The organism is Reichenbachiella sp. 5M10 (assembly GCF_002742335.1).
Lineage (GTDB): Bacteria > Bacteroidota > Bacteroidia > Cytophagales > Cyclobacteriaceae > Reichenbachiella.
In genome coordinates this window covers 4,253,135-4,483,820 of sequence record NZ_MDGR01000007.1, presented here as the reverse complement: position 1 = coordinate 4,483,820, position 230,686 = coordinate 4,253,135, and the positions used below count along the sequence as shown (strand labels likewise).

The window sequence follows — 230,686 nt, the reverse complement described above, 5'->3', positions numbered from 1 at the left end:
ACCGACACAACAGATGTCGTGGTGATCGGGGGAGATGGCACCATCAATGCCACGCTCAATGCCATCCATGGCAAAAACATGGTGATTAGCTTTATTCCCGTAGGTACTGGAAATGATTTCGTCAAAACCATACCCATCGGTAGCAACCTCTCCCAGCAGATAGACACAATCCTAAACGGTCGAGAAAAACTAATCGATGTAGGCGAATGCAATGGACGGAAATTTATCAATGGCATAGGCATCGGTTTTGATGGGGAAATCGTCTACAAAACCCAGAATAGCAAAAGCTTTTTTACAGGACATTGGCGGTTTTTGATTCAAGTACTCAAAATCCTTGGCAACTACCGATCCAAGCATTTTGAAATCGAAATGGACGGGCAAAAACTCCATATGAAACTCATACTGATGGCCGTGCACAACGGGACCACATTTGGAGGCGGCTTCAAACTCAACCCAGATGCTATACTCGACGATGGCTTGCTCAATATCTGTACCATCGGTCGGATGCCTGCACTTAGACGCTTCCTCAAACTCCACCGCCTCAAAAGCGCCACACATGGCAAACTGCCAGAAGTTACTTTTTATCAAACCAAAAAACTAACCATCTACCCCAATGACCTCCTACTGGCACATATAGATGGCGAATGTTTTGGTTCTCCACCCTTTGAGATTCAGATCCTCAGTAGATCACAAAAAATCCGTATCAAAGCTTAATTTCTTTTTTTTTGAAATGAAAAGTAGGGTTTCAATGCCTGATCTCGTTTTATCCCCAAAGCCAATTACTTGAAAACAAATACTAAGTAGAAAATATGAGAAAAGACGAAAAACAATACCGTTGGATACTGGCATCAGTCATGGTACTAGCTCTCTGGGCCAGTAGTTGTGAGTCCGAATCAGGAGATGATATCACAGAAGAAGAATCACTGACCTACTCCCTACACCTAAACAGTGAGTCGACTACACTACAAGAGGGTGACGACCCTATTGTAGTCACCCTTTCTTTGGACCAAGTCAATCAGACCGGTCAATCCATCTCTGTGGACATCAAAACTTCTGGTACAGCCAAGGATGGAGAGGACTACCGTCTAGCCAAAGAACTATCCATCGCAGATGGGGATCAATCCGCTACGCTACAGATAGAGATCGTCGATGACGAAATTCCCGAAGAAGAAGAATCACTGACTATAGCCCTCAACGAGGATCTAGCAGATTTTCTAACCCTCGGCGATGACACCTCTCTCGATTTTTCAATCTCAGACAATGACAAAGAAGAAGAGGAAGAAGAGGTCACTGACCCCAACGGAGAACAGGACGAAATAGACATCTCTACTTTGGCCAGCAAGTTTTATCACACGGATGCAGTGACCGTGACCTATGACGACACCTGGGTGACAATCACTACCAAAGACCTGCCAGATCACGAGAGCATGTACTACTCGGCCAATGACCCACTGTATGCGAGCTACAATGAACCTAACAACCCCGATTTCTACAAAAATCCTGGTTCGATCGAGGAACAAAACATTGTCTTCAAGTTGCCCCGGTTCCCAAAAGAAGCAACCATAAAGGAATCGCCCGGTCTCGGGCCTATGGGAGTCGCTATCAACAGCGTCGTGTTTTTCAACCAAGAAGCTGGTCCTGGAGACGATATATTCGAAGAGGTCAATACATTTGATCAATACGAAGGGCACCCCGCCGGAGATCAATACCACTACCACATCGAGCCAATATGGCTCACTGAACTCAAAGGTAGCGATGCCTTCATGGGTTTTCTCCTAGATGGCTTCCCTGTATATGGCACGCACGAAAATGGTGCAGAAATCACCAATGATGATTTGGATGACTACCATGGTCACTATGCTGCCACAGTAGATTTCCCAAATGGGATCTACCATTACCATATCACTACGGAGTACCCGTGGATCAATGGAGACGGCTACTATGGAGTGGCAGGAACCAAAACTCAATAAGAAACGTCCGTTCGAGTGAAATACGTTTTATATCTATTAGGAACAATATGCGCCGCATGTGTATCATGCGGCCCCATATCCCCCTCTCGCGTAGAGATCCCAAACCGCTACGTCTGGGCATATGAGCTTACGATGGATCATCAGGGCTTCAGTTTTCTGAAGGACAGTTTGTACAGTGGCTATACGATCGAAAAAGACCGAAACGGAAACCTCAAAAAAAAATCTCCCTACCTCAATGGAAAGATGGAAGGGACTATGATTGGCTACTACCCCAGCGGAGACACCCTATATACTCGGCCCTATCATTTGGGAGAAAAACACGGCATACACCGAGGCTACTATCCAAACGGAACCCTTCAGTTTCGCTATATTTTCGAAAACGGATTTAGCCAAGGACACCACCAAGAATGGTACGCCGATGGGTCTCAAAAAATGGATCTCCACTACCTAGACGGGAAAGAAAGAGGCCTACAACGCGTATGGCGGCCTGACGGCAAAATGAAATCCAACTACGTCGTAAGAGAAAACGGTAGAAAATATGGATTCCTTGGACTCAAGAGGTGCTCCAAAATAGATAGTGAAACCCAAAACATCGAACCATACACTGGTGTACTCACCACCGAAACACGCCCATGAAACACCTCCCACTCCTCATGATCTGCTTATCGGTATGGGCTTGTCAGTCCTCTCCCAAGCGACTCAATACAGAAATCGAATTGCCTTTTTATGTAGAAGAGACTTTCACCCCTACTTGGGTTGAAGAAAATACCGAGGAGTACGTGCAGATTCATAGGATCGCTCCATTTTCATTTCTAGACCAAAACGGAGACACAGTCAGTGAACGAAGTGTCAAAGGGAAAATCTATGTTGCCAATTTCTTCTTTTCGATATGTCCTGGGGTTTGCCCCAAAATGACTCGAAACCTCAAACTACTACAAAAACAATACGGACAAGACGATCGTATCATGATCCTCTCGCATAGCGTGATGCCCTGGGTGGATTCGGTCCAACGCTTGCACGACTATGCCGAACTCAACTCCATTCGCTCTCCCCAATGGCGCCTGCTGACCGGTGACAAAACCATGACCTACGACCTTGCCCGCAACTCCTATTTTGCAGACGAGGGTTTTGGCAAAAATGTCACGACAGAAGAGGATTTTCTCCATACCGAGAAGCTGGTTCTCATCGATGACCAGCGCAGGATCCGTGGGGTATACAATGGTACACTACCCCTAGAAGTCAAGCGCATGATGGAAGATATTTCAACCTTGTTGGATTAGATTTGGAAGCATGAAAAGCTTCCAAAAAGAAATCCGTCTCCGCGCTCACGCTAGAGGTTTCCACCTCGTCACTGAAGAAATCATGACTCAGTTTCCAGAAATTAGAAACATCGAGATCGGTATCTTCCAGGCCTTCATCCAGCACACTTCAGCCAGTCTCACCATCAACGAAAACGCGGACCCGACAGTGCGGGATGATTTCGAATCACACATCAACGTCATGGTCCCCGAAAATCAACCCTACTACCTGCACAACTACGAAGGGGACGACGACATGCCAGCACACATCAAAGCATCACTGATGGGTAGCTCTGTCTCAATACCAATCTCTCACGGTCAACTCAACCTAGGTACCTGGCAAGGCATCTATCTCTGCGAGCACCGTGATCACGCTGGGGCTCGGCGACTAATTTTGACCGCTCTCGGAAGTTGATCAACCCACCAATTGGTTCATATTATTTTTCTGACATATATTTAAAAAAAACTATTTCAAACCAATCTCATAACCATGATTATAATTGGCATTATTCTATTTCTCGTAGGTACAATCTTCTACTTCCTGAGACCCCAACTATCCGAAGAAAACATCTTTGAAGGAGACCAAAAAGTTCGCGCCAAAGCCCCTCCATTTTTGCTGATGTTTTCGCAGCGTCTCGCAGCAGCCATAGCAGCAATAGGATTATTCATTGCTTTGACTCCCTACTTGTTTTTTTGGGCAGACGCTACAGAGCAGTACTTTTTGGTATACCCTACCGGAAGCACTAGTGTGGTGACCACCCAGGGCATCAAATTCAGAGGCTTTGCCAAAATCACTCCTTGGCAGAAATACATCGATGTGAAGGTCATAGATGACGGCAGAAAAAATCAAGATATCGAAGGCGCCATGTCTCCTATTCCGATCCGATTCATCGATCAAGTCACAGCGACTGTCTACATTTCATGTCGATTCCAGTTGCCTTTGGACGAAAAAAGCTTTGAAACCTTGGCCATCAAGTTTAGAAGCATGTCAAACCTAGTCAACAACACTCTGGTGCCAACGGTACGCGAACAAACCAACAACACGGGCTACATGTTTGCGGCGCAAGATTACATTTCGGGAGAGGCACAGAGCTTTCGGCAGACACTAGACGAACAACTCAAAGACGGTGCCTACGCCGTAGAAAAACTCGAAAACAGAGACACTATTTATCTAGACATCCAAAATGAAGGAGACCGTATGATCAAGGAAATTCAGACTTCCTACACCGTAAACAAAATTTTGATCAATGGGGTCCCCAAAAGGATCTCTCATGAAATCACCGAAAACAATATCATCGTATCGCAGGTGATCGTCGACGATGTGGTACTAGAAAGTACCTTCAAGAAAAGGCTCGAAGCACAACGTGACGAATCTGCCAAAAGACAACTCGAACAGCAAAAAATAGAAACAGCCAAATCCTCACAACAGCGAATCATCGCAGAGGGAGAACGAGACAAAGCTGCCGAGCGTGTCACGCAAGAAAAAGAGCAAGTCAAACAACTCATCGCCATCGAAACGAAGCTAAAACAGGAAAAAACCAACAAGGAACTGGCCGCTATCGCACTGGAAACCGAACGATTGAAATCACAGCAAAGAAAAGTCGCAGCAGAAGCCATGGCCTATGAAAATGCCAAGTTGGTCTCTGCAGGACTGACGCCACAAGAAAAAGCCGAATGGCAATACAAAACCTCTGTAGGGGTAGCGAAAGAAATCGCCAACATCCAATTCCCGCAGACCATGATTACTGGAGGAGGAGACGGTGGAGGGACTCCGCTCGAATCATTGATTGGTGCTGCGATGGCAAAGCAACTACTCGGCAACTCCAAAGGAAAATAACACTACTTCCAAGTTGCGCCATAAAAAAGAAAAAGCCCACGGTGACCTCTCATCACCGTGGGCTTTTTACTACAATCAGTTTGTTGTTGTTATTGCAATCTGATTTTTTGGGTTGTAATATTCTGTCCAACTTGGATCTGTACGATGTAGATCCCCGATTGTAAGCCCAGCTCAGCACTCATGAATCGAATTCGGTTTTGTTGGCGCTCCGCTGTGAGCGCAAGGCTGAGACTCCCAGAAAGGTCATAGATTTTAGCAGTGACCACTTCATTGGTTTCTGGGTAGCTCACATAAAAATCCTCATTGGCCGAAAGTGGCACAGGGTATATCGTGAGATTTTGTGTCTGACTTGCTGTCCCAAAAGCAACCTGCTTGACATTGAAAAATTCGTTTTTCCCATCATAATCCACCTGCTCCAACTGATAGAAATAGACTCCCGACAAGCCTGGGTAATCCGTATAACCATAGCGCTGTATGTCGTTGGTCGTCCCGTGCCCATCTACCGTATAGATCAACTCAAAATCTTCGCCATCGTCCGAACGATACACATTGAAACGGTCGTTGTTGATTTCAGTCGCTGTCTCCCAAGTGATAGATACGCTGTTCTGATCTGCAGAAAGGACAAATGACATAAGCTCGACAGGCAGAGATGGGTCTTCTGGTTCAGGCGCAGGGGCAGGTGCTGAAGTTACTTCATCTTCGTCCCCAATTCCACAGTCATCACCAGGACAATCTGCAGTAGTTGCAGACACACTACCTGAACCTGTAATTCGATTCCCATCACTCTCAATGCTCAAATTTCCATCAACGGCAAGTGTACCATCTACATTCGCACTTGCCCCTCCAGCTATGTTCATGTCACCACCGACACTTACCGTTCCAGATCCAGCACTTATATCCAATCCTCCAGAACTAGCCAAATCAAAATTCCCAAAAACATTCATTGATCCTCCCTCACCGATTTCAAAAATCGGGCTACCTCCTGTCACAGAAACACTCCCAATATTAAAATCACCATTTACTAAAAAGCTTTGTGTCGTAGTGATAGTTAAGGCATTGGTAATTGTAAAGGTAGCCGTAGAACCAATATTAAAAGTTGTTCCGCTTCCACCACTAGCTTTCATTGAACCAACTGTAACATTTCCTAAGATGTCTATCGTTTGATTACTATGAGCATAAGTAAATTCACCACTTACAGCAAGAGATCCACTTTCAGCGACAATCAAGGTAGAGTTATTCCCTCCCGAAACTGTAAAGTCCCCATTTTGAACCTCTACACCGCCATTGATTGCCACAGTGGCTTGTGCTGATACTTTAAAGTCACCACTAGTTTTAACCAATGAAGAACCTTCTTCAACTGTAAGCACATTCCCACTTCGATTCAGGTTCGTTTCCCCAGTCGTAACCGTAACAATACTATTTGACCCAATCACTAAAGTTCCTATGTCAGGATTAGGGTAATATGCCTGTCCAAACGTTAAGGAGTTCACAACAAGACTAGAGTTAATCGTCACATCATGTGAGACGGTGACATCATCTCCTGTTCCTGGCACTGCACCTCCCCAAGTAGCTGGATCGTTCCAATCGCCACTCTGAACAGATGCAATGCTACCTGCATACCCCACATAAATCGCTGAAATCAGCAAAATTGCTGTCGCTATAATTTTTCTCATCTTGATTCTCTAAATGCTATATTGTAAGTCTTTCTGAACTCACCATCATACTTACGGGCTGGATGTGCAAAATAGATTCAAAAATTGTAAAAAAAAGAGACAATTTAGATGAATGACCGTTTTGGTGCGATCAATTCATTTTTTCTTTTATAGGGCTAGGTGATTTACCTATACATAAGAAAAAGTTGCTTGAAACAACATTTAGGAACATCCCCTACTTCATCCCTAAACCACTGGTTATTAGCTTTCATTCCTTCTAACTCTTCTTTCAACCCCTAACGGTATTGAACTATTCTAAGAATGCAAGCAGGGCGTTTACATCCTCTTAATGCGCTTCTAGCCAGTTGTCACCCACCCCCATCCCGATCTCCATCGGGACGTCCAGTTGGATGGCGTTTTTCATGAACTCCTCCACTTTGGTTTTGAGCAGATCGAGCTCGTCGACGTGCGCATCGAAGACCAATTCATCATGTACCTGCATGGTCATCTTGGACTTGAGTTTTTCTTTTTTCATCCAATCGTGGATGTTGATCATTGCGACCTTGATGATGTCTGCCGCGCTCCCTTGTATCGGGGCATTGATGGCGTTTCGCTCGGCATAGCCGCGCACTGTAGCATTGCGAGAGTTGATGTCTCTTAGGTAGCGTCTACGCCCCATGATCGTCTCGACATACTCGTGTTCCTTGGCCTGGTTGACGGTATCGTCCATGTAACGCTTGATCCCTGGAAACTCCGTGAAGTACGCATCGATGATCTCCGCAGCTTCTGTACGACTGATGCCTATGTTTTGGGATAGCCCAAACGCAGAGATGCCGTAGATCAGGCCGAAGTTGATCTCCTTGGCCTTGCGGCGTACGTCGGGTGTCATCTCCTCCATTGGTACTTTGAATACCTTGGAGGCAGTCGTCGCATGGATGTCTCGACCGTTTTTGAACGCATCGATCATACTTTCGTCTTTGGCGAATGCCGCAATGATACGCAACTCGATCTGTGAGTAATCCGCTGCGAAGATTTTGTAGTCCTTGCTCCTCGGTACAAATGCCTTGCGGATTTCTTTGCCCTTGGTCGTTCGGATCGGGATGTTCTGCAGGTTGGGATTGTTGGAGCTAAGACGACCCGTCGCTGCGACCGCTTGGCGGTAGTCTGTATGGATCAGGCCATCCTTTTTGCTGATCAGCAGTGGCAATGCATCCACGTAGGTGGATTTGAGTTTTTGGTATTCTCTAAACTCCAAAATGCGCTCGGCGATCTCATGTTCGCTGGCGAGTTTGGAGAGGATTTCTTCTCCAGTTGCATACTGTCCTGTCTTGGTCTTCTTGGGTTTCTCGACCAATTTCATTTTCTCAAACAATACTTCGCCCATCTGCTTGGGAGAGTTAATGTTGAACTCCTGCCCCGCCAACTCAAAAATCTTGTCTTGCGCAGTGATGCTGAGTTCGTTGAGATCCTTGGACATCCCGCCGAGTACTTCAGTATCGATCTTGACACCTGCATATTCCATGTCTGCAAGCACAATACTGAGTGGTTCTTCGACCTCATGCAGCAGTTTGCCCAAATTTTGCGCTTCTATGTCTGCTCCGAGTATTTGTCTGAGTTGCAGTGTGATATCAGCATCCTCTGCCGCATAGTCTACGACTTGCTCGACAGGAATGTCGCGCATGTTGAGCTGTGACTTGCCTTTCCCTATCAGTGCCTCGATCGGGATACAGGTATAATTTAGATAGTTCTCCGCCAGCACGTCCATCTTGTGTCGAGAGTCTGGGTCGATGAGATAGTGAGCGAGTAGGGTGTCAAACAATTTTCCCTTGACCTCCACACCGTAGTTCTTCATCACCTGAATGTCGTACTTGAGGTTTTGTCCGATCTTGACGATGGATTCAGACTCTAGTGCTTCGCGCAGCTCCTCTACGATGGCTTGTGCTTCTTTTTGATCCGCGGGGAACGGCACGTAATATGCCTCATGGGCCTGATAGGCAAAAGCAATCCCCACGAGTTCGGCTTCTTCAGGGTTGATACTGGTCGTCTCTGTGTCAAAACAAAACTCCTCCTGCATCAACAGGTATTTCGTGAGTGACTTTCTGAGGGCTGGCGTATCGATGAGATGGTAATCATGTGCTATGGTGGTGATGTCTTGCTTTTCGACGGGCAAGCTCTCCGCTACTGGGTCGGTTGTATTACTACTGTCCACCGCACCAAATAGCCCCAACTGTGCCGTCGGAGCAGCAGCTGCTTTCTTTTTGGGTGTGGTGGCAGGTGTAGGGGCCGATTGTCCATCGTCCCCGAAGAGCCGCTTGAGCATTGTACGAAACTCCAGTTCTTCAAATATCTTTTTGACAGCCTCCTCGTTGGGTTCGCAGTGTTTGAGGTCTTCTTCGTCAAAGGCTACAGGCACGTCGATTTTGATGGTGGCAAGCTCCTTGGACAATACCCCTTGCGCACCGAACTCCTCGACTTTTTCTTTCATCTTGCCTTTGAGGTCTGCCGTATTTTCGAGTAAGCCCTCTACCGAACCGTATTGTTTGATGAATTTGATGGCGGTTTTCTTTCCGACCCCAGGGATGCCTGGAATGTTGTCTGCTGCGTCTCCTTCTAGTCCGAGCACATCGCGTACCTGATCTACGTTATCTATCTCAAACTTAGCAAGTACTTCGGGGATGCCGAGTACATCTACGGCATTGCCCATATAGGCGGGCTTGTAGAGATAGATATGCTCCTCTACCAGTTGCGCATAGTCCTTGTCAGGTGTCATCATGAACACTTCGAAACCCTGGCGCGCAGCTGCCTTGGCAATCGTACCAATGACGTCATCCGCCTCAAATCCGTCCATCAGCAGGATTGGAATATTCATGGCTTTGAGTATGTCCTTGATCAGTGGAGTGGCCGTACGGATATCCTCTGGCGTCTCTTCGCGATGCGCCTTGTATTCGGGAAACTGAATGTGGCGAAAGGTCGGCGCACTCGTGTCAAATGCAACACCAATGTGAGTAGGTTTTTCCTTTTTCAAAATCTCCAACAGAGAGTTCATGAAGCCAAAAACTGCACTGGTATTGACTCCCTTTGAGTTGATACGCGGGTTTTTGCTAAACGCAAAATGGGCACGATAGATCAGCGCATAGGCATCCAGCAGGAATAATTTCTTCTCAGGTTTACTCATGAGGTAAAAGTAAGCAACCTAGCCAATGCAAGTCGGCGGATACTGGAAAAAAGTTGTTGTCAAAACTCTCCACACCGCCAACTTTAGCCTAAAAAAGACAAGGCTTTCAAACACATAAGATTCATTTTTCTGGCAGATCCAAAAACGGAATCAAATGCCCCGCATACTGAACGAGCCATGCCAAAAAGAACGACCAAAACGTACAAAAAATCCACATATACTTGAAGATGTCTGCTTTTTTGCCTCCAAAGGCATTGGCAATGAGTGCCCCACCGATCGGCATAAACAAAAGTGGCGTCATAAAAGCAATCCCAGGCACACCATACTTTTGCCAAATCCGCACATACTGGCGCGACTTCTTGGAGAAGATGTTGCGCTTCTTTCGGGTCAAGTAGGATTGAGCCTGGTGACGAATACGTGTCCCAAAATAGGTGACGATGTAGACGCTGGTCATCATCCCAAGGGTCGTTAGTGCCCCCGTGACCAAAAAATGAAAACCATAACTCATCCCCAGTACAGGTCCGAAAATCACTTTGAGTGTACTGCCAAGGTAGACACTGAGGTATTTGAGTATTTGCGCCATCATAAGTCCTGCGAAGTAAAACAAGATTGTTGTTTGATATCTACGAAAATCCATGAATTTTGTGGTCTGAATTGGTATTTATGAATAAAACAGATTTTGAGTTGCTCCAAGCTCTCTGCGAGGTCTTCGCGCCATCTGGCAATGAGCTCGCCATGAAAGACTACCTCATCGAGTATGTAGAATCCCACAGTGCTCAATGGAAGACACGCCCTGATGTAATTCATGGTTCGGCGTTTCAGGATTGTGTCATCCTGAAATTTGGCAAACCACGAACGGCTATTTTCGCTCACATGGACTCCATCGGGTTCACCGTGCGCTATGAAAACCAGCTCGTCCCCATCGGTAGTCCAGAAGCCGAAACGGGCTATGAACTCGTCGGCGAAGATGCCATGGGCCCCATCGAATGTCGGCTCAAAGAAGAAGACGGCTACTTGTTCTATGATTTTGGTAGAGGAATACAATCCGGTACAGAGCTGGTCTTCAAGTGTGACTTTAGAGAGACAGAGAACTATGTCCAATCCTGCTACCTCGACAACCGCCTTGGCATCTACAACGTCCTCAAGGTCGCAGAGACTCTCGAAGACGGCTTGATCGTATTCAGCTGTGGCGAAGAGCATGGCGGAGGCAGCGTTCCCTTCTTGTGCAAGTACATATATGAGCATTTTGGCGTCAAGCAAGCACTCATCTCAGACATCACTTGGGTCACCGAAGGGGTACAACACGGCCAAGGAGTCGCCATATCTATGCGCGACATGAGTGTCCCTCGCCGCTCCTACATCGACCGTATCCTTTCGCTAGCTAAGCAATCCAACATCCCCTATCAGATCGAAGTGGAGCGTAGCGGCGGCAGTGATGGCAGAGAGATCCAAGCCTCCCCTTACCCCATCGATTGGTGTTTCGTCGGGGCACCTGAGGACCATGTCCATTCGCCCGACGAAAAAGTTCACAAAAAGGACATACAGGCGATGATCGATATGTACAAATATCTCATGGAGAACCTTTAAATTGCAGCCACAAAACAAGTAGGATATGGTCCAGATTCAGGATAAGAAATTCAAGAAATACCTCTCCAATGAGGAAATACAGTCGATAGTCAGAGACTTGGCACAACAGATAAGCCAAGATTATGCGAACAAAGAGGTCGTCTTGCTCGGCATATTGAACGGCTCCTTCATGTTCCTGTCAGATCTAGTACAAGAAATGTCCATCGATCCCGAAATCAGTTTTCTTAAACTGGCTTCCTACTCAGGAGAGGAATCCACAGGCAACGTCAAACAGCTCATCGGACTGGACGAAGACCTAGATCAAAAACACGTTTTGATCGTGGAGGACATTGTCGATACGGGCAACACACTAGAGCACATCATTTCTTCGTTGGAAAACGAAGGCACTGAGTCTGTCAAAATTTTGACTCTCTTTCACAAACCCGACATGTATACCAAAGACATCACAGTGGACTACATAGGCAAATCCATTCCCAATGATTTTGTCGTGGGCTATGGCATGGACTACAACGGCCATGGACGGACGTTCAAGGACTTGTACCAAATGCTTTAAATCAGAACGTATTCGTCTATTCGGGCTCGACAAACAACGAGTGCTACTCCTCAAATTTACCCTCTTTATCCACCCCAACGAATACATAGATGGTGCGTATCGTCTACTCCATCCCTTTTTTATTATATTTGACCCCTTTTTGATAGAAGCCTATAGGCACATACTGATACAACATGCTAAACATCGTATTATTCGGCCCTCCCGGTGCGGGCAAAGGGACCCAGAGTGAAAAACTCATTACACAATATAATTTGGCTCACCTTTCGACAGGAGACCTATTTAGAAAACACTTGGGAGAAGGCACTGACTTGGGCAAACTCGCTCAAAAATACATGGACGATGGCAATTTGGTACCTGATTCTGTCGTGATCGACATGGTCAAGGACAAAATCGCCTCAACTTCAGAAGCTAAAGGCTTCATCTTTGATGGATTTCCACGTACCGTCCCACAGGCAGAGGCACTAGACCAGATGCTCAACGAATTTGAAACATCAATCAGCGGCATGGTCGCACTAGATGTACCAGACGACGAACTTAAGAAAAGACTCCTCGACAGAGGCAAAACGTCTGGCAGGGCAGATGACCAAAATGAGGACAAGATCAACAACCGGATCAAGGTCTACAAAGACGAAACCCTACCGGTAGCCAAATTCTATGAAGGCCAAGGTAAGTTCAATAAAATCCATGGAGTAGGATCCATCGACGAGATCTTCAACCAGATACGTACAGTAGTAGATCAGTTCTAATCCACCCGGACAAAAGACACATGCGAAGGTTGTCTCAGAAGCTTCATGCTTTTGGGACAACCTTTTGTATTGTTAAACCCTCATTTTTACGTTCTTTTGCAATTGGCAACACAACAGCGCCAACGCACCACAATAGTCTATTAAAATAAACCCATGGCATCATCCAATTTCATTGATTACGTAAAATTCTGTTCGCGCTCAGGAAAGGGTGGTGCAGGATCGGTTCATTTCCGTAGAGAAAAGCACGTCCCCAAAGGCGGCCCAGATGGTGGCAATGGAGGCCGTGGAGGACACGTCATCTTGCGGGGCAACACACAGCTGTGGACTTTGCTACACTTGCGATACAAAAAACACGTCCTCGCCGAAGATGGCAACCCAGGCGAAGGAGGAAAGCGATCCGGAGCAGAAGGCCAAGACGTCATCCTCGAAGTACCTCTGGGTACCATAGCCAAAGACGCAGAAACCGGAGAGGTCATAGCCGAGATGCTCGAAGATGGCCAAGAAATCATCCTAACCCCTGGCGGCCGTGGAGGACTAGGCAATGACAACTTCAAAACCGCTACCAATCAAATCCCCTACTACGCCCAACCCGGTGAGGATGGGCAAGAACATTGGGTCGTCCTGGAGCTCAAAGTACTCGCAGACATCGGACTAGTCGGCTTCCCTAATGCAGGAAAATCGACACTACTCTCTGTCCTGTCAGCAGCCAAGCCTGAGATCGCAGACTACCCTTTCACTACCCTCGTCCCCAACCTCGGAGTAGTAGGCTACCGAGACAATAAATCCTTCGTAATCGCAGATATCCCTGGGATCATCGAAGGAGCCTCAGAAGGCAAAGGTCTCGGAATACGCTTTCTGAGACACATCGAGCGCAATTCTATGCTGCTCTTCATGGTTCCTGCAGACTCAGACGACATCCAAAAAGATTACGAAATACTACTCGGTGAACTCACCAAGTACAACCCAGAGCTACTGGACAAAGAACGCCTACTAGCCATCACCAAATCCGACATGCTAGACGAAGACTTGATGCAGATGATGAGTAAAGAACTTCCTAAGGACATCCCCTCTTTATTCATCTCAAGTGTGGCACATTTCAACCTCGACAAACTCAAAGACATGCTTTGGGAAAAACTCAACTGACACAACTGACGAATGGACGGTTTGACTCCTTATGTGCTTCAAACCAAGACATATTGACACGAAAATCACATTGGCAAAGTAATTGACTGGATATGTGAGCATTTAATTTTTGACACAAATGGCAAAAGGCGAAAAAAAAGCAGACAAAAAGTCTCAAGACATAAAAGAAGAAGTGCTAGATCAAGTGGAAGAAACCACCGAAGCACCAGAGGAAAAAGTAGAGGAACAACCTGAGCTCTCTACCGAGGACAAATTGAAAGCAGAGTTGAAAGAATCCCAAGACAAGTACTTGAGATTGTATTCAGAATTTGAGAACTTCAGAAGAAGGACTTCAAAAGAGAAGTTGGACTTGATCAGTACTGCCAACGAAAGCTTGCTACAAGCCATGCTACCGGTGATAGATGATTTCGAAAGAGCCGAAAAATCAATGACCGAAGATGCAGACCTCAAATCTGTCAAAGAAGGCGTGGATTTGATCTCGACCAAATTCAAAGGCATATTGGAAGCCAAAGGGATCAAGGTCATAGAGGCCGAAGCAGGCAGTGAGTTTGACCTTGAAAAACACGAAGCGATCACTCAAATACCAGCCCCTACCGAAGAATTGAAAGGCAAAATCGTAGATGTCGTCGAAAAGGGCTACACCCTCGGCGAAAAAGTGATTCGATTTGCCAAAGTTGTAACAGGAGCATAACATGGCAAAAAGAGATTATTACGAAATACTGGGACTGAGCAAATCAGCTACTCCCGAAGAAATCAAGAAGGCCTATCGCAAAATGGCCATCAAGTTTCATCCGGACAAAAATCCAGATGACAAAGAGGCTGAAGAGAAGTTCAAAGAAGCCGCAGAGGCCTATGAGGTGCTCAGCGATGCAAACAAAAAACAACGCTACGATCAGTTCGGTCACGCCGGCATGGGCGGAGCATCCGGTGGCGGAGGTTTCGGTGGCGGAGGAATGTCAATGGATGACATCTTCTCCCAGTTTGGTGACATCTTCGGTGGCGGAGGTGGTGGCGGTTTTGAGAGCTTCTTTGGAGGCGGTGGCGGTGGTCGTCAGCGCAGACGCAAAGGCACCAACCTACGCATCAAACTCAAATTGTCCCTCGAGGATATTGCACATGGTGTAGAAAAGAAAATCAAAGTAAACCGATTGGTGGCTGCCGATGGGGTAACCTTTCGTACTTGTCCACAATGTCAGGGCTCGGGGCAAGTTCAAAAAGTAGTCAATACCATGCTGGGTCAGATGGTCTCTGCATCAACCTGTCCGTCGTGTAACGGTGCAGGCCAAACCATCGACAAGAAGCCTCCAGGAGTAGATAGCTCAGGGTTGACCTACAAAGAAGAAGTCATCTCAGTCAAAATCCCCGCTGGCGTAGTAGAAGGGATGCAGCTCTCCATGTCCGGTAAAGGAAATGAAGCCCCAGGTGGCGGTGTGCCTGGTGATCTATTGATCGTCGTAGAAGAAAAAGAAGAGGAAATCCTCAAACGTGACGGCAATAACATCGTCTACGATCTCTACATCAGCTTTGTAGATGCAGTGTTGGGCACTTCGATCGAGGTACCTACCATAGATGGCAAAGTCAAAATTAAAATCGATTCGGGAACCCAAAGTGGAAAGATCCTACGATTGAGAGGCAAAGGGATAAAGGACCTCAACGGATACGGCAAAGGTGACCAGTTGATACATGTCAATGTATGGACTCCTAAAACCCTCACCGCAGACGAGCGCGAAAAACTCGAAAGCATGCGTGAATCGGACAACTTCGCTCCCAATCCATCTAAAACAGACAAAGGCTTCTTCGAAAAAATCAAGGAATTCTTTTAACAAAGCATCCCGTCAAGAGAGTATGGAAAAGGACTAGAATTTTTGATTCTAGTCCTTTCGTTATATTTTCGAGGTTTGAATCAAACCAGAAAGTTCTGTTTCCCGTACGTACACTCATGTTAAGGATTCTATTGGTTGCTTTGGCAGCATGTATATGTGGATTGGAGGGACATTGTCAACTGAAAAAGTTTTACACTGTCAAGAATAACGTCTCCTACGATACGGTTGACTTTTCGATGAAAGCAACCTCCGGCACATGCTTTGTCAAACCCTCCCATCACCACGACCCCCTCACCATCTACGGCAACCCTTCTTTCTCAGAAGTCAACCCTACCTTCAATACCACCGTTCGTCAATCCACCAATTACGTCACTCTCGAGCTCGAAGACTACAACAAAAAAGGACTTAGTCATGCCATAACCTACAACGTCTTTGGCAATGATGACAATCGTGAAGAAAAAGACTTTTGGAAAGTCTACTTGACAGATCAAAAAATATACAACCTCAAACTCACCTATGGTGTAGGAGACAGCTACATCAACCTTTCGGATGTGGCTGTGGCCAATTTCAAGATCGAATCAGGCAGCGCAGACGTCAACATCAAATACGACGAAGGCAAGCGAAACCGCTGTCTGATGGATACTTTTTCGGTCGCTGTAGACCTAGGCACACTCGTCGCACAAAAAATGCACTTGGCTCAAGCCAAAAACGTCATCGCAGAGGTCGGGTTTGGAACAGCAGTCCTGGATTTTGGCAAGGGCATGACACAAAAGTGCAAAGTCAATGCTAGTGTAGGAGCCGGCACTCTCAAAATCTTGATCCCCGAGTCCGAATTTCCCGCCATCATTCATTTCAAAAGCTCCCCCCTATGTAAGTACTCTCTCGAGCAAGGCTTTGAGCAAATTGAAAAAGATGTCTACGTCAACAAAGCCTATTCTGCCGATGCAGACAACCTCATGGAGTTTGTCATCGATGTAGCACTTGGCAACATCACCTTCGAATACATCAAATAAACCAGAATCCTCGAACAGAAATTTTTGTTGCAGATTTTTAAGCCCGTCTTAGACCAATAAATCCCTCATGATGTAATAAATTCGAGTGAATCGATACTAATTCCATGTATTACTTAATTCACTTGACTTGAACTTAATAGATATCCGCAACATCTCTAAATCCTATGGCAACCATCAGGCCATAGAGGAGATTTCATTCGAAATTCCCGAAAACAGCATATTCGGATTGCTAGGACCCAATGGAGCGGGCAAAACCACCCTCATCCGGATCATCACTCAGATCATCATGCCCGACGCAGGGGAGGTCCTCTTCAAGGGAGCCAAACTAGAGCCCGCCCACATCCGAAAAATCGGTTACTTACCCGAAGAACGGGGGCTCTACAAAAAAATGAAAGTAGGAGAGCAGCTCCTCTACCTTGCGCAGCTCAAGGGAATGGAAAAGTCCGAAGCTCTCAGCAAAATCAAATATTGGCTCAAAAAATTGGAGATCAACTCCTGGGTCAACAAAACCATCGAAGACCTATCCAAAGGCATGCAACAAAAAATCCAGTTCATTGCAACTGTTGTGCATGAGCCTTCGCTGATCATCCTAGACGAACCCTTTTCGGGCTTTGACCCAGTCAATGCCAATCTCATCAAAGACGAAATCCTCGAACTCAGAGAGAAGGGCACCACGGTGATTTTCTCGACTCACCGTATGGAATCTGTCGAAGAACTCTGTGACGATATCGCCCTGATCCATCATGCAAAAGTGATTCTCTCTGGATCCAAGGAAGACATCAAAAACCAATACCGAGACAACATCTTCGAACTGGAGTACCTAGGCACAGGCATGAGCCCTATGGAAAACGTAGAAGTCCTCACCAACACGACCGTAGGCGATACAACCCGCACAGAAGTCAAGCTCTCGGGAGGACTCAGCATCAACGAGCTCGCCTCCTTGGTCATGAAGGACAATGCGCTGATCTCACTCAACGAAAAAATCCCCTCGATCAACGACATCTTCATCTCTACTGTAAAGCCTGCCAATCATGAATAAAATACTCCTCATCATCAAAAGAGAGTACATCTCTCGCGTCAAAAAGAAATCATTCGTCATCATGACAATCCTAGGTCCTCTGCTATTTTCGGGGTTGTTCGTCGTGCCAATATGGCTAGCCACACGTGACGCAGACCACAAGGTCATCGAAGTATTGGACGAGTCTGGACTCTTCGGAGAGGAGTTTAAAAGTGATGACGAAACTACCTATGTCTACATCTCATCAAACCTAGAAGACGCCAAGGCAGCCCTCAACTACAATGAGGTCTTTGGACTGCTCTATATCCCAGATATGACAGTCGAGACTCCTTATGGAGTCAAATTCTATTCGACACAAAACCCTGGTATCGGACTCCAAGGCAATCTAGAAAAGAAACTCCGAGACCGTATCGAAAACATCAAATTGATCAACTCTGGACTCAACCAGGAGTTCCTCGATGGCTTGAAAGCCCACGTACCTGTACAGACCGTCAACCTGTCCGAGTCAGGTGCCGAGAGCGAGAGTAGTACAGGAGCAGCGACTGCTGTGGGGTATTTGGGAGCCTTCTTGATCTACTTCTTCATCTTCCTCTATGGAGCACAAATCATGCGGGGTGTGATCGAAGAAAAAACCAATCGCATCATTGAGGTGATCATTGCATCTGTCAAACCATTCCACTTGATGATGGGCAAGATCATCGGCGTAGGCAGTGTCGGTCTCACGCAGTTTCTCCTATGGGTCGCACTTTCTAGTGCCATTGTCTCCGGCGTCAGTGCCGTACTCACCAGTGACATGACACCAGCGCAGATGGAGAGTTTATCAGAAGCCAACCAGTCACCCATGATGCAGTCCAACAATTCGCAAGCTCAGGAGGTCATGCAAAAATCGATGAATGCCGTCGGTCAGATCAATCTACCCCTTGTGATTGGCTGTTTCGTTTTCTATTTCATTGCGGGCTATTTATTTTACGGAGCGCTGTTTGCCGCAATCGGGTCGGCTGTCGACAGTGACGCTGATTCACAACAATTCATGTTTCCCGTGACAATTCCTCTTATCTTTTCGGTAGTCGTACTCTCTGCGGTGATCAATGACCCACACGGTACAATGGCTTTTTGGCTTTCGCTAATTCCCTTTACTTCGCCTGTGATCATGATGATGCGTATACCCTTTGATGTCCCTGTATGGCAGATTGGCCTATCTATGATCTCTATGATCGCTGGGTTTATCTTTACGACATGGCTAGCCAGTAGAATCTACCGAGTCGGTATCTTCATGCACGGCACCAAAGTCAATTACAAAACTCTCGCCAAATGGTTTATGATGAAGAGCTGAGCCAGCGGGCAAATAATTTAACATTTTAGATTTAGACAATGTCGAGTTTGTCCTTTCGGACAAAATCATACCGCGGAGCACAAGTTATCCTCCGTTTTATGCTGGCTCGACCATACTCATATATATATGATAGAAGTAGCGATAGCCCTGGTCAACATCCTGCTAAGCCCCTTTGGCTTGATTCTTTTCTTCATTTGCTTTTCGGGCCCGGCCTATTTCATCCCTGACGGCACCAACACCAGCAAGCTCAAAGTAAAGCCCTATGCCGTTTACATGATCCTATACACTGTCTCCGTACTTGGGATCAGTTATGGGGCAGGACATGCCCTTTCTACTGATTTTGACCTCTGGCATGCCTACCAGCCCAAATACTGGTGGTTGTCAATCATCGGGTGGTGCGTGACGATAGCGACACTCAAGACCTATTTTTCAGGCATGGAGGGCAACATCATGGGCTTTATTTTCTTTCCAATGATCACCGTAACCTCTCTCGCCCTGATAGCTATCAATGTCTCTGACCTTTTTTCTTTCTCCATCGACATCTCCGCACCCCATGTCAGTTCACGCTATTTTTGGTTGGGCTTTGTAGGACATGCCTTCATGCCGTTGCAGCTCCTGCTTTTCGCCAAAGAAACCCAAAAACAAGAAGCGGACGGAGAGCAACCAACCCAAGAGCAACATGCCATTCCTATATTCGCCGCATTGATTTTTCAGATGCTACTTTTTGGCCTGCACTGGATCACAGCAAAATTCTTTGGGGAGGGGCTTACTTTCGCTCAGTTTTTTGGTGAAGGACAGAGTCTACTGTACTTCGTACCCATGCTAGGCGGAGGCCTCTATTTCCTCATGAGTACGCTTGTCGCAAAAGAAAATCGAAGCGGTTCTAAACTGTGGTCTATTGTAACCCTCCTTACCCTCGCCTTTGGTGTTTTGCAGTTGTTCAACTACATCCATATGCTCAAGGAGTGGTTTTAAACCTTCGTTTCGTATCAGGTTATTTGAGCAAAAAGAGAGCAGCCCTATCAGCTACTCTCTTTTGATTATTTAAAAAGGAATTGGGAATTCCCTGGACGATATGCGACATCTACCACTTCTTGTTCTCCAGTGGAAGGGATCACTTCTAGCTCTTCATCCCCACATGAGGAAAAGCCAACAAGGCTTAAGCAAAACACTACGCTTATTAACAGTTTCTTGGTCATGATTGATTTTATTGATTCAGTTCAAGAAACAACAAAAAAACAAGCCACACAAACTTACCAGAAAAGAAACCCTCAATCGTCTTCATAACACTCATCCTATCTCTATGATACAATTGCCCAAGGTCTACTTTACTCGTAGCGTTCTATACTTCCGATATTCTCGAAGACAATGGCATCCACCTCACCTGAAACCTTGAGACCACTCCCTGTAGAATTGTTGTCTTCTTCGACCTCAAAGGAAAACTTAAACATAACCTGACCTGTCGACTCATCATAACTTAGGTCACTGGTAGACAAGTTGAGGATGTCATTTTGTAAATCATTCGTCTGCATAAATTGATCATAAATTTCAAACACCTTCAAATCATGCGTCACTACGTTTTTGTAAATCCTAATAGATGACAAAGTATCAAAAGCAGGAGGGTCCGCTACGGTCAATGTGAAATTCAGATCTACATAGGAACTTTGGTACACGTCATCTGGTGCACTAAGGAATCGCCTCAATTCGAAAAAATAAAGTTCAGGCCCCTTGGTGACGACATTGAACTCTCCCATCCTGTCTATGGGTAGAAACTTGAAAGATGAGGTGTCCTGAAAGGCCTCATCATCTGGACGAATCCCTTCCAAGTATATTTTCACATCCCCAAACTTCGTCAATTCATCAAAGCCTACCCCATTTTGACCGTCTACACCGTCACGACCGTCGATACCGTTTCGACCATCTGAACCATCCTCACCAGCTGGACCGGGATCGCCTTCGCCAGAAATACAGCCAGCCAAAGTCATGGAACATACTGTAATGAGGAGGGAATAAATTATTCTTTTCATGCTTTCTAAAGTTGATTATTCTATAAATCTAGGGGATAAATCCCTGTATACAAGACACTTTGCATTTTATCCATTCAACACACCTCAAAATATATAATTATTCATGAGGGAGGTAGATCGTCTAACGAATCGTAGGATAGGGTAGCCTATACTTATAAAACAAACGCACCGTAAGCCATCGGCCTACGGTGCGTCTTTATCTTGGATAGGACTCTGCTATCTTAGTGCTCTGGGTAGGTCAGGTCGAACCTGTCCAAGTTCATCACTTTGTCCCATGCTGCCACAAAATCATTCACGAATTTCTCTTTCGAATCTGCTTGTGCATAGACTTCTGCCAAAGCTCTCAGTTCGGAATTGGATCCGAAAATCAAATCTGCACGGGTTGCGGTGTACTTCGCTTCCCCTGTCTTTCTGTCCAAGCCTTCAAACTCCTCTTGGGTATCTGAGGTAGTTTTCCATGCGGTACTCATATCGAGTAGATTGACGAAGAAGTCATTACTCAGTGCATCCGTATTGTCTGTAAAGACTCCGTCTGACGACCCGTCATAATTAGCACCCATAGAGCGCATACCTCCTACCAAAACAGTCATCTCTGGTGCACTTAGTGTCAGCAATTGCGCCTTGTCAATCAACAGTTCTTCCGTTGGGATCTTGTATCTCGTCTTTAGGTAGTTTCTGAACCCATCTGCCATCGGCTCTAGCAATCCAAAAGACTCCACGTCCGTTTGCTCCTGGGTCGCATCCATACGTCCCGCTACGAAGGGGACTTTCACGGCATAGCCTGCATTGGCAGCAGCCTGTTCGACCCCAACCGTACCTCCGAGGACAATCAAATCAGCAATAGACACTTTCTTTGCACCCGACTTGGCGTTGAAATCGCTTTGGATCTGCTCATATACTGTGAGTACTTTGGCCAACTGTGCCGGATTGTTCACTTCCCAATCCTTCTGCGGTGCAAGACGGACTCTAGCGCCATTGGCTCCTCCACGTCTGTCTGACTCACGATAGGTAGAGGCAGATGCCCATGCCGTGGTGACCAATTCTTGGATAGACAAATCAGATTTGAGAATTGTCGATTTCAAACTAGAGATATCTGTGCTAGAGATCAATGCGTGATCTACCGCTGGAATTGGGTCTTGCCAAATCAAATCTTCCTCTGGTGCTTCAGGTCCCAAGTACGTTGTCTTTGGTCCCATGTCTCTGTGCGTCAATTTGAACCACGCACGTGCAAAAGCCTCGTTGAATGTTTCTGGGTTTTCGTAAAACCCTCTCGCGATCTTTTCGAATGTCGGATCAAACCTCAAAGACAAATCTGTCGTGAACATCGTAGGCTTGTGCTTCTTCTCCGAATCAAATGCGTCTGGCACCAGCATCTTAGGGTCTTTGGCGACCCACTGGTGAGCACCTGCAGGGCTTTTGGTCAATTCCCATTCGTTTTCGAATAGATTGAAGAAGAACAAATGACTCCATCTCGTAGGAGTAGAGGTCCATGTCACTTCCAGTCCGGAAGTAATCGCATCTGCTCCTTTTCCTGATTTGTAATCGCTTTTCCATCCGAACCCTTGCTCTTCGATAGCTGCGGATTCTGGGTCATCGCCTACATGCGTAGCAGGCCCTGCTCCGTGCGCTTTGCCGAGGGTGTGTCCTCCTGCGATCAGCGCAACAGTCTCTTCGTTGTTCATCCCCATGCGGCCAAATGTTGCACGGATATCCTCTGCCGCCAATAGCGGATCAGGGTTGCCGTTCGGGCCTTCTGGGTTCACATAGATCAACCCCATTTGCACAGCTGCTAATGGATCTTCTAGTTCACGGTCTCCAGTATATCTTTTGTCATCAGACAACCATGTCTTCTCTGCTCCCCAGTACACATCTAGCTCTGGCTCCCATGTATCTTCTCTACCTCCAGCATAACCGAAAGTCTCAAATCCCATGTCCTCTAGTGCGACGTTGCCCGTCAAGACCATCAAATCTGCCCATGAGATTTTATTGCCATACTTCTGTTTGATCGGCCAGATGAGCCGTCTCGCTTTGTCCAAGTTGGCATTGTCCGGCCAGCTATTGAGCGGAGCGAATCGTTGCTGACCAGAGCGTGAGCCTCCGCGCCCATCAGCTGAGCGATAGGTCCCAGCACTATGCCACGCCATACGGATAAACAAGCCGCCATAGTGCCCAAAATCGGCAGGCCACCAATCTTGAGAATCCGTCAATACTACTCGAATGTCTTCTTTCAGTGCTTCGTAATCCAGGCTATTGAACTCCTCGATGTAGTCAAACTCTTCGCCCATTGGGTTGGACAAAGTAGAATGCTGGCGAAGGATACTTAGGTTGAGTTGGTTGGGCCACCACTCACTGTTGCTAGTCGCATTCATATTCGACTTGCTCTTTCGGGTAGCGCCCGAATTGCCGTCGGCATCCGCAGTTTCATGTCCTGCTTTCTCTTGGCAGGCTGGCAATAAAGCCACCAAGGCAAGAAGCGAGCAGAAGGCTATCATCTTTTTCATATACATAAAATTTAGTTTTTGGAATTTTATGTAAATGTCAACCTTCAGCACTGGCCATGCCTCCGATTCAAAATGCTTTTTTCGATCATGATATCGATGTTGTCTATAAGAACAAAAGAATACACTCGATATTTTATCAAAAAACAAGCAAACAAATCAACATCATCTATTGATCGAGACAAAAGCTAAAGTGCTTTAAACGATAAGAACCATAAATAAAATGCCTCCGCATGGCCGCTCCCAGACACTCGATGGCCAAACACTTCGCTCTACATAAAGTAGCGCATCCACGTCATATTTAGTCCAAAATCCTGTGTCTCAATACTCCCATCACATTTGAATGCTTAGAAATCCTTGTTGAGTTTGACGGCTAGCGAAGCGGTGATAAAAAAGTTGCTGTCAGAGAGTACCTCGCCGTTGTTGAAGATGTCATTTGGGCTACTGAAGTATCGGCCTTCTACACGACACATGACTTTCTGGTCAGGCTGGTAGTCGAGATTCCAAGAGACGCTGGTGGTCTTGAACCCCAGACCGCTGTCTGTCGACACAGCAATCTGCTGTGCATCGTTGAAGTACTCTCCACGCACAGCCGTGCCCCACTGGTCATCGATCTGGTAGTGCAAAATCGCTACCGGAGCGATCCAACTGTCGTAAGTAGAACTCTCTTTGGCGGTCTGCTGCCATCCCACATCTACGCCCGCGATGAGGTCTAGTTTGTCGGATAGTTTGAATGTCCCGAAGATGTCGTTGAAGTAGCGCATGCGTCGGGTCGCGTCTGGATCGTCCGACCCGATGAAGGTGCTCCAATTGAGGAGAATGTTGTCATTGGGCATATACTGTATCTGTGAACCAAATGCCGGCAGACTGTTGCCATCGACACGCTGGATGTGCTGCCACCCGTTGGAGACGAGCGCCATGAAAAGCCACTGATCCGAGGGAGTGTAGGTCAACTTTGCCCCAGAGAGGAAGTAAGGAGATTCCTCCGCAACCAAAGAGCGAGTTAATGTATAATTGTCCATCGATACGGCACTTTCGAACCCCAAGTTGGAAGCAAACACCCCTGCATCAAGCCAGAGACTACCCGATGCGTTGAGAGCTACGCCTGCGTATGCCTCGTGTAGATGCTGGAGCAGGTCTTGCTCTGGACTGTAATTGTCCTGCGCATAGGTGCCTCCCTGCAATGTCACCACGGCATGGTAGCGATCATTCTCTACCGCCATTCGGATCAGGGCGAGATTGATGTTGAATTCGTTGTGACGGTTGTGGTTGTAGAAAAACGACTGACGATAACCTTGTGTCGGTCGATCAAAATCATAAGCATAATATGCATCCACAAAAGCACTGATGGATAGACCCAAATCGCTGTTTTCTTCCTTGTCCTGTGCCTGAAGGGCATGGAGTATCGTGAGACTCAGGAGTAGACTGAGTGCTCCTATTTTTCTGATGTTGTTCATGTCGGTTTTATAAAATGTCGAGTTTGAAATTAACCAAAAGGCAAGTTTGCAACAAACAAAATCGAAAAGGATGTCATATTATTTTATGCTATTTAACATTAAAAAAACATGCTTATAAAACAGCAAGGGTACAAGAGGGCATTCTACAATCAGTCTTCTACCAAGAACAACAAGACAATAAATAAACACTTGTTGATATTTCTAAGTATCATCTTTCGATAATCCAAACAGTATCACTACCTTAGCCTCGTGTTAGACTTATTTTAAAGCAATTTTGAAATCTTATACAACCATTTTGTATTCACAAGCATGTGATTCGAATACAAGAATAGATTGAATCCTCTCAAGAGAAATATATAAACCACCCCCCTCCTCCACCTTTCTTTTATCCTGCTGTAGTTGACTCACAAATAACAATTTGCTGATTCAGTCCCACTACCATATCCCAATACTCTCATTCTAACTAACTCAAAACACAGCACCGTTTATGTTCGGATTAACCCAAAAAAAATCCACTCATACCAACTACCTCAAACAAGCCATTGACACATCTTGGGCATTTATTGAATTTGCTCCTTCAGGTGTCATTTTGGATGCCAACGCCAATTTTTTGCAGACCCTCGGCTACTCTTTAGACGAAGTGGTAGGAAAGCATCACAAGATGTTTTGCGTTCGTGAGTATACCTCTTCAGTCGATTACAAACAGTTTTGGAACAATCTGGCTGCAGGACAATCGAATTCAGGGGAATTTGTCCGTACAAAAAAAACAGGGGAACTAGTTTGGCTACAGGCCTCATACACTCCTGTTTTTGATCAAGATGGAAAAGTCGAAAAAATAATAAAGGTAGCAGTCGAGATCAGCGAAATGGTCACTACTCGGCTAGAAAGCAACTGGATGAAATCTGCTATTGACACGGGATGGGCGATGATAGAGTTTGACCCCACAGGTCTAATCACCAATGCCAATGACAACTTTCTCAAAATTTTTGGTTACTCCTCTCTTCAAGAAATCAGCAAAAAGCATCATCGAATATTTTGTGATACAACACTCACCAACTCCACCTCCTACTCAGATTTTTGGGCAGAACTCGCTCAAGGCCGCGTCAAAGCAGGAGAGTATAAAAGACTAAATAAAGAAGGGCAAGAGGTCTGGCTATATGCCAACTATACCCCCGTAAGAGACACCAATAACAACGTGGTAAAAATAATCAAGATAGCCTCCAATATCACGGATTCCGTACAGAACAAAGAAAACCTCAATGCAATATTGAAAACCAAAATCCATCAATTGAGTACAGAACTAGCACAAGGCTCTACCGCGATGGATGGCAAAATCAACGAAATGCGAATCAGTGTAGAAGAAGCTTCTTCTGCTATCACACAGATATCGATGGGAGCACAAGATCAATCCAGACAAGTGGATGAAATATCACGACTGCTCAATGAAATCAAAGCTTCGTCCAGCAAAACCAACCACAAGGCTCACAACATCAAAACGGTAGTAGAACAAAGCACTCAAAAGGCACAATTAGGAGGAGAGACCATCCAATCTGTCGTCAGTAGCGTAAGTGAAATAAACAACGGTACGGAGGACACACAAAAAGCCATCGACTCATTGGCACACCTCTCCAATGAAATCACAAAGATCGTCGGAGTCTTGTCTGGCGTGGCTACACAAACGAACCTTCTAGCCCTCAATGCTGGAATAGAGGCAGCAAAAGCTGGAGATGCAGGGAATGGCTTTGCAGTAATTGCCGAGCAAACCCGAATCCTAGCTGAAGAATCCAAATTGAACTCCAAGAAAATAGAAGGGGTAATACACAGTGTCTCCGAACACATCTCTGGAGTCATCGCGTCAGTGACCAAAATGAAAGGAAATGTACAAACGGGAGAAAAAGCAGCTCTCCTAGCCAAAAATGCCTTTGATGAGATCCATAGCAGTATTTTGAATACTTTCGAACAAACTTCGCAAATTGAAATTGCGGCTAATTTTCAAAACGAATCTATAGACAACTCGGTGCAATCCATTGAAAAAATAGTGATTGTCTCTGAAGAAACTGCCGCTGGATCCGAAGAGTTGGCATCTTCTACTACACAACTTAATTCTGGGATTGGAGACATATCCGTGTCTAGCAAAAGAATGAATCAAATAGCACAAGAACTCTTCGAGGTTATCTCTAGTATCAACCGAAGTAATTAGTGAGAGAGACATCTAGCTTCTACGCTCAATCGAACTAGGTTTCGAACCGAGTCGGTTGACTTCTTAAATACCGGATGGACAAACGTTCAAGAAGAGATCCTACTTGACCAACAAATAGATCATCAGCAAGATCCAAATCACCGTCAACATTGGCGGGATCACTCTGCTGAATAGTTGATTGACAGAAAACTTGGAGAGGTAGCTGTCGTAGAGCTTTCTTCGCTCACGATAGCTCTCATCATTTTCTCTGAGGAAATTCTTGACCTTGTCCAGCATGTGGTGCTCTTTGGATTGGATGAGCCACCAGATGACGGTGATCACTCCCCCAAACACACAGAGAGCCATCAAGATCATGTGGTCATTGCCATCGCCAATCCCATTGACAGTAGCGGCCAAGAGGATGGACTGAAACAACAAAAAGAAATTGAGCCTGTTGTTGAAGTTGAGTTCAAGGATTTGTCGATGCGTCCATGCGCGACTGAGGTCTTCTGGTTTCATGGTGTAGAATCGAAGTTTAATAGTCTAGTTGGCTTCTTGCTCAATATACCCACTAGCTCCTAAACAGAAAAAATGCCCCTAAAAAAAATTGTGCCTGTCTCGGCATTTCTTCCTCTCAAACGTATCACAAAGTAGATCCGTCTTCCTTACTTATCTTGGCAGGGTTAGACAGTGTACACAGTGGCTATTCGGTAAACTTCTCCAGCAATTTGACGCAGGCCTTTTGCGCTTTAATAATATCCTTATAGGTATTCTTATCTTGTACTGACTCATCTGCCTCTTCGAAGGCATTTACCGCCCTGATGTAATACTTCTTAGCATCTAGGTTTTGGTTTAGCATCGTGCTCACATCACCAGCTGTTAAAAAATTGGTGTAACTAGGGTTCTCCTTTTGTTCTACCAGTTCGATCACTTTCAAGAGGATTTCTTCTGCCTTGGCTCTGTGTTTTTCAGCAAATTTGATTGGCAAGTCATAGTCCGTATAGAGCAAAAAATGAGTGGTCGCCTTACTTTTGAGATATACCGTATTGTCTTCGTCCAAATCCAATGCCTTGGTAAAATTTTTTAATGCCTCTTGCTCTTTACCCTTTGTATTCTGGAATGCCACTCCTTTGTAATAATACCCTGAGGCATTTTCAGGAGCTAACTCCAAAATAGAATCTGCATAGGCAGACATCTCATCATAATGCTTCGCTCTTAGCATGCACTGACACCCCAATGCTAGGAGGTCTACATTTTCGGGATCCTCCTCCAATTCAACAGCTATCTTATTCAATGACGGTTTTACCTTGCCCGAATAATACAAAGTTCTTATTGCTTCAAAAGCACTACTTTTCACCACGTTCTTTTTCACTTTACCCTCTTTACTCATTGTATTTTTTCATTCCTATAGGGGCAAAGTAACAAATCGAAAAGCTTATGAACACGCTCAGCCCATTCTATTTGTTTTTTTTGTTGGCACGAGGCTCATTAATCCAACACCCTACGAGGCCCTGATAGACCTGATCCATCAAAAATAGTGTCTCTACGGAAAGCGGATTACCTAGAAAACCTCTTTCATCAATATCTCCGATGGCAGCCTTATGGAATTAGCTCTTGCACTTCTTCGTTCAATTTTCCTGTCGCCCACTTGAGCTCTGCGATGGCTCTATTGTATTTGGCCTGGAGCTCTATGAGTTTTATTTCTCCTTGTAGTTTCTTGTTTTCACGACTGTTTAGCAAAAATACCGAGCTCTCTCCATTGTCAAATTTAGACTGCTCAGCGATCAGCATGCTTTCATAGTTGATCTGCATGGCGAGCTGCTGTTCGATCATATCTTGAAGGGTATACACCTTGTTATAACTCTGTTGGATCTTGTTCATGATCTCACGGTTCTTTTGTTTGATTTTCCAATCATACTCCTGTTGTTTGATTTTGACAATTTTCAGTTTAGAGCGTTCCTTTCGGGTCAAAAGAGGAAAGGCAAATTGAAAGCCCATTTTGTAATTGTTGGAAAAAAGCGGAGACTCGGTCTCTTGTCCTGCGAGCAAAACGTTATAATCCACAGTGAAGTCAGGCAAAACCTGAGATGCACTCATCTTGCGATCTAGCTCAAGAATATTGCTCTCAATCGAGAGGTTTTTGAGATCTGGGTGATTGGCAATAGCCCAGTCCAAATAGCTATCCAGATTTTCGTTTTGTGTCGTGGTGTCATGTCTTGGGATCAAAGCATGTAAGCTTATGCTGTCTGACCAGACGAAATTTTGCAACAGCAGCAAACTATTTTGCAAATTGAGTTCGGCTTCATTGAGATTGTTGTGCCACTGCTGTACTTGTATGAGCATCTCTGTACTATCAATGGCCGCCTTGTCACCGTTGTACACTCCCTGACGTATGCCTTCGAACCGTACTTGGATGAGCTGCAAATTGGCATTGACCGCTTCTCGTTTCTGGTAGTTTTCGTACCACCACCAGTAGGCATAGTTGGCATCTAGATAGAGGTTGTTGAGGACCTTTCTTGCTTGATTCTGTATGCTCTCTTGTTCGAATTTGCTTTTCTTGAGTTGGATATTGCTTTGATTATAAATCAATCCCTGCCCCACAGGCACTGATATGCCTGCATAGTATAACCCATCCGTGGGCACACTATTTTCCGGGTTTAGATTAATCCCGCTGTTTCTTTCGTATCCTACTTTGAAATCCACGTTGAGCAGGGTAGGGATTTTGACATATGTGTCCCAAGTGTCATAGTAATTTTTGCCATCAAAGGTTTTTTTGTCAAAATCTGACATGAGTTTGGGGTCAAAAGCTCCTCTAGCTTGACTGACTGTCAATGCACCCTTCTGCGTCATCAGATTGGCTTGTTTGGCCATCGGATGGTGGTTCTGAACCAGCAGATAGAACTCATCCAACGTCAAAAGTGTCGAAGGATCTGTCTGTGCCATGGATCGCGTAGGAACCAATAAGACCAAGAAAAAAAGGTAACGTAGAGGGGTCATTTTTTAGTCTTTTTAATATTAGAGGCTCCTTCAGGCTCCATGTAAAAATCAGGAGGGAATCCGTTGAGGTCTCGCCATAGCTCGTACCAGACTGGCACGTTTTTCAACAATGCAATCCCATAGCTACCCGACCCGAGACGAAGGAGCTTTGGCCAAGGCTCAGTCTCTGGATCTGGTGCGACCAGTACCCTAAACTTGCCATTGGAACTGGCGGCTTTGTCATAAGCTACTATACGACCAGTAAAGGTGCCAAAGGACATGCCTGGCCAACCATTGAACACCAGTGCGGGCCAACCGTCAAACTGAAGCTGTACTTTGCGCCCCTCTTGGATCAACGGCAGATCTATCGGTCGTACGAACATCTCTACGGCCAACTCATAGTTAGCAGGGATAAAGCTAAATACGGGTGCGCCTTCTTTTACCGTTTCTCCTATCCCTGTAATCAATGCGCGCGTCACATACCCATCTTGAGGCGCTGTGATATAATAAAAGCCCGATCGCCTCGTGTAATTGGATTGCTGTATGGAGAGTTTGTTGAAAGCCCCCTCCGCTTCGAGAGCACTCGATAAGGCAGACATACGGTCGGATTTGGCCTTGGCTATTTTTTCGCTAAAGTCATTGCGTACGATTGACAGGTTGAGTTTTGCATTGATGAAGGCGTTCTTGCTCGCCAACCACTTGTTCTCTACCGACACCTGTTTGTAGCGTGCTTCTTGGAGCTTCTGCTTGCGCTGCTCCAGCTCAGTGAGAGACTTCAGCCCTTGGTCATAGAGTTTCTGCTGTCTATCAAACTGTTTTTGCGCAATTTCATAATTGACCACAGCGGTTTGAAAGTCAATGCTATCCGACACTACTTTGAGGCGGGCTTGGTTATAGTAGTTTTCGGCCTGTTCGATTTTCAACCTTCGATTGCGCGTCAGTGCACTGATCTGATCAGCAAGTGCCTGTGCTTTTTCTTGGTAGGCACTTATGGACGCCTTTTTGGCATTGGTTTGGTTGGTAGAGCGTTCCACGAGTTGGGGATCTAGGTAGTCAGACTTCATCTCCGAAATAAACACGATCGTATCTCCTTGTTTGACCAACTGTCCTTCGCTCACATACCAGGCCTCTATTCTCCCAGAGATCATCGAGTGTATGGCTTGCTCTCTGTTTTCGGGACGTAGGGTTGTGAGTTTGCCCGTGGCACGGATGTTCTGCGTCCATGGCAAAAAAAGGATCACTATACCCAAAACAAACAACCCTGTCAGTAGATAGACCAATCGTCTAGAGGCAGACTTTGACATCACCTCCTGATAGGCAGACTGGTTTTTCAACACTTCGTCCCGATCGATAGGGTTCTGAGATATATTAAGCATCTGATTTTTTATTTTGGATTTCTATATCTACAATTTTTCCTTTTTCCATAGTCACGATTTTGTCGCACCTGGATAGCATCAGCGGATCACTCGTGACTGTGAGTAGCGTCCAGCTAGCCTCCGGGTTAGTCAATATCGTACTGATACGCTTACGGTCTTCATAGTCCAGTCCGTGCAAGGTATTGTCCATCACGATGAGTTTAGGCTTTTCGGAGAGGGTTCGTGCCAGTATAATCTTCTGCTTGATACTCGTGGAGAGGCCTTGCCCTTCTGGCTGAATCATGGTACTCAGCCCTTTGGGCAGTTGTTTGAAAAACTCCCCGAGTCCTACCTGCTCAATAGCCCATAGCATGTCTTCCATTTTGATATCTTGCTTGCCAATGGTGATGTTCTCCTCCAGCGTACCAAAGAAGATGTCCTGTAGGCCGAGGTTATCGCCGATCACCGACCTAAAGCTCATGATATTGATGTCTCCGAGCGGAATCCCGTTGAAATGAATTGATCCCTCATAGTCGTTGTACAATCCAGAAATGAGCGAAAGCAACGTAGATTTTCCTGATTGATTGACGCCTGTGATACAGACCTTTTCGCCAACCTCCACTTTCAAATCCACCCCCTCAACGGTAGGTTTGGTTTGACCCGCGTATTGGTAAGTAAGTCCCGAAAGCTCCAACGAAATCCCCTTTCCTTGTGTGATTTCGTCCAAATCAATACCCTCTTCACTCTCGGTAGCTATATCGGTGACCTGACCGAGCTTCTCTAGTCCTGTCAGTACATCATAGATCGTTTCCATGGTGAGGATGAGTTTTTCTGATGAGTTGAGTACCAAAAGAATGATGATCTCTGAAGCGACAAACTGCCCTAGGTTAATCTCTTGATTGATCACCAAAATACTCCCTAAGATGAGTAGTCCTCCTGTGACGATCGTTTTGAACGCTACGATATTAGAAAACTGGAGTATCAGGATATTAAAATGCTGCTTTCTATATTTCAGATAGTTGGTGACATAGTAATTCATTTTGTCACTGGGTAGGTTGGTCCTACCTGCCAATTTGAAAGTCGCCATCACACGTGCCAGCTCTTCGAGCCAATGCGCCACTTGATACTTATATTTAGATTCTAAATTGCTCGTCTTGAGCCCCTTTGGCCCACTGATGAAAAAAATCAAAGAAATCATCCCCAACAGCGCCATCCCAAAGAAGACGAAAAATGAATGGTAAAAAGACAATAAAATAAGCCCAAAGAGAATTTGAAGTACGGATGTGGAAGCATCAATCAGTATCTTAGGCAGACCCTTTTGGATATTGAGCGTATCAAAAAACCGGTTCATCAACTCTGGTGGATAAAAGCCAGAAATGGCCTCCATTTTAAATCGTGGGATTCTATAAGCAAACTCGAAAGATGCACGGGTAAAAATCCGACGTTGCAAAAGCTCGGTCAGAGATAGCTGTAGTATCTGTATAATTCCTGTAGTTGCTACACCTATCACCACGATAAAAATCAATAACTCCCATGAGGCAGAAAACTCCGAACTGATCACAAAACCTATGATCGCTTGTACACCCAATGGGAGAGACAGGTTGATCAAACCATTGAAAATGGCATAAGCATAAATGACGAAAATCTCTCGGCTGTCCAGAGACAGCATCCGAAACAAGCGCCTGATAGGAGTCAACTTGATCTCGGGGGAATCATGAGTGCTTTGCATATTGATGTTACTATTCATTTGGATTGTTCTTTTAGCGAAGCAATTTGAAAATTAGTTGATCTATAAAATGATACACCTGATGATCTATGCTCACTTCACTGTCTTTGCTAATCTCTGTCAGTGAAGGCAAATGCTGAGCAAAAAACACCTGCTGATGTGATGCCTCCAAAATCGTACTGACAATAGCGTGTGGGTAGGCATAATCTGGATTAAAACCTCGAACCACCAATGCGATCTTGTGACACAGATCTTTGAACCCTTTGAACAAACCTTCATTGTTGATCTCATCCACTTTTTTGGTCAAATAGGTTTTGTCAGACTCACTGGCCACCACACGTTTGAGCACCGAGGTTTTGATACCTGGCAGCCCCATACTAAAAAGGCTTTGATCCGCATGACAGAGTATCTTGATGGTTTCTTTGAGTTTCTGACTTTGGTCTTCTATAAAGTGTGTTTTGTAGTCAATCATATACTCCATCCATGCCCAATACCATGAAGTCAAATACACCAACAACTTTAATTTGTTGTCAAAATAACGGTAGATCGATGCTTCTGTAGACCCGATCTTGTTCGCTAGTTTTTTGAATGTAAATTCCTCAAACCCTAACTGATCGAGAAGTTGAATACTCTCCGAGACAATATTTCTCCCCAACTCGGTGGATTGAGGATCTTTGTTAAAATATTTTTCTCCGATCTGAATATGTACTGTAGACATGATGCAAAAGTATTCATATTGACTATGATAGCAATACTATTACGACTAAAAGCAGGAATAGTTCTCTGATTCTTAGGACCTATTGATAATTTTTGGGTTCTTGGCATTGACCAAATCGGTACTTGGCTGCCAAAATATAGTTAAGAATCATCTGATTGGGAGGGGTGGTTTCGCTGGTATATTGGGAATCTCCCTCGTACTCGAGCTACTGCTCATTAGCCGATTTTTGCTTTGAGGATGAACACCCTATGACCCATGGGGGCGTCAAAAAGGTAGGTTTTTCATAGGATTGCGTTTTGTGGCCCATGATCTAACCATGACAAAACCCAATCATACGCTCTTCAACCTACCCAAATCAACCATCTCCGTTCGTGGCAGCTTTTGACCATAAGCGACAATACGATCCCTACTTCGCACCAGAGAATCGACGAAGCTGATAGGTGAAGGTCAACATAAAATAGCGCTGGAGCACCTCGGTACGTACTTCCTCCACATAAGCAGGATTGACACTCTGGGAGAAACTTTGGTTCTGCCCCAACAAATCAAACACTGACAGCTCCAATTCTCCCACGTCATTTTTCAAGAATTTGCGTGCGACGCTCATGTTCCAGAGGACATACTCGCTATCGAATGAATCCTCGATCCCGTTGTATTTCTGATAGTAGATGTCATTTCGAAAGACAAAACCACCTCCAAATATCCAGTTGAGTTTTGCTCCCGTCGTCTGCGTCGTGTAGTTGGTATTGGCAATTGACTCGATGGAGTTGTTGACCAAGTTGCTACTCACATCGTAGTAGATATTGAAATCAAAATTCTCACTAAAGTTGCTGGCAAGGGCAAACTTGATATTCCCCGAATAGGTACTGGAGATATTGGTTTGCTCATTGGTCCGTCCAGGTAGCCTGCGGTAATTGAATCCCAACGAGGTGTTAAAATTGGACTTTAGTTTTTCGACTAGGATGCTATGGGTCGTATTGTTATTTACATTCCAGTAGCCGTTCATATTGATCGGTTTGGACACCTGTGCCCCTTGCTGCACGACGATGCCTCCCGCATAGACCGAATCCTGTGGTGCGTAAGTGGTCTCATTGGTGATATAGTTTTGGGTTGTCTCCACACGTGTGAAATTGGCTATCGATCGGTTCTTGTCCGGGTTGGGCTTATTGAATCGCACCATCAAGGAATGCGAGTAACTCTGATCCAGCTCCGGGTTACCCGTAGAGATAAACAAGGGATTGCTATTGTCAATTACGTTTTGAAGCTGATTGATAGATGGAGTAGAGGTGCTCGTACGATACCTGACAAACACGTCTGCTTCACTACCTAGCTCGATGCGGCCCATGGCGAAAGGCAAAACACTATGGAAAGTATTGACAAAATCCCCAGTCTCTGGCTGTATTTGCTTATTGGCCAGTTCGGCATACTGATAGGCCAACCCAAAGCGATAGAATGTCCCCATGGTACGGTTGCTCAACGACACCTCAGTCTTGTGCTCGGTATAGCCACTGACAAAATGATTGGAGAGTGCTGCGTTGAAATCCTTGGTGCCCGAATTGGGATTGATTTGATAAGTGTTTTTGTCCGAGTCACGCTCCCGATAGCTCAACTCATAGGTGGCAGACAGCTGTGCAGTATTGCCAACAGGCTCCGTATAACCTACCGTAGCACCTAGGGTATAGTCCAGCTCATCGGTCAGGTACTGTGTGACCGAATCTGCACCGAGATCTTCGTAGTAGTTTTCGCGATTGGTCTGCTTGTAATCAGTCTCTAGCTCCAGCGACACAGTCCGTCCGATCTTCTCAAATTTGTGCATGTAGCTGATGTAGTTGTCTATGTTGAAGGCCTTATTACCACTCTTGTAATTGTTCTCTGTCTGGTTGAGCAGGCTTCCTCCTTCGTTGACGGTATTGCCATCGGTATAGGTGAGGCTTTCATTGTCCTGGTAGCTGATCTTCGGACGGATCATCAACCGGTTGTTGTCATTGATATCGTAGGTGATACGAGAGTCCAAACGATGGTTGAGGTTATCCGTATCGGCGTTCTTGATTTCGTCATAATACTGTATACTGTCCCCGTTGTAAATTTCTCTGTTGGTCGTCTCGTCTCGACTATTGTGTGTTTGATTGAAAAAATAGCTCCCCTCGAATTTAGCCTTGGTGCCCCACTCGTCCGTGAAATTAAGCCCCACCGAATTGGTCTGAGTAATCCCACTCTGGGTACCGGTCATGAGGCTGCTATTGCCTCGACGAAATCCGCCACCTCCTCCGCTGATTCCGGCGAGATCCTCTCCACTAAAGTTCTGCTGGTTGATGTTGTTCGTCATCCCGATCAACGTCAAGCGTTGGTCGTCTTTGAAAGAGTTGATATTGGCTCCTGCCTTGTATCGGTCATCAGTGCCATACCCCGCATAGGCCTTACCAAACTGGCCGTTGCGCTTGCCCTCTTTAGTGACGACATTCATGGTTTTGGTCGTGTTGCCATCGTCATAGCCTGTAAACTGCGACCGTTCACTTTTCTGATCATAGACCTCCACTTTTTGGACGACTTCTGCCGGAATGGTATTGAGCGACAACAAAGGGTCTTGTCCAAAAAATCGTTTGCCATCCAGCAATACTTGCTCGACCGTCTCGCCGTTGGCACTGACGCCATTCTCGTCGATGACGATACCTGGCATCTTTTTGACGAGATCTGCGGTACTCGCATCCGGATTTACTTTGTAGGCATCTGCGTTGTATTGGACGGTATCCCCCTTGACCTCCATCGCTACGACGGCACCTTGTACCTCTATCCCATCGAGGACTTTCTGATCCTGCTCCATGAATATGTTTCCAAAATTCATCTCCTCTATCGAGATCCGCACGGTACGTGAGTATGGTTTGTACCCGAGGCTTTTGATATTCATTTTGTAAAAAGCACTCTCGACATCCTTTATCAAGAAGATCCCCTCTACGTCCGTCACCGCATAGCGGGACTTGGTCGAATCCTTGAGGTTGTAGAGTTGCACCGTAGCACCGATCAACATCGATCCGTCGGTTTTGTCGACCAAGCGACCATATACTTTGCTATGGACAACTTCCTGACCATATGTGGTCAAAGCTATGGCCAAGCCAATCATGCTGAGTACGATTTTTCTCATTATTGTGGTCCCTCTCCTGGCTTTCTGTTTCCTTGTCTCTCTTTCATACGCTCGCGTTGAGCGGTCGTCATCTCTTCGTAGATGGCGTATTGCTCTTCACTGAGAATGTCAAACATCAATCCGTCTTTCTCTTCGTTGAGCACTTCCATTTTGGTCCGCATTTCCTCCCAATTCCTATTCTTTCTAGCCTCTTCAAAATTCTCCTTGATTGACTGAGCATACTCATCGTAGATCCCGTCGATGATCATGGTTTGATCATCAGATAGATCATCAATCTTACTGTATAGGTTTTGCTTTTCACGCATGACCCTATCTTCAGGACTCATACGTCCACCGGGCTGAGCGATAGATTGCCACCCTACGAGCGTAAATAATAGAACGAGAAATATCCCCTTTTGAAAATCAAATGTCATAGTACAATATGTTTTTTGAAAGGTTAGATGATCTTAAAACAAGAAACTTGCTCTCTCCCTTCACTTTTTTTCACAATGGTGAAAAAAAATTCTGATGACAAATTGAAGTCCCAACCCAATAGTCCTCTACACCAAAGTTTGAAACCTAGATAGTTCATCGTAGATTCGGGACTAAGATTAAGGGCACTATGAAACGATTTACATTACTACTATTCGCCGTATGGGCGATGTGCTGCACCTCTATGGCGCAGACTTTCACCGATAGCAACCTCCCCATCGTACTTGTCGATACCGACAATGACCAGACGATCCCAGACGAACCCAAAGTCTGGGCAGATATGAAAATCATCTATCGAGGCGAGGGAGAAAGAAACTATCTCAATGATCAGAACACGGACGATTACCTAGACTTTGATAGCCGAATCAAAATAGAAGTTCGCGGCTCCAGCTCACAATCCCTCGCGAAAAAGCAATACGGATTCACCACCTATACTACAGATGGCTCAGACAAAGACAATGTCAGCCTCCTCGATATGCCCAAAGAAAACGACTGGATCCTGAGCGGGATTGCCTATGACAGTTCGCTCATCCGAGACTACCTCTGCTACGAGCTTTCTCGTCAGCTGGGCAACTACGCCCCCCGCACGCGATACTGCGAGCTTATCCTCAACGGATCCTACAACGGCCTATACATCCTGATGGAAAAAATTAAAGCAGATGACAACCGGGTAGACATAGACCAAATAGAGGAATCCGCTGCGACACAACCTGACCTCAGTGGTGGCTATATCACCCAGGCAGACAGAGCAGATGACGACCCCCTCGCATGGAGTATGTCTACCAACACAGGTCAAAACGTAGACTATGTCCATGTCGTACCCAAACCCGAAGACGCCACCAATACCCAGACCTCCTACATCGAATCAGTATTCATCCAACTGGCGAGTACCTCTCGCAATCAAAATAGCGATAAGGCCGACGGTTACCCCTCTCTCATCGACATACCTTCATTCATCGACTTTATGCTGATCAATGAGCTGTCGTCCAATTCGGATGCCTACCAGTACAGCACTTACTTTCACAAGGACAAGATGGGGAAATTACGTGCAGGACCGATCTGGGATCTGAATTTGACCTTCGACAATGATCTCCGTTTTTGGGGACTGGACAGAAGCAAACCAGATATATGGCAGTTTGACAATGGCGACAATGTCGGTTCCAAGTTTTGGCTTGATCTCTACGAGGACGACACTTACCGCTGCTACCTATCTAAACGCTGGAACGAACTCACTACTCCCGACCAGCCGCTCAACGAGACTCGTCTCAATACCCGTATCGATGAAATCGTCGCAGAAATCAGCGAGGCTACCATTCGCGAAGAGGCACGCTGGGGTACCATTGTCGATCATGACCAGCACATCACACAGATCAAAGATTTTCTCTCCGAGAGAATCACCTGGATGACCACAGAGTTGGGCGACTACAGTGCCTGTGCAGCAGTCTCCACTCCTCCACTCGTCATCACCAAAATCCACTACAATCCCGAAGACCAAGACCCGGTGGAAAGCAAAGAACTAGAGTTCATCGAAATCCTCAACAACGGCAGCACAACAGTCGATCTGACGGGCGTCTACTTTGGAGGGACGGGGCTCGTCTATCAGTTTGCAGAGAGTACACTCGCAGCAGGAGCTACCACCACACTCGCTAGCAACGCCAGCATCTACGAGCAAAAATATGGCTTGGCAGCTGACGATCAGTATTACAGAAGTCTATCCAACGGCGGTCAACGTATCCAGCTCCTAGATGCCTACGGCAATACCATCGACGAAGTGACCTACAGCGATGAAGGTGACTGGCCTGATGCAGATGGCAGTGGCTATTACCTAGAGCTCAGTGATCCCAACAGTGACAACAATGTCGCGAGTAATTGGATACGCACCAAGGACGTGGACTTTGTGCCGCTATCGACGGGCGAAAAAAAAAGCAGTGACAAGGTGCTGCTCTACCCCAACCCAAGCACAGGATCAATCCACGTCCAAGCCCAAGAAGACATCTCGGAACTCCACATCACCAACCTCAACGGCCAGGTAGTCTTCATGATGCAGCCCCATAGTCCCTCGGCCACCTTGACACTCACTGCTCTTCAACCGGGGGTCTATTTTGTACACGTCCGTACGGCGACAAATCAGTCGGTTACGAAAATGTTAAGAAATTAGATTATCCATCATAATTTGTTAACATTGTGAATGGTGGGTAGAGATATGCCTACCAAAAAATAATTACTAAGGGCATGTTTGATGTATTGACTGACGGGGACTTCTATGAATTCCCCTCCTTTGAGGTAGCACTCTTTTCTATCTTGCTATCCTTTGTGCTGAGTAGCGCGATTAGCTTCACGTATCACTTGACCAGCCAAGGGACTGCGCTTTCGCGCAATTTTATCCAAGCCATGATCTTGAGTTCTATCGTGACCTGTATGGTCATCATGGCTGTGGGCAACAACGTCGCAGCGGGATTCGGTATCATGGGAGCGATCGCCATTGTGCGTTTTCGTCTCAGGATAGAAAACCCACGAAACATCATATTCATCTTCGCAGCACTCTCCGTCGGGATCGCTTCTGGGGTCTATGGCTATTCGATTGCCATAGCGGGGACTTTGGTCTACTGTATGATCGCTGGCATTCTCTATTTCTCCCCCTATGGCAGCAAACAACTCAATCAGGAGTTCAGCCTTGGTTTTCTCCTCCTGACGGAAACGTCTGAGAAAACCATGCATGATTTCTTGAAAGAAAAATGCCAAGACTACCGCATGCTCTCCGTCTCTAGCAGAAGCCGTGGCGACCGCTACGAATTCTTCTTGACCCTGAGCACTGGACACAGCAAGGACACCTTCTACACCGAGCTCAAAGCCAAAGAGGGATTCGAAAGCATCAAGTTGGAAAGAAGTGATAACCTGACACAGCTATGAGTTTGATCAAAAAAAATCTCCTATACGTCCTTTGGGTTGTCATCGGTGGACTGTTGGCTTTGGTTTCGTTTCAATCCTACAACTCTACGACATCCATCCTAGCACAGGTCGAGCCCCAAAAACACGCCATCAGTTACCACAAAGCGGTGCGCGTCAAAGAAATTTTTGTCCTTCCAGGCCAGGAAGTCAAAAAAGGTGACCCCCTACTCAAAGTCGAGCGCCAAGACCTCCTCCTCGAAGTGGATAACATGAAAAATAATCTGGAACGCCTCCAATCACAGATTTCCATCTATCAGATCGAAAAACAACATGAGATGGACCTGGCACAGATGGACGTAGACCTCATCACCAGTGACAATCAGGCCGAAATCGAACGCCTCAAACTCCTCCTGCAGCAGCAAGCGGAGATCGCCCAAAGCATCGAAAGCCTCAACATCAGCCCAAGTGGCAATACCTCCACAGATCGCTCCTATGTCCAACTCCGTATCGAAGTGCTCCGCGAAGAAATCAGCCATGCCAAACAGCAATACCAGCTGAAAAAGAAAAAACTCAACACACTCTATGAGCTCAAAATCAAAGAATCCGAAAATGAAATGAAGCAATACGACGATCAACTGGTGCTGCTCCAGCAAGAAGAAAGCGAACTCTACCAAGTCGCCAAAGAAGACGGTACGGTCGGTAACATCCTCATCGAGCAGGACGAACTCGCCTCGCCTTTCACCACGCTGATGACCATCTATGCACACGACCCCTCTGTGATCCGCGCCTTGATCAACGAGCGTCAAAATGCAGAACTAAACACCGGTCAATCCGTCATTGTCGAGTCAACCAACCGAGCCTACCACGTATCAGGTACCATCTCCGAGATCGGATCACGCATCATCGAATATCCCTCACGGCTCAAAATCAACCAAGAACTACCGATGTACGGTCGAGAGATTTTCATCAAAATCCCCGACCAAAGTAATTTCCTCCATGGGGAAAAAGTCTACGTAAAACTGAAATGATGCGCTACTTGATTCTTTTGTTGATAGGTATGTACGCCATCACTTATCAGGCACACGGCCAAATGACCTTCTCCATAGAAGGCTACCTAGCCACGGCGCTAGAAGATCAGGCATTGGAGCGATACCAAGCGCAGAAGCAGTTCCTCAGCGACAACAACTACAACTCGCCCTGGCTCAACCGTGTCGAACTCCGCGTCGGTAGTGAAGACGCCAACGCTTCACTCAACGAGTACCGTCTACGCCTATCACCCACCAATCCCGCTGAGATCAAAGCCAACAAAATCTACTACAACCAACATCTAGAGAGCCTCACCACCAAACACCAGATCGTCCTCAACGAAGCGCTCAAAAACCGCTACCTCATGGTCATCGACCTGATAGACTTGACCCAGCAAGAAAAGTACCTGAGCGAACGTATCCAGCTGGAAGAAAAAATCCTCCAAAACAACGCACAACAAGGCATGGAGCTCAAAGACATCATCGTCTTCCAATCCAACCAAACCAAGCATCTCCTTCAGTACGAGGAAATCAAAACACAAAGCCTTGTCACACGCTGCTACATCGGGCTAGACTATGGTATCTCCGACACCCTCACGATAGATACAAATCATCTCATCACAGTAGCTCAGATCAAAGACTACCTCACGAGTACTGCGCTAGCCGACCATCAAAACCTAGCCATCATCGAAGCAGAACAAGAGCTTGCTCTCAACCAGCAAATGCTCAAAATCGACAAAGCAGAAGCCCGCAGCAACATTGGCTACATCCAAGGCAACATCGATACCGAACGTGGCGCTGACATCAACGACCACTTGGGCTTTCAGGTGGGGATACGCCTACCCATCGTCAACCCGGACAAACCAAAGCTCAACCGCGACCGGGTCAAGCTCATCGATGAAGCTGCCAAAGTAGAGGCTACCAAAAGCCTCGTACAAAACGAATCCAAACTCAACACCCTCCAACTAGACGCTTGGATAGCACAATACGAAATGTTGCGCCAGCGCCAAGCCCTTGCACAAAAGATCCAGGTCAATGCCAACATAGCAGTAGACTGGACCGAATTGTCTAAATTGAAGAACTACCACCTAGATTTGGACATGGAGCTGGCCCAGCTGGAAAAGAAAATCAGGATCGCCTTCATCGAATACCTCGACCAAAAAGGCCTACTTGCCAACAGCCCTCTGATCAACTACCTTTCCCGAGACTTCCAACCTATAATCAACCGCAATTGATTCGACTAAAAAGAACATGATAGCTATGACTAAATTTTGGATAGTAACAGGATTCGCTCTACTCACGACACAGACCCTCTCTGCTCAAGGGCTACAGTTCAACGAAGCGATGGCCTCCAACATCGAGACCATCTACGACGAAGATGGCGAAAGCTCAGACTGGTTCGAAATCTACAACCCGACCGATGCTTCTATTGACCTCTCGGGCTACGGAGTCTCAGATAGCTCCACCCCTGATAGCTTTTGGACCTTCCCCGAGTTTGAACTCGCAGCTGGGGGCTACTTGCTGGTATTTGCCTCGGACAAAGACCGCAAAACCCCTCCGACCTACTGGCGCACCGTGATCGATCAGGGAGACACCTGGCAATACTTCGTGCCGACTGCAGAGCCGAGTAGCGAATGGATCAGCGATAGCTTCGATGCATCGGGCTGGTTAGAAGGCCCAACAAGTATCGGCTATGGAGACGATGACGACCAGACGATCATCGAGGCGACTAACGCTGTTTACCTCCGCAAGACCTTTGCAGTAGATGGGGCTGCATCCATAGACCGTCTACTCCTTGATATTGACTATGACGATGGTTTTGTTGCCTATCTCAATGGGACAGAGATCGCTCGCTCAGGACTGACAGGTACTCCGCCAGCCTTTGACGAAAGTTCAGCGTTGCGCGAAGCGACCATGTACCACGGTGGAGCACCCGAACGTTACGATGTATCCGATCACAGTGATCTGTTGGTGGAGGGAGAGAATCTCCTGGCCATCCAACTGCACAACGCTGGTTCGGGATCTTCTGACCTGACGATCATTCCTATCTTAACGCTGGGCAGTACAGCCGCTGCACATGCCGGAGTGATCTCCGACGACATCTCCCTTTACCAAAACAGTTTTCATACGGACTTCAAAATTTCTTCGTCGGGCGATTCTTTGTTTCTACGCAACAGTGTACAGGAAATTATCGATACGCTCTACACCGGTTCGCTCCGCGCTGGGATCTCTATCGGTCGCTTATCAGGATCTGACGAATTACACTATTTTGCAGAAGCTACACCTGGAACAGAAAACAACACGACCGCCTATGATGCCATCGCGGGCGAGGTGACACTCGCCCAACCAAGTGGCCTCTACCAAGGCAATGTCACCGTAGAGATGAACACCGAGGACGTGGCAGGCACGATCTACTACACGACAGACGGTAGCGAACCGACGGATACCGATGCTATCTACAGCACCGCGATCACCGTATCGAATAGTACCGTCATCCGTGCCAGAGTACTGGCTCCTAACACCTTGGCGGGTCCGATCTCGTCGGCTTCCTATATGATCAACATCAGCCATGAGATACCCGTACTATCCCTGATCGTGGATCATGACGACTTCTTTGATCCCACGACGGGGATGTATGTCAAAGGCCCCAACGCAGAGAACGACTTTCCCTATTTTGGGTCGAATTTTTGGCAGGACTGGGAAAAACCCGTACACCTCACTATGATCGATACCGACGGAGACATTGCGTTTTCTGCGCATGCAGGGGCCAAAATATTCGGCGCATACAGCCGGGGCAATGACCAAAAGTCCCTCGCCATACATTTCAGAAAATCCTACGGAGACGGACCTATCGAGTACGAGCTCTTCGATCAAAAAGACCTAGACGAATTTTCAAGTATCGTTCTACGCAACTCCGGTAACGACTGGAACAACACCATGCTAAGAGATGGGTTCAACACGTCACTTTTTCACGAAAGTGTAGACAAACAAGGATACCAACCCGCAGTGCTCTATATCAACGGTGAGTACTGGGGCATCCACAACGTGCGTGAGAAAATCAACGAACATTTCCTCGCCGACAACCACGATGTAGACAGTGACGAGATCGAAATGCTCGAAACCTCAGGGATACCTGTTCATGGGGACGAAGCGCACTACCTTGCACTCGTCCAATACCTCGAAAACCACAGCACTATCACAGATGAAGACCTAGCCTATATCGCTACTCAGATAGATATCCAAAATTTCATCTACTATCAGAGTGCCAACATATTCATCAACAATACGGACTGGCCCGGCAACAACATCAAATACTGGCGAGAAGCCAATGATACAGCCAAATGGCGATGGATTGCCTATGATACTGATTTTGGTTTTGGCATTTGGGAAGAAAATGATCACAGCAACAATACGCTGAGTTTTGCACTGGCATCCAACGGACCAGACTGGCCCAATCCCCCCTGGTCTACACTCATCCTCCGCAGGCTGATGACCAACGACAGCTTTAAGCATCAGTTCGTCAATACCATCGCTGATCAACTCAACACAACTTGGCTCCCTGCCAATATCAGTGAAAATCTGGAAGCGAAAATCGCCACTATCGAAAACGAAATCCAAGCCCACATGAACCGGTGGTATGGAGACTACAATTACTGGAAGGAGCGTGCGGATGTCATGCGTGACTTTGCTCAGAAGCGACCTGCTGTGATGAAAAATATCGTCAGTTCTACACTCTCGGTCGGTCAATCCGTTTCGGTCACTGTTGAGATCAACAACAATAGCTATGGATCTGTCCAGCTCAGCACGCTGACCATCGATCAAGCCAACTGGACAGGAGAGTATTTCAGAAATGTACCCGTTCCTCTGACGGCTATTGCCAAACCTGGTCATCGTTTTGTCAGATGGGAGGGGATAGACGAGACCGACGAGCAAACCCACATTACCCTGACCGAGAACACAACAATTACTGCAGTATTCGAAGAGGTAGACAATCCGCTCAATGACCTGATCGTGAATGAAATATTCTACAAATCCGCAGACGATCCAGACATAGAGGACTGGGTAGAACTCTACAACAAGGGTGGCCAAACCCTAGACCTCAGTGGCTGGGTGATGAAGGATGGAGAGGACGATCACATCTTTACGGTTCCAGATCAAACAACACTAGCCGCGGGAGGCTTCTTGATACTCTGCCGCAGTGTAGAAAACTTCTCAGCCCACTACGAGGGCAATATCCCTACAGTGGGGGATTTTGATTTCGGATTGGGCAATGAAGCCGAGTGTGTCCGAATCTTCGATGCAGACGGCAACCTCGCCGAAGAGGTATGCTACGAATCGGTAGCCCCATGGCCCTCCTCACCCGATGGCAAAGGCGCTTCGCTGGCACTCCAAAACCCCAACTACGACAACACCAAAGCAAGCAGCTGGTATGCACTCAACGATAGCAACCCTGGAGAAGCCAACAGCGTCATACTCGATGTGACTGAGCCTACAAACATTCAAGTACTCACCTACCCCAACCCATTCAGCCAAGAGATGACAGTATCCATAAAGACACTCTCTAATGGCCCGCTCCAAGTGCAGATAATCGACTTATATGGTAGACCATTGCTGACGTTGCACGATGGCCCACAAAATCCAGGCACGCACCAGTATACATGGGTGCCTTCTGGACAATATACTAGTGGTGTCTACCTGATACAGGTCATCACTGACGGCCATCATATGGTACAGCGTATCCTGTTGACTCACTAAACCCAAACCATGAATCGAGAAAAACACAGTTCAGAGACAAAGTACACGCGCTCAGCGAGTAGTTGGCAATTATCCGGTTTGATTTATTAGTTTAGCAACACCTAAAAACACATCTTATGAAACGTCACACGATTTATGTACTCTTGGCCTTAGTGTCCACCGCCTGCAGTACTCAAACACATAAAAGTCAACAGGAATCGGTCACTGAGCCAACCCCTAGACTCGAAATACTCGTCGGAACCTACACCGGGCAAGGCAGTGAAGGTATCTACAGCATCCAGTTTGATCCTGCTACTGGAGCAATCTCAGACAAGCAGCTAGTCGCTACTACGACTAGCCCTTCGTATTTGGCCCTGAGCCCAGACAAGCAACGCGTCTATGCCGTCAACGAAGGGGGAGAGGGCAATGTCACCGCCTACCAGTGGAATGACTCTCACACCCAACTCGACCTCATCAACAGCCAATCCTCTCAAGGACTCTATCCGTGCTATGTATCTCTACAAGACAGTCTAGTTGCCATCGCCAACTACGGTGGAGGCAATGTCGTGTCGTACCCACTCGACGCAGCAGGCGCATTGAGTGACAACCCTGTCAACCAGCAGCACGAAGGCACTGGACCGAATTCCGATCGCCAAGAAGCTCCTCATGCACACTGTGCGGTATTCTCCAAAGACGGTCAATACCTTTACGGCGTGGATCTAGGTATAGACCAAATCCGCATGTACTCCGTAGCGGATCTCACAGCAGAAGGAGAAGTAGCACTCCAACTCGATGCAGGAGACGGACCAAGACATTTGACCTTCCACCCCAACAAGGACATAGCTTTCGTGATAAGTGAGCTCTCTAGCACGGTGACTACTGCATCAATAGACCCCTTGACTGGAAAAATGACTGCTCTATCCAAAGTCAGCACTCTACCCGAAGGACACGAAGGAGACAACAGCTGTGCAGACATCCATGTCTCAGACGACGGTAGATACCTCTACGCCTCCAACCGTGGACACAACAGCATCGCCATCTTCAGTATCGACCCAGAGACCTCTGCACTCAAAATGATCGCTACAGAATCAGTAATGGGAGATTGGCCAAGAAATTTCACACTCTCACCTGACAACAACTACATACTGGTGGCCAACAAAAAATCCAACAACATCACGGTGTTCAAACGTGACAAGGAAACAGGTATGATGTACTACACGGATCAGCAGCTCGAAATCTCTCAGCCTGTGTGCTTGAAGTTTTAGTAAGACCAACATCCGCTAGGCATAAAAAAAGGTCTTTGGAAGAGTCGTCTAAGTAACTCTTCCAAAGACCTTTTTATTTTTTGTGGCCCAGCAATCGAAGCTAGTACGACATCTCTAGGATCTTCTCCGCGACCTCAGGGGTGATATCTCCATGCTCACCAAGCTTGACCAAGCCATGCTCTCTCAAGCTCTGTGCTGCCTTGGCAGCAAACCCTTGATAGTCATCTGTGTAGTCTCTCAACTTAGTCTTGATGCCAAGCGATTGATAAAAAGACTCTGTTTTCTCGATCGCTATCTTCGCTTTTTCTTCGACCGTACCCTCGGTCACATCCCATACACGCTCGGCATACTGTGCCAGTTTCTCTTTCTTCTTGTCAAACTGAAGCTGATAGGCACTCGGCAAAACAATCGCCAAAGTACGGGCATGGTCTACGCCATAATGTGCTGTGATCTCATGAGCGATCATGTGTACAGACCAATCTGTCGGGACGCCCTTTTGTATCAGACCATTGAGAGCCATGGTACAACACCACATGAAGTTAGCCGCTACATCATAATTGGATGGATCAACAATCACTCTCGGTGCTACCTCTACCAAAGTTTGCATGATGGATTCGGATATTCGATCCTGCAGATGAGCCTCTGTCGGGTAGGTCATATACTGCTCCAACACATGGGTATATGCATCCGCTACTCCATTGGCCAACTGCCGCTCTGGAATCGAACGCACCACCTCAGGATCACAAATCGAAAACTGAGGAAACAAGCCTGGTCCACCCATCGCTAATTTTTCGTTCGTCTCTTTGCGACTGACGACTGCCCCACTATTCATCTCACTGCCCGTAGCTGGCAGAGTGAGTACCGTCCCAAATGGCATCCCCTTGACCGTACGAATGCGGTTGGCTAGTATATCCCAAGGAGTATCTCCTTCATACAAAGCAGCTGAAGAAAGAAATTTGGTCCCATCGATCACTGAACCGCCTCCCACTGCCAATAGGAAATCAATTTTTTCCTCTTTGATCACCGCCAAAGCTTTGAGCAAGGTCTGATACTCGGGGTTCGCTTCGATCCCTCCAAACTCAACCACCTCATGTTCTGCCAAAGCAGCAATCGTTTGATTGTAGACTCCATTGGTCTTGATACTTCCTCCTCCATAGAGCATCAGTACTTTGCTACTAGTAGGGATGAGATCTTTTATCTTTTCGATTTGGCCTTTGCCAAAAATTAGATTGGTAGGATTGTATAATTCGAAATTCTTCATGAGTTATTCATTTTTTCGTTAATGAGTTGAACTGATCTAGGACAAAAATGTTTGGAGATGTCTGGCAAAATTGAACAACAAAAAACCCTGACTCGATCAAATCAGGGTTTAAATTTTCTACTGTTGGGTAGGACCAATCAATACGCCTGCTTAGACAGCTCTTTTGCCAAGGTCTTTCCGGTTTTTTCGAAGGCCTCCGATATTCTATATGAAGCATCAAAATCGTATCCTCCAGCTCCTTGCCCTGGTGCTTTGGCCAAGTCTACTACGGCGATTTCGCTACCATCTGCCACAAAAGTAGCCTTCATGCTCACGTAAGCGGGTTTAGACGAAATCCCAATGTGATACCCTGGATCCAAAAAATACACTTCTATTTTGATCGTGCACGGAGCGTCTGCATTGTCTCTACTAGCGGTCACACCGTCCTTGGATAGCACTTCGTTGAAAAGTGTCTCGAACTTGTCAAAAAATTTACCTCCCTCTTTGTTTTCGTGCCAAGTCGCTACCCAAGCGTCTCCAGTTCCTGCTTCCTTTTCATTTTTGGCTTCCTTTTTCTCAGCCAAATACTCTTCCTCGGTTTTCTTGCCAATTTTCAAGCCCTCGTGATAGCTATACTCCATATTATAAGATTTATACGAAGAGAGTGCTTTCAACTTCCCCGACGTTACTTTCAATTTTTGAGCTTGACTCCCAAAAACCATCAGCAGCATCGCTACTACAAGTGTAAATTTGATTTTCATGTTTTTTCATTTAGTTCAGAATGTCTCACAAACTAATCAATCCTTCACAAAATAACACTCAGGCCCGTCCTACTTTTCATCCCTACCTAATCGATGACACGTATCAAAAGACCTGTCTCATCAAATTCACTAATACTAGCTAGGCTTTTCACTAGGTCTAGCGATTGTGTAGTGATAGAGATTGCAGCAGATTTGCATTGTTTAGAATCAATCTAAATAATGAGACAAAGAAATGTAACCATATTTTGGGCGCTAGCCCTCACGATTTTGCTTTATAGCGGAGCAGCACAAGGTCAATCTGTAGAACTCCAATTTCTAGATCATGAGACCAACGAACCTATTGTCGGGATGGGTGTGCTGCTCCAATCTATCTCTGATCCGCAGCAATCTGTGCAAGGGGTCACGGATATCGACGGGTATTTCCGAACATCCGACCTAGCTCACCCGCTACGCTTGCAAACCCAACACCTCAGCTATGAGGCTCTCATAGAGACTCTCTCCGAGGCAAAAAAGGAGCCCTTTCGACTCCAACCTACAGCTACAGTCATGCAAGATGTCACTGTCATGTCAGATGCCTACCAAAATCACGCGACTGACAAAGACCTCTATGTCGTCCAAGAAATCAACAGACAAACCATCGAGCAACTCGGGGGCAATGATCTATCTGACGTACTCAATTTCAACCCCAACATCAGCGTGACACCCAATGCCAGCGACGGCAAATCAACGGTCAGTATGTTTGGTCTCAGCGGAGAATACGTCAAAATCCTCATTGACAACATCCCAGTCATCAGTGACAATGGGGTAGGCAATGACATTGACATCACGCAACTCAACCTTGACAATGTCGAACGCATCGAAGTGACCGAAGGATCAATGGGTGTCATGTATGGCTCCAATGCCATCGCCGGCATCATCAACATCATTACCAAAAAAGACAACCCAAGTCCGCTACAAATCAGCGCTTCAGTACAAGAAGAAACCGTCGGCAGTGAATACAACTGGAGTGACGAGGGCAGACACATCCAACGCATCCAACTATCCAGCAGTATCAACCCAAAACTAACCCTCACTGCTGGTGCCAATCACAACGACTTCAAAGGATTCAAAAACGACCACCGTGGTGAAAACTACTACGGCTCGGAAGGTGTACGTGGGTATGAATGGAACCCCAAAGAACAGCTCAACCTCAACGCTGGAATCAACTACCGGATCAGCCAATCCACTAAGCTTGCTTACAAATTCGCATACTACCAAGAAAACTTATACATCCACGACACCACCCTCCTGGGAGGTGTGGGAATCGATGGATTGCCAGAGTACAAAGCCAGAGACAAAAAGTACCTCACCAAACGCCAAGTCCAAAGCCTCAGTTTGGATCAGCAAATCGGGCAATCTTCTGCTACGATATTCCTATCCTATCAGAAGCAAACGCGCTACCTCGAAGACTACACCTATGACATAGAGCACCAAGCCAAGGTGAGCACTACCGGTCTGTACAAAAACCAATCAAGTGAGTTGATCTATTCCAAGGGGCTGGTTGACAACCTACTCCCTCACCTCACTTGGCTGAGCCTAACAACTGGATACGAGTTTGACTTTCAGCGTGGATATGACGCCATCGCCAGTGGCAAATACTCCAACAACGTCTCTCAACAAAGTCTCCGCAATACCGACATCTTCGTACAGACGGACTGGAGTATGATCCCCTCACTGACCCTATCCCCTGGCCTGCGGATCAACAATAACTCCAGCTATGACAACCACTTGATTTGGTCCATGGCAGCTATACTCAAGTCTCCGAGGCAATTCACCACACAGCTAGTAGTAGGCTCTGCCTACAAGACACCCAACTACACACAGCTATACCGCTATTTTGTAGATGCCAACCATGACGTGACCGGCAATCCCGATCTCGAGCCAGAAGATGGCGTCTCCATCATGCTCAACCTCTCCAAGCCAAGTCATCTTGGACTGGTGACATTCAAAAATGAAATCAAAGGCTATCATTTCAACATCAAGGACAAAGTCGATCTCGCCCTCGTCACTGACGCGGACCCCACTGCGGTTAGCGACATCCAGAGATCGACTTATCTCAACATCAACCAGTACCAGACCATCGGTATTTCGACCAGCAACCAAGTCCAAATCAAGCACCTCAGCCTCCAGCTCGGGGCAGCGTATACGGGCGTGCGACAATCCCTCGAAAACGAAAACACAGACGAAGATTACCTCTTCACCTTGACTGGAAGTGGGCAACTGGCCTACCTCTTCAGTAAAATCAACACCACCGCGGCAGTCAATATCAAATACAACGGCAGTAACGAGCGCTATGCCCAAAATGAAGACGGTATCAACAAAATCACCGTGGCCCCATACACCTTCTTGGATGCCAGTATGCAAAAAAACCTATTCGACAACAGTCTCAGCATCAAAATCGGAGCTAGAAACCTACTCGATGTAGTCTCAGTATCAACCACAGGTCTACCCTCTAGTGGGCACAGTTCCAGTACCTCTACCAGCCAACTGTTTGGGTATGGCCGATCCTATTTTGTCAATCTCACCTATACGTTCAAAAAATAAACATTTCATCACTTTACAAATTCATAAAACGAATGATACCAAAAATCACATTTAAAACGCTCTCATTGTTGGCAGGAATCCTCCTTGTTTTCACCGCGTGTGACTCAGAAGATGGCGTAGAACGTCTCTTTGAGGCAGGCTTCCAGACCAACACCATCGGCCTCAGTGCCGCTGACGAAAGCAGAGAGGTAGTGGTCAACTTTTCCATACCGACCATCATCGAATCAACCGTCACCTTGGATCTCACAGAACAAGGCGTGAGCTACGGCACAGACTACCAGACTTCCCCCGCAGCGGTCGACGGAGTAATCACTCTGACCGTACCTGTAGGTGCCGAAAGTGCACAAGTCACTGTCACTCGTCTGGTCGACTTTTTACCTGCTGGCAACTCGCTAGAGCTTTCCCTTTCGTCTATCACAGGAGAAGAATCTGTAGAAATCGTCGGCAGTCCCGCCTTATCCATCAAGTTTGAAGAAGTCATCGCCGACGGAGGGGTCATAGATCTACTCACTGGTGGATCAAACATGCCCAACCAGTGCTACATAGACTTGAGTACATTTACCCAAACGGTCGTAAGAAGAGATACTTGGGAACTGGCCTTTTACTCTGGCACAGAGAACCGAGTATTCCTCAATGCGGCCTTGCTTGTCACCGCTGCTGAGCTCACCGAATTTACAGACATTGATGCAGTCTCCTCCGAGACCGTCTTTACCCCCCCCTTGGAGTTGACCTCATATGGCCAGCCAGTCACGGTCAGCAACGTCACAGATTTAACCGCAGGTTTACCTATCGGCTACAGCATGTATGGTTCATACACTGACGCTAAAGATGGTCAATTGGAATCCACTGCCATTGCCGAAATTTCGGCTACAGACAGTGAAAATAAAGTTTACCTCATATCTCTAGGCAGTAGCATACCAGCTGAGCACAATACCGAAGGAGGCCTCACCACCACAGGAGAATCTCGAGGTATCTACAAAATCAGAGTCTTGTTAGATGGTGACAATTACAAATTGCAATATGCGGCACTCGATGCGAAGACACACCAAGAAGTAACGATCGCAAAAACCCCAACATACAACCACACCTACTTCAGCATGACCGCAGGCAGTGAGGTAGCTGTCGAGCCTGCCAAAGAAAACTGGGACATCAACTTCAGTGGCGTATACTCCTACTATGGTTTCGATTTTGGATTTGGTGCTGGATTGACCTACTCTGATTACGCCCTTCACAATACACTCAATGGGGTATCACTCTATGAAGTGATCACATACACCAAAGACGAGGAGGGCTCCATAAGCGAAAACGACGTACCAAGTTACGAAGCATTCTCTCTCAGTGACGTCCATGAAGAAAACCTCATCAGCGACAATAGAGCTGTCATAGGGAGTGATTGGAGAGACAGCAGTGCAGGTATCGCCAAAGACGACCGCTACTATGTCATCAAAGACCTCGACGGCAACTACTTCAAACTCCAATTTACCCAACTCCTCAGCGAAGAGGGTGAAAGAGGCTATGGTCAGTTCGTCTATGCACAACTCAAATAAGACCTCAGCGTGAAAACAATCATTTTATTCACAATCAGAATAACCCTTGGATTGCTACTGGTGTACGGCGGGATCAACAAGTTCTTGCCCAAGGCTCCTAAACCGTCGACATCAGTAGTGAGCCAGGAGTTGCCTGACCATGTAGTCAAGATCAAGGCCTTCGTAGGAGGACTCAAACAGAGCGGTTACTTCTGGCCCTTCTTGGGCGTAGCAGAAATTCTCTGCGGTCTACTTCTGCTGAGCCAGGTCTTTTCCTTATTGGGTGCCGTCATGGCGGTACCCCTTACGCTCAACATATTCCTATTTCATGTCTTTCTCGAAGGGCATGATCTACCCGACCTCTTCCTTACGGGCTTGTATCTGTCTGCCAACCTCGTGTTGCTGGCTTTTGACTACCCCCGATTAAAATTCATTTTTTTAAATCAAAACATATAATACTATGAAGCAATTGACCATCCTCGTTCTTTCCCTGCTGGCTTTCTCAGCCACGGCTCAGAACAAAAAAAAACAAGACCAGCAGGCCATCAAAGACATGTGTGGCTGCTATACTGTCTCTTTCAATTTTGCCGAGACCTTCTCACCCAACGCTGAGTACAGCTTTTATGACAATTACAAAACAGGAGCGCTCGAATACGTCCTACCGGTCGAAGACAGCAAAGACAAAATCGTCCTGCAACACTTGCTCGTCATCAGTGACACCATGATCATCAAACACTGGAGACAAGACTGGCTCTATGAAAACACTGACCTCTACGAGTACGAAAAAAACAGCACGTGGAAGTACACAAGTCTATCCTCCAAGCAAGTTGCTGGTCAATGGACTCAAAAAGTATATCAAGTTGATGATAGTCCTCGCTACGAAGGCTCTGCGACATGGGTACACTACGACGGCCGCCACTATTGGGAAAACACTGCCGATGCACCACTCCCTCGTAGAGACCGAACCAAGCGCAGCGACTACAACGTCATGGCCCGTACCAACCGACAAGAAATCACAGACTACGGATGGGTACACGAGCAGGACAATGACAAAATCCAACGTGCTGACGATGGAGAAACATTGATCGCACAAGAGAAAGGGTGGAACACCTACACCAAAGTGGAAGAGGCAAAATGCCAAGCAGCCAAAACGTGGTGGGCAACCAATCAAGTCTACTGGGCCGACGTACGCGTGGTTTGGGATGAGCTATTCGCCGAGAAAAAAGACATCTCCATCAAAATGAAAGTCGATGACAAGATTTTGTATCAACGACTTTTCGGACTAGAAAAAGAAATGATGAGTGAGGATATTTATAATTCTGAATTGGCCAAAACCAAAATCAGAGAAGTCATTCAAATGCATTTAAAAAGCAACCAACTGCTCAGTTCGCTGTAAACCAACCCTGTGTGGGGTGCACATCACGCACCCCACACTTTCTCTACCCACTATGAGTCACTGCAAGCCCATCCCCCTCGTCGAAGGAGCCAACTACTGTGTCAGCCAATGTCGCGGATGCAAACGCTTCGGCCTACATTACCACCACATCATGATTGGGTTCGACCCCAAAGACTTCTACCGCTTTTGTCGTGGCTTGGCGCGCGTTCGCTTCGAAGATCACGTCATCCTGTTTCCAGATCAGAGCGAGCGCATCATCGTCCAAACCCCACAACCCGACATCCAGCTCAACCTCCGTAGACACGAATTCGAACTGCTGTGTGATGTACTACAACAGAGTATCTTGATGCTCGAAGTAAAAGCCTTGATTTGATTCCCACGGATGCATCCGCTGACTTATCTTTGCCCTATTAGTTGACAAACAAACATTCGACATGGCACTTACCTCGACATTAGTCTACAAAGCAGACAAAGAATACGAAGCAACCAATCAGGCGGGCAATACCGTCGCGATGGACATGTACCCTCAAGACGAAAAGAAAAATCAATCCCCCATGGACCTTGTATTATCCGGTCTCGCAGGCTGTGCGGCTGTAGATATCGTATCGATGATCAAAAAGCGCCGCAAGACCTTCATCGATCTCAAGGTCGAAACTGTCGCCGAGCGTGCCGAAGGACACCCTGCCAAATTCATCAAGATCCACAAAAAATTTATCATCACCTCACCGGATCTCACCGACAAAGAAGCCGAACGTATCATTGATCTAGCCGTGGACAGCTACTGCAGTGTCGCATCATCGCTCTCTCCAGAGATTGATATGACACATAGTTTTGAGATCGTCTCAGCCTAAATCTGTAGGCGATGCAGGTAGGGCATAGCCCTACCTATGACTTTATACCCACTTTCCCAATCGAGCAAAGCCTCCTTCCATGACGGTTCGGTCACATAGAATCTACCATTTGCTAGTAGGATACAATAGATGATACTAAATTCGAAGCACAAACAATATCGTCAACTACTGTCACTTTGAAGGTCCTTTATTTTCATCAACATTTCAAAACTCCATCCGATGGAGGCAGCATCAGGTCCTACCTGCTTGCCCTCGAAATGATCAAAAAAGGCTATGAAGTGACGATGATTACCGCTCACAACGGACCCAAAACACACAGAAACATCAATGGAATTCGTACCGTCTACCTGCACGTACCCTATGACAATACGTACAAGTTTTGGGCACGAGTCAAAGCCTTCCTACATTATGCCTGGCTCGCATGCATCGAATCCAGCAAGGTCCAAGACATTGGGTTCTGCTACATCATGACAACTCCTCTGACAACAGGTTTGATCGGCCTTTACAACAAGCTTTTTCACAAAAGGCCCTATTTTTTTGAAGTAGGAGACCTATGGCCTTTGGTACCTGTCGAGATGGGATTCATCAATGCCCGCTTCCTAAAAAAGATCACATTTGGGATGGAAAAACTCTTCTATCGCCATGCCCTAGGCAACATCGGCATGTCTCCCCCGATCACAGACTACATACAAGAAGCCTGTCCGTCAACTCCAGTCGCCACAGTGTACAACATCAGCGATTGTGATTTTTTTCGTCCTGCTCCACAGCCATCCGGTGACGAGTTTGTCATCTGCTATACAGGAACATTTGGTCTCGCTAATGACCTCTCACGTATCATTCAGATCGCACATCAAATCCAAGACCTACCCGTGCGGTTCATATTGATCGGAGCAGGAGCAGACAAGCCGAAGATAGAAAGAGAGGTGGCGGATCTACAGCTCACCAATGTGGAAGTCCGTGACTTTGAAGACAAAATCGGCATGGCCAAAGTCCTCAACCAATCCCATGCCATGTTTATATCCTTTGCCAATTACCCCAGCCTCTTTACCGGCAGCCCCAACAAACTGTTTGACGCACTAGCAGCCGGTAAACTCATCATTACAAATTTTGAAGGATGGATAGGTGAATTAATTACTTCTTCCGAATGCGGCTTCTACTTTGCCCATGACTCAAGTGAGGATTTCGCTCAAAAAATAAGGCCATTTCTCAATGACACCTCTTTGTTGCAACGCTATCAAGGTCACTCGCGCCATCTTGCTGAGACACGCTTTGACCTCAAACTACAGAGCCATACACTCTTACAGTTTATATCAGTGAGGGTAGGGGCTCCACATTCTTAGGCTTGTAACCCGACTTTTGAAAAATCTTATGCCCGTCAGTTTCTTTCATCAACTCCTGTAGTGTCACATCAGGATTGTTCTCCATGTATTTTCGAACGATCTGCCACCCGACCCATGCCCCCACTCGTCCAGGACATTTCTCACTGATCTCATAGACATTTGGACTTTCTCCTACGAACTTATTTTTCAAGAAATGATCCGTCTCATACAGCAGTTCATTCTCGATGAGGTTCGCCCAAATGACCTCTTGGTTTGCTTCGACTAGCGTCATTTCTTCGGCAGTATACCCTATGATCAGTGAATCTGGTTTACACGGCAGTGCCGAGGAGACGAAATAATACGACTTACCGACATTAATCATATCAGCCAGAAGTGTCCCATGTGACTGATCGATGTGATTGTATTCATTGGATACAAAACTCAAAATAATAGGAGCTACGCTTTCCTTCATGTAGCGCTGTACGATATACGCTGGCACATCATTGGGAGGGTATTTCCCATTCATTCCCATAAAAAAATCCAAACCCACTACTATCAATGAATCCGACACATACAGATCATTGTACTGCCCAGTAATGATGGTCTCTACTCTAGGGTCACGCGTCTCTGGATAATGATATTTGATGAAGCGAAAACCTCCTTCTAGCTCCGCGACTACCTTTTGATCAAAATCAACAAAATACTCGTCTACTTCCATATACAACGAATCAATGTGCGGATTTTGCATCAAACGATACAAACGCTTCGCCAAAATACTATCATCTGGGTACTGATTGGCATCCAAAAAATAATCTGCAACAACCCGATGGTCTCCCAAATAACTAGCCGTCTCCTCCCACGTACCTAACTCACTGATCTCACCTTCCAAATGCCTCACTGGGATCTCCACAGACACATGATCATATTGAGACACGGCATCACAGGCATTGTATTCGCAAGCCACCAACACCCCCAGAGACAGCCCTAGCCCTAGACTTTTTTCAATAATTCGAGAAATAATTTCTATCTTCAATTTTCTGACATTTAGATTTGTACCGTTCTGTTGTCCTGTAAGACTATTCGGATCGAACAAAAGTATTTATTTTATTCTCATGAAGAAAAACCTACCGTTAATACTATTCCTTTTTACTGGACTTGTTAGTTATGCACAGCCCCGTATCGGATTGATGGTCGCTCCTGGCCTCAACTTCAATCAAGTGCATTACCAAAACACGGATGATACGCATGTCAACAAAAAAGGCCTTCCTTTTCGGGCAAAATTTGGATTGGAATTTGAGTTTCCAATCACGGAAACTTACGCATTTGCCACAGGACTCATCTATGCCCCCAAAAAGCTCGAAATCAAATCCAGCGGATTCAACGAAGGGACTAGTGAGATGATCAACCAAACTGAGGAGTATAAACTTCAGTACTTACAGCTTCCGGTTACGCTCAAGCTTTACACCAGTGAAATCCAACCAGACCTCAAGGTCTTCTTTCAACTGGGATTCATGGGTGAGATTTTGCTTCATAGTCAAGATGTCGAAGCTGGCAATGTGATGATTGATGAATTCAGGTTCTTTGACGTCTCCTTTACAGGAGGAGCAGGAGTGGAGTATGGAGCAGGGGTCAATACCTTGATATATGGCGGTGTATTCTACGACCGTGGACTAGTCAATGTCGTCAAAAACCAAAACAACGATATCACTGAAGACCTCGTCATCCGCACGGACATGCTATACCTCAAGATTGGACTCAAGTTTTAACCAAAAAAAAGATCGCACTAAAGTGCGATCTCTTCTCCTAAACCATTGATGAATTTGTATTCTAGAATGGCCATTGACGAATCTTCTACCAAATTGATCCATCGTTTGTACTTGAAGTACCATTTCCATTGTCTTGAAATCAAGCCTTTGGTATAATACGCGTACAAATACGGATGAAGCGAAATGGTTAGCTTCTTTTCGTTTTGCTTGAGCATGATATGCTCCACATCTTTTTCGATCTGATCGGTCACCAAAATCGATGCAGTGACTTTTCCTGACCCATTACAGGACGGGCATACTTCCCTCGTCTTGATATTGAGCTCTGGTCTCACTCGCTGTCTGGTGATTTGCATCAATCCAAACTTAGACAAAGGCAGGATCGTAAATTTCGATCTATCTGTCTTCATCTCATCTTTCATCTTTTGGAAAAGGGCTTTCTTATTCTCCACTTTTCGCATATCGATGAAATCGATGACGATGATTCCTCCCATATCCCTAAGTCGCAATTGTCTGGCTACTTCTCTTGCGGCATCCAAGTTCACTTTCAAAGCAGTGCTTTCTTGGTTGTCCTCCGCATTGGATTTGTTGCCACTATTGACATCTATGACATGAAGAGCTTCTGTATGCTCAATGATTAGGTAGCCACCTCCATCGATGCTCACAGACTGCCCAAACAAGCCCTTGAGCTGCTTTTCTATGCCGTATGCTTCGAAGATTTTTGCTCTACCATTGTAGAGTTTGGTGATTTTTTCCTTGTCAGGAGCAATCTCTCGAATGAATTCTCTGACATCTTGATAGAGTTGCTTTTCATCAACTACTATACTGTCAAACGACTCATTGAGTACATCACGTAGTATTGAATTGGCTCGGTTCATTTCACCGATCACCTTTTCGTTAGGCTTCACTTGTTTCAGCCTTTGCATACCTTTTGACCACTTTTCGGTCAAATTGGTCAAATCCTTATCCAACTCAGCCACATCTTTTCCTTGTGCGACTGTACGGATAATAATTCCAAAATTCTCTGGTTTGATCGAATTGATCAGACGAAGTAATCTTTTTCTTTCAGCACTGTCCGCAATTTTCTTTGAGACACTCACTGAATCAGAAAACGGAACGAGTACTATGTACCTACCAGCAATTGACAACTCACTGGATAGTCTTGGCCCTTTTGTAGAAATAGGTTCTTTTACAACCTGTACGAGAACGCGTTGGTTTTTTGACAAAACCTGGTTCATCTTCCCCAACTTATTGATATCAGGTAGCCGCTTAAAACCATTGAGATTCTTTCCGGTCATTTTTCCAGAGAGTACCTGCTTGGTATACTTATTAAGTGACTGCAGTTGAGGTCCGAGATCCAAATAATGCAAAAATGCATCCTTCTCATAGCCAATATCAACAAAGGCGGCATTTAATCCAGGCACAACCTTTTTGACTTGACCTAGATAAATGTCACCTACATTGAATTGGTGCCCATCATCATCTTGATGGAACTCGGATAATTTTTTATCTTTTAAAAGGGCTATTCGACATCCATTTTGAGTTGAATTAATTATTAATTCGTTACTCAATTCTTAAATGTTTAATATGTAAAACTTGATAAACTCAAATAACCCAAGAAAGCACAATTACTTCTTCTTGTGTCTGTTCTTTCTTAGTCTCTTCTTTCTTTTGTGAGTAGAGATCTTATGTCTTTTTCTTTTTTTACCACACGGCATAACAAAAAATCTTTAAAATTTATAATTCATTTAACTTCTTCAAGTATTGATCCGTCGAGGATAAAATCGCTGGGTCAGTACTAGTACTTTTTATATTTTCAAACCATCGTCCCGCTTCGTCATACTGACTAGTCTCAAAATAGCTGGTTGCCAAAAGAAAAGCAGCTTGTTGATTCGTCGGATCAATAGTCATCAATTTCTCAAACCTCCCTATCGCCTTTTCATACTGACCAGATTGTATGGACAGCAACCCTAGACTATACAGAGCTGTGATGTTTTCGGGATACTCTTCTAGTATTCCTCGTAGCACTGTGATTCCTTGCATAGGATTGTCAGAAACTACCATCGTCATTCCCAACTTCGCCTCTAGATCCGGGCTGTACTCACGTGCCAACACACGCCGAAAACACTCCCCAGCCTTATGGCTATACCTCGCCAAGTCCGATTGACTCAACGAAATCCCAAACAATTGGAAATAAATCTCTCCTGCTTTCAGCTGACCTAACCATGATGAATCTTGCTTCAATATCTCATCTGCGAAATACCCCGCACTGTCCAACATGTTGTATGATAGGTACAACCTAGCCAAAGAGTCCGCAAAGATAACACTTTTTTCTTGCCCAGAGGAAGTCTCCAACAATTTTAAGAGAGAGCTCCGTCGCTCTACATCCTTTGCACTGAAGGAAAAGCCATGTGATTCATCTACAGCTTCCGCCTGAGAATCGGCTATCTCCGTCTCTATCGCATCATTGTCCACCACAACTTTAGGCAATGTAAAGAGAATAAAGACGAGCCCCAGGCCGCCGATCAATATTACCCAACGATGTAGTGACATGTGTTGTTTATCCTATTTTGCTACTTGTTTTGATTTTCTCTACAAACACCTTTGAAGGTTTGAAGCTAGGGATGTAGTGCTCATCGATCACCATCGCCGTATTCTTTGATATATTTCGAGCTATTTTCTTTGCTCTTTTTTTGTTGATGAAACTCCCAAAACCACGAACATAAATGTTCTCTCCCTCGGCCATTGAACTTTTCACTACGCTAAAAAATGCCTCCACTGAAGCTTGGACATCCAATCTGTCTATTCCTGTTTTCTCGGCGATCTCGTTGATCACATCTGCTTTCGTCACGTTGAATTAATTTATATGTAGTAGAAATCTTGATTTTAAAGCTATTTTAGCCAACTGAACTCCTACGAATTCAGAACCGCAAATTAAAGTAAAAATTCGCTCACTTAGAAATAATATTCCGGATTGAAAGCCAAAATAGACTCTTCGATTGCCGACAAATTCACGAATAATTTATCAGTATGGTACACGCTGAACCACAGAGAATTACCCTGGAGAGCCTCCAAAGACCCCTACAAAATCTGGCTATCCGAAATCATCCTACAACAAACACGCGTAGCGCAGGGTACCTCATATTATCAGAATTTTGTAGAGCACTATCCCACGATCTATGATTTTGAACGAGCCCCTTTGGATGACATCCTCAAGCTCTGGCAAGGACTCGGCTACTATTCAAGAGCGCGCAACATGCATAAGTGTGCTCACCAGATCGTCGAGTATGAGCATGGCCAGTTCCCTCAAAACTATGCCCGCCTCATCCAACTCATCGGTATAGGCAAGTACACAGCGGCAGCCATCGCTTCGATCTGCTTTGATCAACCGGTACCCGCTATAGACGGCAATGCCTTTCGGGTCTATGCGCGGTATTTTGGGATATACGAAGACATCTCCTTAGGCAAAACCTTTAAAATATTCTTTGAGCAAGGACAAGCAATCATGCCTAGAGACAACCCTGGGGACTTCAATCAGGCCGTCATGGAATTGGGAGCTAGGATATGTCTGCCCAAAAAGCCACTATGCGAGGACTGTCCAGTCCATACATCCTGTTTTGCCAAGAGCAAAAAAGAACAACATACACTCCCGATCAAAACCAAAAAGATCAAAGTCAAGGACCGCTACATGGACTATGTCGTACTCAAGCATAAGGACTCTCTACTCGTCCACAAAAGAGAAGGCAAAGATATATGGCAAGGACTGTATGATTTTCTCCTTTTCGAAACCGATATACTCTCAAAAAACCGTATTTTTGAATTGTTAAAAGAACTGGGCTTAAAGGAAGTGCAAAACGTGAATAGTTCACAAGAATACAAGCACCTCCTCAGCCATCAAAAGTTGCACATTCATTTTCACCTCGTTGAAATCAAAGAATGGCAGAATTTTGAAGTAATTTGTCAGAAATATGAATTGGAAGCATTGCATATTAGTAAACTAGAAGGCTTAGCCGTACCAAAACCGATAGAAACGTTTTTGGCGAGTGAGTTCTCTATATTCAATTAATTTCCAATCAAAACAACCTATTATCATGGCAGGAGTAAACAAAGTAATTCTAGTCGGAAACTTGGGCAGAGACCCAGAAGTCAGACACCTCGACAATGGTAGAGCAGTGGCAAATTTTTCTATTGCAACCAGTGAAACGTATAAAAACAAACAAGGCGAACGTGTCACGACAACCGAATGGCACAACATGGTGCTCTGGTCTCCTCTCGCTGAAATCGCTGAAAAGTATCTCAAAAAAGGAAACCAGGTATACATAGAAGGCAAGTTGACCTCTCGATCATACGAAGACAAAGACGGTGTAACCAAATACATCACAGAAGTAGTCGGGCGAGAAATGACCCTACTAGGTGGGCCGAGACAAGAAGGGGCCGACAACTCCACCCCTCCTGCGGCGGCTAGTCAACCCTCTAATTCGGAAATCGTAGACTCTACCGTGGAAGATTCAAACGAAATTGACGATCTTCCTTTTTAAAAACTAATTGATATCTAATGGACGACCCATTTCCGGGAAACTACATACTCACAGCTTTTCTCTCTGGTCCTGAAATCTATTTTCTGATTAGCAACTTGCTTTTGATCGGGCTTCTCTTCATAGGGTCCGCATTGGTTTCAGGGTCAGAGGTAGCTTACTTCTCGCTTTCCCTCGATCAAGTCATCCACGATGGAGATGATTCGCCCAAAAACAAGCGAATCATCCATCTCCTTTCGGATCCCAAAAAGCTCCTTGCGACAATCCTCATTCTCAACAACTTCATCAACATCTCCATCGTGATGTTGACAACTTATGCGACACTCCATTTGACCGCTGCGTACTACTCTACCGAAAGTGTCCTCGGAATCTTGACTATTATTGTCACTTTTCTCATCGTGTTTCTGGGAGAGATTGTCCCCAAAGTATACGCCAATCAAAACAACTGGTCTTTCGCTCAAAAGACCTCCAAACTACTCACCCTCTCTAACAATTTTTTTAGTCCTTTGTCATGGCTACTCATCAAGGTCAGTAGTGTAATCGAGCGAAGAATCGTCCGAAAAGGCTACAATGTCTCTGTAGATGAACTCAACCAAGCCCTAGAACTCGCTACAGACACCGAAACAACCGAAGAAGAAAAAGGTATCCTCAGAGGAATCGTAAACTTCGGAACACTATCTGTCAAGCAAATCATGAAATCTAGGATGGACATCACGGCTCTAGACATAGAAACCGACTTTCATGAATTGATGAATCAAATCAACAAAACAGGATACTCAAGAATCCCCATATACAAGGAAACCATAGACCGCATCGAAGGCATCCTGTATATCAAAGATCTCCTACCCCACCTCAACGAAGAAGAAGACTATGCCTGGCAAGAACTCTTAAGACCAGGTTATTTTGTTCCTGAGACCAAAAAAATAGATACTCTTTTCAAAGATTTTCAAGAAAGACGAATACATATCGCCATTGTAGTAGATGAGTACGGTGGTACCTCAGGCCTAATCACTATGGAGGATGTCATCGAAGAAATCGTTGGTGAAATCAATGATGAATTCGATGACGAAACGGATGCTGAATACAAAAAAATAGATAGCAACACTTTCATTTTTGAGGGCAAAACCTCTATCATGGATTTTTGCAAAATCACTGACGTAGACCACAAGGTATTCGAAGAAGTAAAAGGAGAAAGTGAATCCCTCGGCGGTTTACTGCTAGAAATCAACTCCACCTTACCCTACGCTGGAGAAAAAATCATCTTTGATCGCTACACTTTTGTAATTACTTCGGTCAACGAAAAGAGAATAAAAAAAGTAAGAGTCGTAATCAAAAGATAAATGAAAGAAGTCATTGGCTATACCCTCATCCTTCTATTGATCGCTTCATGCGGTGAGTCCAATTTTGTCCCCAAGCCGAAGGGCTACAACAGGATTGAATTGACGCCTTCCACCTATCAATCAATCCCAGACAGTTTCCCTTATCAGTTTGAATACCCTCAAGCCGCACGAATCATCAAAGACAAATCTTGGATTTCGGAACGCTACTGGATTGACCTCTATTATCCCGCATACGATGCAGATATTCAGGTCACCTACAAACCTGTCCAAAACAGTCGTGCCGTACTTGAAGAGCTACTTCGAGATTCCTACAAACTAACTTCTGAACATGGCGTCAAGGCCTATGCCATCGAAGAAAGTGTCATCCCACTACCGAATGGAATGAACGCAACACTCATGGAGCTCTCAGGTCAAGTGCCAAGTCAATTTCAATTTCATGTCACGGACTCCACAGAGAATTTTCTAAGATGCGCACTATACTTCAAAACCTCCACAGCCAATGACTCACTCAAACCTGTGATTGACCATATCAAAATGGACATGATCCATATGCTTAACACACTCGAATGGAATAACTAGTCCGTCCTATGGCCTCTTTTCTCGACACGAAAATAGAATTCCTGAAAGGAGTAGGCCCCACTAGAGCCAAACTACTCCAAGAAGAATTGGCCATATTTACTTATGAGGACCTCCTGCACTATTATCCCTTTCGCTACGAAAACAGATCCGAGTTTCATCAAATCAAAGACATCTCTGAAACAGACTCCTTCGTACAAATCAAAGGAACACTCCAGTCCTTTGGACTCAAAGGGCAAGCCCGAAAACAACGACTATCTGCTCAATTCGTTGACTCCACAGGGCAAATAGAATTGGTGTGGTTTACTGGTGCGAGCTGGATGATGAAAAAGCTCCGACAAGGCGTTGCATATGTCGTCTACGGCAAACCCTCCGTATTCAACGGTCAATACTCAATCAGCCACCCGGAAATTGAAATTGTCACGCCAAGCAACGAGCAGACCAGCAATAGCTACCACCCGGTATACTCCACCACCGAAAAACTTAAGAAACGCTACCTAGATAGCAAGGCCATCGCCAAACTCGTCAAAGCGCTCCTTCAGAGCCCAAGCTTTCAAATTCAAGAAAATCTAGACCCTCACTTACTACATAGCAATGAGCTCATTGGGCTCAAATCTGCACTCACTTGGGTTCACTACCCTAACGACCAAGAACAACTAGACAAGGCTCTCAAGCGACTAAAATTCAACGAGTTATTTTTCATTCAAATCAAAATTTTCCAAGAAAAATCGGAACGAAAAGAAAAACACCAAGGCATTGTATTCAAAAACAGTCATCTCGTCAATCAATTTTATACAGACCACATCCCCTTTGACCTGACAGACGCACAAAAAAGGGTCATCAAAGAAATATACACCGACCTCCAATCAGGATATCAAATGAATCGTCTCATGCAAGGAGATGTTGGTAGTGGCAAAACCATCACCGCATTCATTTGCATGCTCATTGCCATCAGTAGTGGCTATCAGACCAGTATCATGGCTCCTACCGAGATCCTCGCTACTCAGCATTATCACGGCTTGTCTGAATTTAGCAAACAACTAGGGCTCAACACTGCCCTCATCACAGGGTCTACTAAAAAAAGCCAAAAAAGAACTAACCTAGAGCAACTACAATCAGGAGAGCTTGACATAGTCGTCGGAACACATGCGTTGATCGAAGACAACGTGGCCTTTCGAAACCTAGGATTAGCCGTCATCGATGAGCAACACCGCTTTGGAGTTGCACAGCGAGCCAAGCTATGGCAAAAAAACAAAAACCACTACCCTCATGTACTTGTGATGACAGCTACCCCAATCCCAAGAACCTTGGCCATGACCCTTTATGGTGATTTAGAAATCTCAACCATCGATCAGCTGCCACAAGGAAGAAAACCCATCAAGACCACTCATCTGACTGACTCCAACCGATCCAAGCTCTTTGGTTTCATCCGTAGACAAATTGAAGAGAACCGTCAAATATATATCGTTTATCCTCTGATAGAAGAATCCGAAAAATTGGACTACAAGGACCTCATGGATGGATATGAAAGCATCACTCGAGCATTTCCCAATCAACAAATCAGCATCGTACACGGTAAGATGAAGGCTGCTGACAAGGAGTTTGAAATGCGGCGTTTTGTTGAACACAAGACACAAATCATGGTCGCCACAACAGTCATCGAGGTAGGTGTCAATGTCCCCAATGCCTCGGTCATGGTCATCGAAAACGCAGAACGCTTTGGCCTCTCTCAGTTGCACCAATTGAGAGGCCGGGTAGGGCGGGGAGCAGACCAATCCTACTGCATACTCATGAGCGGCTCCAAAATATCCAAAGAAGCCCGAGAGCGCATCAAATGCATGGTTGACACTACAGACGGCTTTAGGATTGCCGAAAAAGATTTAGAGCTACGTGGGCCTGGCGACCTAATGGGTACACAGCAGAGCGGAGTTCTTGACCTCAAAATTGCCGATATCACCAACGATGGGCAGCTGCTCAAACAAGCCCGCGAACAGGCCCGAACCATCTTAGAAAAAAACCCAAGCCTAGACCAATACCCCATACTCAAAATTCACCTCAACACACACAAGCGCCAACTTCTGTGGAGCAATATATCTTAGGCATAAAAAAACCCTGACATCGCTGACAGGGTTTCAATACCTTTATGAAATAAGTGTTAAGACACTTCGCTTTCCGCCTTTAACTTCGCTATGCTAAACGACTTTTTCTCCTTGTGTCCACAATATCCACAAGTGAAAAATTTAACCAATTCACCTTCTTCGGTTGTAGATGGAGACTGTACAATTTCCTCTTTGTTGACTTTCAACGTCTGGTAGTTACACTCAGAGCACTTCAATGCATGCAATCTACCGTTGTATTTTTCAATTTTAGTAAACCCTGATTCTTCGTCAATCCATACATCATAGTCTACAGAGAAAGCATCTTCTTCTGCCTGCATTCCTTCATCAAGGTACACATCTTCTTCTTCCTCACTCAACAATTTCATCTTTCTACCATCAGGTGAAATCCTTGGAGCAAAACGAAGCTGCTTCAATCGTTTTTCAATATAGAATGGGTAGTAAAATTTCAAGATATTCTGAACAATAACCCCTGCAATGATTGCAAACATTGTGCTCACAAATAGTCTCACCACAAACCATAGTATTCCTGATTCGGTCACCAAGGTATTGGCATATACAGCTCCTGCAATAATTATCAACAAGGCACTATACCACAACAAATTGATTTCATACATATTGATGTAATCATATCTTGTCTTGTAATCCTTTGTAATCAGCAACTTGAAATAATGACTCAATAGTATAAGCAACCCTACACCTGCGATCGCATATGAAACGTAGTGACCGTACGTGTTCCAAGTATCCAGTAGGCTTTGATCGATTTTATTCATAGCGTTAAGCTTTAATTAGTGGTATTTGTAGTTAAGGTTTTTTACTTCTTTTATTTCTAATACAGAAATTAGCCAAATATATATAAAATACGTAATCCGCATACCGAGGCATTGCTAAAATTACATAAAAAAAACTTTAACTCTGCACGAGATTTCCCCTTTCGGAATGACCTCAGAGCAGAATTAAAGCTAATATATATGATCTCATCATGGCCTCTGCCGATGACTACTGAGCTTAATTATCCATTCATCGAAATGAGGAACTCTTCGTTGTTTCTTGTTCCTTTCATTTTGCCAAGCAAGAACTCCATCGCTTCGCCAGAGTTCATGTCGTCCATGAACTTTCTCAAAATCCATACTTTAGATAGCTCATCTTTGTCCATCAACAAGTCCTCTCTACGAGTACCCGAAGCAGGAATATCAATCGCAGGGTAGACACGCTTATTAGATAATTTACGATCCAACTGCAGCTCCATGTTACCGGTTCCTTTGAATTCTTCAAAGATTACTTCGTCCATTTTCGAACCTGTCTCGATCAAGGCTGTTGCCAAAATAGTCAAAGACCCGCCATTCTCTACATTTCTAGCTGCTCCAAAGAATCTCTTCGGCTTATGCAGTGCATTGGCATCCACACCCCCTGACAAAATCTTGCCACTAGACGGCACTACAGTGTTGTGTGCTCTTGCTAAGCGCGTAATCGAATCCAACAGAATCACAACATCATGACCACATTCAACCATTCTTTTTGCTTTTTCCAAGACAATGTTAGCTACTTTGACATGCTTCTCTGCTTGCTCATCAAAAGTAGACGCAATCACTTCCGCCTTGACGCTTCGAGCCATATCGGTCACTTCCTCAGGTCGCTCATCGATCAACAAAATCATCAAATAAACCTCTGGATGATTTTGGGCAATAGCGTTCGCTACGTTTTTGAGCAAAACGGTTTTACCTGTTTTGGGCTGAGCCACGATCATACCTCTTTGGCCCTTACCAATAGGAGAAAACAAATCCATCACACGAGTAGAGTAATCTGTCGGCTTGTAACTCAAGTTTAATTTCTCCTCTGGAAACAATGGTGTCAAATACTCAAACGGCACTCGATCTCTAATTTCTTCGGTAGTCTTGCCATTGACAGTGGTCACTTTTAGTAATGCAAAATACTTCTCACCATCCTTCGGGGGACGAATCTGGCCAATAACCGAATCCCCTGTTTTCAAGCCAAACAGCTTGATTTGTGAAGGTGACACATAGATGTCATCAGGACTAGCGAGATAGTTATAATCTCCCGATCTCAAGAAACCATAACCGTCTTGCATGATTTCCAATACACCGCCATTCTCGATCACACCATCAAAATCCTTGACACTGTTGTTGTATTCGTTCTTTTTAGATGTTTTTTCAGGACGTTTTTCACGATCTTGATTCCCTCTATTCTCTTGCTTTTCCCTTCTCTCAGGCCTGTCGTTTCTTTCTCTTTTGTTTTCAGGAGAAGAATCCTTCGACTCTTTCGGTTCTGCCTTTGGTTTTGACTCACTCGCTTCTGCTTTGGGCTGAGCCCCCTTGCTTGCAGAAGAATCCACGTCAAGATTGAATGACTTCAATACATCTGCAGTTCCTTTATCAACTTCAACTTTTTTAGGTTCCTTGTCTTCGTTGATTTTTTTCTCCGCTCTCGGCTTGTTGTCTCGACGAGGCTTTTCCTTTTTCACTTCCTTTTCTGCTACTGGCTCGCTCTGAGGGGCCTCAGTGCTTTTAGATTTCTCTTCCTTAGCCTTGATTTGTTTTGCAGGCTCTGGGTTGACAGCCTGCTCGTCTAATATCTTATAAATAAGATCCTTCTTAGCCGCTCTTTTAAAATTTTTGATCCCTAGGTTGTCAGCTATATCCTTTAGCTCCGACAACAACCTATCGTTCAATTCTTCGATGTTGTACATAATAATTCTTATAAAGATCTGTGCTTAACTTAGTAAGCCTAATATTCTGATGTGTGTATTTTGAATATAATCGGTAATGTGTGAATGCTAAACCTACAGCACTGCTCGAGAAGCAGAAAAGAAATAGCACATTTGATGGTGGCACAAGTATATACCAACCACGTATCATACGCAAATATATATTATATTATTTCATCCTCCTATAAAGCGTAATTATAATAGTCCAATAACGGTCTGATGTTATAAATTTGCTCCTCAATATAGAATACATCAGATATGTTATTGGTTTCAGACATTATTGACAACAAAGAGCAATTTGTTGCCGGCTTAGTAAAAAGAGGAATAGAAAACGCGAACGAACTGCTGGAAGAAGTCATCGCACTGGATCTCAAAAGAAAAAATACACAAACAGAAATGGACGAAGTCTTGGCTGAATCCAATCAAGTTTCCAAGTCCATAGGCCTCCTCATGAAAGAGGGTAAAAAAGAAGAAGCCAATTCTGCCAAAGAGCAAACGGCCCATCTCAAAATTAAATCCAAAGATCTCGGGCAAACACTGGAAGAAACGAAGACAGCGCTTGAAAACAAACTCTACCAGATCCCTAATATCCCTGAGGATCAAGTGCCTACAGGCAAATCAGAAGAAGATAATGAAATCATCTACACGGTAGACACTATCCCAGAACTAGACGGTCAAGCTTTGCCACATTGGGAGTTGATCAAAAAATACGACATCATCGATTTCGATCTGGGTGTCAAAATCACAGGTGCGGGATTTCCTGTATACAAAGGCAAAGGAGCGCGACTACAACGCTCTTTGGTCAACTTTTTCTTGGATGAAGCCCAACAAGCTGGATACCATGAGATTCAACCCCCAATAGTAGTCAATGAAGCTTCCGGCTATGGCACAGGGCAACTACCAGACAAAGAAGGTCAAATGTACCACCTATCCGATACAGACATGTACCTCATACCTACAGCTGAGGTGCCCTTGACCAACCTATATAGAGATGTGATCTTAGATGAAAAAGATCTACCAATCAAAAATGTAGGCTTTACTCCATGTTTTAGAAGAGAAGCTGGCTCATGGGGCTCTCATGTGAGAGGACTCAACCGCTTGCATCAATTCGACAAAGTCGAGATCGTGCAAGTACAGCACCCAGACAAGTCCTTCGAGACATTGGAGCAAATGGTCAAGCACGTAGAAACGCTACTACAAAAACTAGAATTGCCTTACAGAATCTTAAAATTATGCGCAGGCGACTTGGGTTTCACCTCATGCCTCACATATGATTTTGAAGTGTACTCTGCAGCACAAAAAAGGTGGTTGGAAGTCAGTTCGGTAAGCAATTTTAAAAACTACCAAGCTAACCGTCTCAAACTACGCTATAAAGACGAGCACAACAAAAAACAACTCCTGCACACACTCAATGGTAGTGCACTTGCACTCCCAAGAATCATCGCTGCCCTACTCGAAAACGGACAAACAGACAAGGGCATCGAACTACCAGAGATACTGACCCAATACACCGGGTTCAAAATCATCGACTAATGCAAAAGACCTACTCAATCCGACAAGGTGTCAAAGCAGACTTGCCTGCTGTGCTCGAGCTGATCCGAGAACTCGCTATCTACGAAAAAGCTCTCCATGAAGTCAACAACACTCTAGAAAAAATGGCAGAGGACGGTTTCGGACCTCAACCCATCTTTGGCTTTTTCGTGGCTGAATCCCAAGACAAAATCATAGGCCTCTCCCTCTACTACTACCGCTACTCCACCTGGAAAGGCAAACGTTTGTATCTAGAAGACCTCATCGTGACAGAGTCTGAACGAGGAAACGGCGTAGGAAAACTCCTGATGGATCACACCATTGCTTTTGGCAAAAGCCAAAAATGCACAGGCATGATGTGGCAAGCCCTGGACTGGAACGAGCCCGCTCTCAACTTTTACAAAACCTACAAAGCGAGCTTTGACGAAGAGTGGGTCAACTGCCACTTGGACTTTGCTTAGTGCACTTGCTTGAGCATCGTACGAAATAGCATCACACTGTCTCCATACTTTGAAATGATCTCGTGATGAAACTGTTCGCCTAGAGACTCTTGAAACGCCAAGATATCCTCTTCATTCTTTGCAAAAAACTGCACCGAATAGGTCGTCCCTTGAGGCTCATCACTGAGCAATTCAAAAACCTTGCACTCTACAAAATGTCCTGTAGCTATCATTTTCTCAATATGAATGGTTTTCATCCACTGAAGCCAATCTGACTCAATCCTTTTATCCACATTCATCGTAACGTTATAGAGTACCATAATTCAAATTGTTTGTATGCAGCAAAAATCCATTAATCCCCGGTTTTATCAAAGTAATAGATTTATTTCCGTCATTCGTCGAAGAATTCTAAATCCTGATCCAACAAAGTTTACATTTACTTCCTTATCTGAAAAGCGCAGATCTTAATCATTATGGGGTATCAAAGAATAGAAAGAATAAGTGAAGTTTGGAAAACCATAGAGGGTTTTTCGAACTACGAGGTATCCAACCAAGGTACTATCCGTCGCAAGGCTCGTAAGACTTGGCATAGCGGATCCAAAAAAGACATCCTCCTCAAAGAAAGAATTATGAGACAGCGTTGGAACAAAAGTTGCAAATGCTTTTTCCTCGACCTGCTCAATGATGAGGGCAAGCGCAAAACGGTCTATCCGCACAAAGAGGTCGCCAAAGCGTTTTGTATCAATATCATTCCAGAAGAATACACGATGATCGTCCACTTGGACAACAACCCAAAAAACAACGATTCGACCAATCTCGAATGGGTTTCTCCTTCTGAGCATATGTCTTTCCAGTTTGAGGTGGGCAACAAGAATAACTTTAAGGTCTGGAAAACAAGAAAGAAACGATACAAGAATGGTTTCAAAGAACAAGGCCCTACCACTCACTACAGCAAGAGTCAAGCACGTAAAATGGCATAATGCCACCCTGACCTAAACAAAGTATCTCTTTCTTGAGTTCTTTTGCAACCTGCATGGGTTTCTCTCTATTTGTCACTCATCATCTCGATGGGGGCAACTCTGACCACACGAAACAACTCCAATCTTTACGATACAGGGACTATTTTATTTCCCAATGAGTACGAAAGGAGACCAATAATATGGATGAGCAAATTGCCCGCCTTTATTGATCAAGTCTATTTTTGCCTTTTTGAGTGCATAGGCATAGCTGAGACTGGTGTGAATATCCTCAGGGATCTCTTGATCTAGGAAATTACTATAAAAATCAATCATCAATTCTTTGGTCGATTCATCCGAGACTTTCCACAATGAGACCGTTAGATTCTTGGCCCCTGCATAAATCAACGCACGCGACAAACCGATAATCCCTTCTCCACTCTTGATTTTACCCAAACCTGTCTCACAAGCAGATAGTGTCACGAGTTCTGCATTGAGGTTGATATTATACACCTCCCCAGAAAACAAAATTCCATCTTCTATCTTGGTCAGTGAGTCTCTCGTCATGAAAATTCCCGAAAACTCAGGTTCCTCCTGATTGACAAAGCCATGGGAGGCAATGTGCACATAATTGTACTCATCCATCTTCCCCGATTTGGCCACCTCTTCTTTTGCCTCATAATGCAAATAACTATCAGCTGTTTTCCCATTCTCTGAAAACATATCAATGAGAGTCATAGATTCAATCTCCGTACCAGGCAAGGACGGAATTTGATTCTCGGATATTGCGATCCCTTTACGTAGGTTCATGGCCTTGTCAGACTCTGTGTAGGATTTTTCTTTCGCTTCACGAAGTGCGTCCAGGGCATTGTCAAAATCAACAGGGGCCAGAACCATACCATCCTTCTCTGCTTTGCTACGAATTGTTTTCTCATTCATAAAGGTCTTATAGAGCAAATTGGCTGAGAAAGTATAAGAGATGTTGTAATCCCTTACCAAATATGGCAGAGTTGCATAGTCCATGGCTTCTGCATTGACATCCTCCGTGAGTAGTGCCTCAAACGGAATCGTAGACATCACACCATCCTGCACAATGATCAGGTTTTTGATGTGGCTCGGAATCTCTATAGGAAAAAGCTGTTGGTAGAGTATTCTGGCATACTTGGCATAGACTCGGTCACTCTTGTACAAAATCCCTTGACGTACCGCCTTGAGGGCCTTCTCATAGTCTCGTTTCTTGTAGATCTTACCTATCTTAAAATCATCCTTTTCAATTTGAGAGATATAGATGCTATCAGTAGCGATATAGTAAGAAAGCATCATCGTAGAATCATCCAAAAATTCCTGCACTTCATCCAGAGAAGTGATTTGAATGTCGTATTTCAAGTCATAATACTTCGGATAGTCACTTTCAAATTGATAAATCAAATCCTCATACTCCCGGTTGGCAGCAAACAACTCCCGCTGATAAAACTCAAGCATCGTACTGTCTGGATTGGCGGCCAATTCTTGTGTGTAGCTATTGATGAGATCCTTGAGTTCCTTCTCTTGATAGAGCATAGTCTCTGGTATCCCACCAAAGGCCTTGGCATTAGATTCTGCCAAAGAAGAAAAAAGAATTGCTCCTTTGTCTTTTTCAGTAAAGAAAAAGAACCTGTCCTCGTACTCCTTCTTCTTTTGGCTGTACGATGCGCCTGTTCCAAGATACTTCACATTGTCCTCGTTGAGCAATCGCGTCAAAGCATAAGACGCATTGATCGAAGATTCGTAAATTTTGCTCGACAGATCGCCCAGCATCACTTGATCTCTACGATCGGTATAGGACTGTCGAATCTGATCCACTAGGCTGTCACTCAAGATGAAACTGTTGAGCGAAATATCCAACCCTTTGACATTTTCGCTTCGGCGAAAACCTTCCTCAAGCAATTCCCCTTTGTAACTCAAATAATAGAGCAAGTCTTGGTTGTCAAAGAAATTCACCAAGACTGGATTGATGAATACATTCTGATCGTCAAAATCAATGATACTCGAATTGATGGCGCTTTGTATATTTTGCAAAGCCATCGAGATATCTCCTTTTTCACCATAGACCCGTGCGATGTTATGATAAGCGTTGGCAACATTGGGGTGCTCCGACCCATGAATGGCAATATCTATATCCAGTGCTTTGGTAAAAAAGCGCAATGCCAACTCAAAATCCCCAAAGAAATAATAAATACTCCCCAGATTGTTATTCGCCGCAGACGAATTGACGTGATTTTCTCCCACCAACTTAAAATTAATATCCAATACCTGATTGTAGTACTTCAGTGCTTCAGGAAATTTCTCCTGATACATGTAGGTGTTGCCCAAACCCAAATAGCTTCGCACACTATTTTGATGTTCTAGACCAATCGTCTCAGAAAACAAATCAAGTGACTTTTGATAATATTCCTCTGCTTGGAGATAATCTCCCTCATTTTTGAACACATCCGCAAAACCTAAGTAGATCGCACCATATTTTGGATTTTTTTCGTGCAAAAACCGCTTGTATATCACCAATGCCTGACGGTAATATTGCATCGCGAGATCGTAACTTCCACTGTTTTTGTAAATGTCTGCAATCCCTACATAAGTCGTCGCGACATCCGGATGGTTCTCTCCAAACACCTTCTTATTGATCCGCAAAGCATGTTCATAATATTCCGTAGCAAGATTGTATGACCCCTTGTTTCGGTAGAGGTTACCCAAGCTCAAATAAGAATTCGCTACATAAGGATGATCCTCTCCCAATATAGCAATGTTGGTTTCTAGTGCTGTCTGAAAATGTTTGAATGCCTCCTCATATTGGTGTTTCCCAAAGTAGACATTGCCAATACCCAAGCTAGTTGGGGCAGAAAAAAGCACCTCTTCGTGAAATTCGTGATGGGCTATATCTAGCGCCCGTTCATAATCTTCCAGTGCCTGCTCATGCTGGCCCGTGAGATAGTGTATGTTTCCAATGTTGTTGAGGGCGTTGGCCTTCTCAATATCCCACTCTCCCAAATGAAGGTCAGCCATTTCGAAAGCTTCATTCGCCAAGTCCATGGCCTTGATCAAATCAAATGTTCCACAGAGGTTTTCAGCAATCTTGTTGTCCGAAGCAATGATCCCTCTCCAATAAGCCTCTTTCACATAGATTTCTCGAGCTTTTTCGAAATGATATATAGAGCTATCATGCTTATTGAAAAGCAAAAAGGTATCCCCCTTGTGAAAATGTTCATCACCCAGATCCTTTTGAGAATACGCAGAATTATAAATACAGGTAAATAAAAAGGCTTGTATTAAAACAATTCTAAATTTCACTTCAAATATTTTTCTTGGAAAAGACTTTTATGATAAGTCCTTTTTGTTTCTTTTTTTTTGATATTGCAGGCGCAATGTATTTAATTGAAATTGCATTCTAGGAGTAAAAATAATTTATTATTAGTTATGAAAAAGCTTTTTACGATTCTTCTGTTTTGCCCCTTGTATATTTTTGCACAGGAAAAGCAAGCAGTAGACGCCAACTACTATGTCGGAGAAGACGGCAAACTCTACTGGCACGGAAACAAGCCCGTTTATATCTTCATAGCTGATAACCCTGAGGGCACAAATGCCCATAAATTAGAAAGTCAAATTCATCCACAATTTACCAACCCGCTGTATTTGGACACAGAAGGGATCAACTATTTCCGTACCAACTGGGCAGCAGACTCTAGCTTAAAACAGGTCTCTCCCAAGGTAGAGGTCCTCTTTGAAGTCTACCGTGACAGTCATGCTCCCGAGACCAAGGTAACCTTCGAAGGTGCCACGCTCTACAAAAGTCCCGAAGGAATACAATACTACGGCAAAGGCCTCCGTCTAAATGCCCAAGCTACTGACCGTCACTCTGGGGTACAAAAAACATTCTATTCGATCGATAATAGTCCCTTCTCGACTTTTGGGGAGTCAATAGCACTCGACACAGACCAAGATTACGACATCAAAGTATACTCTGCAGACAATACCGGCAATGTAGAAGCCATCCAAATGTTCAACATCGTGGTGGACGCGAGCAGTCCAAAATCCGAGTACACCGTACACAACGATCGCAGCGGAATGGTTTTCTCTCCGAGAACCTACCTCAAAATAAAATCAATTGACGTGGCGTCAGGCATTCAAAAAATCGTTTACAAAATCGACGATGGCCCTGAGAAAATATTCACCAATCAAATCAATCTATCAGGGTTGTCCGATGGTGACCATAACATCAAGTACTACGCCTACGACAATGTCCAAAACAAAGAAGAAGAGCAAAGTATTGACTTTTATCTAGATAGTACTGTCCCTGAGGTAGAAGCAAGCATCGTCGGAGACCAGTATCAAAACAGAGGCCGTGTATTCATCTCTACGCGTACCAAGGTCAAACTGGTCGCCGAAGACAACAAAGCAGGCGTCAAAAACATCAAATACTCCATCAATGGAGCAGAAGCTGAAAACTACTATGAGCCATTTGCGCTCAACAAGTCTCAAGGCAACCATGTCGTGACCTACTACGCCACGGACAAAGTCAACAACACCTTTGAAGGTAAGCTTGAAGAAGCAAACCTAAGCCGATCATCACTCGACATAGACATGGTCGCTCCAGAGATCACGTTTGCCTATGAGGGCAAACACCACATGTCTCGTGACACAGCATTTGTAACAAGTGAATCAGCCATCACACTATCTGCTACAGATGACGACAGTGGGCTCAAAGACCTCGGCTACAAAATCAATGGTGGCACAGGACAAGCTTACGATGGTCCGATCAAAATCGAGGAAGAAGGCTTCTATACCATTGACTTCTACGGTACCGATCAGGTCAACAACCGAAACACAAAAACATTCTTCTTCGTCGTTGACAATACAGGTCCTGCCATCGAACAAATCCTAAGTATGGAGCCTATCGGAACGATATCTTTGGATGAGAAAGAAGGAGCTCCAATCAATGTCTATTCCAAAGGAGTGAAGTTGTTTTTGGGAGCCACAGACAAAACCATAGATACTGACAAGGTCTACTACACACTCAACGACCGAGCAGAACTCGAATACACCAAACCTATTACCATCACCCAAAAAGGACTAATCACCTACAAAATCAGGGCAACAGATATGCTAGGTAACGAAACCATCTCTGACACCTACGAAGTTTTCGTAAAATAATAAACGTAGGAACCTTACAATTGACACTCCCTGCTTCAAGATTTCATAGTCTTGAAGCAGGGAGTGTGTTTTACACAAACTCATATATCTGCTTTTCCCCCCAATTCCCTAATAACTTTTTGAGTTTTAAGTCCCGAATTGCACAATTCAGAGCAAAAAACCTTTTTTTTGCCTTCCTCTAGGTCTTAGAGGATTTTTATTTCAACAAAAAACAAACACAGTGAGCAGCGAAAAACGCACCAAAATACTGGACATACTCCAATCGGGAGAGGTTGGAACCAGTGCGCTTGTAAAAGGATGGGTAAGAACCAAAAGGCAAAACAAGAATGTAGCATTCATTGCCTTGAATGACGGCTCCACCATCAATAATCTACAGCTGGTCGCGGATCCTAACCTGATCGATGAGGCGCTCCTCAAAGCCTCCACTACAGGGGCCTGTCTCGCTGCTACGGGCGAACTCGTCGCGTCTCAGGGCTCAGGACAGAGCGTAGAACTCATCGTCAAAACGCTCGAAGTACTCGGTGAGGCAGATCCAGAAAAATACCCCCTACAGCCCAAGAAGCACTCGATGGAGTTTCTCCGTGAGATCGCCTATCTACGTCCCCGTACCAATACTTTCGGAGCGATATTCCGCATTCGTCACGCGATGATTTTTGCAGTACACAACTTCTTTAACCAGAAAGGTTTTGTCAACGTGCACACGCCGATCATCACCGCATCGGATGCTGAGGGAGCTGGAGAGACATTCAAAGTCACTACCCTTGATCTCAACAATGTACCGAAGACCGAAGAAGGTGCTGTGGATCACAGCCAGGACTTCTTCGAGAAAGAAACGAACTTGACCGTATCTGGTCAGTTGGAGGGTGAACTTGCTGCGATGGCATTGGGACAGATCTATACTTTCGGACCAACTTTCCGAGCAGAGAACTCAAACACCACGCGACACCTAGCGGAGTTTTGGATGATCGAACCAGAGATGGCCTTTGCTGATCTGGATGACGATGCTGATCTCGCAGAGGAAATGCTGCAGTATCTCGTTGGTTATGCTTTGGAGCACTGTGCGGACGACTTGCAGTTTTTGCACGACCGTGAAGTCGAAGAGAACAAAAACAAAAAAGAAACGGAGCGTCCAGAGTTGTACCTCTTGGACAGATTAAAGTTCGTGGTAGAGAATGATTTCGAAAGAGTCACCTACACCGAAGCGATTCAGGTACTACGCAACTCTAAGCCCAACAAAAAGAAGAAATTCAAGTACCTGATCGATGAATGGGGAGCTGATCTACAGTCAGAACACGAGCGCTACTTGGTCGAGAAGCACTACAAAAAGCCGGTCATCCTCACAGACTATCCGAAGGACATTAAGGCCTTCTACATGCGCCAAAACGATGACGGCAAGACCGTCGCAGCAATGGACATCCTCTTCCCAGGCATCGGGGAGATCGTGGGCGGTTCGCAGCGAGAAGAACGCCTCGACAAACTCGAGCAACGCATGGACGAGATGGGCGTGCCCAAAGAAGAACTCTGGTGGTATCTCGATACCCGCAGATTCGGTTCAGCACCTCACAGTGGGTTTGGCCTTGGCTTTGAGCGGATGATCCTCTTCGTGACAGGCATGACCAACATCAGAGACGTCATCCCGTTCCCAAGGACTCCAGGCAACGCTGAGTTTTAGACTAAAAGGACATTTTCATAAGAGTCCCCATCGGTTCAGTGACTGGTGGGGACTTTTTTGTGTACAAGAAAATGAGTGACTTAATGCTGATACTCTATTAGATAGCGAGAAAGAATACCAGCGTCCCGCACGCTACTTATCCTGCCCAAAAACAAGAACCTACTCTCCTAGATACTGACTACCTTTGTTCCACAACAAAACCCCAAATACCATGTGTTTTCTATTCGATAGTTTCGAAGGATGGAAGACCTATAGCCAAACTCATAATCAGCAGCTACACGAGGTAGTACTAGACTATGAGAAAGAGCAAAAAGGCGCTTCCGAATCTGACATCTGGGCAGGCCTAGCCCGTGCCTACCAAGTCATGAAAGATGCCGTGCATACCGGCAAAACAGAAGAAATGAAATCCCGATCAGGCATGATCGACAATGGTGCCAAAAAGGTGGCCAACTCCGACATCACTGTCCTATCCCCCGAATTCAAATTGTTAATCTCTAGCGCCCTAGGTGCCAAAGAGGTCAACTCCTGCATGGGGCGAGTAGTCGCAGCACCTACAGCAGGTGCATCAGGAATCTTGCCAGGCGTATTCACCACACTACAGTCCATCCATCAACTAGAGGATCAGACGATCTACGAAGCACTATTGATCGGAGCAGGAGTCGCTTTGATCTTGGAACAAAAAGCCTCTCTAGCCGGAGCAGTCGGAGGGTGTCAAGCCGAAACAGGCAGTGCAGCGGCGATGGCTTCTGCAGGGATCGTGTATTGCCTCGGAGGATCAGTCGATCAAATATTCAATGCCGCAGGCATCACCATCCAATGCATGCTCGGACTGGTCTGCGATCCCGTCGCGGGTCTCGTAGAAGTCCCCTGTGTCGTGCGCAACGCCAGCGCGGCAGCTATCGCCAACTCCTCCGCACAAATCGCACTCTCGCACGTCAGCAGCGTGATACCTGTCGACGAATGTGCCGAAGCGATGGGAGAGGTAGGCCAAAGCATGGAGTCTCGCTACAAGGAAACGGCACAAGGGGGACTCGCCGCAACCAAGACGGGTCAGGCGCTAGCCAAAAAGATTTTGATCCAGGATATAGAAATTATGAACGACAGTGAAGAGGGGAACTAAAAAGTCCCCTTGAACTGATTGAGGAATCGCACGTCATTCTCAGAGAAGAGACGCAGGTCGTTGATTTGGTACTTGAGCATCGTGATGCGCTCAATTCCCATTCCGAATGCGAACCCTGTGTATTCTTCAGGATCGATTCCACAGTTTTTGAGGACGTTCGGATCGACCATCCCACAACCGCCGATTTCCACCCAGTTGGTGTATTTGCAGACGTTGCAGCCCTTGCCATTACAAATAAAACAGCTGATGTCTATCTCCGCACTCGGCTCGGTGAAAGGAAAATAAGACGGACGGAAACGAATCTTCGTGTTCTCACCAAAAAGCTGCTTCACAAAGTGGTACACCGTCTCCTTGAGGTCTTTGAACCCGACGTTTTTGTTGACATATAGACCTTCTACCTGATGAAAGAAACAGTGTGCTCTGGCAGAGATCGCTTCATTTCTAAACACACGCCCTGGCATGATCGATCGGAAAGGAGGCTTTTGTCCTTCCATCAATCGAATCTGCACATTGGAAGTGTGCGTACGGAGAACCTTGTCTGGATCTTTTTCGATAAAAAAAGTATCCTGCATCTCACGTGCTGGATGATTTTCTGGAAAATTCAACGCAGTGAAATTGTAAAAATCTTCCTCGATCTCGGGTCCATTGGCCACATTGAACCCCATACGCTCGAAGATCTCTATGATCTTGTTGGTGGTGATCGTCAGTGGATGGATCGAACCCGTCTCGTTGGGCACATTGGGTAGGGTCATGTCCAAGCCAATATCCGCTGTGCTGCCTGACTGATCCGACAGCCCGTCTGCGAGCGCCTGAAACTTCTCTTGAGCAAGATCCTTGAGTTCGTTGAGTGCCTGACCAAAAGCCTTCTTTTGTTCGTTAGGAACATTTCTGAAATCATTGAACAGCTCAGTGACGACACTTTTCTTGCTGATAAATTTCATTCTGAATTGCTCCAGTTCCTCTGCAGCTTTCGCTTCAGCAGATTGGATCATGGCTTTGTACTCTTCTACTTTCTCAAACATATCTCTTGGACTTGAAGATGCGAATTTACCACGGGCTAAATTAAAATGGAACTTTTGAGTCGGAAATGGAGAGGCCCTAACTAAACGAGTTTTTTAAACCTGTTTTGATGGATCTATACATTCTAAAAACTAAATATTATAGTTTATACTAATTATTATAGTATTTTTGTTTCCTCAATTTACTTTTATGGCACACGAAAAATCAATTGTCCACATGGACTTAGATACGTTTTTTGTCTCTTGTGAGCGCTTGCATGACAAGCGCCTGCACAACAAACCCGTACTCATTGGAGGTACTTCGGATCGGGGAGTGGTGGCGTCATGTAGCTACGAGGCACGTACTTTTGGCGTACACTCTGCCATGCCCATGAAACTAGCCCGACAACTCTGCCCTGAATCCATCATCATCAAAGGCAATGCCGCTACCTACAGTCAAAAGTCCAAAGAGGTCACCGAGATCATCCGAGAGTCCGTCCCGCTCTTTGAGAAATCCTCGATCGATGAGTTCTATATGGACCTGACAGGTATGGATCGCTTCTTTGGCTGCATGCAAATCGCCCGCGAACTGCGCCAACGCATCATCAAGGAAACCAAACTCCCGATCTCTTTTGGTCTATCCGAAAATAAAACCGTCTCCAAAATCGCTACTGGTGAAGCCAAACCTAACAACCAAATGCAGATCAATTATGGTCAGGAGAAGCATTTTCTAGCTCCTCTATCGGTCAAGAAGATCCCTATGGTGGGCGAAAAAACCTACCACACACTACAGCAACTAGGCATCCGTTACATCAGTCATTTACAACAGATGCCTCTCGACTTGGTAGAAAGTGCCTTCGGCCGGCATGGCACCAAGATGTGGCAAAAAGCACAAGGCATAGACCCTTCTCCAGTCGTCCCCTACCAAGAGCGAAAATCTATCTCCACCGAGCGGACGTTCGACAAAGACACCACCGATATCTCCAAACTCAAAAGTATCATGCTCGCCATGGCAGAAAACCTCGCCTTTCAACTCAGAAGAGGGCAGAAGCTCACCTCTTGTGTCACGGTCAAGATTCGCTATTCTGACTTCAATACTCACTCGCTACAGTCCAAAATCTCCTTCACTTCGGCAGATCATATATTGATCCCCAAAATCATGGAGCTCTTTGACCGACTCTACAACAAACGACTACTCATTCGGCTCATAGGTGTACGATTTAGTCAACTGGCCGAGGGCAATTACCAAATCCACCTCTTCGAAGATACCGAAGAGATGATCCGTCTCTACCAAGCACTCGACACCATTCGTGACAAACACGGCGACCGAAAAATCCTACGTGCAGCAGGCATAGAGGCCAAAACCATCAGCCGCTTCAATCCCTTCTCTGGTGAACCGCCACCTCTGTTGCCCAACCGACGCAGCTGATTTTCCCTTTAGACTCATTCACGATGTTTCTCAATACACACTCCTTTTTCAGTTTTCGCTATGGCGTCATGCACCCAAAGGCCCTCCTACAAGAAGCCCAGCGACTCGGGTTGACAAGCCTCGCCCTGACAGACATCAACAACACCTCCGGATGCATGAACTTTCTGCGACTAGCGCCTGACTATGGTATTCGTCCACTGATCGGCGTGGACTTCAGGGATGGTATCCAACAGCAATTTGTCGCTATAGCACAAAACAACGAAGGCTTCCGTGAAATAAACAACTACCTCTCACCGCTCCTCCATGCCAAAACAAAGGTGCCCGCTGTTGCCCCAGCCTTCCAACACGTATTTGTCATCTACCCTTTCTCTTCCCAGAGGGCTTATTCCTTACGGGAAAATGAATACATAGGCGTCAATCCTCGAGATGTTTTGAAAATCCCATTTTCAAAATCCAAAGACCAAATCCATAATATGGTCGTGATGCAAAGCGGATCCTTTCGTCATCAACTCGACTTCAACATCCACCGGCTACTCCGAGCTATCGACAACAACACACTACTAAGCAAACTACCCAAGAGCGAACAAGCGTCCGTAGACGACCAACTACTCTCCGAAGAACAACTCACCGCATGTTTCAAGGACTACCCACAACTGATCCAAAACACCCAGAACATCCTCGACAGCTGCTCCGTCAATTTCGAGTTCGGTACCGAGCATCCCCACAAAAACATCCAGTCCTACAACTCCTCTCCTTCAGAAGACATCCAGCATCTCCGCAGGCTTTGCCTCCAAGGCATGCCTTACAGGTTTGCTCAACCCAGCATCAAGATCTACCGAAGGCTAGCACTAGAACTAGACATCATCCAAAAAAAAGGTTTTGTCTCCTACTTCCTTGTCAACTGGGACATACTCAAATATGCACGCAGCAAGGGCTACTTCTATGTCGGTCGTGGGAGTGGTGCCAATAGTGTCGTGGCATATTTGCTACGCATCACCGACGTAGATCCCATCGAGTTGGATCTATACTTTGAGCGCTTCATCAATCTCTACCGTACCAATCCCCCCGATTTTGATATTGATTTTTCTTGGCGAGATCGAGAAGACGTGATCCGCTACATTTTCGAACGTTTTGGGGCAGAAAGAGTCTGTCTGATCGCCACATACAGCACCTTCAAATTCAAAGCCATCGTTCGTGAGCTTGGCAAAGTCTTCGGCCTACCCCCCCACGAAATCGACAAGATCAGCGACAGTCCAACCCAACCTTCCGACCATATCACCCAACTGATACTCAAGTACGCCACCCATATGGATGAGATCCCCAGTCACTTGAGTGTCCATGCAGGAGGGATCATCATCTCCGAAAAACCCATACACAGCTACACTGCCACCAGCTTGCCTCCCAAAGGCTTCCCTATCACGCACTTTGACATGGTGGTAGCAGAAGACATCGGTCTCTACAAGTTTGACATCCTCAGCCAAAGGGGGCTGGAAAAAATCAAAGATGCGATTGCCATCGTCCGAGTCAATCGCCCCAATGCCCCAACCATAGATATCCACGACACCAAACGATTTTTTGAAGACGAGAAAATCAAACACCTTTTACGCAACGGACAAGCCATTGGCTGTTTCTATGTCGAATCTCCTGCCATGCGAATGCTCCTCAAAAAGCTCAAAGCAGACACCTACCTAGGTCTCGTAGCAGCAAGTTCCGTCATTCGTCCTGGAGTCGCCAAATCAGGCATGATGCGTGAATACATCCTACGGTTTCGTATGCCCGAAAAACGAAGCGAAGCACACCCCATACTCGCCCAACTCATGCCGGAGACCTTTGGAGTCATGGTATATCAAGAGGACGTCATCAAAGTCGCTCACTACTTTGCAGGGCTCGATCTCGGTGAAGCAGACATCCTCCGTCGCGGCATGTCTGGCAAGTTTCGGTCAAGAACAGAATTTCATCAGGTCAAGCAGAAGTTCTTTCACAACTGCATCCAAATGGGTCGTGGAGAAAAGCTCACCCATGAAGTCTGGAAGCAAATTGAAAGTTTCGCTGGCTATGCATTCGCCAAAGGCCACTCAGCCTCCTACGCCACCGAGAGTTACCAAAGTCTATACCTCAAGGCACACTACCCACTCGAATACATGGTAGCCGTCATCAACAACGGGGGAGGTTTTTACAGCCGTGAAACCTACATCCACGAAGCACGACAACAAGGTGCCATCATCCAGCCTCCCTGTATCAATACTTCCCATCAACACACACACATCATCGGAGACACGATATACCTCGGCTTCCATGTCATCCAACAACTCAGTTTGGAAAATGCAGCGCGAATCATCTCCCACCGCACAGCTTTGACAGCCTTTGACAGTCTGGAACAGTTTCTAGAAACCGTCCCCATAGGTATAGAGCACACCAAAACCCTAATTCGTATCGGCGCATTCCGTAGCATCGAGCCCAACAAAAAAAAGCTCCTTTGGAAGTTTCTCTTCCTCACCAACCAGCATAAAAAACCCAACCAGTTGTACCCTATGTTTCCTCCCCAAAACAAAAAAGTACAATTGCCTGCACTCTTCTACGACAAGCGAGAAGACATCTACGATGAATTAGAAATCTTACACTTTTCACTAGAAAGTCCATTTGATTTGGTCAGTCAACGACCTATTGACCCCATCATCTACGCACATGAAATAGCACAGTACAAAGGAAAAATCATCACCATGTTGGGCTACTTGGTCACAGCCAAACGCACCACCACCAAATCTGGTACACGCATGTACTTCGGAACATTCCTTGACGAAAAAGGACAGTTCATCGATACGGTTCATTTCCCGCCAGTAGCCAAGCAATACACCTTCAGGGGTCAAGGTATTTATGAATTGACAGGGAAAGTAGTAGAAGAATTCGATTTCCTCACACTAGAAATCATCACCATGACCCGCAGCAGCTACGCCAACATGGAAGACGTGATGAAAGATGAGTTGCTAAATAACCGCTAATAGACGTTTTCTGTCTCGAAAATGATAGAATAAATCGTCAAGAAGATAATCTTGATATCAAACCAAAGACTCCAGTTCTTGACATAAAACCGATCGAGTTTTACACGTCCATACATTTCACTAAAGCGCGCCGTTTCTCCACGATAACCCTTCGCTTGTGCGAGTCCAGTCACACCTGGTTTCACTGCATGACGCTGGATAAAACGATCAATTTTTGGGGAGAACTCATTGTTCAGTTTGATCGGATGAGGTCGTGGACCTACTACAGACATGTTGCCCAAAAAGACATTGATGAATTGTGGCAATTCATCCAAACTGGTTTTTCTGAGAATCGCTCCAATCTTAGTGATACGTGCGTCATTCTTCGTCGCTTGTTTAGAATCCGCTTCATTGTTGACGACCATCGTCCTAAACTTCCAACATGGAAAATACTTATTGCCACGCCCATGTCTATTCTGAATAAAAAAAACAGGGCCTGGAGATTCTAACTTGATCAACAAACCTATCATAGGCACTAACCAAGAAAGAATAAAAATCATCACCAAAGAAGAAAATACAATATCAAAAACCCGCTTAAGTACCCTATTATACATCCTGTCAAGCGGTATGTTACCTACATCCAAAACAGGAATGTTTCCGTACCGCTGAATCTGAAGATTCTTATTAGAGACTTTGCTAAAGTCTGAAAGCAATTTGATCTTAATCAAATTGTTCTCTGCAAAATCCACCAATCGCTTGACATCATCATCATACAATTTAGGCAGACAGCAAAAAATAACATCAATGCCCTTCTCCTTCGAAAAGGCCTCTACCTCCTCCACAGATCCAGCAACAGAAGGGTGATCCGACTTATGGTCAAAAAAGCCCTTGAAAACATAACCCATTTCTGGATTCTGGAGAAAATGTCGTTTCAAACTTCTCCCAATAGGACCATACCCTACAATGGCTACATTCCTCAAGTTGTACCCCTTGGTACGGTAAAACCGAAGAATGTTTATAAACCCTACTCTCCACCCAATAACAAAGACGGAGAAAATAAGGTAAGTATAGAAAAGATGCTCTCGGGAATAAAAATAAGCTCGCGTAGAAGCCCACATGGCAAAAACCACAGCCAGATTGATCGTAAGACCTAGCAGTATCTGAGAGATATAATCAACGATACTTTTTTCACGTTCAACCTTCTCCAGCTTAGTCACAAAGAATATGACAACCCACGCTACATTAAGAAAAGCAAATAAAAACGGGTAACGGTCTCCCTGAAACCAAAAAGTATCGAACCGAATATAGTTAGCCACAACAAACCCGATATTCAAAAATAACAGGTCTATCAATAAGAATATGGCAGGAAAATACTTAGAGAACCTTTTCTTTTGCATGTGTTAAAAAGCTAGGTAGAATGCGAAGATAGGGAAATCTTTCTTCATACATCATTAACCAATGAAATAATGGACGTTGAGAATGAATCAACAGAGAAATTAGCTGCATTCAGAATTAATTCTTCTTGATCAAAGAAATTTTCACTGTTAGTAAATTCTATAACTGCTTGAGTCAGGCTCTTAACATTTTGCTCATCAAAAAAAACAGCAGTTGCATTCCCATTTATTTTTTGCTGATTCAACGGAATCATAGTTTCAGTAACTCCACCTCTTCCATATGCTATCACTGGAGTGCCAGAGGCATTTGCCTCTAATGGAGTAATACCAAAATCCTCTTCCTGCGGAAAAATAAGTGCCTTTGACCTTGCATACTCTTCCAGCAATTCCTCCTTCGTAAGATTATGCTTAAAAATAATGTTCTTATTCGCTCTTATAATAAGTTCATTTTTTAACGTCCCATTGCCAATAATTACCAAAGGAAGATTCAAGTTATTAAATGCATCTATCACTAAGTCTACCCTTTTATAATACTCAAAACGACTAACCACCAAGTAGTGGTCTCTTTTCTCACTTTTTTCAACAGGCCTAAAATTATCTAAATTGACAGGAGGGTTTACTATAGGAGCTCCAGTCAACCCATATACTTCTTCAACCCGTTTTTGAACTACTTTAGAATTGACTATTGTCAAATCACTCTTCCTAGAATATTTATAGTCGATTGATCTCAACCTAGAAATCACAACAGTGTATAATAACCTTTTTAGAAAAAACGCTTCTTCTACTTCTGGATAAGATTCTGGATACCAAACCAACCTAAAAGGGTTATGACAATAGTTAATAATCTTGGTATCCTTCTCAATACTGGCATATTTAGAAGCATATGTTGAAGACAAAATAACCTTATCATAGCCTCTAATTTTCAACAAACGCATTGCCCAAAAACCAAATGGATAAAAAAGCAATTTCATCCATTTCTCCGTTTTCACGAATTTCTGAAAAATGGACGTACGGATGTCTGCATTCTTAAATTCTGGATAAGTCAATTCTGGCTGATAACATAGCGTATATATGGGAGCGTCTGGAAAAGTCTTATGTAGAGCTAATGCCACCTGCTCAGCACCTCCTCTTCGCATTAGATCATCATGAACAATAGCTATTTTCATATAAGGCTTTTCATTATTTTATTCATCAAGATAGCAGAAGATTGCCAACTGTAATTATTGATTCTTTCTCTACCCTTTTCTGTGAGGCTCGTTCGTATTTCTCTGTTACTCAAACAGAGTTCCATTTTATCCAATAAATCCTTCTCATCATATGGGTTAAAATATGCAGAAGCTTCCGAGCATACCTCACGCAAACTACCAATGTCAGAGACTAAAGTTGGGCAACCAAAAGACATCGCTTCTAAAGGAGGAATCCCAAATCCCTCATATAACGAGGGGTAAATAAATAATTTTGCTGATTTATATAGATTAGCCAACTCATTATCAGTTAAATAACCAGTTAGCTCAATTCTTGGATCAGACGTGATATAAGCCCTTACATTATTATCTTTGAACACTTTATTAGGACTTCCCACTATTTTTAATTTGATGTTGTCATATTTAAATTTCCCAAAGGCGTAGATCAACCTATTAAAGTTTTTCCTAGGATCCAAAGAACCCACAGTTAAAAAATAATTATCTGAAACAACCTTTTTATCATCAGATGATTGGGAACAAAATTCAAATGAAACCGCATTCGGAACAACAAATATTTTATCACTTTTTACTTTAAGGTATTTAACTATCTCTTTCCTTGAGAACTCACTTACCGTACCTATTTTTTTAGATGTTTTTGAAATTAGAGGAATCATAATCTTGTAGCTCATTACAAACTTCCAACTAAACCATTTGGGATTTGCAAATGCTGCTAAGTCATGAATTATTGCTATTTTATTTTTATAAAAAACAGGTGCAACATTGCAAAAATTTAGCAGTAGAGGAGATTTATTCTTTTTTAAAAAAACAGGTAAATCTATTTGTTCCCACAGATAGCCAGTATTTATTCCAATCACTTTACATTGAAATAAACTAAATATCTCTTTATGTATTACACCCCTTGGACATACAAATTTTATATCATTATCGATTTGTACTAATTCTTTACATATCTCTATTGCAAATCGCTGTACGCCTGTTATTTGCTGAGTTAAAAATCGTGCATTAACTACAATCATAATTTATTACAATAGGTCTTATTAACTGTATCAATATTTAGAAGTTCAGATGGTATTTAAAAAGCAAATTACACAAATATTACACTACCTACGATTTTTATTAAAAAATGTGATTGTATGGCTTCACCTAGCTTTTTACAAAAGCTGAATCGTATTAACCACCTAAAATTATTGGCTTTGACGTAACTACAGTACTCAATGGTGGAACACTTTTTGTGATAACAGTATTTGCGCCAATAATTGACTCATAACCTATTGATATTGGACCTAGTAGCTTAGCTCCTGCACCTAAAACTACACCTCTACCGATAGTTGGAAACCCGTCATTATCTGGTATTGGTTCGCCAAATTTTCTCCTTCCCAATGTAACTTGATGAAAAATAATAACATTCTCTTCAATTGTTGCTCCCTTGCCAATGACGATACCGTCACCATGCATTATTACTACTCCTGCATCAATATAGCATTTATAGTCAATATCAATGCTGTATAAAATTTGAATAACCCTAGTAAAAAAAGCAGGAAATATAAGTACTCTAGCTTTCCATAATCTGTTGGCTATTCTGTAACTAATAAGACTATGAAATCCTCGATTAAAAAGAATGACCATAATAACGCTTATGCCTGTATAGGCATTTATTGCTATAAGGTCTTTCTTGATACTAGTATATAAAGTCATCTTTTTAATTAAATTCACTGTTCTTTAATCCCACAAATATAATTACCGAACACTAATTAGGCGATATTCTACATGAAAGTGTGTTTTTTCCTTTTATTAATTGTACTTTTTTTTTAAAATACACCTTTTGAAAATTATAGTGGGATAATATCATCCCAAAAAGTAAGGTGAATGGGAGCATTTGTGAAGGCGTCATTATTCGGTGTTCTGTATATGACGAATAAATAATCATCCAGAAAGCTAAGAGCATCGAGGCTCTTAGCTCCGGATTTAACTTTTTACTCTTTAAAAATTTACGCGTATAGTATAAGAATCCTAAAAAAAAGAAAAATCCAATAAAACCTGTCTCTGCTAGTATGTTAAGGTATGAGTTATGCGCATGAGAATCTGAATGTTTTATTGTCTGGTTAGTCTTGGTGGTTAACAAATATGGAACCACTTCCTTGTACTCGTAAGGTTTATCATCATAACTTGCAAAACCTATTCCTAGAAAAGGGGAATGAATAAAGTTATCAACTGCCCTAGGCCAGAGATAAAATATTCTCAGAATAAAATTCCCCCCCCTACTTACGCCTAAATCAATAGAAGAAACCTCTTTACCCTCCTTTTGCCCTGTCGGATCTATGGACTTCCAAACATTAAATGAGTATACAAGAAGGATAACCATGAAAATAATTGAAGCCATCAAAATTAGCTTATCAAATTTCTGATTGTAAAGGTAACTCCCCACACCTAAAACTACTCCTACAATTGAACCACGGGATTTGGTAAGCCACAAAAAAACAAACAATAGTATTGAGGTTATTAAAAAAGACTTTTCACGTTTATTTAAGTATTGGCCTAAGCTCAGCATAAAAACAACCCCGATAAAGCCACCTGCTGCATTGTGAGCAACAAAGAAAAAGTGATAATCGCCAGCAGAATCCGCACCGAGAACTATGCCAGCCACAAAACACATCACTACAGTGATATAAATTAATAATCTCAAATAAATACTTACATTAAAGTTGATTGGAAATAAACCCAAAATTATTACTGGCATATAACTAATTAGAAAATTCCCGTCCCTTCTATAAAAGTCAAATTGCATAAAAGCCCATGGATCATAAAACAATGCAGAAAGAACAACGATAAGAGCATAAACCAGAAGAAATACAAACACTTTACTTTGCCTATATTTAAACAAATTATATTGAAGAATAAGCAAGAAAGGTGTGAGAAGCAAGAAAGAAACACTCAGATAAATAAAATTAGTAAAAGTGAATAGTAGTGAGCATACAAAAACAAATATCACTAGCCTCTTTAATTGAAGTACTGGTTTCATCTTTAGTTTATTAAAAAAACATTATTATTTCCTTTTGTCAAAGACGTCTCTGTAAAATAATCTCAATCGCTCTATGAAATCCTTAATATACACAGCCTTAGAAAAAGATCTTCTGGAAGTCGAGTTTTTCAAAAGGATATCAAGAAGCACATGAGATTTAATATCGAAAATAGCCAAACTATAAATTATAGCATTAGAATATAGACCAAAAGCCTTTTCTACATTGTTATTGGCAAAAATTGACTCTAATGAAAACTTTGTTCTTATAATTTGGACACCATATTCAGAAGCTAGTTTTTCAACTTTTTTAATCTTGCAATCGCTACTTCGAGGATGAGGTTTGAAATATAATTCACCGTGCTTTTGATGTTTTTCTTTAAAAATTTCCTCATACAAATTTACTTCCTCATTTAAACTGACAATACTATCTTCACTTAAAGCTTGGCCAACAACAAGAGACACCTTTTTTCCCGCAAAAATTTCTGCCTTTTCATTTTTCAGAAACCTTATTATTAACTCACGATAATCCCTTAAATTAATACATTTTGCATTACTTTCATTAAGAATCGATTTATAGTACTCCGGGAATACCATACACAACTCATTAAAATTGGTAGGTCTTCGATACCAAATACCATATCCTAACAGTAGTCTTAACTTGTATGTCCACTTCTTGTCAATTCCTAATTTTGGCAAGTAATCTAATATGCCATCATCTAGTTTTACTCTTTTTACAGATCTAGAAAGGTGGAGATTTAAAAAATAGGCAAGTTCATTTTTTTCACTTGCCACAAGAAGGGTATCAACCATGGCAAGGTCAAGGTTTGAGAGTAGATGATGTATCTTAATTCTGCCTCTTCCGAATATAACATCAACAGGTCGGAAGTCCTTAAAGTCAAAGATTAGATCTGGGTGGAGCTGGTTTCCAAGCACTTCCAGTGAAGCATTTAAACTTGAATCATTTGTTTTCTCAAAAATTACATACGCATCATCTTCTTCTCTATTAGAAATACTTAGATATACCTTTAACACCAATGCTTGCCACGGACTACCTATTACTGCAAGAATCATATTCGATTTAGGTACTTAACCATAAAAAAATAACTCTGGAGCATAGAAACAGACTCTACCACAAACAAACTACACAATGTAAATTCATTGAATCGAATCTTAAATACCACAAACCCTGTTAAAAGCGCCATGACAAAACTGAAATTAGTAAAAGCAATTATGCGAATTACTTTTAACGGAGCAACTGCTTGCAATACTGAAAAATTAAAAAAAGCAAGCAGAATAGACGTTACAATACCCATTAAAAAAATCATTGAATGGGGGCTCTCTTTTGTAAATATACTTGTAATAGGTGTTAGCATATCGATCTCTAACATCAGTATTAACTTAAGTCCAACAACAAAAGAAACCCCTCCTATGAAAAAAACAAGTAGGTTGACAATCATGACTCGCTGAATATTTATGTTTTTCGATAATGAAACCACAAATGGGAAAAGAGACTGATTAATAATACCCTTTAACATATTTACTGAGTTGTATATTATTAAAGTGAGACCTATTTCGCTTAATGCACTAGCAGGTAAATAGAAACCTGAAATAATAAAGCCCAAGTTGCTATTAAGTCTATTTAACAAAGCACCAGAAGTTGAGTTGATTACGTCGTTCAATATATTTCGATTAATGGCTATTCTTTTTCTTACAGAAAACTCAATCCAAATTTCTTTACTAAAAATCCAACCAATAACGGCAACAAGACAAGCAGGGAGCACTCTAAGAAGCCAGATGACATATTCATTGTTAGCAATGAAAACAATCGATGTTAATATCCCAACGCTAGTGCCTAAAAAAAGTATAAAACTCCATTCCGAAATTTGCAACCTCGCTTTGAATATCCAATCTGAGGTAAAAAAATAGAATACAGCCCATATTAAAAGCTCAAAAGTAATTGGCAATTGTAAAATAAAAATCATTCCAATTGTCAAAAGCAGCCCGCCAAAACGATAAATGATGAGGTCGGATAAGTAGATATTATATGAACTAGAAATATGATATCTTGGCCCTAAGGTGACTGTGCCTGCATCAATAATGGTCTGAAAAACCGTAGAATATGAAATAAATGTAACTAGCTGTGCATAGCGAGTATCAGGCATTTCTGACTTATAATAAATCAATATAAGAACCATCATCAACCTTGTAGAACTGTCAAGAACCACCGAGGTAATAGATCTACTGACCTTTCTCAAAATAGTTGAATCCTTCTATATAAAAAACAGCTTTTTCATTACTCAAATTCTTAAGCTCAGGATTATTAAATCCAGCAAAATGAATTCTGTTTGTTACTGCGGCAGTATAATCATTTATCGAGTCACCAATTAAAAGTACTCGAGATAACTCATCATTATAACTGCTTAAAATTTGAGCTACTAATTCATTCTTCACTGTAGGACTGCCATTTATAGACTTAAAATGACTTGTTAGACCCAGAGCATTACAAAGATTACTTAATTCCTCATGATCAGAACCTGACGCTACATGCATTTCAATATTAACACTATTATTCCTAATAAAGGACACAGAATCTCCTATCAGGAGATTAGGGTTGGTTAGTTTCTTAGTAACAAAATTTGAAAACTTTTTTGCATATTCTAAAACCTCATTTTCAGAAATATCTTTAAATAATATGTCATTAAAAAAATACTGAATCTTGTTGTATCTAGAAAGACCACCATTCTCTTGGTGGTATGAAATTAACTTTTCTACTTGATCAACATCAAACGCTCTAAAAATAAACCTAAAACCTTCAATACGGATGTCGTTGGAATCCAGAATAACACCATCAAAATCCCATATAATAAGATTATAACAATTAATATTAAGCACCTCTTCCTATTTTTTCTAAAACTTTGTTTACATCTTCAGGTGTATCTACTGCTATTGAATCACCAAGTAGTTCGATCATTTGCACTGAATCTCCCATTTCAACAAATCGCAAAATTTCAATATCTTCGATTCCTTCCAAGAAGCTTTTATCATTTGCCCTAGCGAACTTCTCTAATATCCCTTTAGGAAATGCGTATATACAAATTTGTTTATACGCACTATTAAATTCATTCTTCTTATTTCCAGGTATTGGTGATCGAGACATATACATAAGGTTTCCATTTGCCGTAAAAACGACTTTGGGAATTGAAAGAGAGCGATATTCATCTTCTTTCTTAATTTCCGCATAACCATTTAAAATCATTCCTGGATACTTACTCAGGTTAGATATTATCTTTCGTATATCATCAGGACTAATTATAGGTTCATCGCCCTGAACATTAATATAGTAATCAGCGTCTACCTGCTTGGCCGCTTCAGCTACACGATCAGTGCCTGTTAAACAGTCTTCAGCAGTCATTAATACGTTAATGTCTCGCTGTTTACAATGTTCTTGAATTTTCTGACTGTCAGTTGCTACATATACATCCGAAGCGTCTAGAACCTCCGTACACCTTTCATAGGTTCGTTGAATCATTGACTTACCACATAAATCTATCAATGGCTTTTCTGGCAATCGAGTAGATTTTAGTCTAGCTGGAATAATAATTACTAATCTCATAAAGAATAAATGCTATTTTGTTCCAACTCTTCATAATGAGTTCTAGTCAAACTAATTAAACTTAGATTCATTTCTTTGGCCTTTTTGAACTGATACTCGTTTTCAATAAAGAGATCTTTTTCTCTTTTTGAAAGAGAAGTTGCATCATACCCATCATAACCAGCTAAATATACATACTTTGATTTCATTTCAACGCATGTCTGAAGAGCCAATGCCGTGTGTGAATTATCAAATAGATCTGTGAAATCAATTCCCTTCAGTTCATACGCATTATGGGCAAGGGCACTTGGAATATATGTACCCATAGCTCTTGGGAAAGGGGGTAAAATGCATAACCCATTTATATTTCCTGATTCATCAAAAACTTCTTCCAATCTATGCCCTTCATTTCCTACCAAACAAAACACTTGCTTATTAGAAATTTCCTTGAAAACATGAGAATTCTTCGAACTAGCATGAATCACTGTCACACCTGGATTCTCTTTTAAAAATTTAAGAATCACACTAATATGAGAAATGACTGTGCTCCCCCCACCAATAATCAAAACTTTATCCGCTTTCATTATTGAAAAATCATAATTTTTGAGTCGCACATTATCCTCTATGCCTTTTGATTTATTCGAAAGAGCCCTGATAATACTGTTCAATGAGAAATACCTTTTAGTCATCCAATCCATTACATCTTTTTGAGGCAATGAATTTGCCCCAGAAACCATATAGGGAAGATTAGTGCCCCACTCATGCTCTTTTTGCAAATTCCCAAAAGCATCGACACTTTTTGAAAGTGCGTTAAACTCTACTTCTAATTTTTCTGTTGAATTAAGCGTAGTTAACAAGAGTTCTGTTTTTAAATTACCTGCCCCTCTACCCATACCTAAAATAGTAGAATCGACTATGTCAACGCCTAGTTTTAAAGCCTCCAGAGTATTGATTAACGCAAGTTCAAGGTTATTATGACCATGAAAACCGATCTTCATATTAAGACGTTCTTTAATAGAATGATACACCTCTTTTAAATCATTTGGAAATACACCTCCAAAAGAATCAACCATATAGAAATAATCTACAATTCCATTGGTCTCTTTTATATCTGAAAGGAAGCTCTTGGCTCCTTTCCATTCCGACATGTACATTACATTAAATGCAACATCAAATCCCATATTCTTAATCGCTACTGCTAATTTAATAGCTCTAATAACATTCTGAGGATCAACAGCAATTCGAACCAAGTCTACAATGCCTTTGCATGGTAATAACAAATCATCAACATGATCAGGAGTTGTACTCTTCTCATTAAGAATGATTACAATTTTCTTTGAAAGTTTCTCCTTGATCGCGAAAAGAGTTTCCTCTGGCAAATAAAAATATTGGCCAAGATAACCTTCCATTTTTTTTGATCTATACCCAATCTCTATGTAATCAATGGGTAAAGAATTCATAGAGTTTAGATAAGTATTAACTACCTTTCTGTCAAAATCCCAATCCGTGTAGTATCCACCATCTCGTAGCGTACAATCAAGTATCTCAAAATTTCTCATAATTATACAATTCTTATATTTCTTAATGAAATTATCGTTATCGATAAAACTATGCCTGCCACCATAGCTAAACAAAGGACTATTATTCTATTTGGCTTACTCTTGTCCTCTGGAACCCTTACAGGCTCCAAAACAGTAAATACGGGAGTATCCTCTTTCAGTTTTATCTTCGCTTGCTCTACCTGAGAAGCAAGCCCCTTATAAACTTCAAAAGCAACATTGTACTCATTCTCAATCCTTCTGAGCTGAATTTGAGCCGTTGCTGAAGATACATTCATGTTTCTATCCATAGCTCTAGCCAAACGAACTTGGACTGCTTCGAACTCCGCTTTGGCCTCCTCGAAGGTTTCAATCACGAAGGAAAGATTCTCCTTTGCTTTGTCTGTTTTATATTTAATGACGGCTTTGGTTACCTCTCTTTCTATTTTTTTTGTGATTTGAGCTGCTGCATAAGCGTCAGGCATTTCTACCTTAATAGATATCAAACCTGTCTCATCATCTATACTCAAAGCTATTCGTTCCTTGAACTTCTCAACAATCTTCCATTGATCCTTCGTTAGGCGATAAAATTCTTGTTGCTCACCACTAGGGTTAACCCTTTCATCTCCAACAATCGATTTCTTGATCAGCCCAGGAAGACCTATACTATACTTCATCACATAGCCAAGCATGGAAGGCTTAGCTATATTCTCAAAGTAATCAAATGAAGTAGTTCTTAGGTCTAAACTTTCAAAATAGATCGTATCATTCATCACATCGAGAATGAAAGGCAAACTGTTGACTATCTCAGGGTATAGCTGAGGGGATAAAACTCCGCCCCCTCCAGACATGCTACTAATATCAATTCCGGCCAACCCAGCCAGTCCACCCAATCCTCCCAGGCTAGGAGTAGCCCCTTCAGTTGCCTCTGGCATAAGCTTCGTACTGGCTTCATATTCCACTGGACTAGTAAATGCGACAACTAATCCAAAAACAATAAATATACCCGTCACTTTACCAATAAACTTACGTCCAGCCCAAATCGTCTTTGCCAATTCTACCAAATCGATCTCATCCTCCTGAACCATCTTCTTTTCTTCAGTCATCTAATTAATGATTTGAGTGACAACCAAAGCCAAAGTAGCTACACTAGAAGCCAAAGCCACCCATGCTTGAGCCGACATAGGTTGCTTCTCTGGTTTGTGTGGTATGACTATTTCTGCTCCAGGCTCGATCTTCGGATAATTTTTGAACCACAAGAAGCTACTCGTCTGATCGGCAGACCCATTGGCATAAATAACGTAAGCTTTGGACTTCTTCGCCTCTTGGTCAAAACCACCCGCTGCTGCTACATAGCTTTTCAAACTTTCCCTGTCTTGATACCTCACGTTGGAAGGGTACAAAACACTTCCTCGTACCCGTACAGTTTGCATTTGTCGAGGAATACTAATAATGTCTCCTTTCCTCATGATCAAATCATAAGGTGACCCAGGGTTTTTCAATATTTTATCCAACTCAATACCAATGGCTTCTTCCTGCTTGAATACTGCCGACTCGTTGGAAAAGATCGTGTCCCTTTTGAATATCTCTGTCAAATCTTGTTTTCGAATCCTCACTGCGTCATTTGCATAGCCCACATCCTCCTCGTCTCTCTTGTAGTATTCGGATTGACGAATCAAAGTTGCTCCCTCTACATAAGCAAACTTTGTAACACCTCCAGCCCGTTCCAAGATCGAAGAAATTCTTTCGTCCTTTTGATCCAACACATACATCCCCGGAAAATGTGCTTCTCCTTCAATTTCAACAGTCTCTTGCTCGGAATAAAAGGGGCTCTTGCGTATGACCACCAAATCAAAGGGCTCCAATTTAAACCGAGAAGCCTTTTCTGAAATACCCAAATTCTCACTAATCGGAAAATTGAATATCTCGGCTGAACTATTGATGTCATCAGTACTGTCTGGATTGATACGCCTAGCCACCTCAACAAAAGATTTTGCAGCAGACTCTTTGAAGCCCCCTGCCAAATAGATCAAGTCCTCTACGGTCATCCCAGACACATAGGCAAACTCACCAGGTCGTTGTACCTCTCCTTCAATATTCAAGTCATAGCGCTCTCTAAGCTCATAAATGGACTGAAATTTAACAATATCATTACTCCGGAGTACAATACTCTCCTCCCCATTCAATACTTTCACTGGGCTAAAGGAAATATTTGACAGTGAAAAATCTTCATTTTGACGAATGATGACTCCTCTGTCCATAAATGTATCTCCTCGTAAGCCGTCAGCAGATTTAATCAACTGCAAAAGAGTCATGCCTTCCTTGAGTTGAAACTCTCCGGGGTTCATAACCGGACCTTCTATGGTCACACGTTCCACGAATTCATTCTTAATTTTACCTACTTCAAATTCATCGCCATTCTTGATCGCAAATGAACTGGCTTCTCCAATTTCAATAGACCGCACCGTCTTGAAGTTATTCTCGACTCTTCGGAGGTTCACTATTCCTTGGTATGCATTGTTGGTAAATCCGCCCGAGTAAAGCATCAAGTCCTCAAAAGTCTCTCCATCTATCATTTCATAGATTGCGGGGTTCTTCACTTCACCATCGAATCTCACCCTATTGACATAAGGACGCACAATGATCACATCTTGATCTTGAAGCGTGATATTCTCCCCAGTGCCTCGAATCATAAAGGCGTAAGCATCCATGGTTGATACCAACTCTCGCGATCGATATATTTCTATTTTTCGCAATGAACCATCGACACTAGGTCCACCAGCACTATACAGCGCGTTGAAAGCAGTACCAAAAGAAGAAAGGGAAAATGTCCCAGGTTTTTTGACTGCTCCAATTACATGAACATTGATGGATCTCGTTTGACCTAGGCTCACATCCGCATTTGAACTACGGCCTATAGTACTGTATATTTTTTTGAGTCGTGAAATCACCTTTGATTTAGCCGCATCAGCAGTCAGACCTGATACATAAATAGGCCCCAAATTTGGAATACGAATTGCTCCTTCTGGTGATACCACCAACTGGTAGGTTTGCTCAGAAGCGCCCCAAATGTCAATGATCATCTCATCGCCAGGCCCTATCACATAGTTGGCTGGAGTAGGCATATTGAGACCCGTTTCGAAAGTCAAACTGCTGTTCTCAAAAAACTGATGCCCAAATATTTTAAGCCCATCAATATAAGCAGATGAATCTACCAAAATATCTTCAAATGGATCAAAAGCAAAATCCTCTTGGTTCGATTGCTCCTTCGTCTGTTGCTCCTCCTCAGGTGACTTCCTCAATCTACCCGTCCCATTTGTCGAAGAATTCGAAGATGACCCACTTTTCACTTTGGCGATCCTTGACCTGAGCTTTTGAATTTGCAATTCACTCATGCCTCGAGATTTTGCCAGCAATATCAATTGATCCTCAGAGTAGCCACTCGACTCAACTTTATCAATAAACTTTTGGATCTGCTCGTCAGACAAGTCGTCTACATTGATGCTACTAATGTTTTGAATACTTGGCGTTTGCTGCGCAACAACGTGTAATTGACAACATAGTACCAAAAACAACAAAAGCACGCCACGAAAAAGGTGTCTCATAGTAACCTGAAATTTTGCGCAAGATAAAAAATTAAACGGAAGGGGCTTTTGATTCTGCTTTAATATTTGGCAATACACCCCACGCCATACTGCATTTAGCTCTTTGCCTTACATGAAACCAAAAAATGGGGATTCAACAAATCTTCTTTATTATAAAGCACTGACTGTGAGGTTGATTTAATGGTCACTATACCTCCTGCCTCTTCGACAATGGCCTGTGCTGCGGCGGTATCCCACTCCATGGTCGGAGCGAATCGTGGATATAGGTCGGCTGCTCCTTCTGCCACAGCCAGTAACTTGAGAGAGCTCCCCATACTGACTATCTCTGGATGGTCTAGTCCATCCATAAAGACCTGTGTCTCGTCCGAAAGATGCGAACGCGAAGCAACTACTTTCAAGCCTGTGTCCTGCAAGTTGATTCTATTTACTTGCAGTTCAGTTGTTTCATTGTTTAGTTCTTTAAAGGCCCCTTTACCTTGAATTGCATAATACAATTCGTCCTTTACAGGTACTTGTACTACGCCAAGAATAGATTGCCCTTGATGAATCAACGCAATGTTGACCGTGAACTCTCCATTGCGTTTGATAAATTCCTTGGTCCCATCCAATGGATCGATCATCCAGAAGTAATCCCAACCCCTTCGTTCGCTGTATGGAATGGCTCTGCCTTCCTCGCTTAAGATGGGCAATCCAGTCTTCTCCAGATGTGCTACGATGGCAAGGTGAGAGGCTTTGTCTGCTTTCGTCAAAGGAGAGTCATCAGACTTAGCTTCTACGGAAAAGTCCCCTGTTTCGTATATTTTCAAAATCTCTGCAGCTGCATCTCTGGCAGCTATCTTCGCTACTGCTAAAAGTTGGTTCAAATCCATATTTGGCTATTCGCTTTTGGCCGTTAGCTATTAGCAAGGCCAAAAGCCAATTGCAAATAGCCTGCAGCTATTTACACAATCATTCCGGCAGCCACGGTCTCATTCGTACCTTCGTCTACTAGAATTAAACTTCCCGTAATTCTGTTTTTAGAATAAGAATCAGCCAACAAAGGCTTTGTGGTTCTCAACTGCATTTTACAAATGTCATTTGCACCGACTTCTTTGTCCTCCTCATTTCTATGGAGTGTACTGATATCCAATTTGTAAGTGATGTCCTTGATCATCGCTTTCACCTCTGAAGTCGTATGTCTCAGGATATACTTTGCACGAGGTTTCGGCCCTTTGCCATTGAGCCAGCAAACCATCACTTCGATGTCTTGTATTGCCTCTGGCTTGTTGTTGGTACGAACGATCATGTCGCCACGTCCAATATCGATCTCGTCTTCCAACTGTATCGTTACTGACATAGGTGCAAATGCTTCATCAATTGCTCCATCATAAGTATCGATGGATTTGATCTTGGAACTAAAACCAGAAGGCATCACTGTGACTTCATCCCCAGCTTTGAACACACCACTAGCGATACGTCCAGCATAGCCTCTATAGTCGTGGTATTTGTCGGTTTTTGGTCGGATGACATTCTGCACCGGAAAGCGACAATCGATGTGGTTGTGATCACTACCAATGTGAATGTTCTCTAAGGTGTATAGCAATGTAGAGCCCTCATACCAAGACATCTCCTCACTTCGGTTCACTACATTGTCGCCGTTGAGCGCAGAGATCGGAATAAAACGAACGTCTTTCACCTCAAGTTTCGATGCGAATGCTTCGTAATCCTCTTTGATTTTTTCGAATACTTCTTCACTGTAGTCGACCAAATCCATTTTGTTGACACACACGATGACGTGCGGTATTTTCAACAAAGAAGCAATGATAGAATGCCTTCTGGTTTGCTCGATTACTCCTTTTCGGGCATCCACCAACAACAGTGCACAGTTGGCAGTAGAGGCTCCTGTCACCATATTCCGAGTGTACTGGATATGACCAGGGGTATCAGCAATGATAAATTTTCTTTTCGGTGTAGCGAAATATCTATAGGCCACATCGATGGTGATGCCTTGCTCTCTCTCGTCTTTCAACCCATCTGTCAGTAGGGCCAAATCTGTATGATCGAGACCTTTTCGCTCACTTGATTTGGCTACTTGCTCCAGCTGATCGGCAAATATCGATTTTGAATCATATAGCAATCTACCGATCAGGGTACTCTTTCCGTCATCGACACTACCTGCCGTAGTGAATCGGAGAAGTTCCATGTTGAGGTAACCTTTGTTATCGTGCTTTTCCATGTTCAGTTGCTTTTGGCTATTAGCAGTTAGCTATTAGCTAAGATTATGGTTTAACTTATTTCTTAAGGAGTTCATCTTTTTTGCTAGAACAGATAATTTACCATCTAACATTTCAAACTCTTTTTCTTCTAAAATTTTAATTCTCTTGGCCAAAAATACTTGTGACCGTACTTCAAACAATGAGCCCATGGCAATTTCTAAAAACCTGTTAAACTCTTTGTCAGACGACCGGCTTGCACCTTCGGCTATATTTGAAGATATAGAAACCGAAGCTCTCCTAATCTGAGAAACCAAGCCAAATTTCTCCTCATCTGGAAAAACTTTGGAAGAAGCGTAAATCAACTCTGCAATTTCAATCGCTAACTCCCAAATTTCGTATTTTGTAAAGTCTCTCATTGCCAACAGCCAATGGCTGGACGTTAAAAATACCCCTGCTTCTTTCTGTCCTCCATGGAGGTTTCTGAGCGTTTGTCATCCTCTCTGTTACCTCTTTCGGTTTGTCTGGCAGAAGCTACCTCGTCTACGATTTTCTCCAATGTATCGGCATCTGATTCATCTCCTCCGGTGATGGTAATATCTCCCAAGGTTCTGAATCGAATTTTCTTAGTAACTACTTCCTCGTCATCCGCTATCGTGATAAAGTCAGATACCGGCAACCACGTGTTGCTTCTGCGGATCACTTGTCGCTCGTGCGCGAAGTAAAGCGATGGCAAGGCGATGTTTTCCGACAAAATGTACTGCCATACATCCATTTCTGTCCAGTTGCTCAATGGGAAAACTCGGAAGTTTTCTCCTTGATGGCATCTGCCGTTGAAGATGTTCCATAGCTCTGGTCTCTGGTTTTTAGGGTCCCACTGACCAAATTCGTCTCGGTGGGAGAAGAATCGCTCTTTCGCTCGAGCCTTTTCTTCATCCCTACGTGCACCGCCAATACAAGCATCAAACTGATGCTCTTCGATCGTATCGAGTAGCGTGACCGTTTGAATGGCATTTCTGCTGGCATTTTTACCCTTTTCTTCTGTAGCAGCACCGTCATCGATGGACTTTTGTACCGATCCTACAATCAGCTTCACACCAAGTTCCTCAACATACTGGTTTCTAAATTCCATCGTTTCTGGGAAGTTGTGCCCAGTGTCCACATGTACAAATGGGAAAGGAATTTTGGCAGGGAAGAATGCCTTGCGTGCCAAGTGAGCGACACAGATCGAGTCTTTCCCTCCTGAAAACAGGATCGCTGGATTTTCAAACTGTGCGAAAACTTCTCTTAATATATAAATCGCTTCCGCTTCAAGCTCTTTGATATGCGTAAGATTGTAGTTACTCATGTATGTTGATTTTTTCTTTTACAATTTTATAAATAGCCTCTACGCCTTCAGCAATAGATACTTTGTGTGATTCCACTACAATATCAGCGTTGGTCGGCTTTTCGAAGGGAGAATCTATACCCGTGAAGTTCTTGATTTCTCCTCTTCTCGCTTTGGCATATAGTCCTTTGACATCTCGTTTTTCACACTCCTCCAACGGGCAATCGACAAATATCTCCAAGTAATTGTCTGAACCCACCAGTTGTTTGACTTTTTCGCGCTCTTCGGCGAAAGGAGTAATAAAGGCCGTCAAAACAACGGTACCAGCATCGACAAACAATTTAGATACTTCAGCGATTCTACGGATATTTTCCTTTCGACTTTCGTCCGAAAAATCCAAATCCTTGTTGAGGCCACTGCGAATGTTGTCTCCGTCTAGAATGTAGGTATTTCGACCATCGGCAAATAGCTTTTCTTCCAGAGCACTCGCCAACGTAGATTTTCCAGATCCAGACATCCCTACAAACCAGATCAAAAACGGCTTATACCCTAATTTTTTGATGCGGTCTGCTGGGGTGATCGAATGACTATGTGGAATGATATTTTCTGTCATGATGTCCCTTTGTTTTTCTCCCTATTGTCCAAGCCCAGGTTGATTCGATACCATGCTTCTTCATGACCATAATAAAAGAGCATTTTCAAGAAAAACTCGATACCAGCAATCGTGATTCCCTTTTCGACCGGATTGGGCTGATCGCGAAACAATATTACCACCAAGACCAATGTAGTCAAAGAGGCAATGATCCGCCATGAGAATGCCTTGATCACATGTCTCAATTTAGAATTAATTTCAATTTTGAGGTTGAACCAAAACCGCTCGTGCAGGTAATACATCAGCATTTTGACGGTTACATCAAAAAACGCAAGTAAACTAAACGTTGGCAATGCATCTTCCTTCTCATCTTGAATATAGCCCGCCACCAACAAGGTAGTCCCCGTGGCTATTATCCTCCATGTTATACTTTTGGCAATATGCCTGACCCTACTGTCCATTTCGTATGAAATTTTTTGAATTAAATTGAATTTTAAGAATTGCGCATGAATAGGTTATCTACAACAGAGCGTGGTAGATTCATGGTACTTATAAATGCAATTGTTCTTCAAAATATTTGGTGTTTGCAGGGTTAAATGCGGCGCAAATCTAGCAACAATAATTATATTCTTAAAATCTATTCCCTTCCTACAGAAATCCGGCGACCAATCCTCGAGGTAAAACCCCCTTCACATCATAAATAAGGCTGCTTTCAGACTGGCTTTTCCAATCAATTTCGTCAAACTCTTTATGAGCGACGGCCAATATCTGAGCACTATATGTTGTAGAGATATCCGAAACCAATGCTATCCCATATTCTTCTTTCACTTCGCTCGCATCTGCCAACGGGTCAAAGACATCCACCTGGATGTTGTACTCCTGTAACTCTTCGATGATATCAATGACTCTGGTATTGCGTACATCTGGACAGTTTTCTTTGAAGGTAATGCCATATACCAGCACACGAGCATCCACCAACTCCACACGATTCTTTGTCATCAGCTTGATGACCTCCTGTGCGACGAACTTGCCCATGTTGCTATTGATCCGGCGACCTGCCAAGATCACTTCAGGCAAATAACCGACACTCTCTGCTTTGTGCGTCAAATAGTAAGGATCCACTCCGATACAATGCCCACCGACTAACCCTGGTTTGAATGGCAAGAAATTCCACTTGGTACCCGCGGCTTCCAATACCTCTGCTGTATCGATATCCAATCGATTGAAGATCAACGCGAGTTCGTTGACAAAGGCAATGTTGATGTCTCGCTGAGAATTTTCAATAACCTTAGCCGCTTCAGCGACCTTGATGGAAGACGCTCGATAGGTCCCTGCCGTAATAAAAGAGGCATAAAACGCATCGATACGAGCGGCAATTTCCTCCGTACTGCCACTTGTGACTTTCAAAATTTCTTTGACACCTCGCTCTTTGTCTCCTGGATTGATGCGCTCTGGAGAATACCCTAGATAAAAATCTTGGTTGAAAACCAAACCAGACTCTCTCTCCAATATCGGTTTACAAATTTCATCTGTACATCCCGGAAACACCGTGGACTCATAGACTACTATGTCTCCCTTTTTGAGATACTTTCCCACCAAAACGGAGGCTTTCTCCACCAACGAAAGGTCTGGATTGTTGTTTTCGTCTATGGGTGTAGGAACAGTCACTATATAAAAGTTGGCAGATGCCAAATCCTGTGCTTCCGCACTAAAACGTACTGAAGACGAAGACAAGCCTTGCTGACTCACCTCACCTGTTCGGTCATGACCTGCCACCAATTCATCGATACGCTTTTGATTGATGTCAAAACCAATCACCTCGTACTGCTCTGCTGCTGCGACTGCTAGCGGCAAGCCAACATAGCCTAAACCAATGACTCCAACTTTTATATCCATCTTATTTCACTTTATTCTTAAAATACTCCAAAGTAGGCTTCAAACCTTCACTTCTTGAAAATTGCGGTGACCAACCCAAAAGCTCCTTTGCTTTGGTGATGTTCGGTTGACGCTGCTTCGGGTCATCTGTTGGCAATGGCTTATAGACAATCTTAGACTTGCTACCCGTCAATTTCAAAATTTCTTCCGCAAATTGATTGATCGTGATTTCATCTGGATTGCCTATATTGACAGGATCAGCACAATCACTCAATAGCAATCGGTAAATCCCCTCGACCAGGTCATCTACATAACAAAAAGATCTCGTCTGTGAACCGTCACCAAATGCGGTTAAATCTTCTCCTCTCAAAGCTTGCCCAATGAAAGCTGGCAACACACGACCATCGTCCAATCGCATTCTTGGGCCATAGGTATTGAATATCCTGACGATTCGCGTCTCCACACCATGGAACGTATGATACCCCATCGTCATGGCCTCTTGAAAACGCTTCGCCTCATCGTATACTCCTCTTGGCCCGACAGGGTTTACATTACCCCAATAATCTTCCGTCTGTGGGTGAACCAAAGGGTCTCCATATACCTCTGAAGTAGATGCAATAAGCATTCTTGCTCCTTTAGCCTTAGCTAACCCTAACAAATTATGCGTACCCAAAGAACCTACTTTCAAAGTCTGAATAGGCATCTTCAAATAATCGATCGGACTAGCTGGCGATGCAAAATGCATGATGTAGTCCAAGTCTCCAGGCACATGGACAAACTTAGACACGTCGTGATTGTAAAACTCGAAATCCTCTCTGTGAAACAAATGTTGAATATTGTCCAAAGAACCTGTAATCAGATTGTCCATAGCAATCACGTGACAGCCTTCCTTCAAAAAACGATCACACAAATGTGAACCAAGGAATCCTGCTCCTCCTGTAATAAGTACTCTTTTCTTAGCCATTGTATTGAAAATTTAATGTTCTGTTAGTTAGTGGTTCGTATAGTTTGTCCTTTTCTGAAAGAATGATTTCGTTTTCTGGCAATAGCCACTCGATGCCTACAGCAGCGTCGTTGTACATGATCCCACTCTCATGCTCTGGTGAATAGTAGTCATCGATCGCATAAAAAATTTCTGCTGTCTCAGATAACACCAAAAAACCGTGTGCAAACCCTTTGGGCACGAACAACTGATTCTTTTTCTCTTGACTAATCACCTCCGAGTAATATTGGCCATAGGTAGGAGAACCTTCTCTCAAATCTACAATCACGTCTTGAATCTCTCCCTGAGTCACGCCGACTAGTTTGGTTTGACTAGCTGGCATCTCTTGAAAATGCATGCCACGCAACACTCCCTTAGTAGACCGAGATGAATTGAACTGAACAGGCACAAACCCGATCCCCGTTTCTTGTTCAAAGCGTTTGGCATTGAACCATTCGAAAAAATACCCTCGATTGTCTTGAAACAGCTTGGGCTGTACCGAAAAAGCCCCTTTCAAATGTAATGACTTGATTTCCATACTATGCGCCAATTAAATTCATCAAATACTCTCCATACCCACTCTTGACCAAGGGTCGAGCCAAGGCCTCCAACTCCTTAGCATCAATAAAATTCATTTTGTACGCAACTTCTTCGATACATCCGATCTTCAAGCCTTGCCTTTCTTCGATGACTTGGACAAAAGACCCCGCTTGCATCAATGAAGCAAAAGTACCTGTGTCCAACCACGCCGTTCCTCTATCCAAAATCTCAACGTTAAGCCGCCCTTGCTGTAGATACTCACTATTGACAGACGTGATTTCAAGTTCTCCTCGTGCACTAGGCTTGATCGATTCGCTAATATTGACCACATCATTGTCATAAAAATAGAGCCCAGGTACCGCAAAATTTGACTTTGGTTTTTCTGGCTTTTCCACAATCGACAGAGCCTTCTTTTTGTCATCAAACTCGACCACTCCATAACGCTCCGGGTCATTGACATGATAGGCAAACACCAAGCCCCCTTCGATATTGCTTGCACTTTGTAGTTTTTTGGACAGCCCAGAAGCATAGAAAATATTATCCCCCAAGACCAAGGCTACTTTCTCTTTTCCGATGAATTCCTTTCCAATCAAAAAAGCTTGGGCCAGCCCTTCTGGCCTTTCTTGCACGGCATAATGAAATTCACACCCTAGGCTTTTGCCATCTCCGAGCAAGCCTTGAAACAATGGCAAATCTCTCGGGGTGGAAATAATCAAAATCTCTCGAATCCCCGCCAACATCAAAGTAGACAAAGGGTAATAGATCATGGGTTTATCATACACAGGAAGCATCTGCTTACTGATCGCCATCGTCAATGGGTGCAATCGCGTACCAGATCCTCCTGCGAGAATAATTCCTTTCATAGTTAAGTTAGGTTATAGGTTTTAGGCATTGTAATAGTCTTTGTACCAATCAACGAATGCTCCGATTCCCTCTTCGATCGTCGTACTAGGTTTGTACCCGACGTCTTTCATGAGCGCATCTACATTAGCATAGGTTTGTGGCACATCTCCAGGCTGCAATGGCATCAAGTTCATTTTAGCCTTGATGCCCAATTTGGCCTCTATCGCTCGGATAAAGTCCATCAATTCTACAGGGTCATTGTTTCCAATGTTGTATAAACGATATGGGGCATAACTTGACGAAGGGTCTGGGTTTTTGCCGTCCCAATCCCTATTTATTTCAACTGGGCTTTTCAGTAACCTACTGATTCCTTCTACGATATCGCCCACATACGTGAAATCTCGAAGCATCTTACCCTCATTGAAAACATTGATTTCTTCTCCAGCAAGTATCGCTTTAGTGAACAAAAACAAAGCCATATCTGGCCGACCCCAAGGACCATACACTGTAAAAAACCTTAGTCCCGTGACAGGCAAGTCAAACAACGAAGCATAAGAGTGTGCAATCAATTCATTGGATTTTTTGGTCGCAGCATAAAGAGACATGGGGTGATCCACATTGTCACTTACCGAAAAAGGCATGTTTTCATTCGCTCCATACACTGAGCTCGAAGAGGCAAACAAAAACTGCTTCACATTATTATTCTTACTTATTTCAATGATATTGGCAAAGCCGACCAAGTTGGCGTTGACATAAGCTGCTGGATTCTCAATCGAATATCGAACCCCTGCTTGAGCAGCTAAATTAACGACATATTCCACTGTGTTTTCAGTAAAAACTTGCTCCAAACCAGTTTTGTCTTCCAGGCCTGTTTCATAAAAGGAAAACTGATCGTACGTTTCTAATTGAGTCAATCTTGCTCTTTTCAGATTGACATCATAGTAATCATTCAGATTGTCTACACCGATGACTTTGTAACCATCATCAAGCAATCGTTTCGAAAGGTGGTAGCCGATAAATCCGGCACTGCCAGTTACGAGTATAGTTTCCATTTATTTCCTTATACTAAATAAACACAATGCTAAGGGGATTGACCCGCAATCCAAAGCTTTAAATTATCAAAGTGAAAAGTTATAGCAAATCTTGCTCTAAATTTGCCCCCTGTTATGCTCAAAGAGATCAAGGCACTGCTGTGGAAAGATATCGTACTCGAATGGAGGCACAAATATGCCCTCAACGGCATACTGCTGTATACTTTTTCTACGATCTTTATCTGTTACCTATCTTTCGAGGTGCTACATGCTCGGGTCGATCAGTTCAGCTGGAATGCGCTCTACTGGATCATCATCCTGTTCACCTCCATCAGCACGGTCGCCAAAAGCTTCATCCAAGAAAAGGAAGGTCGGCAGCTCTACTACTTCAACCTAGTCCGCCCACAAAGCATCATCCTCTCCAAGATCCTCTACAACTCTGGCTTGCTCATCCTACTCTCCATCTTGGCCTTCGGTGTGTTTAGCCTCGTGCTCGGTAATCGTGTGCAAGACCCCGGTTTCTTTCTCCTTATTATTCTAGCAGGCACGGTTGGGTTCGCCACGACACTCTCGCTGATGTCTGGAATCGCCTCCAAGGCAGACAACAACGGCATGCTCATGGCCATTCTTTCCTTCCCAGTCATCATACCTATCCTATTGATGATCATCAAGCTTTCGCGAAATGCAATAGATGGGATTGCACGCTCCGAAAGTCTCGATGAGTTACTAACTTTGCTCGCAATTGATATGATCGTAGGGACGCTGGCCTATCTGCTGTTTCCCTACCTATGGAGAAGCTAATATGTTTTCAATTAAAAAATCTTGGTGGAAAATCTTGGGTGTGCTGCTCACCGCCTATGCACTCTTGGGCGGGTTACTGATGGAGGTTCCCCGTCTCGCCATCCTCAACGAGACCATCCGAAACCTGTACTACCACGTCACCATGTGGTTTGGGATGATCATCCTGCTGACAGGATCCCTAGTCTATTCGCTCCGATACCTATCGAGCAAAAATGAGTACTTCGACATCCGGGCCGAAGCGTATGCCAAAGCAGGTTGTCTATTCGGCGTGCTCGGTATCGTGACTGGCATGGTCTGGGCTCGATACACCTGGGGAGAGTTCTGGAGTGGAGACCCAAAGCAAAACGCTTCTGCGATCGCACTGCTGATCTACTTTGCCTATTTCATCCTCCGCAGTTCTTTCGAAGATCCCCAACAACGCAGCAGAATCTCTGCGGTCTACAACATCTTCGCGTACTTCGCGATGATCCCGCTGCTGTTCATTCTACCACGCCTGACCGATTCCATGCATCCAGGCAACGGTGGAAACCCTGGTTTCAACTATTTTGACCTAGACGGAAAACTAAGAATGATATTTTACCCAGCCATCGTCGGCTGGACACTCATGGGCGTATGGTTTGCCTCGATCAAGATTCGTATCCAAGACATTCGCCTCACACAAGACCTTTGATGATCACATGAAAAAATTACTTTTTGTACTCCTCCTCACGCTGAGCCTACAGGCGACAGCCCAAGATAAAAAATACCAAGTCACCGAAGACGACTACACCAATCAACGGGTGGAAATGGCGGATATCATGCGACAAAGCGGTAAGATTTACGTAGTAGTTGCGGTGGTAATGACCATCTTTGCAGGCATGGTGATTTACCTCGTCCGCCTGGACAAAAAAGTCACCAAACTCGAAGACGAATTGACAGAAGCAAAGCAGGATTGATATGAAGAAGTCTCATATTTTTGGAATCGTAGTGATCGCAGCAGCCATCATGGTGATCATCTCTACCGCTGGAGACGCCAGTACTTATGTCGGATTTGACGATGCACGTGCCATGGCAGAGGATGGTGACAGCAAGAAAATCCACGTGGTAGGTCAGCTCAAAAAAGATGCGCACGGTGAGATCGTCGGCATCCAAGATTCTCCCAACAAACTGGCCTTCTCTTTTGTCCTCGTGGACAACAACAACGAAGAACAACGCGTGTATTTCAATGAACCCATGCCAGCGGACTTTCTACGATCTGAGCAAGTAGTTGTCGTGGGCAACTTCCAAAACGACCATTTTCTCGCATCTAAAATATTGATGAAGTGCCCTTCCAAATACCAGGAAGAAACCATCGAAGTGAACGACGTTTAATTTTCCCCTATGCATTATTTCATTGGCTCTCTGGGTCACTTTTTGATCATCGCTGCATTCGTCAGTGCTTTGGTGTCGGCCTACGGCTATTTTCGTTCTGTACAATCTACTGAGATCGCAGACAAAGACTCTTGGATGCGTTTCGCCCGGATAGCTTTTTGGGTACATGGCGGCTCGGCTCTTGGGGTCGTCGCGACGCTCTTCACCATCATCAACAGGGGTTACTTTGAGTACCACTATGCTTACAGCCACAGTTCGACTGTCCTCCCAGTCTACTACCAAATCTCCGCCTTTTGGGAAGGGCAGGAGGGGTCTTTCCTCCTTTGGATCTTCTGGAATGCCATCCTAGGGTTCGTCCTCATCCGTACCAACAAATTTTGGGAAGCCCCCGTAATGGCCATCTTCGCTATCGTACAGGGATTTTTGCTATCGATGATCCTCGGTGTGGTTCTTTTCAATCTCAAAATCGGCAGTTCTCCATTCATCCTCCTACGTGATGCGATGGATGCACCGATATTCAAAACCAGCCCGGATTTCATCCCCGAAGACGGCTCTGGACTAAACCCGCTACTCCAAAACTACTGGATGGTCATCCACCCACCGACCTTGTTCTTAGGTTTTGCGACGACTCTGATTCCCTTTGCATACTGTATCGCTGGGCTATGGTTGGGTAAATTCAAAGAATGGATCAGGCCCGCCTTGCCTTGGTCGCTATTCTCAGCAGTCGTCCTAGGCGTGGGAATCTTGATGGGCGGCTACTGGGCTTACGAAACGCTCAATTTTGGCGGCTACTGGAACTGGGACCCTGTAGAAAATGCCGTCTACGTACCTTGGCTCGTTCTCATCGCAGCGATCCACACCATGATCGCCTTCAAGAAAAGTACCACTGCACTCAAATCAGCCATCATCCTTGCGGTATCGGCTTTCTTGCTGATTGTATATTCTACATTCTTAACCCGAAGCGGCATCTTGGGTGATTCGTCTGTTCACTCCTTTACAGACTTGGGGCTCTCCGGACAATTGCTCGTTTATCTTCTGGCCTTTGTCCTTGGGACGCTCTTTTTGATCATCAGATCATGGAAAAAACTCGAAAGCGACGAACAAGAAGTCTCGACCTACTCTCGTGAGTTTTGGATATTCATGGGAGCAACTGTACTCTGTCTGATGGGATTCCAAGTGATCATTCCTACATCCATCCCTGTGTGGAACGCCCTCGTGGGGCTCGTCGGGATTGACTCCAACATGGCTCCTCCTGTAGATCAAGTGGAATATTACACGCAGTATCAGCTTTGGGGGGGCGTATTGATCGCTCTTCTATCAGGTACGGGGCAGTTTTTTTGGTGGAACAAAATGGACAAAACCAAACTCAAAGATGCACTACTGCTACCCATTGTGCTCACATTGGCCATCACTGCAGCGATCATCATCCTTTTCAAAGTCCAGAACATCACCTACATCCTCGTACTGACAGCAGGAACCTACTCCATCATCGCCAATGCCAAGATTTTATTGGATCGATGGAAAACCAATATCAATTTGTCAGGTGGAGCCATCAGTCATATCGGTATCGCCATGATGCTCTTGGGAGTATTGTTCTCCTCAGGCTACTCCAAAATCGTCTCGCTCAACCAAACAGGACTGGTATGGAGCAAAGAATTTCCAGACGAAGTGAACCAAAAGAATCTATTGCTCTTCCAAAACGAAGACCGCCAGATGGGAGAGTACTCTCTCAACTACAAAGGCACACGCAAACGCATCGAGGGATTCCCTAGCTATGTCAACATCCATGACATCAATCAAATCAACGAAACACAAGCCATCGCTGCGGTTGACTTATCTTCAGATGAAGAAGTTGTTTTCCATCAGGGGGATACTCTCACCCTGATCACACCTGAGACGAGCTACTTCGAAATCGCTTATACCAAGGGAGAAACATCATTCGACCTCTACCCAACGGTGCAGATCAATGAAAAGATGAACATGACGGTCTTTTCTCCTGACATCAAGCGCAAACTAGGGTTTGACCTTTACACGCATGTGCGAACCTTCCCAGACCCAGATCAAGAGACAGACTGGAGCGAAACAGAAATCATCACGACTCAACTCGACGAACCCTTCTTTGTCAATGATTTTGTGGCCACACTCGAAAAGGTACAACGGGTGACCGAACTGGACGGGCTGACACTAGGAGAAGGAGATGTCGCTATCAAAGCAGACATCCGAGTGAAGGGCAGTGATCGAGACTACCTCGCTGAGCCTTATTACATCATCAAAAACAACCAAGCAGGTCTGCTCTCTGATATCATCCATGACCTAGGCGTCAAGCTCACCATCACGGAAATCGACCCAAAAAGCAACAGTTTCAAAATCGGGGTAAACAAAACACAAAAAGACTGGGTGATACTCGAAGCGGTCGAAAAACCAATGATCAATATACTCTGGATAGGCACCCTCGTAATGGTGATTGGGTTCATCATCGCGATCACTCGACGCTATGGTGAGTTCGTCAAAATGAAAGCAAAAGGCTTAGAATAAACCCTTTTGCTTTCATCTCATTATATTTTTGTCATATCGATACGGAGCTCGCACCCATCCTCTGGAGTGTCTATCTCGATCGTCATGCTGCTGAAGTCAGAATCTACAACTGGTACAGTATAACAGTCTGATCCACCTCCAGGGCACAAAATTATTTTATTCTTCTCCAGTGTATACGAACCCGCCTCCACACGATTGGCATTGCCATCCAAAGCAATAGTCAGACTATAGAGATCGTTGATTCCCAAATCCAATACCACACATGAAGAGTTGTTGGTAACTTGGCAATTTACGAGTCCATCGTTTGATTCCAAATCACACCCTGAACGCTCTACCCCATCTGGCTCTGCCAACCACTTTCCCACTTGTGCTTCATTCTGAGAATCATCACCACAAGACAGTGTTGAAACAGCCAACACTCCAATTATCAATCCTTTAATTCCTTTCATTGTCTACAAATTAGTTGGTCAGAAAAGTCACAAATATAGACTACAAATTACTTTTCATGCGCATGATCCGATCATAGGATTTTCGAATTCTATCGACAGAAATCTCCCCTGCCTCCACAAATGACTTGATGATTTCATGTATTTCTGCAGCAGACCTCTTCTCATTGCCAGGTACGTTATTGGCAAACATCAGCACATCCACGTCTGCAAGAATGGCCAGTTTAATTGACTCTTTGAATCCAAAATTCTTAGAAATAGCATGCATCTGCATATCGTCCGAGAACACCGCGCCATCATAGCCCAAAAACCCTCGCAATATCTCCGGCACAATCACTGGAGAAAGTGTGGCGGGGTATCCACTTGGATCCAAATGCTTGTTGACAATATGTGCTGTCATGATCGCATCAACCCTCCCTGAGTCCAACATATACTTGTACGGCATCAACTCGCTAAACTGCCAATAGCTCGTCACGTCTGCCACACCAAGGTGCGAATCGGCATGAGAACTCCCATGTCCAGGAAAATGCTTGAGTACCGTCATCACTTCATACTCACGGTGTACATCGACCACTGCGCTCGCGTGCTTGGCAACCTCCGCCGCATCCGCCGAAAAACTCCTCCCTATCTTGGCGATCACTGGGTTTTCTGGGTTGATCGCTACGTCTACATCTGGCGCGTAGTTGAGGTTAAAGCCCAACTCATGCAAAGTCGAGGCGGTAGCAGCAGCATAGTATCTCGTGGTGTCCAAATCATCAATCGCTCCAAGGTAAGCAGCCGTCTTCGTCTCTGGAAACCCATATTTTGGTTTTAAACGATTGACTTTGCCTCCTTCTTCGTCTATACTGACAAACAACCGAATTGCCGCTTCAGCATTGAGCATGGCAATACTCCTTCTGAGTTGATCCGCTGGGCTATTCTTGTTGATATTCTTTTCAAAAAAAATCACTCCTCCAACCTTCCCCTCACGAATGTCTCGTAGCACAGGGTCTCCTGCACGCATATAGGACTGATCACCTATTCCAGTCATGATCATTTGGCCAATCATCACATCTAAACTTACTTCTCGGGGAAGGGTCACCGTATCCTCCACATACTCTTGGGCAAAACCATGATAGACAACTGATTGAAGCAGAACGAGAAACAATACTTTATTCATAATTACTTGAAACATTGAAGATGTAAATTAAATAACTAATTCTGTTTATTTTTGCTACCCTAAAATCAAAACGCTCATTTTTGAAGCACTGAGTAGGAGCGTACGACATATAACCATAGAATAAATCATGCAGATAGAGCCGGGCAAGTTGCTAGCAGGAATTCACTCTCCTGACGACATGAAAGACTTAGATGCTGTCCAATTGGTACAGCTGGCCACCGAGCTGAGACAGTACATCGTCGATGTGGTGTCCGTCTATGGTGGGCATTTTGGTGCAAGCCTAGGTGTAGTAGAACTCACCGTAGCGCTACATCATGTCTTTGACACTCCGAGCGACCAACTCATCTGGGATGTAGGACACCAAGCCTACGGTCACAAAATCCTCACCGGACGTATGGACAATTTTCATACCAACAGAGTATACGGTGGGTTGTCTGGCTTTCCCAAAATCAAAGAAAGTGAGTACGATGCTTTCGGTGTAGGCCACTCTTCCACCTCCATCTCTGCTGCTCTCGGTATGGCCGAAGCATCCAAATACAAAAAAGAAAACAACAAGCATCATATCGCCGTAATCGGTGACGGTGCGATGACAGGTGGAATGGCCTTTGAGGCGATGAATCACGCTGGAGTATCCAACTCCAACCTACTGATCATCCTCAACGACAACTGCATGTCGATCGACCCCAACGTAGGCGCGCTCCGCGACTACCTCACAGACATCACTACTTCGCATGCCTACAACAAACTTCGAGACGAAGCCTGGAAAGTCCTAGGGAAAATTAGCAAATTCGGTCCCAATGCAAGAGAAATTGCATCCAGCTTCGAAAGCAGTGTCAAGACCTTTTTGCTCAAGCAAAGTAATCTCTTTGAGTCCCTCAACCTACGTTACTTTGGTCCAATCGATGGCCATGATGTCAATCACATGACTAGCGTCCTCAAGGATCTCAAGGGCATCAATGGCCCCAAAATACTCCATGTCATCACCAAAAAAGGGAAAGGGTATTCTTTGGCAGAAAAAGACCAAACCAAATGGCATGCTCCTGGGACATTTGATAAGCTCACAGGAGAGATATTCAAAAAAGAATACGACACACCACAGCCTCCCAAGTACCAAGACGTATTTGGTCACACACTGGTGGAGCTCGCAGAAACCAACGACAAAATCATGGGAGTCACTCCCGCAATGCCTTCTGGCTCTTCGCTCAACATCATGATGAAGGCCATGCCAGACCGTGCCTTTGACGTGGGTATCGCCGAACAGCATGCTGTTACTTTTTCTGCAGGATTAGCCACACAAGGACTCGTCCCGTTTTGCAACATCTATTCGACCTTCATGCAGCGCGCGTATGACCAAGTGATTCACGATGTAGCCATCCAAAACCTACACGTCATATTCTGCCTAGATAGGGCGGGGTTTGCAGGAGCCGATGGGCCAACACATCACGGATGCTACGACATTGCATACTTCAGGTGTATACCAAACATGGTCGTCTCTGCTCCAATGAACGAGCAAGAACTCCGAAACATGATGTACACTGCCCAACTACCCGAAAACGCTAGACCCATTTCAATTCGTTACCCTCGTGGCAATGGTGTCATGCCAGATTGGAGAAAGAAATTCGAAAAAATAGAAATCGGTCAAGGCCGAAAAATAAAAGAAGGGGAGGAGCTAGCCTATTTGACACTAGGACATGTGGGCAACTACGCTACAGCAGCATGCTCACAACTAGACCAAGAAGGCCTCTCAGTAGGTCACTACGACATGCGCTTTGTCAAACCTCTCGATGAAAAACTACTGCATGAGGTATTCCAAAAATACAAGTACGTGATCACCGTAGAAGATGGCTCACTCCAAGGAGGCTTTGGGTCTGCAGTTTTAGAGTTCATGGCTGATCATGACTACCATGCCAAAGTCGTGCGCTTGGGCATTCCTGACGCCATCATCGAGCACGGCACACAGCAAGAGCTACAGAGAGACTGCGGTTTCGACACAGTAGGACTCTATCAATCCGCCAAAAAACTATTGGAAACCATCACCGCATAACCACACGATGAACATCAAAATATCTGGATCAGGAACGAGTATCGTTTTTTTACACGGGTATTGTGAAACCATGGCGATATGGACAGACTATGCCGCTGCCCTCTCCCTACAATACGAAGTAATCCTCGTCGATCTACCCGGACATGGTCAATCCAAACTCATCGTAGATGATTTTAGTATTGACGATATCGCAGACCTCATACAAGAGGAGCTTTCCGACCATGGTATCGATGAATACTTTGTCATCGGGCATTCGTTGGGAGGATATGTTGCACTTTCACTCGCTGATAATTATCCAGACAGTGTCCTCGGCTTTGGGTTATTCTCTTCCACCACATTGGCAGATGACGAAGAGAAGAAAAAGGTGCGCGACAAAGTCAAAGAATACATTCAAAACCATGGAGTAAAGAGTTTCATGAATTCCTTCTTAGAAGGTCTCTTTGCTCCCGAAAACCGCCGACGCTTTGCCTCAGAAATCGGTGAAATCAAAAAGGCGGCCATACAAACCCCTGCTGCTAGTGTCATTGCCTATGCCATGGCCATGAAAAAACGAATCGACCGTACTTATGTACTCTCGGATTGTCAAAAACCCGTATTCATCATCGCAGGAGAACGTGACATGGCTGTACGCCTAGAGACCTCCCAAGAAATGATCCAAAAGATCAACAATGGAGACTCCCTGATTCTCAAAGGTGTAGGCCACAATGGTTTTCTTGAAAACAAAAATGATAGCCTAAATTTTATCAAATCATTTATTAATCAGTACCTTTAGAAATTCCCCGAATTAGCGTTATGGGGACTCAATACATAACTGATTTATGAGAAAAGCCACAATCCTAGTACTTTTCATCCCCCTGTTTTTTGTATTTGGCTGCCAAAGCCCCTCCAATGAAACCAATGATCTAGAAATCTACACCATGGATCCAGATCATGCGGTAGATTTTGACTTGGACCAAATCAAAAAAAGAGGCTACATCACTGCCATTGTAGAAAACAGCTCCACAGGCTTGTTTTTGTACAGAGGCGAACCCATGGGGTATGAGTACGAGCTCATCTCCATCTTTGCCAAATCCATCGGTGTAGAACTACGCTTCAACATCACCAAGGACATCGCCGAGAGTTTCGACAAACTCAACAAAGGAGAAGGCGACATCATCGCACGCAACCTTACCATCACACAAAAACGAAAAAAATACATCACATTCACCGAGCCCCACCATCTGGTCCGGCAAATGCTCGTCCAGCGTAAACCCAAAAACTGGCGGGAAATGAAACTCCACGAAATAGAGAAGACACTTATCAGAAACCCTGTCGAACTCAAAGGAAAAAAGATCTATGTCAGACCAAATTCCGCCTACATCCCTCGCCTCAAAAGCCTATCGGACGAAATCGGTGGAGACATCATCGTCATCCAAGACACAGTCCATCAAGAAACAGAAGCCATCATCGAGCAAGTCGCCCATGGCGAAATCGAATACACCGTAGCTGATGAAGACATCGCACAAGTCAGTGCACGGTACTTCCCCATCCTAGATGTGGAAACAGCTGTGAGCTTCCCTCAAGAAATCGCCTGGGGCTTACGAAAAAATGCCCCCAAACTACTCCAAGTGATCAATGCATGGATAGTCAAAATGAAAAAAACCAACGAATACTATGCGCTATATGATAAGTACTTCAAAAACTACCGAGTCAGCAAAGCGATCATCAGTAGCGAATACTACTCCACGGATAGCAAAAAACTCTCTCCGTACGATAGTTTGATCAAGCACTACGCGAACCGAATCGGCTGGGACTGGAGGCTACTAGCAGCTCAAATCTCCAAAGAATCACGCTTTGACTCTCGAGCCAAATCCTGGGTAGGCGCTATCGGTCTCATGCAAATCATGCCACGTACAGGACGAGCCTATGGCAGCTTCAATCTCTATGATCCTCAACAAAACCTAGATGCAGGGACAGAACACCTCCTATGGTTGGAAAACAAATGGAAACATATTCCAAATGAAACCGAAAGGGAGAAGTTTATCCTAGCCTCATACAATGTAGGTGATGGACACGTCCGAGATGCCGTCAAACTCACCAAAAAATACGGGGGAGACCCTACCGTCTGGGAGGACAACGTCTCCAAATACCTGCTCCTCAAATCCAAAAGGAAATATTTCGAAGACCCTGTCGTCACCTATGGCTACTGCCGCGGTAGCGAACCTGTCGAATACGTCAGTGACATCTTGTACCGCTATGACCGCTACCTACAAATGGTCCCACTAACTGATAGCCTCTCTACCGATAGCATAAACTAATGTATCACCATGATATTCGCCCATGATTGACTAATTTGAAAACACCTGACCAAACCATGGACGAACAAATACATCAACTCTATACCGAATACATCAAATACCGACGAATCTCTCTCTCCAAGGAGCAATTTGTCTATCTGACCAAGCTGTACCCTGCATTGCTCGTATGCATGAGCGACGGTGTCCTGGACCAAGAAGAATGGAATGGGATCGTCATGGCGACCCGAGGACTCGCTGCAGAATTCGAATCCCCAACTGATGATAGAGACCGGGTAGCCATGGCCTTTCGGACCGAGATCCGGTATCTCCTCGACAACATCGACAAGTGGAACAAAAAGTTTCTCAATGCCCTACAGCATAGCATCAAGGAGGATCCACTTGACCAAGAATTTGTCCTAGAGACCATGTACCTCTTTGCCAATATCGCTGGGGGTATTTCGGAGGAAGAAGAAGCTTCCATCCGCTCTCTATCCAACCGGTTAGGTATTAAGAATTAGCCCATTTTGGCAACCGAACCTGGTCCAGGTAAAAACCAAAACGGTTCGATTCATAATCCAAAGGAACAATCTTAGTAATTTCCACTTCCTTGTATGCGATAAAAACCTCAAAGTAATGTCCGTTCAAAAGAAATAAATTGATCTTGAACCGATAGTACCGGATATCCATCACAAATTGAGCATGTTCATACAGGTGCTGAATCTTATCTTCTAAAGACAGGTCCATGAATTTCATCTTCCCCATATACCTTCCTGTTGTTTGAGATAAGTTACAAAAAATCATGAACACGATTCTCCTCCCAAGACAAAAATAGACTACCGAGTCCTTTCTAGACTTCCTTTCAATTGCTATCTTAACCTACACAACTACCCCAAATATATGGCTAAGATTAACACCATCGATTTACACTTCAAAGGACTCGAACACGCCATCGCCTCCTATCTCATCGAAACCTCTGACGGGCCTGTTCTCATCGAAACCGGGCCCCATTCCACCTATCCCGCACTCGTCAGTGCCATCCAGTCACATGGCTACCACCTCGAAGACATCCGGCACGTTCTGCTCACCCACATTCACCTAGACCATGCCGGAGCTGCATGGGCATTTGCAGAGCAGCGAGCACAGATCTACCTTCACCCCTTTGGCGCACGCAACATGGCCGACCCCTCTCGCCTCATGGCTTCTGCTCGGCAAATCTACCAAGAGCAAATGGACTCTCTCTGGGGTCAAATGAAGCCTATACCAGAAACACAATTGACACAAGTCGAGCACCAACAGACTGTAACTATCGGCGGAGTGAACTTCGTAAGTCTCCATACTCCTGGGCACGCCAAACACCATATCGCTTGGCAGATAGAAGACAGCATATGCACTGGGGATGTCGCGGGTGTCAAAATTGGCGGTGGACCGGTACAGCCTCCATGCCCTCCGCCAGACATTCACATCGAAGACTGGCTAGACTCTATCGCTCTACTGCGTCAGCGAAAAGCCAAAAGACTCTACCTAACACACTATGATTATGTCGAAAACATAGACGAACACCTCGATCAGTTATCTACAATGCTCGAGAGTTGGTCGTCCTTCGTCTACGAACACTGGAAAGACGGTCTGAGCAACGAGGCAATCATTCCACTTTTTCAATCTTTCACCACCGATCAACTCCGAGCCTCAGGACTCAACAACATACAGATCGCCCAATATGAAGCGGCCAACCCCTCATGGATGAGCGTAGCGGGGCTTGTTCGCTACTGGACCAAGAAAACACAACCCTGACATGCAACAACTCACCAACCACAAACACCTCGTATTCATTGATATTGAAACGGCCTCTGCAGTAGAAAACTTCGGAGATCTAGACGACAAATTCCAAGCACTTTGGATCAAAAAAGCCAATCTCCTCAACGGAGAAGCGGAATATGACCCAATAGAATTCTACTTCGATCGCGCAGGCATCTATGCCGAATTTGGCAAAATCATTTGTATCTCCGTAGGCATGCTCTACCTAGACGAAAAGAAAGAATGGAACTTTCGAGTCAAGGCGCTAACCTCTGAAAGCGAACACGACCTCCTTCTATCCTTTATCAAACTGTTTCAAAACCATGACCAGAGCAAAATTCAGCTTTGTGCGCACAACGGCAAAGAATTTGACTACCCCTACCTTTCGCGCCGCATGCTTATCAACCAAATCCCTCTGCCTCCATACCTCGAACTATCTGGCAAGAAACCGTGGGAGATACAACACCTGGACACCATGCAAATGTGGAAATTTGGAGACTGGAAGAGTTTTACTTCTCTCGACCTTTTGACGTCAGTCTTTGACATCCCGTCTCCCAAAGGGGACATCAATGGCAGTGATGTCAACCGAGTCTACTATCAAGAAAAAGATCTAAATAGAATCGCACACTATTGCAACCAAGATGTCATCGCTACCGCGCAAGTATTCCTCAAAATGAAAGGGATGGAAATAGTCTCTGCAGACAAAATCACAGCAGTAGAATAACCTTCAAGAGCGGTTGGACGTATTCTCCACAAGGTTTGCGAACCCGAAGAACTAAAAATTGTAAACCAACTGAAAACCATTGGCTCCTTGATGATTGAAAAAGGAGACATTGAGGTTGTCAAGACGACGGAGGTATTTCTTTTCTTTGGCATTGCCAATGATGGCCAAAGTTGTTCCTCCTGCGATCAACGGTATACCTAGATATACTAAGCCCACGACACCATACACTGCGCTTTCGCTATCAGTCATATACTGCTGCGAGTACGAATCATAGTACCAGTCAGCACTCGAGATGACAACAGCACTTGCGATAGTCACGACCGCTCCAGCAGCCAGCATCGTAAAGCCCGTACGCTTGAGTTTGCTGTATTGTGCCACTTTGCGCAGCGCTTCCTTTTGGGCAGGACTGACAGAAGACACGTGGTTTTCTTGGTACTGGGCCTGTGACGTGAGTCCAAAAAACAAGAGAAGAGCGAGAAGAAGGAGGTTTTTCATAGCCTAGTTTGGTTCGTTTCTCAAAAATAGAAACATTTCAGCAAAGTAACATTCCACCCAAATATTTAAAGCTTTGTGTGGTAAGCTGATTAGATTTACTTGAATTTTATACAACAGCCCTTATGGCAAAAAAGAAAAATAACCAGCGAAAATCTAAACCCGCTGGAAAAACTCCCAACCTATCCTACATCAAAAGATCCGTAAGAGACGTGTTTGAAGACAACTCTAACACAAGCCTATCTGTCAAACAGATCTTCACCAAAGCAGGCATCCGCGACAAAAACAGCAAACGTGAGACGGTCAACTACCTCCTCGAGCTAGAGCACGAAGGAGTCCTAAAACAACTCCGCAATGGGCACTTCGTCCTCACAGAAGAAAAAAATGCATCGGAAAACAGTGGACTCGTCGGCCGTGTAGATCATGTCAACAAACGCTTTGCATACATCGTCTTAGACAATGATACCGACGAAGATATCGATGACATATGGGTCAAAACCGAAGACCTACAAAATGCCATCGATGGGGACCGGGTAGAAGTACGAATGAAACAAGGTCGCAGGTCAGGTTCCAAGCCCGAAGGCAAAGTCGTCCGCATCATCGAGCGCACCAAAAACGAATTCGTAGGCAAAATCGAAATTTTACCCAAATACGCATTTGTCGTACCTGACAACAGAAAAATATACGTCGACATATTCGTCTACCCCGAGAAAATCGGCAAAGCACAGACCAACGACAAGGTACTCGTCAAGATCAAAGAATGGCATGGTGGCAAGGCCAAAAACCCCGTAGGGCAAGTCACTAAGGTGCTCGGCCAAGCTGGAGAAAACGAAGCGGAAATCCACTCGATCATGGCTGAATTTGATCTGCCTTTTGAGTTCCCTAAAAACGTAGAGAAAGCGGCAGAAAACATCAACACGGAAATCACAAAAGAAGAAATCAAGAAACGAAAGGATTTCAGAGACATCACCACCTTTACCATCGATCCAGAAGACGCCAAGGATTTTGATGATGCGATTTCCATCCAAAAGCTCAAAAATGGAAACCACGAAATCGGAGTACACATCGCAGACGTGTCCCACTACGTGGAGCCAGATGGCATTCTCGATCTCGAAGCAATCAACCGCGCTACGTCCGTCTACCTCGTCGATCGTACGATCCCGATGCTCCCAGAGAAACTCTCTAACGGTGTCTGTTCGCTACGCCCCCACGAAGAAAAACTTACTTTCTCCGCTGTCTTTGAAATCGACGAGAATGCCAACATCAAAAAGCAGTGGTTTGGTAGAACAGTCACCTACTCGGACCGACGGTTTACTTACGAAGAAGCACAAGAACGCATAGAGTCTGGTGAGGGAGAATACCAAGAGGAAATCAACACCCTCAATGCTCTTGCCAAAAAACTAAAGAAAAAACGCTTCGATCAGGGAGCGATCAACTTCGAAACCGTCGAAGTGAAATTCAAACTCGACGAAAACGGAAAACCACTGGGCATCATCCCCAAAGTACGAAAGGATGCACACAAACTCGTCGAGGAATTCATGCTACTCGCCAATAAGAGCGTGGCGGAGTATGTATTCAAACTCGACGGTGGCAAGGACACTTTCGTCTACCGTACTCACGACGATCCCAACTCTGAGAAACTAGAAAGCTTCTCCAAATTTGCCGTCAAGTTTGGTCATCGCGTGACTGGCATCCAACACGATGTATCCAAAGCTCTCAACCAACTCATGGAAGACATCCAGGGCAAACCCGAGCAAAACGTATTGGAATCACTGGCCATTCGCTCCATGTCCAAGGCCGCCTATGTCACAGACCCCAAAGGTCACTTCGGGTTGGCATTTGCGCACTACACGCACTTCACTTCGCCAATTCGTCGATACCCTGATGTGATGGTCCATCGCCTGCTCCAGCACTACCTGCTCAAGAAGAAGTCTCCCAAAGCAGACGAATACAAAGAACTCTGCCGCCACTCTTCCGAAAGAGAAAAACGAGCTGCAGATGCGGAGCGTGCTTCGATCAAGTTCAAACAAGTAGAGTTCATGCAGTCCGTCGAGCAGAAACCTTTCGAAGGCGTCATCTCAGGAGTCACCGAGTTTGGTATCTTCGTCGAGATCACCGAGACCAAATGCGAAGGAATGGTCCGTGCCGCCAGCATGACGGATGACTTCTACGAGTTTGACGAAAAGAACTATTGCATGATTGGCAAACGAAACAAAAGAGTATTTACTTTGGGCGATCAAGTGATCGTAATGGTCGTCGGCACTGATATCAACCGCCGTACGATAGATTTAGAGTTTGTTGACATCAATGACTGAAGATTTAAGAGCCTATCAAGAGAAGCTCAATGACGCCATCGCGCAGATAGAGTTTGACAAGCACCCCAACGAATTGTACGCACCACTGGCCTATACCCTAGACTTGGGAGGCAAGCGAATGCGTCCCATTTTGGCCATCATGGCATATCTCACCAAAAAGAAAGATTGGGAGACCATCATTCATCCTGCGCTCTCCATCGAGCTCTTTCACAACTTCACTCTCATCCACGATGACATCATGGATGAGGCCCCACTTCGCCGTGGACAAGAAACTGTGTACAAAAAATGGAACAAGGACATTGCCATACTCTCTGGTGATACACTGATGATCATGGCCTACGACCTCCTACTAGAGGCACAGTATGATGACATTCGTTACCTCATCAAGCTCTTCAACCAATGTGCGATAGAGGTCTGCGAAGGGCAGCAGCTCGACATGAACTTTGAGAATCTACCTACAGTATCCGAAGAGGAATACATCGAGATGATCAAACTCAAAACCGCTGTTCTTTTAGGATATTCGCTAGAACTAGGTGGCTTGCTCGCAGGCATGACTCGAGAAGAGGCCATCCACCTGAGAGATTTTGGGGTCAACATCGGTATAGGCTTTCAACTCAAGGATGATATCCTAGATGTCTATGGCGATGCAGACAAGTTTGGCAAGCAAGTAGGAGGGGACATCCTTGCCAACAAGAAGACTTTCCTTCTCCTCAAAGCCATTGAGCATGCCGAAGGAGACGCTGCTCAAAACCTCGAATACTGGCTCCAACAAACGGAATTTGATGTACACAAAAAAGTACAGGAGGTCAAAAAGGTTTATGAACAACTTAAGATCAAAGAAATTTCGGAGCAAAAGATGAATCACTACTTTGACTTGGGCTTTCAACAACTCGACGATCTAGACTCTAGCAAGTACGACCTAGAACCTCTCAAAGCCTTCACCCAGGCTTTGATCCAAAGAGATCATTGATATGATGTATATCATACAACTCATCTACATCCATCAAGGGCAAGAAGAAGTTTTTCATGAATTTGAATCGCTTGCCATTCCTCTCATGGAAAAATACAACGGCAAATTAATCCAAAGAATACGACCAGGTCAAGCCGCCTTCATCGCTGGTGATGATGAAAAACCCTATGAGGTTCACATAGTCTCTTTCGATTCTCAAGACGATTTTGACCGATTCAAACAAGACGACACGAGGAAACAATTTCTTCATCTAAAAGAACAATCTGTTCGATCCATTTTGATGGTACAAGGGACCAAACTATAAACAGCAAATATGTCTATCACTATCATTTTGATCATCCTCACCGTAGCGGTGAGTTATGCCGCGCTCCAAAATCCCAGCCTACAATACAAGCTCATGATGAACCCTGTGCGCATCCTACAGGACAGGCAGTGGTACCGCGTCATCACTTCCGGGTTCATCCATGGCAGTTGGATGCACCTCGCCTTCAACATGTTTACTTTCTATTTTTTCGGAAGGTTCGTAGAGCAGTTATTCTTTCGCCTCAAAGGCGAAGCAGGTGCTTTGTACTTCATCGGTTTTTATCTCCTAGCCATCGTAATCTCCGACTTGCCGTCACTCATCAAACACAAGAATGATTCTCGCTACAACTCACTCGGAGCATCGGGGGGCGTATCTGCCGTGGTCTTCAGTAGTATTCTCTTTTACCCCACCAATGACGTTTGTTTGTACGGGTTCATATGTATCCCGGGCTTCATCATGGGTGCCATATATCTGATCTACTCCTACATGAAGGGGAAGGAAATGTCCGACAATATCAACCACGATGCTCACCTCATCGGCGCTGTCTTTGGAATCGTCTTTAGTGTGATCATGGATCCAGGAGTTCTCTCTTCGTTCATCAGTCAGATTGCAGACTGGCGGTGGTTCAATTGAAGCTATACGCAGAATAGGTGTCCAAGAACTCTTCGTCTCTAAAGTTGGGGTTCAAGACGACATTTTTGAATTCGTACTTTTCGAATAAGCCGACCTCATCGTAGATATCGATGCGGAGTGGGATGCGTCTGTCTACATCTATGAATAGCTTCATCTTAGCAGAATAGTCCGTGGGCAATTTCAGGACATCTCCGGATTTGAGATCATCTAGGTACAAGTCGCTGTTTTTCTCTTTGATCATGTACTCGCTCAAGCGATACTTCTTGGCGATACTTGCTAGGGTCTCCCCACCAGACACTGCGTAGTTCACATATTTGAAAGCTGGGTTTTCCATCACGATCACATCACAGGTTTTACCATCCACCAGAGTCATCCCTTGGTACTCCACGAGGTTGTTGATCTCGTTTTTGTATTTGTAAAACAAGTACTCCAGTACCGAAATCACCCCGTCATACCCTGCATCGAGGACAGAATAATGTTGGTTCTTCATCATGATGTCTCCTCTCGGGTCCAGTTTCATGTTGACATAGGGAAACCCATTTGGATTGACCAGAGCTTTGGTATCGTCTTCTGGATGAGGGTAGAGAACTTCGAGTCCGTTGTTGGGAAAGCTCTCTTTGAAATACACACGGTGCGGCACCTTGGTCATTTTGATCGAGGCGATATTTTTGTGCATTTTACCACGCACACGCTCTTGACGAACGAAATCATAAGACATCGTACGTATCTCTTGTGTAGATTGAAATACCTCCTTGACCTTATCGGTGACAGAAACTGTCACAGGATCAGTAATATCAAACGAACTCAAGGTGAAAAAAAGGCAAATTGCCAAACTATATGCTGCTTTCATGACTTCTATTGTCTAATGGGTAGCCATACGTTCTAGGTGGTCATTCACTAGGAAGACAACTACTAAGCCCGTTACCCCTAGTCGTCGTTGGTTTTGACTTTCGCGCGAAGCTTTTCTTGGGGGTTGTTGGCCCAAATGGACAATATCGTCAACACCACATAGAGTCCAAAGCACACCCAGCCCGCAAATGTATAACTCCCAAACCAAGCCAAAGATTCACTAAAGAGCATTGGTCCCAAGGCACTACCTACCACGACCATCGTAATCGCTCTGCCAGAGATCGCCCCCAAATGCGCCTTGCCATAAAACCTCGGCCAAGTCACCGACAAGATCACGGCATACAAGCCCATCATCACTCCATTGCCCAAGACCAGCAGATAGAAAAACACATCGATCTCTCCCAGCCTGGGTACCACTAGATGCCCTTCTCCGAGGAAAATCATCCCAATCAATGCCGTACACGAACCCACTCCCATGATGTAGAGCAGGTATTTCAGTTTGATATGGTCACTGAGGCTACTCACCCCGAGTGTCACACAGATCGCGATGATCGACGAAGGCAAAAAGATCGAAACCGAAGTCTCCCGAGAATACCCCGCCAGTTCGAACACCGACACAATGTTGAACGTCAGCCCCGTCCAATAGAGCGCCTGCATCGCAAGCATCAGTGCAAAAATCCAAAAACCCAGCGTACGTTGTGCTTCCGCGAGTGTAAAGTCCCGAACCACCGGAAACCGGTTGGCTTTGCTTTTTTGAGACTCGACAAAATCACCGTCTGGCTTCAGTCCACTATTTTCGGGATCGTCTCTGAAGAAAGTCACTACGAAAAAAGGAAACACAAACCCCGTGATCACTGCCAATATCATCCACGCTCCATCCCACGCATAGCTCTGGATCAGCAACTCAAACAACACTGGAGCAGAAGCAAAAGTCAGCGAAGTGGCGACATTGCTAAAACCCATCGCGAAACCTCGCCGCTTCTCAAACCACTTCATCATCATGTTGCGCGAAACGAGTGTCAGCGCTCCTTGTCCTGAAAACCGCAAAGCAAAAAAACCAGAACACATGATGATGAAATTGACGACCATCGACGATCCGTCCGCCCCAAAAAGAGACTGAACCGTGTCTACTTGACTGAGATAGATCAATACCACACCAAGAGCTAAAGAGGAAATTAGCGCAATCGGACGAGCACCATGCTTGTCGTATTTTTGTCCCACCCAAGTCAGCATCGATGCACTCAGCACAGTACCACACATATAAGCAAAACTCAATTGGGTACGTGACATTCCCATCACCTCGATCAAACTATCAGTAAATGTCGATACACCCATAGTCTGACCAGGAATACTCATCGTGATCCCCACCGTACCACTGATGATAATCATCCACCCATAAAAAAATGGCCATTTCTTAGGGTGAAATGGCCAGTTACCCAATTTTTTGTGATCTATCATATTTTTAGAACGGTACGTAGGCTGAGCGCCTGTTGTCTTATAGACGAGCCTTGTCGAGCAGTTGGCTCAGCGTGTCCGCGTCTTCTTCGGTCAGCCCAAAATGCTCGGCACGCATCTGATTCATTTGATTCGTCATGTCATCGAGGACGCGCTGACCCTCTACACTGATTCGGATATCCATGCTACGCCTATTACTTTCGTTGAGACAGCGATCGATGTAGCCCATCTTGACAAGCTTGTCGAGGAGTCTAGTGATATCCGGACTCTTGTCAAGCATCACCTTCTTGATCTCACTCGGACAACTCGCCTCTGGGTAGGCACCATTGACGATACGTAGGACGTTGTAGTGTTGGGGGAGGATATTGTATTGTTTGAGAATGTCTCGGTTGAGATCTCGAAACCAGTTGGCGGTATACATGATGTTGACCATGGCCTTGTTTCGATTGTCCTTGAATTTCGTTTTTATTTCTTGGCCTATTTCCATCTTGTTTCCTGTTGCAACAAATATACGCAGACTTGCGTCAAATGGTTGTCGCATGAGACGGATAAAACCATATCCCTCAAATATTAACACCAGACATCCCTCTCCTCCCAATTGTATCGTATTATTGCTACAAATATTACCATACAACACATGCCCAATCATCCACTGAAGGAGCCTTTTGCTTTCCTCAACCAACTACAAAACAACAACAACCGAGAGTGGTTCAACACGCACAAGGACACCTATCTAAAGGCTCACCAGCAAGTCATCGCTTTCGCGGAAAAACTACACCAATCTCTAAGTAAGTCCGACCTCATCGAAACACCCACAGGCAAAAAGAGTCTCCACCGCATCTATAGAGACGTACGCTTTTCCAAAGACAAGACTCCCTATAGCACCTACTTCGGAGGGGGATTTCGTCGGGCCACTGCCCTGCGTCGTGGGGGGTACTACTACCACCTCGAACCACACCATACCCATGTCATCGGTGGATTTTGGGGACCGAATGCAGCAGACCTGCTGCACATCCGCAAACAAATTCAGCTCGACCCAGAGCCACTTCGTGAGATACTAGACGCAGCAGAGTTCAAACTACATTTTGGTCAACTCCTCGGTGCACGACTCAAAACCTACCCAAGAGGATTTGAAGCCGACGATCCAGCCATTGACTTGTTGCGTTACAAGCAATTCTTGATTCGTCATGACTTTACGGAGAGAGAAGTCCACAGCGTCGACTTCCATGAACTCGTTGCAGAACAATTTCAAAACATGCGACCATTTTTCGACTACATGAGCGACATTCTCTCCACAGATTTCAACGGTGAACCGCTGCATTGATCCGATCCATCATCAGTTTTTGATGCGCTGCATTTTGATTTTTAGTTCCTTTTCGAGAAAACGAATAGTTTTCTCTTCACGGTCCTCGATGAGACACATCGACAAGCCAGACTGACCCGCTCTACCCGTACGCCCAGCTCTATGAATGAAATATTCCACATCTTGCGGCACTTGGTAGTGGAGTACATAGGCCAGATCCTTGACATCTATCCCACGCGCAGCGACATCAGTAGCCACGAGGATCTGCAGTGCTTCGTTTTTGAATGCACGGAGCACTTTGTCTCGTTCCTTTTGTTTCATGTCTCCCTCTAGGGCTCCCGTCTTGATATTTTTGGCAATGAGTTGCTTGGCCAAAGTCTGAGCAGCAGCTTTCGTATTGCAAAAAATTAGCCCTCGGTGGTCGCGTTGTGATTGCAAAAACGATAACAAGACTTGCAGCTTTTGTTGCGCATCACATATCACATACTGATGTGTGATGCTCTCATTGACCAAACTCTTTTTCTTAAACTCGACTTTCACCGCCTTTTGCGACAAATAGGTATTGATAATCTGCTTGACCGCTGGAGGCATCGTCGCAGAAAACAGCCAAATGTGACGCTCACCAGATGTCATGTCAAGGATCTTGTTCAGCTCCTTTTTGAACCCCATGCTTAACATTTCATCCGCTTCATCCAGTACCACTGTTCTAACCAGATCAAGACGTACCGCTTTTCTTTCGATCAGGTCTACTAGCCTACCAGGAGTCGCTACCACGATTTGTGTTGGACGTCTGAGCCTACTGATTTGCTCATCGATCTGAGCCCCTCCAAACACCGCCTCTACAAATACCTTGTCCGAATACTTCGTAAACTTGAAGAGCTGTTTGGCAATCTGCTGACATAACTCCCTCGTCGGAGCTAAAATCACCGCCTGTACTTGATCCATCTTGGGGTCGATATTGGAGAGTAGGGGTAAGCCAAATGCTGCTGTCTTGCCTGTACCTGTCTGTGCTTGACCGATGAAGTCCGTCTCAGTAGACACCAGCGTAGGGATAGTCGCTGCTTGTATCTCCGAGGGAGTATGGATGCCTAGTTCTTTGAGACCTTTGACGAGATCTTTGGATATACCTAATTCTAAAAATGTAGCCACGATGCGATTGTTTGTGAGCCACAAAGATAGGGGGAATAATAAGGAAGTAGGCACAAAAAAAGCCGGTCAAAAAACCAGCTGCTCGTGAGGCGTCCTGTTGGTAAAACCTCGATCGCGACTGTCTGCTCTTGCTTGGCCACAGCCGCTGTGTCTTTGATAATGGAACACTGCCATTACTTTCTGACTCGAAATACGGTATTTTCTCAGGCAATGTTCCTCTTCATATATTATCAAAACATTAAGAATAAAGCCGTCGCTCCGGTTTGACAATCCTATCCAGCCAGTCTACCAACTCTTCCGACTCAGGCTCGGGCTCAGCAAAATCCGATATCATGGAAAAAATAGTCATCACATAGCCGTCTTGAAACAGCACATTGATCTCACGCTTGTACTCCTCCGTTGTACGTCGATGGGCAGACGAATAACTGCCGATGTGCTCACTCGTACAGACTACCTCGATCACTTGACGAAACATGAAATGCCTTGCTTTGCCCTTCTTCAACACCTGAAACTCCTCTTTCTCGAAATCCAAACGTACCTTTTTGACATCCCGACGCCTCCGCTCTAGTTCCAACAAATAAGCCGCTGAAACCAATACAGATACCAACAAAAGTGTCGGGTCTCCCAGTGTAAAGAAGAAAAATAGAGACAGAATAGTCATGGACACCACGACAGACAAAAATATCGTATGTACACACCCTGTTGAGCGGCTGTGATGACGGATCAACACAAACGTCGCTCCTTCGTATATTCGGTACCCATGCTTGTCTAGAAAATCGTTCATTTTTCCACCAGGTTAGTCATACAGGACTGACTACAGACAGACGACTGTCTATCCTAGCTTCAAAATATAGAAATTTAATGAAAGAGCCCCTGTTGGCTAAACTTTTCCTAACTGAGGATCAATGGATTATATCCTAACGTAGCTTACGCTCCCATTCTCTAGCGATACGTTGTGACTTGATGTAGCTGAGATTATCTAGGATGACATCACTGAGTTCTCCACGTGAGGTGAAATGATACGTACCACAATCGTCACATAGATAGACATTGCGAGGGCCAGACTCTTGCTCGTGCTGGTAGCGAATCCAGTTTTCGATCAGCGCCTGTTCTGCCTCACCCAACGAATCATAGCAGTTTTTCCCCGTGACACAGTGACTCATTATTTTTTGGGCTTTTTGGTCGGGCCGTAGGTTTCTTCCATAGTGAACAAGCTCCTCTTAAATATCTCCCACAGATCATTGAGACGATAGTGATATTCATACGTATTGCCTTTGACCTCCTTTTGGAGCTCCATGTTTCTAAACTTGCTCACGAGTTTGAGATATATCTCCTCCCCCAAGGCGGTACGCTTAGTAAAACCAAGTGGCATCAGTCCCATCATCACGCTAGGCGATCCGTTTAGCATCTCGATATTATGATCCTCGATGAGCCCATGACTTTCTAGCCTTTCCAAAATCTCATCAATGAACGACCCTATCAAACTCTGGTGTTCGAGTACCGGATTGTTGAATTTGATACGAGAGGTATAAAACAATACAGACTCCAACGTAGCGAGCATTCCTTCGATACCAAGAGCTCGGTTGTTCCAGCGAACTTCATTTTTCGTCATCAGCGAATTGAGTGACAATTCAATAAACACTTTGATATCCTCATTGGTCAGCTCTGTAGAACGAATCAGATGAGACAAGATAGGTATCCAAAAATAGGTCGGTTTGGAAGTCATCACCACCTCAATCTTGTTGTTGAGCTCATCATCTAGATAGTATGAGTTGGTAAAACACAGTATACCAAACTCTTCCATAGAGAGCATTTCCGCATGTTCTAATTCCTTAGTCATTCTTTGGGGGTAATTATTTTCTCGATTCACAAAATTAATCATGTGAACGGAAAGCCAATTGCTTCCTCCTTTCAATCTAAATTTATTTTGCTATAAAAACACAGGATAAGCTTATAAATTTAGTACCCAAATCCATCCACGCACATGCAAAGTAAAGCCTCCACCGTACAACAATACCTCGACGAGCTCCCAGACGACCGACGCCTCCAAATCTCCCAAATCCGCGAACTCATCTTGTCTCATCTCCCAAACGGCTATGTTGAAACCATGAACTGGGGCATGATTTCCTATGAGATCCCCTTGGACATCTATCCTGATACCTACAACAAGAAACCTCTTCTCTATGCAGCACTTGCTTCCCAAAAAAGGCACATGGCAGTGTACCTCAGTGGGGTATACTGTGATAAACGCTTGAAACAGAAGTTTGAAAACGACTACCAAGCCTCTGGCAAAAAGCTAGATATGGGGAAATCCTGTGTCCGGTTCACCAAAATCGAAAACTTACCTCTAGATGTCATCGGTGAAGCCATCGCGGCTGTAGAGGTAGAAGATTTTATCCGCCATTGCCAAGCTCAGCATAGAAAATAACATACTTTTAACTGGGTAGAGAGCAACCTTTGCCTTCCTTTTTTCATCTTTGCATCAACCACAGAACCTATCCCTACGTAGGGTTATATTTCGGCGTGATTATTCTATCCAAAAATCAATCTAAAACTTTCTCATGAGAAAAATCTTATTGGTTCATCTCTTGCTAGGATGGGCATTGACGGGTATTGCCCAGGACTATACCGTCAGTGGCTATATCAAAGATGCCAGCAATGGAGAAACACTCATCGGTGCAACTGTCGTAGTAGAAGGCACCTCCAATGGAGTGGTCACCAACGTCTATGGCTTTTATTCCCTCACGTTGCCTGCTGGCCAATATCAAATCCAAGCCCGCTACATTGGCTATGACAACCGCACACAAACTGTAGACCTCAGCCAAAGTGATCAACGTCTCGACGTAGAATTAAGCGAAGGAGGAACACAGCTTGAAGAGGTCGTAGTAAGTTCCACCGCTGATGATGCCAACGTCACCGACCTACAAATGAGTAGCAACAAGCTAGACATAGAGACGATCACAAAAATTCCTTCATTCATGGGAGAAGCAGATGTAATCCGCAGTCTGCAGCTGGTCCCTGGTGTCGCAACTGTAGGAGAAGGTGCCTCGGGGTTCAACGTACGTGGAGGCAGTGTAGGGCAAAACATGGTGCTGCTCGACGAAGCGCCTGTCTACAACTCATCTCACTTGCTGGGTTTCTTTTCGGTTTTCAACCCGGATGCAGTCAAAGATGTCAATTTGATCAAAGGAGGGATACCTGCTCGCTATGGGGGGCGCATCTCCTCGGTACTGGATATCCGCATGAAAGAAGGTAACAACAAGAAGTTTCAAGCGCAAGGCGGTATCGGTACGATTTTTAGCCGACTGGCTATCGAGGGCCCTTTGGTCAAGGACAAGGCCTCCTTTGTCCTCGCTGCTAGACGCTCCTACATAGACGTCTTGGCACGGCCCTTCACTGATGTCTTTGACGGAGGAGCAGCGCTCAATTTCTACGACCTGACACTAAAAGCCAACTACAACATCAACCCCAACAACCGAGTCTTTGTCTCTGGCTACTTGGGCAGAGACAACTTCAAGTTTGACAAGGAACAGGGTTTCAACTGGGGCAACCGAACAGCCACCACTCGCTGGAACCACATATTTGGCAAACGCCTTTTCTCCAACTTCACCGTCTTCTTCAGTGATTATGATTACGTCCTCGCTTTTGGTGAAGATCAAAATGATCAATTCGATTGGAACTCCCGCATTCGTACTTATGATTTCAAACCTGAGTTTACGTTCTTTTTGAACCCAAACAATGAACTCGCCTTTGGCGGTGAAGTCGCCCTAGAAGTCTTCGACCCTGCCAACGCCAAGGTCACGAGCGACGGGGAAACTGTCCCTTTTAGACTGGATGAGAAATACGCCATCGAATCTGCCCTCTACCTTTCCAACAACCAAAAAATAGGCAAAAACCTACAAGTAGAATACGGGTTAAGGTTTTCACACTATTCGCTCATAGGACCTGGCACAGCCTACTACTATGATGACGCTCCCGCTGGCGAAAGAAAACCCCTCAACCATGAACAAGAATACGATCAAGGCGAAGTGATCCAAAGCTATAACAACCTTGAGCCTAGGCTATCTGCCAAGTACATGATCAACATCAAAAACAGTGTCAAACTCAGCTACAACAAAACAGCACAATATATCCATCTCATATCCAATACTACCGCCTCCAATCCCCTAGATGTATGGACACCAAGTAGCAACAACATCAAACCCCAAACAGGGCACCAATTGGCCGCTGGATGGTTTCGAAATCTCGGCCCCAACAACGATTATGAAGTCTCTATAGAGAGTTATTATCGCCTAACTTACAACCAGATTGACTACATCGATGGAGCTGAACTACTCATCAACGAGTACCTTGAAGGAGATCTGCTCAGTGGTGATGGTCGTGCTTATGGCCTAGAACTCATGGTCAAGAAAAATACAGGAAAACTCACTGGATGGGTCAGCTACACTGCAGCTCGTACCGAACTCCAAGTAGACGGTATCAACGACGGCAACTGGTACCCGACACGCTACGACCAACTGCACAACTTCAAAGTAGCGGCATTCTACGCACTGACAGACCGTATCTCCCTCTCGACCAACTTCACCTTCGTCTCAGGCACTCCGACAACCTACCCCAAATCCAAATACGTGATACAGGGCTCCTATGTCGTGCCCCAAAACAACGCCGATAGCCGAAACAATGTCCGTATCCCAAACTATCACAGACTCGACATATCTGCCACCTTCGAATTAGGCAAGCCAGTACCGAACAAACGGTTTCATAGTGAGCTAGTCGTCTCTGCTTACAACGTCTATGCACGTAGAAACCCATTTTCCATCTACTTCACCCAAGAAGACGTACGACCTGTCAACTACCAACTTCCCCAGACGGAAGCAAGACAAGTGTCTATCATCGGCACCATCATTCCTTCCATCTCGTATAACTTTAGATTTTAATGGATATGAAAAATATATGGATACACACCCTCATGGTTCTAAACTTGGCCTTGCTAATCTCTTGTGACGACCGCATCTATCCAAATTTAGAATCCGAAGACCCTGTCTTGGTTGTGGACGCCTTCATCAATGACAAAAATGAAGAGCAACGTATCTTGGTAGCCATGACCCAGCCTTACTTTGACAGTACGCAAATCATCGGAGTGACAGACGCCATCGTCACAGTCTCTTATGGTGATCCCGCAACCTCCGTCACTTTTACTCATTTAGAAAACGGCATCTATACTTCGCCTACTGGTTTTGGATCCGTAGGAGATGATTTTGTACTGACTATCACTGCCCACAACGAAAGCTTCGTCTCCACCTCAACCATGAACCGAGTACCGCCCATGGACAGTGTCACCTTTCGCTACGAAGAGATCTCGGGGTTTGGTACAGAAGAAATATTTTACATTGGTGAGTTTTGGGCCAAAGACCCTGAAGGAGCTGGTGATACCTATTGGATCAAAGCCTACAAGAATGGTCAGTTTTTGGGCAAACCTGAAGAAATAAACATCGCCTATGACGCAGGCATCGGAGGGGAAGGAGTCGACAACTTGGTATTCATCGTGCCCGTCCGAGAGGGGGTCAACCCCTACGACGAATCCGACGATAATGACCTAGGCATAAGCTCCCCCTATAAAGACGGAGACTCACTATATGTGGAGCTACACTCCATCACCAACGAGACCTACGAATACCTCAACGAAATCCAAGTCCAAACCAACCGGCCTGGGGGATTCGGGGAGCTCTTTGCTACACCGATGAGCAATGTCAAAAGTAACCTCAGCCCCCTAGACTCTGATTCAGAAACCATGGTATTGGGATTCTTTAGTGTGTCATCAGTCTCAGCAGATGGCAAAAAACTAGACATCTCCCAAGTACCCAAAGAGGACTAATCTATCAATAGTTCAAATCAAGGAGTAGGGAGGTCTTTGGCCATGTGCTGGTCCATGAGCAGATCGACTTGCTTGTAGCGGGTCTTGAGTAGCTTTTCTTGCCAAGCATATTCTTTCTTTTTGAGAGAGCGAATATCCAATTGTTCGTCGATTGTACGAGCACTCATGTAATAGTTGATGCCTTTGACTCTGGCATTGTCTGCTTCAATGTTGGCCTTCTTTTTCTTTTGGGATTTGAATAGCAGATCACTGACACTTATCTTGAGATTAAAACCAAACTCAATCTTTTTGTTGTAGTACGCCAAAAACTCAATGTTCGTCAGGTTGGAGGTGAATACGGTATTGGGAATCAATATCTCATCGTTGTGAAACAACACATCAATTCCGCGGTTGGCCACAAAGATGGTGTCGACAACCTCCTTCTTCAAAAACTTGAGAGACTCGGTCACTGGCTTGAAATGGATCAACATACCGTCATCCAAACGCAAATGGACCTTACCAATCATATCCTTTTCTTGATGATTCAATTTTTCATCGTGATTCAAAATCACCATACCATCTACCTGTATTCTTCCCTTGATGTTGTCTTTGCCGATGAGGGTCTTGGCGTCTTCAGGAAAAGCGTCCACCATTTGACTAGCATCAATATTTTCCGCCTTGAGTTTTGCCGTAGTGATCACATGTAGACTATCACTTTTTCGTAGCATCCCACTGAAGTGGAACCTGCCTCCAAACAAATCAAAGGAAGTCTTCTCAACCTCTAAATCCTGGTCATGCAATACAACCTCCGCTCTGAGGTTGTGCATTACTATGTCATCATAGGTGAGTTTGGGGCCTGTGACTTTAATTTCTATGTCTTCGAAGGCAAACTTCCTGCTCTTCTTTTTCGGTGCAGCCAGCGAGTCCTTGGAAACGAATGACTGGAAGTAATTTTTGAGTGAATCTATATGTACCTCTCCCAAGTCCACTTGGGCAGCCCCATCGATGAGAGGCAAACCACTCAAAGAATGAATCTCCCAAGACGAACGGAGACTCCCGTATGGGAAATCTACATCGACTCGATCCATGACCACCTTATCCTCTTTAAACCTTCCACTTAATCCAACCTTACGGTAGGTCTTTCCTTGATAGACGAGTTCGTTTATATTGATGTCAGTCACTATTGATAGATTGTCAGGTAATTCACCTCCTGCTCTATTTTTGCGAAATAACGATCGAGTCATCAACGTATCGACATTGAGATATTCAAATTGAGAGCGGAGGGAGATATGATTTCTGATGTTTTTCCCTTGGTTGAAATAGCTGTTTCCACTCAAGCGAATTTCGCCATGTTGAAACCAAAAATGAAACTGCCTAAAAAGCACTGAATCTTTGTTCATACTCACCCGCAAGCGGACCTTTTCGATCTCGATATCTCCAAAGCCAATTTTATTCGAATTGAATTTCAATGCCAAGTCTAGATTCTTCGGAAAAAACGAAAAATCAAACCCAGAAGTATCTGCGGGTACCTCACTCAAGTTGAGATCCTTTTCATTCAAATAGTACTCATCCAAATCTATCTCCAACTTTGCCTTCGCAAGATGAGTCGAGGCTGGGTCGAGGAGAGGGATAAAATTCTCAAGCCCTCCGTTGAGACGAAACTTGGACTCATTGAGGCTCCCACGAATTTCATCAAATGTCAAATTAGCGTTTTGGATGGTGAGCAACCCGTTGAGGTCGCGCATCACATAGTTCAATGTATCGCTGGCGCCATATACATTTCGAAACTCTATCCTCCCCGTAAATCGGTCGTCCACCAAGGTTGTCTTTTTGACATGATCGGCTAGGTTTCCCTCTAGGTCTAAATCCAGCTTGACCATGCCCTTCAAACCCGCTACTTTAGGAATCTCGAACATATCGTCCAACTCCGAAAGCGACAATTCGGCCTGCAAATTCAAATCAACATAAGGGTCCTCAAAATTGTAAAAACTACCTGTGACATTGACATAACTGTCCACAATGCGGGCCTTTCCAGATTTGAGAATTAGCTCACTGGTCTCTGGACCTTTTTCTTTTCCATTGGTATACACCCCAGAGAAAAACACATCTCCGATCTCATAAGGTATCCCTTCCTTGGCAAACGAGGCATTGGCCAAATCAAAATCTACATGGATAAATGGGAAGGTCACGGGATCGACATAGCCCGTCATCTTCATCCGAAAACTCAACCTAGCATCAGGGTTGGTCTGCTTAAACTTGAAGGCCTTCATCTGTGGGATTAAGGTCAAATAATTGTTGAGATCAGACTCTGCGCCCTCAAGCGTAATATCCATCAGGTTGCCATTGCCTACAGGCTTGAGCACACCTGCCGCACGGATATGTGCATCACCCAGTTTCAAAATACCATCAAAAAGATTTCTTTGGTCCAATTTTCCAATCCGAAAAGCCGCATCCTTAGCCTCCATCCGGACCCCCGTCGCAGCAATAGTCCCCTTACTCACCATCGTATCAAGTACCGCTTTGGCATTGCCCTCAAAGGAAACCAAGTCGCTTGTCGAGATCATTTGGAAATCGCCATATTCGACAGATATCTTGACACTATTTTTCTTGTATTCATTGGTTACGCGGATTTCAGCTTGTCGAATTTTGATGTTCGGAATATGAAAATCAAAGTCTCCACCTGCCTTATGTCCTTCTTTGTGCTTCCCTTTGATCATGTGTTTGTGTCCTAGAGAATCCACCACTGAATGAAATTTCGCTTTGCGGATCTCTACAGTATTGAAAATGTAATTTTCTTTTAGAAGGTCCAAAGGGTTGATCCGTAATAGGATATGCTCCGCTTGCAGTACCGCGTACCCATCTTCTACGATGAGTACCGAATCGATGACCACTGTCGCGGTAGGGAAGTTTCGAATCGTAGAGATCTGCACATTAGAAAACGTCAATTTCGACTCTAGATTTTCATCTATCATTTTTTGGACCTCTTGTACTATTCTATCATGAAATGCCACTTTAGCCAACAACTCTAGTAGTATCGTCAAGACGACCAAAATGGCAAACGATATGGATAAAACTTTTACAGGCCTTCTCATTGAGTTCTCAAGGTAATTAGATTCTTCATTTTCCTTATTTCTACCTTCACAGGTCTACTTATTCAAATAAGGAATGTCAAAATTAACTCCAAGCAAGCAAGATGCTCAATAGTCTGTGAAATACATCTGTAGAAAAGCACAAATACTACAAAAAGAGCCCTCCCTGAGAAATTTTCTCAGAGAGGGCTCTACTCAATTGAGGATCAGCACCCACTACATCAATGCAGTACCACTTCGAAAAGCCCCGTCAACAGCTCCGAAGCACCGATAAAAATCCCAATACCATACGTAATGTGTTTGGCCGAGAGGTTGACTAAGGCAAACGGTATACCGACAAGGTTGATTAGGCCAAAACCAACCGCGACTACTACCCCAGCAAACAAGGTAAAATATAGGTTGGATGTAAGCAAGATACTTACAGACCCTACCGCAAGTAGCATAAAACTTACAATGATTACTTTTTGGATATTCATCTTGGCGACTTTGTTGCTCATCAAAAAAGCAAAGATCGCCGCAAAAGCCAACAGTCCAAGTGAAAAATACGCGGCTAAACCCTCATGATGGGGGAAGTTGGTCGCTATATACCCTGGATAATACTCAACCAACACAGCCTTGCCAGCTCCCAAAAAGAAACCTACCCCAATGATCGCCACATACGCAGATACTCCTGACTTCTTTGAGGCTGTATCTACCCCATCTTTCCTAAAGCTCAACACTTCCGAAGAAGCAATCTTGTGAAAGAAATAACCACTCACCGAAATCAGTACCCCACCGACAATGAAGGTCAGTGTATCACCAAAGAAACGAACCAAGGCTACCACCACAGGTTCGAGAGCGTAGATCAACTCTGTCACGAGAAACAAAAAACCCACCACAACAGGCAGCTTCTTCGCTGGAGCAAATGCCTCAATCATCGAATAGGCTGGACTGATAAACAAGTTCATCGAAATCAACCACAACAAAATCATATAGGGTAAAAAAACCTTCATATTGTTGGCAGGTCCAGCACCAATAATGGATGCCACCACCATGAAAATCATCGCCGTAGCACCTATCCCTACCGTAAATACGATGAAGAACTTGCCACTCTTTCTCAGAAAATAATCAGCGGTCAGACCCGCCAAAGGAGGGATGACCACCAAGATGATCGCTTTAGAAATCACCAAAAAAGAGGACAAATCCGTAAAGCTAAAATTTTCCAACAGGACAGGTTGATATTCGTGGTATGCGATCCAGCTGATCACGAGAGCGACATTCAGTGCCGCCAAGCTCATGATCTCTGGCCATTTGACTTGGTTTTTGTTTTCCATGATTACAGTTCTAATTAGTGTTTGCACAGATATACGACGTGCTCTAGCATTTTGGATTTTATTTACCAAAACTTGTTGCTAACTTGTACATACCATTTGGGACAATCATTTGACAACCTCCAATAAAAAGCACGTATCAGAAGACGAATTGCTAAGGCTGCTGCGAAACAAAAACAGCAAAGGCCTAGAGTATCTCTATGACCATTATTCTGCTGCCCTCTATGGTGCCGCCTACCGCATCGTTCAAAACAAGTCCTTTGCGGAAGAAGTCCTTCAAGATGCCTTTGTCAATGTTTGGAAAAAAATCGACAGCTACGACGCAACCAAAGGCCGCCTGTTTACTTGGCTCGTCAACATCGTGCGAAACAAAGCCATAGACAAAGTGCGCTCTGCCGAAGTACGAAAAGAAAATAAATCCGATTCGTTCATTGATCACGTATCTAGTATAGATCGTGGCAACAGCTACGAACAATCAACAGATGCCATTGGTCTCCAAGATGTACTCGCCTCACTCGACGAAAAAGAACGGTTCGTCTTGGAGATGATTTATTACAAAGGATATACCCATGCCGAACTGGCCAAAGAATATGACATGCCACTCGGTACCGTAAAAACACGGTTGAGAAAAGCGATTTTGACATTAAGACAACGAATTCGAATAAATTGAAACCAGAGGATTACATATCGCAAGGAGATTTGGAATTGTACAGCTTGGACATGCTTTCGCAAAAAGAAGTTGATGCCGTCGCGAGCCAATTGGCAAACAACTCGGTACGAGCCGAGCTGGATGAAATCGAAGCAGGGCTAGCCATACTATCCGAAGCAGGAAGCATACAGCCTCCTGCTGATCTCCGGGCCAAAATCATGGCAGAAGTCAACACTACGGTCCCTCAAACAACAACCTCTCGGCGGTTTCCAAGCTACCTCATGGCAGCAGCTATCTCACTGACCATCATCTCGACCACACTAGCAGTACTGTTTTGGAATCGCTGGCAACAAACCGAGACGACCCTCGCATTAGCCTTACAAGAACAAACACTCTTGGCTGAAAACACTCAACTAACGCGACATCAGTTGTCAATCGCCAAAGAAGCCATTGATCTACTGACTAACCCCGCCTTTGTGACCGTTCCACTACAAGGGCAAGGCATTACTCTGGAGTACACCGCTACGGTACTTTGGAACGCTGAGACCAAAGAAACACTCCTACACCCTGGAACTTTGCAACCACTCCCTGAAAACCAACAGTACCAACTTTGGAGCATTCAAGAAGGAGCACCTGTCGATGCTGGGATTTTTGATATGACTGGCGCTGATAGATTGCTCACAATGAAAAATAATGAAGACCCGCAAGCTTTTGCCATCACCATCGAACCTAGGGGCGGCAGTCCCTCACCAACTCTGGATCAGATGGTTGTGTTGGGGACGATCTAATTACCCCCTTTGTCTGATCGATTGACTTTCCTCAAATCACCAAACAGAGCCTTTTTCGTTAATCAATTAATCGGTATATTTGTTTTGTTCCATAGATACGATTGCTTTGAAATATACTGGAAGATTGCTTTTCTTGCTCACACTGCTAGCTGTACTCAGTCTCACTGCATGCAAATCCTCCCGGTACCCCGGCGAGCGAAAGCCACGCACACTCAAAAAAGGAAAACCCATCCCTTGTCCAGTCAAAGACTGTTAAACCACGCTTTCAATACCATACACAACTTTGATCCCTATCCCATGAAAAAAATCATCATAGCCATCGACGGGTACTCCGCTTGCGGCAAAAGTTCGACAGCCAAGCAAGTGGCCTCAAAGCTCAACTACAGGTATGTAGACACAGGAGCGATGTATCGCGCCGTTACTTTATATTTCATGGAAAACTACGTGGATCAGACCAACCCCAAATCCGTTGAAAAGGCCCTTGATAAGATAGAAATTACTTTTCACCACAACGAAAAAACAGGCAAGAGCGAAACCTACCTCAATGGCCTCAATGTCGAAAAAAGAATACGTGAAATGGAAATCTCACAAAACGTCAGTGAGGTCAGCGCCATCAAAGCAGTCCGTGACGATCTCGTCAAACAACAACAGAAAATGGGGCGATCCAAAGGTCTCGTGATGGATGGAAGAGACATAGGTAGTGTCGTCTTCCCTGAGGCAGAACTCAAAATATTCATGACTGCAGACTTTGACGTCCGTGCCGAACGTCGACAAAAAGAACTCTTCGACAAAGATGAACTCGTAGATCTCGATGACGTCAAAGCGAATCTCAAACAACGAGACACCATCGACACCACTCGTGCCGAAAGCCCTCTAATTCGTGCCAAAGACAGCATAGAAGTCGATACAACACACATGTACTTCAACGAACAAGTCGACCACATCACCCAACTCGCCGATAGCAAGATGCTCCAGAAATGAAATTCTTCACTCCAATCTATTTGGTTTCTATTCTTTGGAGTTGTGAAAAAGCTCTTCCGCAAAAAACAACGCCCGAGCAGCCTAAAATGGAATCCGAAGTATCTGTGTCGTCAGAAAATTGGAATCAATTGGGAGAATGGGGAGATGAAGAAATTGGCGAAGAAAACCTATTTGGAAATTTTCACTCAGACAGAGTTTCCTTTCATATTGTGGAAGACCCAAACATTGGCTTGCATGGAGGAAAAGTACAAGAAATGACCCTTTATTTCATCGACGACCTCCTCTGTCGCAAGAAATATGACTTGAACAAAAACATCTCTTCTGCACTGATCAGTCAATATGGCAATTTCAAATTCAAAAAGCTAAGAATAGAAACAGACTCCTTGTCCCAAACCCAAATACTCTTGCGATCTGATAGTGGTTTTTTTATCAACCCCCTGATTGGCAATTATCAATTGAAATGGATCAAAGATACTACCCTATACTTTTTCAGACACGAACAAGACTCTCTCCTAGAGAGCAATGTATTTATAGAAGAATCACAACAATACCAAGAGCTATATACACGAGTTGAGCAAAGCTTTCATTAACCCTCTCCAAACCATCCATGACCCTGTCAGCCTATTCCAAATACCTCAAGCCCATTTAACCAGCCCTCCGGTATTTCGCTCCTGACTCCAAAAGCAAAACCAATCAAATCACTACCTTTAGGTGAATAATTGCATTGCGGATAGAACCCATAAGGCAAGAATTGTCTTAATTTTGCCACAGGACTAGGAGGTCACACCATGAACATAGAAATAGATAGTAATTCAGGATATTGTTTTGGAGTAGAATACGCCATCGAGATGGCCGAAGACGAACTCAACGAGAGTGGTTCTCTTTATTGTCTAGGAGATATCGTTCACAACCACATGGAAGTGGATCGCTTAGCCGCCAAGGGACTCAAAATCATCGATCAAGCCGACATGAAAGACCTACGCGATTGTAAAGTCCTGATTCGTGCCCATGGCGAACCACCAGAGACCTACAAGCTCGCCATCGAAAACAACATAGAACTCATTGACGCATCTTGCCCCGTCGTTTTGAAACTCCAAAACCGTGTCAAAGGGTCCTTTGACCAAATGGAGAATGTCGAAGGACAAATCGTCATCTATGGCAAACCAGGGCACGCAGAAGTCATAGGTCTCACCGGGCAAACTCGAGAAAAAGCCATCATCGTGATGGAAGACGAAGACCTAGAACAAATCGATTTTTCTCGTCCAGTCATTCTCTATAGCCAAACCACCAAAAGCACCAAAGGTTTCTATCGCCTCAAAGCCATGATCGAAGAGCGAATCACAGCAGCCAAAGGCAGTCTAGAAGTCACAGACTTCAAAGCCAATGATAGCATCTGTCGACAAGTCTCTAACCGCGAGCCCAGCATGGAGAAATTTTCGCAAAAGCACGATGTGATCATCTTCGTCAGTGGCAAAAAGAGTTCCAACGGCCGTGCATTATATGGTGTCTGCAAAACTTTCAACGAAAGAAGTTACTTCATCGGTAGCGAAGAAGAGCTCGTCTTAGACTGGATCAACCCCAGTGATTCGATCGGTATATGCGGCGCGACCTCTACGCCGATGTGGCTGATGGAGCGGGTCAAACTATATATCGAGCAGCAGTTTGAAGCACAGGCTGTGTAATCAACGGCCGCTGTGGATGACCACACCCACCGATATTTCCAACCCCTCTAGCAAAACCTGAGCATCGGCAAAATCCGCCGGCCTTGTTTCTATCTCTCCGCCTATCATGCCTCCACTGTAACTACCCCTCAGCGGCATAGATGACACCCCTGAGAGGTACTCTACTTCGGTGGTGATCGAAAACTGACGACTGACATGAAACGCCAATTCAACTCCTCCAATCCAACCACCTCCCAATTTATTTTTGAGATCAAGGTCCGCATTGACCACATCCCATCCCTCGTATTCGGCAATCGCTCGATCCATATTGCCATAATCGACACGTGGCGCTAGATGCCACATTCCAAAACCCCCAGCCAATAGTTTGGCAGAGACCCTACTCCCCTCTACTCCCAAGGTCAACTGCAGAGGAACGAGTAGCGACCAAAACGGCCCCACTAGAGGTTTGCTCGATTGGAACGGAAGATCAGACATGGGCAGCCCAGGCATGCTGTAAAGCGAAGCTCCCGTAGCAAACCCAATCACACCCCATGTATAGCCCAATCCTCGAACGGACAGAGGGCTGACGGGTGCAGAAAAGTACCCGTTTTTGGGCACGATGAATGACATGGAAACGCCTTGGGCCAAAGACGTCCCGATGGATGCTCCAAAGAGGAGTAGGAAGAAGATTACTTTTCTCATGCTCAACGAATTTGACCACAATTTATAGACTATTCCTTGATTTGAAATAGCTTGACAAACATGCCTTTATATGCCTCCCCAATTACTTTCATGATATTTCTACGTAATCCGGCTTTTGATCAATTTTTTGTTACTTTTGCAAGGTTTTTAAAACAAGATTTATTGCATTAAAATATGTCTCAGAATATCAAGCTTAAGAAAGGTTTTGACATCAACCTTGCTGGAAAAGCTGAAAAGAAAATCGCAGAGCTCTCTCAGCCAGAGACTTTTGCCATGAAACCCTCAGACTTTGTTGGGATGAGCAGAGCCAAATTGCTCGTCAAAGAAGGAGATACAGTCAAAGCAGGCTCGCCGATTATGATCGACAAGCAAGTGGAAGACGTCATGTATTGCTCTCCTGTGAGTGGTGAAATAGCTGAAGTGGTGAGAGGAGCCAAGAGAAAAGTACTTGAAATACGAATCCTTGCAGACAAGGAAATCGAATTTGAGTCTTTCGAGAAGCACTCAGATGTCAGTGGCCTTTCTAAAGAAGCGGCTATCGATCAGATGAAAAAGTCTGGCGTTTGGACCAACATTATTCAGAGGCCCTATGGCGTAGTAGCCAGTCCTCAGGATACGCCAAAAGCCATTTTCATCTCTGCATTCGATACACACCCTTTGGCGCCAGATACCAACTTCATCCTCGAGGGTTATGCCAAGTATTATGAGGCGGGCATAGAGGTCTTGAGCAAACTCACTGAAGGCAAGGTCCACATCAACGTCAACAGCGATACAGCGGAGTTCTTGAAAAGCAATAAAGCACAAATCAACACCGTATCAGGGCCTCATCCTGCAGGCAACGTAGGTGTACAGATCCATCACATTGACCCTATCAACAAAGGAGAAGTGGCTTGGACGGTTGCTCCATATGGCGTAGCACAAATTGGTAAACTCTTCTTAGAAGGCAAGTATGATGCATCGAAAATCATCGCCTTGACCGGCTCAGAAGTAAAAGCTCCACAGTACTACAAAACATACTCTGGTGCATGTGTCAATAAACTCCTCGACGGTACTACCAATGGTGGAAACGAGAGATTCATCTCAGGCAACCCCTTGACTGGAAATCAAATCAACTCTACGGGCTACCTCGGACACTATCACAATCAAGTGACCGTAATCCCAGAAGGTGACTACTATGAATTCTTCGGATGGATCACTCCTACAACCAAGAAATTGAGTATGCACCGTGCATTTGGTTTGTTGTCCTTCCTTGGAGGCAAAAATAAAGAATACGTACTGGACACCAATACCAGGGGCCAACACAGAGCATTCGTGCAAACGGGGTCTTTCGAAAAGGTAGTACCAATGGACGTTTTACCCACGCATTTGATCAAAGCGATCTTGGCGGAGGATTACGATGACATGGAAGGTTTGGGAATTTACGAAGTGATTGAAGAAGATTTGGCACTTTGTGAGTTTATCGATGTGTCTAAAAATGACATCCAGTCTATTTTGAGAGAAGGAATTGATTTAGTAAAAAATAGTTAATAGCATAGATGAAATTTATAGAAGACATTTTTGCAAAAGTTCGCCCGAACTTCGAAAAAGGAGGGAAGTGGGAGAAATTTTACTATATATACGAGGCGCACGAGACCTTACTACTCGCACCAAACAGCACCACTGGTGCAACAGGTGCTCAGATTCGTGATGCCATCGATATGAAGAGAATGATGATGACAGTCATCATCGCCATGGTACCTTGCTTGCTGTTCGGTATTTGGAACGCAGGGTATCAGCACTATCTCGCCATTGGTGAGGTTGCTGCGCTCGGAGACATCCTATTGACAGGAGCGATCTTGGTCGTTCCGATCATTATCGTATCCTATGCGGTAGGTCTAGGAATCGAATTCACATTCGCAACCATCCGAAAACACGAAGTAAACGAAGGTTTCCTCGTCACTGGAATGTTGATTCCGTTGGTAATGCCAGCATCGATTCCACTATGGCAAGTCGGCTTGGCCACTGCCTTTGCAGTTATTATTGGCAAAGAGGTCTTTGGAGGAACAGGAATGAACATCCTCAATGTAGCCTTGACGGCTAGAGCATTCTTATACTTTGCCTACCCTTCACAGATTTCGGGAGATGTATGGTCATTTATAGGAGAGGGAAACACTGCTGTGGCAGCCTTTTCTGGAGCGACTCCACTCGCCATCGGAGCAGCAGCTGTAGAAGGCACAGAACCGATGGTCTCCATGCTCAACAACAGTTGGTCTGAGGGCCTATTTGATTTCTGGAACATGTTCATTGGCATCATGCCTGGTTCGATTGGAGAGACCTCTACATTGATGTGCTTGATTGGTGCAGCGATATTGATCTTCACCGGAGTAGGTAGTTGGAAAATCATCTTCAGTGTATTCGCTGGAGCATTTGCGATGGGTACACTATGCAACGTGTTCGGTGCAAACGAGTACATGTTGCTCCCCGCACACTATCACTTGGTGATTGGTGGTTTAGCATTCGGGGCAGTATTCATGGCCTCTGACCCTGTCACCGCAGCACAAACAGAAACAGGAAAATGGATCTACGGATTCTTGATCGGTATTTTGACCGTAATCATCAGAGTATTTAATCCAGCATACCCTGAAGGGATCATGCTTGCTATATTATTAATGAATGTATTCGCTCCACTTATTGATTACTACGTGGTAGCAGCTAACAAGAAAAGGAGGTTGAAACGTGCAACGGTCTAATTTATACATCGTCATATTCTCGGCAGTATTGACAATCATACTGGGGGGATTACTATCTGGTACTTCTGTGGTGTTGAAACCCATGCAAGACAAGCAGGTAGAGTTAGATACAAAGAAGAAAATTTTGGGTGCAGTGATGGATATTTCCAACATCAAGGATCCAAATGCGATACTCAAACTATACGAAGAAAGAGTCACTTCGACTGTAGTAGACATCAACGGCAACTTGATGGAGAAAGACGAAAAAGGCAACCCACTGGTGGCTGAGAAAATCGATTTCCAGAAAAACAACAAAAAGGACGTACAGACAAGACCTTACCCTGTTTTCATGTTTATGAAAGAGGACAGTGACGAGGTTGATTCTTACATTATTCCGTTGTTTGGAGCAGGTCTATGGGATTGGATTTCAGGATTCATTGCCTTGGATAGTGACCTCAACACCGTGAGAGGTGTAGCTTTTGATCACAAATCGGAGACACCTGGTCTAGGCGCTAGAATCACCACCGATGTGGTCAAAGACCGATACATTGGCAAAAAGATCTTTGACGAAAGCGGAAACTTAGTTTCTGTATCGATGATCAAGGGAGAAAAAGGCGAACCACTCGATGATCATCACATCGATGGAATGTCTGGAGCAACCCTCACAGGAAAAGGTGTAAATGCCATGCTCAAGGATTATCTGACTTACTACTTGACGTTTATCGAAAAAACGAAAGCAGAAAGCAGTAAAGGGCAAAATATATAATTGATATTTAATTGGGTCTAGGCCCATAAAATTGATAAAGAAATGAGTACAGAAACTTTGGAACAACCGATCGTCAAGGAGCCATCGGAACCGTTACTTTCCAAAAGAAGAAAGAAATTCATTACTGATCCATTGAATGACGACAACCCCGTCACCATACAGGTACTGGGGATATGTTCGGCACTAGCGGTGACTGTCAAGATGCAGCCAACACTAGTGATGTCCATTGCAGTGGTTTTCGTAGTGGTATTTTCGAACCTCATCATCTCTATGATGAGAAACATCATCCCAGGTCGTGTCAGAATCATCGTACAGCTTGCCATCGTGGCGACACTTGTGACTCTGGTTAGTGAATTTCTCAAAGCTTACCTTTTTGACATGTACAAGGTACTAGGGGCCTTCGTAGGGCTAATCATCACCAACTGTATCGTGATGGGACGTCTTGAAGCATTCGCCATGGCCAACAAGGCCTACGACTCTGTCCTCGATGGATTGGGTAGTGGTTTTGGATATGCATGGGTCATCTTGACGGTAGCCTTCTTTAGAGAATTGCTCGGATCAGGTTCAGTCTTTGATTTCCCAGTCTATGGGGCCATCGAAAACTGGACAGGCTTTGCCATCCCTACAAACGGGTTGATGGTAGATTCGATCGGTGCATTTATGGTATTGGGTATCATCATTTGGGTACAGAGAACTAAAAACGGATACGTAGAACACTAAGAGAAATGGAAGCATTTAATATATTTATAAAAAGCGCATTTATTGACAACATGGTCTTCGCATACTTCTTAGGTATGTGTTCGTTCCTTGCTGTGTCAAAGAAAGTATCTACGGCTTTGGGTCTCGGTGCGGCAGTTATTTTCGTCTTGACGATCACTGTGCCAATCAACTGGTTGCTCCAAGAGTACGTCCTCAAAGAAGGTGCTCTTACCTGGATCAATGCTAGTTTCGAAAGCATCGACCTTAGTTTCTTGACCTTCATCATGTTCATTGCAATCATCGCAGCGATGGTACAATTGGTCGAGATGATCATCGAGAAAGTATCGCCATCACTCTACGGTTCATTAGGGATTTTCCTACCATTGATCGCGGTAAACTGTGCGATCCTCGGGGCGTCACTTTTCATGGTACAACGTGACTATACAATCGTCGAGGCTACAGCATACGGATCAGGTTCAGGGTTCGGTTGGTTCTTGGCGATCATCGCCCTAGCCGCCATCAGAGAAAAATTGAAGTACAGTAACGTGCCAAACGGGTTGAAAGGTCTCGGTATCACCATGATCCTCACAGGTCTAATGGGTATCGCTTTCAAGTCCTTCATCGGTATCGTATTGTAGTACAAAAGAGAAGCATGATTACAGAACCTCAGTCGTATGGCTGAGGTTTTTTTGTGCTTATACACTTGTATAACTAAAGAATTAGTTATACTTTAGGACTGCCGATGAAAATCATCGGTAATTTTTAAACCCCTATAACTAAATACTTAGTTGTGAAAGAATTGACCAAAGCAGAACAACAAGTCATGCAAGTCCTATGGCAAATAGAACAAGGAGTGGTACATGATATCATTGAAAAACTACCTACTCCAAAACCTGCATACAACACCATCTCTACCATCGTTCGAATCCTCGTAAAAAAGGAATTCGTCGGGTTTACCGCACATGGCAAGACACACCAATATTATCCCTTGGTATCCAAAGATGACTACAGCAAACAGTTTCTGAACACATTCATCGGAGGCTACTTTGGTGGCTCATTCAAAAACCTCGTGTCATTCTTTGTCAAAGAAGAAAATATGGACATAGATGACCTAGATGCACTCATGACTCACGTAAAACAAAACATAGCAAAAGATGAAAATAGCACTGATTAATTATCTGCTTGAAGCCAACCTCATACTGCTAATTACGGGTATGATATACTATGTCTTCCTTCACAACGAACATAGCTTTCAGTTGAAACGAGTCTACATCCTGATAAGCACAATGACCGCCTGGACTTTGCCACTCGTTCAGCTCAGCTTTATCAATTCCCCAGCACAAGCACAAGCCAATACAGCACCTGTGCTGTATCTACCTCCCATACAGATTGGTGAATCAGAAAACATTGGAAACACAATAGGCTCAATCGATATAGTACTTTCACTTTATATCATCGTCAGTTGTATTGCATTAGGAGCATTTCTTTATCAATTGCTCAAAATCATTCAGCTTTCGCTGGATGCCCAGCGGCTCAATGAATATCCCAATTCGACCATTTTCATGACCGAATCGCATCCTTCCTTTTCATTCTTTCAGTTGATATTCATCAACAAATGTGAAGCAGAGCATGCCCGTGATAAGCATCAAATCATAGCACATGAAAAAGTACATAGCCAACAATGGCATAGTCTCGACATGATTATACTCTATCTATCAAGAGCAGTATTTTGGTTCAACCCTATCATATGGTTCTACAAAAATTCGCAGCAAGAGACACACGAGTACCTTGTAGATCAAGAAATTATAAAATGCGAAGACAAATCAAGTTACCAACAGCTGCTCGCACAAATGACCATTCGAACCATATATGCTAGTGGCAACTACTTCGCAAAAAGTAAAACCATAAAACGAATAAACATGATGAATGAAAAACTAAAAAAAACCCATTGGTTAAAAACCAGTACAGCTATCATAAGTTTCACACTACTAAGTGTGGTGATGGCCTGCAACGACGACATAATCAACGTCGTAGACTCTGCCGAAATGGTAGCTCAAATACCAGAAAATGCACAAAATGAACTAGATAGACTCAGAGCAGAATATCCTGATCAAAAATTCAACTATCTACAAATAGATGCTCCCAAAAACAATATAGCCATCGAAGAATTGGGAATCGATCCCAATACGGTACAATGGATAGATGTCAATAAACATGAAAACAAAATTGGGCTCATCCTCGTCGCAAATGAAAATTTTGAACAACTCGTAGAATACAAAAAATCAGAGGATGGGATATTTGACATAGTAGAGGATCAACCCATGCCCCAAGGAGGAATGGAAGAATTCTATCAATACATCGCACAAAACATGAAATATCCCTTAGCGGCTAGAGATGCTGGTGTAGAAGGCATAGTTTTCGTACAATTCATTGTTGATACAGAAGGCAACATCACTGAAGCTCAAGTGCTGAAAGGTATTGGGAATGGCTGTGATGCAGAAGCGCTAAGAGTTGTTCAAAATAGTCAGAAATGGAAACCAGGCATGCAAGATGGAAAAGCGGTCAATGTAAAAATGGTTTTGCCTATAACTTACAAGTTAGGAAATACAACTACCGAAGACGCATTGGAGGCTACAGGAGAATAAAAATTTTCCGCCATATAACTAAATAATTAGTTAGGGTTTCATTAAATGAACCCCTAACTAATTTTCATAAAGTCATCGAAACTGAATCAACTCAGGGCTCTCAATATCAAAATCACGTATCCTCAACCGACCAGAAGTAGACACACTTGCAGGCTTTGTATTGGCATTGATCGGTGTATTATGAAAGTAAGCAAAACGCACAGTAATAGTCGAGATAGCAAAGTTATCATTGTTGAACGTCACGCCCAGCCCATACTCTGAAAACACCTCCCGTTCAAAAAAACCATTCTTTGAATTAGTCACCATCGTCGCTTGTCCAAAAGTGAAAAAAGCCATACGAAAACTAAATATATTGAATGGAGTAAACATCACCGGCTCAGCTTTAAGATTGAATTTACTTGTCGCCTTGAGGTAATAACCCGAGACATTGCTCAGACCCAACTCATTCTGTCCTTGAATAAATATATCTTCTGTAGGGTTGATCGCTTGAGAATACGACATATTGACAAACTGACGAAACCTAAACCTACCCAATCGAAACAAATCAGAAAAATAATCCACCCCCACATACCCCACACCATCAGCCAGCTTACCCTTATCAAAGAAAGAACCAACAGACATTGTCGTATTGAGATAACCAAAAGACTTGATGTAACCCCCTCTCGCATAATTCAAACCCAAATAATAACGGTTGACAAACTCCCTCTCTTGATAACCTGTAATAACCCCTGCAACAGACCCCGTAGGAATATCCTCCGTACGACCATAGTTCAAGACATACCTATCCCTAAAGTAGTTTCGTGACGTCAAGCCCCATTCGACAAGATAGGTATTGCGGTCTTGATAGATATAATTGGAATCCGCAGTAACCACCGGTCTGTTATAGTAGTCCTGCGTATCATACCCTGCAGAAATTACAAAATTCATCTGCTTGCTAAACCCCAATTGCGGCCATGTTTTCTTCAAAGCAAAAGAACGCGCCAACCAAATTCCAAAACGGTCACGGTCATAAAAAAATTCATCTGTCACATCCGTATAAGGATCATACGCATACTCACCAAATTGATACCTGCTCAATTCCATCCCTCCCGCATACTTTGTGTTTTGAGTGACAAAGGGGCGGTTGGCAAATATTCCAATGCCTTCCTTACGAAAATAAGTAGCCACATCCAGAGTCATGTCCAAATAGGAAGCAAATAGGTTATTGGCTCGATAGAAAAACTCCGTCCCTCCATCGTCGATAAAATTGTATTCAACCTCATGCCCAAAACCAGCAATATTTACATTCTTCACTCCGAATAAAGCTCGATTATTGTTGTTGGGTCGAATTGATACCGCATACGGAAAGACATCACGAGTCACAACCTCTGTCCTCATAGAGTCACCAACGCCTGTATCAATCATAATCCGCGCATCTCGGATATATGCTCGAGAGCGCAACAAACGCTCCGAGTCTATCATTTTCTGTGCCTCTACATAATCCCCCGCTCGAAAAGTGAGATTGCGTCTAACCACCCACCGCTGCGTATGTACGTGCAACTTGTTCAGAATATTAGTGTATCGATCGACGTTATGCTTCGTCGTATCATTCATACTCGACCCAAAAATATCCAAGTGCTTGTACTCTAGAGGAGATACCACTGCATATTCGTAAGGGACAAAACGAAATTCGCTAAACCCCTCACCATGCACTTTTCCTTTGGCCGTACTCTTAAACACCGCATCATAGACCATGCTTGACATCTTGTTGCGAGACATCTTCTCCTTGACCGAATCATAAAAAACATCCGACTTTTCTAAGGTTTGCTTCCGCACAAAAAAATCAACCGTATCAGGAATTGCAATGACCGTGTCACGCTGGATATAAAAAACATCATCTCCCAAAAACAAGAAACGATCAGCGCGTATACGAATAGAGTCTATGCTATAGGTGGCTTTGTCCTGAATGATTTGCGCTTGTAAACGTGCAACTCCAGAAGCACACATCCAACAACACAGAACAAAAAGACACCTTACTACCTTACGCACACAATTTCTTACTTTTCTAACCTAAGCACTATCCCTGCCGAAAATTCACCATGCACGATGGGCACTTGAAATGAGGAACCTCCTCCACACCCAGACCCCGAACTACAATAAATACCCCCACCGTTGAACACCAATGGCATATACATCTTGCCTTGAAACTTAAACCCGATTTTCTCTGTGGGGAAAATCTTGAGCCCAGCACCCAAACCCATAGAAAAGCGCACCACATCATCATAGGTACCCGACTGTGGGGCGTAACTTGTCAATCCCAAACTAAACGCTCCATAAGGACGAATCAGGTCATTGCCAGCAAAAGCCTTTTCTGCACCCAAATGAAAATGCTCCATCTTAATATCAAACACCTCTGTACCATCGAATATGGCTCCATAATCGATCGCCTCTGTCTCCGCTATCGTATTGCTATAAATAAACTGGATCAGTACATCCTGGCCTGTGTCAAACCCCAGTGTCAACCCCCAAACAGGACCGTTCTTCACATCTATCTCTCCATCATAATACTGTGCATCCCCGCTCAGTGTATAGCCTCCAAACCCCGAAAGTTCAACGGCTTGACTATAACCCAACTGTGACACCAGCAATAAACCTATATACACGACAACTGACTTCATAGTTTTCTCTTATTTTAAGGTTGATTCAAAATACAATTAAACTTAATCAATATCCCAAGCTCCTTGGCAATCCCCCACCAAATAAATTACTCAAAGGGAAAGCTCTACCCTCCACTACAACCCCAAACAAACTCAATCAACTTTCGTCCAACTCCATACATTTGCTTAACTTCATGTGAAATTTGAACCTGTCCCCAATGAAAAAACTAGTCCTGCTGTTTTCGCTATGCCTCGGCCTGCATGTCGTACATGGACAAGGCGCACCCAACGACTCGACAGAGACTACTACCAACCACAAAAAACGAAAAGTTTCTATCATCCCACTACCTGCCATCGCTTCCAACCCAACCAACGGCTGGATGTTTGGGGTAGCACCCGGAGCATCATGGAATATGGGAGACCCCAAAGATACCCATATCTCAAGCGGTCTAGGCACAGTCATCTACACCACCAAAAAGCAATGGATCATCACGGCCAAAACCAATGTATTCTTCAGTGGTGATTCATGGAACCTCTATGGAGACTGGCGCTTTTTCATCACGTCACAACCCACCTATGGACTCGGCACAGGCCCACAATCTGCCAAACCCGTAGGTATAGGGATCGAATACCAAGACAGTCTAGTAAGCCAACCTATCACAGGCAAACAAATGATGAATTTCAGCTACCTACGCATACATGAGACCGTCATGAAGCGCTACAAACAGTCGAGGTTCTTTGCCGGAATTGGTTTTCATCTAGACAAGCATTGGGACATAGAAGACAAACTCCTCGATCTAGATGCTGATCCCAAAGTCATCACCAGCAATTACGCCTACAGCACAAAAAAAGGATTTGACCCAGAAGAATACACTCTCTCAGGCCTATCCATCAATGCAGTGTACGACTCACGAGACAATGCGATCAACCCGTACAGCGGCCGCTATGCATTTGCCAACATCCACCTCAATCCCGAAATACTAGGTAGTGACCAACGCTCATCCCTACTTTGGCTTGAGTACCGAGACTACTTCCCTCTCAACAAAGAAAGACCCCGCCATATGATAGCCGTATGGACCTACGGATGGTTTGTGACCTCTGGTAATGTCCCCTATCTAGATTTGCCAGCTGTGGGTTGGGATCAATTTGGCCGGTCAGGCAGAGCTTATACACAAGGTCAATTTCGTGGTGAAGACTTGGCCTACGCCGAAGTAGAATATCGTGTCCCACTTCAAAGAAACAAAGAGACCTTTGGCGCTGTAGTATTTGCCAACACTACTACCGCTAGCAACCCAAACGGAGACATCCAGCTGTTCGAATACTTGGACTTTGGATATGGCATGGGTTTGCGTGTCATGATCAACAAAAAATCAAGAGCAAACCTCAACTTGGACGTTGCCTTTGGTGAATACGGCGCATCTGGTTTCTATTTTGGCATCAACGAAGCTTTCTAATGACAAAACACTGTACATACCTATTGCTAGTGATACTCATTATGAGTTCATTATTCACACATGGACAAGAAATAGTCCAAGCCTACAAAGTATACAAAGAAGGAGAAATTATCCTTGCCCCTACCTATGGGCTACAACTCGAAGTTCCTCAAGATTGGCAAGGCTATTTGTCCAGAGGGTCTGGCATCTTCACACTTAGCTGCGATACCACGCAGGAAGCCACTACGCTGTATTTTGTCAGTGAAAACTCACTCAACCATATCCAAGAGAGTTGGAAAAAAGGCATTGAACTAGCACCCGAACTGGACATCACGCTCAGCGAAGAACCAAGCATCCACGAAGGCATCATGACAGCTCGTGTCCATCTCTCAAGCAACCAACTATACCAAGGGCATCTCGCCGCTACTTGTGGTGACTATGGATACTGTGTCACCGCACTTTTATACACTCCTTCTCCCTTTTACTCTTATTATCAAGATCAAAAAGGTGCCATGCTCTCTCATTTGAGCTTTTCAAAGCCCAGAACCATCAATCCAAATGAGACCTTGGACTGGAAAAAACAACTCACTGGCACAATGCTCTTCACTTATCAACGCGAAAACGTATCGAAAAAAGAAAACCGTATATGGCTCTACTATGATGGGCGCTTTAAAAGTAAAGTCCAGCGTACAGGGATATTCAAAGGAATGGCTGGCAAATATCACGGCACCAAGAAAGGTACATACCGTATCAATAATGCGGAAAAAGGCCAAAAGGCCACACTCATATTGACCTTTGACAAACTCCCTGCACTCACACTGCCATTGGAGATTCGAAACGAGCAATATTACATCAACAACCAGCTCATCTATCTAGCCAAATTGGAGTAAAGGCTTCACTCACCCTTGTCCGCCTTACGCGTACGCTTCTTGAGTTTGGCAATACGGTCCGTATAGTATCGCTGCAACTCCACGACATAAGTCATCGGGTCAGCATAATTCTGCAGGACCTGATAGACCTGCCTGTTTTTTGCCGCAGACAAATTGCCCCGAATGGTTTCAAATTCCTGCTCCAAATAAGCCAAAGGGGCCAACTGAATAAGGGAACGTTCCTTTGACTCGTCCAAAGCATGTCCCTTCATGACACATGCATGATACTGTATCATACGTTGTAAATCACCTGATTCGTAGATTTCAATCAATTGAGTCGTAGCTAAAGTCGCTAAACCCTGCATATCCTCCTCCATAGAAAACTTGTCAGGGTGAACATGCACCATAGCTTCCCTATAAAGCTTCTTAAGTTCCTGTTGATTTAGGTCTGAGCCTGACTTCACCTGCTTGACTAGCTTCAGGCCCTTTGGTTCTTTGTATCTCTTGCCCCGCCTACGTTGGGCCAAACGCTTCGCCTTCTTGGCCCGTTGAACCCTCTTGTACAGCTCAGCCAACTCTTGCTCTTGAATGATAAGATCGCCTAGTTCACCACGCAGGATATCCTCAAAGACACGCGTCACTCTTTCTATATCACTCAGCTCTCGGCGCAGTGCGTCTATACGACTCCTCAAATTTTCCGCCCGCTCTTCTCCATGTAGACGTAGGTATCCATCCATCACTTGCAAAAGTACCCCACCTACATGAAGATTACCTCTAGAACGTGACTCATCTAGGTTGAATCAAAAACAAAAGTAATTGCTATTAGCTATTACTATTTACAATAATATGTGAAATCGCATAGAGTTTGTTTAACCAAATCATCTTTTTGATGAGTATATTGCAATTCGACAAATAGGAATGGACATGACAGAAAAGCTACCCTACCCGCTTGATAAACTCATCCTTGACGGCAAAGAGGTCACTTGCAAAAAAGGAGATACGCTCAAAAAGCAATTTAGCAGAGTAGATACATTCTACATCCTGCTAGAAGGAACGGTACATTTTCACCAAAGCCTACATAGCAATGACAAAGAGCTCCTCGCAGGCATGAGTCAATCCATCTACGCACCGATCGGTATGGATGCTTTCATTGCACCGTACCGCAACGAAACCACAGCTCGCGTAGCATCAGACCATGCTATCCTACTCGAATGGGAAACCCAAAAACTCATCGCCTGTCTCGACGCAGACATTGAATTGGCCATCGCTTTTTTCACTTTTCTCAACAACCACTCACACAAGTTTGTCGAAGACACCAGTGAGCTATTTGCCAATACCTCAGCAGCGCTCCAATCTTTAGAAATTGACACTTCCTCAGACGGCTATTTGTCACATATAGAACGAGACGAAATCGACAAAGTCATCCTGCTACTACAATCTCCATTTTTTGAGGAGTTTGACGAAAAAGATCTTGCTGTCCTAGCTACCTCGATGCAACGTAGAGAATACCTCGTCAACGACATAGTGATCAGCCAAGACGAACAAAAGAAGGGTATATTCCTGCTTGAATCCGGCGAAATTCAATACTCAAGAATGAACTTCAGCATGGAAACCAACAAGACCTACAAAGTACCCTTTCGCTCGATTTCTACGCCTGGCTATCTGGTCAGTTCCTCCAGTCTGCTAGGAGTCAAAAGTGCGATGACCTCCCACGTGACGAAAGAAGCCGTCGTACTATACATCCCAAAAGACAACCTCGAAGCTCACTGCAAAGCACACCCAAAATTCGCCCTAAGCTTTCAAAAAAGAATCCTATGGTTGATCAACAACCAGCTACGCGCCGTACGTACTAGACTGATTGCCACCCAGTTCAACGAGGAGCTACTCGTCGCAAGCACACTCATCAACAGCAACAGTACCAAACTGTCGGTACACTCTCCGCTCCACTCGGTGCCCGTGTTGCTCGAAGATAAACTCACGATTCCTCAAGCCATCAACATGCTGCACCAAGCCGAGTTGAAAGGAATGGGCCCTGAAAAGAATTTGGCCTCACTCTGTCTCGACAATCTACACAAAACACAAAAAGAGTCGAATTTCTACCGTGCATTACAAGACATCTATAGCAGTGTAGCCGAAAGTGATGAGAACAAATCTCTAGAAGAGGTACAACTGGACTGTATCAAAGCCTGTCGCAAGGCTTTTTCGATCCCATCGATCTACATCAAAGGGCTCGAAAACATCCCTCCCAACTCAGGCTGTGTCTTCATCTACAACCACCTGCTCAATGAACCCTACTACACGCTGCCCAATCAGTTCCAAATCACTTTGGACTCACATTTTTTGAGTTCGCTGATCTTTGAGAACTATGGAAAACATGCACAACGGGTCGTTCGTATCGGAAAATCCGAAGAATATGCTCATGAAAACTACTACAACAAACTGGGCTATATCAATGTCTACACACCCGATTCGGACGTACTCATCGAAAGTCCCGAACAGAAAAAAATTAGGCATCAAGCATTTTTTGATCAAATCAATGACGCTTTGACCGCTGGTCACAACATCATCATCAGCCCAGAAGGCAGTTCGCACCCGACAGAGCACTCACCGAGTCATTTCAAATCGGGGATCTTCAAAGTGATCGAAAAAATGGAGCACGAACCCTTCATCGTCCCCATTATCATGGCCAATTTTGACAAGCGAATCACTGCGTTCAAATTTGCCTGCGAAATCAAAAAACCCTTCAAACTCAGTGAAAAAATGAAAGAGTATGGTACAACATCTGTCAAGGAGTTCTTGCGTGAGTACCAGATGACTTTCAGAAAAGACACCCAAGAACTCAGTCAAGAAATCGCCAACGAAAACAGTGCTCAATTGCTTTTTGAAGATGAGATCAACGCACTCAAAGAAAAAATTGCTACACAGGGGACGGAAGATTCGGTCGCCTTTTATGGCAGTAGTACCATACGACTATGGGACAGTCTCGAGACGGACCTTGCAGACAAAAACGCCATCAACTTGGGGTTTGGTGGATCATCGTATCAGTGGTGTTTGTTCTATTTCGAACGGCTCTTTGAGCAGTTTCATCCCAAATCCTACGTCTTGTACGGAGGGGACAACGACCTCAGCAACGGCCAATCGCCTGAGGACGTACTCATGAACTTTTCACTCTTGATAGAAAAAATCCAACGACACAGCCCCGAGGCACAGATCACCGTCATCTCCATCAAGCCGAGCCCAAGCCGTGAGTATTTGCTACACCACATCAATACCTCCAATGCCCTACTGCGCTCCTTCGTAGAAGAACGAAACTATATGCACTGGATAGAAATGTACGAACACATGCTCTCGCCTGATGGACGGCCAAGAACAGACCTATTTGTAGAGGATATGCTCCACCTCAACCCCAAAGGATACAAAATCTGGAAACAAAACGTGCGTGATCAATTATTGATCTGATGAATCCTCTGGCACATAAGGGTAACTCTTGACGACTTTGACTCTCTCACCACTAGGAGGAGCTGAGTGAGAACGGCTACCATTGAGTACTCGAAGGTATTTGGGTTCTAATGTACTCTCGGTACGCTCAGCCAAGGCTTCCCATGATCCATCCTCCTCGACATTGGTCAAATAGAGTTGCTCTACCTCAATCATTTGCTTTTCACTTTCTGTCAAAGGGTGCAATGAGAGAGCTGTCCTTTTGAGTTGCTCTTTGAAACCTCCCGCTTTGATGGCGGTGATGCGATACACATGATCTCCCATCTCTATCCAAATAAAATGTGCATAGATATCTTCCCCTTCTCCGTGCTGAACCACCGAGACTAGAAATGCCTCACGAGCATTGACCTCCACCTTTTCTGCTGAGGCCTTCAACTCGCCAGTTCTCTTCACACGTTTGACAAAATCTATACCCCATTGTTCGGGGGATTGAGTAGTGTCCTCTAGTGTCAAATACACCAATGCCGTCTTATCTGAGTTCATCGCCCCTACTGCATCGTGCTGGTTGATGTAGATCCAGTCACTTGGAAACACGACACTAAAATCAATATCAGCGTGCAAAAACACACTATCTACAAAAACTCCCTTCGCGGGATTTTCTCCAAAAACCAAGCCATCAAGCAAAGGGAGAACGGGTTCTTCGTGTAGGCTATTCAACGACCAAGTCAATTCACTGATCGCTGGTTTCAGTTTCTTGATTCGATCAGGGGTATAGGGATGAGTGCTGAAGTAATTTTTTTTCTCTTCTTGTTCGGTTCGAGTTTCTTCCCATTTCATGATCCGATCCAGCATCGGGCTCAAAGCATTGGGGTCAAACCCTGCTTTAGCTGCCAATGCAACACCCATTTGGTCTGCTTGTGTTTCATGTTTACGACTATACGTAGAAGTAAAAAAGCTAGAACCCAAATCAAAAGGAGCACTGACTATACTTCCTGCTTTTTCTCCGGCCACTGCTCCCACGAGTAGCCCAGGTACTTGTAGCAGGGCTGGCAAAATACTACGCTTCATTTGCTTAACCGAATGCCTCTCATCCACATGAATTACTTCATGACTCAGCACGCAAGCCAACTCATCGACACTTTGTACGAGGGCCAGCAAACCACGCGTCACATAGATGTATCCTCCAGGCAAAGCAAACGCATTGGGAGTAGGGTCGTCAATGATCGCAAACTCATAATCAAAATAGGTGTGGTTGAGTGCAGCAATGAGTCGTTGACCGACCTCATCAACATAGCGATTCAATGCCTCGTCTTCATACAGCCCCAGGGTACGTTCTACCTGCAAAGCAGCTTCTTGGCCCAAGCGCTCATCGTACTCATGGGGTTGTGCCCATACCAAGCATGTAGAGCAAAAAATCAATAATAATATTGCGTAGTATTTCATTACTTTAATTTCTACTGTCAAATAAAGCAAATTGATCATAGATGTCCTTCTTTTTAAGCAGTGAATGAGTTTCCATAAGCCGTGTAGTTTCACACAAGTAGAGTGCCAAAACTCACGCACCCTGAGCCAAGCATTGCTCCCATCCAAATCGCACTATTGGAGTTTTTTTGAAGGAAAGCACAGCAAGAAGTGCATTTTAACCAAGAGAGTGATAGTTTTAGCCCAATGAAACCAATATTCACTCTCTTCGCCTTCTTATTCCTTTCTCAATTTTGCTGGGGCCAAAAGATCTTCACCCGACACCAAGGCTGGACAGACCTGACGCTATGGTACAAACTGGGGGAAAACACCAAGGTAGGAGGGGACTTTGGCTACCGAACCTCAATGGGCGACTACAAATTTCATCAAATGTACTACAGACCTACGATCAAGTGGTCCAACAATTCCTTGTACAATCTCTGCTTCGCGATTTCTAATTTTCAAACCTTCAATACCGAATCCTCGAACCTCAATGAACTTCGTTTTGCTCAAGAAGCCATGCTCTTTTGGCCCAATACCAAAATCCTAAAATTCAACCACCGCCTACGATTTGAGGAGCGCTTTTTCTATATCAACGAAAACAAAGAAAACCAAACTCGAATGCGCTACCGCTTAAGTCTAGCCCCACCAAATTTCACCCTCTTCGGCAAAGAAAACTTCTATGCAGAGCTCACATGGGAGACCTTTGTAACCCTCACCAACAGTATACAATACTCACTAGGAAGCCAGCACCGCTGGGAGGCAGTCTTGGGCAACAAAATCACTAAACGATTCAAAATAGGCCTCCACTACATCTGGCAAACTGTGCGAGTGACAGATTACGACTATGGCCTCAACGACAACATCATACGAATACGGCTCAGCTATACGCTCAACTAGCTTCGTAAAAAATTATCTATAAAAATAATTTTAAACACTTGTTTAAAACAAACATTCAAATTACGTTTGCTGTCCAATAGATACTATGTCCCAAGAATCACTCGATAGCACCGAAATAAAAATCAAAGAAGCAGCACGTGAGCTGTTTTCAGAGCTAGGTATGAAAGGGACAACCATGCGAAAAGTAGCCGAAAAGGCCGAGGTAAACGTCGCACTCGTCAATTATTATTTCAGAAGCAAAGAGAAGCTATTTCTGTCCATTTTCGAGGAGAAATTCAGATCCTATACCAAAGACGGACTGAGCATCCTCAACGATACCTCACGCGACTTACTAGACCGTATCAAAACATACATCGATCGGCTCAACCATCAAATCAACAATGATCAAGGCTTACCCATATTCATACTTAGCGAGACACACTATAACTCAAATCTGCTCGACATGCTCTCTGACCTCAACAAAGAGCAAGCGGCAATAGAAACACAGCAGCTACAAGCGACCTTAGACTTAGATTATCACAGCGGCAAGATTCGACCCATCAAAGCCATTGACTTTCAGATGGCCCTATTTTCTATGATTGTCTTTCCTATTATCTCCAAAAAAATACTGACGAAAACAGGAAAACTAGCAGCGGCTGGATTTGAAAGCTATGAAAGCTACGAACCACACTGGAAAGCCACCACGCTCAGCATCATGGAAGCATTTTTGAAACCCTTGTCATGATCTAAAAAAATTTATTCCTGAGTTAAACAAACGTTTAAAACAATTAATCAAAATGAAAATCAACATTGCAACATTTATTATGCTACTGACGCCACTGCTAAGTCACGCGCAAAAAGTCTACACACTTGACGAATGTGTAAGCCTTGCTCTGGAGCAAAACCTAGAAATAGGAAACAGCCGCTACGACCAGTTGCTCTATGATGAGCAGGTCAAAGAAGTGAAACGCGCTGCACTACCAAAATTAGGTTTCGGGGCAGAGTATGACCTATATACCCAGCTACCCACCACGGTGATCCCGTCAAGTGCCTTCAGTCCAGGGGCAGAAGGGTATGCCGCTGCAAGTTTCGGTACGCCACATCAGTCCACCTACGCACTGCAACTGGAACAGGTAATTTTCGACCCTAGTCTCAACGTTGGCATCAAAGCGGCCCAGACCATCAACGAAATGGGAGAAATCCAATACGTACAGACCAAGGAAAATATCACGTTTCGGGTAGCATCTACCTACTACAATGCACAGGTAGTTGCCAAACAAATCGAAATGCTGGAAGACAACAGTCAATCACTCGATACACTCATTGCTTCTACGCGCATGATGATGCAGAGCGGATTAGTCAATACGACCGATGTAGATCGACTCGTCATCAACAAGTCCAGCTTGGACAACCATACCGCTACACTACAGGCTGATTACATCTATTTGATCAACTCCCTCAAACTCCTGCTCAATATGGATACCGACGAAGGATTGACGATCGAACATCAGCTGAACCCAGATTTATCTGCACTCAGTTTTCAGGATGCTTTCCACTACGAAAACCGTAGTGAAGTACAACTACTCAACAAACAAAAAGAAGTCCTAGATCTACAAGAGAAGCAGATCAACTCAGGCTACCTGCCACACCTATCGGCTGTCGCATCCTATGGAGTGATGGGCTATGGTGACCAGTCCGAAAACTACTACGAGCACTATGACTTTAGCTACGTGGGGCTCAAACTGAACTGGATGTTATTTGACGGCATGGTCAAGAGCTCTCAAAAAACACAAAAGAAAATAGAAATGAAACAACTCAACGCACAATTGGAAATGACCCAGAGAAGCATTGAAAACGAAAGGATCAATGCCCTCTCTAAGCTCAAAGTCCACCAACGTGAGGTTGCCAATCAAAAACAGTCCATGGAGCTCGCTACCAACATCTACCAAAACATCCAGATGCAGTACAGTGAAGGAGTCGTGGGGGTGCAGGAGATCATCGAATCAGAAAATGAACTCACAGAAGCACAAACCAACTATCTCAATTCATGGGTACGCCTCCAGCAAGCCAAACTAGACCTAGCCAAAGCAGAAGGTCATCTATTAACCCACTACAATTAAGTCTCATCATCAAGTCAATCATATAGAAATGGAAATCCAAAAATCTAAAACAAGCAAAATCATCGTCGCAATAGCGGCAGTCACACTACTCGGAGGGTGGACCATCTATTCGCTACTAGGCAACGCTGAAGAAGTCAAAGCACGCGTGTATACTCGGGACTTCTCGATCAAAGTGCCCGTCAAAATCGCCAAAGTAGAAGACACCCAACTGGAAGAAACGAGAAGATACTTGGGAACCTTTGAGGCCAACAGAGCCATCACCATCACCTCTCAAACACAGGGAGAAGTACTGGCCATCTCTGCCCAAGAAGGAAACCAACTGCCCAAAAATGGATTAATCGCTACCGTGGATTCTGAACAAATACGTTTTCAGCTCATCGCAGCAACCGCTGCCTACGAAGATGCCAAACGCGAATACGATAGGTACCAAAAACTAACAGACAACAACGCAGTAGCCAAAATCAATCTGGAGAAAGCAAGCTTACAACTGGCCAGCGCAGAGAGCAATCTCAAATTGCTCAACAAACAACTCCGCAACACCAAAATCAAAGCTCCCTTCGCTGGTACTCTAGCTACGCGCACCTTTGATGTAGGGTCAGTACTCGCTCCGGGCAGATCACTCGGGTCACTCATAGACATCTCCCATCTCAAACTCGTCATCAGTGTACCCGAAGATCAAGTAATGGATTTTGAAAAAGGCAAGCAAGTGACGGTCAAATCCGATGTATACCCTACACATTCCTATACGGGTACCATCACTATGGTCAGTGATCAAGCAGACGAAGCACACAAGTTTGACGTACAAGTCAAAATCCAAAACACAACAGAATACCCGATCAAATCAGGGATGTATGGATGGATAGAGCATACAAGCCACCCTCACGGCACAAGTCACACCATCCCAGCGACCGCCATGATGGGTTCCTCCAAAGACGCCAAAGTCTACAAAATCATAGAAGGCAAAGCCATCCTCCAACCCATCAAAGTCGGCATGACCTCTGAGCAAAAAATAGAAGTCAAAGAAGGCCTCACCCTAGACGATATAGTAGTAACCAACGGTCAAATCAACTTGAGCGATGGTGTCGAAGTATCCTACTAATCATAACTCAAAATACTGAAACATGAATATTGCAGAATTTTCGATCAAAAGACCGTCATTCATCCTCGTGATCTTTTTGCTCACGTCGATCGCGGGGCTTTTGTCATTCAACAAAATCGGCTATGAACTCCTCCCAGAGATGTCTCGCCCTACCTTGACGATCACGACCATCTATCCTGGAGCGGCACCCTCAGAAGTAGAGTCCTCGGTCTCCAAAAAAATAGAAGACGCCATCTCCGAATTGGACAATCTCGATGAGATCAATTCCAAGTCCGTCGAGAGCGCCTCGATCGTGATTGTCAACTTCAAAAGTGGAACAGATCTAGACCTGATGATGCAAGATGCACAACGTGAAATCAACAACGTCATCAGTGATCTACCAGACGATGCAGAGAACCCATCGATCTCCAAAATCTCGCCCAACGATCTGCCCATCTTGCAGATCAGTGCGACTTCCAACATGGACGGCAAGTACTTCTATGCCCAGATGGATGACAAACTCATCCCTCAGCTCCAGCAGCTCAAAGGAGTCGCATCGATAGACATACTAGGAGGAGAGCAGCGCACCATCAGCGTGAGCGTAGATCCCGAAAAACTTACGTACTACAATTTGTCCCTACTGCAGGTCACTCGATCGATCTCTTATGCCAATTTGGATTTCCCTACAGGGAAAGTCAAAGGAAACGGAGAAGCGGTGACGGTACGGATCTCGGGCAAATTCGCCAATGTAGAGGAAATCCGAGAGCTCATCGTCTCGACCACCGAAGACGGCGGAACCGTACGGCTCAAAGACCTCGCAAGAGTCACCGACGACATAGCAGATGCCGAAAGTATCGCCCGACTCAATGGAAAAAGTGCCATCCTACTTCGCATCAAAAAACAAGGAGATGCAAACACGGTAGAAGTATCCGAATCCGTACTCGCCAAACTCGAAGAACTAGAAGTGCATTACGACAAACAGGACCTCCACTTTGCCGTCGCACAAAACGACGCAGAATTCACCCTCGAAGCGGTCAATGCCGTCCTTCACGACTTAGAGATCGCCATTATACTCGTTGCGGTAGTGATGCTGCTCTTCTTACACAGTTTTAGAAACGCACTGATCGTCATGATCGCTGTGCCAGCGTCCTTACTTGCGACAGTTGCCTTTATGTTCGCCATGGGATACACATTCAATCTCATGACCCTGCTCGCCATGTCCCTCGTGATTGGTATCCTCGTAGACGACTCGATTGTAGTGTTGGAAAACATCTACCGACACATGGAAATGGGCAAGTCTCCCAAAAAAGCTGCCATCGATGGTATCGCAGAGATTGGATTGACAGCAGTGTCTATTACTTTGGTGATTGTCATCGTGTTTATCCCTGTGACCATGGTCGAGTCCTTTGTCGCAGATATTTTCCGCCAGTTTTCGTGGACGATCGTTGTAGCGACCTTGTTCAGTCTCTTGGTCTCTTTCACGTTGATTCCATGGCTGATGTCTAAATTTTCTAAAATCACCCACCTCAATCCAAAAAACCCATTTCAATGGATCTTGATCCAATTCGAATCAGGACTGACCTGGATCAACGATGGATACAACAATTCCCTGAAATGGATCATGAACAAAAAATGGGTACTCTTTGCTATCCTCCTCGCTCTATTTGGTATGACAGGATGGATCGGAAGTCTCGGAGTGATCGGATCAGAGACTTTCTCATCTGGAGACAAAGGTGAATTCAAACTCAACCTCGAATACAGCAAAGTCACCAGTATAGAAGCCAATAATCTCCGTACTCGTAAAATTGAAAACTGGATCGCCTCCAAACCAGAGGTCAAGATGATCTTGACCAACGTCGGCGGGCCCTCTTCTGGAATCGGAGGCACGGGACTCGGAGACCCCTACAAGTCTGAGCTCAATGTCATATTGGATCAAGAACAATTCAAAAATGTGAACACTGAGGCATATATGATCGAAACAATGAACCAAATCAGAGCGCAATATGCAGGTGTCAAAGTAGGTGTTTCGTTGGTAGGCATGGTCAACATGGGGACTGCACCAATCGACGTATCTGTCGTAGGCGAAAACTACGACGAAGTGATAGAGGTAGCGCATCGCGTCAAAGATATGATCGAACATACACCAGGAGCCAATGACGTCAATGTATCCGTAGAAACCGGCGTGCCCGAAGTAGAAATCAAAATCGATCGGGACAAACTCTCCATGCTCGGACTAGATGTCGCCACAGTCGGTGCTACGCTACAAAATTCGCTTCAAGGCAATGACGACAATGAGTACCGAGAGGACGGTCTAGAATACCCCATCATGGTACAACTCACCAAGTTTGATCGCAAAAATGCCGAGGATGTCAAGCAGATTCCTTTCATCAACACCAAAGGTCAGCTAATCACCCTGAGTCAGTTTGCCGAAGTGAATCAAAGTGCATCAGCCTCTATGCTGGAACGAAAAGATAGAATCAAATCAGTCGGCGTTACAGCCTTTGCACTGGGAGTACCGGTCGGCAATGTCACCCAGTCTATCCAACAACAAATGGCGGCTGCTGATTTTCCTGACACCGTAAGTTTCGTATGGGGTGGAGATGTCAAAAACCAAGAGGAAAGTTTCGGTGCGTTAGGTGGTGCTTTTGGCATTTCTCTATTGCTGATCTACTTCATCTTAGTCGCACTCTATGACAATTTCGTCTACCCGCTCGTGGTACTACTTTCCATACCTGTAGCCGTGATCGGTGCGATGCTTGCCCTAGGTTTGTCAGTCTCGACGATGAGTATATTCACCATCCTAGGTATGATTATGCTCCTAGGGCTTGTCGCCAAAAATGCTATTCTGATTGTGGACTTTGCCATCAAGCTCAAAGGAGATGGCCTATCCACTCGTGATGCTGTCGTACAAGCAGGCAACGATCGATTGAGGCCAATCTTGATGACAACCATCGCCATGGTGATTGCGATGATTCCGATTGCAATCGCCGCAGGTGCTGGTGCCGAGTGGAAAAACGCCATGGCTTGGGTGCTCATCGGTGGATTGATGTCCTCTCTCTGCCTGACGATCTATCTTGTCCCTGTAGCCTTCGAGATCGCAGACAAAGCCACGGCATGGGTACAATCCAAAACAAAAACAACTACTTCAAGTTCAGTAAAAAGCGCCGAACCCGCTTAACCAGGTTCACTATTTCTTTCACGATAGCATGCGGTAGACGACTGCATGCTATCTCTTTACCTTATAGTCAACCAAACTTATAAAACGGCAAAGAAAACCCTACTAAAAACCTCCATCGCTCCCAAAGCACATCTACAGCCACTTCAGGATTGGTATCATCTCCAGGTAGGTTGACTATCTTGCCAATCGTCTGTGTCCCCCTCGAATAGGTCGTCCCCATGGTCAGTTCGATCTTGTCAAAATTGAGCATAAATCCTCCTCCATAATGGAATATGTTTGCTGTGAAGATTGAATTGGTGAAATTATCAGTAGGCAAACCGTCCGCAATTGGCCCTGTCTCAGGAAGTGTAGAATAATCCGAAGACATACTCAAAAAGCCCTTAACCTTTTTGACCAAACTCAACTCCACGCCAAAGCCCCAATTGATCACCGAATGGCGCTCATCATAAAGCCGATCCTTGATCTCCAGAGGACCGGATGCAGACAACAAATAGTCTGGGACCTTTTGTGCATAAAATGGAGCAGGGGTCATCACCGCATATCGGCTGACCTTATCAAACCATTCTGCACTGACATGGAGTTTGACTGGGCCAAAATCGTAGGCAGAACCCACCCCTATAGAAAAAGGTGTTTTATAATTGACATCCACATCACTGGTCGTGTTTTTGATCAATCGTGCATCGTTATCGATGTCTCCGTCTTCGTCCAAATCAAAACCTGCCAATACTTCATCATAGTCGACCTTTCCACTCTTGCGCACTACCAAATATGGAGTCGTGACGGTGAGCCCTGCACTGAAATTCTTGCTTTCATAGTTCACTCCCAATTTGAAAACCGCACTCGTAAAACTGTACTTTTTGATTCGAGTCCTCTCATATGATGCCACAGCAGAAGAATCGCTGCTCAACCCATCCTCAAAGAGCTGATAGGTACGACTTTGGTTGAGGATCGAAGCAAAGCCAGAGGCACCCACACTCCATCGTTCATTCAACGCATAGGCCCAGCTACCTCCCATCCATTCGTCTTTGATGGTTTTGTTGACATTGAAATCTACATACAGTGTTTCTTCTCCGGGCCAAGTATCATTGTACTCATAGGTCAGTTCAGACCTCGTCCCCAAACTGTAATTGACTTGCTGTCTCGACAAGAACGCATAAGCAAACTTATGCTTAGGCATAAAAGGTACTTTGAAACTCCCGGCAGCCAAAGTCGGAGCATCTCCAAAGGTAGACTCGTTAAGGTCTGCCTTTTGTACACCATCCTTGACACGTAGCGTGCTGAGTTGGTAAGCCTTCGCACTGATCAAAAATTTGGGGTCATCTTGCAAGGCCAAACGCGCCGGATTGTAAAACGTCGCTCCCAAATCATCGACACTACCGATGACATTTCCTCCAAGGAGCATAGACTTATTTCCAAACTGCTCCGTCCAATAGTGGGCATCCTGGCCCAACAACTGGACTGATTGTCCAATCAAAAATATACAGAGAGCAAATAAAAGATAGGTTGACTTCATCATATTACTTGGGCTTATCTACGTCCTCCTCGACCTCCCATCCCCATACCTCCAGCGGGTCTTTGGAAACTCTGTGAGCGTTGTGCTCCTCTTTGTCGATTTTGATAACTATTGTTCATCTGTCCGTTGCTAGGTCGCTGCGTCGGAGCTGACCACTGATGATTGCTTTCGCGCTGCTGCCACCCATCCGAACTTCTCCTGTATACATTGCCATTTCGGTCGGAGTACACATCGTTGTTGATACGTCCATTGCCTGAGCTAGCAGGACGAGTAGCTGGCTGAGTCTGTCGGTCTCGCGTCGCTGGTCTCACATTGCCAGGCTGGCCACCAGTACTCGGTCTCGTCGCTGGACGGGTGGATGGACGCTGATGATTGCCAGACACGACATCTTTGCGATGATTGTACAGGTTGCCCGCATTGAGGCGACTATTGGGACGTTGACCAGTAGTCGCCGGTGGCCTGTTGCCTCCTGCAGGTGGTCGATGGCCTGGCGGACGCTGACTTGGCGGCCTATGATGTGGCGGCATGTAGTGCGGTGGTCGATAGTACGGCGGGCCATACCAGCCACGCCCCCCATACCAACCTCCATATCCGACGTGTACACCGAACCCAATACTCCATCCCGCATAGGTAGAATAATGTACAGCAAAACCATAAGTCACAGGCCTAGGATAGTAGTACATCCCGTACCAACCAGGATAGTACCAGCCAGTCCCATATACAACTGTCGGTCCATAAGCATAGCATCCTATATACCCAGGAGTATATCCGACATAGACGACTTCAGGAGTACTCTCATAGATGTATACATACTTGACGTTGTAGTTAGGGTTGCCAGACGGCACTTTATCTATGTCCACTGGACGGATATCAGACACTGTCCATGGCCCTGTCGCTGTAGGGGAACTGAACCAAACGGCATTGTCACAAAGAAAATAGACTCCTTTGGACAAAAAAACGGCACTCGACGTATTGACAGCATAAGACAGGGTCGTCCCATCGATAGCTTTGAATATCGGGTCTCCATCATAGGTGACAGAAGCTGTAGCATTCTTGCGATCAATGGCTGCAGTTTGAGGAATATTTGCATCCAGTACAGCTTCTTTGGCCGCATAGGTGCCGGGCACACTCGCCAGTACATCGCCCTTGGCAGAATCCTCAGGGATACTCTTAAAATCTTCGGGGATGTCATTGGCATCTAAATAGGTCCATGCTCCATCGATCGAAGTAGAGGTAAACCAACGCCCAGAAATCAGCAAATAGTACTGCTGAGTCGCCACATCCATAAACAAATCAGACATGGTATTTTCCACATACATCAACCCACTATTGGCAATAGGCACAAAATTCATCTCCCCCTCCGTCACGATGAGCTCAGTCGGAGTGGTCGCCACGATGATCTCCAGGTCTGCCTCTTGCTTATCACTCTCTTCTGGTGTTGTTTCTTGAGACTCTGTTGTCTTGTTGTATTTCTTTTCGATAGATGTCAAGCTAGTAGGAGGGTTTTTCATTTTGGACCAAGGGCCTTTGAGCAGGTCTTTGGTCTTGAACCACTTGCCCCCTCCATAGAGATAATATGTCTCTTTCTTTTTGAGCATAAACACTGGCGTGTTCACTATACGCTGGTATTTTTTTTCCAAATCCTGAAGCTTCGGCTCCCCGTCCAGCATGATCAGCACTGCAGGCGTCGTACGAAAGATCAACTTGGGGGCCTCATTTTTGAACTCCACATTGCGCTCACCGTCAGCTTCTTCAAGTGTAGAGATCAGTCCATCCAACGAAAACTCATAATGCCAGTTGGGCACTTCATTCTCGATAAAAGACTTGAGCTTTTGGATTTTGACACTATCCACTTCTTCGGGAAATCGCACGGCGTTGATTTTGGCCGACTTGAGCGTGACTAGACGATCCACACGATCCACCTCGAGATAACTCGTAACCCACATCACACCAAACGTCGGAGCAGAGTCTTCCTTGGGTTTTACCGATATCGCCACCCTTGATTCCAGTACATCTCCTTTCAGAGATTCGGATTGAGGCTGATATATGACTATTTTTCCTTTGTCGTTTTCGATGATTTTAGGAAAAAATGCGCTCTCATTCTCTTGTGCATACAGCGACACACAAGACATGATTGCCAAGAAAAATACAAGTGAAACACTCTTCATATGCTGTGATTTATTGATCATAGGGAAAGTCCGATTTAAATTTAGTCAATAAACTGAAATGGGTTCGCTATAATGACATTCTTGATTTTCGATAGACCTAAGAATTCCTTTTTGTCCTTGATTCAAAATCAATTATACTCGCAATGATTTTTTGACATCACACACAAACAATCACCTAAACTGACAAAACGATAGTACATGAAATTCATCCCGACCACATGGCTTTTGGCCTTTTTTGCCATGGCCTGTTCTCCCAAAGAAGAAGCAAAACAATCTGTAACGACCAGGCCCCTCATCACCACACACACACAAGAAGCTCCCTCTACGACACGGATAGGAATACTGGGCAGCCATGAAAACCCGCTGAAATTCTACTTGACTCCCTCTAGAACCTCAGAACTAGTCCAAGATGCCGGACAAAAATTGATCTCCTATTTGGAAGCCGAAACACAGCTTCAATTTGAACTCATCGTCCCTGAAAACTATGACGAAATGATTAATGCTTTTGCTCAAAACAATGGAGACATAGCCCTCATGAGCTCTTCGAGTTATATCAAAGCCCGAGAAGCCTATGGTGTGACTGCCAAACTAAAAGCCATTCGCTACGGCAAAGCCAATTATTTTGGACAAATCATCGCCAGTACCGTCAGTGGAATCAAGGACATCTCCGATATCCAAAATAAATCCATCGTCTACACCGATGAGTTATCTGCCTCTGGTTACCTATTTCCCAAACAGATCCTAGACCAGCAAAACATCTCACCAAGTCATACGGCTTTTGCAGGGACGCACGACCGTGTCGTCAAGATGGTCTACAAAGGAATCGCTGACGCAGGAGCCACCTACTACTCCGAGCCCTCTGGGGATGGGCGTATTCGTGATGCCCGATCACGATTGATCGAGGAGTTTCCAGATGTAGCAGACAAAGTAAAGATCATCGCCGTGACCGACCCTATCCCCAACGACCCAGTAGTCTTTGGTCAGCACATTGCGCGGGACATCTATTTTCCTGTATCCCTAGGTATCATCAAGTTCCTAGAGACCGAAGAAGGCAAAACAGCCATGAACGAACTCTACTCGATCGAGGGGTATGAGCGTTGCAAAGATTCGGACTATGACGGCCTACGTGCCATACTTCTCTGAGCACTATTCCAATTCTTCCCACCGTTTGATAGTGTGGTAGGTATCCAACTGGGCATTGTATAATCTCTGCCCCTTTTTCTTCTCGATGGGGATATTGTTGATGTTTTCATCAAGCATGACGGCCTTCGTGTTGTCTTTGAGTTGCACGCGCAGGAGTTCGCGGACTTGATTTCGGAGTTCTTTGTCCTTGACAGGAAACTTCACCTCTATTCGTCCCATCAAATTGCGCTTCATCCAGTCGGCAGACCCCATGTACAGCTCATCCTCGCCATCGTTGTGAAACCAAATGATACGACTGTGCTCCAAAAATCTGCCGACGATTCGGCGTACAGTGATGTTCTCACTCATCCCTGGCACTCCAGGTACAAGACAGCAGATACTACGAATAATCATCTCGATACGTACTCCAGCACGGCTCGCTTCGTAGAGCTTGTCGATCATTCCTTTCTCTTCTAGATTGTTGAGCTTGATGATGATGTGACCCTCACGGCCTGCCTTAGCATGCGCGATTTCCCGGTCAATCAACGCCGTGAACGCATCGATGATGTTGAACTGAGAAACCAACAAACTCTTGAATTTGGCCGGTTCCTTTCTCTTGTACAGAAACTTGAACAAATCATCAAGCTCATCACACATCTCTTCGTCACATGTCAACAGGCCATGATCTGCGTACAGCGACGCGGTCTTTTCGTTGAGGTTTCCTGTCCCAAAAAAGCAATAGTTTTTGATGAGTCCCGATTCGGTTTTTTTCTTGACGAGAGCCACCTTAGCATGAACTTTCAGCCCTGGTATGCTGTAGATGATTTTGATCCCTGCCTTCTGCATACGCTCTGCCCATCGGAGGTTGTTTTCCTCGTCAAAGCGTGCCTTGAGCTCCATAAATACCGTTACTTTTTTCTCATTCTTAGCAGCACTCATTAGGGCATTGCCGATCAGAGAGTCCTGTGCCATGCGGTAGAATGTCACCTTGATTTCTCGCACATGTGGATCAATGGCCGCTTGGTTGAAAAACTGCAACACATAATTGTACGTGTGATATGGGAAGTGCAGCATCTGATCCGACTCGTCGATCGCTGAGAAAATCGATCGGTGTTGATCTATCTTGATGTTGCGTAGTGGCGTCAGCGGCTCATACTCGATGGCCTTTCCGATCGGGTTAGGCAATTGAAAGAAATCAAACAAACTATGGTAATGCCCGCCTGAGACCAAATCCTCATCGATCAGATCAAACGAGTCAGCAAGAAACTTGAGCAAAATATCTGAGGTAGTAAAATCATACAAGAACCGAGACGGCACACCCAAATTCCTCTTTTCTATTTGTCGCTCGATCTTCTCTACTAGGTCACCACTAAACTCATCCTCAATATTGAGATCCGCGTCCTTGTTCATCTTGATACTCTGGCACTCCAGCACTTCATAATCTGGAAACACAAAATCCAAATTCATTCGAATGATGTCATCCAAAAACATGTAATGAAACTGCACGTTGGGTGAAGGCAACTGAAAAAATCGAGGCAAGACATTCGACGGGATATTAAGATAAGCAAACTCAATGGTCCCCGAATATTTATTTTGTAACCTCAGTGCGAAGTATAACTCACGGTTGTTGAGAAAAGGCTCCCGACTCGAAAACCCAAACACATAAGGCTGCAAAAACGATAGTACTTTGGTTTTGAAAAAGTACAAGCTCGCAGATTTTTGGTCTTCATTGAGCTGTTCTGGAGACAGGATGAAAACTCCATTTTTCTCTAATTCGACGAGCACCTTGCTACGCAGGGTATCTCCATACTCAATCAGCTGATTGTGAATCCTTTCATGTATCTTCTTCAGCAATTCAATGGGATCATAATCCAGCGCCTTGTTGATTTTCTTTTTATCCAACTTGATGTAATTGCGCAGATTAGCGACTCGCACTCTAAAAAACTCATCTTGATTCGCAGAATAAATCGCCAGAAACTTGAGCCGTTCATAGAGCGGAACATCGTTGCTTTGTGCCTCTTTGAGTACTCGATAGTTGAATGTCAACCAACTCAGGTCCCTATCAAAATAACGATTGGTAACTTCTGTGCTTTGCGTGGTTTGCTCTTCCAAATTGGGGTAGATTTTAATTTTATTGGGTGAATTTATCGAAAAGCTAGAGGATTACATACCTCATAAGATTATCATTTCGTCAACTTGCCCAACAATACCCTCTACAATTTAAACCACCCTCCATTTTACATGTCGAAACATGAAATTATTTAGTCTTAATCTATATAAGCCTTTTCTTTCTCAATTCATACCCTCATATTTGCCATTATTTAAAACAAGTCTAAATAAGTATAAGTCATTCTGTTTTGAGAAAGTTAGGGATAGTAGCGGGTTGCTTGTGGTTGATACTGTGTGGGGGAGAAGTCGTTCGTGGACAAGGGACTATAGTGTTTGGCAAAGTGAAATCAGCCGGAGGAGAGGCTCTGCTAGGTGTCACGATCATCATCGATCACGGTACCACCGGGACAATATCTGATGAGGATGGTCGCTTCGAGATCACCAATATTCCCGCTGGTACGCATACGCTGACGGCCCAATTTTTAGGGTTCGACAAGCAAACAAAAACTCTAACACTCAAACCCTCGCAAAAGACAGAAGTCAACTTTACTCTCAAAGAAAACACAGTAGAAATGAGTGCCATCGAAATCGAAGGAAAATCCATGGCACGAGAAATCAACGAACAGGCCTACTCAGTCACTGCCATTTCGGCCAAAGACCTACTCAATACAACTTCTGACGCACAGACCATGCTCAACCGAGTAGGGGGGGTACGCGTGATGCAAGACGGAGGACTTGGCTCTACGCTCAACTTTTCTCTCAATGGCTTTTCGGGTGATCAGGTCAAATTCTTCATGGACGGCATCCCAATGGACAACTTCGGTTCTTCACTAAGTCTCAACAACATCCCCGTCAACATGATCGAACGCATCGAAGTGTACAAGGGAGTCGTCCCCGTATGGCTCGGTACCGATGCGCTCGGTGGAGCAGTCAACATCATCACCACCAGCAAGAGCAACTACATGGACATGTCCTACACCGTAGGCTCATTCAATACCCACCGGCTATCTCTCAATGGTGCCTATACCAACAAAAACACGGGATTTACAGTCCGTACCAATGTGATCGGCAACTACTCGGACAACAACTACAAAGTCTGGGCTCAAATCGTCGAAAACAACGCCATCGTAGATACCACCAATGTAGAGCGCTTTCATGATCGCTACCGATCGGGGACACTCAGAATGGAAGCTGGTTTTGTCAACAAGCCTTACGCAGATCAGCTCCTGATCGGGGCGATCCTCTCTGGCAATGACCAGCAAGTACAGACAGGAACTACTATGGAAACGGTCTATGGCAAGATCATGCGAAACAGTCGGTCGGCTATTGCCACTTTGAAATATGCCAAACAAGACCTATTCCTCAAGGGATTAGACCTGAGTCTATACAGTGCCTACAATCGCACGCACAGTGAAGTCATCGACACACTCAGAGGCTACAATTACAATTGGCTGGGCGAGGCAATCCCTAATCCAGGAAAACTCGGAGAGTCGTCGCTGACCCAAAGCACGCTCGACGACCAAGAGCTATCGAGCCAGCTCAACCTTGGCTATGAGATAGGAGCAAAGCAATCCTTGGCTCTCAACTATTCGTTGACACATTTTACACGTGAGACCTTTGACAAGGAAAATCCCAACCGCATTGCCAATCAGTTTCCCAATACCCAAACCAAACAGATCGTAGGGCTAGCTTACAAAATCGACCCAACGAAAAAATGGAGTGCCACGGTATTCGGCAAGTACTTCTTCTTAGGAGTCGAAAGCTCCAAACAGCTCGACTTTGGACTCTCCACACAGCGAACCGAAGCAGTAGAAAGTCACAAAAAGAACTTCGGATACGGGATCGCATCCTCGTACTACCTACTTCCCAACCTAGAAGCCAAAGCCTCCTATGAACACACCTACCGTATGCCATGGGCCAACGAAATCTTCGGAGACGGGCTATTTGTGCAGCCCAACCCGGACTTAGGTCCTGAGCAAAGCGACAATTTCAATTTTGGATTGGGTTATGATTTCAAACTCCGAGAAGTCAACAGGTTTCACTTAGAAAGTAGTTTGATCTATCGAAAATCCAAAGACCTCATCTACCAAGTAGTAAAAGGAGGCAATCCAGAAACCAACTATGCCAACCTCAGCGAAGCACGCAATATTGGGATCGAAGGAGGAGTCAAATACCAATGGAAAAACATCCTAAACCTCGGCGCAAGCATCACCTTCCAAAACATCACGGATCAAGCCGACTCTGTCTACAACGAATCCTACACCAACACGGGTTGGCAAAAAAACTACCAAAAGGGCTTTCGTCTGCCCAATACCCCCTACCTCTTTGGCAATGCCCATGCTGGACTGACCTTCAGTGATTGGATGCCGTCAGGCAGTTCTTTGAGTATCAACTACAACTTCAGCTATGTAGAGCAGTACTTCCTAGACTGGGCGGAGCTCGGGTCCAAGGACAACAAGAAAGTCATCCCAACCCAAACCGCACACAATGCCGAGATATCCTACGGTCTCAAAGAGGGCAAATACAACCTGACTCTAGAATGTCGCAACCTCGCCAACGCCCGATTGTACGATCGGTACTACCTACAAAAACCTGGAAGAGCTTTTTATCTCAAATTGAGATTCGTCCTCTAAACTGAGGACAAGACGATGTATTAATTTTTAAAAATGAAACGTAATTATATGAATCTGATCAATCGTGCCAGACTACTGTCTTTGGCTATTGCAACATTGGTATCTGCGAGCATACTGAGCTCATGTGACGAAGGAGACGATGTCTCTCCAGCAAAAGGTGACTTTGCTGTAACTCTTGCTATTCAAGGTAGTGAAGGTGGTTTTACCTATTACACCGTTCCTTTTTTGGACGTGATGACCGGTACTTTGAGTGCTCAAAACACTGAAGCGATCGAGCAACCAGGATACTACGACTATACTCAAATCGATCGCACGCTCTATAGTATCGGTGGATTAGGTGCTACAGATGTACACAGCATCATCCAAAACGAAGATGAATCACTAAGCGAAGTAGGTTCTGCCACCTTTGCAAACAGTCTCTCGGATCTCGTGAGAGCCGATGACGACAACTTGCTCGCTGTATCACTCAGTAGCGAATCGGATCAAGTGGTTTTCTACACCATTGACAACAACACGATTTCTGTCAAAGAAACATTCTCTAGCCCTGCCTCCAACTTGACTACAGAGTATGTAGCAGCCTACTCTGGTCTCGCTGTGAGCGGAGACCACGTGTTCCTCAGCTACTACATCAGTGACCGAGACACCTACAACACCCCGTATACGGACAAAGCTCAAGTAGCAGTATATAGTTATCCAGAATTGGAATTCATCAAAGTAATCGAAGATGATCGCGTAGGTCCATTGGGTGGCTTCAATATCAAAGCAGGGCTGTTCGCTGACGAAGATGGGAATATATACGGTGTGTCTCACTCTAACCCTGCCAACGGATACAGCCAATCTACCAAGCCCGCTGGCATCTTGAAAATCAACAAAGGAGAGACGGAATTTGATGCAGACTACTTCTTCGACGTGGCAGCTTTGACAGATGGAAAAACCATTTCTCACCTCAAATACCTGGGTGATGGCCGTGCTTTTGCTCAAATCAATCGTGATGAAAGAGCACAACAAGGCCGCTGGTCAGACAGTCCTTTGGAGACAGCAGTTGTCAATCTAGAAACGCCATCCGTAGCCTTCATCAGCGATGTGCCTGAGCACTCTGGAGATGGTCGTAGACTCGCTGTACTACACAACGGAGACTTTGTCTATCAGTGTATTCCAGAAGACACCGGGATCTATGTATACAAAATCGATACAAAAAACTTGACTGCCGAAAAAGGCGCATTGGTTGAAGCCAACTTCGTCGCTGGATTCTTCAGGTTCGATTGATAACAAACTTAGTAAGCCAATAGTCTCTCGACTATTGGCTTACTTTATGACCCTAATTACATTACCCATTGATGACAATCGTCCGATGAAAAACAAAAAAAGCATACTCCGCCAGCTAAATGATTGGTTACACCTCTGGCTAGGACTAGTTTCAGGTTTGGTTGTATTCATTGTCAGCATCACGGGCTGCATCTACGTTTACCACGACGAAATAGAACGAGCGCTCGGTTCAGAACCTTGGAAATATGTAGAAGTACAAGACAAAGAATATATCCCGCCAAGTGTAGTTCTCGAAACCGCCATGGCACAGATGCCTGACAGCAAACCTACAGGGCTCACCTATGCCAATAGAGATGGAGCAGCAGCAGTCGGTTTTAGCAGTTTTACTGATGGCAAGCGCTCATTTACCGCGGTATTCGTCAATCCCTACACAGGCGAATTCATCAAAAAGCAGAAATTCCTCGGCAAGGACCACTTCAATTTCTTTCGCTTCATCCTCGACGGTCACCGTGCCCTATGGCTACCCTATGATATAGGCCGGCCTATCGTTGGAGTTTGCACTTTGATCTTTCTCTTCTTGCTGGTCTCTGGTCTCATCATGTGGTGGCCCAAAAACCTAAAAAAATCCAACCTCAACAAAAGCTTCAAAATCAAATGGAAAGGCACGTTCAAACGGGTCAACTATGACCTACACAACGTACTAGGCTTCTACAGTCTATTGTTGGCTTTTGTGATTGCAGTCACAGGACTAGTTTGGAGTTTTGAGTGGTTCGAAGATGGCCTCTACTATGTGACCTCAGCTGGCGACAGCAAGCCAGGGCATCACCACCCCCACTCGGACACTACACAGATAGATACTGCCACAGACAGTGTCTCGGTACTAGACTTGGCGTGGTACAAGGTCATGGCAGAAGAAAAAAATCAAATGGCGGGCATGTACATGACTCCTCTTATGGAAGATCCAGATGACGCCATTGAGATCATCGCCTACCAAGACGAAGGATCGTGGTTCAACAGGAACATATACTACTACGACCAGTATACACTGGAGCGCTTTCGGGTACAAGGAGACCGGTTCGATGAGGCCAATTTTGCGGATCAGCTCGATATGCTCAACCTAGACCTCCATATGGGCAGTGCTCTCGGATTGACAGGCAAAACCATTGCCTTCTTCATCAGTTTGATCTGTGGAAGCTTACCGATCACGGGATTGATCGTTTGGCTCAACAAAAAGAAAAAAGCAAGAAAGGCAAGTTAGAAATTCGCGAAAACCTAGAGGAGCAACTCGTATAATCCATTGCAAACAAAAAAACCTCAGACTGTAATCTGAGGTTTCAATTTCTTTAACGAAGAGGACAATTAGTGCTTCTCTTCTTTCTTGTTTGAGTTTCTGAAATCTATCAATGATACAGCCGCACCAAAAGCCGCCAAGCATACTACGATATTCACAAATAAATTTACTCCGTCTGTAACTGCTGGATTAAACATAGCTTTTTCTTTTTAATTACCTCTGCGAAGGTAATCAAGATTGCGCAATTGTCAATTTCATCCTTTCAAAAGTTCATGATAGCGGTAGCAATCCACCGTATGGTCGTTGACCAAACCAGTCGCTTGCATGTGCGCATACATGATCGTACTACCGACGAACTTGAACCCTCGCTTTTTGAGATCCTTGCTCAGTGCGTCAGACTCTGGAGTCGTAGCAGGCACCTCAGACATCTGCTTCCAGTTGCCCACGATCACTTCCCCCTTGACAAATGACCAAATGTATTGGCTGAAGCTTCCAAATTCCTTTTGAATCTCTATGAACAAACGGGCATTGGTGACCACTGATTTGATCTTGAGTTTGTTTCGGACGATCCCCTCAAAACTGCGAAGCTCCTCCATTTTTTCATCCGTATAGGTAGCCACCTTCTGCACGTCAAAGTCTGCAAAAGCTTGACGGTAGCCCTCGCGCTTTTTGATGATCGTACTCCAGCTCAACCCTGCCTGAGCACCCTCCAAAATCAAAAACTCAAAATGCACCTTATCATCATACACAGGTACTCCCCATTCTTCGTCATGGTATCTTTCGTAGGCCTCAAAAGAATTTCTTGCCCATTGGCATCTATTTTTACACATCGCTGTTTCCTTTTTTCCGGATGTAATGTCCTAAATTTCCGCTGATCTATTTTTCGATTTCACGAGAATTTACCTCTCTTTGGATCATATTTTATGTCAAAGACGAACAAAACAATAGCAAAAGTCATCGTGAGTATCTGTATGCTCAGCTCCACTTGGCAAGCAGGAGCCCAACTGGTAGGTAGCGATGCCCTGCCATTCACGCACTTTACCTACCACGACAAGCTCCCCAAATACCTCCTCTCTACCAAAACGGTCGTGCTAGTATCCACACCCATGTCAGACAAAAACCCACACGTTCGATCCAATTGGCAAGAATTGTCCCGTTTTGTCCACAAATACTTTCGTCAAATGAATATCGATGCGGTTGCCTACTACTACGTCGATGATGTTTTCAGCAATGTCGACGTGAATGCCACATTTGCCAAACAATTGGCCGAACGTGAAATCAAATATGTCATCCTCCTCGAGCAAAGCAAAATGAAAGGAGACACCAGTGCCATTGAGCATTACAAAATCACCGTGACCCCCTTCAATGACGAGCCCAGCTTCGTAGACCCAGACCAAAACGCCTGGAAAGTAGAGGGAACAGACCTCATGCAGATCCTCATCAAAATGAACAAAGATGTGATTCGTGCAGAAATGGACTTTTCCAATTACCTCATCCCAGAGCACCCCGAATTTTTCTCCAGTGTAGACCTAATCAGAGGCCGCCGAATACCCACTTATGCTATGGATTTGAAAGTGGAAACTCTCGTAGTACCTCGCTTTCAAAAATACCTCATCGACGACCCCTCCACAGTAGACGAGGCATACAAAAAACGAGTCGCCGACTACAACAAGCGCATTGATCAGAAAAACCAAAAACTAGAAGAAATCCTCGCAACCTACAGTCCCCTCAAGTACCAACTCACTGACGAAATCACTGCCCAAGCCATCTACAACGAAGGGCATCAATTTGCACTGATGCGAATAGACGGTACCGGCAAAACCATCCGTGAGTGTCTGGAATATGACCCCACCAAAGAGACAGACTATGTCACACTCCGTGCCTCGGACATTGGTGCCAAAGTCGTAGCACTGCCCGTAGATGCTGTAGTGACCAAGTTCTATGTCCAGCACGTATTCACCAAGGACACTTATGTAGGTCTCAAATGGGACGCCGATTTGACTTGGGAACAAGCTCTACAAAATTTTATCTACCACATGAAGGATGTCTTGCGGGTCAAGTGACCACCCATCCTATTTTATGTCATTTTCCATAATTATTATGAGAATGAACGTATCTTAGTATCTCCCCAAAGGATAACTCATGAAAGCATTGACCACATTTATTTTCGCCGTGATGATGACGGTCTCGTCGATCATCGCATATGCTCAAAACCCTACCCCACTATACGACAAAGGAGATACCGCTCCTACATTTGTCGGCACGGACCAATTCGGCAAGCCTTTTGACCTCTCCGAGCAACTCGACAAGGGCCCTGTGGTGTTGATGTTTTATCGGGGATATTGGTGCCCTCACTGCAACAAGCAGCTGTCTCAGTTGGAAGATTCTCTAAGTTTCATCACGCAAAAAGGAGGGAGCGTCATAGCTGTCACGCCCGAAAAGCCTGACAACATCGAAAAAACCATCCAAAAAACAGACGCTTCGTTCAAAATCATCTATGACCAAGATCTCTCCATCATGAACACCTATGGTGTCTCCTATAAAATGGAAGATGCACTCATCGAAAAATACAAAGGCTATGGCCTTAATGTCGCCCAAATCAACGGGATGGACGAACCCTACCTACCTGTACCTGCTACCTATATCATCGATTCCTCCGGAAAAATACTTTTCGCCTTTTATGATCCCGATTATTCAAAAAGAGCAACAGTAAAACAGATTTTGAAAAATCTAAAATGAAGCAATTATGTTAAGCCCATTACAAGTAGAAAAGCTGACGCACTTCTTCAACATCATTGATTTTGATCGAAGTGGTACAGTAGAAAAAGATGATTTTGAAGCCATCGGTGAAAACCTATGTATCGTGAGGGATTTTGATTTTGACACGCCTGAATACGCGACAGTCATCTCCATGACGGATGCCATTTGGTCCAACCTCAGCCCCTATGTCGAAGGCGACCATGCGACATTGGATCAATGGCTCGAATACATGACAGCACTCCTCGACCCTGACAATCTCGAAACTTACAAAAAATACGTCGTGAGTTTCACGACAAACATCTTCAAGCTATTTGATCTCAACGAGGACAGAGTCATCTCTCAGAATGAATACATTGATTTGTTTATCGGCTTGAGAATCGAAGTACGTTTTGCTCCCAAGGCATTCCGAAGCTTGGATGACAACAACGATGGAAAACTCTCCTATGATGAAGTCATCAAATCCGTAGATCAGTTCATGCGTAGCAGTGATCCAAAGGCACTAGGAAACTGGCTTTTTGGTGGTTGGGAAACTGACGACTAAACACACCCTCTATACATGGGGCTTCAAAGGGCCCTAATCCAACAACAAATACAGGGCTACTGATTCGGTAGCCCTAAAATCCATCATCCTCTTCCTCTTCATTGACAGGAGTCGATTCAGCAGGAGATTCTTCCTCCTCTATGACCTCATCAAAAGTATCCGCGGCTTCCTCCTCGTCATAGACAGGCGTTTCTTCTTCCTCTATGATAGTATCATACTCTTGCTCGCTCTGTAGCTCCACATGTGCGTCATCTGGCAACTCCAAGTTGTAATCCTCATCGATATTGTAGTACTTTCTACGAAACCCATTGACGTAATCCGTCACTTCAAATTCATCTCCTACCACCGTAGTATAGGACCCAAAACCGACCTTGGAAACATTTGAGTTTTCAGCCACGAGGTTGTTAAAATCTTCGTTGGACGAGAACATCAGCAAACGCCCTCCTTCGTAACTAAAGAAGTACCAAGTCGACGGTGCCAATTGAAAAAATAGCCTCAATACTTCTTCCCCATCTTCATCTTTGGATATCTCCAAAAAACCATCCGCGGCAGCATTCACATCGATATTCTTGATGTTTGAAATACCTATTTTCGACGTATTATACCAGGCCTTATAGTCATGAGACCATTTCAAATCCACATTGGAAATGAGCATCGTTTGGACCAATTCTTCAGAGGCAGAGTACAGTGGCGCATAGTCTCCCAAGGTACTGTTTTCATATTCGCGAGTATCTTCATCACCTATGATGTTGGACAGTTTCACCATCAAGTCAACGCCATTGTGATGAGCCGCATGTGACCCTATCCTCTCCACCATATCCAGTACATCTTGTGTCATCGCATGGATCACGTCTTTGTCTATATCCATGTCCAACCCGATCAATGCATCCATGCTGTACACATTAGAGTCCGGTTTGGCACGCCCCACTATAGAAGTCATCACTTTAAATTCCTTCTTGTTTTTGACCAAATTGATTCGACCATCGAAAAACAACTCTCCTGTTTCATCATTGTAAACAAAGGATTTGCCCGAGTAGCCACTCAAAGTACGTCGATTCGGTTCTTCAATTTTGAATTCCTTCTTTCTCTGGTCATACGACAATATTCCATTCGCTTTGAAAAAATAACTATCCTCCAACTGATGCCTCTCTCGCACAAACCCCATGTACAACTCCCCGTTACTCTCATCGTATAGAAGCCCTGCTGTCACTGGTTCTCCCTCCTCTGTAGTGGATTGAGCAATATCAAGCTCTACATCAGCGGTATCTCCTGGAGTACGGTAACTAATCCAATAGTCATAACGTCCTTGGCTTTTCATATCGAGGCTGACATACCCCTCTTTCTCCAGAGATTTTTGGTTGGCATACATGGTCACGTCTCCTTTATAAAAGAACCCCGGAGAAACTCGAATATTTTCTTCTTCGCGAATGACCCCACCCGAGACAGTCATCGAATCTATCTTTCCTGAAGCATTTTTGACCCCTGTCAATTCAAACTTCTCAAATTTGATCGCAAAAGTGTCTTTGGCAGTATTCACCAATTCATAAGTTGCACTCCCTTCAAACTTCCTTCTGGAGATAACGGTTATATTCCCATCAAAAAGATTGTGATAACCATTGAGCGTATCTATTTTCAGTTTGGCATTGTTGAAAGGCTGAAGGACCGAGTTTTCCAAAATCGTCGTCTCGTGGTTGTCTGGAATCACCTCCGCATCTGCTACCTTGATAAACGGGATACCTTTGATATTCAAATCATAGGTGTTCATGTTGTAGATTGCCTCCGTCGCACTAAATGCCAAAGAATCGAGCTCCTTTCGTGTCGTATAAAAATACGAATGCTCGATATCGATGTAATCCGGCTTAGACATCACCACCTTGGCCGAATCAAGGTACCATACCGCATCTGGAATCGATGTTTTCATCTGAGCATATGGAAAACTAATCGCTGCAATACCTTGCCGCTCGGGGTGAACCTTGGCGATATTCTCCACTAGGTCAAAGTGAACATCCAAATCCTTGCCAGCCATGGCTGGCTTCTCTGGGTTGTCTGTCAAAATCTCAAACGCTGAATGACGACCCAGATACTCATACTGCTGGAATTGAAACTCCTCCGAAATAGACCGTGATCCACGAGTCAGCATTTCACCCGAACCATAAACCCCTTTGAGGGTGATGTTGGCCTTGCCATCCAAAGAAGCTGTCTCATTGTAAAACTGAAAAGGAGCCCCTGTATTCTCGATATACATGCTATCCTTAAGTGGCCTCCATAGCATCTTAAAATCCGCAAGCTTTGCTTCAGGATAAGAGGCCTCATCTATTTGTCCCTCGCGTATGAGCCCTTCTTGTCCTACAGCAGAGACCGAATCCATGTAAAACACAAAATCATCTGAATACACAGTCGCCGTACGAAAATCGATACGACCTGAAGCTCTAATACCGTCGGCATTGAGTGTCAAGGTTCCATAAAGCATCCCTTCGCCACGATACAATGCATAACCCTCCGCAGGGATCTGGTGTACAAACCCCAAAGACTGGTCTGGCATTATCTTTAACGTCTCAGTAATCTCAGGAATAATACCACCCGAATTAAATTTACCCTCAAAACCAATCGCAGATGCATCACCACGATTGCTACTATCCATCTCAAACGGGGGCACGATAAAATACACCGAACGGTCATACGCTCCATGCAAGATGTCTTTTTTGTCAAAGTAAACTATTGCCTCCGAGTCAGAAACAAAATAAGGATACTGTGTAAACTCCCTGAGACCTGCTTTGTTTTTTGGATGATTGATGTACAGTGTCCCAGAAGTCAGCTCAAGATGATTACTCAACCGTGTCTTCTCTGCTTCACTTTTGTCATGAAAATCAACTTGGATTTTGATCGAGTCAATATCAGGCATCTCAACCAGGTACTCGTTGTAATTGAGAACTGTCTCCTTGCCATGATAGCGAAAATCCCCCGCATTGACCATTCCGTTGAATTTCATTCCCTTGTCTTTTGTCAAAGTCAATATGCTACTGTCTGGTTCGATGTAGACCTCTGTATCTGGGGTGATGTAGACTTTGCGCACACCGCGCACATCCATCTCTCCCTCGTCAAAATGAAGCGTAGCATTCGGACCTCCCGATGGATTGACCGAACTGATCAGAAAGTTGTCATAATCCTTTCGCTTATTGTACGCCAATTGATAGTGAAAAGCTTTGCGCAATACCTGAATCTGACCAGACTCTTTGTCGTAGGTGATGTACTGGTTTTGCTCCAAATAGACTGCTGCAGCAATGACGAGGTTTGGGTCCAAATCATAGGCATCCACCAATTCGAGGACATTGTACTTTGAATCTTGGATTTTGCGCGCATACTGCACTACCAGCATGATCGGGTGAAAGCCAAACAAGCCTGTCATCTTCGTATAACGAATCGGATTGAAATACTCCTCGGATTCAAACAAGGCAGGGACACGATTGGGTGCATTAAGAATAGACACGTCTAGATCACTGGAGTCGAGGTTCCACTCTACCATATCCGCTTGAAACTCCATTTTAAAAAAAGATGAATAGTAATAGGTATGCTTGTAGTCCCCTTTGTCCACGAACAGTTTCAGTTCGGGCCCGCTCGCATCATACGAAGCCCCAACTGCTGGATGGTAGATCGAGTCAGACCCATGGTGTATCACCATAGACGACCGTTCTGCCGTGACCAACGAATCCTCCAATACATACTCATAGGATTTACTGACAAAACTTCGACCCTCGACACCCTGAACCTCCAAAGTCGACAATTCTTTGGCAATGGAGCGTCCATATTTTCGTGCACCCACGAGCGCAAACCCACCGACATACTTGACCCCTTTGCCGGGAAGTTTAAGATTGATATCTGAATGCAGCGAGGTGAAAGCTGGATGCTTCTTCTCTGATTTGGAATGACGCTTCCCACTTTTGAAGTAGAAAACTCCTGGTATCGTGCCATCAAACATATCTGGATACTGGAGTTCGGCACGTGTCGTTCGCAGCAGAGGAGTCGTCGTATTAAACGAATAGCCTTTGAGCTCTACCACAGCACCATCCGTACCTCTCAGGTCATCTGGCCAATCTATTGTGCCACTGGTCCCAACAAATTGCTCCTCCTTGAGGAGAAAACTGCCCGACACATTTTGGATGGTCAATGTGTCATAGGGTGTCGCCATACGAAACTCCATTCCTTTGACCTTGATCACAGGTCCTCCTATGATTGGATCAAAGTCATTGGCCTGAGCCAAAGCTACCAAATCCGTCTTTTCGAAAGCATATAACTTGCGCTCATACACCTCTTTTTTGGGTTGATCATCAATGAAGCCATTGTCCGCGGGGCTGTCCCAAGAAGTATCATCCGCTCCCCAACTGTCGTCGGTGCTACCCCAACCATCATCGTCTCCCCAGCCATCGTCACTGTCCCAGTCGTCAGCGCTACCCCAATCATCCGAAGCCCAGCTGTCGTCTGTCGAACCATAATCTTCTGCTATCTCTTCCTCAGAAATATACTCTTCCTCCACGACTTCTTCTAAGGCCTCTTCGGTAGGGATTGCTGTCTGCACCAGTGTCGTATCCTTCATCAACTCGATGGTATAGCTGCCCCCTGTACTCATCACTTTATTGTACCTAGACTGGTAGATCGTCCCTTGGGCAAAAAAGAAAGCCAGGTTTCTAAAAACCGTGATGATCTGAGTTTTGTCGTAGTGATCTACTGCGTGATGACAAATGTCAAGTACGCCCGAAAACTGATCTCCCTTGAGCCCCTCTTGCGTATGAGCATAAGTGATCAGGCTAAAAAACAAAGTATAATATGGCTTGGTTGAGAGCCTTCGGTCATTCATCTTGGTACAGATCTCGATGATTGAGGCTTTCTGAGAATCGTCAATCTGGGTACGCCAGATGTTTTGAAAATCATAGGCGACCTTGTCATGCGTCTCGGTATGAAGCGCACTGAGATTGCGTACCACGTCTATAGCAAAGCTATCCGGCTGAGTCGCAAAGCCAAAGTATTGGGCTGTAGCTAGATGAGAGCCGAGGGTACATAGCAGAACAAGAAGTAAACACCTGTTTTTGAACATTAAAAGTGATTCTGTATGAACGGCTAAAGATAAGTAAACGTCCAGCGATAATCTAAAGGAATATCATGATTTGGTCAATTTCAAGGCAGCCCAATTGTCTCGAATGACTGATTTGTCCAAATGAAGATCGTATTGTGCCGCCTTTTCTTCGATATCAGAAATGTCTGCCTCATAAAATCCACTCAAGTACAACACCCCACCCGACTCTAACAAACTAGCATAACTCGGAATTTCGACCAATAATACATTTTTGTTGATATTGGCCAAGACCACATCATAGCATTTCCGGGTCAGTTTCACTTCGTCAATCACACCTTGATGTACTGGTACATCATACATCTCATTGAGTTCAAAGTTGTCGATACTATTTTCGATGCACCAGTCATCGACATCCGTCGCCTCTACATGTGTCGCACCTAGTTTGTGCGCCATGATGGCCAATACTCCCGTGCCCGCACCTATATCAATCACAGACTTGCCTTCAAAATCGTTCTCCATTTCGAGAGAAAGCATGTTGTAGGTGGTGGCATGATGACCTGTACCGAATGACATCTTTGGAAAAATCACTATCTCATAGTCAAACTCTGGTTTGGGCTCGTGAAAAGTCGCGCGCACACGACATCTTCCCGCTACCTCGATCGGGTGATAGTTTTTTTCCCACTCTTCATTCCAATTCTCCTTTTCAATCTCTCGATAAGAATACTTGGCATCAGAGGGGGCTTTATAGCGCTGCACAATCTCACGCACCGCCTCTTCTTGAAACAGCTCACTGGCAATGTATGCTTCGACACCATCTTCTTTTTCTTCGAATGTATCAAAGCCAATTTCCGCGAGCTCCGCGACGAAAATATCTGAAAACTCAGGGGTACAGGCAATAGTCAATTGGATAAATGTCATCTGTTGCATCCGGCGAAGGATTCGTAATCTGTGTAATAAATGCTAAAATCAGCTAAGCTTCGGTTGCGCTCGAGATAAATGTAGACGTCTGCCATCCCTCGGTTAGGTACCGTAGACCAGTGTCCCGCACGATCTGCGTACAATGCATTGGCTTCTTCGAATACTATGACGTCCGCAAATGACTCTGTCTCTTCGACATACACACTGAAATCCGCCTGACGCGGATCAGGAGAGAAATACACCTTTCCATAAATCTCACAAGGATCTGGCAGGTCACTCTTTGGGTCTGAACCCAAAAAAAATATACAAGACAAAATAATAGAAAGCATCTCTGGAGTCAGTCCGTTAAAAAAACACCCTCTACAGTTGCACTGTAGAGGGCACTATAAATTTCCTGCTTTTAGAATGCGTTGACTATCGCAAGAAAGTCATCGGCATTCAACGAAGCACCGCCGATCAATCCACCATCGACATCTGCCTGAGCAAATAACTCTTGCGCGTTGCTTGGTTTACAACTGCCACCATATAAGATGGGACATGCGTCTGCTGCTGCTTGGCCAAACTGAGTCGCCAGGTGCGCTCTCAATTCTGCATGCATTTCTTGTGCTTGCTCAGAGCTAGCCGTTTTGCCTGTACCAATCGCCCATATAGGCTCATAAGCAACAGATATTTTAGCAAAGTCTTCTGCAGAAAGGTGGAAAAGACTTTCTGTCAATTGCTGCTTGACATAGTCATACATCGTCCCTGCTTCTCTAATCTCGAGCGGCTCACCACAACAAAAAATCGGAATCAAATCATTTTCCAAAGCGATATCTACTTTGCTTGCCAATAGAGCCGCAGATTCGTTGAAGTACTCCCTTCTTTCGCTATGACCCAAGATCACATAATTGGCTCCTGTAGACTTCACCATCGAAGCAGAGATCTCACCAGTATACGCACCAGATGCTTTATCGCTGCAGTTTTGTGCGGCGATTTCGATACCGTTTTTGCCTGCTACATCCGCTGACACTGAGGTCAAATGAATGAAAGGTGTACCCAAAACGATTTTTGCTTTTTCAGAGCCCGTAGACTTTTCCAATACCTCCAAAGCTAGTTTTTTGCCTGCTTCCAGGTCGTTATTCATTTTCCAGTTGCCTGCAACGATTTTTTGTCTCATTGTTATGTGTATTTTAAAGAATCCAAATATTGATTGCACAAAGTTGTAAAAATTATGGCATTAATTGGTGATTTTTCATCATTTTAGCGATTGGATTGAATGGCCTAAATCTCCCCCTACCGTCTGTTTAGTCTCATGATTTGAAAGAGTTTTTCTCACTTTCTATAAACCAAAAGTTATATGAAAAGGCATACCTACGATTTCGGAGTAATAGGCAATTGTGCATTTAGTGCACACATCAAAACAGACACCAACATCTCATGGATGTGTTGGCCAAGATTTGACAGCTCATTCATCTTCGGCAAAATGATCGATGACCAAAAGGGTGGAGAGTTTTCTGTACTGCCCGCAGAAGGCAAATTTGAATCCAAACAATACTACATCGAAAACACCAACCTACTCTGTACTGAAATCGAATGTGCCAGCGGCAAATACAAGGTGACAGACTTTGCGCCACGCTTCGAGCAATACGAGCGCCATTATAAACCGCTAATGCTCATCCGCAAAATCGAACCTGTCTCGGGTCATCCCAAAATCAAAGTCAACTGCAATCCTGTAGGTGACTATGGCAACACCGTCCCTGAACGTACCATCGGAAGCAACCACATCCGGTACATCGGTCTCGGCTCGCAAGTGAGACTGACGACCAACATCTCGATGAACTACGTCATGAACGATCAAGAGTTCGTGCTCAACGAAACCAAATACTGCGTCCTCACCTACGGACAACCGATGGAGGCTGAGCTCAAAGAAACATGTGAGAATTTTCAAGACCGTACAACAAGATACTGGAGAAAATGGGTCAAAACAGCGAGTATCAATCACTTTCAACAAAAAGCAGCTATTCGATCGGCGCTGATCCTAAAAATCCACCAGTACGAAGATACTGGCGCCATCGTAGCAGCACTCACTACCAGTTTGCCAGAGGCTCCCAAATCCACACGCAACTGGGACTATCGATTCTGCTGGATGCGAGACACCTACTACACCCTCAACGCGTTCAATAATATTGGCCATTTCGAAGAACTCGAAAAATACTTTCACTACATCATGAACATCACTAGCTCAGAGACCGAAAGGTATCAACCGCTCGTGGGGATCGGTGGTGAAAAAAGCCTCATCGAAATCGAAACAGACCTCAAAGGATACATGGGCGAAAATCAGCCTGTACGTGTCGGAAACCAAGCTTATGAACACATCCAAAATGATGTCTACGGGCAAGTCCTCGTATCGTTGTTGCCTTTGTACTATGATCAGAGGATTATATTCACGGAGACCTTTGACAGTGGCGATCTGATCTACAAAACCCTCGGCCTCATCGAAAAGACCATGGAGCAAGCAGATGCAGGTCTTTGGGAGTTTAGAAATCTCAAACAGTACCATTGCTATACCTACTTGTTTCATTGGGCGGGTTGTCTAGCTGCAAGAAAAATCGCAGCAGTCATCAAAGATGAAAAAATGGACAAGTTGGCCACCAAACTCGGCGCAATCGCCAAGGCCAAGATCGAAGAATGCTACAGCCCCGTCAAAAAAGGGTACAGTCAAGCCATCGGAACAGACCGCATGGATGCAAGCTGTCTCCAACTCATCAACATGGGCTATCTAGACCATGACCAAGACAGAGCAAAACAGCACTTGATTGCCATGGAAAAAGACCTGAAAGCCAGCAATGGACTCTTTTTCCGATACAAACACCAAGATGATTTTGGTGAGCCCGAAACGACGTTTATGATATGTGCTTTCTGGTATGTAGAAGCTTTGGCTTGCGTAGGTAGAATCGACGAAGCGGTAGAGTACTTTGACAACCTCGTCGGCTATGGCAACCATGTCGGGCTACTCAGCGAGGATGTCACCGAGCAAGACGGCAGCATGTGGGGCAACTTCCCACAAGCCTATAGCCATGTCGGACTACTCAACGCCGCGGACAGAATCGCGAAGAAATTAGACATTCACGATTTCAATTACTAAGAGCCAAAATGATCAAGAAGAGGGTTTCAAGTGGATCAGCCTTCGAGGACAAAATCGGCTACTCGCGTGCAGTAGTCGATGACCACTATGTCCATGTCTCTGGTACCACTGGGTACCACTACGAAGACATGAGCATCTCAGAAGACGTCACTGAGCAAGCTCGACAATGCCTGATCAATATCACCCATGCGCTGGAGCAAGCTGGCAGTAGTTTGGAACGGATCGTACGGGTCAAGTATATTCTTCCCGTACGTGACGATTTTGAGCCTTGTTGGCCGATTCTCAAAACATATTTTGGCAAGATCAAACCCGCTGCAACCATGATCGTAGCGGGCTTGGCAGACCCTCACATGAAAATCGAAATAGAAGTAACGGCCTCCCTGTAATTTAAATTGGAAAGGCTAAGACGTTTTCTTATTTTTAAGCGTCTCAAAAATGGATAGTCACGTCGAAAAAAGATATGAAATGAAAGACAAATTGATATACGGTATACAGCAGATAGGAGTAGGGGTAGATGATGCCGTGAGAGGTTTTGAATGGTACGGCACTCGTCTAGGCGCAGACGCATGTATTTTTGACGATGACAATGAGGCCACCTATATGGCCAAATACATGGGGGGTCAAGCGCGCCCAAAACGTGCCATTCTCGCCATGAACCTCCAAGGGGGTAGTGGCTATGAAATATGGCAACATACCGGTCGCACTCCGCTCAAAATGGAATCGCCTTTGGATTTAGGGGATTTGGGGATCAATATCGCCAAAATCAAATCCATCGATATCCAAAAAAGCTACACCCGCCTCAAAAATCTCGGCGTAGAATTTCGATCAGAGATCGTGACAGGCCCAGACGGGAAGAAGAGCTTCTATATCCAAGACCCTTGGGACAACATACTCGAAATCAAAGAGTCTGATAATTGGTACAACGTCCAGAAACATGATATGGGTGGGATCTGTGGTGCCACTCTCGGTGTATCCGATATCGAAGCTTCGCTCAAACTATTTTCGAATTTACTGGGTTACGACCAAGTGATTTACGATGAGACAGGTACTTTCGAAGATGTCGCTAGCCTATCCAAAGGCACCGAAAAATTCAGACGTATCTTGCTCACACACAAAAACGACCGAACAGGTGGATTCAGCCCCTTGCTTGGCAAGAGCGAAATCGAATTGATACAGCGTCTAGACTCCAAACCAAAAAAACTGTTTGAAAACAGATTCTGGGGAGACATCGGGTTCATTCATTTGTGTTTTGACATCAAAAACATGAAGAAACTGGTCGAAGAATGCAAAGAGGCAGGCTTCCCTTTTCAAGTTCTCAGCAACGAATCCTTTGATATGGGTGATGCCAACGGGCATTGGGGATACATCGAAGACCAAGACGGTACACTCATCGAATTTGTAGAGACACACAAAGTTCCCTTGATCAAGAAGTTGAATTTCAACATCAACCTCAAACATCGAGACCCGAACAAACCGCTCCCCAATTGGATTCTCAAAGCCATGAAAATCAAGCGGGTCAAATTTTGATCCGCTGATCTTACATTGACCGCATGTTCTGAGGAGCATACTTCATTTTAGGTATTTATGAGCCTATATACTCTATCTGTTCTTTTGCCAAAAAAATCGCTCTATCTTCGCAGATATAGCATTAAAAATCAGGGGATAAGGACTCGTTGGAACGAACTAAAACTATACAATACGAACGCATTTTCACACGACTAGTCGCCTGCATCATACTTTGGTGCATCGCCGCAAGTGCTTGGGGACAAGTAAGCTATGATCTCAGAGGTAGTGACTCAGAGGGCTACACAAGTGTTCGATCTAGTACTACACAACTATGGGGATTTGTAGACGCCAATGACCACTTAGTCATACCTTGTAAGTACGATATCGTAGAACCCGTCCGAAACGGTCTGTCTGTGGTAGTTTTCAAAAACTTCTATGGTGTGATCAACCAAAAAGACAGCCTAATCCTACCTCCGATATACGATGACATCACTACCATAGACAATCAAATCTTTGGTGTAAGTCTACGACAAAAGGAAGGTCTCATCGACTCACACGGAATACAACTCATCCCTACCCAATACAAAAAAGTCATCCTTATAGACGAAAATCTAGTCATCGTCAAACAAGACGACACTTGGGCCATGGCCAATTCGCAAGGGGAGTTCATCACGAAGTTTCTCTACCAACAGGTCTACCCCATGCGAGAAGGAATGATCAAAGTAAAACTCGGTCGAAAATACGGTTTCGTCAACCGGACGGGAAAGACCGCTATCGCCCCCGAATATGAAAACCTAAAATACTACTCCGAAGGGCTTTCTCCTGCCAAAAAATCTGACCTATGGGGAGCCATAGACCTAGGGGGCAACCTAGTGATTGACTACCTCTACCATAGCATGACGCCTCTTCAAGATGGACTGTTCAAAGTTGGCCTCCACGGGAAATATGGGTTCATAGATGCAGCAGGGCAAACCGTCATACCTATCAAGTATCGCAATGCAGACTACAGAAATGATCACCTCATCTATGTCGAAGAATCTCTCGGCCTGTTGCTGTTCAATACTCAAGGTCAACTGCTCTCCGACAAACACTACGACAAACCCAAAAGCTGGAATGGCCCCTATAAAGTCAATGATGGTTGTATACTTGTCATCCGCAAAGGGCTCTATGGCTACCTACACGCAGACGGAGGAATCTTCGTGCCCTGTCAGTACGATGACGCAGAGCCCTTCAACGAAGGAATTGCTAAAATAAGTCTAAACGGCAAATGGGGTCTCATAGACAAACAAGGCAACCTTATACTAGACACCAAATACGATCATATCTCAAAATTTGATCATGGATTGGCCATCGTCGAAGAAGAAAACAAACTAGGCCTAGTCAACAACTCCGGAAGACTCATCACTCGTGTCGTCTATCAAAGCATAGAGTCTACGACCAACAATCAATTCATCATCAAGAAAGAAAACAAATACGGCATGCTGGATCAGTTTGGTTCGCCTTTGCTACCTGTCGAATACCAACAGTTGGTCAAAAACCTCTACAGCAGTGGCTACCTCGTGCAACAAGGTGACTTGTGGGGCTACATAGCTGAAGACGGAACTCCACTGCTCCCTATCCGCTATGACAACATCCAAGTCTACGACGAAGGACAATCTGTGATTGTAGAAAAAAATGGAAAAAGCTCACTCATGACTATAAATCAATTTGTCAAAATACCTTTTCAATATGACAAACTAACACTCACTCCTGATAGATATATCCGAATAGATGATCGAGGCAAAGTCGGTCTAGCCACGATCAACGGTCAAACCCTGATCAAGCCCAAATATGACGACATACGCAACGTCCAAATCCACTCGGTAGAAGTGCTCAAGAAAGGCAAATGGTCACTCAAAAACTACTGAACTAAGCTCTCTCTAGGTCAAAACTGATCTTTGTACCTTGGGCGGGTTCGCTCTCAATCGTCAGAGTCGACTTATGCGCTCGAATCAATGCACGACAAATTTTTAGGCCCAATCCCATTCCTTTCTCCTTTCCCGTACCTAGCTTGGAAGCAAACGTGTTTTTGAGCCTCTTGAGCTCTGTACTAGACATCCCGACTCCTTCGTCACGGACACTGAGCAATACTTTGTCCCCATCGCGTTTGCTCTCAAGATAGATCGTGTCGTTACTTGACGAAAACTTGATGGCATTGCTTACAAAATTTCTTAAGATCGTTTTGATCATGTCTGGTTGACCATAGACGTCATCTTCCTCTAAATTTACTTGGAGCAAGATCCCCTTATCTTCAAGCTGCTCTGCGAACAAGAACTTGAGATCCTCTATGACACTGGACAGATTGAAAGGCCCTTTTTCAAAATCAGCCTCATCACTTTGGCTCTTGATCCAAATGAGTATATCATTGATGAGGAAATTGACCGATGACACTTGCGTTTCGATTCGTTCGATGTACCCCATGGTTTCTTCCTCGGTCAGATCACCTTCTTTCGCCAATTGCAACACGCCATGCAAGCTGGCGAGAGGAGAACGTACATCATGGGCCAAAATAGCAATCAAATCCTTTCTCATTTGACTGAGAGCATTTACTCGCAAATAATTTTCTTTGATCTTGGTGTCCTCCAGGGACTGCATCTCGGCTTGGTTGAAACTCAATCTATTTTGTCGCTCGATTTGATATTTGATGACAATCAATCCACTGAGTACCATCACATACGAAAGAATCGAATTTCCTGTCTCGTACACTTCAAAATCCAATACATAGATCAAGAAGAACACGACTACTACCATCAAAAGAGGTGTCAAAAACAAGGCGTGCCGGTACAGAATACCCGAAAACAAATAGGTACCAAAAACCACAATAATCATCGTACTGTTGATCCCAAAACCCTGGGTACCATTGAGATGCAAAAGCAAAAGCTGTGAACCAATCGTAAATACAAAAAGAAACCACGCCAACTGATAAAAGTGACGCACAAGAAAAGCCTGACTCGATCGCATCACCATCAACACCAATAAAACGTAAATCGGTACAATCAATAATGCTTGCCAATATACAGAGACGACATGGCGCTCCTCCACATAAAAGAAGTAATCCTTCGCTGCGAATATTGTATTGAACAACAAAAGCATGCCCAAAAAAAACTTCACAAACCTAATTTCAAAACCTATGTTGTAGGATCTAAAACGCTCTTCTATTTCCTCATCGTGAAACTCTAGGTTCCATGTGTTGATAAATGACTTTGACATTCTCCCAAAATAACTGCGTGCTTCAGCAATATAGCTTCTTCGTATGGGGGCGCCCAAACCTATCATAACACACAATTAGGCGTGCTTTTTCGCTGAACCAACCCAAACTCAGATGTCTATTTCCCCTTCTTTCTATAGCTGTTTTGGGTTATTCACCCAACTTTCTGAGAAGGCCTCGGACTTTCTCGGGCCCTAAGATACTATATTTTGCGGCAGATTGGTTGCCTCCGACCTTGATCGTGAAAGCACTGTCTGGCATAGCCTTGAACGTATCCTCATCCGTCCAATCATCTCCTATCGCCAAAACAAAGTCTGCAGTGTAGCGCTTGAGCCAGCTTGCCGCAGCTCTCCCTTTGTTCACCTCTGTGCTTTTGATCTCCATGACCTTATCTCCTTCCAAAACCTGAAGATTCATGTTAGATGTGAGATACTTGAGGTGACTCATCAATTCTCTGGTTCTCAACTCTCCAAGTCCTGTTTCTACCTTTCGGTAATGCCAAACTAGAGAATAATCTTTTTCTTCGATAAACGAACCAGGCGTACGGTTGACATAGCCTTCAAGGACGTCCTTGATGTCACCCTTCCACACATCGGTAAGATGAGTGATCGTCTCCCAATCTCCACCAACTTGTCTCAGCCATACACCATGCTCTGCAATCAAGTCAATAGGTCTATTGTCAAACCACTTCTGCAATGTGTTTTTGTCCCGACCACTGATGATAACCACTCGTGTATTTTCCTTTTCGATCAATTGGTCAAGAATCTGATAGAGTTCCTCATTAGGCACGGCTAGTTGCGGATCTGGGTGAAACCCCGTCAATGTCCCATCATAATCTAAGAACAACAACCTCTGCTTAGCTTGCAGATAGTCCTTGCGAATACCCTCGATAGTTTTCGAATCGATGTTTTTGGTTTTCTGCGCGAGTTGTTGTTTTTTGACATGAGCCAATCGACTCATAAACAAATCCACCCAGTGATATATATTGTATCTCTTGAGTGTCTCTTGCATCACCGTCATACGGCTGATTTGTTCTTCTTCGCTCATTTCTAGAGCATCCTTGATCGCTCTCACCATCTGCGCGCGGTTGTTTGGGTTGACCAAAATCGCATCGGATAGCTCTTTGGATGCTCCAGCCATTTCACTCAATATCAAAACACCCTTTTTCTCCAGTTTACTGGCGATGAACTCTTTGGCTACTAAGTTCATTCCATCACGGAGAGGGCTCACAAAGCCTACATGCGCCATACGGTAAAATGCCGACAAAGCATTGAGCGGATAAGACCTAAAAAAATAGTGTACGGGAGTCCAGCTCAGTCGCCCAAACTGGCCATTGATTCTACCCACTAGTAGGTCAATTTCTTCCTTGAGTTCTTTGTATTTGCCTACTTGATATCTCGAAGGTACCACGATCATCACGAGCGAAACTTTCGTTCTATACTGTGGATACTCAACCAAAAACTGCTCAAAGGCCTTGACGCGCTGCGGGATCCCTTTGGAATAATCCAAACGATCTATCGACAGCATCATCTGGGGTGTGCCAATTGCAGTACGGTATTGGACCTCCTTTTCTATCGTTTCTGGTTCAGAAGCCGTCGAGCTGTACTTCTCATAATCAATCCCCATAGGAAGAGCATCCGCCATGATCTGACGGTTGTTGTAATTGATGATTCCGTGATTATTGCCTATACCTGCCAAGCGATTGGCAGACGACAAAAAATGTCTCGTATCGTCGTAGGTATGAAATCCCAAAAAGTCAGCACCCAACATCCCCAAAAGTAACTCTCGGCGAAACGGCAAGAGACGAAACGACTCATAAGATGGAAAAGGTATGTGTAGAAAAAAGCCAATCTTCAAGTCTGGCTTTTCTTTGCGCAAGAGAGCAGGCACAAGTAGCAGTTGGTAATCATGGACCCAGATGGTATCTTCCTCACTGGCTTGTGACAGTACTGCATCTGCAAACTTCTGATTGACTGCTTTATAAGACTCCCAGGTACGCTCATCAAAAATGGAATACTGATTGAAATAATGAAAGTTGGGCCACAAAGTTTCATTGGAAAAACCCTCATAATAAAGCTCCAAGTCCTCATCAGTCAAAAAGACTGGATACATACTCTGAGATTCGAGTATTTCTGTCGTACTTTTCTCTTCTTGCTCTGACACAAGGGTAGCTCCAGGCCAACCGATCCATACGTTGTTTCCACTTTTGTAAATCGAGCCCAAACCCGTAGCGAGACCTCCTTCTGTCGGTTGAAAATCTAAATCCTCCCCTTCTTTTCTGACCACTTTCACGGGCAGACGGTTGGACACTATGATGGTTTTGGAATTGGTTTTTGATGTCATATCGGATATTTTCTAAGAACTATGGGCTGTTGTCAAGCTAGGCCAAAATTAGTGATAATAAAGAACACACTCGAAATCAGATCAATACATTAATATGTCTTTTCGCATGTTTTGATACGTGTCCATACCTTGTGTCTCTAGATCGACCAATTCGTCAAATTCCCCCTTGGATTCGATCCATTTTCTCACTTGGTCTGTGCCATTCAAGATATCTATAGGCAAGAGCTGTTCTTCGTACTCATAGGGGGGCTGCTTCCAAAGAAACTCTCCTCCCATCTGATGGTAAAGCACTTGATTAATCAGCTGACCTACACGCCATGGCTGAAACGCATGATAATCTGTCACATGGATTTGATACCCATGACACAGCTTTCCCGCATGCTTTTGAAAGGTAGGCAAAAATGATAACGGACGCAGAACAAACCCTGCTAAATTTGACTTTGCAAAGGCTGCCTCCAAAATAGGAAGTAAATCATAATTTTGGATAGCTGGATGGCCAATTGTCTCAAGGCTCTTGGTCGTCCCACGACCCTCCGAGACATTGGTCCCTTCGAAAATCACTGTCGCTGTAAAAGTAAATGCGGTCTCGACATTTGGCAGGTTCGGAGAAGGCAGCACCCATGGCAATCCCGTATGCCAATAATGCATCTGACGCTCCCAGCCAGACATCTTGATCACACGCAAGTCACAGATCACCCCCCAGTGCTGACGTGCCATCATGGCAACTTCACCCATCGTCAGGCCATGCCGCATAGGAATCGGATACCTCCCCACAAAAGAGCGAAAATTCATATCGAGCACATTTCCTTCGACCGCCGCACCTCCGATTGGATTAGGGCGATCGAGTACGATAACCTCTATGTCTTGTTCACCGCAAGCCTCCATCATGTAAATCAACGTATAGATATAGGTATACACTCGGGTACCTACATCTTGCAAATCGACAATCACATGATCAATCCCAGCCAGCATATCTGCCGTTGGTTTGCGTGTATCAGAGTAGAGGCTATAGACTGGCAACTGATAGTACCCGTGTACAAAATGATCCGTCTCCACCATGTTGTCCTGAACATCAGCAAAAATCCCATGCTGTGGGGAGAAAAGTTTCTTGAGACGAGACCCAAACAGATCTTTGATCGTCTCTATGCCGTGTGTGTAATTTTCGTCAACCGATGCAGCGTGACAGAGGTAAGCCACATTGCCTTGGATGTGATCCAGATGATTGTGGAGGAGCTGAAGACCCGTTTGTGTTTTCATACTCCCAAATATATAGTGAGTCGGCGAAGTTCTCTTTCAGAATGAAGCAATATTGGTCTGGACCACAGTTCTACTCCAACTTCTCTCGGAGATACTTTGCCGTATGATTACCCTTGATTTTGACCATCTCTTCGGGTGTCCCTTCGAAGCATATGTTGCCTCCTTGGTCTCCTCCATCAGGACCGAGATCAATGATCCAGTCCGACGATTTGATGATCTCCATATTGTGCTCAATAATGATCGCCGTATTGCCTTGATCCACAAGCGCATTGATGGAAGCCAGGAGTTTTTCGATGTCTTTGAAATGCAAACCCGTCGTAGGCTCATCAAATATGAACAAGATTTTTTCCTTTTGGGCAGCCTGTCCTCTACCGAGAAAAAAGGCCAACTTGACCCGCTGTGCTTCCCCACCACTCAAGGAGTTGGAACTTTGTCCCAATTTGACATAACCCAAACCTACATCATAAAGAGGTTGGAGTTTGGAAACTATTGCTTTCTGGTCGGCAAAGAAGTCCAAACTCTCTTCTATGCTCAATTCCAATATATCAGAGATATTCTTGTCCTTATACTCTATAGCCAAAACCTCTTCTTTGAAACGCTTGCCTTTGCATTCGTCACAGGTCAAGTGCAGATCCGCCATGAACTGCATCTCGATCTTCACTTCACCTTCTCCTTGACATGTCTCACATCGCCCCCCCTCGACATTAAAGGAGAAATGCGATGGTTTCAAACCACGCTGCTTTGCCAGAGGCAACTCTGCAAACAAAGTACGTATACCGTCGTACGCTTTGACATAGGTCACTGGGTTGGAGCGCGAACTTCTACCCAAAGGGTTTTGGTCAATCATCTCCAGTTTTTGGATCATCTTGTAGTCTCCATCCAATCCAGAAAATTTCCCCGTTTCTTCACCCGTCACCCCAAACATCTTGCCCAGCGCTGGATACAAGATTTTTCGAATCAGCGTAGACTTCCCTGAGCCACTGACACCCGTCACGACAGTCAATACCTCCAGAGGAATCTTCACGTCCAGTTCCTTGAGGTTATTTTCTCGTGCACCGTATAGATCGATACTATGATTCCATTTTCTCCGGTATTTAGGCACGGGTATTTCTTCTTTCCCGTTTAGGAATCGAGCCGTAATCGACTTCTCCTCTTTGAGTATCTCGTCCCATCCTCCTTGAAAGACCAGCTCTCCTCCATGCACACCAGCCGCAGGCCCAATATCGATGATTTGATCCGCACGACGCATGACCTCTTCCTCATGCTCCACCACCACCACGGTATTGCCAAGGTTGCGAAGTGTCATGAGCACATTCCCCAAGCGCTCCGTATCTCTCGGGTGCAGCCCGATACTTGGTTCATCAAGAATGTACATAGACCCCACCAATGCGCTACCTAGAGATGTGGCCAACTTGATGCGTTGGTATTCGCCACCTGATAGGGTAGCTGTCAACCGGTTGAGTGTCAAATAACCCAAACCAACCTCCTCCATATACGCAAGACGGTTTTGGATTTCCTTTAGGATTCGCTTGGCTACCTCTTGCTGATAGTCGCTCAGTTCGAGTTCGCAAAAAAAACGGTTCGCCTCACTCAGTGGCATCAATACCAATTGGGAAATGGACTTGCCACCAATTTTTACAAAGTTGGCGTCTTTGCGCAAACGAGTACCTTTGCAATCTGGACACGTGGTCTTGCCACGGTAGCGTGACAGAAGTACCCTATACTGAATCTTGTGCAACTGAGATTCGATGAACGCAAAGAAAGCATGTATCCCCTCAAATGCACCGTGGCCTTCCCAAAGCAATTCCATTTGCTCTTCGGTAAGCTCTTTGACTGGCCTATGGATCGGAAAATCCAATTCATGTGCCAGATCTATTAGCGGCTTGAGCCACTTTTTCATTGTCTCACTTCTCCAAGGCACAATAGCATTTTCAAATACCGACAGGTTCTTGTCAGCGATCACCAAGTCTGGGTCAATCCCTAGCACTTTTCCAAAACCCTCACATTTGCGACAAGCCCCATATGGATTGTTGAAACTAAAGAGGTTGACAGAAGGCTCTTCGAATGACAACCCATCCAGTTCAAACTTGTCCGAGTAGCGTAAGACGTCCTTTCCACGAAAGTGGACGTGGCACGAACCATTACTCTCAAAAAAAGCCGTCTGTACAGAATCTGAGAGTCTAAACGTCGCATCCTCATCACTTGAATTGACACTGAGTCTATCTATCAATATCTCTACATCTCCTGCTTTCAATTTTTGCGGATCTAATTCTTCGATCTGCTGCATTTCTCCTTTGATCAGTACACGAGTAAAGCCCTTGCTGAGCAGGATGTTGAGCTCCTCCTCCAATGTGCGCCCCTCATGTATAGCCAGGGGAGCCGCAATCATGAACTTTTCCCCTTCAAGATGAGCATGAATGGCATTGACTACTGTCGTGACTGTATCTCTCTTGACTACCTGTCCACTGATCGGGGAGATCGTTTCTCCAATTCTCGCAAAGAGCAACTTGAGATAATCGTATATTTCGGTACTTGTCCCTACCGTAGATCGGGGGTTTCGTGTGTTTACTTTTTGCTCAATGGCTACCGCTGGTGAGATCCCCTTGATGTAATCCACCTCGGGTTTTTCCATCCTCCCAAGAAACTGCCTCGCATACGAGCTCAGACTCTCGACGTATTTTCTCTGCCCTTCTGCAAAAAGTGTATCGAAAGCGAAGGAGGACTTGCCCGAACCTGACAACCCAGTGACCACCACAAGTTTGTTTCTCGGGATAGCGACACTTAAGTTCTTCAAATTATTGACTCTAGCGCCTTTGACAAGGATGAAATTTTTAGGATCTAACTCGTCAATATTGTACTTCACCATGGGCAATATGTTTTTTGGCAGTTCATCTAGGATGAGGTAATTTTGCAAAACGCCCGTCAGCTGATGGGCAAGCAAAAATAGACATACGAGGACGAATTTTAGCTGAATGTGAAATAATGAAAAATATTTTCTGCTTTTTGTCACAAATCCGGATCGAGCTTGTCTTACAATAGAATCGAACAAGAAAAAAATGGAAATTTTAATACTTATGCTCGTGCTATGGTACGGAGGACTTTTCTTCCAGACCTTCTTTCTTCACAGATATTCAGCACACCAATCGTTCACCATGTCTAAGCTTGGCGAAAAGATTTGTTTCATCTTGACTTGGGCATTCCAAGGGTCAAATTACCTAAGTGCATATGGCTATGGCGTCATGCACAGAATGCACCACGCGTATGCCGACACAGAAAAAGACGTACACTCTCCCAAATATGATGCAAACCTATTTGCCATGATGTGGAGAACGAAGACAACCTACTCTGCCATCACCAATAAAGAAATAGAGGTCGAAAGCAGATTCACAGAAGGTGTACCCGAATGGCCTGCATTTGACAAGTTTGCTAGATCTTGGTTTTCTAGACTTGCATGGTCCGCATTTTATATAGGGTATTTCTATACTTTTGCTACCGCATGGTGGCAGTGGTTGGCACTACCGGTAGCCTTCTTGATGGCTCCTATCCACGGTGCCATCATCAACTGGTTTGCTCACGTGTATGGATATGTCAACTTCAAAGTCGGTGACACTAGCAAAAACATGTTGCCCGTGGACTTCTTGATGATGGGAGAGAGCTACCACAACAACCACCACAAACATGGCAACAGAGCCAATTTTGGTGGCGTCAGATGGCACGAAATAGACCCTACCTATGTCGTAATGTGGGTGTTGGACAAACTAGGCTTGATCCATATCAAACGACTCGAAGTATCGGTCAAAAAAGAAAACATCAAAACTGCAGCTTAAGCAACTGTATTATGAATAATGAAAAAACCCTAACTCGGTGACGAGTCAGGGTTTTTTTATGACCTTGGTATTTTGACCGCTTACGTATTTTAGATTGACATGATCCTATCGCCTGTTTATATTAGCTCTATGAAACATCTCGCTCTCGCTTCACTTATCCTCCTAAATTTTGTCTCCCTTGCTCAGAAGCCTACAGACTACTTGTCCAGTGAGTTTCACGCAGAACGCCGCGCCGCACTAAGAAAAAAAATGCCTGAAAACTCCGTCGCTGTGGTATTCTCTGGACCCGTCCGCAACCGAGCCAATGACGTCAACTATGTCTACCATCAAGACCCCAACTTCTACTACCTCACAGGTCATCGCGAGCCCCATGCCGTCTTGTTGGTTTTCAAAGACGAACAAAAAGTCAAGGGCAAAAAGTTTGATGAAATCATCTTCGTCAGAGAACACAACGCACTCATGGAGCTCTACGAAGGGGGAAGGCTAGGACAAGAAGGAGCCAAAGAAGTCCTAGCCATCGATGCGGCATTCGAAGGAACCCAGTTCGGCAAATTCAACCTAGACTTCTCGAAATTTGACAAGGTCTTATTCTATGATTTTGAAAACGATGTAAGAGACACCAACGAAGAAGGAGATCTCTACGACCTCATCGCGCAGTTCAAAGAAAAGATAGGCTACAATCAGGGCGAACTAATGGTCGAAGCACAACCCAACAATCTGGACGTTGCTCTCTTGGATTTTTTCATGACCGAATTGAGAGAAATCAAAACCGAAGATGAACTCGACCTCCTCCGCAAAGCCATCAATATATCTGCCATCGGCCAAGTAGAAGTCATGAAAGCCATGCAGCCGGGTATGTCAGAGACCGAAGTACAGGGCATGCATGAATTCATCTACAAAAAGTACCGCGCTGAATACGAAGGCTACCCTAGTATCGTCGGTGCTGGACACAACGGATGCGTCCTTCACTACATCGACAACTACAAACCAGCCATCGAGGATGGCGAACTCATACTCATGGATCTGGGGGCTGAATACCATGGCTATACGGCTGACGTCACACGTACCATCCCTGTCAACGGTACTTTTAGTCCTGAACAAAAACTAATCTACGATATCGTATACGATGCACAACAAGCAGCGGCCGATTCCTGCAAAGCTGGCTTACCTTTCTACAAACTCTATGACATCACCGCTGAGATTGTCAACAATAGACTTGTCGAGCTCGGCCTTTACAAAAGCACCAGTGAAAAAGACATCGTAAACCCAGAAACTGGGCGCAACCGCTACTATCCTCACGGCTGCTGCCATCACATCGGATTAGATGTCCATGACAAAGGGATTTATGACCTCCTCCAGCCCAACATGGTCATCACAATCGAACCCGGCATCTATATCCCAGAAGGCAGTCCTACCGATCCAAAATGGTGGAACATACCTGTTCGCATAGAGGATGACTACCTCGTCACCGAAGACGGTTGTGAAAACCTATCCATTCGTGCCCCACGAAAAGCCGAAGAAATCGAAAAAACCATGGCTGAGCCCAGTGTCTTTACGGACTACGTCCTTCCAGATATAGACTAACCATGGTTTGGCTGCTCAAACACGGGGTTTCGCTCAGCGTACTTTACCTCCTGTCTCTCAATGTATATTCCCAGCGGATCTATTCCACAAGCTTCGAAGGGTGGCCAAACCACAAAGAATACACCAAGGCCTGTCTAAAAGCAGACGGATTCAAACTGAACTGGACCGATGGCTTTGATCAAGCAAGAGTGATCATAGATAGTAGCATATCTCACTCGGGGCACAATTCGATTCGTGTCCAATACCCTAAAGGTGGAGTAGGCCCTTCTCAAACAGGAGCGCAAGCAGCCTTGCATTTTGACGGAAAGAAAAACGTCTATGCTTCCTACTGGCTCTACTTCAGCGACAACTTTGATTGGGGAGGAAAGCACGAAGGAGGGAAACTGCCCGGCCTAGCCGGAAACAAAAACTGCAGCGGCGGACAACACTGCGATGGTACCAATGGCTTCACCGCTCGCCTCATGTGGCGAACAAATGGAAAGGCAGTACTCTATCTCTACCATATGGACAAACCTGGCAAATATGGCGAAGACATCCCCCTCATGATAGAGGACAAACAAGTGGTATTTGAAAAAGAAAAATGGTACCACATCACAGAACGTGTAAAAATCAACTCTGGAAATAAGAAAAACGGCGAGATAGAAATATGGGTCAATGGACAGCAAGTGTTAAGCAAGACGGGCCTACGCTTTGTGAACGACGGCAGCCTCATTGACAACTTCTATTTCTCAACATTTCATGGAGGAGCAGGACAGGATTGGGCGCCTGATGCAGATTGCTACATCTGGTTTGATGACTTGGTCGTCTCAACCCGAAAAGCGGATGTACTAGACTGACTCTCATCAAATTTCAACATAAAGCCCTCCTTCCTCCCAAAACACAGCGTACCTTTTCAAGTCTACACATCTATTCTTAGTTTCTTCTCCGGTGGCCAAACTAAAACGGTAGTCATGCCAAGGACAGACGACCTCCCCGTAGGGGTTGATTCTCCCCTTGCTCAAATCCTCACTCATGTGTGGACATTTCTCTTCAAAGGCAAAATAGTTCTCGCCATTCCTTGTCAAACAAAACCGCACATCATCAATTTGCAACTTGACAATTTTGTGAAGCCCCACGATCTTCTCTGCTTTGCCTTTGCTATCGAATAAGAGTATTTTCGTCATGTAGTCTCAATTTAACCAGCATCGCTCAAAAATGAAGTGTCAAAAGAAGAAGTTTCAACTCAATAAAAAGTATGCCTACCTCAATTGCGCATACATGGCTCCTCTGTCAAAAACAGTAGAAAAAGCAGGGCGCATAGGCCTATCCAAAAAACGACAACCCAACCGCATCACACCGGACGACTTCTTTCACGACGTAGAGACAATTCAAACCCTCTATGCACAACTCATACATTCCCCTGACAAAAACCGCATCACCCTAATCCCCTCAGCCTCCTACGGAATCGCCAATGTAGTACACAACCTCCCCATCCACAAAGCCGACAATGTCATCCTCGCTGGCGGCCAGTTTCCCAGCAATGTATACCCGTGGGTCCAATCTTGTCAAGCCCATCAAGCAGAACTACGCATCATCGAAGCGCCAGACACTACCGTTCACCGGGGCAAACTTTGGAACGAAAGATTATTGGAAGCCATAGATACCAACACACGTGTAGTAGCCTTAGGGCACGTACACTGGGCAGACGGCTCCCTATTTGATTTGTTGGCATTTCGTAAACGCTGTGACGAAGTAGGAGCGGCCCTTATCATCGATGGGACACAATCCATCGGCGCTCTCCCCTTCGATGTACAAGAGATTCGCCCCGATGCGCTCATTGTCGCTGGGTACAAATGGCTTCTTGGTCCCTACAGCTCAGGAATCGCCTATTATGGAGAAATATTCGATCAAGGCACACCTATCGAACAAAACTGGATCAACCGAATCGATAGTCAGAATTTCGCCGAGCTAGTCAACTACCAAGAAGACTATCAAGCCGGAGCAGTACGCTACGGCGTGGGAGAAAAAAGCAACTTCATCCTCAACCCCATGATCATCGCCGCACTCAAACAAGTCCTACGATGGCAACCCGTCCAAATACAAAGCTATTGTCAGCAACTCATAGCACCCGCCATCACCGAAATCAAAGAGATGGGCCTATATCTCGAAGACCCCGGCCACCGAGCTAGTCACCTATTTGGTATCCAAATTCCCGAGCACAAAATCACTACCCTCAACCAATCCCTCAAAACACATCGTGTCAGTGCTTCCATGAGAGGCTCCTTCTTGAGAGTATCGCCACACCTATACAACGACGCCCGAGATATCAACAAACTCCTGCAAGCACTGAAAACAATCCAATAGCAAACTAATCCACTACATTCACCCCATTCCAAAACGCCACATACCCTTCGATGGGCTTGGCAAGTTTAGACGCATCAGGGTAGTACCAGGCTGCATCCACATTGATCTCACCCTTCACCTCTATTGTATAATAGCTCGCCTGACCCTTCCATGGACAGGTAGTATGTGTATCACTTTTCGTGAAAAACTCCGAGTGAATAGATTCAATAGGAAAATAGTGGTTGTTCTCCACCACCAGAGTGTCATCACTTTGTGCCAAAACTTGTTCGTTCCAGATTGCTTTCATCGTTATTCGTGTTTGTTTCTCTTTCAAAAACACCTCAAAGCAGATAAAGTTCCAAATAAGCCTATTGATCGAATGAGGCCATTCACTGATCGAATCTTTTGGCAGCCTTCTAGCCTAGAATCTAATTTAACATTCATAAACCATTGGAGACCTAGACAGTTATGAGTAGATTTAATAAGAATAACACCTGTAATTCAAACAATCTGAACCTGACCAAACAATATGATTCAGAAGGTTACGTTAAAAGCGCAGGTAAAATGAATAATGTAGGTGTCAGTGATAGCCTATTGGTGTCACATTACAAAAACGGAAACGAAACAGCATTTGAAGAATTAGTGTCACGGCACAAATCGCGTGTATTTACTACCATATATCTGATCGTCAAAGACAAATATGTCGCTGAAGACTTGCTTCAAGACACATTTATCAAAGTAATACGTACGATCAAAACAGGTAAATACAATGAAGAAGGGAAGTTTCTACCATGGGTACTAAGAATCGCACACAATCTAGCGATTGACTTTTTCAGAAAAGAAAAGCGCTACCCAAAAATTGTAATGGAAGATGGAAGTGGTGTGTTCAATACACTCGATTTTGCCGAAAGTTCGGTAGAATCAGAACACATCAAACAAGATACCAATGCCCTTTTGAAAACACTGGTACAAGAATTGCCAGAAACTCAAAAGGAGGTGCTCATCATGAGGCACTACATGCAAATGAGTTTTCAGGATATCGCTGAAACTACCCAGGTCAGTATCAACACTGCACTCGGACGCATGCGATATGCTTTGATTAATTTGCGCAAGAAAATGCAAAAATTGAATATTGACTATGATCAATCTGTCTACCGAAACTGACCTTATACGATTCATATATGGAGAAACCTCCGCTGACGAAGACCAACAAATACAACAAGCAATCCTTTGCAACCCAGAACTAGAAGAAGCCCTCTCTCTATTGCAGATTGATACACGTATTCTAGACCGACTACTACTCAACCCCTCAGACCAAAGTGCCAATTCGATTCTTCAATATTCCCTCAATTATTCCCCAGACTGACTCTTGTGCTATCATGAGCACTCCTCCTAATTCCAACACATAGGGAGCCCTTGTTCCCATCCGTACACTAGGCTAATTCTGATTTTGCAATGGCACAAATCAGAGTTAATTTCGAAACATGAACAAAAAGGAGCGGTATCAATTTTTCATAGAGCACTTCAGTCAACACAGCCCTGAAGCAGAAACAGAACTACACTACGAAAACCCCTACCAACTCATAGTAGCTGTAGCTCTCAGTGCCCAATGCACCGACAAGCGTGTCAACATGGTGACTCCAGCCATTTTCGAAACCTTCCCCACTCCCGAGGCACTCGCCCAATCGAATTTCGACGAATTGTTTCCCTATATACGATCGATTTCCTATCCCAACAACAAGACTAAACACCTGCTCGGTATGGCCAAAATGCTCGTCGAAGACTTTCATTCTGAAGTACCCTCCGACATCAAAGACCTCCAAAAACTACCCGGTGTAGGCCGCAAAACTGCCAATGTCATCGCGTCAGTGGTATTCAACCAACCAACCATGGCCGTAGATACTCATGTGTTTCGTGTATCCAAACGTCTTGGTCTAGTTACCCAAACTGCCAAGACCCCACTCGAAGTAGAAAAACAGCTCGTCCGCCATATTCCCGAAGAGCATGTCCCCAAAGCACACCACTGGCTGATTCTACATGGTCGCTACATTTGCTTGGCTAGAAAACCCAAGTGCAATGAATGCAGTTTGACACTTATGTGTCGCTATTATGAAAAACAAGTCGACAAGAATTAACAGAATATTCACTATATTGAAAAGACGAGAAAACCCGTAATAGCCTAGATTACTCCAAGCAATATTCGACATCAAATGAAACAAATTAAGCCTTTACTTTACGGGATTTACATCACCTACTTTCTAATTTGTACGTTTGTCGCAGTGACTCATGAAAATCTCGTCCTCCATTGGAAATGGGACTTTGTAGATACCTGGGTAGGCCTGATGAAACTCGTACTCAAACTAGGCGGCATTGGTCTGGTACTCTTTCTCAGTGTTTTGATCATCGAAAACCTTCACATTCGTCAATTGAAGAAGCGAATTTCAGAATTGGAAAAGAAAAAAAATCCAAAAGCCAACATCCAATAAACCACAGGAAATAATCTATATTTAGAAAAGCGTAAAAACTGCTTCAGCAGCTAACCACCAACCCTGAAGAACCTACTATGCTCGCAAAAACATATGGCAGTGCCGTCTACGGCGTAGATGCTCACCTAATAACCATTGAAGTCAACATCATCTCTGGCCTCCACTTTTTCATGGTCGGACTGCCTGATTCAGCTGTCAAAGAAAGTGAACACCGAGTCGAATCAGCCCTCAAGCAAAATGGTTACACCATGCCTCGTCAAAAGGTCATCGTCAACCTCGCCCCAGCGGATATCAAAAAAGAAGGTTCTGCCTACGACTTACCCATCGCTCTGGGTATACTCCGTGCCTCAGACCAAATCATCATCCCTGCCATAGAGGATTACATCATCATGGGAGAACTAGCCCTTGATGGGAAAATCAGGCCTATCAAAGGCGCCCTACCCATAGCCATCGAAGCAAGGAAAAAAGGATTCAAAGGACTTATCCTGCCCAAAGAAAATGCCTCCGAAGCGGCCATTGTGGACAAAGTTGATATCATTGGAGTAGAAACACTCCCAGAAGCCATCGGACACTTGACTGGCAAAGCTCTAATACAACCTCTCGTCTATGACACGCGGGACATGTTTCAGTCTCATATCAACGAGTACAGTGCCGACTTTGCCAACGTACAAGGACAAGAAAACATCAAACGCTCCCTAGAAATCGCAGCAGCGGGAGGGCACAACGTCATCATGATTGGCCCCCCAGGAGCTGGCAAGACCATGTTGGCCAAACGCCTCCCATCCATACTCCCTCCTTTGTCTCTACAAGAGTCCCTAGAGACCACCAAGATACATTCGGTCTCAGGCCACCTCAAAGAAAACTCATCACTCATCACCACGCGCCCTTTTCGTGCCCCCCACCACACCATCAGTGATGTGGCCTTGGTAGGAGGGGGAGGCATCCCACAACCCGGCGAAATCTCACTTGCCAACAATGGTGTGCTATTTTTGGACGAGTTGCCGGAGTTCAAACGCACCGTACTTGAGGTAATGAGACAACCGTTAGAAGAACGAAAAGTCACCATATCACGCGCAAAAATTTCCATCGAATTCCCAGCCAACTTTATGCTGATTGCCAGCATGAATCCCTGTCCCTGTGGCTACTACAACCACCCCGAAAAAGAATGCGCCTGTGCACCAGGCGTAGTACAAAAGTACCTCAACAAAGTCAGCGGGCCTCTGCTCGACCGGATAGACCTCCATGTAGAAGTGACTCCTGTCTCCTTTGACCAACTGACCGAAGATCGAAAATCCGAAAGCAGCGATGAGATACGCGAACGTGTCATCGAAGCACGGCTCATCCAAGCCGAGCGCTTCAAAGATCACCCAGAGATATTCAACAACGCCATGATGAACTCCCAGATGGTCAAAGCCATCTGTCAAATCAATCAACCAGGCAAAGCACTGCTCAAAACAGCCATGGAAAAGCTCGGACTTTCCGCCAGAGCCTACGACCGGATACTTAAAGTCTCGCGAACAATTGCAGATCTGGCTGGCAAACAAGACATCCAAATCGAACACCTCGCCGAAGCGATCCAATACCGCAGCTTGGACCGAGAAGGCTGGGCTAATTAGGCTTATTCCAGCACAAAAACAACTACGCATTACAACCTGTGGAAAAGCTTTCCCATATCGGGAAAACTAGATACATTCTAACCTTCAATTTAATCCCACAAAACACCAATAAGCCAACAAAAACGAATTGGTATGCTTTTTTCACTACTTCTCACGACAATGGAAGTAAGCGCATTGCATTTTAACCCTTTCGCATAATTTGTGATCTACGGGTAGAGAGTAGCGCTACATCCGCATTTTTTCACCAAAACCCACACATATGAATAAGCAAATCATGGCTTATGTAGCCACACTGATATTGATAGTCTCTGCGGGACCTATGGCCCGAGCACAAGATGTAGACGCAGGGGTAAAAGGAGGCATGAACTTCAGTACCCTCATTCAAAATGAAATAGACGACCAGGACATGCGTCTCGGCTGGCAAGCAGGTTTCTACTCCAAGATCCGAACTGGAGAACGATTCTTTGTCATGCCAGAAATCTTGTTTTCTACCAAAGGCGTCAAGTACGACTATGACGTATTGGGTTCTTCTGGAGACCTCAAACTCAACCTGTACTACATCGACGTACCCGTCATGTTTGGTTTTCATCTCACTGAACACCTGGCCCTCGAAGTTGGCCCCTATGGGTCCTATCTGGTAGACGCTGGGTACAAAGCCTCCGGCGATGATCTCAACGACCAAGATGACTTAGATAGAGACAATTTCAAGAGTTTCGATTACGGCCTAGCTGGAGGACTCAGCTATCAGCTCGAATCCTTCATGGTTGGTGCACGCTACAACTACGGTCTCGCAGAAATCGCGGAAAGCGACCTGGCTGACTTCACCCTCGAAAATTCAAGAAACTCCGTCGCACAACTCTATGTGGCCTTTCGTCTCACCGATTGACATGACATAGATTCTCCCCATAAACCTGATGTGCCGTTTACCATACATGAGCGCTCATCAGGTTTTTTTACTTATATACCTAATCATAACACATTTACCGCCCGCTCGTCCAAAAGTTCGAGAACAAGCTATACTTAATCCTCCGTGGATACGTTAAAGACAATAATCATAGCGTTAAGTCACTGTATCTAAGAGAATAAGTTGTGGATAATTAATCAATTAGGGGTTGATTTTCATTTTACTTTTCAAATGTGTTGAATTAGATTAGCGCAAAGGTTCAAAAACTAAGAACGACAATTATGAGCAACGGAGAGAAAACCAGGTATTCCGCGGATGAGCTGAAAGAATTTGAAACCTTGATCAACGACAAACTAGAAAAAGCTTGGAACGAGCTTAACTACATCAAGCAGTCATTGACCAAGAGTAAAGATTCTGGTACTGACAGTACTTTCGGAAACGTAAAAACACTGGAAGATGGCGCGGATACTGCAGAAAAAGAAAGCTTGAATCAGCTCGCTGCAAGACAACAAAAGTTTATCACAAACTTGGAGAATGCCTTGATCAGAATCAAAAACGGAACCTATGGTATCTGCAAAGAAAGTGGAAAACTCATCAGCAAAGAGAGGCTGAAGGCTGTTCCACACACGACATTATCTATTGACTCCAAATTGAAGCAAAACAGTTAAGTGGATTTTTTGTCCAACCATATTGAGGCGCTCATTTTTTGTTCGCCCAAACCCATCAGTGACAAAGAATTAAAAGACTGTTTGTCGGAGATGTTCGAAGCGGAGGTGCCCCTCAAAGATATAGAAGAGGCAATCTTGGCACTACAGGACAAATACGCCTCTGATTCCTATTCGTTTGAGCCAATCCAAAGCGGGGGAGGGTATCAGTTTCTAACCAAACCTGCTTATCAGGCCAGTATCGGCATACTGCTCAAACAACAGTCCAAAAAAAGACTATCCAATTCTGCACTCGAAACTCTCTCGATTATTGCCTACAAGCAACCAGTCACCAAAGGAGACATGGAGCAAATCCGTGGCGTAAATTGTGACTATTCTGTCCAAAAGCTACTCGAAAAAGAGCTCATCGAAATCAAAGGAAAATCCGAAACAGTGGGACGCCCCCTCCTCTACGGCACCAGCCAAAATTTCATCGATTACTTTGGCATCAATAGCCTCAGTGAATTACCCACACTCAAAGACTTTGAGCAGAAAGACAATGAGATCGGTGAATCTCAAGAATAATTTCTCGTAGTAGCTGCTTCTTATTGTCTAGCTTTGCCAGATAATATCTGATCATGCAACGAAAAAACAGGCTTTCAAAACCCAAAACCACTACTCCAAAAAAGACATCCATCGAATACCCGGTGAGAATCAATAAGTACATCTCCAACTCAGGAATCTGTTCGCGAAGAGATGCCGACAAGCTGATCCAGGAGGGTCGCATCCAAATCAATGGGACTGTCGTCACGGAACTTGGCATGAAAGTCGAGCAAAAAGATGAGGTCAAATTCAACGGCAAAGTGATCAGTCCGCAAAACTTCGTATACGTCTTGCTCAACAAGCCCAAAGACTACATCAGTACCATGGAAGATCCCGAAAACCGAAAAACGGTAATGGACTTGGTCAAAACAGCATGTGACGAACGCATTTACCCTGTCGGACGATTGGATAGAAATACCACAGGATTGCTACTCCTCACTAACGACGGTGAACTATCTCAAAAGATGACGCACCCCTCTTACAAAATCAAGAAAATTTATCAAGCAGAACTGGACAAGCCACTCACCTCCAACCATTTTGAGGAAATTGCCAACGGCTTTACCTTGGACGATGGTCCCGTAACCGTCAGTGATATTGCTATTTTGGATACCACCAAAAAGAACATCGGTTTGCAAATTCACATCGGTCGAAACCGTATCGTAAGACGTATCTTCGAAAATTTCGGCTATGAGGTAGAAAAGCTCGACCGTACCATGTACGGTTCCCTCACCAAAAAAGATCTCCCAAGAGGAAAATGGAGATTTTTGACGGACAAAGAAATTATCCTCCTCAAAAACCTAACCTAATCATTTTAGCTCTGCAAGAACTGTCCTTCCTCCTTTGGTCTTTTGCTCTAGCGAGACTTTGATCTCTGCGTCCAATGGCAAAAACACATCCAACCGAGAGCCGAACTTGATAAAGCCATACTCCTGACCTTGTACCAACTGGTCATTTTCTTTGGCGTACCACTTGATACGGCGGGCTACAGCTCCCGCTATTTGCCTCACTAAGACTTCAGTCCCAGTAGGGTTTTGTACTACCATCGTAGTTCGCTCGTTTTCGGTGCTCGATTTTGGGTGCCACGCGACGAGATATTTGCCTGCATGGTATTTGAAGTACTTGACCACTCCTCCGACTGGAGTACGACACACATGGACATTGAGTGGAGACATAAAGATAGACAACTGCTTGCGCTCATCCTTAAAATACTCTCCCTCCACTGTATTTTCAATCACGACTACTTTACCATCAGCAGGTGCCAAAACCATGTTGTCTTGAATTTCAATCGTAAATTTGGGGTTTCTAAAAAACTGCAATACAAGCAAATACACAAGCAAGCTCGAGATAAGCGTCATCTGCTGAACTAAGGTTTGAGCTGGCAAATAGGTGCTCACAACATAGTTGATGATAAATAGTACTGCAAGAAGTATAAAGAGTATTTTTCGGCCTTCCTTGTGTATAGTCATGTCAGTAAAAAGGTAAAAAAGGGTTCTTTTTAGAACCCTCCTCTGTATTTATAAGTGTTTGAAACTTTATCTATTGCTACGATGTATGCGGCAATTCTCAAAGATACATTGTATTCTTGAGACACCTCATATACTTTGTTGAACGAAGTTTTCATGATACGGTCCGAACGACGATTGACACGCTCACGCGTCCACTTATACCCCAGTCTATTTTGTACCCACTCGAAGTATGAAACCGTGACTCCACCCGCATTAGCCAAAATGTCAGGCACAGCCATCACATCATTCTCCATCAAGATAGCGTCTGCTTTGGCAGAGGTAGGGCCATTAGCTCCCTCGACAATCAATTTCGCCTTTATCTTGGCAGCATTATTTTTGGTAATTACATCCTCCATAGCAGCAGGAATCAACACATCCACGTCCAAAAATAATAACTCATCACCATCGATTTTTTCTGCACCTCCATAGCCTTCTAGGCTTCTGTTATTAGCATCACGGTATGCTATCGCCTCTTCTATATTGATTCCATTGTCGTTGTGGTACGCTCCAGAGATGTCACTGATCGCGACTACCTTGACGCCACGCTCAGCCAGTAGCTGTGCTGCCCATGAGCCGACGTTACCAAATCCTTGGATCGCACATTTGGCATTGAATGGGTTGATATGCTTGCGCTCCATAGCAGCAAGAGCCGAAATCATCACCCCACGTCCTGTTGCTTCGGTACGACCGAGTGACCCTCCTAGTACGAGCGGCTTACCTGTCACCACGGCATTGACCGTCATTCCTTGTGATTTGGAATATTCATCCATCATCCAAGCCATCTCTCTCGGCCCAGTCCCCATATCCGGAGCAGGAATATCCCGGTCAGGTCCGAATATTTCAATCAGTGTTTGAGTATACGTCCGAGTCAGTCGTTCGATTTCTCCTGCCGACATTTCTCGTGGGTTACACTTTATACCTCCTTTGGCACCTCCATAGGGTATGTCCACCACGGCGCATTTCCAAGTCATCCATGCCGCCAAGGCCTTGACCTCATCGAGATTGACCCCCAAATCAAAACGCACACCTCCTTTGGATGGACCAAGGATGTTGGAGTGAATGACACGGTAACCTTCGAATACGCGAATCGAACCGTCATCCATGGTCACAGGCAATGATACGATGGCTTGCTTGTACGGAGACTTTAGTACATTGTAGATTTCTTGGTCTAGGCCGAGGGCTTCAGCGGCCACATTAAACCTAGACATCATAGACTCAAAAGGATTCTCTTTATCCTTGATCGGAGCAGGTTCTATGTATCCCATTTTTGTGTTTGTTGTTTGTTATGAAACAAATGTAATCATTCAAAAAAAGAAACAAACGCTTTATATTCTAATAATCCTATCAGTATTTCATGCAGAATTTGAGAAAGATCACGATGAATGGAACCGACAGCAACAAGCCATCGAAACGGTCCAAAAACCCACCGTGCCCTGGCAGTTTGCGTCCAGAGTCTTTGATCTGCATACTGCGTTTGAACAACGACTCTACCAAATCACCATACGTGCCACAGACAATAATGATCAGCGAGATCACGATCCACTGCCAGCGAGCCAAATCATGAAAATAATACGACACACCTACAGCAAACACCAATGACAGAATAGCTCCACCTACACTCCCTTCCCAGGATTTTTTTGGCGATACACGCTCAAATAGTTTTCGTTTACCAAACTGGATCCCGGCAAAATAAGCTCCCGTATCGCTAGCCCACAAGATTAAAAATAGGCCAATAATGATCTGATAACTATAATGACCCATCGAAAATGCCGCCACGCTCAGCAAAGAAATAGGCAAAGCCACATAAAATATCCCTAGAAAAGTAAATGCGATATTGGTAAAGGGCTTCTTCTCATCTTTCTTATAAAGTTTGATAAAATACACACCAGAGGTCAATGGCAATATGATGTAAAACCAGTCCGTATCGTGTACATGGCCTGACGACCCAAGAAAAAACAAAGTAAAAATGAGTATACCCATCAGTGTCCCGTAGGTTTTGAGAGGAATAATCCCACTGGCTTGAATCAATTTATAAAACTCAAGCTGAGTCATGACAGCCAAAAACAAGAATGCACCAAAAAACCCCCATTGATCATAGGCCACCACAAATATCGTAAATGCCGCTCCTAGTATACCCGTAATCAATCGCTTGACTAGATCGCCAAACTTATTATTCGAATTTGATGTCATCTTTTATAATCTTAATCGCCCGAATCACATCATCGGCCACTACATGGACTTCAAATTGACCCAATTGATATGCTGCATCTTTTTTATTGATGAGCACGGGTTGAATCCCCTTGTCCTCCAGCACAGAGACAACGATATTGGCGCGGTATTCGGTCCTATCAGAATATACCTTTTGCCAATCGGTCATCGCGTTGCGCTCTCTTTAAATTGTTTTGTAAATAGTACAAAAAGTACAATCCCTATAATAGCGAATATGCCCACGCTTTCCAAAGGAATGGATTCGGTATTTTCAATATCATAATCTACAATTTGCTGTTGGTACAGATACAGCATCACAATGGTCAAGCCATTGTTGACAAAGTGCGCCAAAATCGCATAAAGTAAGTTGCCTGAATAGTAATAAAAATAACCAAATAAGGCTCCCAAAAGCATCCTTGGGAAAAACCCGAAAAACTGCATATGAAAAGCACTAAACATCACTGCAGTGAGCCAAATGGCCAAATGGGGATTTTTGATCGCTTTGACAAAATATTTTTGAATCAAGCCTCTAAAGAGGAGCTCTTCGCCAATGGCCGGTAATATCGCCACGATCACAAATACCGCTACAAAATAAGGTACACTATCCATGGTCGTCAAATACTTGGTCAGAGCTGCCGCGACTTCTTCTTTTCCTTTGGCCCAAGACTGAAATGGCTCTGGAAAAACAAAATCGGCATTCCACTCAATCACCACACTATCCACCACAATAAAGGACAATACGGTCCCCACAACCAAAAGCCCATGTACTCCACTAAAACTGCTCATTCGAAAGATCGCAAACAACTTCTGCTTCTCAAATTGATGGATATACAAAAATGGCCCGACAACAAAGCCCATAAAAGCGCTCACAAATTGCATCATCAACATGCCCCCCTTTAACTCTGGGTGATTGGGCAACTCCTGCATGGCCATCAACAACTCCTTCACACCCATTCCTGACAAAGGAACCAACAAAACCAAACTAAGAAACTGACCAATAAATAATCCTCCCACAGCGTAACCAATCAGAATTGGTATCTGTAGCAAAGGCATTTTTTTGACGAAAGACGAATCGGTCATAATACTGGGGGTCATGGAACAGGTATACTCAGACGACAAATTCGAGTGGACTATTTTCTAATCCATTTGAATCTCACAGAATACACGTAACTTTGTGGCAAAAATGTTCTGATAATTCGAATAATCAAAAAGTATTATTCGAGTGATCTTTTTGCAAATCAAATCGTGAAGAAATGGTCAAAATAGGTGATATAGAATTAGGTGATTTTCCTTTGCTATTGGCTCCCATGGAAGATGTAAGTGACCCGCCATTTCGAGCGGTATGCAAGGAAAACGGTGCAGACTTGATGTATACGGAGTTTATCTCCTCAGAGGGCCTCATTCGAGATGCCGCCAAAAGCCTACAAAAACTAGACATTTACGACTATGAGCGCCCGATTGGAATTCAGATCTTTGGTGACAAAATCGAATCCATGCGCGAAGCTGCAGCGATCGCCGAAGAGGCCAACCCGGAGCTCATCGACATCAATTACGGTTGTCCAGTCAAAAAGGTAGCCTGTAAAGGCGCTGGCGCAGGAATCCTCCTGGACATCCCCAAGATGGAAGAAATGACAGCAGAGATCGTCAAGCGTGTCGACAAACCTGTCACAGTCAAAACCCGTCTCGGGTGGGATCATGATACCATCAAAATCCTCGAAGTAGCCAAACGACTCCAAGGTGTAGGCATTCAGGCGCTCACCATTCATGGACGTACTCGGGCCCAGATGTACAAGGGAGAAGCAGATTGGTCGTTTATCGAAGAAGTCAAAAACCATCCGGACATCCATATACCGATTTTCGGCAATGGAGACATTGATTCACCTCAAAAAGCCCAGCTCTACAAAAATACTTATGGCGTAGATGGCATCATGATCGGAAGAGCTGCCATCGGTTACCCTTGGATATTCAACGAAATCAAGCACTACTTCACAACTGGCGAAATTCTCCCACCACCTACACTCGAACAACGCATCGAGACAGTCAAATCTCACTTGAAGTTTTCCGTAGAGTGGAAAGGAGACAAGAAAGGGATCTTCGAGATGCGTAGACACTACACCAATTATTTTCGTGGGATACCAGGGGTCAAACCCTACCGTGCCCGCCTTGTCGAAACACCCACTTTTGAAGAGACGTTGTCCGTACTGGACGAAATAGGAGAGGTGTTTGGGGAAGTGGATGTTGTGAATTCATAACCCTGCCTCGACACTTCATGCCAAACAATAAGACCCTCTCTTGGATATTGCTGGGATTGATTTCATTGATTTGGGGCAGCTCGTTCATCCTCATCAAAAAAGGATTGCTGTTCTTCACCCCCTCTGAAGTCGGCACGCTGCGCATCTTCATGGCTTCCCTTGCCTTACTTCCTTTTGGAATACAAGCCATTCGACGTGTTCCACGACGAAAACGCACGTATATTTTCATTGTTGGTTTGGTCGGTAGTTATATCCCCGCCATGTTATTTGCCTTGGCGCAAACCAGAGTCGATAGTGCCATCACAGGAGTCATCAATTCATTTACTCCCATTTTTGTCACTCTCTTTGGAATACTCTTCTTCCAGTTGAAAATGACACGAACAGCCAGCTTCGGGATAGTTATCGGACTGATCGGTTGCTTATTCATCTTGCTAGGTGGTGCCCATTTCGACATGAGAGGAATCAATTATTATGGATTTCTAATACTCGCTGCGACTGTTATGTATGGCATCAATGCCAACATCATCAAAAGCTTTTTGCCAGAGATCAAGGCCCTCGATATCACAGCTCTATCGTTTTTCCTCATTTTTCCGATCTGTGCTAGTGTTTTATTTTTTGGTACGGGTTTTACAGCCAAAATCAGTACTAACCCAAACTTTCTTTGGGCTTTTGGGTACATCGCTGTGCTGGGAGTAATCGGTACAGCACTCGCCATGTTCATTTTCAACAAACTCGTCAAAATCGCTTCCCCGGTATTTGCTACATCGTGTACCTACATCATCCCTCTCGTAGCAATAGGCTGGGGCTTACTTGATGGTGAAACATTGAACATTTACCAGTACCTCGGCATTGTGATTGTTTTGATGGGTGTCTATCTTGCCAATCGTAAGTAATCGCATGGTAGAAAAAGAAGAGTTTTCCATAATAAGCAAAGACGGCACACAACTAGCCGGATATGAATACATAGTAGATGAACCACAAGCGCTAGTCTGCATGATCCACGGTCTAGGAGAACACTCCGGCAGGTACGAACACGTCGCACAATTCTTTGGTCAGCACCAAATTGCCTTTTATGTAATTGACCTAAGGGGACACGGGGCTTCTGAAGGCAAAAGAGGACATGCGTCTAGTTATGACGTACTACTCGATGATGTAGAAGAACTCATGATGTATGCTCGATCAGAATTCAACGAAACACCGATGTTTCTCTACGGACATAGTATGGGAGGAGGCCTAGTCGCCAATTATTGTATGCTCCGCAATACCAACGAACTCAGCGGCGCAATTTTATCCTCTCCATGGTTGAGCCTGGTAGACACCCCTCCCTCATGGAAAATAAATCTGGCCAAAAGAATAGCTAAATTTTGGCCTTCTTTCACTCAGTCCAATGGATTGGATCAGCACATGCTCACCAATGACCCTGTGGTCAATGGCGCATACAACCAAGACCCAAAAGTATTTGGAAAAATCTCAGTAAAGTTATTTAGTGAGGCATATACCCAAGGTATATGGGCTCTAACCAACACAGCGCGTCTCAAATTACCCCTTTTGGTTTATCACGGAGAAGACGACCCCATCACTTCTCCCATTGGTTCCAAATCACTAGCAGAACAGCGCCCTGACCTCATCGTCTATACTACACATAGCGAGACCAAGCATGAGCCTCACAATGACCTCAAGAAAGAGGAAGTATTAAACACTGTATGGGACTGGATGGAAAACAGACTAAACTAAGTTCGGTGATGGAATAGTCATTCACCAATGGTGTATGGTCACTTCAACTTCTCATTGTCCTTATGACGCGTCGAGTCTCGTTGTGTTTTCTTTCTCAGATTCTTCTGAAAGGCCTCCGTGAGATCTATACCCGTTTGATTGGCTAGACATATCAGCACCCAGAGCACGTCTGCCATTTCATCTCCCAAATCTTTGTCCAAATCGGATTGTTTGAAGGATTGATCACCATATGTTCTCGCCATGATACGAGCCAATTCACCAACCTCTTCAGTCAATATCGTCATATTGGTCAATTCACTAAAGTAGCGCACACCATACTCTTTGATCCATAAATCTACCTGAGATTGAGCCTCTTCAATCGTCATTATTGTTTGTTTTTAGAATCCATTAGAATTGTCACTGGGCCATCATTAATCAGCGAGATTTTCATGTCTGCGCCAAACTCTCCCGTTTGTATCATTTGCCCAAGATCATTTTGCAACTGAGCAACCATACGCTCATACAGTGGGATAGCCACTTCTGGTTTGGCTGCTTTGATATACGAAGGGCGATTGCCTTTTTTAGTACTGGCAAGTAAAGTAAACTGACTGATCAACAGTATCTCTCCAGCTATATCCAATATGCTTTTGTTCATGACGCCTGTCTCGTCCTCAAATATACGCATATTCACAATTTTGCGACTCAACCACTCTATGTCTTCCTGCCCATCCTGATCTTCGATCCCGACCAATATCATCAAGCCCCGTCCAATACTCGCCTTGGTCACGCCATCTATGCGCACAGACGCCTCAAGCGACTTCTGTATTACTGTTATCAAATTTGTATTCTTTTTTTCGTGCGATTCTTTTCATCTCCAGAGGCTTGTGCACATGTACCCCTTCTTCATGACTACTCGCCACATAAAACATCGCATCAGCCACTTGACTACCCTTGATGGCCCAAAAACGAAGACGAGAACCAATAATGAAAAAAGACAATAAGGTAGAAGCCAGTTTGGCCATTTCTTCCCAAATTCTGAAGTGTGGACGATAACCCAACAACAAAGAAGGTTGATAGATATGAAGTGCTTTCAAATCCATTTCTTTGAGTGTATCCTCTAACTGGCCCTTGACGGAATTGTAAAACAAACCTGACTGACTGTTGGCTCCATAGGAAGATACCACATTGAACGTCTCAAATTGATTATCCGCCTTGGCAATCTTGGCTAACTTGACTGGATAATCAAAATCCACGCGATAAAAAGCCTCTTTGCTCTTGGCTTGATCCATGGTTGTACCTAAGCAGCAAAAGTAATCATTGGCAGACAGGCGGTCTGCATACGTGTCCAATTCATCAAAACTCAAAATGTACTCCTCTATGCGGTTATCCTTAATATCTATCGGGTTTCGGCCTATGACGAGTATTTTTGTATAGTAATCCTTACTGAGTAAAGTATTCAGAAGCTCTCTGCCAACTAGGCCTGTGGCACCTGCAATCAATGCTGTTTTACTTCCCATGTATACCTTTATTAGAATTGGACTAAAAAATTAGGCACTTAGCCACCAACAAACAAATAAATATTCAAGTAATTGAAAAATAAGAAGGGCCTCTCCTATAAAGAAAAAAGCCCGCGGATAGCTATCCGCGGGCTTTTCATATTCTTTGTTAAGAAAACTATCGTTCTACATGCTCTGCAAGTACCAACACCTTATTGTTGAGCACTTGCACCACACCTCCGTCAATGGCCATGTGTAGCTCTTCTCTTTTCTTATTGTGCGTACTTACGATCTTTAAGTCACCTTTGCCCAGCGAACTGACCAATGCAGCGTGATCATTCAAAACTTGAAAGGACCCCTTGCTACCAGGAAAAGTCGCATGATCCACTTCTCCTTCGTATATCTTTTCGTCTGGCGTAATGATCTCTAAAAACATAGTCTTATCCTTTAGCTTCAGCCAACAATTTCTCGCCTTTGACGACAGCATCTTCGATACCACCAACTAAGTTGAAAGCAGCCTCTGGCAAATTATCGTGCTTACCGTCCATGATTTCGTTAAAACCTTTGATAGTTTCTTTGATGTCTACAAGCACTCCTTTCAACCCTGTAAACTGCTCAGCTACGTGGAAAGGTTGTGACAAGAAACGCTGTACTCTACGAGCTCTATGTACGACCAACTTATCCTCATCAGACAATTCATCCATACCTAGAATAGCAATAATATCTTGTAGTTCTTTGTATCGCTGCAAAATCTCGATCACACGCTGAGCTGTATCATAGTGCTCATCACCTACGATCTCTCTAGAAAGAATTCTAGAAGTAGAATCAAGCGGATCTACTGCTGGGTAGATGCCTAGCTCTGAAATTTTTCTAGAAAGTACCGTGGTAGCATCCAAGTGAGCAAATGTCGTCGCTGGAGCTGGGTCAGTCAAATCATCCGCAGGTACGTAAACCGCCTGTACCGAAGTAATCGAACCATTCTTAGTAGAGGTAATTCTCTCCTGCATTGCTCCCATCTCTGTTGCAAGTGTAGGCTGGTACCCTACTGCTGATGGCATACGTCCAAGAAGTGCCGACACTTCTGATCCTGCTTGAGTAAATCTAAAGATATTATCTACGAAGAAAAGGATGTCTTTTCCTTCACCATCGCCCTCACCATCTCTAAAATATTCTGCGACTGTCAATCCAGAAAGCGCTACTCTTGCTCTTGCTCCTGGAGGCTCGTTCATCTGACCGAACACAAATGTCGCCTTAGACTCTTGTAATTTTTTCTTATCAACTTTGGACAGGTCCCATCCACCGCTTTCCATAGATTCTAGAAATTCGTCACCATAAGTCACGATACCAGATTCGATCATCTCTCTGAGTAAGTCATTACCTTCACGAGTTCTTTCACCCACACCAGCAAATACTGACAAACCACCGTGACCTTTGGCGATGTTGTTGATGAGCTCTTGAATCAAAACCGTTTTACCAACACCAGCACCTCCAAACAAACCAATCTTACCCCCTTTGGCGTAAGGCTCGATCAAGTCGATCACTTTGATACCAGTAAATAGGATTTCAGTAGAAGTAGACAGATCCTCGAATGCAGGAGCAGGTCTGTGAATCGGTAGAGATTTTTCACCCTTTGGTTGTTCGATACCGTCGATCGCTTCGCCTACTACATTGAATAGACGACCTTTGATATCCTCACCGATTGGCATAGTGATAGGCGCACCAGTATCTATAACTTCCATACCTCTAGTCATCCCTTCGGTACCTTCCATCGCGATAGTTCTTACTCTATCTTCGCCCAAATGCTGTTGACACTCAAGGATTACCTTTTGACCGTTTTCTTTGGTCACGTAGAGTGCGTCCAAAATATTTGGAATTTTAGACCCTTCAGCCTCGAAGCTTACGTCTACTACTGGGCCAATAACTTGTGTGATTTTACCACTATTTGCCATTTCTAGATATTTTATTCTATGAAAATTGTGTCCTATTTTTTCAAAGTGCGAAGTTAAAGTATCTTCCTTTAATCCCCAACTATCATTTTTCTTTTTAAATGCCTCACGATCTGAGCGAAATTCTAAACGTTGTTCCCTTGTTCAATTCCGAGTCTTTGACATAGATTTTTCCCTTGTGGTAATTCTCTATGATTCGCTTGACCAAAGTAAGCCCCAGTCCCCAGCCACGCTTTTTGGTAGAATACCCTGGTTGAAAAATCTTGGGTATCATTGATTTTGCAATTCCCTTACCTGTATCCGCGATATCGACAACCACGTGTCCTTCATTGGCTTTTAAAATACTGATATTGATCTGGCCATCTCCGCTCATGGCATCTACAGCATTTTTACAAATGTTTTCGATCACCCATTCAAACAACGGAATATTGAGGTTAGCCTCTAGCTCATCGTTGGGGAAACACCGGATTGTAAAAATCACCTTGGTTGATACCCGACGTTTGAGATATGCAATCGTATCATCAATGACACGATACACATTGGCACTTTCTAGTGTCGGTTCAGAACCAATATTGGAGAACCGTGAAGTAATCATATTGAGACGTTCGACATCCTTTTCGAGTTCGACAATGATCTCTTTGTCTGTTAAATTTTCGTCCGCCTTCAGGTACTCGACCCAGGCCATGAGTGACGAAATCGGCGTACCCAGTTGATGTGCGGTCTCTTTGGCCATCCCCACCCAAACACGGTTTTGCTCTGCCGCTTTGGAATAGTTGAACACCAAAAAAGCAAT

At 44.6% G+C, this 230,686-nt stretch carries 201 protein-coding genes (2 of these 201 cut by a window edge); 110 read left to right on the top strand and 91 right to left on the bottom strand.

All coding sequences use genetic code 11. From position 1 onward, the window contains the following. From BFP72_RS18310 to BFP72_RS18285, 6 genes are all read left to right on the top strand, one after another. Nucleotides 1-714, top strand: partial view of a diacylglycerol kinase family protein gene (locus BFP72_RS18310; protein ID WP_099600524.1) — the 3' portion only. 168 nt of this gene lie to the left of the window's left edge; only the last 714 of its 882 coding nucleotides appear in the window; its start codon lies off the left edge, out of view; it ends in the stop codon at nt 712-714. Between the two features lie 95 nt (nt 715-809). Next, a complete protein-coding gene (locus BFP72_RS18305; RefSeq protein WP_099600523.1) occupies nt 810-1,970 on the top strand; it encodes a YHYH protein in 1,161 nt (386 codons plus the stop codon). Between the two features lie 15 nt (nt 1,971-1,985). Then, nucleotides 1,986-2,606 (top strand): toxin-antitoxin system YwqK family antitoxin, encoded by a 621-nt coding sequence (locus BFP72_RS18300; RefSeq protein WP_143520129.1) that lies wholly within the window; start codon nt 1,986-1,988, stop codon nt 2,604-2,606. Then, nucleotides 2,603-3,250 (top strand): SCO family protein, encoded by a 648-nt coding sequence (locus BFP72_RS18295; RefSeq protein WP_099600521.1) that lies wholly within the window; start codon nt 2,603-2,605, stop codon nt 3,248-3,250. Before BFP72_RS18300 ends, BFP72_RS18295 begins: the two co-directional genes overlap by 4 nt. 10 nt (nt 3,251-3,260) lie before the next feature. Then, on the top strand, nt 3,261-3,683 hold the full coding sequence (locus BFP72_RS18290; protein WP_099600520.1) for a secondary thiamine-phosphate synthase enzyme YjbQ: 423 nt from the start codon (nt 3,261-3,263) through the stop codon (nt 3,681-3,683). A 75-nt stretch (nt 3,684-3,758) separates the two neighbouring features. Continuing rightward, nucleotides 3,759-5,105 (top strand): hypothetical protein, encoded by a 1,347-nt coding sequence (locus tag BFP72_RS18285; protein ID WP_099600519.1) that lies wholly within the window; start codon nt 3,759-3,761, stop codon nt 5,103-5,105. A gap of 89 nt (nt 5,106-5,194) precedes the next feature. Here BFP72_RS18285 and BFP72_RS18280 read toward each other — a convergent pair whose 3' ends face one another. From BFP72_RS18280 to BFP72_RS18270, 3 genes are all read right to left on the bottom strand, one after another. Then, the gene (locus BFP72_RS18280; RefSeq protein WP_099600518.1) at nt 5,195-6,778 is read right to left on the bottom strand and encodes a T9SS type A sorting domain-containing protein; all 1,584 of its coding nucleotides are present in this window, start codon (nt 6,776-6,778) and stop codon (nt 5,195-5,197) included. A gap of 325 nt (nt 6,779-7,103) precedes the next feature. Beyond that, complete coding sequence (polA, locus tag BFP72_RS18275; protein ID WP_099600517.1) at nt 7,104-9,932, bottom strand: DNA polymerase I; 2,829 nt, start codon at nt 9,930-9,932, stop codon at nt 7,104-7,106. 121 nt (nt 9,933-10,053) lie between these two features. Then, complete coding sequence (locus BFP72_RS18270) at nt 10,054-10,569, bottom strand: hypothetical protein (protein ID WP_099600516.1); 516 nt, start codon at nt 10,567-10,569, stop codon at nt 10,054-10,056. Nucleotides 10,570-10,595: 26 nt separating this feature from the next. Between BFP72_RS18270 and BFP72_RS18265 the strand changes: the two genes are divergently transcribed. The 10 genes from BFP72_RS18265 to BFP72_RS18220 all read left to right on the top strand — a co-directional run bounded on the left by BFP72_RS18265 (nt 10,596) and on the right by BFP72_RS18220 (nt 20,123). Next, nucleotides 10,596-11,519, top strand: coding sequence for a M20/M25/M40 family metallo-hydrolase (locus BFP72_RS18265; RefSeq protein ID WP_099600515.1), 924 nt, complete (start codon nt 10,596-10,598; stop codon nt 11,517-11,519). Between the two features lie 25 nt (nt 11,520-11,544). Further along, the gene (gene hpt / locus BFP72_RS18260; RefSeq protein ID WP_099600514.1) at nt 11,545-12,072 is read left to right on the top strand and encodes a hypoxanthine phosphoribosyltransferase; all 528 of its coding nucleotides are present in this window, start codon (nt 11,545-11,547) and stop codon (nt 12,070-12,072) included. Nucleotides 12,073-12,245: 173 nt separating this feature from the next. After that, nucleotides 12,246-12,818, top strand: a complete 573-nt coding sequence (locus tag BFP72_RS18255) for an adenylate kinase (RefSeq protein ID WP_099600513.1) — start codon at nt 12,246-12,248, stop codon at nt 12,816-12,818. 153 nt (nt 12,819-12,971) lie between these two features. Beyond that, nucleotides 12,972-13,961: a GTPase ObgE gene (gene obgE / locus BFP72_RS18250; RefSeq protein WP_099600512.1), complete on the top strand. Its 990-nt coding sequence runs from the start codon at nt 12,972-12,974 to the stop codon at nt 13,959-13,961. 118 nt (nt 13,962-14,079) lie between these two features. Then, nucleotides 14,080-14,652 (top strand): nucleotide exchange factor GrpE, encoded by a 573-nt coding sequence (locus tag BFP72_RS18245; RefSeq protein ID WP_099600511.1) that lies wholly within the window; start codon nt 14,080-14,082, stop codon nt 14,650-14,652. Nucleotide 14,653: 1 nt separating this feature from the next. Beyond that, nucleotides 14,654-15,784, top strand: a complete 1,131-nt coding sequence (gene dnaJ / locus BFP72_RS18240; protein WP_099600510.1) for a molecular chaperone DnaJ — start codon at nt 14,654-14,656, stop codon at nt 15,782-15,784. 116 nt (nt 15,785-15,900) lie between these two features. Further along, nucleotides 15,901-16,797: a hypothetical protein gene (locus BFP72_RS18235; RefSeq protein WP_143520128.1), complete on the top strand. Its 897-nt coding sequence runs from the start codon at nt 15,901-15,903 to the stop codon at nt 16,795-16,797. A gap of 127 nt (nt 16,798-16,924) precedes the next feature. Next, nucleotides 16,925-17,836, top strand: a complete 912-nt coding sequence (locus BFP72_RS18230) for an ABC transporter ATP-binding protein (protein WP_099600508.1) — start codon at nt 16,925-16,927, stop codon at nt 17,834-17,836. Then, a complete protein-coding gene (locus BFP72_RS18225; RefSeq protein WP_099600507.1) occupies nt 17,829-19,148 on the top strand; it encodes an ABC transporter permease in 1,320 nt (439 codons plus the stop codon). Before BFP72_RS18230 ends, BFP72_RS18225 begins: the two co-directional genes overlap by 8 nt. 126 nt (nt 19,149-19,274) lie before the next feature. Then, on the top strand, nt 19,275-20,123 hold the full coding sequence (locus BFP72_RS18220) for a hypothetical protein (RefSeq protein WP_099600506.1): 849 nt from the start codon (nt 19,275-19,277) through the stop codon (nt 20,121-20,123). Between the two features lie 353 nt (nt 20,124-20,476). Here the strand turns inward: BFP72_RS18220 and BFP72_RS18215 are convergent, their stop codons facing one another. From BFP72_RS18215 to BFP72_RS18205, 3 genes are all read right to left on the bottom strand, one after another. After that, on the bottom strand, nt 20,477-21,175 hold the full coding sequence (locus BFP72_RS18215) for a collagen-like protein (protein WP_143520127.1): 699 nt from the start codon (nt 21,173-21,175) through the stop codon (nt 20,477-20,479). Nucleotides 21,176-21,396: 221 nt separating this feature from the next. Further along, nucleotides 21,397-23,676, bottom strand: coding sequence for a catalase/peroxidase HPI (katG, locus tag BFP72_RS18210; RefSeq protein WP_099600504.1), 2,280 nt, complete (start codon nt 23,674-23,676; stop codon nt 21,397-21,399). 344 nt (nt 23,677-24,020) lie between these two features. Further along, nucleotides 24,021-25,130, bottom strand: a complete 1,110-nt coding sequence (locus BFP72_RS18205; protein WP_099600503.1) for a porin — start codon at nt 25,128-25,130, stop codon at nt 24,021-24,023. Between the two features lie 487 nt (nt 25,131-25,617). Here BFP72_RS18205 and BFP72_RS18200 point away from each other — a divergent pair, with 487 nt between their 5' ends. Next, entirely contained in the window at nt 25,618-27,330 is a 1,713-nt protein-coding gene (locus BFP72_RS18200) for a PAS domain-containing methyl-accepting chemotaxis protein (RefSeq protein WP_099600502.1), read from the top strand. 99 nt (nt 27,331-27,429) lie between these two features. Here BFP72_RS18200 and BFP72_RS18195 read toward each other — a convergent pair whose 3' ends face one another. From BFP72_RS18195 to BFP72_RS18160, 8 genes are all read right to left on the bottom strand, one after another. Beyond that, entirely contained in the window at nt 27,430-27,828 is a 399-nt protein-coding gene (locus BFP72_RS18195) for a hypothetical protein (protein ID WP_099600501.1), read from the bottom strand. 184 nt (nt 27,829-28,012) lie between these two features. Then, the gene (locus BFP72_RS18190) at nt 28,013-28,699 is read right to left on the bottom strand and encodes a tetratricopeptide repeat protein (protein WP_099600500.1); all 687 of its coding nucleotides are present in this window, start codon (nt 28,697-28,699) and stop codon (nt 28,013-28,015) included. 209 nt (nt 28,700-28,908) lie between these two features. After that, on the bottom strand, nt 28,909-30,306 hold the full coding sequence (locus BFP72_RS18185; RefSeq protein WP_099600499.1) for a TolC family protein: 1,398 nt from the start codon (nt 30,304-30,306) through the stop codon (nt 28,909-28,911). After that, entirely contained in the window at nt 30,303-31,661 is a 1,359-nt protein-coding gene (locus BFP72_RS18180) for an HlyD family secretion protein (protein WP_099600498.1), read from the bottom strand. Before BFP72_RS18180 ends, BFP72_RS18185 begins: the two co-directional genes overlap by 4 nt. After that, complete coding sequence (locus tag BFP72_RS18175) at nt 31,654-33,387, bottom strand: peptidase domain-containing ABC transporter (RefSeq protein WP_099600497.1); 1,734 nt, start codon at nt 33,385-33,387, stop codon at nt 31,654-31,656. Before BFP72_RS18175 ends, BFP72_RS18180 begins: the two co-directional genes overlap by 8 nt. A 13-nt stretch (nt 33,388-33,400) precedes the next feature. Continuing rightward, nucleotides 33,401-34,084 carry a TetR/AcrR family transcriptional regulator gene (locus BFP72_RS18170; protein WP_099600496.1) on the bottom strand — a complete coding sequence of 228 codons (684 nt, stop codon included), beginning with the start codon at nt 34,082-34,084 and terminating at the stop codon, nt 33,401-33,403. A 406-nt stretch (nt 34,085-34,490) separates the two neighbouring features. Further along, entirely contained in the window at nt 34,491-37,220 is a 2,730-nt protein-coding gene (locus BFP72_RS18165) for an outer membrane beta-barrel protein (RefSeq protein ID WP_099600495.1), read from the bottom strand. Further along, complete coding sequence (locus BFP72_RS18160) at nt 37,220-37,633, bottom strand: hypothetical protein (RefSeq protein ID WP_099600494.1); 414 nt, start codon at nt 37,631-37,633, stop codon at nt 37,220-37,222. The genes BFP72_RS18165 and BFP72_RS18160 overlap by 1 nt, the downstream gene beginning before the upstream one ends. Before the next feature lie 188 nt (nt 37,634-37,821). Between BFP72_RS18160 and BFP72_RS18155 the strand changes: the two genes are divergently transcribed. From BFP72_RS18155 to BFP72_RS18130, 6 genes are all read left to right on the top strand, one after another. Continuing rightward, the gene (locus BFP72_RS18155; protein WP_099600493.1) at nt 37,822-39,849 is read left to right on the top strand and encodes a CotH kinase family protein; all 2,028 of its coding nucleotides are present in this window, start codon (nt 37,822-37,824) and stop codon (nt 39,847-39,849) included. Nucleotides 39,850-39,923: 74 nt separating this feature from the next. Then, on the top strand, nt 39,924-40,601 hold the full coding sequence (locus BFP72_RS18150) for a DUF4956 domain-containing protein (RefSeq protein ID WP_099600492.1): 678 nt from the start codon (nt 39,924-39,926) through the stop codon (nt 40,599-40,601). Next, nucleotides 40,598-41,608 carry an HlyD family secretion protein gene (locus tag BFP72_RS18145; protein WP_073121361.1) on the top strand — a complete coding sequence of 337 codons (1,011 nt, stop codon included), beginning with the start codon at nt 40,598-40,600 and terminating at the stop codon, nt 41,606-41,608. The genes BFP72_RS18150 and BFP72_RS18145 overlap by 4 nt, the downstream gene beginning before the upstream one ends. Next, the gene (locus BFP72_RS18140; protein ID WP_099600491.1) at nt 41,605-42,840 is read left to right on the top strand and encodes a hypothetical protein; all 1,236 of its coding nucleotides are present in this window, start codon (nt 41,605-41,607) and stop codon (nt 42,838-42,840) included. The genes BFP72_RS18145 and BFP72_RS18140 overlap by 4 nt, the downstream gene beginning before the upstream one ends. 25 nt (nt 42,841-42,865) lie before the next feature. Beyond that, nucleotides 42,866-46,360 (top strand): CotH kinase family protein, encoded by a 3,495-nt coding sequence (locus BFP72_RS18135; RefSeq protein WP_158233461.1) that lies wholly within the window; start codon nt 42,866-42,868, stop codon nt 46,358-46,360. Between the two features lie 116 nt (nt 46,361-46,476). After that, a complete protein-coding gene (locus tag BFP72_RS18130; RefSeq protein WP_099600489.1) occupies nt 46,477-47,604 on the top strand; it encodes a lactonase family protein in 1,128 nt (375 codons plus the stop codon). Between the two features lie 100 nt (nt 47,605-47,704). On the opposite strand, the gene BFP72_RS18125 is transcribed toward BFP72_RS18130, so the two are convergent. Then, entirely contained in the window at nt 47,705-48,865 is a 1,161-nt protein-coding gene (locus BFP72_RS18125) for an iron-containing alcohol dehydrogenase (RefSeq protein ID WP_099600488.1), read from the bottom strand. Nucleotides 48,866-49,002: 137 nt separating this feature from the next. Beyond that, complete coding sequence (locus BFP72_RS18120) at nt 49,003-49,605, bottom strand: hypothetical protein (RefSeq protein ID WP_099600487.1); 603 nt, start codon at nt 49,603-49,605, stop codon at nt 49,003-49,005. Nucleotides 49,606-49,824: 219 nt separating this feature from the next. On the opposite strand from BFP72_RS18120, the gene BFP72_RS18115 reads away from it, so the two are divergent. From BFP72_RS18115 to BFP72_RS18085, 7 genes are all read left to right on the top strand, one after another. Further along, on the top strand, nt 49,825-52,188 hold the full coding sequence (locus tag BFP72_RS18115) for a TonB-dependent siderophore receptor (protein ID WP_099600486.1): 2,364 nt from the start codon (nt 49,825-49,827) through the stop codon (nt 52,186-52,188). 32 nt (nt 52,189-52,220) lie between these two features. Continuing rightward, a complete protein-coding gene (locus BFP72_RS18110; RefSeq protein ID WP_099600485.1) occupies nt 52,221-53,735 on the top strand; it encodes an HmuY family protein in 1,515 nt (504 codons plus the stop codon). Nucleotides 53,736-53,744: 9 nt separating this feature from the next. After that, nucleotides 53,745-54,170: a DoxX family membrane protein gene (locus BFP72_RS18105; protein ID WP_099600484.1), complete on the top strand. Its 426-nt coding sequence runs from the start codon at nt 53,745-53,747 to the stop codon at nt 54,168-54,170. A gap of 4 nt (nt 54,171-54,174) precedes the next feature. Continuing rightward, nucleotides 54,175-55,110: a DUF6607 family protein gene (locus BFP72_RS18100; protein ID WP_099600483.1), complete on the top strand. Its 936-nt coding sequence runs from the start codon at nt 54,175-54,177 to the stop codon at nt 55,108-55,110. A gap of 52 nt (nt 55,111-55,162) precedes the next feature. After that, complete coding sequence (locus BFP72_RS18095) at nt 55,163-55,483, top strand: DUF6686 family protein (protein ID WP_099600482.1); 321 nt, start codon at nt 55,163-55,165, stop codon at nt 55,481-55,483. A 61-nt stretch (nt 55,484-55,544) separates the two neighbouring features. Next, nucleotides 55,545-55,961 (top strand): OsmC family protein, encoded by a 417-nt coding sequence (locus tag BFP72_RS18090; RefSeq protein ID WP_099600481.1) that lies wholly within the window; start codon nt 55,545-55,547, stop codon nt 55,959-55,961. Between the two features lie 176 nt (nt 55,962-56,137). Then, the gene (locus BFP72_RS18085) at nt 56,138-57,301 is read left to right on the top strand and encodes a glycosyltransferase family 4 protein (RefSeq protein ID WP_099600480.1); all 1,164 of its coding nucleotides are present in this window, start codon (nt 56,138-56,140) and stop codon (nt 57,299-57,301) included. Here BFP72_RS18085 and BFP72_RS18080 read toward each other — a convergent pair. Further along, complete coding sequence (locus BFP72_RS18080) at nt 57,267-58,313, bottom strand: gliding motility lipoprotein GldB (protein WP_143520126.1); 1,047 nt, start codon at nt 58,311-58,313, stop codon at nt 57,267-57,269. The genes BFP72_RS18085 and BFP72_RS18080 overlap by 35 nt on opposite strands. 79 nt (nt 58,314-58,392) lie before the next feature. On the opposite strand from BFP72_RS18080, the gene BFP72_RS18075 reads away from it, so the two are divergent. Next, nucleotides 58,393-59,046: a porin family protein gene (locus BFP72_RS18075; RefSeq protein WP_099600478.1), complete on the top strand. Its 654-nt coding sequence runs from the start codon at nt 58,393-58,395 to the stop codon at nt 59,044-59,046. A 17-nt stretch (nt 59,047-59,063) separates the two neighbouring features. On the opposite strand, the gene BFP72_RS18070 is transcribed toward BFP72_RS18075, so the two are convergent. The 3 genes from BFP72_RS18070 to BFP72_RS18060 form a co-directional block, all read right to left on the bottom strand. Continuing rightward, nucleotides 59,064-60,614 carry an Rne/Rng family ribonuclease gene (locus BFP72_RS18070; protein WP_099600477.1) on the bottom strand — a complete coding sequence of 517 codons (1,551 nt, stop codon included), beginning with the start codon at nt 60,612-60,614 and terminating at the stop codon, nt 59,064-59,066. Between the two features lie 166 nt (nt 60,615-60,780). Then, nucleotides 60,781-61,596 carry a tetratricopeptide repeat protein gene (locus tag BFP72_RS18065; RefSeq protein WP_099600476.1) on the bottom strand — a complete coding sequence of 272 codons (816 nt, stop codon included), beginning with the start codon at nt 61,594-61,596 and terminating at the stop codon, nt 60,781-60,783. A 7-nt stretch (nt 61,597-61,603) separates the two neighbouring features. Then, complete coding sequence (locus tag BFP72_RS18060) at nt 61,604-61,894, bottom strand: HU family DNA-binding protein (RefSeq protein ID WP_099600475.1); 291 nt, start codon at nt 61,892-61,894, stop codon at nt 61,604-61,606. A 123-nt stretch (nt 61,895-62,017) separates the two neighbouring features. Between BFP72_RS18060 and mutY the strand changes: the two genes are divergently transcribed. Genes mutY through recG form a run of 5 tightly spaced genes read left to right on the top strand, consistent with a single transcriptional unit; the run spans nt 62,018 to nt 67,593 of the window. Further along, a complete protein-coding gene (gene mutY, locus BFP72_RS18055) occupies nt 62,018-63,109 on the top strand; it encodes an A/G-specific adenine glycosylase (RefSeq protein ID WP_099600474.1) in 1,092 nt (363 codons plus the stop codon). 25 nt (nt 63,110-63,134) lie between these two features. Beyond that, a complete protein-coding gene (locus BFP72_RS18050; RefSeq protein WP_099600473.1) occupies nt 63,135-63,581 on the top strand; it encodes a single-stranded DNA-binding protein in 447 nt (148 codons plus the stop codon). Nucleotides 63,582-63,598: 17 nt separating this feature from the next. Beyond that, nucleotides 63,599-64,918, top strand: a complete 1,320-nt coding sequence (gldE, locus tag BFP72_RS18045) for a gliding motility-associated protein GldE (protein ID WP_099600472.1) — start codon at nt 63,599-63,601, stop codon at nt 64,916-64,918. Then, nucleotides 64,919-65,497 carry a gliding motility lipoprotein GldD gene (gldD, locus tag BFP72_RS18040; protein WP_099600471.1) on the top strand — a complete coding sequence of 193 codons (579 nt, stop codon included), beginning with the start codon at nt 64,919-64,921 and terminating at the stop codon, nt 65,495-65,497. An 8-nt stretch (nt 65,498-65,505) separates the two neighbouring features. Further along, nucleotides 65,506-67,593: an ATP-dependent DNA helicase RecG gene (gene recG, locus BFP72_RS18035; protein ID WP_099600470.1), complete on the top strand. Its 2,088-nt coding sequence runs from the start codon at nt 65,506-65,508 to the stop codon at nt 67,591-67,593. Nucleotides 67,594-67,649: 56 nt separating this feature from the next. Here the strand turns inward: recG and BFP72_RS18030 are convergent, their stop codons facing one another. Continuing rightward, entirely contained in the window at nt 67,650-68,384 is a 735-nt protein-coding gene (locus BFP72_RS18030) for a hypothetical protein (protein WP_099600469.1), read from the bottom strand. Nucleotides 68,385-68,623: 239 nt separating this feature from the next. Then, nucleotides 68,624-70,318: a transcription termination factor Rho gene (rho, locus tag BFP72_RS18025; protein WP_099600468.1), complete on the bottom strand. Its 1,695-nt coding sequence runs from the start codon at nt 70,316-70,318 to the stop codon at nt 68,624-68,626. A gap of 276 nt (nt 70,319-70,594) precedes the next feature. On the opposite strand from rho, the gene serS reads away from it, so the two are divergent. Beyond that, a complete protein-coding gene (serS, locus tag BFP72_RS18020; protein WP_099600467.1) occupies nt 70,595-71,869 on the top strand; it encodes a serine--tRNA ligase in 1,275 nt (424 codons plus the stop codon). Next, the gene (locus tag BFP72_RS18015) at nt 71,869-72,327 is read left to right on the top strand and encodes a GNAT family N-acetyltransferase (protein WP_099600466.1); all 459 of its coding nucleotides are present in this window, start codon (nt 71,869-71,871) and stop codon (nt 72,325-72,327) included. Before serS ends, BFP72_RS18015 begins: the two co-directional genes overlap by 1 nt. Here BFP72_RS18015 and BFP72_RS18010 read toward each other — a convergent pair. Further along, on the bottom strand, nt 72,324-72,626 hold the full coding sequence (locus BFP72_RS18010; protein ID WP_099600465.1) for a DUF4286 family protein: 303 nt from the start codon (nt 72,624-72,626) through the stop codon (nt 72,324-72,326). The genes BFP72_RS18015 and BFP72_RS18010 overlap by 4 nt on opposite strands. 153 nt (nt 72,627-72,779) lie before the next feature. On the opposite strand from BFP72_RS18010, the gene BFP72_RS18005 reads away from it, so the two are divergent. Continuing rightward, nucleotides 72,780-73,286 (top strand): NUMOD4 domain-containing protein, encoded by a 507-nt coding sequence (locus tag BFP72_RS18005; RefSeq protein WP_099600464.1) that lies wholly within the window; start codon nt 72,780-72,782, stop codon nt 73,284-73,286. Between the two features lie 144 nt (nt 73,287-73,430). Here BFP72_RS18005 and BFP72_RS18000 read toward each other — a convergent pair whose 3' ends face one another. After that, nucleotides 73,431-76,415 (bottom strand): CHAT domain-containing tetratricopeptide repeat protein, encoded by a 2,985-nt coding sequence (locus tag BFP72_RS18000; protein ID WP_143520125.1) that lies wholly within the window; start codon nt 76,413-76,415, stop codon nt 73,431-73,433. A 297-nt stretch (nt 76,416-76,712) separates the two neighbouring features. Here BFP72_RS18000 and BFP72_RS17995 point away from each other — a divergent pair, with 297 nt between their 5' ends. The 3 genes from BFP72_RS17995 (at nt 76,713) to sdaAA (ending at nt 81,238) form a co-directional block, all read left to right on the top strand. Next, on the top strand, nt 76,713-78,446 hold the full coding sequence (locus BFP72_RS17995) for a hypothetical protein (RefSeq protein WP_099600462.1): 1,734 nt from the start codon (nt 76,713-76,715) through the stop codon (nt 78,444-78,446). A 220-nt stretch (nt 78,447-78,666) separates the two neighbouring features. Continuing rightward, a complete protein-coding gene (asnS, locus tag BFP72_RS17990) occupies nt 78,667-80,118 on the top strand; it encodes an asparagine--tRNA ligase (RefSeq protein ID WP_099600461.1) in 1,452 nt (483 codons plus the stop codon). 211 nt (nt 80,119-80,329) lie between these two features. Beyond that, a complete protein-coding gene (sdaAA, locus tag BFP72_RS17985) occupies nt 80,330-81,238 on the top strand; it encodes an L-serine ammonia-lyase, iron-sulfur-dependent, subunit alpha (protein ID WP_099600460.1) in 909 nt (302 codons plus the stop codon). Here sdaAA and pheS read toward each other — a convergent pair. Beyond that, nucleotides 81,235-82,260, bottom strand: a complete 1,026-nt coding sequence (gene pheS, locus BFP72_RS17980; protein WP_073121373.1) for a phenylalanine--tRNA ligase subunit alpha — start codon at nt 82,258-82,260, stop codon at nt 81,235-81,237. The genes sdaAA and pheS overlap by 4 nt on opposite strands. Nucleotides 82,261-82,447: 187 nt before the next feature. Here pheS and dinB point away from each other — a divergent pair, with 187 nt between their 5' ends. Next, nucleotides 82,448-83,665, top strand: a complete 1,218-nt coding sequence (dinB, locus tag BFP72_RS17975) for a DNA polymerase IV (RefSeq protein ID WP_099600459.1) — start codon at nt 82,448-82,450, stop codon at nt 83,663-83,665. A 23-nt stretch (nt 83,666-83,688) separates the two neighbouring features. Continuing rightward, complete coding sequence (locus BFP72_RS17970; protein ID WP_099600458.1) at nt 83,689-86,664, top strand: DNA polymerase III subunit alpha; 2,976 nt, start codon at nt 83,689-83,691, stop codon at nt 86,662-86,664. Here BFP72_RS17970 and BFP72_RS17965 read toward each other — a convergent pair. The 23 genes from BFP72_RS17965 to BFP72_RS17855 all read right to left on the bottom strand — a co-directional run bounded on the left by BFP72_RS17965 (nt 86,661) and on the right by BFP72_RS17855 (nt 110,399). Continuing rightward, the gene (locus tag BFP72_RS17965; RefSeq protein ID WP_099600457.1) at nt 86,661-88,040 is read right to left on the bottom strand and encodes an undecaprenyl-phosphate glucose phosphotransferase; all 1,380 of its coding nucleotides are present in this window, start codon (nt 88,038-88,040) and stop codon (nt 86,661-86,663) included. The two genes, BFP72_RS17970 and BFP72_RS17965, sit on opposite strands and share 4 nt — an antisense overlap. A 44-nt stretch (nt 88,041-88,084) precedes the next feature. Then, nucleotides 88,085-89,203 (bottom strand): glycosyltransferase, encoded by a 1,119-nt coding sequence (locus tag BFP72_RS17960; RefSeq protein WP_099600456.1) that lies wholly within the window; start codon nt 89,201-89,203, stop codon nt 88,085-88,087. Continuing rightward, on the bottom strand, nt 89,200-90,258 hold the full coding sequence (locus BFP72_RS17955) for a glycosyltransferase family 1 protein (protein WP_099600455.1): 1,059 nt from the start codon (nt 90,256-90,258) through the stop codon (nt 89,200-89,202). The genes BFP72_RS17960 and BFP72_RS17955 overlap by 4 nt, the downstream gene beginning before the upstream one ends. Before the next feature lie 154 nt (nt 90,259-90,412). Beyond that, nucleotides 90,413-90,937, bottom strand: coding sequence for a serine O-acetyltransferase (locus BFP72_RS17950; protein WP_099600454.1), 525 nt, complete (start codon nt 90,935-90,937; stop codon nt 90,413-90,415). 52 nt (nt 90,938-90,989) lie between these two features. After that, nucleotides 90,990-92,261: an O-antigen ligase gene (locus BFP72_RS17945; protein ID WP_099600453.1), complete on the bottom strand. Its 1,272-nt coding sequence runs from the start codon at nt 92,259-92,261 to the stop codon at nt 90,990-90,992. 24 nt (nt 92,262-92,285) lie between these two features. Then, on the bottom strand, nt 92,286-93,332 hold the full coding sequence (locus BFP72_RS17940) for a polysialyltransferase family glycosyltransferase (RefSeq protein WP_099600452.1): 1,047 nt from the start codon (nt 93,330-93,332) through the stop codon (nt 92,286-92,288). Then, the gene (locus BFP72_RS17935; protein ID WP_143520124.1) at nt 93,329-94,423 is read right to left on the bottom strand and encodes a hypothetical protein; all 1,095 of its coding nucleotides are present in this window, start codon (nt 94,421-94,423) and stop codon (nt 93,329-93,331) included. Before BFP72_RS17935 ends, BFP72_RS17940 begins: the two co-directional genes overlap by 4 nt. Nucleotides 94,424-94,499: 76 nt before the next feature. Continuing rightward, nucleotides 94,500-95,153 carry an HAD family hydrolase gene (locus tag BFP72_RS17930; RefSeq protein ID WP_221406536.1) on the bottom strand — a complete coding sequence of 218 codons (654 nt, stop codon included), beginning with the start codon at nt 95,151-95,153 and terminating at the stop codon, nt 94,500-94,502. Continuing rightward, entirely contained in the window at nt 95,146-95,874 is a 729-nt protein-coding gene (locus BFP72_RS17925; RefSeq protein ID WP_099600450.1) for a 3-deoxy-manno-octulosonate cytidylyltransferase, read from the bottom strand. Before BFP72_RS17925 ends, BFP72_RS17930 begins: the two co-directional genes overlap by 8 nt. Continuing rightward, a complete protein-coding gene (locus tag BFP72_RS17920; RefSeq protein ID WP_099600449.1) occupies nt 95,871-97,412 on the bottom strand; it encodes a hypothetical protein in 1,542 nt (513 codons plus the stop codon). The genes BFP72_RS17925 and BFP72_RS17920 overlap by 4 nt, the downstream gene beginning before the upstream one ends. Before the next feature lie 2 nt (nt 97,413-97,414). After that, entirely contained in the window at nt 97,415-98,497 is a 1,083-nt protein-coding gene (locus BFP72_RS17915) for a Wzz/FepE/Etk N-terminal domain-containing protein (RefSeq protein ID WP_099600448.1), read from the bottom strand. Next, nucleotides 98,498-100,996, bottom strand: a complete 2,499-nt coding sequence (locus tag BFP72_RS17910; RefSeq protein ID WP_099600447.1) for an SLBB domain-containing protein — start codon at nt 100,994-100,996, stop codon at nt 98,498-98,500. It abuts the gene before it with no gap. 95 nt (nt 100,997-101,091) lie between these two features. Continuing rightward, nucleotides 101,092-101,865 (bottom strand): 3'(2'),5'-bisphosphate nucleotidase CysQ, encoded by a 774-nt coding sequence (cysQ, locus tag BFP72_RS17905; RefSeq protein WP_099600446.1) that lies wholly within the window; start codon nt 101,863-101,865, stop codon nt 101,092-101,094. Between the two features lie 71 nt (nt 101,866-101,936). Further along, complete coding sequence (locus tag BFP72_RS17900; RefSeq protein ID WP_099600445.1) at nt 101,937-103,211, bottom strand: sulfate adenylyltransferase subunit 1; 1,275 nt, start codon at nt 103,209-103,211, stop codon at nt 101,937-101,939. 33 nt (nt 103,212-103,244) lie between these two features. After that, the gene (locus tag BFP72_RS17895; protein ID WP_099600444.1) at nt 103,245-103,607 is read right to left on the bottom strand and encodes a four helix bundle protein; all 363 of its coding nucleotides are present in this window, start codon (nt 103,605-103,607) and stop codon (nt 103,245-103,247) included. A gap of 23 nt (nt 103,608-103,630) precedes the next feature. Beyond that, on the bottom strand, nt 103,631-104,536 hold the full coding sequence (gene cysD / locus BFP72_RS17890) for a sulfate adenylyltransferase subunit CysD (protein WP_073121422.1): 906 nt from the start codon (nt 104,534-104,536) through the stop codon (nt 103,631-103,633). After that, nucleotides 104,529-105,128 carry an adenylyl-sulfate kinase gene (cysC, locus tag BFP72_RS17885; RefSeq protein WP_099600443.1) on the bottom strand — a complete coding sequence of 200 codons (600 nt, stop codon included), beginning with the start codon at nt 105,126-105,128 and terminating at the stop codon, nt 104,529-104,531. Before cysC ends, cysD begins: the two co-directional genes overlap by 8 nt. After that, a complete protein-coding gene (locus tag BFP72_RS17880) occupies nt 105,125-105,568 on the bottom strand; it encodes a DUF2061 domain-containing protein (protein WP_099600442.1) in 444 nt (147 codons plus the stop codon). The genes cysC and BFP72_RS17880 overlap by 4 nt, the downstream gene beginning before the upstream one ends. Before the next feature lie 187 nt (nt 105,569-105,755). Further along, nucleotides 105,756-107,003, bottom strand: a complete 1,248-nt coding sequence (locus tag BFP72_RS17875) for a nucleotide sugar dehydrogenase (RefSeq protein WP_185123736.1) — start codon at nt 107,001-107,003, stop codon at nt 105,756-105,758. Nucleotide 107,004: 1 nt separating this feature from the next. Beyond that, nucleotides 107,005-107,946, bottom strand: a complete 942-nt coding sequence (locus tag BFP72_RS17870) for a UDP-glucuronic acid decarboxylase family protein (RefSeq protein ID WP_099600441.1) — start codon at nt 107,944-107,946, stop codon at nt 107,005-107,007. Next, nucleotides 107,939-108,502: a dTDP-4-dehydrorhamnose 3,5-epimerase gene (gene rfbC, locus BFP72_RS17865; RefSeq protein ID WP_099600440.1), complete on the bottom strand. Its 564-nt coding sequence runs from the start codon at nt 108,500-108,502 to the stop codon at nt 107,939-107,941. Before rfbC ends, BFP72_RS17870 begins: the two co-directional genes overlap by 8 nt. A gap of 1 nt (nt 108,503) precedes the next feature. Next, on the bottom strand, nt 108,504-109,367 hold the full coding sequence (gene rfbA, locus BFP72_RS17860) for a glucose-1-phosphate thymidylyltransferase RfbA (RefSeq protein ID WP_099600439.1): 864 nt from the start codon (nt 109,365-109,367) through the stop codon (nt 108,504-108,506). Between the two features lie 21 nt (nt 109,368-109,388). Next, complete coding sequence (locus tag BFP72_RS17855; protein ID WP_099600438.1) at nt 109,389-110,399, bottom strand: NAD-dependent epimerase; 1,011 nt, start codon at nt 110,397-110,399, stop codon at nt 109,389-109,391. 114 nt (nt 110,400-110,513) lie between these two features. On the opposite strand from BFP72_RS17855, the gene BFP72_RS17850 reads away from it, so the two are divergent. From BFP72_RS17850 to BFP72_RS17830, 5 genes are read left to right on the top strand one after another with little or no spacing between them, the layout of a single operon-like run. Next, entirely contained in the window at nt 110,514-111,179 is a 666-nt protein-coding gene (locus BFP72_RS17850) for a heme exporter protein CcmB (RefSeq protein ID WP_099600437.1), read from the top strand. Nucleotides 111,180-111,189: 10 nt separating this feature from the next. Beyond that, nucleotides 111,190-111,849 (top strand): cytochrome c biogenesis protein CcsA, encoded by a 660-nt coding sequence (gene ccsA, locus BFP72_RS17845; RefSeq protein ID WP_099600841.1) that lies wholly within the window; start codon nt 111,190-111,192, stop codon nt 111,847-111,849. A 7-nt stretch (nt 111,850-111,856) separates the two neighbouring features. Then, nucleotides 111,857-112,114 (top strand): CcmD family protein, encoded by a 258-nt coding sequence (locus BFP72_RS17840; RefSeq protein ID WP_099600436.1) that lies wholly within the window; start codon nt 111,857-111,859, stop codon nt 112,112-112,114. Between the two features lies 1 nt (nt 112,115). Beyond that, complete coding sequence (locus BFP72_RS17835) at nt 112,116-112,529, top strand: cytochrome c maturation protein CcmE (RefSeq protein ID WP_073121439.1); 414 nt, start codon at nt 112,116-112,118, stop codon at nt 112,527-112,529. Between the two features lie 9 nt (nt 112,530-112,538). Next, nucleotides 112,539-115,064: a heme lyase CcmF/NrfE family subunit gene (locus tag BFP72_RS17830; RefSeq protein ID WP_099600435.1), complete on the top strand. Its 2,526-nt coding sequence runs from the start codon at nt 112,539-112,541 to the stop codon at nt 115,062-115,064. Between the two features lie 20 nt (nt 115,065-115,084). Here the strand turns inward: BFP72_RS17830 and BFP72_RS17825 are convergent, their stop codons facing one another. Both BFP72_RS17825 and BFP72_RS17820 read right to left on the bottom strand, forming a co-directional pair. Then, a complete protein-coding gene (locus BFP72_RS17825) occupies nt 115,085-115,513 on the bottom strand; it encodes a hypothetical protein (protein ID WP_099600434.1) in 429 nt (142 codons plus the stop codon). Nucleotides 115,514-115,553: 40 nt separating this feature from the next. Next, nucleotides 115,554-116,684, bottom strand: a complete 1,131-nt coding sequence (locus tag BFP72_RS17820; RefSeq protein ID WP_099600433.1) for a glycoside hydrolase family 3 protein — start codon at nt 116,682-116,684, stop codon at nt 115,554-115,556. Nucleotides 116,685-116,796: 112 nt separating this feature from the next. On the opposite strand from BFP72_RS17820, the gene dxs reads away from it, so the two are divergent. Genes dxs through BFP72_RS17800 form a run of 4 tightly spaced genes read left to right on the top strand, consistent with a single transcriptional unit; the run spans nt 116,797 to nt 121,507 of the window. Beyond that, nucleotides 116,797-118,713: a 1-deoxy-D-xylulose-5-phosphate synthase gene (gene dxs / locus BFP72_RS17815; protein ID WP_099600432.1), complete on the top strand. Its 1,917-nt coding sequence runs from the start codon at nt 116,797-116,799 to the stop codon at nt 118,711-118,713. Between the two features lie 7 nt (nt 118,714-118,720). Next, nucleotides 118,721-119,485 (top strand): alpha/beta fold hydrolase, encoded by a 765-nt coding sequence (locus BFP72_RS17810; RefSeq protein ID WP_099600431.1) that lies wholly within the window; start codon nt 118,721-118,723, stop codon nt 119,483-119,485. Between the two features lie 46 nt (nt 119,486-119,531). Then, nucleotides 119,532-121,010 (top strand): transporter substrate-binding domain-containing protein, encoded by a 1,479-nt coding sequence (locus BFP72_RS17805; protein ID WP_099600430.1) that lies wholly within the window; start codon nt 119,532-119,534, stop codon nt 121,008-121,010. 56 nt (nt 121,011-121,066) lie between these two features. Next, complete coding sequence (locus tag BFP72_RS17800) at nt 121,067-121,507, top strand: hypothetical protein (protein WP_099600429.1); 441 nt, start codon at nt 121,067-121,069, stop codon at nt 121,505-121,507. Here the strand turns inward: BFP72_RS17800 and BFP72_RS17795 are convergent. After that, nucleotides 121,497-121,751 carry a hypothetical protein gene (locus BFP72_RS17795; RefSeq protein ID WP_099600428.1) on the bottom strand — a complete coding sequence of 85 codons (255 nt, stop codon included), beginning with the start codon at nt 121,749-121,751 and terminating at the stop codon, nt 121,497-121,499. The two genes, BFP72_RS17800 and BFP72_RS17795, sit on opposite strands and share 11 nt — an antisense overlap. A gap of 135 nt (nt 121,752-121,886) precedes the next feature. On the opposite strand from BFP72_RS17795, the gene BFP72_RS17790 reads away from it, so the two are divergent. Beyond that, nucleotides 121,887-122,780, top strand: a complete 894-nt coding sequence (locus tag BFP72_RS17790; RefSeq protein ID WP_099600427.1) for an MBL fold metallo-hydrolase — start codon at nt 121,887-121,889, stop codon at nt 122,778-122,780. 1 nt (nt 122,781) lies between these two features. After that, nucleotides 122,782-123,507, top strand: a complete 726-nt coding sequence (locus tag BFP72_RS17785; protein ID WP_099600426.1) for a 3'-5' exonuclease — start codon at nt 122,782-122,784, stop codon at nt 123,505-123,507. Nucleotides 123,508-123,558: 51 nt separating this feature from the next. Here the strand turns inward: BFP72_RS17785 and BFP72_RS17780 are convergent, their stop codons facing one another. Continuing rightward, nucleotides 123,559-124,002: a hypothetical protein gene (locus BFP72_RS17780; protein WP_099600425.1), complete on the bottom strand. Its 444-nt coding sequence runs from the start codon at nt 124,000-124,002 to the stop codon at nt 123,559-123,561. Nucleotides 124,003-124,124: 122 nt separating this feature from the next. On the opposite strand from BFP72_RS17780, the gene rnr reads away from it, so the two are divergent. Genes rnr through BFP72_RS17760 form a run of 4 tightly spaced genes read left to right on the top strand, consistent with a single transcriptional unit; the run spans nt 124,125 to nt 128,221 of the window. Beyond that, the gene (rnr, locus tag BFP72_RS17775; protein WP_099600424.1) at nt 124,125-126,314 is read left to right on the top strand and encodes a ribonuclease R; all 2,190 of its coding nucleotides are present in this window, start codon (nt 124,125-124,127) and stop codon (nt 126,312-126,314) included. Beyond that, a complete protein-coding gene (locus tag BFP72_RS17770) occupies nt 126,307-127,284 on the top strand; it encodes a polyprenyl synthetase family protein (RefSeq protein WP_099600423.1) in 978 nt (325 codons plus the stop codon). Before rnr ends, BFP72_RS17770 begins: the two co-directional genes overlap by 8 nt. A gap of 1 nt (nt 127,285) precedes the next feature. Next, a complete protein-coding gene (locus BFP72_RS17765; RefSeq protein ID WP_099600422.1) occupies nt 127,286-127,588 on the top strand; it encodes a DUF1330 domain-containing protein in 303 nt (100 codons plus the stop codon). Nucleotides 127,589-127,597: 9 nt separating this feature from the next. Further along, on the top strand, nt 127,598-128,221 hold the full coding sequence (locus BFP72_RS17760) for a rhomboid family intramembrane serine protease (RefSeq protein ID WP_099600421.1): 624 nt from the start codon (nt 127,598-127,600) through the stop codon (nt 128,219-128,221). Here the strand turns inward: BFP72_RS17760 and BFP72_RS17755 are convergent. The 3 genes from BFP72_RS17755 to BFP72_RS17745 all read right to left on the bottom strand — a co-directional run bounded on the left by BFP72_RS17755 (nt 128,214) and on the right by BFP72_RS17745 (nt 131,012). Next, nucleotides 128,214-129,071, bottom strand: a complete 858-nt coding sequence (locus BFP72_RS17755) for a DUF1571 domain-containing protein (protein ID WP_099600420.1) — start codon at nt 129,069-129,071, stop codon at nt 128,214-128,216. The two genes, BFP72_RS17760 and BFP72_RS17755, sit on opposite strands and share 8 nt — an antisense overlap. 77 nt (nt 129,072-129,148) lie before the next feature. Beyond that, nucleotides 129,149-130,528: a nitrate/nitrite transporter gene (locus BFP72_RS17750; RefSeq protein WP_099600419.1), complete on the bottom strand. Its 1,380-nt coding sequence runs from the start codon at nt 130,526-130,528 to the stop codon at nt 129,149-129,151. 37 nt (nt 130,529-130,565) lie between these two features. Further along, nucleotides 130,566-131,012 carry a MarR family winged helix-turn-helix transcriptional regulator gene (locus BFP72_RS17745; RefSeq protein WP_143520123.1) on the bottom strand — a complete coding sequence of 149 codons (447 nt, stop codon included), beginning with the start codon at nt 131,010-131,012 and terminating at the stop codon, nt 130,566-130,568. Between the two features lie 150 nt (nt 131,013-131,162). Between BFP72_RS17745 and BFP72_RS17740 the strand changes: the two genes are divergently transcribed. Then, nucleotides 131,163-131,849 (top strand): DUF2461 domain-containing protein, encoded by a 687-nt coding sequence (locus BFP72_RS17740; protein WP_099600417.1) that lies wholly within the window; start codon nt 131,163-131,165, stop codon nt 131,847-131,849. Nucleotides 131,850-131,861: 12 nt separating this feature from the next. Here BFP72_RS17740 and BFP72_RS17735 read toward each other — a convergent pair whose 3' ends face one another. From BFP72_RS17735 to BFP72_RS17720, 4 genes are all read right to left on the bottom strand, one after another. Continuing rightward, nucleotides 131,862-132,977 carry a DEAD/DEAH box helicase gene (locus BFP72_RS17735; protein ID WP_099600840.1) on the bottom strand — a complete coding sequence of 372 codons (1,116 nt, stop codon included), beginning with the start codon at nt 132,975-132,977 and terminating at the stop codon, nt 131,862-131,864. Between the two features lie 238 nt (nt 132,978-133,215). Beyond that, a complete protein-coding gene (locus tag BFP72_RS17730; protein ID WP_099600416.1) occupies nt 133,216-133,761 on the bottom strand; it encodes a hypothetical protein in 546 nt (181 codons plus the stop codon). Between the two features lie 133 nt (nt 133,762-133,894). Continuing rightward, nucleotides 133,895-134,140, bottom strand: a complete 246-nt coding sequence (locus BFP72_RS17725; RefSeq protein ID WP_099600415.1) for a hypothetical protein — start codon at nt 134,138-134,140, stop codon at nt 133,895-133,897. Next, the gene (locus BFP72_RS17720) at nt 134,140-134,817 is read right to left on the bottom strand and encodes a hypothetical protein (RefSeq protein ID WP_099600414.1); all 678 of its coding nucleotides are present in this window, start codon (nt 134,815-134,817) and stop codon (nt 134,140-134,142) included. Before BFP72_RS17720 ends, BFP72_RS17725 begins: the two co-directional genes overlap by 1 nt. Before the next feature lie 144 nt (nt 134,818-134,961). Between BFP72_RS17720 and BFP72_RS17715 the strand changes: the two genes are divergently transcribed. The 3 genes from BFP72_RS17715 to BFP72_RS17705 all read left to right on the top strand — a co-directional run bounded on the left by BFP72_RS17715 (nt 134,962) and on the right by BFP72_RS17705 (nt 138,852). Beyond that, entirely contained in the window at nt 134,962-135,405 is a 444-nt protein-coding gene (locus tag BFP72_RS17715) for a DUF1801 domain-containing protein (RefSeq protein WP_099600413.1), read from the top strand. 133 nt (nt 135,406-135,538) lie between these two features. Beyond that, complete coding sequence (locus BFP72_RS17710) at nt 135,539-137,914, top strand: TonB-dependent receptor (protein WP_099600412.1); 2,376 nt, start codon at nt 135,539-135,541, stop codon at nt 137,912-137,914. A 5-nt stretch (nt 137,915-137,919) separates the two neighbouring features. Then, complete coding sequence (locus BFP72_RS17705; RefSeq protein WP_158233459.1) at nt 137,920-138,852, top strand: DUF4249 domain-containing protein; 933 nt, start codon at nt 137,920-137,922, stop codon at nt 138,850-138,852. A 17-nt stretch (nt 138,853-138,869) separates the two neighbouring features. Here the strand turns inward: BFP72_RS17705 and BFP72_RS17700 are convergent, their stop codons facing one another. Further along, nucleotides 138,870-141,923, bottom strand: coding sequence for a hypothetical protein (locus tag BFP72_RS17700; RefSeq protein ID WP_099600410.1), 3,054 nt, complete (start codon nt 141,921-141,923; stop codon nt 138,870-138,872). Between the two features lie 218 nt (nt 141,924-142,141). Beyond that, nucleotides 142,142-143,233, bottom strand: coding sequence for a hypothetical protein (locus tag BFP72_RS17695; protein WP_099600409.1), 1,092 nt, complete (start codon nt 143,231-143,233; stop codon nt 142,142-142,144). A gap of 109 nt (nt 143,234-143,342) precedes the next feature. Here BFP72_RS17695 and BFP72_RS17690 point away from each other — a divergent pair, with 109 nt between their 5' ends. From BFP72_RS17690 to BFP72_RS17670, 5 genes are all read left to right on the top strand, one after another. Continuing rightward, complete coding sequence (locus BFP72_RS17690) at nt 143,343-143,900, top strand: RNA polymerase sigma factor (RefSeq protein ID WP_099600408.1); 558 nt, start codon at nt 143,343-143,345, stop codon at nt 143,898-143,900. Next, nucleotides 143,897-144,667: an anti-sigma factor domain-containing protein gene (locus BFP72_RS17685; RefSeq protein WP_099600407.1), complete on the top strand. Its 771-nt coding sequence runs from the start codon at nt 143,897-143,899 to the stop codon at nt 144,665-144,667. Before BFP72_RS17690 ends, BFP72_RS17685 begins: the two co-directional genes overlap by 4 nt. A gap of 297 nt (nt 144,668-144,964) precedes the next feature. Beyond that, the gene (gene cmk, locus BFP72_RS17680; RefSeq protein WP_099600406.1) at nt 144,965-145,648 is read left to right on the top strand and encodes a (d)CMP kinase; all 684 of its coding nucleotides are present in this window, start codon (nt 144,965-144,967) and stop codon (nt 145,646-145,648) included. A gap of 86 nt (nt 145,649-145,734) precedes the next feature. Next, the gene (locus BFP72_RS17675) at nt 145,735-146,238 is read left to right on the top strand and encodes a hypothetical protein (RefSeq protein WP_158233458.1); all 504 of its coding nucleotides are present in this window, start codon (nt 145,735-145,737) and stop codon (nt 146,236-146,238) included. Nucleotides 146,239-146,436: 198 nt separating this feature from the next. Then, entirely contained in the window at nt 146,437-147,330 is an 894-nt protein-coding gene (locus BFP72_RS17670) for a 4-hydroxy-3-methylbut-2-enyl diphosphate reductase (RefSeq protein WP_099600404.1), read from the top strand. Here BFP72_RS17670 and BFP72_RS17665 read toward each other — a convergent pair whose 3' ends face one another. Next, entirely contained in the window at nt 147,331-148,011 is a 681-nt protein-coding gene (locus tag BFP72_RS17665) for a hypothetical protein (protein ID WP_099600403.1), read from the bottom strand. It lies immediately after the preceding gene. 174 nt (nt 148,012-148,185) lie between these two features. On the opposite strand from BFP72_RS17665, the gene BFP72_RS17660 reads away from it, so the two are divergent. The 7 genes from BFP72_RS17660 (at nt 148,186) to BFP72_RS17630 (ending at nt 154,829) form a co-directional block, all read left to right on the top strand. Continuing rightward, complete coding sequence (locus tag BFP72_RS17660; RefSeq protein WP_099600402.1) at nt 148,186-149,538, top strand: Na(+)-translocating NADH-quinone reductase subunit A; 1,353 nt, start codon at nt 148,186-148,188, stop codon at nt 149,536-149,538. An 8-nt stretch (nt 149,539-149,546) separates the two neighbouring features. Next, nucleotides 149,547-150,740, top strand: a complete 1,194-nt coding sequence (locus BFP72_RS17655; protein ID WP_099600401.1) for an NADH:ubiquinone reductase (Na(+)-transporting) subunit B — start codon at nt 149,547-149,549, stop codon at nt 150,738-150,740. A gap of 28 nt (nt 150,741-150,768) precedes the next feature. Then, nucleotides 150,769-151,485: an NADH:ubiquinone reductase (Na(+)-transporting) subunit C gene (nqrC, locus tag BFP72_RS17650; protein WP_255397252.1), complete on the top strand. Its 717-nt coding sequence runs from the start codon at nt 150,769-150,771 to the stop codon at nt 151,483-151,485. Between the two features lie 42 nt (nt 151,486-151,527). After that, on the top strand, nt 151,528-152,205 hold the full coding sequence (locus BFP72_RS17645; protein WP_099600399.1) for an NADH:ubiquinone reductase (Na(+)-transporting) subunit D: 678 nt from the start codon (nt 151,528-151,530) through the stop codon (nt 152,203-152,205). 5 nt (nt 152,206-152,210) lie between these two features. Continuing rightward, nucleotides 152,211-152,822, top strand: a complete 612-nt coding sequence (nqrE, locus tag BFP72_RS17640; protein WP_099600398.1) for an NADH:ubiquinone reductase (Na(+)-transporting) subunit E — start codon at nt 152,211-152,213, stop codon at nt 152,820-152,822. A 152-nt stretch (nt 152,823-152,974) separates the two neighbouring features. Next, on the top strand, nt 152,975-153,358 hold the full coding sequence (locus BFP72_RS17635) for a BlaI/MecI/CopY family transcriptional regulator (protein ID WP_099600397.1): 384 nt from the start codon (nt 152,975-152,977) through the stop codon (nt 153,356-153,358). Then, nucleotides 153,339-154,829, top strand: coding sequence for a TonB family protein (locus tag BFP72_RS17630; protein WP_099600396.1), 1,491 nt, complete (start codon nt 153,339-153,341; stop codon nt 154,827-154,829). The genes BFP72_RS17635 and BFP72_RS17630 overlap by 20 nt, the downstream gene beginning before the upstream one ends. Nucleotides 154,830-154,901: 72 nt before the next feature. Here BFP72_RS17630 and BFP72_RS17625 read toward each other — a convergent pair whose 3' ends face one another. Together BFP72_RS17625 and BFP72_RS17620 are read right to left on the bottom strand one after the other, a co-directional pair. Then, nucleotides 154,902-156,815 carry a hypothetical protein gene (locus BFP72_RS17625; protein ID WP_099600395.1) on the bottom strand — a complete coding sequence of 638 codons (1,914 nt, stop codon included), beginning with the start codon at nt 156,813-156,815 and terminating at the stop codon, nt 154,902-154,904. A 50-nt stretch (nt 156,816-156,865) separates the two neighbouring features. Next, a complete protein-coding gene (locus BFP72_RS17620; RefSeq protein ID WP_099600394.1) occupies nt 156,866-157,486 on the bottom strand; it encodes a hypothetical protein in 621 nt (206 codons plus the stop codon). Nucleotides 157,487-157,683: 197 nt separating this feature from the next. Between BFP72_RS17620 and BFP72_RS17615 the strand changes: the two genes are divergently transcribed. Together BFP72_RS17615 and BFP72_RS17610 are read left to right on the top strand one after the other, a co-directional pair. Beyond that, complete coding sequence (locus BFP72_RS17615; protein WP_099600393.1) at nt 157,684-158,919, top strand: BamA/TamA family outer membrane protein; 1,236 nt, start codon at nt 157,684-157,686, stop codon at nt 158,917-158,919. 41 nt (nt 158,920-158,960) lie between these two features. Beyond that, nucleotides 158,961-159,788, top strand: a complete 828-nt coding sequence (locus BFP72_RS17610) for a hypothetical protein (protein WP_143520122.1) — start codon at nt 158,961-158,963, stop codon at nt 159,786-159,788. Between the two features lie 5 nt (nt 159,789-159,793). Here the strand turns inward: BFP72_RS17610 and BFP72_RS17605 are convergent, their stop codons facing one another. Next, nucleotides 159,794-160,504, bottom strand: a complete 711-nt coding sequence (locus BFP72_RS17605; protein WP_099600391.1) for a hypothetical protein — start codon at nt 160,502-160,504, stop codon at nt 159,794-159,796. A gap of 187 nt (nt 160,505-160,691) precedes the next feature. Here BFP72_RS17605 and BFP72_RS17600 point away from each other — a divergent pair, with 187 nt between their 5' ends. Beyond that, a complete protein-coding gene (locus BFP72_RS17600; protein WP_158233457.1) occupies nt 160,692-163,226 on the top strand; it encodes a GDSL-type esterase/lipase family protein in 2,535 nt (844 codons plus the stop codon). Here BFP72_RS17600 and BFP72_RS17595 read toward each other — a convergent pair. Then, nucleotides 163,215-164,648: a M48 family metalloprotease gene (locus tag BFP72_RS17595; RefSeq protein ID WP_158233456.1), complete on the bottom strand. Its 1,434-nt coding sequence runs from the start codon at nt 164,646-164,648 to the stop codon at nt 163,215-163,217. The two genes, BFP72_RS17600 and BFP72_RS17595, sit on opposite strands and share 12 nt — an antisense overlap. A 225-nt stretch (nt 164,649-164,873) precedes the next feature. Between BFP72_RS17595 and BFP72_RS17590 the strand changes: the two genes are divergently transcribed. The 5 genes from BFP72_RS17590 to BFP72_RS17570 all read left to right on the top strand — a co-directional run bounded on the left by BFP72_RS17590 (nt 164,874) and on the right by BFP72_RS17570 (nt 171,921). Further along, entirely contained in the window at nt 164,874-165,566 is a 693-nt protein-coding gene (locus BFP72_RS17590) for a DUF2490 domain-containing protein (protein ID WP_099600388.1), read from the top strand. A gap of 85 nt (nt 165,567-165,651) precedes the next feature. Next, nucleotides 165,652-166,290, top strand: coding sequence for a TetR/AcrR family transcriptional regulator (locus tag BFP72_RS17585; RefSeq protein ID WP_099600387.1), 639 nt, complete (start codon nt 165,652-165,654; stop codon nt 166,288-166,290). Between the two features lie 52 nt (nt 166,291-166,342). Further along, the gene (locus tag BFP72_RS17580) at nt 166,343-167,665 is read left to right on the top strand and encodes a TolC family protein (protein WP_099600386.1); all 1,323 of its coding nucleotides are present in this window, start codon (nt 166,343-166,345) and stop codon (nt 167,663-167,665) included. A 28-nt stretch (nt 167,666-167,693) separates the two neighbouring features. Then, nucleotides 167,694-168,764, top strand: coding sequence for an efflux RND transporter periplasmic adaptor subunit (locus BFP72_RS17575; RefSeq protein WP_099600385.1), 1,071 nt, complete (start codon nt 167,694-167,696; stop codon nt 168,762-168,764). 22 nt (nt 168,765-168,786) lie between these two features. Beyond that, a complete protein-coding gene (locus tag BFP72_RS17570) occupies nt 168,787-171,921 on the top strand; it encodes an efflux RND transporter permease subunit (protein WP_099600384.1) in 3,135 nt (1,044 codons plus the stop codon). Between the two features lie 67 nt (nt 171,922-171,988). Here the strand turns inward: BFP72_RS17570 and BFP72_RS17565 are convergent, their stop codons facing one another. Together BFP72_RS17565 and BFP72_RS17560 are read right to left on the bottom strand one after the other, a co-directional pair. Then, nucleotides 171,989-173,437 (bottom strand): hypothetical protein, encoded by a 1,449-nt coding sequence (locus tag BFP72_RS17565; protein WP_143520121.1) that lies wholly within the window; start codon nt 173,435-173,437, stop codon nt 171,989-171,991. A gap of 11 nt (nt 173,438-173,448) precedes the next feature. Further along, nucleotides 173,449-175,602: a carbohydrate-binding family V/XII gene (locus BFP72_RS17560; RefSeq protein WP_143520120.1), complete on the bottom strand. Its 2,154-nt coding sequence runs from the start codon at nt 175,600-175,602 to the stop codon at nt 173,449-173,451. Between the two features lie 198 nt (nt 175,603-175,800). Between BFP72_RS17560 and BFP72_RS17555 the strand changes: the two genes are divergently transcribed. Beyond that, complete coding sequence (locus tag BFP72_RS17555; RefSeq protein WP_099600381.1) at nt 175,801-176,745, top strand: phosphate/phosphite/phosphonate ABC transporter substrate-binding protein; 945 nt, start codon at nt 175,801-175,803, stop codon at nt 176,743-176,745. Nucleotides 176,746-176,748: 3 nt separating this feature from the next. Here BFP72_RS17555 and ppk1 read toward each other — a convergent pair whose 3' ends face one another. Continuing rightward, the gene (ppk1, locus tag BFP72_RS17550) at nt 176,749-178,836 is read right to left on the bottom strand and encodes a polyphosphate kinase 1 (RefSeq protein WP_158233455.1); all 2,088 of its coding nucleotides are present in this window, start codon (nt 178,834-178,836) and stop codon (nt 176,749-176,751) included. Nucleotides 178,837-179,081: 245 nt separating this feature from the next. Between ppk1 and BFP72_RS17545 the strand changes: the two genes are divergently transcribed. Genes BFP72_RS17545 through BFP72_RS17535 form a run of 3 tightly spaced genes read left to right on the top strand, consistent with a single transcriptional unit; the run spans nt 179,082 to nt 183,990 of the window. Then, nucleotides 179,082-181,466, top strand: coding sequence for a TonB-dependent receptor (locus tag BFP72_RS17545; RefSeq protein WP_255397251.1), 2,385 nt, complete (start codon nt 179,082-179,084; stop codon nt 181,464-181,466). A 33-nt stretch (nt 181,467-181,499) separates the two neighbouring features. Beyond that, on the top strand, nt 181,500-182,732 hold the full coding sequence (locus tag BFP72_RS17540) for a DUF4374 domain-containing protein (protein ID WP_255397250.1): 1,233 nt from the start codon (nt 181,500-181,502) through the stop codon (nt 182,730-182,732). Between the two features lie 46 nt (nt 182,733-182,778). Continuing rightward, nucleotides 182,779-183,990, top strand: a complete 1,212-nt coding sequence (locus tag BFP72_RS17535) for a PepSY domain-containing protein (RefSeq protein WP_255397249.1) — start codon at nt 182,779-182,781, stop codon at nt 183,988-183,990. A 287-nt stretch (nt 183,991-184,277) separates the two neighbouring features. Here the strand turns inward: BFP72_RS17535 and BFP72_RS17530 are convergent, their stop codons facing one another. Next, nucleotides 184,278-184,853 (bottom strand): DNA-3-methyladenine glycosylase I, encoded by a 576-nt coding sequence (locus BFP72_RS17530; protein ID WP_099600377.1) that lies wholly within the window; start codon nt 184,851-184,853, stop codon nt 184,278-184,280. A gap of 93 nt (nt 184,854-184,946) precedes the next feature. On the opposite strand from BFP72_RS17530, the gene BFP72_RS17525 reads away from it, so the two are divergent. From BFP72_RS17525 to BFP72_RS17515, 3 genes are all read left to right on the top strand, one after another. Continuing rightward, entirely contained in the window at nt 184,947-186,086 is a 1,140-nt protein-coding gene (locus tag BFP72_RS17525; RefSeq protein ID WP_099600376.1) for a hypothetical protein, read from the top strand. Between the two features lie 79 nt (nt 186,087-186,165). Further along, nucleotides 186,166-186,762 (top strand): peroxiredoxin-like family protein, encoded by a 597-nt coding sequence (locus BFP72_RS17520; protein ID WP_099600375.1) that lies wholly within the window; start codon nt 186,166-186,168, stop codon nt 186,760-186,762. Between the two features lie 7 nt (nt 186,763-186,769). Further along, nucleotides 186,770-187,324: an EF-hand domain-containing protein gene (locus BFP72_RS17515; protein ID WP_099600374.1), complete on the top strand. Its 555-nt coding sequence runs from the start codon at nt 186,770-186,772 to the stop codon at nt 187,322-187,324. Between the two features lie 73 nt (nt 187,325-187,397). On the opposite strand, the gene BFP72_RS17510 is transcribed toward BFP72_RS17515, so the two are convergent. The 4 genes from BFP72_RS17510 to tpiA all read right to left on the bottom strand — a co-directional run bounded on the left by BFP72_RS17510 (nt 187,398) and on the right by tpiA (nt 194,466). After that, complete coding sequence (locus tag BFP72_RS17510) at nt 187,398-192,413, bottom strand: hypothetical protein (RefSeq protein ID WP_143520119.1); 5,016 nt, start codon at nt 192,411-192,413, stop codon at nt 187,398-187,400. Nucleotides 192,414-192,476: 63 nt separating this feature from the next. Then, nucleotides 192,477-193,319 (bottom strand): 50S ribosomal protein L11 methyltransferase, encoded by an 843-nt coding sequence (gene prmA / locus BFP72_RS17505; protein WP_255397248.1) that lies wholly within the window; start codon nt 193,317-193,319, stop codon nt 192,477-192,479. Continuing rightward, complete coding sequence (locus tag BFP72_RS17500) at nt 193,307-193,606, bottom strand: DUF6150 family protein (RefSeq protein ID WP_143520118.1); 300 nt, start codon at nt 193,604-193,606, stop codon at nt 193,307-193,309. Before BFP72_RS17500 ends, prmA begins: the two co-directional genes overlap by 13 nt. 104 nt (nt 193,607-193,710) lie before the next feature. Then, nucleotides 193,711-194,466: a triose-phosphate isomerase gene (tpiA, locus tag BFP72_RS17495; RefSeq protein ID WP_099600371.1), complete on the bottom strand. Its 756-nt coding sequence runs from the start codon at nt 194,464-194,466 to the stop codon at nt 193,711-193,713. Nucleotides 194,467-194,646: 180 nt separating this feature from the next. Here tpiA and BFP72_RS17490 point away from each other — a divergent pair, with 180 nt between their 5' ends. From BFP72_RS17490 to BFP72_RS17475, 4 genes are all read left to right on the top strand, one after another. After that, nucleotides 194,647-196,434 carry a glycoside hydrolase family 15 protein gene (locus BFP72_RS17490; protein ID WP_099600370.1) on the top strand — a complete coding sequence of 596 codons (1,788 nt, stop codon included), beginning with the start codon at nt 194,647-194,649 and terminating at the stop codon, nt 196,432-196,434. 8 nt (nt 196,435-196,442) lie between these two features. Then, nucleotides 196,443-196,820 carry a RidA family protein gene (locus tag BFP72_RS17485; protein WP_099600369.1) on the top strand — a complete coding sequence of 126 codons (378 nt, stop codon included), beginning with the start codon at nt 196,443-196,445 and terminating at the stop codon, nt 196,818-196,820. 79 nt (nt 196,821-196,899) lie between these two features. Next, a complete protein-coding gene (locus BFP72_RS17480; protein ID WP_099600837.1) occupies nt 196,900-197,961 on the top strand; it encodes a VOC family protein in 1,062 nt (353 codons plus the stop codon). A gap of 146 nt (nt 197,962-198,107) precedes the next feature. Then, a complete protein-coding gene (locus BFP72_RS17475; protein ID WP_099600368.1) occupies nt 198,108-199,847 on the top strand; it encodes a WG repeat-containing protein in 1,740 nt (579 codons plus the stop codon). A gap of 1 nt (nt 199,848) precedes the next feature. Here the strand turns inward: BFP72_RS17475 and BFP72_RS17470 are convergent, their stop codons facing one another. From BFP72_RS17470 to uvrA, 4 genes are all read right to left on the bottom strand, one after another. Beyond that, nucleotides 199,849-201,189, bottom strand: coding sequence for a HAMP domain-containing sensor histidine kinase (locus BFP72_RS17470; protein WP_158233454.1), 1,341 nt, complete (start codon nt 201,187-201,189; stop codon nt 199,849-199,851). 148 nt (nt 201,190-201,337) lie between these two features. Continuing rightward, the gene (locus BFP72_RS17465) at nt 201,338-203,530 is read right to left on the bottom strand and encodes a bifunctional alpha,alpha-trehalose-phosphate synthase (UDP-forming)/trehalose-phosphatase (RefSeq protein ID WP_099600366.1); all 2,193 of its coding nucleotides are present in this window, start codon (nt 203,528-203,530) and stop codon (nt 201,338-201,340) included. Between the two features lie 81 nt (nt 203,531-203,611). After that, complete coding sequence (locus tag BFP72_RS17460) at nt 203,612-204,787, bottom strand: exo-beta-N-acetylmuramidase NamZ domain-containing protein (protein WP_099600365.1); 1,176 nt, start codon at nt 204,785-204,787, stop codon at nt 203,612-203,614. A gap of 70 nt (nt 204,788-204,857) precedes the next feature. Further along, the gene (uvrA, locus tag BFP72_RS17455) at nt 204,858-207,653 is read right to left on the bottom strand and encodes an excinuclease ABC subunit UvrA (protein WP_099600836.1); all 2,796 of its coding nucleotides are present in this window, start codon (nt 207,651-207,653) and stop codon (nt 204,858-204,860) included. A gap of 190 nt (nt 207,654-207,843) precedes the next feature. Here uvrA and BFP72_RS17450 point away from each other — a divergent pair, with 190 nt between their 5' ends. The 3 genes from BFP72_RS17450 (at nt 207,844) to BFP72_RS17440 (ending at nt 211,034) form a co-directional block, all read left to right on the top strand. After that, nucleotides 207,844-208,614 (top strand): acyl-CoA desaturase, encoded by a 771-nt coding sequence (locus tag BFP72_RS17450; RefSeq protein ID WP_099600364.1) that lies wholly within the window; start codon nt 207,844-207,846, stop codon nt 208,612-208,614. 129 nt (nt 208,615-208,743) lie between these two features. After that, nucleotides 208,744-210,198 carry an aminopeptidase P N-terminal domain-containing protein gene (locus BFP72_RS17445; RefSeq protein ID WP_099600363.1) on the top strand — a complete coding sequence of 485 codons (1,455 nt, stop codon included), beginning with the start codon at nt 208,744-208,746 and terminating at the stop codon, nt 210,196-210,198. Nucleotides 210,199-210,200: 2 nt separating this feature from the next. Continuing rightward, entirely contained in the window at nt 210,201-211,034 is an 834-nt protein-coding gene (locus tag BFP72_RS17440; protein WP_099600362.1) for a polysaccharide lyase, read from the top strand. Between the two features lie 6 nt (nt 211,035-211,040). Here the strand turns inward: BFP72_RS17440 and BFP72_RS17435 are convergent, their stop codons facing one another. After that, nucleotides 211,041-211,361, bottom strand: coding sequence for a Rieske (2Fe-2S) protein (locus BFP72_RS17435; protein WP_099600361.1), 321 nt, complete (start codon nt 211,359-211,361; stop codon nt 211,041-211,043). Between the two features lie 31 nt (nt 211,362-211,392). Between BFP72_RS17435 and BFP72_RS17430 the strand changes: the two genes are divergently transcribed. Then, nucleotides 211,393-212,541 carry an aminotransferase class V-fold PLP-dependent enzyme gene (locus BFP72_RS17430; RefSeq protein ID WP_099600360.1) on the top strand — a complete coding sequence of 383 codons (1,149 nt, stop codon included), beginning with the start codon at nt 211,393-211,395 and terminating at the stop codon, nt 212,539-212,541. A 4-nt stretch (nt 212,542-212,545) separates the two neighbouring features. Here the strand turns inward: BFP72_RS17430 and BFP72_RS17425 are convergent, their stop codons facing one another. Further along, nucleotides 212,546-212,827, bottom strand: coding sequence for a DUF427 domain-containing protein (locus BFP72_RS17425; protein ID WP_099600359.1), 282 nt, complete (start codon nt 212,825-212,827; stop codon nt 212,546-212,548). A gap of 257 nt (nt 212,828-213,084) precedes the next feature. Here BFP72_RS17425 and BFP72_RS17420 point away from each other — a divergent pair, with 257 nt between their 5' ends. The 9 genes from BFP72_RS17420 to BFP72_RS17380 all read left to right on the top strand — a co-directional run bounded on the left by BFP72_RS17420 (nt 213,085) and on the right by BFP72_RS17380 (nt 219,579). Beyond that, nucleotides 213,085-213,684 (top strand): RNA polymerase sigma factor, encoded by a 600-nt coding sequence (locus tag BFP72_RS17420; protein ID WP_099600358.1) that lies wholly within the window; start codon nt 213,085-213,087, stop codon nt 213,682-213,684. Further along, nucleotides 213,659-213,886, top strand: coding sequence for a hypothetical protein (locus BFP72_RS17415; protein ID WP_099600357.1), 228 nt, complete (start codon nt 213,659-213,661; stop codon nt 213,884-213,886). The genes BFP72_RS17420 and BFP72_RS17415 overlap by 26 nt, the downstream gene beginning before the upstream one ends. Nucleotides 213,887-214,004: 118 nt before the next feature. After that, nucleotides 214,005-214,655 carry an endonuclease III gene (gene nth, locus BFP72_RS17410; protein ID WP_099600356.1) on the top strand — a complete coding sequence of 217 codons (651 nt, stop codon included), beginning with the start codon at nt 214,005-214,007 and terminating at the stop codon, nt 214,653-214,655. A 75-nt stretch (nt 214,656-214,730) separates the two neighbouring features. Further along, nucleotides 214,731-215,006 (top strand): hypothetical protein, encoded by a 276-nt coding sequence (locus BFP72_RS17405; protein WP_099600355.1) that lies wholly within the window; start codon nt 214,731-214,733, stop codon nt 215,004-215,006. A 77-nt stretch (nt 215,007-215,083) separates the two neighbouring features. Further along, a complete protein-coding gene (locus BFP72_RS17400; protein WP_099600354.1) occupies nt 215,084-216,622 on the top strand; it encodes a YifB family Mg chelatase-like AAA ATPase in 1,539 nt (512 codons plus the stop codon). Between the two features lie 259 nt (nt 216,623-216,881). Further along, on the top strand, nt 216,882-217,508 hold the full coding sequence (locus BFP72_RS17395) for a porin family protein (RefSeq protein ID WP_099600353.1): 627 nt from the start codon (nt 216,882-216,884) through the stop codon (nt 217,506-217,508). A 299-nt stretch (nt 217,509-217,807) separates the two neighbouring features. Beyond that, nucleotides 217,808-218,194, top strand: coding sequence for a TraR/DksA C4-type zinc finger protein (locus tag BFP72_RS17390; protein WP_099600352.1), 387 nt, complete (start codon nt 217,808-217,810; stop codon nt 218,192-218,194). Next, the gene (gene scpB / locus BFP72_RS17385) at nt 218,195-218,755 is read left to right on the top strand and encodes an SMC-Scp complex subunit ScpB (protein ID WP_099600351.1); all 561 of its coding nucleotides are present in this window, start codon (nt 218,195-218,197) and stop codon (nt 218,753-218,755) included. Between the two features lie 53 nt (nt 218,756-218,808). Further along, on the top strand, nt 218,809-219,579 hold the full coding sequence (locus BFP72_RS17380) for a pseudouridine synthase (RefSeq protein WP_099600350.1): 771 nt from the start codon (nt 218,809-218,811) through the stop codon (nt 219,577-219,579). Here BFP72_RS17380 and BFP72_RS17375 read toward each other — a convergent pair whose 3' ends face one another. The 5 genes from BFP72_RS17375 to BFP72_RS17355 form a co-directional block, all read right to left on the bottom strand. Further along, nucleotides 219,580-220,239, bottom strand: coding sequence for a phosphatidylserine decarboxylase family protein (locus BFP72_RS17375; RefSeq protein ID WP_099600349.1), 660 nt, complete (start codon nt 220,237-220,239; stop codon nt 219,580-219,582). It abuts the gene before it with no gap. 29 nt (nt 220,240-220,268) lie between these two features. Further along, entirely contained in the window at nt 220,269-221,543 is a 1,275-nt protein-coding gene (locus tag BFP72_RS17370) for a Glu/Leu/Phe/Val dehydrogenase (RefSeq protein ID WP_099600348.1), read from the bottom strand. A 79-nt stretch (nt 221,544-221,622) separates the two neighbouring features. Continuing rightward, entirely contained in the window at nt 221,623-222,468 is an 846-nt protein-coding gene (locus BFP72_RS17365; RefSeq protein WP_099600347.1) for a phosphatidate cytidylyltransferase, read from the bottom strand. Next, a complete protein-coding gene (locus tag BFP72_RS17360) occupies nt 222,449-222,655 on the bottom strand; it encodes a putative signal transducing protein (protein ID WP_099600346.1) in 207 nt (68 codons plus the stop codon). Before BFP72_RS17360 ends, BFP72_RS17365 begins: the two co-directional genes overlap by 20 nt. Further along, on the bottom strand, nt 222,652-223,566 hold the full coding sequence (locus BFP72_RS17355; RefSeq protein WP_158233453.1) for a CPBP family intramembrane glutamic endopeptidase: 915 nt from the start codon (nt 223,564-223,566) through the stop codon (nt 222,652-222,654). Before BFP72_RS17355 ends, BFP72_RS17360 begins: the two co-directional genes overlap by 4 nt. A gap of 173 nt (nt 223,567-223,739) precedes the next feature. Here BFP72_RS17355 and dusB point away from each other — a divergent pair, with 173 nt between their 5' ends. Genes dusB through BFP72_RS17340 form a run of 3 tightly spaced genes read left to right on the top strand, consistent with a single transcriptional unit; the run spans nt 223,740 to nt 226,472 of the window. Then, on the top strand, nt 223,740-224,738 hold the full coding sequence (dusB, locus tag BFP72_RS17350) for a tRNA dihydrouridine synthase DusB (protein ID WP_099600344.1): 999 nt from the start codon (nt 223,740-223,742) through the stop codon (nt 224,736-224,738). A gap of 17 nt (nt 224,739-224,755) precedes the next feature. After that, nucleotides 224,756-225,631 (top strand): DMT family transporter, encoded by an 876-nt coding sequence (locus tag BFP72_RS17345; RefSeq protein WP_099600343.1) that lies wholly within the window; start codon nt 224,756-224,758, stop codon nt 225,629-225,631. A gap of 4 nt (nt 225,632-225,635) precedes the next feature. After that, nucleotides 225,636-226,472 (top strand): alpha/beta hydrolase, encoded by an 837-nt coding sequence (locus BFP72_RS17340; protein WP_099600342.1) that lies wholly within the window; start codon nt 225,636-225,638, stop codon nt 226,470-226,472. 38 nt (nt 226,473-226,510) lie between these two features. Here the strand turns inward: BFP72_RS17340 and BFP72_RS17335 are convergent, their stop codons facing one another. The 6 genes from BFP72_RS17335 to BFP72_RS17310 all read right to left on the bottom strand — a co-directional run. Continuing rightward, the gene (locus tag BFP72_RS17335; RefSeq protein ID WP_099600341.1) at nt 226,511-226,837 is read right to left on the bottom strand and encodes a nucleotide pyrophosphohydrolase; all 327 of its coding nucleotides are present in this window, start codon (nt 226,835-226,837) and stop codon (nt 226,511-226,513) included. Beyond that, nucleotides 226,837-227,289, bottom strand: coding sequence for a D-aminoacyl-tRNA deacylase (gene dtd, locus BFP72_RS17330; protein WP_099600340.1), 453 nt, complete (start codon nt 227,287-227,289; stop codon nt 226,837-226,839). Before dtd ends, BFP72_RS17335 begins: the two co-directional genes overlap by 1 nt. Further along, the gene (locus BFP72_RS17325; RefSeq protein WP_099600339.1) at nt 227,261-227,968 is read right to left on the bottom strand and encodes an NAD-dependent epimerase/dehydratase family protein; all 708 of its coding nucleotides are present in this window, start codon (nt 227,966-227,968) and stop codon (nt 227,261-227,263) included. The genes dtd and BFP72_RS17325 overlap by 29 nt, the downstream gene beginning before the upstream one ends. 157 nt (nt 227,969-228,125) lie before the next feature. Then, on the bottom strand, nt 228,126-228,383 hold the full coding sequence (gene atpC / locus BFP72_RS17320) for an ATP synthase F1 subunit epsilon (protein ID WP_099600338.1): 258 nt from the start codon (nt 228,381-228,383) through the stop codon (nt 228,126-228,128). Nucleotides 228,384-228,387: 4 nt separating this feature from the next. Further along, complete coding sequence (gene atpD, locus BFP72_RS17315; protein ID WP_099600337.1) at nt 228,388-229,896, bottom strand: F0F1 ATP synthase subunit beta; 1,509 nt, start codon at nt 229,894-229,896, stop codon at nt 228,388-228,390. Nucleotides 229,897-229,999: 103 nt separating this feature from the next. Next, nucleotides 230,000-230,686 carry the 3' portion of a PAS domain-containing sensor histidine kinase gene (locus tag BFP72_RS17310; protein ID WP_099600336.1) on the bottom strand. It continues 528 nt past the right edge of the window, so only the last 687 of its 1,215 coding nucleotides appear in the window; its start codon lies beyond the right edge, outside the window — the gene reads right to left on this strand; it ends in the stop codon at nt 230,000-230,002.

Bases quoted from the DNA above. Each gene is read 5' to 3' on its own strand.
- BFP72_RS17530 (WP_099600377.1), bottom strand. From the start codon at position 184,853: ATGTGTAAAAATAGATGCCAATGGGCAAGAAATTCTTTTGAGGCCTAC.
- BFP72_RS17585 (WP_099600387.1), top strand. From the start codon at position 165,652: ATGTCCCAAGAATCACTCGATAGCACCGAAATAAAAATCAAAGAAGCA.
- BFP72_RS17820 (WP_099600433.1), bottom strand. From the start codon at position 116,684: ATGTTTCAAGTAATTATGAATAAAGTATTGTTTCTCGTTCTGCTTCAA.
- BFP72_RS17655 (WP_099600401.1), top strand. From the start codon at position 149,547: ATGAAATTTATAGAAGACATTTTTGCAAAAGTTCGCCCGAACTTCGAA.
- BFP72_RS17580 (WP_099600386.1), top strand. From the start codon at position 166,343: ATGAAAATCAACATTGCAACATTTATTATGCTACTGACGCCACTGCTA.
- BFP72_RS18050 (WP_099600473.1), top strand. From the start codon at position 63,135: ATGGCAGGAGTAAACAAAGTAATTCTAGTCGGAAACTTGGGCAGAGAC.
- BFP72_RS17705 (WP_158233459.1), top strand. From the start codon at position 137,920: ATGAAAAATATATGGATACACACCCTCATGGTTCTAAACTTGGCCTTG.
- BFP72_RS18200 (WP_099600502.1), top strand. From the start codon at position 25,618: ATGTTCGGATTAACCCAAAAAAAATCCACTCATACCAACTACCTCAAA.
- BFP72_RS17995 (WP_099600462.1), top strand. From the start codon at position 76,713: ATGAAAAAGCTTTTTACGATTCTTCTGTTTTGCCCCTTGTATATTTTT.
- BFP72_RS17840 (WP_099600436.1), top strand. From the start codon at position 111,857: ATGAAAAAATTACTTTTTGTACTCCTCCTCACGCTGAGCCTACAGGCG.
- BFP72_RS17665 (WP_099600403.1), bottom strand. From the start codon at position 148,011: ATGAGAAAAGTAATCTTCTTCCTACTCCTCTTTGGAGCATCCATCGGG.
- BFP72_RS18305 (WP_099600523.1), top strand. From the start codon at position 810: ATGAGAAAAGACGAAAAACAATACCGTTGGATACTGGCATCAGTCATG.
- BFP72_RS17515 (WP_099600374.1), top strand. From the start codon at position 186,770: ATGTTAAGCCCATTACAAGTAGAAAAGCTGACGCACTTCTTCAACATC.
- BFP72_RS17520 (WP_099600375.1), top strand. From the start codon at position 186,166: ATGAAAGCATTGACCACATTTATTTTCGCCGTGATGATGACGGTCTCG.
- katG (WP_099600504.1), bottom strand. From the start codon at position 23,676: ATGAAAAAGATGATAGCCTTCTGCTCGCTTCTTGCCTTGGTGGCTTTA.
- BFP72_RS17565 (WP_143520121.1), bottom strand. From the start codon at position 173,437: ATGATGAAGTCAACCTATCTTTTATTTGCTCTCTGTATATTTTTGATT.
- BFP72_RS17960 (WP_099600456.1), bottom strand. From the start codon at position 89,203: ATGAAAATAGCTATTGTTCATGATGATCTAATGCGAAGAGGAGGTGCT.
- BFP72_RS17575 (WP_099600385.1), top strand. From the start codon at position 167,694: ATGGAAATCCAAAAATCTAAAACAAGCAAAATCATCGTCGCAATAGCG.
- cmk (WP_099600406.1), top strand. From the start codon at position 144,965: ATGAAAAAAATCATCATAGCCATCGACGGGTACTCCGCTTGCGGCAAA.
- BFP72_RS17670 (WP_099600404.1), top strand. From the start codon at position 146,437: ATGAACATAGAAATAGATAGTAATTCAGGATATTGTTTTGGAGTAGAA.
- BFP72_RS17600 (WP_158233457.1), top strand. From the start codon at position 160,692: ATGACAGAAAAGCTACCCTACCCGCTTGATAAACTCATCCTTGACGGC.
- BFP72_RS17715 (WP_099600413.1), top strand. From the start codon at position 134,962: ATGCAAAGTAAAGCCTCCACCGTACAACAATACCTCGACGAGCTCCCA.
- BFP72_RS17770 (WP_099600423.1), top strand. From the start codon at position 126,307: ATGACTGAAGATTTAAGAGCCTATCAAGAGAAGCTCAATGACGCCATC.
- BFP72_RS17595 (WP_158233456.1), bottom strand. From the start codon at position 164,648: ATGAAATACTACGCAATATTATTATTGATTTTTTGCTCTACATGCTTG.
- BFP72_RS17755 (WP_099600420.1), bottom strand. From the start codon at position 129,071: ATGAAAGCAGCATATAGTTTGGCAATTTGCCTTTTTTTCACCTTGAGT.
- BFP72_RS18280 (WP_099600518.1), bottom strand. From the start codon at position 6,778: ATGAGAAAAATTATAGCGACAGCAATTTTGCTGATTTCAGCGATTTAT.
- BFP72_RS18225 (WP_099600507.1), top strand. From the start codon at position 17,829: ATGAATAAAATACTCCTCATCATCAAAAGAGAGTACATCTCTCGCGTC.
- prmA (WP_255397248.1), bottom strand. From the start codon at position 193,319: ATGCAACAGATGACATTTATCCAATTGACTATTGCCTGTACCCCTGAG.
- atpD (WP_099600337.1), bottom strand. From the start codon at position 229,896: ATGGCAAATAGTGGTAAAATCACACAAGTTATTGGCCCAGTAGTAGAC.
- BFP72_RS17435 (WP_099600361.1), bottom strand. From the start codon at position 211,361: ATGACGAAAATACTCTTATTCGATAGCAAAGGCAAAGCAGAGAAGATC.
- BFP72_RS18010 (WP_099600465.1), bottom strand. From the start codon at position 72,626: ATGGTACTCTATAACGTTACGATGAATGTGGATAAAAGGATTGAGTCA.
- BFP72_RS18255 (WP_099600513.1), top strand. From the start codon at position 12,246: ATGCTAAACATCGTATTATTCGGCCCTCCCGGTGCGGGCAAAGGGACC.
- BFP72_RS17720 (WP_099600414.1), bottom strand. From the start codon at position 134,817: ATGACTAAGGAATTAGAACATGCGGAAATGCTCTCTATGGAAGAGTTT.
- BFP72_RS17765 (WP_099600422.1), top strand. From the start codon at position 127,286: ATGATGTATATCATACAACTCATCTACATCCATCAAGGGCAAGAAGAA.
- BFP72_RS17570 (WP_099600384.1), top strand. From the start codon at position 168,787: ATGAATATTGCAGAATTTTCGATCAAAAGACCGTCATTCATCCTCGTG.
- BFP72_RS17895 (WP_099600444.1), bottom strand. From the start codon at position 103,607: ATGAGAGACTTTACAAAATACGAAATTTGGGAGTTAGCGATTGAAATT.
- BFP72_RS17325 (WP_099600339.1), bottom strand. From the start codon at position 227,968: ATGGGAAGTAAAACAGCATTGATTGCAGGTGCCACAGGCCTAGTTGGC.
- BFP72_RS17725 (WP_099600415.1), bottom strand. From the start codon at position 134,140: ATGAGTCACTGTGTCACGGGGAAAAACTGCTATGATTCGTTGGGTGAG.
- recG (WP_099600470.1), top strand. From the start codon at position 65,506: ATGGCCTCTTTTCTCGACACGAAAATAGAATTCCTGAAAGGAGTAGGC.
- cysC (WP_099600443.1), bottom strand. From the start codon at position 105,128: ATGACAGAAAATATCATTCCACATAGTCATTCGATCACCCCAGCAGAC.
- BFP72_RS17940 (WP_099600452.1), bottom strand. From the start codon at position 93,332: ATGATTCTTGCAGTAATAGGTAGTCCGTGGCAAGCATTGGTGTTAAAG.
- BFP72_RS17395 (WP_099600353.1), top strand. From the start codon at position 216,882: ATGAATAAGCAAATCATGGCTTATGTAGCCACACTGATATTGATAGTC.
- BFP72_RS17445 (WP_099600363.1), top strand. From the start codon at position 208,744: ATGAAACATCTCGCTCTCGCTTCACTTATCCTCCTAAATTTTGTCTCC.
- BFP72_RS18030 (WP_099600469.1), bottom strand. From the start codon at position 68,384: ATGAATAAAATCGATCAAAGCCTACTGGATACTTGGAACACGTACGGT.
- BFP72_RS17955 (WP_099600455.1), bottom strand. From the start codon at position 90,258: ATGATTGTAGTTAATGCACGATTTTTAACTCAGCAAATAACAGGCGTA.
- atpC (WP_099600338.1), bottom strand. From the start codon at position 228,383: ATGTTTTTAGAGATCATTACGCCAGACGAAAAGATATACGAAGGAGAA.
- hpt (WP_099600514.1), top strand. From the start codon at position 11,545: ATGGTCCAGATTCAGGATAAGAAATTCAAGAAATACCTCTCCAATGAG.
- BFP72_RS17945 (WP_099600453.1), bottom strand. From the start codon at position 92,261: ATGAAACCAGTACTTCAATTAAAGAGGCTAGTGATATTTGTTTTTGTA.
- BFP72_RS17880 (WP_099600442.1), bottom strand. From the start codon at position 105,568: ATGGACAGTAGGGTCAGGCATATTGCCAAAAGTATAACATGGAGGATA.
- BFP72_RS18265 (WP_099600515.1), top strand. From the start codon at position 10,596: ATGAATAAAACAGATTTTGAGTTGCTCCAAGCTCTCTGCGAGGTCTTC.
- BFP72_RS17380 (WP_099600350.1), top strand. From the start codon at position 218,809: ATGCAACGAAAAAACAGGCTTTCAAAACCCAAAACCACTACTCCAAAA.
- BFP72_RS18090 (WP_099600481.1), top strand. From the start codon at position 55,545: ATGGCACTTACCTCGACATTAGTCTACAAAGCAGACAAAGAATACGAA.
- BFP72_RS18145 (WP_073121361.1), top strand. From the start codon at position 40,598: ATGAGTTTGATCAAAAAAAATCTCCTATACGTCCTTTGGGTTGTCATC.
- BFP72_RS17825 (WP_099600434.1), bottom strand. From the start codon at position 115,513: ATGAAAGGAATTAAAGGATTGATAATTGGAGTGTTGGCTGTTTCAACA.
- BFP72_RS18005 (WP_099600464.1), top strand. From the start codon at position 72,780: ATGGGGTATCAAAGAATAGAAAGAATAAGTGAAGTTTGGAAAACCATA.
- uvrA (WP_099600836.1), bottom strand. From the start codon at position 207,653: ATGGTGAAGTACAATATTGACGAGTTAGATCCTAAAAATTTCATCCTT.
- BFP72_RS17460 (WP_099600365.1), bottom strand. From the start codon at position 204,787: ATGAAAACACAAACGGGTCTTCAGCTCCTCCACAATCATCTGGATCAC.
- BFP72_RS18185 (WP_099600499.1), bottom strand. From the start codon at position 30,306: ATGACCCCTCTACGTTACCTTTTTTTCTTGGTCTTATTGGTTCCTACG.
- BFP72_RS17560 (WP_143520120.1), bottom strand. From the start codon at position 175,602: ATGAAGAGTGTTTCACTTGTATTTTTCTTGGCAATCATGTCTTGTGTG.
- BFP72_RS17610 (WP_143520122.1), top strand. From the start codon at position 158,961: ATGAGTTCATTATTCACACATGGACAAGAAATAGTCCAAGCCTACAAA.
- BFP72_RS18170 (WP_099600496.1), bottom strand. From the start codon at position 34,084: ATGTCTACAGTACATATTCAGATCGGAGAAAAATATTTTAACAAAGAT.
- BFP72_RS17730 (WP_099600416.1), bottom strand. From the start codon at position 133,761: ATGAACGATTTTCTAGACAAGCATGGGTACCGAATATACGAAGGAGCG.
- BFP72_RS18150 (WP_099600492.1), top strand. From the start codon at position 39,924: ATGTTTGATGTATTGACTGACGGGGACTTCTATGAATTCCCCTCCTTT.
- BFP72_RS18155 (WP_099600493.1), top strand. From the start codon at position 37,822: ATGAAACGATTTACATTACTACTATTCGCCGTATGGGCGATGTGCTGC.
- BFP72_RS17425 (WP_099600359.1), bottom strand. From the start codon at position 212,827: ATGAAAGCAATCTGGAACGAACAAGTTTTGGCACAAAGTGATGACACT.
- BFP72_RS18180 (WP_099600498.1), bottom strand. From the start codon at position 31,661: ATGCTTAATATATCTCAGAACCCTATCGATCGGGACGAAGTGTTGAAA.
- BFP72_RS17835 (WP_073121439.1), top strand. From the start codon at position 112,116: ATGAAGAAGTCTCATATTTTTGGAATCGTAGTGATCGCAGCAGCCATC.
- BFP72_RS17790 (WP_099600427.1), top strand. From the start codon at position 121,887: ATGGCTAAGATTAACACCATCGATTTACACTTCAAAGGACTCGAACAC.
- BFP72_RS17525 (WP_099600376.1), top strand. From the start codon at position 184,947: ATGTCAAAGACGAACAAAACAATAGCAAAAGTCATCGTGAGTATCTGT.
- BFP72_RS17625 (WP_099600395.1), bottom strand. From the start codon at position 156,815: ATGTGTGCTTCTGGAGTTGCACGTTTACAAGCGCAAATCATTCAGGAC.
- dnaJ (WP_099600510.1), top strand. From the start codon at position 14,654: ATGGCAAAAAGAGATTATTACGAAATACTGGGACTGAGCAAATCAGCT.
- BFP72_RS17465 (WP_099600366.1), bottom strand. From the start codon at position 203,530: ATGACATCAAAAACCAATTCCAAAACCATCATAGTGTCCAACCGTCTG.
- BFP72_RS18165 (WP_099600495.1), bottom strand. From the start codon at position 37,220: ATGAGAAAAATCGTACTCAGCATGATTGGCTTGGCCATAGCTTTGACC.
- BFP72_RS17415 (WP_099600357.1), top strand. From the start codon at position 213,659: ATGATCAATCTGTCTACCGAAACTGACCTTATACGATTCATATATGGA.
- BFP72_RS17950 (WP_099600454.1), bottom strand. From the start codon at position 90,937: ATGACTTTATATACTAGTATCAAGAAAGACCTTATAGCAATAAATGCC.
- rfbC (WP_099600440.1), bottom strand. From the start codon at position 108,502: ATGGAAATCAAGTCATTACATTTGAAAGGGGCTTTTTCGGTACAGCCC.
- BFP72_RS18190 (WP_099600500.1), bottom strand. From the start codon at position 28,699: ATGAGTAAAGAGGGTAAAGTGAAAAAGAACGTGGTGAAAAGTAGTGCT.
- tpiA (WP_099600371.1), bottom strand. From the start codon at position 194,466: ATGAGACAAAAAATCGTTGCAGGCAACTGGAAAATGAATAACGACCTG.
- BFP72_RS18125 (WP_099600488.1), bottom strand. From the start codon at position 48,865: ATGAAGAATTTCGAATTATACAATCCTACCAATCTAATTTTTGGCAAA.
- BFP72_RS17335 (WP_099600341.1), bottom strand. From the start codon at position 226,837: ATGACGATTGAAGAGGCTCAATCTCAGGTAGATTTATGGATCAAAGAG.
- BFP72_RS18160 (WP_099600494.1), bottom strand. From the start codon at position 37,633: ATGACATTTGATTTTCAAAAGGGGATATTTCTCGTTCTATTATTTACG.
- BFP72_RS17760 (WP_099600421.1), top strand. From the start codon at position 127,598: ATGTCTATCACTATCATTTTGATCATCCTCACCGTAGCGGTGAGTTAT.
- BFP72_RS17400 (WP_099600354.1), top strand. From the start codon at position 215,084: ATGCTCGCAAAAACATATGGCAGTGCCGTCTACGGCGTAGATGCTCAC.
- BFP72_RS18295 (WP_099600521.1), top strand. From the start codon at position 2,603: ATGAAACACCTCCCACTCCTCATGATCTGCTTATCGGTATGGGCTTGT.
- BFP72_RS17345 (WP_099600343.1), top strand. From the start codon at position 224,756: ATGCCAAACAATAAGACCCTCTCTTGGATATTGCTGGGATTGATTTCA.
- BFP72_RS17800 (WP_099600429.1), top strand. From the start codon at position 121,067: ATGGACGAACAAATACATCAACTCTATACCGAATACATCAAATACCGA.
- BFP72_RS17785 (WP_099600426.1), top strand. From the start codon at position 122,782: ATGCAACAACTCACCAACCACAAACACCTCGTATTCATTGATATTGAA.
- BFP72_RS18075 (WP_099600478.1), top strand. From the start codon at position 58,393: ATGAAGAAAAACCTACCGTTAATACTATTCCTTTTTACTGGACTTGTT.
- BFP72_RS17850 (WP_099600437.1), top strand. From the start codon at position 110,514: ATGCTCAAAGAGATCAAGGCACTGCTGTGGAAAGATATCGTACTCGAA.
- BFP72_RS18270 (WP_099600516.1), bottom strand. From the start codon at position 10,569: ATGGATTTTCGTAGATATCAAACAACAATCTTGTTTTACTTCGCAGGA.
- BFP72_RS18130 (WP_099600489.1), top strand. From the start codon at position 46,477: ATGAAACGTCACACGATTTATGTACTCTTGGCCTTAGTGTCCACCGCC.
- polA (WP_099600517.1), bottom strand. From the start codon at position 9,932: ATGAGTAAACCTGAGAAGAAATTATTCCTGCTGGATGCCTATGCGCTG.
- BFP72_RS17340 (WP_099600342.1), top strand. From the start codon at position 225,636: ATGGTAGAAAAAGAAGAGTTTTCCATAATAAGCAAAGACGGCACACAA.
- BFP72_RS17900 (WP_099600445.1), bottom strand. From the start codon at position 103,211: ATGGAAAAGCACGATAACAAAGGTTACCTCAACATGGAACTTCTCCGA.
- rnr (WP_099600424.1), top strand. From the start codon at position 124,125: ATGGCAAAAAAGAAAAATAACCAGCGAAAATCTAAACCCGCTGGAAAA.
- BFP72_RS17355 (WP_158233453.1), bottom strand. From the start codon at position 223,566: ATGACCGATTCGTCTTTCGTCAAAAAAATGCCTTTGCTACAGATACCA.
- BFP72_RS18245 (WP_099600511.1), top strand. From the start codon at position 14,080: ATGGCAAAAGGCGAAAAAAAAGCAGACAAAAAGTCTCAAGACATAAAA.
- BFP72_RS18135 (WP_158233461.1), top strand. From the start codon at position 42,866: ATGACTAAATTTTGGATAGTAACAGGATTCGCTCTACTCACGACACAG.
- BFP72_RS17630 (WP_099600396.1), top strand. From the start codon at position 153,339: ATGAAAATAGCACTGATTAATTATCTGCTTGAAGCCAACCTCATACTG.
- BFP72_RS17710 (WP_099600412.1), top strand. From the start codon at position 135,539: ATGAGAAAAATCTTATTGGTTCATCTCTTGCTAGGATGGGCATTGACG.
- BFP72_RS18205 (WP_099600503.1), bottom strand. From the start codon at position 25,130: ATGAACAACATCAGAAAAATAGGAGCACTCAGTCTACTCCTGAGTCTC.
- BFP72_RS17695 (WP_099600409.1), bottom strand. From the start codon at position 143,233: ATGGAAAACAAAAACCAAGTCAAATGGCCAGAGATCATGAGCTTGGCG.
- BFP72_RS17970 (WP_099600458.1), top strand. From the start codon at position 83,689: ATGTTTCTCAATACACACTCCTTTTTCAGTTTTCGCTATGGCGTCATG.
- BFP72_RS17535 (WP_255397249.1), top strand. From the start codon at position 182,779: ATGACCCTAATTACATTACCCATTGATGACAATCGTCCGATGAAAAAC.
- BFP72_RS17915 (WP_099600448.1), bottom strand. From the start codon at position 98,497: ATGACTGAAGAAAAGAAGATGGTTCAGGAGGATGAGATCGATTTGGTA.
- BFP72_RS18285 (WP_099600519.1), top strand. From the start codon at position 3,759: ATGATTATAATTGGCATTATTCTATTTCTCGTAGGTACAATCTTCTAC.
- BFP72_RS17620 (WP_099600394.1), bottom strand. From the start codon at position 157,486: ATGAAGTCAGTTGTCGTGTATATAGGTTTATTGCTGGTGTCACAGTTG.
- BFP72_RS18235 (WP_143520128.1), top strand. From the start codon at position 15,901: ATGTTAAGGATTCTATTGGTTGCTTTGGCAGCATGTATATGTGGATTG.
- pheS (WP_073121373.1), bottom strand. From the start codon at position 82,260: ATGTTTGAGAAAGTAGAAGAGTACAAAGCCATGATCCAATCTGCTGAA.
- BFP72_RS17450 (WP_099600364.1), top strand. From the start codon at position 207,844: ATGGAAATTTTAATACTTATGCTCGTGCTATGGTACGGAGGACTTTTC.
- BFP72_RS17780 (WP_099600425.1), bottom strand. From the start codon at position 124,002: ATGAAAAACCTCCTTCTTCTCGCTCTTCTCTTGTTTTTTGGACTCACG.
- BFP72_RS17365 (WP_099600347.1), bottom strand. From the start codon at position 222,468: ATGACATCAAATTCGAATAATAAGTTTGGCGATCTAGTCAAGCGATTG.
- BFP72_RS17855 (WP_099600438.1), bottom strand. From the start codon at position 110,399: ATGGAAACTATACTCGTAACTGGCAGTGCCGGATTTATCGGCTACCAC.
- rfbA (WP_099600439.1), bottom strand. From the start codon at position 109,367: ATGAAAGGAATTATTCTCGCAGGAGGATCTGGTACGCGATTGCACCCA.
- BFP72_RS17420 (WP_099600358.1), top strand. From the start codon at position 213,085: ATGAATAATGTAGGTGTCAGTGATAGCCTATTGGTGTCACATTACAAA.
- BFP72_RS17510 (WP_143520119.1), bottom strand. From the start codon at position 192,413: ATGTTCAAAAACAGGTGTTTACTTCTTGTTCTGCTATGTACCCTCGGC.
- BFP72_RS18115 (WP_099600486.1), top strand. From the start codon at position 49,825: ATGAGACAAAGAAATGTAACCATATTTTGGGCGCTAGCCCTCACGATT.
- BFP72_RS17605 (WP_099600391.1), bottom strand. From the start codon at position 160,504: ATGGATGGATACCTACGTCTACATGGAGAAGAGCGGGCGGAAAATTTG.
- BFP72_RS17920 (WP_099600449.1), bottom strand. From the start codon at position 97,412: ATGAGAAATTTTGAGATACTTGATTGTACGCTACGAGATGGTGGATAC.
- BFP72_RS17615 (WP_099600393.1), top strand. From the start codon at position 157,684: ATGAAAAAACTAGTCCTGCTGTTTTCGCTATGCCTCGGCCTGCATGTC.
- cysQ (WP_099600446.1), bottom strand. From the start codon at position 101,865: ATGGATTTGAACCAACTTTTAGCAGTAGCGAAGATAGCTGCCAGAGAT.
- BFP72_RS17675 (WP_158233458.1), top strand. From the start codon at position 145,735: ATGGAATCCGAAGTATCTGTGTCGTCAGAAAATTGGAATCAATTGGGA.
- BFP72_RS18015 (WP_099600466.1), top strand. From the start codon at position 71,869: ATGCAAAAGACCTACTCAATCCGACAAGGTGTCAAAGCAGACTTGCCT.
- BFP72_RS17645 (WP_099600399.1), top strand. From the start codon at position 151,528: ATGAGTACAGAAACTTTGGAACAACCGATCGTCAAGGAGCCATCGGAA.
- rho (WP_099600468.1), bottom strand. From the start codon at position 70,318: ATGTACAACATCGAAGAATTGAACGATAGGTTGTTGTCGGAGCTAAAG.
- BFP72_RS17910 (WP_099600447.1), bottom strand. From the start codon at position 100,996: ATGAGACACCTTTTTCGTGGCGTGCTTTTGTTGTTTTTGGTACTATGT.
- BFP72_RS18290 (WP_099600520.1), top strand. From the start codon at position 3,261: ATGAAAAGCTTCCAAAAAGAAATCCGTCTCCGCGCTCACGCTAGAGGT.
- BFP72_RS17740 (WP_099600417.1), top strand. From the start codon at position 131,163: ATGCCCAATCATCCACTGAAGGAGCCTTTTGCTTTCCTCAACCAACTA.
- BFP72_RS17830 (WP_099600435.1), top strand. From the start codon at position 112,539: ATGCATTATTTCATTGGCTCTCTGGGTCACTTTTTGATCATCGCTGCA.
- BFP72_RS18120 (WP_099600487.1), bottom strand. From the start codon at position 49,605: ATGAAAATCAAATTTACACTTGTAGTAGCGATGCTGCTGATGGTTTTT.
- BFP72_RS17490 (WP_099600370.1), top strand. From the start codon at position 194,647: ATGAAAAGGCATACCTACGATTTCGGAGTAATAGGCAATTGTGCATTT.
- dinB (WP_099600459.1), top strand. From the start codon at position 82,448: ATGGCACACGAAAAATCAATTGTCCACATGGACTTAGATACGTTTTTT.
- nqrE (WP_099600398.1), top strand. From the start codon at position 152,211: ATGGAAGCATTTAATATATTTATAAAAAGCGCATTTATTGACAACATG.
- BFP72_RS17360 (WP_099600346.1), bottom strand. From the start codon at position 222,655: ATGACCGATTGGCAAAAGGTATATTCTGATAGGACCGAATACCGCGCC.
- BFP72_RS17935 (WP_143520124.1), bottom strand. From the start codon at position 94,423: ATGCCTGATACTCGCTATGCACAGCTAGTTACATTTATTTCATATTCT.
- BFP72_RS17795 (WP_099600428.1), bottom strand. From the start codon at position 121,751: ATGGGGAAGATGAAATTCATGGACCTGTCTTTAGAAGATAAGATTCAG.
- BFP72_RS17390 (WP_099600352.1), top strand. From the start codon at position 217,808: ATGAGCAACGGAGAGAAAACCAGGTATTCCGCGGATGAGCTGAAAGAA.
- BFP72_RS17700 (WP_099600410.1), bottom strand. From the start codon at position 141,923: ATGAGAAGGCCTGTAAAAGTTTTATCCATATCGTTTGCCATTTTGGTC.
- BFP72_RS17540 (WP_255397250.1), top strand. From the start codon at position 181,500: ATGAAACGTAATTATATGAATCTGATCAATCGTGCCAGACTACTGTCT.
- serS (WP_099600467.1), top strand. From the start codon at position 70,595: ATGTTATTGGTTTCAGACATTATTGACAACAAAGAGCAATTTGTTGCC.
- obgE (WP_099600512.1), top strand. From the start codon at position 12,972: ATGGCATCATCCAATTTCATTGATTACGTAAAATTCTGTTCGCGCTCA.
- BFP72_RS17480 (WP_099600837.1), top strand. From the start codon at position 196,900: ATGAAAGACAAATTGATATACGGTATACAGCAGATAGGAGTAGGGGTA.
- BFP72_RS17925 (WP_099600450.1), bottom strand. From the start codon at position 95,874: ATGAGATTAGTAATTATTATTCCAGCTAGACTAAAATCTACTCGATTG.
- BFP72_RS17805 (WP_099600430.1), top strand. From the start codon at position 119,532: ATGAGAAAAGCCACAATCCTAGTACTTTTCATCCCCCTGTTTTTTGTA.
- BFP72_RS18065 (WP_099600476.1), bottom strand. From the start codon at position 61,596: ATGTCACTACATCGTTGGGTAATATTGATCGGCGGCCTGGGGCTCGTC.
- nth (WP_099600356.1), top strand. From the start codon at position 214,005: ATGAACAAAAAGGAGCGGTATCAATTTTTCATAGAGCACTTCAGTCAA.
- BFP72_RS17875 (WP_185123736.1), bottom strand. From the start codon at position 107,003: ATGGATATAAAAGTTGGAGTCATTGGTTTAGGCTATGTTGGCTTGCCG.
- sdaAA (WP_099600460.1), top strand. From the start codon at position 80,330: ATGTGTTTTCTATTCGATAGTTTCGAAGGATGGAAGACCTATAGCCAA.
- cysD (WP_073121422.1), bottom strand. From the start codon at position 104,536: ATGAGTAACTACAATCTTACGCATATCAAAGAGCTTGAAGCGGAAGCG.
- BFP72_RS18175 (WP_099600497.1), bottom strand. From the start codon at position 33,387: ATGAATAGTAACATCAATATGCAAAGCACTCATGATTCCCCCGAGATC.
- BFP72_RS17405 (WP_099600355.1), top strand. From the start codon at position 214,731: ATGAAACAAATTAAGCCTTTACTTTACGGGATTTACATCACCTACTTT.
- BFP72_RS17745 (WP_143520123.1), bottom strand. From the start codon at position 131,012: ATGGAAATAGGCCAAGAAATAAAAACGAAATTCAAGGACAATCGAAAC.
- BFP72_RS18220 (WP_099600506.1), top strand. From the start codon at position 19,275: ATGATAGAAGTAGCGATAGCCCTGGTCAACATCCTGCTAAGCCCCTTT.
- gldD (WP_099600471.1), top strand. From the start codon at position 64,919: ATGAAAGAAGTCATTGGCTATACCCTCATCCTTCTATTGATCGCTTCA.
- BFP72_RS18100 (WP_099600483.1), top strand. From the start codon at position 54,175: ATGAAGCAATTGACCATCCTCGTTCTTTCCCTGCTGGCTTTCTCAGCC.
- BFP72_RS17430 (WP_099600360.1), top strand. From the start codon at position 211,393: ATGAAGTGTCAAAAGAAGAAGTTTCAACTCAATAAAAAGTATGCCTAC.
- BFP72_RS17485 (WP_099600369.1), top strand. From the start codon at position 196,443: ATGATCAAGAAGAGGGTTTCAAGTGGATCAGCCTTCGAGGACAAAATC.
- BFP72_RS17470 (WP_158233454.1), bottom strand. From the start codon at position 201,189: ATGTCAAAGTCATTTATCAACACATGGAACCTAGAGTTTCACGATGAG.
- BFP72_RS17870 (WP_099600441.1), bottom strand. From the start codon at position 107,946: ATGGCTAAGAAAAGAGTACTTATTACAGGAGGAGCAGGATTCCTTGGT.
- BFP72_RS17370 (WP_099600348.1), bottom strand. From the start codon at position 221,543: ATGGGATACATAGAACCTGCTCCGATCAAGGATAAAGAGAATCCTTTT.
- BFP72_RS18215 (WP_143520127.1), bottom strand. From the start codon at position 21,175: ATGAAAAGAATAATTTATTCCCTCCTCATTACAGTATGTTCCATGACT.
- BFP72_RS18095 (WP_099600482.1), top strand. From the start codon at position 55,163: ATGAGTCACTGCAAGCCCATCCCCCTCGTCGAAGGAGCCAACTACTGT.
- BFP72_RS18110 (WP_099600485.1), top strand. From the start codon at position 52,221: ATGATACCAAAAATCACATTTAAAACGCTCTCATTGTTGGCAGGAATC.
- BFP72_RS18140 (WP_099600491.1), top strand. From the start codon at position 41,605: ATGATGCGCTACTTGATTCTTTTGTTGATAGGTATGTACGCCATCACT.
- dusB (WP_099600344.1), top strand. From the start codon at position 223,740: ATGGTCAAAATAGGTGATATAGAATTAGGTGATTTTCCTTTGCTATTG.
- BFP72_RS17965 (WP_099600457.1), bottom strand. From the start codon at position 88,040: ATGCAAAAGAAAAGGTTCTCTAAGTATTTTCCTGCCATATTCTTATTG.
- BFP72_RS17590 (WP_099600388.1), top strand. From the start codon at position 164,874: ATGAAACCAATATTCACTCTCTTCGCCTTCTTATTCCTTTCTCAATTT.
- BFP72_RS17440 (WP_099600362.1), top strand. From the start codon at position 210,201: ATGGTTTGGCTGCTCAAACACGGGGTTTCGCTCAGCGTACTTTACCTC.
- dxs (WP_099600432.1), top strand. From the start codon at position 116,797: ATGCAGATAGAGCCGGGCAAGTTGCTAGCAGGAATTCACTCTCCTGAC.
- BFP72_RS18195 (WP_099600501.1), bottom strand. From the start codon at position 27,828: ATGAAACCAGAAGACCTCAGTCGCGCATGGACGCATCGACAAATCCTT.
- BFP72_RS17810 (WP_099600431.1), top strand. From the start codon at position 118,721: ATGAACATCAAAATATCTGGATCAGGAACGAGTATCGTTTTTTTACAC.
- BFP72_RS17555 (WP_099600381.1), top strand. From the start codon at position 175,801: ATGAAATTCATCCCGACCACATGGCTTTTGGCCTTTTTTGCCATGGCC.
- BFP72_RS17375 (WP_099600349.1), bottom strand. From the start codon at position 220,239: ATGACTATACACAAGGAAGGCCGAAAAATACTCTTTATACTTCTTGCA.
- BFP72_RS17660 (WP_099600402.1), top strand. From the start codon at position 148,186: ATGTCTCAGAATATCAAGCTTAAGAAAGGTTTTGACATCAACCTTGCT.
- gldE (WP_099600472.1), top strand. From the start codon at position 63,599: ATGGACGACCCATTTCCGGGAAACTACATACTCACAGCTTTTCTCTCT.
- BFP72_RS17750 (WP_099600419.1), bottom strand. From the start codon at position 130,528: ATGATAGATCACAAAAAATTGGGTAACTGGCCATTTCACCCTAAGAAA.